This is a genomic window from Mucilaginibacter lutimaris (genome assembly GCF_042676625.1).
Classification (GTDB): Bacteria; Bacteroidota; Bacteroidia; order Sphingobacteriales; family Sphingobacteriaceae; genus Mucilaginibacter; species Mucilaginibacter lutimaris.
Genome location: NZ_JBHTIA010000012.1, coordinates 115,343 through 346,028, shown reverse-complemented (window position 1 = coordinate 346,028; position 230,686 = coordinate 115,343). Strand labels below are relative to the sequence as shown.

199 protein-coding genes and 5 tRNA genes (2 of these 204 cut by a window edge) are annotated in these 230,686 nt (G+C 43.4%); 110 read left to right on the top strand and 94 right to left on the bottom strand.

Features of this window, described 5'->3' with window-relative positions:
• On the bottom strand, positions 1 to 720 hold the 5' portion of the coding sequence (locus ACFQZI_RS16485; protein WP_377144406.1) for a threonine synthase. It extends 510 nt beyond the left edge of the window; the window shows 720 of its 1,230 coding nt (coding positions 1-720); it begins with the start codon at positions 718 to 720; the stop codon falls past the left edge of the window.
• A 119-nt stretch (positions 721 to 839) separates the two neighbouring features.
• Between ACFQZI_RS16485 and ACFQZI_RS16480 the strand changes: the two genes are divergently transcribed.
• On the top strand, positions 840 to 1,709 hold the full coding sequence (locus tag ACFQZI_RS16480) for a flagellar motor protein MotB (RefSeq protein ID WP_377144404.1): 870 nt from the start codon (positions 840 to 842) through the stop codon (positions 1,707 to 1,709).
• Positions 1,710 to 1,988: 279 nt separating this feature from the next.
• On the opposite strand, the gene ACFQZI_RS16475 is transcribed toward ACFQZI_RS16480, so the two are convergent.
• Positions 1,989 to 2,062: transfer RNA gene (locus ACFQZI_RS16475), tRNA-Pro, on the bottom strand.
• A gap of 138 nt (positions 2,063 to 2,200) precedes the next feature.
• Between ACFQZI_RS16475 and ACFQZI_RS16470 the strand changes: the two genes are divergently transcribed.
• Both ACFQZI_RS16470 and ACFQZI_RS16465 read left to right on the top strand, forming a co-directional pair.
• Positions 2,201 to 2,488: a hypothetical protein gene (locus ACFQZI_RS16470; protein WP_377144401.1), complete on the top strand. Its 288-nt coding sequence runs from the start codon at positions 2,201 to 2,203 to the stop codon at positions 2,486 to 2,488.
• Positions 2,489 to 2,532: 44 nt separating this feature from the next.
• Positions 2,533 to 3,249: a DsbA family protein gene (locus tag ACFQZI_RS16465; RefSeq protein WP_377144397.1), complete on the top strand. Its 717-nt coding sequence runs from the start codon at positions 2,533 to 2,535 to the stop codon at positions 3,247 to 3,249.
• Here the strand turns inward: ACFQZI_RS16465 and ACFQZI_RS16460 are convergent.
• Positions 3,246 to 3,926, bottom strand: coding sequence for a helix-turn-helix transcriptional regulator (locus ACFQZI_RS16460; RefSeq protein ID WP_377144394.1), 681 nt, complete (start codon positions 3,924 to 3,926; stop codon positions 3,246 to 3,248). The two genes, ACFQZI_RS16465 and ACFQZI_RS16460, sit on opposite strands and share 4 nt — an antisense overlap.
• Before the next feature lie 60 nt (positions 3,927 to 3,986).
• Positions 3,987 to 5,249, bottom strand: coding sequence for an MFS transporter (locus ACFQZI_RS16455; protein WP_377144391.1), 1,263 nt, complete (start codon positions 5,247 to 5,249; stop codon positions 3,987 to 3,989).
• A gap of 159 nt (positions 5,250 to 5,408) precedes the next feature.
• Between ACFQZI_RS16455 and ACFQZI_RS16450 the strand changes: the two genes are divergently transcribed.
• Genes ACFQZI_RS16450 through ACFQZI_RS16435 form a run of 4 tightly spaced genes read left to right on the top strand, consistent with a single transcriptional unit; the run spans position 5,409 to position 10,152 of the window.
• Positions 5,409 to 8,729 (top strand): DUF4175 family protein, encoded by a 3,321-nt coding sequence (locus ACFQZI_RS16450; protein ID WP_377144388.1) that lies wholly within the window; start codon positions 5,409 to 5,411, stop codon positions 8,727 to 8,729.
• Positions 8,719 to 9,150, top strand: a complete 432-nt coding sequence (locus ACFQZI_RS16445; RefSeq protein ID WP_377144385.1) for an ATP-binding protein — start codon at positions 8,719 to 8,721, stop codon at positions 9,148 to 9,150. The genes ACFQZI_RS16450 and ACFQZI_RS16445 overlap by 11 nt, the downstream gene beginning before the upstream one ends.
• Positions 9,151 to 9,576 (top strand): rRNA maturation RNase YbeY, encoded by a 426-nt coding sequence (ybeY, locus tag ACFQZI_RS16440; RefSeq protein ID WP_377144382.1) that lies wholly within the window; start codon positions 9,151 to 9,153, stop codon positions 9,574 to 9,576. It begins immediately after the preceding gene.
• Positions 9,577 to 9,636: 60 nt separating this feature from the next.
• Positions 9,637 to 10,152 carry a glutathione peroxidase gene (locus tag ACFQZI_RS16435; protein ID WP_377144379.1) on the top strand — a complete coding sequence of 172 codons (516 nt, stop codon included), beginning with the start codon at positions 9,637 to 9,639 and terminating at the stop codon, positions 10,150 to 10,152.
• 46 nt (positions 10,153 to 10,198) lie between these two features.
• Here the strand turns inward: ACFQZI_RS16435 and ACFQZI_RS16430 are convergent, their stop codons facing one another.
• The 4 genes from ACFQZI_RS16430 to ACFQZI_RS16415 all read right to left on the bottom strand — a co-directional run bounded on the left by ACFQZI_RS16430 (position 10,199) and on the right by ACFQZI_RS16415 (position 13,292).
• Positions 10,199 to 10,990 carry an MlaD family protein gene (locus ACFQZI_RS16430; RefSeq protein ID WP_377144376.1) on the bottom strand — a complete coding sequence of 264 codons (792 nt, stop codon included), beginning with the start codon at positions 10,988 to 10,990 and terminating at the stop codon, positions 10,199 to 10,201.
• Positions 10,987 to 11,769 (bottom strand): ABC transporter ATP-binding protein, encoded by a 783-nt coding sequence (locus ACFQZI_RS16425; protein WP_377144373.1) that lies wholly within the window; start codon positions 11,767 to 11,769, stop codon positions 10,987 to 10,989. Before ACFQZI_RS16425 ends, ACFQZI_RS16430 begins: the two co-directional genes overlap by 4 nt.
• A 2-nt stretch (positions 11,770 to 11,771) precedes the next feature.
• Complete coding sequence (locus ACFQZI_RS16420) at positions 11,772 to 12,548, bottom strand: MlaE family ABC transporter permease (RefSeq protein ID WP_377144371.1); 777 nt, start codon at positions 12,546 to 12,548, stop codon at positions 11,772 to 11,774.
• 78 nt (positions 12,549 to 12,626) lie between these two features.
• Positions 12,627 to 13,292, bottom strand: coding sequence for a pirin family protein (locus ACFQZI_RS16415; RefSeq protein WP_377144953.1), 666 nt, complete (start codon positions 13,290 to 13,292; stop codon positions 12,627 to 12,629).
• Between the two features lie 143 nt (positions 13,293 to 13,435).
• Here ACFQZI_RS16415 and ACFQZI_RS16410 point away from each other — a divergent pair, with 143 nt between their 5' ends.
• From ACFQZI_RS16410 to ACFQZI_RS16390, 5 genes are all read left to right on the top strand, one after another.
• Positions 13,436 to 14,089 carry an NAD(P)H-binding protein gene (locus tag ACFQZI_RS16410; protein WP_377144368.1) on the top strand — a complete coding sequence of 218 codons (654 nt, stop codon included), beginning with the start codon at positions 13,436 to 13,438 and terminating at the stop codon, positions 14,087 to 14,089.
• Complete coding sequence (locus tag ACFQZI_RS16405; protein ID WP_377144366.1) at positions 14,089 to 15,957, top strand: ABC-F family ATP-binding cassette domain-containing protein; 1,869 nt, start codon at positions 14,089 to 14,091, stop codon at positions 15,955 to 15,957. Before ACFQZI_RS16410 ends, ACFQZI_RS16405 begins: the two co-directional genes overlap by 1 nt.
• A 6-nt stretch (positions 15,958 to 15,963) precedes the next feature.
• Positions 15,964 to 16,209, top strand: a complete 246-nt coding sequence (locus tag ACFQZI_RS16400) for a CBU_0592 family membrane protein (protein ID WP_377144363.1) — start codon at positions 15,964 to 15,966, stop codon at positions 16,207 to 16,209.
• Between the two features lie 35 nt (positions 16,210 to 16,244).
• Positions 16,245 to 18,107 carry a tRNA uridine-5-carboxymethylaminomethyl(34) synthesis enzyme MnmG gene (gene mnmG, locus ACFQZI_RS16395; protein WP_377144951.1) on the top strand — a complete coding sequence of 621 codons (1,863 nt, stop codon included), beginning with the start codon at positions 16,245 to 16,247 and terminating at the stop codon, positions 18,105 to 18,107.
• Positions 18,108 to 18,222: 115 nt separating this feature from the next.
• On the top strand, positions 18,223 to 19,866 hold the full coding sequence (locus ACFQZI_RS16390; protein WP_377144360.1) for an Ig-like domain-containing protein: 1,644 nt from the start codon (positions 18,223 to 18,225) through the stop codon (positions 19,864 to 19,866).
• Here ACFQZI_RS16390 and ACFQZI_RS16385 read toward each other — a convergent pair.
• Positions 19,856 to 20,368, bottom strand: a complete 513-nt coding sequence (locus ACFQZI_RS16385; protein WP_377144357.1) for a gamma carbonic anhydrase family protein — start codon at positions 20,366 to 20,368, stop codon at positions 19,856 to 19,858. The genes ACFQZI_RS16390 and ACFQZI_RS16385 overlap by 11 nt on opposite strands.
• A 56-nt stretch (positions 20,369 to 20,424) precedes the next feature.
• Between ACFQZI_RS16385 and ACFQZI_RS16380 the strand changes: the two genes are divergently transcribed.
• Positions 20,425 to 20,497, top strand: a tRNA-Gly gene (locus ACFQZI_RS16380).
• Between the two features lie 3 nt (positions 20,498 to 20,500).
• Here the strand turns inward: ACFQZI_RS16380 and nadB are convergent.
• A complete protein-coding gene (gene nadB / locus ACFQZI_RS16375) occupies positions 20,501 to 22,093 on the bottom strand; it encodes an L-aspartate oxidase (RefSeq protein ID WP_377144355.1) in 1,593 nt (530 codons plus the stop codon).
• Between the two features lie 407 nt (positions 22,094 to 22,500).
• Here nadB and nadA point away from each other — a divergent pair, with 407 nt between their 5' ends.
• Positions 22,501 to 23,493, top strand: coding sequence for a quinolinate synthase NadA (gene nadA / locus ACFQZI_RS16370; RefSeq protein ID WP_377144353.1), 993 nt, complete (start codon positions 22,501 to 22,503; stop codon positions 23,491 to 23,493).
• Positions 23,494 to 23,496: 3 nt separating this feature from the next.
• Here the strand turns inward: nadA and ACFQZI_RS16365 are convergent, their stop codons facing one another.
• Positions 23,497 to 24,018 carry a hypothetical protein gene (locus tag ACFQZI_RS16365; protein ID WP_377144352.1) on the bottom strand — a complete coding sequence of 174 codons (522 nt, stop codon included), beginning with the start codon at positions 24,016 to 24,018 and terminating at the stop codon, positions 23,497 to 23,499.
• Between the two features lie 54 nt (positions 24,019 to 24,072).
• Positions 24,073 to 25,509 carry a DNA/RNA non-specific endonuclease gene (locus ACFQZI_RS16360; protein ID WP_377144349.1) on the bottom strand — a complete coding sequence of 479 codons (1,437 nt, stop codon included), beginning with the start codon at positions 25,507 to 25,509 and terminating at the stop codon, positions 24,073 to 24,075.
• Between the two features lie 203 nt (positions 25,510 to 25,712).
• Between ACFQZI_RS16360 and thiL the strand changes: the two genes are divergently transcribed.
• On the top strand, positions 25,713 to 26,759 hold the full coding sequence (thiL, locus tag ACFQZI_RS16355) for a thiamine-phosphate kinase (protein ID WP_377144346.1): 1,047 nt from the start codon (positions 25,713 to 25,715) through the stop codon (positions 26,757 to 26,759).
• A gap of 119 nt (positions 26,760 to 26,878) precedes the next feature.
• On the opposite strand, the gene rmuC is transcribed toward thiL, so the two are convergent.
• The 6 genes from rmuC to ACFQZI_RS16325 all read right to left on the bottom strand — a co-directional run bounded on the left by rmuC (position 26,879) and on the right by ACFQZI_RS16325 (position 32,039).
• The gene (gene rmuC, locus ACFQZI_RS16350; RefSeq protein ID WP_377144343.1) at positions 26,879 to 28,243 is read right to left on the bottom strand and encodes a DNA recombination protein RmuC; all 1,365 of its coding nucleotides are present in this window, start codon (positions 28,241 to 28,243) and stop codon (positions 26,879 to 26,881) included.
• A gap of 63 nt (positions 28,244 to 28,306) precedes the next feature.
• On the bottom strand, positions 28,307 to 28,555 hold the full coding sequence (locus ACFQZI_RS16345) for a hypothetical protein (RefSeq protein ID WP_377144340.1): 249 nt from the start codon (positions 28,553 to 28,555) through the stop codon (positions 28,307 to 28,309).
• A 2-nt stretch (positions 28,556 to 28,557) separates the two neighbouring features.
• Positions 28,558 to 28,806: a hypothetical protein gene (locus ACFQZI_RS16340; protein ID WP_377144338.1), complete on the bottom strand. Its 249-nt coding sequence runs from the start codon at positions 28,804 to 28,806 to the stop codon at positions 28,558 to 28,560.
• A 69-nt stretch (positions 28,807 to 28,875) separates the two neighbouring features.
• A complete protein-coding gene (locus ACFQZI_RS16335; protein ID WP_377144336.1) occupies positions 28,876 to 29,322 on the bottom strand; it encodes a gliding motility lipoprotein GldH in 447 nt (148 codons plus the stop codon).
• Between the two features lie 33 nt (positions 29,323 to 29,355).
• Positions 29,356 to 30,891, bottom strand: a complete 1,536-nt coding sequence (ricT, locus tag ACFQZI_RS16330; RefSeq protein ID WP_377144334.1) for a regulatory iron-sulfur-containing complex subunit RicT — start codon at positions 30,889 to 30,891, stop codon at positions 29,356 to 29,358.
• Positions 30,892 to 30,893: 2 nt separating this feature from the next.
• Positions 30,894 to 32,039 carry a DNA polymerase III subunit gene (locus ACFQZI_RS16325; protein ID WP_377144332.1) on the bottom strand — a complete coding sequence of 382 codons (1,146 nt, stop codon included), beginning with the start codon at positions 32,037 to 32,039 and terminating at the stop codon, positions 30,894 to 30,896.
• 143 nt (positions 32,040 to 32,182) lie between these two features.
• On the opposite strand from ACFQZI_RS16325, the gene ruvX reads away from it, so the two are divergent.
• The 7 genes from ruvX (at position 32,183) to ACFQZI_RS16290 (ending at position 36,906) form a co-directional block, all read left to right on the top strand.
• A complete protein-coding gene (gene ruvX / locus ACFQZI_RS16320) occupies positions 32,183 to 32,593 on the top strand; it encodes a Holliday junction resolvase RuvX (protein ID WP_377144330.1) in 411 nt (136 codons plus the stop codon).
• Positions 32,594 to 32,639: 46 nt separating this feature from the next.
• On the top strand, positions 32,640 to 33,278 hold the full coding sequence (locus tag ACFQZI_RS16315; RefSeq protein WP_377144328.1) for an O-methyltransferase: 639 nt from the start codon (positions 32,640 to 32,642) through the stop codon (positions 33,276 to 33,278).
• Between the two features lie 2 nt (positions 33,279 to 33,280).
• On the top strand, positions 33,281 to 33,832 hold the full coding sequence (locus ACFQZI_RS16310; protein ID WP_377144326.1) for a glycoside hydrolase family 73 protein: 552 nt from the start codon (positions 33,281 to 33,283) through the stop codon (positions 33,830 to 33,832).
• Positions 33,833 to 33,877: 45 nt separating this feature from the next.
• On the top strand, positions 33,878 to 34,708 hold the full coding sequence (locus tag ACFQZI_RS16305) for a glucosaminidase domain-containing protein (protein WP_377144325.1): 831 nt from the start codon (positions 33,878 to 33,880) through the stop codon (positions 34,706 to 34,708).
• 11 nt (positions 34,709 to 34,719) lie between these two features.
• Positions 34,720 to 35,526 carry a hypothetical protein gene (locus ACFQZI_RS16300; protein WP_377144323.1) on the top strand — a complete coding sequence of 269 codons (807 nt, stop codon included), beginning with the start codon at positions 34,720 to 34,722 and terminating at the stop codon, positions 35,524 to 35,526.
• Entirely contained in the window at positions 35,505 to 35,834 is a 330-nt protein-coding gene (locus ACFQZI_RS16295; RefSeq protein ID WP_377144321.1) for a hypothetical protein, read from the top strand. The genes ACFQZI_RS16300 and ACFQZI_RS16295 overlap by 22 nt, the downstream gene beginning before the upstream one ends.
• A gap of 79 nt (positions 35,835 to 35,913) precedes the next feature.
• Positions 35,914 to 36,906, top strand: a complete 993-nt coding sequence (locus ACFQZI_RS16290; protein WP_377144320.1) for a DUF3078 domain-containing protein — start codon at positions 35,914 to 35,916, stop codon at positions 36,904 to 36,906.
• Between the two features lie 8 nt (positions 36,907 to 36,914).
• On the opposite strand, the gene ACFQZI_RS16285 is transcribed toward ACFQZI_RS16290, so the two are convergent.
• The 4 genes from ACFQZI_RS16285 to ffh form a co-directional block, all read right to left on the bottom strand.
• Positions 36,915 to 37,721 (bottom strand): energy transducer TonB, encoded by an 807-nt coding sequence (locus ACFQZI_RS16285; protein ID WP_377144318.1) that lies wholly within the window; start codon positions 37,719 to 37,721, stop codon positions 36,915 to 36,917.
• Positions 37,722 to 37,893: 172 nt separating this feature from the next.
• Positions 37,894 to 38,517 carry an RDD family protein gene (locus ACFQZI_RS16280; RefSeq protein ID WP_377144316.1) on the bottom strand — a complete coding sequence of 208 codons (624 nt, stop codon included), beginning with the start codon at positions 38,515 to 38,517 and terminating at the stop codon, positions 37,894 to 37,896.
• 2 nt (positions 38,518 to 38,519) lie between these two features.
• Complete coding sequence (locus tag ACFQZI_RS16275; RefSeq protein ID WP_377144314.1) at positions 38,520 to 38,837, bottom strand: hypothetical protein; 318 nt, start codon at positions 38,835 to 38,837, stop codon at positions 38,520 to 38,522.
• A 95-nt stretch (positions 38,838 to 38,932) separates the two neighbouring features.
• Entirely contained in the window at positions 38,933 to 40,261 is a 1,329-nt protein-coding gene (ffh, locus tag ACFQZI_RS16270) for a signal recognition particle protein (protein ID WP_377144312.1), read from the bottom strand.
• 232 nt (positions 40,262 to 40,493) lie between these two features.
• Here ffh and ACFQZI_RS16265 point away from each other — a divergent pair, with 232 nt between their 5' ends.
• The 3 genes from ACFQZI_RS16265 to ACFQZI_RS16255 all read left to right on the top strand — a co-directional run bounded on the left by ACFQZI_RS16265 (position 40,494) and on the right by ACFQZI_RS16255 (position 45,197).
• Positions 40,494 to 42,950, top strand: a complete 2,457-nt coding sequence (locus ACFQZI_RS16265) for a DUF5916 domain-containing protein (protein WP_377144310.1) — start codon at positions 40,494 to 40,496, stop codon at positions 42,948 to 42,950.
• A gap of 58 nt (positions 42,951 to 43,008) precedes the next feature.
• The gene (locus ACFQZI_RS16260; protein ID WP_377144308.1) at positions 43,009 to 44,598 is read left to right on the top strand and encodes a M1 family metallopeptidase; all 1,590 of its coding nucleotides are present in this window, start codon (positions 43,009 to 43,011) and stop codon (positions 44,596 to 44,598) included.
• A 221-nt stretch (positions 44,599 to 44,819) separates the two neighbouring features.
• A complete protein-coding gene (locus ACFQZI_RS16255) occupies positions 44,820 to 45,197 on the top strand; it encodes a hypothetical protein (protein ID WP_377144306.1) in 378 nt (125 codons plus the stop codon).
• 100 nt (positions 45,198 to 45,297) lie between these two features.
• On the opposite strand, the gene ACFQZI_RS16250 is transcribed toward ACFQZI_RS16255, so the two are convergent.
• The gene (locus ACFQZI_RS16250; protein WP_377144304.1) at positions 45,298 to 45,741 is read right to left on the bottom strand and encodes a cupin domain-containing protein; all 444 of its coding nucleotides are present in this window, start codon (positions 45,739 to 45,741) and stop codon (positions 45,298 to 45,300) included.
• A gap of 214 nt (positions 45,742 to 45,955) precedes the next feature.
• Between ACFQZI_RS16250 and ACFQZI_RS16245 the strand changes: the two genes are divergently transcribed.
• Positions 45,956 to 47,494, top strand: coding sequence for a YifB family Mg chelatase-like AAA ATPase (locus ACFQZI_RS16245; RefSeq protein WP_377144302.1), 1,539 nt, complete (start codon positions 45,956 to 45,958; stop codon positions 47,492 to 47,494).
• 70 nt (positions 47,495 to 47,564) lie between these two features.
• On the opposite strand, the gene efp is transcribed toward ACFQZI_RS16245, so the two are convergent.
• The 6 genes from efp to ACFQZI_RS16215 all read right to left on the bottom strand — a co-directional run bounded on the left by efp (position 47,565) and on the right by ACFQZI_RS16215 (position 53,566).
• Positions 47,565 to 48,128: an elongation factor P gene (efp, locus tag ACFQZI_RS16240; RefSeq protein WP_377144300.1), complete on the bottom strand. Its 564-nt coding sequence runs from the start codon at positions 48,126 to 48,128 to the stop codon at positions 47,565 to 47,567.
• Positions 48,129 to 48,203: 75 nt separating this feature from the next.
• A complete protein-coding gene (locus ACFQZI_RS16235; protein ID WP_377144298.1) occupies positions 48,204 to 48,824 on the bottom strand; it encodes an ABC transporter ATP-binding protein in 621 nt (206 codons plus the stop codon).
• An 83-nt stretch (positions 48,825 to 48,907) separates the two neighbouring features.
• On the bottom strand, positions 48,908 to 49,693 hold the full coding sequence (lpxA, locus tag ACFQZI_RS16230) for an acyl-ACP--UDP-N-acetylglucosamine O-acyltransferase (RefSeq protein ID WP_377144296.1): 786 nt from the start codon (positions 49,691 to 49,693) through the stop codon (positions 48,908 to 48,910).
• A gap of 2 nt (positions 49,694 to 49,695) precedes the next feature.
• The gene (locus ACFQZI_RS16225; protein ID WP_377144294.1) at positions 49,696 to 51,093 is read right to left on the bottom strand and encodes a bifunctional UDP-3-O-[3-hydroxymyristoyl] N-acetylglucosamine deacetylase/3-hydroxyacyl-ACP dehydratase; all 1,398 of its coding nucleotides are present in this window, start codon (positions 51,091 to 51,093) and stop codon (positions 49,696 to 49,698) included.
• Positions 51,094 to 51,186: 93 nt separating this feature from the next.
• Complete coding sequence (lpxD, locus tag ACFQZI_RS16220; protein ID WP_377144292.1) at positions 51,187 to 52,233, bottom strand: UDP-3-O-(3-hydroxymyristoyl)glucosamine N-acyltransferase; 1,047 nt, start codon at positions 52,231 to 52,233, stop codon at positions 51,187 to 51,189.
• A 106-nt stretch (positions 52,234 to 52,339) separates the two neighbouring features.
• Positions 52,340 to 53,566, bottom strand: a complete 1,227-nt coding sequence (locus tag ACFQZI_RS16215; RefSeq protein ID WP_377144290.1) for an HD domain-containing protein — start codon at positions 53,564 to 53,566, stop codon at positions 52,340 to 52,342.
• Positions 53,567 to 53,704: 138 nt separating this feature from the next.
• On the opposite strand from ACFQZI_RS16215, the gene porX reads away from it, so the two are divergent.
• The 3 genes from porX to ACFQZI_RS16200 all read left to right on the top strand — a co-directional run bounded on the left by porX (position 53,705) and on the right by ACFQZI_RS16200 (position 57,027).
• Positions 53,705 to 55,258, top strand: coding sequence for a T9SS response regulator signal transducer PorX (gene porX / locus ACFQZI_RS16210; protein WP_377144288.1), 1,554 nt, complete (start codon positions 53,705 to 53,707; stop codon positions 55,256 to 55,258).
• A gap of 75 nt (positions 55,259 to 55,333) precedes the next feature.
• Positions 55,334 to 55,753 (top strand): tRNA (adenosine(37)-N6)-threonylcarbamoyltransferase complex ATPase subunit type 1 TsaE, encoded by a 420-nt coding sequence (gene tsaE, locus ACFQZI_RS16205; RefSeq protein WP_377144286.1) that lies wholly within the window; start codon positions 55,334 to 55,336, stop codon positions 55,751 to 55,753.
• Positions 55,754 to 55,800: 47 nt separating this feature from the next.
• Entirely contained in the window at positions 55,801 to 57,027 is a 1,227-nt protein-coding gene (locus ACFQZI_RS16200) for an alanine dehydrogenase (protein ID WP_377144284.1), read from the top strand.
• 84 nt (positions 57,028 to 57,111) lie between these two features.
• Here the strand turns inward: ACFQZI_RS16200 and ACFQZI_RS16195 are convergent, their stop codons facing one another.
• Positions 57,112 to 57,723, bottom strand: coding sequence for a phosphoglycerate mutase family protein (locus tag ACFQZI_RS16195; protein ID WP_377144282.1), 612 nt, complete (start codon positions 57,721 to 57,723; stop codon positions 57,112 to 57,114).
• Positions 57,724 to 57,781: 58 nt separating this feature from the next.
• On the opposite strand from ACFQZI_RS16195, the gene ACFQZI_RS16190 reads away from it, so the two are divergent.
• From ACFQZI_RS16190 to ACFQZI_RS16180, 3 genes are all read left to right on the top strand, one after another.
• Positions 57,782 to 58,813, top strand: coding sequence for a YihY/virulence factor BrkB family protein (locus tag ACFQZI_RS16190; protein ID WP_377144280.1), 1,032 nt, complete (start codon positions 57,782 to 57,784; stop codon positions 58,811 to 58,813).
• Between the two features lie 79 nt (positions 58,814 to 58,892).
• Entirely contained in the window at positions 58,893 to 60,128 is a 1,236-nt protein-coding gene (locus ACFQZI_RS16185; RefSeq protein WP_377144278.1) for an aspartyl protease family protein, read from the top strand.
• Positions 60,129 to 60,208: 80 nt separating this feature from the next.
• Positions 60,209 to 62,818: a zinc-dependent metalloprotease gene (locus tag ACFQZI_RS16180; RefSeq protein ID WP_377144276.1), complete on the top strand. Its 2,610-nt coding sequence runs from the start codon at positions 60,209 to 60,211 to the stop codon at positions 62,816 to 62,818.
• Positions 62,819 to 62,888: 70 nt separating this feature from the next.
• Here the strand turns inward: ACFQZI_RS16180 and ACFQZI_RS16175 are convergent, their stop codons facing one another.
• Positions 62,889 to 63,161, bottom strand: a complete 273-nt coding sequence (locus ACFQZI_RS16175; RefSeq protein ID WP_377144274.1) for a hypothetical protein — start codon at positions 63,159 to 63,161, stop codon at positions 62,889 to 62,891.
• Between the two features lie 203 nt (positions 63,162 to 63,364).
• Here ACFQZI_RS16175 and ACFQZI_RS16170 point away from each other — a divergent pair, with 203 nt between their 5' ends.
• Together ACFQZI_RS16170 and ACFQZI_RS16165 are read left to right on the top strand one after the other, a co-directional pair.
• Positions 63,365 to 64,210 carry a hypothetical protein gene (locus tag ACFQZI_RS16170; protein WP_377144272.1) on the top strand — a complete coding sequence of 282 codons (846 nt, stop codon included), beginning with the start codon at positions 63,365 to 63,367 and terminating at the stop codon, positions 64,208 to 64,210.
• Between the two features lie 226 nt (positions 64,211 to 64,436).
• Positions 64,437 to 67,394, top strand: a complete 2,958-nt coding sequence (locus ACFQZI_RS16165; protein ID WP_377144270.1) for an outer membrane beta-barrel protein — start codon at positions 64,437 to 64,439, stop codon at positions 67,392 to 67,394.
• A 58-nt stretch (positions 67,395 to 67,452) separates the two neighbouring features.
• Here the strand turns inward: ACFQZI_RS16165 and ACFQZI_RS16160 are convergent, their stop codons facing one another.
• The 4 genes from ACFQZI_RS16160 to ACFQZI_RS16145 all read right to left on the bottom strand — a co-directional run bounded on the left by ACFQZI_RS16160 (position 67,453) and on the right by ACFQZI_RS16145 (position 69,942).
• Positions 67,453 to 67,827 carry a response regulator gene (locus ACFQZI_RS16160; RefSeq protein WP_377144268.1) on the bottom strand — a complete coding sequence of 125 codons (375 nt, stop codon included), beginning with the start codon at positions 67,825 to 67,827 and terminating at the stop codon, positions 67,453 to 67,455.
• Between the two features lie 124 nt (positions 67,828 to 67,951).
• Complete coding sequence (locus ACFQZI_RS16155) at positions 67,952 to 68,719, bottom strand: exodeoxyribonuclease III (RefSeq protein ID WP_377144266.1); 768 nt, start codon at positions 68,717 to 68,719, stop codon at positions 67,952 to 67,954.
• Positions 68,720 to 68,864: 145 nt separating this feature from the next.
• A complete protein-coding gene (locus ACFQZI_RS16150) occupies positions 68,865 to 69,575 on the bottom strand; it encodes a peptidylprolyl isomerase (protein ID WP_377144264.1) in 711 nt (236 codons plus the stop codon).
• A 13-nt stretch (positions 69,576 to 69,588) separates the two neighbouring features.
• The gene (locus tag ACFQZI_RS16145; protein WP_377144262.1) at positions 69,589 to 69,942 is read right to left on the bottom strand and encodes a hypothetical protein; all 354 of its coding nucleotides are present in this window, start codon (positions 69,940 to 69,942) and stop codon (positions 69,589 to 69,591) included.
• 134 nt (positions 69,943 to 70,076) lie between these two features.
• Here ACFQZI_RS16145 and ACFQZI_RS16140 point away from each other — a divergent pair, with 134 nt between their 5' ends.
• Both ACFQZI_RS16140 and ACFQZI_RS16135 read left to right on the top strand, forming a co-directional pair.
• Positions 70,077 to 70,406, top strand: coding sequence for a hypothetical protein (locus tag ACFQZI_RS16140; RefSeq protein ID WP_377144260.1), 330 nt, complete (start codon positions 70,077 to 70,079; stop codon positions 70,404 to 70,406).
• Between the two features lie 62 nt (positions 70,407 to 70,468).
• Entirely contained in the window at positions 70,469 to 72,769 is a 2,301-nt protein-coding gene (locus ACFQZI_RS16135) for a TonB-dependent receptor (protein ID WP_377144258.1), read from the top strand.
• Between the two features lie 55 nt (positions 72,770 to 72,824).
• On the opposite strand, the gene ACFQZI_RS16130 is transcribed toward ACFQZI_RS16135, so the two are convergent.
• From ACFQZI_RS16130 to thrA, 5 genes are all read right to left on the bottom strand, one after another.
• Complete coding sequence (locus tag ACFQZI_RS16130) at positions 72,825 to 73,439, bottom strand: HAD family hydrolase (protein ID WP_377144256.1); 615 nt, start codon at positions 73,437 to 73,439, stop codon at positions 72,825 to 72,827.
• Positions 73,436 to 73,870, bottom strand: coding sequence for a hypothetical protein (locus tag ACFQZI_RS16125; RefSeq protein WP_377144254.1), 435 nt, complete (start codon positions 73,868 to 73,870; stop codon positions 73,436 to 73,438). The genes ACFQZI_RS16130 and ACFQZI_RS16125 overlap by 4 nt, the downstream gene beginning before the upstream one ends.
• Entirely contained in the window at positions 73,863 to 75,173 is a 1,311-nt protein-coding gene (thrC, locus tag ACFQZI_RS16120) for a threonine synthase (protein ID WP_377144252.1), read from the bottom strand. Before thrC ends, ACFQZI_RS16125 begins: the two co-directional genes overlap by 8 nt.
• Before the next feature lie 122 nt (positions 75,174 to 75,295).
• Complete coding sequence (locus ACFQZI_RS16115) at positions 75,296 to 76,282, bottom strand: homoserine kinase (RefSeq protein ID WP_377144250.1); 987 nt, start codon at positions 76,280 to 76,282, stop codon at positions 75,296 to 75,298.
• A gap of 96 nt (positions 76,283 to 76,378) precedes the next feature.
• Positions 76,379 to 78,829, bottom strand: coding sequence for a bifunctional aspartate kinase/homoserine dehydrogenase I (thrA, locus tag ACFQZI_RS16110; RefSeq protein WP_377144949.1), 2,451 nt, complete (start codon positions 78,827 to 78,829; stop codon positions 76,379 to 76,381).
• 244 nt (positions 78,830 to 79,073) lie between these two features.
• Between thrA and rsgA the strand changes: the two genes are divergently transcribed.
• Complete coding sequence (rsgA, locus tag ACFQZI_RS16105) at positions 79,074 to 79,991, top strand: ribosome small subunit-dependent GTPase A (RefSeq protein WP_377144248.1); 918 nt, start codon at positions 79,074 to 79,076, stop codon at positions 79,989 to 79,991.
• Positions 79,992 to 80,093: 102 nt separating this feature from the next.
• Positions 80,094 to 80,546 carry a D-aminoacyl-tRNA deacylase gene (dtd, locus tag ACFQZI_RS16100; RefSeq protein ID WP_377144246.1) on the top strand — a complete coding sequence of 151 codons (453 nt, stop codon included), beginning with the start codon at positions 80,094 to 80,096 and terminating at the stop codon, positions 80,544 to 80,546.
• A gap of 186 nt (positions 80,547 to 80,732) precedes the next feature.
• Here dtd and ACFQZI_RS16095 read toward each other — a convergent pair whose 3' ends face one another.
• Complete coding sequence (locus ACFQZI_RS16095; RefSeq protein ID WP_377144244.1) at positions 80,733 to 82,259, bottom strand: Do family serine endopeptidase; 1,527 nt, start codon at positions 82,257 to 82,259, stop codon at positions 80,733 to 80,735.
• A 184-nt stretch (positions 82,260 to 82,443) separates the two neighbouring features.
• Between ACFQZI_RS16095 and dapF the strand changes: the two genes are divergently transcribed.
• Both dapF and ACFQZI_RS16085 read left to right on the top strand, forming a co-directional pair.
• Positions 82,444 to 83,232, top strand: a complete 789-nt coding sequence (gene dapF / locus ACFQZI_RS16090) for a diaminopimelate epimerase (RefSeq protein WP_377144242.1) — start codon at positions 82,444 to 82,446, stop codon at positions 83,230 to 83,232.
• Positions 83,233 to 83,427: 195 nt separating this feature from the next.
• The gene (locus ACFQZI_RS16085; RefSeq protein WP_377144240.1) at positions 83,428 to 86,331 is read left to right on the top strand and encodes a DEAD/DEAH box helicase; all 2,904 of its coding nucleotides are present in this window, start codon (positions 83,428 to 83,430) and stop codon (positions 86,329 to 86,331) included.
• 329 nt (positions 86,332 to 86,660) lie between these two features.
• Here ACFQZI_RS16085 and ACFQZI_RS16080 read toward each other — a convergent pair whose 3' ends face one another.
• Entirely contained in the window at positions 86,661 to 87,869 is a 1,209-nt protein-coding gene (locus ACFQZI_RS16080) for a PQQ-dependent sugar dehydrogenase (protein WP_377144238.1), read from the bottom strand.
• A gap of 257 nt (positions 87,870 to 88,126) precedes the next feature.
• Here ACFQZI_RS16080 and ACFQZI_RS16075 point away from each other — a divergent pair, with 257 nt between their 5' ends.
• The 3 genes from ACFQZI_RS16075 (at position 88,127) to ACFQZI_RS16065 (ending at position 91,542) form a co-directional block, all read left to right on the top strand.
• The gene (locus ACFQZI_RS16075) at positions 88,127 to 89,101 is read left to right on the top strand and encodes a lysylphosphatidylglycerol synthase domain-containing protein (RefSeq protein WP_377144236.1); all 975 of its coding nucleotides are present in this window, start codon (positions 88,127 to 88,129) and stop codon (positions 89,099 to 89,101) included.
• A complete protein-coding gene (locus tag ACFQZI_RS16070) occupies positions 89,085 to 90,215 on the top strand; it encodes a glycosyltransferase family 2 protein (RefSeq protein WP_377144234.1) in 1,131 nt (376 codons plus the stop codon). Before ACFQZI_RS16075 ends, ACFQZI_RS16070 begins: the two co-directional genes overlap by 17 nt.
• Before the next feature lie 88 nt (positions 90,216 to 90,303).
• Positions 90,304 to 91,542 (top strand): PP2C family protein-serine/threonine phosphatase, encoded by a 1,239-nt coding sequence (locus ACFQZI_RS16065; protein ID WP_377144232.1) that lies wholly within the window; start codon positions 90,304 to 90,306, stop codon positions 91,540 to 91,542.
• 139 nt (positions 91,543 to 91,681) lie between these two features.
• Here the strand turns inward: ACFQZI_RS16065 and radA are convergent, their stop codons facing one another.
• Entirely contained in the window at positions 91,682 to 93,166 is a 1,485-nt protein-coding gene (gene radA, locus ACFQZI_RS16060; protein WP_377144230.1) for a DNA repair protein RadA, read from the bottom strand.
• A gap of 131 nt (positions 93,167 to 93,297) precedes the next feature.
• On the opposite strand from radA, the gene ACFQZI_RS16055 reads away from it, so the two are divergent.
• A complete protein-coding gene (locus ACFQZI_RS16055; RefSeq protein ID WP_377144228.1) occupies positions 93,298 to 93,738 on the top strand; it encodes a hypothetical protein in 441 nt (146 codons plus the stop codon).
• A gap of 78 nt (positions 93,739 to 93,816) precedes the next feature.
• On the opposite strand, the gene ACFQZI_RS16050 is transcribed toward ACFQZI_RS16055, so the two are convergent.
• The 3 genes from ACFQZI_RS16050 to ACFQZI_RS16040 all read right to left on the bottom strand — a co-directional run bounded on the left by ACFQZI_RS16050 (position 93,817) and on the right by ACFQZI_RS16040 (position 96,758).
• A complete protein-coding gene (locus tag ACFQZI_RS16050; protein WP_377144226.1) occupies positions 93,817 to 95,367 on the bottom strand; it encodes an Rne/Rng family ribonuclease in 1,551 nt (516 codons plus the stop codon).
• A 229-nt stretch (positions 95,368 to 95,596) separates the two neighbouring features.
• A complete protein-coding gene (locus ACFQZI_RS16045; protein WP_377144224.1) occupies positions 95,597 to 96,448 on the bottom strand; it encodes a tetratricopeptide repeat protein in 852 nt (283 codons plus the stop codon).
• A gap of 7 nt (positions 96,449 to 96,455) precedes the next feature.
• Entirely contained in the window at positions 96,456 to 96,758 is a 303-nt protein-coding gene (locus ACFQZI_RS16040; RefSeq protein WP_377144222.1) for an HU family DNA-binding protein, read from the bottom strand.
• A gap of 174 nt (positions 96,759 to 96,932) precedes the next feature.
• Between ACFQZI_RS16040 and mutY the strand changes: the two genes are divergently transcribed.
• The 3 genes from mutY (at position 96,933) to ACFQZI_RS16025 (ending at position 100,134) form a co-directional block, all read left to right on the top strand.
• Complete coding sequence (gene mutY / locus ACFQZI_RS16035; RefSeq protein WP_377144219.1) at positions 96,933 to 97,976, top strand: A/G-specific adenine glycosylase; 1,044 nt, start codon at positions 96,933 to 96,935, stop codon at positions 97,974 to 97,976.
• Between the two features lie 23 nt (positions 97,977 to 97,999).
• Positions 98,000 to 98,422: a single-stranded DNA-binding protein gene (locus tag ACFQZI_RS16030; protein ID WP_377144217.1), complete on the top strand. Its 423-nt coding sequence runs from the start codon at positions 98,000 to 98,002 to the stop codon at positions 98,420 to 98,422.
• 176 nt (positions 98,423 to 98,598) lie between these two features.
• Positions 98,599 to 100,134, top strand: a complete 1,536-nt coding sequence (locus ACFQZI_RS16025; protein ID WP_377144215.1) for a serine hydrolase — start codon at positions 98,599 to 98,601, stop codon at positions 100,132 to 100,134.
• Positions 100,135 to 100,228: 94 nt separating this feature from the next.
• Here ACFQZI_RS16025 and ACFQZI_RS16020 read toward each other — a convergent pair whose 3' ends face one another.
• The 7 genes from ACFQZI_RS16020 to ACFQZI_RS15990 all read right to left on the bottom strand — a co-directional run bounded on the left by ACFQZI_RS16020 (position 100,229) and on the right by ACFQZI_RS15990 (position 106,593).
• On the bottom strand, positions 100,229 to 100,537 hold the full coding sequence (locus tag ACFQZI_RS16020) for a low molecular weight protein tyrosine phosphatase family protein (protein WP_377144213.1): 309 nt from the start codon (positions 100,535 to 100,537) through the stop codon (positions 100,229 to 100,231).
• A 278-nt stretch (positions 100,538 to 100,815) separates the two neighbouring features.
• Positions 100,816 to 101,196, bottom strand: coding sequence for a hypothetical protein (locus tag ACFQZI_RS16015; RefSeq protein WP_377144211.1), 381 nt, complete (start codon positions 101,194 to 101,196; stop codon positions 100,816 to 100,818).
• 1 nt (position 101,197) lies between these two features.
• The gene (locus tag ACFQZI_RS16010; RefSeq protein WP_377144209.1) at positions 101,198 to 102,505 is read right to left on the bottom strand and encodes an amidohydrolase; all 1,308 of its coding nucleotides are present in this window, start codon (positions 102,503 to 102,505) and stop codon (positions 101,198 to 101,200) included.
• Positions 102,506 to 102,563: 58 nt separating this feature from the next.
• Entirely contained in the window at positions 102,564 to 103,064 is a 501-nt protein-coding gene (locus tag ACFQZI_RS16005; RefSeq protein ID WP_377144207.1) for an FKBP-type peptidyl-prolyl cis-trans isomerase, read from the bottom strand.
• Between the two features lie 21 nt (positions 103,065 to 103,085).
• Positions 103,086 to 103,550 (bottom strand): FKBP-type peptidyl-prolyl cis-trans isomerase, encoded by a 465-nt coding sequence (locus ACFQZI_RS16000; protein ID WP_377144205.1) that lies wholly within the window; start codon positions 103,548 to 103,550, stop codon positions 103,086 to 103,088.
• Positions 103,551 to 103,570: 20 nt separating this feature from the next.
• The gene (aspS, locus tag ACFQZI_RS15995; protein WP_377144203.1) at positions 103,571 to 105,325 is read right to left on the bottom strand and encodes an aspartate--tRNA ligase; all 1,755 of its coding nucleotides are present in this window, start codon (positions 105,323 to 105,325) and stop codon (positions 103,571 to 103,573) included.
• Positions 105,326 to 105,462: 137 nt separating this feature from the next.
• Complete coding sequence (locus ACFQZI_RS15990; RefSeq protein WP_377144201.1) at positions 105,463 to 106,593, bottom strand: hypothetical protein; 1,131 nt, start codon at positions 106,591 to 106,593, stop codon at positions 105,463 to 105,465.
• 410 nt (positions 106,594 to 107,003) lie between these two features.
• Here ACFQZI_RS15990 and ACFQZI_RS15985 point away from each other — a divergent pair, with 410 nt between their 5' ends.
• The 11 genes from ACFQZI_RS15985 (at position 107,004) to infB (ending at position 123,631) form a co-directional block, all read left to right on the top strand.
• Complete coding sequence (locus ACFQZI_RS15985; protein ID WP_377144199.1) at positions 107,004 to 109,469, top strand: TonB-dependent receptor; 2,466 nt, start codon at positions 107,004 to 107,006, stop codon at positions 109,467 to 109,469.
• Positions 109,470 to 109,472: 3 nt separating this feature from the next.
• On the top strand, positions 109,473 to 110,087 hold the full coding sequence (gene pnuC / locus ACFQZI_RS15980; RefSeq protein WP_377144197.1) for a nicotinamide riboside transporter PnuC: 615 nt from the start codon (positions 109,473 to 109,475) through the stop codon (positions 110,085 to 110,087).
• Positions 110,077 to 111,174: an acyl-CoA dehydrogenase gene (locus tag ACFQZI_RS15975; RefSeq protein WP_377144195.1), complete on the top strand. Its 1,098-nt coding sequence runs from the start codon at positions 110,077 to 110,079 to the stop codon at positions 111,172 to 111,174. Before pnuC ends, ACFQZI_RS15975 begins: the two co-directional genes overlap by 11 nt.
• An 89-nt stretch (positions 111,175 to 111,263) precedes the next feature.
• The gene (gene pafA, locus ACFQZI_RS15970) at positions 111,264 to 112,919 is read left to right on the top strand and encodes an alkaline phosphatase PafA (RefSeq protein ID WP_377144193.1); all 1,656 of its coding nucleotides are present in this window, start codon (positions 111,264 to 111,266) and stop codon (positions 112,917 to 112,919) included.
• Positions 112,920 to 113,293: 374 nt separating this feature from the next.
• Positions 113,294 to 113,917 (top strand): thiamine phosphate synthase, encoded by a 624-nt coding sequence (locus ACFQZI_RS15965; protein ID WP_377144191.1) that lies wholly within the window; start codon positions 113,294 to 113,296, stop codon positions 113,915 to 113,917.
• 75 nt (positions 113,918 to 113,992) lie between these two features.
• On the top strand, positions 113,993 to 116,362 hold the full coding sequence (locus ACFQZI_RS15960; RefSeq protein ID WP_377144189.1) for a prolyl oligopeptidase family serine peptidase: 2,370 nt from the start codon (positions 113,993 to 113,995) through the stop codon (positions 116,360 to 116,362).
• Positions 116,363 to 116,457: 95 nt separating this feature from the next.
• Positions 116,458 to 118,320, top strand: a complete 1,863-nt coding sequence (locus ACFQZI_RS15955) for a PAS domain-containing sensor histidine kinase (protein ID WP_377144187.1) — start codon at positions 116,458 to 116,460, stop codon at positions 118,318 to 118,320.
• 3 nt (positions 118,321 to 118,323) lie between these two features.
• Positions 118,324 to 118,743, top strand: a complete 420-nt coding sequence (locus tag ACFQZI_RS15950; protein ID WP_377144185.1) for a hypothetical protein — start codon at positions 118,324 to 118,326, stop codon at positions 118,741 to 118,743.
• 137 nt (positions 118,744 to 118,880) lie between these two features.
• Complete coding sequence (gene rimP / locus ACFQZI_RS15945; RefSeq protein ID WP_377144183.1) at positions 118,881 to 119,345, top strand: ribosome assembly cofactor RimP; 465 nt, start codon at positions 118,881 to 118,883, stop codon at positions 119,343 to 119,345.
• A gap of 3 nt (positions 119,346 to 119,348) precedes the next feature.
• The gene (nusA, locus tag ACFQZI_RS15940; RefSeq protein WP_377144181.1) at positions 119,349 to 120,584 is read left to right on the top strand and encodes a transcription termination factor NusA; all 1,236 of its coding nucleotides are present in this window, start codon (positions 119,349 to 119,351) and stop codon (positions 120,582 to 120,584) included.
• A 59-nt stretch (positions 120,585 to 120,643) separates the two neighbouring features.
• Positions 120,644 to 123,631 carry a translation initiation factor IF-2 gene (gene infB / locus ACFQZI_RS15935; protein ID WP_377144178.1) on the top strand — a complete coding sequence of 996 codons (2,988 nt, stop codon included), beginning with the start codon at positions 120,644 to 120,646 and terminating at the stop codon, positions 123,629 to 123,631.
• Positions 123,632 to 123,722: 91 nt separating this feature from the next.
• Here infB and ACFQZI_RS15930 read toward each other — a convergent pair whose 3' ends face one another.
• A complete protein-coding gene (locus ACFQZI_RS15930; RefSeq protein ID WP_377144176.1) occupies positions 123,723 to 126,326 on the bottom strand; it encodes a ligase-associated DNA damage response DEXH box helicase in 2,604 nt (867 codons plus the stop codon).
• A 46-nt stretch (positions 126,327 to 126,372) separates the two neighbouring features.
• Between ACFQZI_RS15930 and ACFQZI_RS15925 the strand changes: the two genes are divergently transcribed.
• Positions 126,373 to 127,032, top strand: coding sequence for a hypothetical protein (locus ACFQZI_RS15925; protein WP_377144174.1), 660 nt, complete (start codon positions 126,373 to 126,375; stop codon positions 127,030 to 127,032).
• 56 nt (positions 127,033 to 127,088) lie between these two features.
• Here the strand turns inward: ACFQZI_RS15925 and ACFQZI_RS15920 are convergent, their stop codons facing one another.
• The 3 genes from ACFQZI_RS15920 to nagB all read right to left on the bottom strand — a co-directional run bounded on the left by ACFQZI_RS15920 (position 127,089) and on the right by nagB (position 132,401).
• Positions 127,089 to 129,947 (bottom strand): M16 family metallopeptidase, encoded by a 2,859-nt coding sequence (locus tag ACFQZI_RS15920; protein ID WP_377144172.1) that lies wholly within the window; start codon positions 129,945 to 129,947, stop codon positions 127,089 to 127,091.
• A 61-nt stretch (positions 129,948 to 130,008) separates the two neighbouring features.
• A complete protein-coding gene (locus tag ACFQZI_RS15915; RefSeq protein ID WP_377144170.1) occupies positions 130,009 to 130,470 on the bottom strand; it encodes a DUF2059 domain-containing protein in 462 nt (153 codons plus the stop codon).
• An 11-nt stretch (positions 130,471 to 130,481) separates the two neighbouring features.
• Positions 130,482 to 132,401, bottom strand: a complete 1,920-nt coding sequence (nagB, locus tag ACFQZI_RS15910; RefSeq protein ID WP_377144168.1) for a glucosamine-6-phosphate deaminase — start codon at positions 132,399 to 132,401, stop codon at positions 130,482 to 130,484.
• A 114-nt stretch (positions 132,402 to 132,515) separates the two neighbouring features.
• Between nagB and ACFQZI_RS15905 the strand changes: the two genes are divergently transcribed.
• The 6 genes from ACFQZI_RS15905 to hflX all read left to right on the top strand — a co-directional run bounded on the left by ACFQZI_RS15905 (position 132,516) and on the right by hflX (position 138,933).
• On the top strand, positions 132,516 to 133,706 hold the full coding sequence (locus ACFQZI_RS15905; protein ID WP_377144166.1) for an anhydro-N-acetylmuramic acid kinase: 1,191 nt from the start codon (positions 132,516 to 132,518) through the stop codon (positions 133,704 to 133,706).
• A 118-nt stretch (positions 133,707 to 133,824) separates the two neighbouring features.
• Entirely contained in the window at positions 133,825 to 134,286 is a 462-nt protein-coding gene (locus ACFQZI_RS15900) for a cytochrome B (protein WP_377144164.1), read from the top strand.
• A gap of 219 nt (positions 134,287 to 134,505) precedes the next feature.
• Positions 134,506 to 135,915, top strand: coding sequence for an anthranilate synthase component I family protein (locus ACFQZI_RS15895; RefSeq protein ID WP_377144162.1), 1,410 nt, complete (start codon positions 134,506 to 134,508; stop codon positions 135,913 to 135,915).
• An 80-nt stretch (positions 135,916 to 135,995) separates the two neighbouring features.
• Positions 135,996 to 136,562, top strand: coding sequence for an anthranilate synthase component II (locus ACFQZI_RS15890; protein WP_377144160.1), 567 nt, complete (start codon positions 135,996 to 135,998; stop codon positions 136,560 to 136,562).
• A 126-nt stretch (positions 136,563 to 136,688) separates the two neighbouring features.
• The gene (gene trpC / locus ACFQZI_RS15885; protein WP_377144158.1) at positions 136,689 to 137,471 is read left to right on the top strand and encodes an indole-3-glycerol phosphate synthase TrpC; all 783 of its coding nucleotides are present in this window, start codon (positions 136,689 to 136,691) and stop codon (positions 137,469 to 137,471) included.
• A gap of 277 nt (positions 137,472 to 137,748) precedes the next feature.
• Positions 137,749 to 138,933: a GTPase HflX gene (gene hflX / locus ACFQZI_RS15880; RefSeq protein WP_377144156.1), complete on the top strand. Its 1,185-nt coding sequence runs from the start codon at positions 137,749 to 137,751 to the stop codon at positions 138,931 to 138,933.
• 71 nt (positions 138,934 to 139,004) lie between these two features.
• Here hflX and pepT read toward each other — a convergent pair whose 3' ends face one another.
• Entirely contained in the window at positions 139,005 to 140,264 is a 1,260-nt protein-coding gene (pepT, locus tag ACFQZI_RS15875; RefSeq protein ID WP_377144154.1) for a peptidase T, read from the bottom strand.
• An 83-nt stretch (positions 140,265 to 140,347) separates the two neighbouring features.
• Between pepT and ACFQZI_RS15870 the strand changes: the two genes are divergently transcribed.
• Genes ACFQZI_RS15870 through ACFQZI_RS15855 form a run of 4 tightly spaced genes read left to right on the top strand, consistent with a single transcriptional unit; the run spans position 140,348 to position 143,772 of the window.
• Entirely contained in the window at positions 140,348 to 141,070 is a 723-nt protein-coding gene (locus ACFQZI_RS15870; RefSeq protein ID WP_377144152.1) for an outer membrane beta-barrel protein, read from the top strand.
• A gap of 1 nt (position 141,071) precedes the next feature.
• Complete coding sequence (locus ACFQZI_RS15865) at positions 141,072 to 141,422, top strand: MmcQ/YjbR family DNA-binding protein (protein WP_377144150.1); 351 nt, start codon at positions 141,072 to 141,074, stop codon at positions 141,420 to 141,422.
• A 2-nt stretch (positions 141,423 to 141,424) separates the two neighbouring features.
• The gene (locus tag ACFQZI_RS15860) at positions 141,425 to 143,167 is read left to right on the top strand and encodes a M14 family zinc carboxypeptidase (RefSeq protein ID WP_377144148.1); all 1,743 of its coding nucleotides are present in this window, start codon (positions 141,425 to 141,427) and stop codon (positions 143,165 to 143,167) included.
• Positions 143,164 to 143,772, top strand: a complete 609-nt coding sequence (locus ACFQZI_RS15855) for a rhomboid family intramembrane serine protease (protein WP_377144146.1) — start codon at positions 143,164 to 143,166, stop codon at positions 143,770 to 143,772. The genes ACFQZI_RS15860 and ACFQZI_RS15855 overlap by 4 nt, the downstream gene beginning before the upstream one ends.
• Here ACFQZI_RS15855 and ACFQZI_RS15850 read toward each other — a convergent pair.
• Positions 143,765 to 144,754, bottom strand: a complete 990-nt coding sequence (locus tag ACFQZI_RS15850) for a hypothetical protein (RefSeq protein WP_377144144.1) — start codon at positions 144,752 to 144,754, stop codon at positions 143,765 to 143,767. The genes ACFQZI_RS15855 and ACFQZI_RS15850 overlap by 8 nt on opposite strands.
• A gap of 56 nt (positions 144,755 to 144,810) precedes the next feature.
• Between ACFQZI_RS15850 and ACFQZI_RS15845 the strand changes: the two genes are divergently transcribed.
• A complete protein-coding gene (locus ACFQZI_RS15845) occupies positions 144,811 to 145,827 on the top strand; it encodes a dipeptide epimerase (RefSeq protein ID WP_377144142.1) in 1,017 nt (338 codons plus the stop codon).
• A gap of 195 nt (positions 145,828 to 146,022) precedes the next feature.
• Here the strand turns inward: ACFQZI_RS15845 and ACFQZI_RS15840 are convergent, their stop codons facing one another.
• Both ACFQZI_RS15840 and dinB read right to left on the bottom strand, forming a co-directional pair.
• Positions 146,023 to 147,321: an ammonium transporter gene (locus tag ACFQZI_RS15840; protein ID WP_377144140.1), complete on the bottom strand. Its 1,299-nt coding sequence runs from the start codon at positions 147,319 to 147,321 to the stop codon at positions 146,023 to 146,025.
• A 671-nt stretch (positions 147,322 to 147,992) separates the two neighbouring features.
• Positions 147,993 to 149,051, bottom strand: a complete 1,059-nt coding sequence (gene dinB / locus ACFQZI_RS15835; RefSeq protein WP_377144138.1) for a DNA polymerase IV — start codon at positions 149,049 to 149,051, stop codon at positions 147,993 to 147,995.
• 145 nt (positions 149,052 to 149,196) lie between these two features.
• Between dinB and ACFQZI_RS15830 the strand changes: the two genes are divergently transcribed.
• The 5 genes from ACFQZI_RS15830 to ACFQZI_RS15810 all read left to right on the top strand — a co-directional run bounded on the left by ACFQZI_RS15830 (position 149,197) and on the right by ACFQZI_RS15810 (position 153,350).
• The gene (locus ACFQZI_RS15830) at positions 149,197 to 149,766 is read left to right on the top strand and encodes a thiamine pyrophosphokinase (protein ID WP_377144136.1); all 570 of its coding nucleotides are present in this window, start codon (positions 149,197 to 149,199) and stop codon (positions 149,764 to 149,766) included.
• Positions 149,767 to 149,908: 142 nt separating this feature from the next.
• Entirely contained in the window at positions 149,909 to 151,045 is a 1,137-nt protein-coding gene (locus tag ACFQZI_RS15825; protein WP_377144134.1) for a DUF6515 family protein, read from the top strand.
• A 241-nt stretch (positions 151,046 to 151,286) separates the two neighbouring features.
• The gene (locus tag ACFQZI_RS15820; RefSeq protein WP_377144132.1) at positions 151,287 to 151,526 is read left to right on the top strand and encodes a four-helix bundle copper-binding protein; all 240 of its coding nucleotides are present in this window, start codon (positions 151,287 to 151,289) and stop codon (positions 151,524 to 151,526) included.
• A gap of 3 nt (positions 151,527 to 151,529) precedes the next feature.
• Entirely contained in the window at positions 151,530 to 152,132 is a 603-nt protein-coding gene (locus tag ACFQZI_RS15815) for a flavodoxin family protein (RefSeq protein ID WP_377144130.1), read from the top strand.
• 30 nt (positions 152,133 to 152,162) lie between these two features.
• Positions 152,163 to 153,350, top strand: coding sequence for a class I SAM-dependent rRNA methyltransferase (locus ACFQZI_RS15810; protein ID WP_377144128.1), 1,188 nt, complete (start codon positions 152,163 to 152,165; stop codon positions 153,348 to 153,350).
• A gap of 140 nt (positions 153,351 to 153,490) precedes the next feature.
• On the opposite strand, the gene ACFQZI_RS15805 is transcribed toward ACFQZI_RS15810, so the two are convergent.
• The gene (locus ACFQZI_RS15805) at positions 153,491 to 153,967 is read right to left on the bottom strand and encodes an Lrp/AsnC ligand binding domain-containing protein (protein WP_252758844.1); all 477 of its coding nucleotides are present in this window, start codon (positions 153,965 to 153,967) and stop codon (positions 153,491 to 153,493) included.
• Positions 153,968 to 154,119: 152 nt separating this feature from the next.
• Between ACFQZI_RS15805 and ACFQZI_RS15800 the strand changes: the two genes are divergently transcribed.
• Positions 154,120 to 154,231, top strand: a tRNA-Asp gene (locus ACFQZI_RS15800).
• Between the two features lie 484 nt (positions 154,232 to 154,715).
• Here ACFQZI_RS15800 and ACFQZI_RS15795 read toward each other — a convergent pair.
• Positions 154,716 to 155,303, bottom strand: a complete 588-nt coding sequence (locus tag ACFQZI_RS15795) for a porin family protein (protein ID WP_377144125.1) — start codon at positions 155,301 to 155,303, stop codon at positions 154,716 to 154,718.
• A 193-nt stretch (positions 155,304 to 155,496) separates the two neighbouring features.
• On the opposite strand from ACFQZI_RS15795, the gene ACFQZI_RS15790 reads away from it, so the two are divergent.
• The 4 genes from ACFQZI_RS15790 (at position 155,497) to ACFQZI_RS15775 (ending at position 158,735) form a co-directional block, all read left to right on the top strand.
• Entirely contained in the window at positions 155,497 to 155,712 is a 216-nt protein-coding gene (locus tag ACFQZI_RS15790) for a hypothetical protein (protein ID WP_377144123.1), read from the top strand.
• Between the two features lie 62 nt (positions 155,713 to 155,774).
• Positions 155,775 to 157,505, top strand: a complete 1,731-nt coding sequence (locus tag ACFQZI_RS15785) for a S41 family peptidase (RefSeq protein WP_377144121.1) — start codon at positions 155,775 to 155,777, stop codon at positions 157,503 to 157,505.
• Positions 157,506 to 157,679: 174 nt separating this feature from the next.
• On the top strand, positions 157,680 to 158,201 hold the full coding sequence (locus tag ACFQZI_RS15780; RefSeq protein WP_377144119.1) for a hypothetical protein: 522 nt from the start codon (positions 157,680 to 157,682) through the stop codon (positions 158,199 to 158,201).
• 81 nt (positions 158,202 to 158,282) lie between these two features.
• Positions 158,283 to 158,735: a hypothetical protein gene (locus ACFQZI_RS15775; RefSeq protein ID WP_377144117.1), complete on the top strand. Its 453-nt coding sequence runs from the start codon at positions 158,283 to 158,285 to the stop codon at positions 158,733 to 158,735.
• A 5-nt stretch (positions 158,736 to 158,740) separates the two neighbouring features.
• Here ACFQZI_RS15775 and ACFQZI_RS15770 read toward each other — a convergent pair whose 3' ends face one another.
• The 5 genes from ACFQZI_RS15770 to ACFQZI_RS15750 form a co-directional block, all read right to left on the bottom strand.
• Entirely contained in the window at positions 158,741 to 159,403 is a 663-nt protein-coding gene (locus ACFQZI_RS15770) for a hypothetical protein (RefSeq protein WP_377144115.1), read from the bottom strand.
• A gap of 81 nt (positions 159,404 to 159,484) precedes the next feature.
• On the bottom strand, positions 159,485 to 160,102 hold the full coding sequence (locus tag ACFQZI_RS15765; RefSeq protein WP_377144113.1) for a hypothetical protein: 618 nt from the start codon (positions 160,100 to 160,102) through the stop codon (positions 159,485 to 159,487).
• 109 nt (positions 160,103 to 160,211) lie between these two features.
• The gene (locus tag ACFQZI_RS15760) at positions 160,212 to 161,897 is read right to left on the bottom strand and encodes a sodium/sugar symporter (protein ID WP_377144111.1); all 1,686 of its coding nucleotides are present in this window, start codon (positions 161,895 to 161,897) and stop codon (positions 160,212 to 160,214) included.
• Between the two features lie 45 nt (positions 161,898 to 161,942).
• Positions 161,943 to 163,271: a xylose isomerase gene (gene xylA, locus ACFQZI_RS15755; protein WP_377144109.1), complete on the bottom strand. Its 1,329-nt coding sequence runs from the start codon at positions 163,269 to 163,271 to the stop codon at positions 161,943 to 161,945.
• A gap of 25 nt (positions 163,272 to 163,296) precedes the next feature.
• Positions 163,297 to 164,820 (bottom strand): xylulokinase, encoded by a 1,524-nt coding sequence (locus tag ACFQZI_RS15750; RefSeq protein WP_377144107.1) that lies wholly within the window; start codon positions 164,818 to 164,820, stop codon positions 163,297 to 163,299.
• A 176-nt stretch (positions 164,821 to 164,996) separates the two neighbouring features.
• Between ACFQZI_RS15750 and ACFQZI_RS15745 the strand changes: the two genes are divergently transcribed.
• Positions 164,997 to 165,070, top strand: a tRNA-Asp gene (locus ACFQZI_RS15745).
• A 129-nt stretch (positions 165,071 to 165,199) separates the two neighbouring features.
• Here ACFQZI_RS15745 and ACFQZI_RS15740 read toward each other — a convergent pair.
• From ACFQZI_RS15740 to ACFQZI_RS15710, 7 genes are read right to left on the bottom strand one after another with little or no spacing between them, the layout of a single operon-like run.
• A complete protein-coding gene (locus ACFQZI_RS15740) occupies positions 165,200 to 166,267 on the bottom strand; it encodes a hypothetical protein (protein ID WP_377144105.1) in 1,068 nt (355 codons plus the stop codon).
• A complete protein-coding gene (locus ACFQZI_RS15735; protein ID WP_377144103.1) occupies positions 166,245 to 167,927 on the bottom strand; it encodes an FAD-dependent oxidoreductase in 1,683 nt (560 codons plus the stop codon). The genes ACFQZI_RS15740 and ACFQZI_RS15735 overlap by 23 nt, the downstream gene beginning before the upstream one ends.
• Entirely contained in the window at positions 167,905 to 169,413 is a 1,509-nt protein-coding gene (locus ACFQZI_RS15730) for a polyamine aminopropyltransferase (protein ID WP_377144100.1), read from the bottom strand. The genes ACFQZI_RS15735 and ACFQZI_RS15730 overlap by 23 nt, the downstream gene beginning before the upstream one ends.
• A gap of 6 nt (positions 169,414 to 169,419) precedes the next feature.
• The gene (locus ACFQZI_RS15725; RefSeq protein ID WP_377144098.1) at positions 169,420 to 169,644 is read right to left on the bottom strand and encodes a DUF350 domain-containing protein; all 225 of its coding nucleotides are present in this window, start codon (positions 169,642 to 169,644) and stop codon (positions 169,420 to 169,422) included.
• Positions 169,645 to 169,656: 12 nt separating this feature from the next.
• A complete protein-coding gene (locus tag ACFQZI_RS15720) occupies positions 169,657 to 169,833 on the bottom strand; it encodes a hypothetical protein (protein WP_377144096.1) in 177 nt (58 codons plus the stop codon).
• Positions 169,833 to 171,146 (bottom strand): DUF4178 domain-containing protein, encoded by a 1,314-nt coding sequence (locus ACFQZI_RS15715; RefSeq protein ID WP_377144094.1) that lies wholly within the window; start codon positions 171,144 to 171,146, stop codon positions 169,833 to 169,835. Before ACFQZI_RS15715 ends, ACFQZI_RS15720 begins: the two co-directional genes overlap by 1 nt.
• Position 171,147: 1 nt before the next feature.
• Positions 171,148 to 171,501: an S-adenosylmethionine decarboxylase family protein gene (locus tag ACFQZI_RS15710; protein WP_377144092.1), complete on the bottom strand. Its 354-nt coding sequence runs from the start codon at positions 171,499 to 171,501 to the stop codon at positions 171,148 to 171,150.
• A 124-nt stretch (positions 171,502 to 171,625) separates the two neighbouring features.
• Between ACFQZI_RS15710 and ACFQZI_RS15705 the strand changes: the two genes are divergently transcribed.
• Positions 171,626 to 171,754, top strand: coding sequence for a hypothetical protein (locus ACFQZI_RS15705; RefSeq protein ID WP_377144090.1), 129 nt, complete (start codon positions 171,626 to 171,628; stop codon positions 171,752 to 171,754).
• Positions 171,742 to 172,152 carry a hypothetical protein gene (locus ACFQZI_RS15700; RefSeq protein WP_377144088.1) on the top strand — a complete coding sequence of 137 codons (411 nt, stop codon included), beginning with the start codon at positions 171,742 to 171,744 and terminating at the stop codon, positions 172,150 to 172,152. Before ACFQZI_RS15705 ends, ACFQZI_RS15700 begins: the two co-directional genes overlap by 13 nt.
• A gap of 179 nt (positions 172,153 to 172,331) precedes the next feature.
• Here ACFQZI_RS15700 and ACFQZI_RS15695 read toward each other — a convergent pair whose 3' ends face one another.
• Together ACFQZI_RS15695 and ACFQZI_RS15690 are read right to left on the bottom strand one after the other, a co-directional pair.
• Entirely contained in the window at positions 172,332 to 173,033 is a 702-nt protein-coding gene (locus ACFQZI_RS15695) for a VIT1/CCC1 transporter family protein (protein ID WP_377144086.1), read from the bottom strand.
• Positions 173,034 to 173,119: 86 nt separating this feature from the next.
• Entirely contained in the window at positions 173,120 to 176,680 is a 3,561-nt protein-coding gene (locus ACFQZI_RS15690; protein ID WP_377144084.1) for a VCBS repeat-containing protein, read from the bottom strand.
• Between the two features lie 258 nt (positions 176,681 to 176,938).
• Here ACFQZI_RS15690 and ACFQZI_RS15685 point away from each other — a divergent pair, with 258 nt between their 5' ends.
• Entirely contained in the window at positions 176,939 to 178,258 is a 1,320-nt protein-coding gene (locus ACFQZI_RS15685) for a vanadium-dependent haloperoxidase (protein WP_377144082.1), read from the top strand.
• 1 nt (position 178,259) lies between these two features.
• On the opposite strand, the gene ACFQZI_RS15680 is transcribed toward ACFQZI_RS15685, so the two are convergent.
• A complete protein-coding gene (locus ACFQZI_RS15680; protein ID WP_377144080.1) occupies positions 178,260 to 182,249 on the bottom strand; it encodes a hybrid sensor histidine kinase/response regulator transcription factor in 3,990 nt (1,329 codons plus the stop codon).
• A 195-nt stretch (positions 182,250 to 182,444) separates the two neighbouring features.
• Here ACFQZI_RS15680 and ACFQZI_RS15675 point away from each other — a divergent pair, with 195 nt between their 5' ends.
• Genes ACFQZI_RS15675 through ACFQZI_RS15660 form a run of 4 tightly spaced genes read left to right on the top strand, consistent with a single transcriptional unit; the run spans position 182,445 to position 190,221 of the window.
• Positions 182,445 to 185,696: a SusC/RagA family TonB-linked outer membrane protein gene (locus tag ACFQZI_RS15675; RefSeq protein WP_377144078.1), complete on the top strand. Its 3,252-nt coding sequence runs from the start codon at positions 182,445 to 182,447 to the stop codon at positions 185,694 to 185,696.
• A gap of 22 nt (positions 185,697 to 185,718) precedes the next feature.
• On the top strand, positions 185,719 to 187,620 hold the full coding sequence (locus ACFQZI_RS15670) for a RagB/SusD family nutrient uptake outer membrane protein (RefSeq protein WP_377144076.1): 1,902 nt from the start codon (positions 185,719 to 185,721) through the stop codon (positions 187,618 to 187,620).
• Between the two features lie 14 nt (positions 187,621 to 187,634).
• Positions 187,635 to 188,336, top strand: a complete 702-nt coding sequence (locus ACFQZI_RS15665) for a DUF3823 domain-containing protein (RefSeq protein ID WP_377144074.1) — start codon at positions 187,635 to 187,637, stop codon at positions 188,334 to 188,336.
• A 49-nt stretch (positions 188,337 to 188,385) separates the two neighbouring features.
• Complete coding sequence (locus tag ACFQZI_RS15660; protein WP_377144072.1) at positions 188,386 to 190,221, top strand: glycoside hydrolase family 2 protein; 1,836 nt, start codon at positions 188,386 to 188,388, stop codon at positions 190,219 to 190,221.
• A gap of 182 nt (positions 190,222 to 190,403) precedes the next feature.
• Here the strand turns inward: ACFQZI_RS15660 and yiaA are convergent, their stop codons facing one another.
• Positions 190,404 to 190,871 carry an inner membrane protein YiaA gene (gene yiaA, locus ACFQZI_RS15655; RefSeq protein WP_377144070.1) on the bottom strand — a complete coding sequence of 156 codons (468 nt, stop codon included), beginning with the start codon at positions 190,869 to 190,871 and terminating at the stop codon, positions 190,404 to 190,406.
• 126 nt (positions 190,872 to 190,997) lie between these two features.
• Between yiaA and ACFQZI_RS15650 the strand changes: the two genes are divergently transcribed.
• Positions 190,998 to 192,491 (top strand): hypothetical protein, encoded by a 1,494-nt coding sequence (locus tag ACFQZI_RS15650; RefSeq protein WP_377144068.1) that lies wholly within the window; start codon positions 190,998 to 191,000, stop codon positions 192,489 to 192,491.
• A 181-nt stretch (positions 192,492 to 192,672) separates the two neighbouring features.
• Here ACFQZI_RS15650 and ACFQZI_RS15645 read toward each other — a convergent pair whose 3' ends face one another.
• From ACFQZI_RS15645 to ACFQZI_RS15635, 3 genes are all read right to left on the bottom strand, one after another.
• Positions 192,673 to 193,992: a DUF389 domain-containing protein gene (locus ACFQZI_RS15645; RefSeq protein WP_377144066.1), complete on the bottom strand. Its 1,320-nt coding sequence runs from the start codon at positions 193,990 to 193,992 to the stop codon at positions 192,673 to 192,675.
• A gap of 5 nt (positions 193,993 to 193,997) precedes the next feature.
• Complete coding sequence (locus ACFQZI_RS15640) at positions 193,998 to 195,239, bottom strand: cation:proton antiporter (protein ID WP_377144064.1); 1,242 nt, start codon at positions 195,237 to 195,239, stop codon at positions 193,998 to 194,000.
• Positions 195,240 to 195,902: 663 nt separating this feature from the next.
• A tRNA-Glu gene (locus tag ACFQZI_RS15635) sits at positions 195,903 to 195,974 on the bottom strand.
• A 234-nt stretch (positions 195,975 to 196,208) separates the two neighbouring features.
• Here ACFQZI_RS15635 and ACFQZI_RS15630 point away from each other — a divergent pair.
• From ACFQZI_RS15630 to hisS, 17 genes are all read left to right on the top strand, one after another.
• Entirely contained in the window at positions 196,209 to 196,490 is a 282-nt protein-coding gene (locus ACFQZI_RS15630; RefSeq protein ID WP_377144062.1) for a DUF427 domain-containing protein, read from the top strand.
• Positions 196,490 to 197,881: a mercuric reductase gene (locus ACFQZI_RS15625; RefSeq protein WP_377144060.1), complete on the top strand. Its 1,392-nt coding sequence runs from the start codon at positions 196,490 to 196,492 to the stop codon at positions 197,879 to 197,881. Before ACFQZI_RS15630 ends, ACFQZI_RS15625 begins: the two co-directional genes overlap by 1 nt.
• A gap of 6 nt (positions 197,882 to 197,887) precedes the next feature.
• The gene (locus ACFQZI_RS15620; RefSeq protein WP_377144058.1) at positions 197,888 to 198,853 is read left to right on the top strand and encodes an ABC transporter ATP-binding protein; all 966 of its coding nucleotides are present in this window, start codon (positions 197,888 to 197,890) and stop codon (positions 198,851 to 198,853) included.
• Positions 198,846 to 200,417, top strand: coding sequence for an ABC transporter permease/substrate-binding protein (locus tag ACFQZI_RS15615; RefSeq protein ID WP_377144056.1), 1,572 nt, complete (start codon positions 198,846 to 198,848; stop codon positions 200,415 to 200,417). Before ACFQZI_RS15620 ends, ACFQZI_RS15615 begins: the two co-directional genes overlap by 8 nt.
• A 4-nt stretch (positions 200,418 to 200,421) precedes the next feature.
• Positions 200,422 to 201,573 carry an ergothioneine biosynthesis protein EgtB gene (gene egtB / locus ACFQZI_RS15610; RefSeq protein ID WP_377144948.1) on the top strand — a complete coding sequence of 384 codons (1,152 nt, stop codon included), beginning with the start codon at positions 200,422 to 200,424 and terminating at the stop codon, positions 201,571 to 201,573.
• A 26-nt stretch (positions 201,574 to 201,599) separates the two neighbouring features.
• A complete protein-coding gene (locus ACFQZI_RS15605; protein ID WP_377144055.1) occupies positions 201,600 to 202,586 on the top strand; it encodes an L-histidine N(alpha)-methyltransferase in 987 nt (328 codons plus the stop codon).
• 334 nt (positions 202,587 to 202,920) lie between these two features.
• Positions 202,921 to 203,862, top strand: coding sequence for an SPFH domain-containing protein (locus ACFQZI_RS15600; RefSeq protein WP_377144054.1), 942 nt, complete (start codon positions 202,921 to 202,923; stop codon positions 203,860 to 203,862).
• A gap of 25 nt (positions 203,863 to 203,887) precedes the next feature.
• A complete protein-coding gene (locus tag ACFQZI_RS15595) occupies positions 203,888 to 204,445 on the top strand; it encodes a DUF922 domain-containing protein (protein ID WP_377144052.1) in 558 nt (185 codons plus the stop codon).
• A gap of 154 nt (positions 204,446 to 204,599) precedes the next feature.
• Entirely contained in the window at positions 204,600 to 205,379 is a 780-nt protein-coding gene (locus ACFQZI_RS15590; RefSeq protein WP_377144050.1) for a UDP-2,3-diacylglucosamine diphosphatase, read from the top strand.
• A gap of 154 nt (positions 205,380 to 205,533) precedes the next feature.
• The gene (prfA, locus tag ACFQZI_RS15585) at positions 205,534 to 206,607 is read left to right on the top strand and encodes a peptide chain release factor 1 (protein WP_377144048.1); all 1,074 of its coding nucleotides are present in this window, start codon (positions 205,534 to 205,536) and stop codon (positions 206,605 to 206,607) included.
• 178 nt (positions 206,608 to 206,785) lie between these two features.
• Positions 206,786 to 207,730 (top strand): FAD:protein FMN transferase, encoded by a 945-nt coding sequence (locus ACFQZI_RS15580; RefSeq protein ID WP_377144047.1) that lies wholly within the window; start codon positions 206,786 to 206,788, stop codon positions 207,728 to 207,730.
• A 166-nt stretch (positions 207,731 to 207,896) separates the two neighbouring features.
• Positions 207,897 to 208,238, top strand: coding sequence for a hypothetical protein (locus ACFQZI_RS15575; RefSeq protein ID WP_377144046.1), 342 nt, complete (start codon positions 207,897 to 207,899; stop codon positions 208,236 to 208,238).
• Positions 208,238 to 209,116 carry a hypothetical protein gene (locus tag ACFQZI_RS15570; RefSeq protein WP_377144044.1) on the top strand — a complete coding sequence of 293 codons (879 nt, stop codon included), beginning with the start codon at positions 208,238 to 208,240 and terminating at the stop codon, positions 209,114 to 209,116. Before ACFQZI_RS15575 ends, ACFQZI_RS15570 begins: the two co-directional genes overlap by 1 nt.
• Before the next feature lies 1 nt (position 209,117).
• Positions 209,118 to 209,801, top strand: a complete 684-nt coding sequence (locus ACFQZI_RS15565) for a response regulator transcription factor (protein WP_377144042.1) — start codon at positions 209,118 to 209,120, stop codon at positions 209,799 to 209,801.
• 4 nt (positions 209,802 to 209,805) lie between these two features.
• Complete coding sequence (locus ACFQZI_RS15560; protein ID WP_377144040.1) at positions 209,806 to 211,146, top strand: sensor histidine kinase; 1,341 nt, start codon at positions 209,806 to 209,808, stop codon at positions 211,144 to 211,146.
• Positions 211,147 to 211,351: 205 nt separating this feature from the next.
• On the top strand, positions 211,352 to 212,032 hold the full coding sequence (locus ACFQZI_RS15555) for an OmpA family protein (protein ID WP_377144039.1): 681 nt from the start codon (positions 211,352 to 211,354) through the stop codon (positions 212,030 to 212,032).
• A gap of 265 nt (positions 212,033 to 212,297) precedes the next feature.
• Complete coding sequence (gene hisS / locus ACFQZI_RS15550) at positions 212,298 to 213,671, top strand: histidine--tRNA ligase (protein ID WP_377144037.1); 1,374 nt, start codon at positions 212,298 to 212,300, stop codon at positions 213,669 to 213,671.
• A 2-nt stretch (positions 213,672 to 213,673) separates the two neighbouring features.
• Here the strand turns inward: hisS and ACFQZI_RS15545 are convergent, their stop codons facing one another.
• The 3 genes from ACFQZI_RS15545 to ACFQZI_RS15535 form a co-directional block, all read right to left on the bottom strand.
• Positions 213,674 to 215,524, bottom strand: coding sequence for a PAS domain S-box protein (locus tag ACFQZI_RS15545; RefSeq protein ID WP_377144035.1), 1,851 nt, complete (start codon positions 215,522 to 215,524; stop codon positions 213,674 to 213,676).
• A gap of 81 nt (positions 215,525 to 215,605) precedes the next feature.
• Positions 215,606 to 216,808 carry a DUF1501 domain-containing protein gene (locus tag ACFQZI_RS15540; RefSeq protein ID WP_377144033.1) on the bottom strand — a complete coding sequence of 401 codons (1,203 nt, stop codon included), beginning with the start codon at positions 216,806 to 216,808 and terminating at the stop codon, positions 215,606 to 215,608.
• A gap of 11 nt (positions 216,809 to 216,819) precedes the next feature.
• On the bottom strand, positions 216,820 to 218,199 hold the full coding sequence (locus tag ACFQZI_RS15535; RefSeq protein WP_377144031.1) for a DUF1800 domain-containing protein: 1,380 nt from the start codon (positions 218,197 to 218,199) through the stop codon (positions 216,820 to 216,822).
• A gap of 79 nt (positions 218,200 to 218,278) precedes the next feature.
• On the opposite strand from ACFQZI_RS15535, the gene aat reads away from it, so the two are divergent.
• Positions 218,279 to 218,917: a leucyl/phenylalanyl-tRNA--protein transferase gene (gene aat / locus ACFQZI_RS15530; RefSeq protein ID WP_377144946.1), complete on the top strand. Its 639-nt coding sequence runs from the start codon at positions 218,279 to 218,281 to the stop codon at positions 218,915 to 218,917.
• Between the two features lie 21 nt (positions 218,918 to 218,938).
• Positions 218,939 to 219,538, top strand: coding sequence for a crossover junction endodeoxyribonuclease RuvC (gene ruvC / locus ACFQZI_RS15525; protein ID WP_377144029.1), 600 nt, complete (start codon positions 218,939 to 218,941; stop codon positions 219,536 to 219,538).
• Positions 219,539 to 219,544: 6 nt separating this feature from the next.
• Here the strand turns inward: ruvC and ACFQZI_RS15520 are convergent, their stop codons facing one another.
• Positions 219,545 to 220,069: a 5' nucleotidase, NT5C type gene (locus ACFQZI_RS15520; protein WP_377144027.1), complete on the bottom strand. Its 525-nt coding sequence runs from the start codon at positions 220,067 to 220,069 to the stop codon at positions 219,545 to 219,547.
• Between the two features lie 212 nt (positions 220,070 to 220,281).
• Between ACFQZI_RS15520 and ACFQZI_RS15515 the strand changes: the two genes are divergently transcribed.
• Both ACFQZI_RS15515 and ACFQZI_RS15510 read left to right on the top strand, forming a co-directional pair.
• Positions 220,282 to 222,768, top strand: a complete 2,487-nt coding sequence (locus tag ACFQZI_RS15515) for a TonB-dependent siderophore receptor (RefSeq protein ID WP_377144025.1) — start codon at positions 220,282 to 220,284, stop codon at positions 222,766 to 222,768.
• Between the two features lie 2 nt (positions 222,769 to 222,770).
• Positions 222,771 to 223,949 carry a PepSY-associated TM helix domain-containing protein gene (locus ACFQZI_RS15510; protein WP_377144023.1) on the top strand — a complete coding sequence of 393 codons (1,179 nt, stop codon included), beginning with the start codon at positions 222,771 to 222,773 and terminating at the stop codon, positions 223,947 to 223,949.
• Positions 223,950 to 224,161: 212 nt separating this feature from the next.
• Here ACFQZI_RS15510 and ACFQZI_RS15505 read toward each other — a convergent pair whose 3' ends face one another.
• The 8 genes from ACFQZI_RS15505 to ACFQZI_RS15470 form a co-directional block, all read right to left on the bottom strand.
• On the bottom strand, positions 224,162 to 225,184 hold the full coding sequence (locus tag ACFQZI_RS15505) for a 2Fe-2S iron-sulfur cluster-binding protein (RefSeq protein ID WP_377144021.1): 1,023 nt from the start codon (positions 225,182 to 225,184) through the stop codon (positions 224,162 to 224,164).
• A 5-nt stretch (positions 225,185 to 225,189) separates the two neighbouring features.
• A complete protein-coding gene (locus ACFQZI_RS15500) occupies positions 225,190 to 226,644 on the bottom strand; it encodes an amino acid permease (RefSeq protein WP_377144019.1) in 1,455 nt (484 codons plus the stop codon).
• A 187-nt stretch (positions 226,645 to 226,831) separates the two neighbouring features.
• Positions 226,832 to 227,830, bottom strand: coding sequence for a zinc-binding dehydrogenase (locus tag ACFQZI_RS15495; RefSeq protein ID WP_377144017.1), 999 nt, complete (start codon positions 227,828 to 227,830; stop codon positions 226,832 to 226,834).
• Positions 227,831 to 227,920: 90 nt separating this feature from the next.
• On the bottom strand, positions 227,921 to 228,532 hold the full coding sequence (locus ACFQZI_RS15490; RefSeq protein ID WP_377144015.1) for a superoxide dismutase: 612 nt from the start codon (positions 228,530 to 228,532) through the stop codon (positions 227,921 to 227,923).
• A 179-nt stretch (positions 228,533 to 228,711) separates the two neighbouring features.
• Positions 228,712 to 229,182, bottom strand: a complete 471-nt coding sequence (locus ACFQZI_RS15485; protein ID WP_377144014.1) for a nucleoside deaminase — start codon at positions 229,180 to 229,182, stop codon at positions 228,712 to 228,714.
• Positions 229,182 to 229,553 carry an SdpI family protein gene (locus tag ACFQZI_RS15480; protein ID WP_377144012.1) on the bottom strand — a complete coding sequence of 124 codons (372 nt, stop codon included), beginning with the start codon at positions 229,551 to 229,553 and terminating at the stop codon, positions 229,182 to 229,184. The genes ACFQZI_RS15485 and ACFQZI_RS15480 overlap by 1 nt, the downstream gene beginning before the upstream one ends.
• A complete protein-coding gene (locus ACFQZI_RS15475) occupies positions 229,550 to 229,885 on the bottom strand; it encodes a tRNA-binding protein (protein WP_377144010.1) in 336 nt (111 codons plus the stop codon). Before ACFQZI_RS15475 ends, ACFQZI_RS15480 begins: the two co-directional genes overlap by 4 nt.
• Before the next feature lie 250 nt (positions 229,886 to 230,135).
• A protein-coding gene (locus ACFQZI_RS15470; protein ID WP_377144009.1) for an FAD-dependent oxidoreductase crosses the window boundary here: on the bottom strand, positions 230,136 to 230,686 show its end. Its footprint extends 760 nt past the window's final position; only the last 551 of its 1,311 coding nucleotides appear in the window; its start codon lies off the right edge, out of view — the gene reads right to left on this strand; its stop codon occupies positions 230,136 to 230,138.

Sequence of the window (230,686 nt, the reverse complement as noted above, 5' to 3'; positions counted from 1 at the left end):
GCCCATTGTTTTTTTTCCTTCCAGCCTGTACGGTTCTTTTAACGTGGAGATCTGGAACCAGCCGTGTTCTTCAGCGCCTTCGGCAACCAGTTTGCCGCAGTCTGCAATATTGCCATCCACTTCAACCAATTCGGCGCCGTACAACCGGCATTCATCTTTAAATACCTGCGGTGTTAACCGGGGCATGTAAACAATAGCTTTTACTGCGCCCCGTGCAGCATAGGCCGCCAATGCACCGCCCGCATTACCCGCGGTTGGTGTAGCAATGCTGGTAATACCCAATTCTTTTGCCTTTGATACGGCCATTCCTATGCCCCTTGCTTTAAAAGAGCCGGTTGGGTTACCCGCTTCGTTTTTCCAAAACACCTTGTTGCCACCGGTATCCTTGACAAGGTTTTTTATAGGAATAATGGGTGTAAAGCCCTCTCCCATAGTTACAATACTTTCGGCGTTTATAACGGGCAGCAACTCGCGGTAGCGCCACATACTTGCCGGGCGATCTTTAAGGATGGTCTTATCAAGTGGCCTGCTCAGATCATATTGCGCAAAAAGCGTGCTGTTGCATCCATCGGTAATACAAAATGTATTCGGTTTTGAGGCATCATACTGCGCGCCGCAAGCCGGGCATTCTAAATTTATGATTCTGGATTGTCCTGTTATGGTTGTACTGATAGCCATCATTTTATTATAGGCCGGCAAGGTATTAACAAGCCTATGCATCCGCAAATTTTTAGCGACAATGTTACTTCAGTTTGGCCTCAAACAGCTACATTTAAAAACTTTATTACGCCTAATTGGTTTACCGTTAGATAATTAATTTTTTCACTAATTTAATATTTATGAAACTCCGAATATTGATACCCTCGCTATTTATGATGGCGGTTGTAGCCTCAAGTTGTGTGAGCAACAAAAAGTACAAGGAATTGCAAGCCAGCTATGATAAGCTTGACAGCAATACCCGCGAAATGAAAGGCCGGTACCTGCTTACCGAAAGGAACCTTGGCCTGACAACCGAACGCGTTAAAAGCCTTGATGAACAGTTAGCGTCCGAGCGTGCTAATAACAAGCAATTGCAATCGGCCCTTGACAAGTGTTTGACATCAAGCGGACAGGGGAACCTTAACATTTCTAAATTGGTTGATGAGATAAACGCGTCTAATAAATACATACAACAACTGGTTAATGCCAAAAACAAAAGCGACTCGCTTAACCTGGTATTAACTACTAACCTCACCCGATCATTAAGCGGAACAGAGACTCAGGACGTAGATGTAAAAGTGCTGAAAGGCGTTGTTTACATCTCGCTTTCGGACAATATGCTTTACAAATCGGGTAGTTATGACCTTACTGATAAAGCCGGCACTACGCTAAGTAAAATTGCTAAAATCATTAAAGATTATTCAAATTACGATGTGCTGATAGAAGGCAATACCGATAATGTGCCTATTACCATGAAAAATATTCGTAACAACTGGGATCTGAGTGCCTTAAGGGCATCATCTGTTGTGCAGGCCCTGCAAACCACTTACCAGGTAGACCCTAAGCGCTTAACAGCAGGTGGCCGTGGCGAGTACAACCCAATTGCAGATAACAGCACTGCGGCCGGCAAAGCCCAAAACAGGCGAACACAAATTATTATCACCCCTAAACTGGATCAGTTCATGGACCTGATAGGTAAAGCGCCGGAAACAGCCCCGGCAAAACAATAAGCCGAAGATGTTTTAAATAGAAAGGTCCGCTCAAAAGAGCGGGCCTTTCTATTTTATTGTAATAGTAATTTCATTTATATAATCGAAAGAAGATAAAGCTACCTGTATGGCCTAATTTTCTAATCCGCGATAATTCTGATTACCAGCACCAATAAAACAGCCTCCATTACATCGTAAATATAAACCAGGCTAACCTAACATTAGCCTTTTCAAAACCCATAAAAAAGCCCTCTAAATACTAATTTAGAAGGCTTTTAACTGAGTGTGGTGTCGCTTTTGTCGGGATGGCAGGATTTGAACCTACGACCTCCAGCACCCCATGCTGGCGCGATACCGGGCTACGCTACATCCCGAAAATACTGGCAACAAATATAATAATGTGAACATATTTTCGCAATCGGGTTTACAAAACTTACCCACTTTCGGGTATTGTACCAATAATGTCATAAATATACTTTTGAATATCAAACACTTAAACTAAACACAATCTTATGCGATTAAAACTACTATTGCTTACAGTACTGTTAGCAGCAACAACAACATTTGTGGCATGCGAAAAGGAAGATGACGAAGACGACCTGATAGAAGAGTTGGATGCGGTATGTTCTAAAGATTACAAACACATAAGTGATGCCCAGCTTGATGCATTTTGTGGTGCAGCCTACGCCTACCGATGCCTTGACGGCAAATCTCTTTCTAACAACCAGGTACAGGCCGTTTGCGCCCAGTATAATGATTTGAAAGAGCCGGGCGTTGCTGCCTGTGGTTATTGTAATTAGTCACTTACAGCCAGGCGCATGCGCCTGGCTTTTTTATTGCTATTTTGAAAATAAATAAACTGTCTGATGCGGTCTTAACGCATCTTATTGGTGCCATACAGCTTGTGCTGATCATTTTTTTGATTAGCTATGTTCTTAATTTAAACAAGAGGCTTAAAACCATTGATAAGAAACTTGCAGGCGTAGATCTCCCGGTCAAAAAAACACCCGAAAGGGTTTCTGTTAAGGCAGATAGCTTATCGCCGGCGGTTGGGTCCGAAAAAGCTACGGTTACCATGACCATTTTCTCGGATTTTGAATGTGGTTTTTGCAAGGTTTTTGCCACTACAATCTTTCCTCAATTAAAAAAGCGTTACGTAGATAAAGGATTGGTTAAAGTTAACTTCAGGCACTTACCGCTCGAGTTTCACAAAAACGCTTTAATGGCAGCCGAAGCTTCGGCATGTGCACAGGAGCAGGGCCAATTTTGGGATCTGCACGATTATCTGTTTAATAATCAAAGCAAATTAGACAGTAGTTTAATTTTCACCTGGGCAAGCAAGAAACGTTTAAATCTGGCGCAATTTAACGGGTGCATCATTAATCACACTTACAAAAGCAGGGTTGAAAAGGATATGCAAGAGGCAACTATGGCCGGGCTCAAGGGAACACCTGCTATAATTATTAACGATAACCTTATCATGGGCGCGCGTAGCTATGAGCATTTTGCAGAAATGATAGAACAAGAGCTATCAAAAACATGTGCCGATTGCGCCCTTTAGATCAGGTCGAATGCCCGGGCGTATTGCATCAGTTCGTAAGTGCCGGCATTCAGTTTCTTTTTAATATTCTTTCGGTGTGTTTCGGCGGTGGTAACAGATATAAATAGCTCATTGGCAATTTCGGCGGCGCTTTTACCAAGGGCAACGCGGGCAAGCACCTCCTTCTCCCGCCGGGTTAACTGCGAATATTGTTTAAAGTTCTTTCGCAAAAAGTTATTTTCTGCAAGCAGCCTATCAGCTTTTGCATTCATGTGGTGCATTGCATCCAGCGGTACGGCTATGGTAATTGTCATGCTGGGCTTTCCGGCATCATCCCTCATAAATATCTTGGTGCTTGCCATGTGCCAGGTCCAATCATTGTTGCCCGGAAACCTTACCTGCTGAAAGTAAGTTACTATCTCCTCGTTATTATTATTCTCCAGCATTCCCAGTATTTTGGGTACGTAATCCTGCGCATCTTCCTGGTTAAAGTACCTCCTGTAATACTCTTCGGCAGTAATTGAGGTAATATCTTCGATAGATGTTTGCAAGCCGTTAAGCCCGCGTTTAGACATGTATACAACCGACCAATCTTTCAGATCGTGTATAATTACAGCGCATGGCAGTAAATTAAATGTTGCGGCGTATTCTTCTATTTTGGGGATAACCTGTTTAGGCAGATTTACTTTGTTAAGCATGCCCTAAAATACATGTTTAAACAATGGAAACAACCCGTCAAATCACGGTATTTTAGGGGGTTAAACGGCTGCTTGTATATGATGCTCATCAACAGCCATTACATTGTGCTGCTGTTTGAGCTTTTCTTTACGCTGATAACGAAAATGCAGCACGCCAATAAGCAGGGCGGCTATCCCTTCTAACAAAATAGTGTTGGGAGCGCCTATCCAACGGGATACTGCACCAACAAGCAAACCGCCAATCGGCTGTAGGCCAAAAAAGGCCATTGCATAAAAGCTGATCACCCGGCCACGCATACCGGGTTCAACTGTTGTTTGTATAAGGGTGTTGCTGATGGTGATCTGCGACATCATACCAAAGCCGGCTATGGTTGCAAACACCAACGCCAGCCAATAGATGCTTTCATGCGAAAACAGCAACAGCCCTACGCCAAACACCAGGGTATTTATACTCAATATCTTTTTCAAATTACTTCCTTCCTTAAGCGACGCCAGGAATATTGCCCCGCTAAATGCCCCAAGGCCAATCACGCTATCTATAACGCCGAAAGTTGTGGCATTGCCTTTAAAAACTTCGCGCGCGTAATAAGGTATTAAGGTGCTAAAGGGCAATACCAACAGGCTTATTAACCCCAGCATTAAAATTACAAATGAGATTGATGGCGTAGCTTTAAGATAAGCGAAGCCTTCGCGAAGCTCCCCAAATACATTTTTCTTATGTTCTGTTTTAACATATTTTGGTAAGCGCATAAGTAAAAGAGAGCCTATAACTGCTATAAAGCTGCTTGCGTTAAGTGCAAAACAAAAGCCATCGCCCCAGTACTCTAATATAAACCCGGCTATTCCCGGCCCAATCAACCGCGACAAATTTACCATTGATGAATTTAGGGCCAGAGCGTTAGGCAGGTCCTTTTTGTCCTCTATCATTTCATACACCAACGATTGCCTTGCAGGAACATCGAACGCATTTATTACCCCCAAAACAACGCTGAGGGTTAATATTTCCCAAACCTCGTACTGTTTTAGCAATACCAGTACAGCCAAAATAACAGCCTGTATCATTGAAGCTATTTGGGTGCCAAGTAAAACACGGAACCTGTTATACCTGTCAGATACCACCCCGCCAAAAAGCGATAATAAAAAAGATGGAAACTGGCTGGCGAAAAGCGTAACACCCAGCATAAATGTGGAATGTGTAAGTGAATATATTACCCAGCTTACGGCTGTTTTTTGCATCCATGTACCAATAAGCGATACGGATTGACCTGCGAAATATAAACGATAATTACGGCTGCGAAATGCGTTGAAAGTAGTGATGTTCATTTGTATACTAATTCAACGACAACTTTTGGCAACTAATTGTTTCCGGCCGGTTATGTAATAATTAAATTACTGGAATGTGTAATGAACGCAAAATATAACCTACATATCAATTAATACCTTATTTTCGTTTATTGCGTATGTTGGTAGCTTATCCAAAGTATGACCTCGGCTGAAAACTATGATCTGTTGATCGGTAGGATCAACATCTTTATTCGTAAGTATCATTATAACAACCTGCTGCGCGGGCTGATATTTTTGGGCGCGGGCATATTTTCTGCTTATGTTGTAATAACACTTCTGGAGTACTTTGGTAATTTTAATACAACCTTACGCACCATCCTTTTCTACTTTTTTATCCTGCTGAATGCAGGCCTGATTATCTGGCTGGTAATGCCCCCTCTATTGGCCCGTTTAAAATTAGGAAAAACATTAACGCACGACCAGGCAGCCGAAATTATTGGGCAACATTTTAATGATGTGCACGACAAATTGCTTAACACCTTGCAGTTAAAAAAGCAAGCATTAGAAAATGCCGAACACCGCGAACTGATCGAGGCCAGCATCAATCAAAAAATTGAAACCCTTAAACCGGTTAGCTTTCCATCGGCTGTAAACATCCGCGAGAATAGTAAATATTTAAAATGGCTTATCCCCCCCGCGGCGGTCATCTGCATCATAGCATTTGCAGCGCCATCTGTTTTAACAGAAAGCACCAAAAGGCTCATTCGCCATAACGAATATTTCGCGCCCGTGGCGCCATTCCAGTTTATGCTAATGAACAAAAACTTATCTGCCGTGCAGGGTGAAGATTACAAACTCGACATTAAGCTTACAGGCGATAAACTGCCCAATGATATTTATGTAGAAACAGCTAATGCTACTTTTAAGCTCGATAAAGAAAACATCAGCCGTTTCCATTATCTTTTTACCAACCTGCAGCAAAATACCTCGTTTAAGCTTATTGGCAATGGGTTTAAGTCTGCCCCTTACGAAATAAAGGTTAACCTTAAACCCGTGTTGTTACACTTTGACGCCAGTTTAATTTACCCCGCTTATCTGCATAAAAAAAACGAAACCATTGCCAATGCCGGCGACCTTACCTTGCCGGCGGGCACTGTAGTGAGCTGGAAGTTCTATACGCAAAATGCTTCATCGCTTTTGTTTAAAATAGATGGCGAGAATAAATCTATAAAGCAGCAAACCAATAATTTGTATGAGCATCGAGAGCGTATATTAAAAAACACCACTTATAACATAAGCCCGCAAAATAACGATGTGCGTAGCAGCGATTCGGCCGGTTACCGCATTAACGTGATTGCAGACGAGTCCCCCGCTATTGAAGTTCAGGAAAAGCCCGATTCTATTAGTATGAAAGCTTTTTACTTTAACGGCCGCATACAGGATGATCATGGGTTTTCATCCCTGACGTTTCATTACAAAATTGGTGAGAAGGGCAAGGAGCGATCCATAAGTAAACCCGTTAAGGCCGACCTTTCTGCTACACAATCAGCTTTTTTTTATTTATGGGATTTGAAAGAATTAGGCATACGCCCGGGCGATAATATTGTTTACTACTTTGAAGTGGCCGATAACGACGGTGTACTGGGGCCTAAAAAAGCACGCACTCCTGAAAAAACCTTAAATGTGCCCGATGCCGCCCAACTGGCCGAAGAATTGAACAAAGGCACCAACGCGGTAAAAGAAAAAATGCAGTCGGCAGTTAAGCTGGCCGCACAGATAGAAAGAAGCGCGCAAAAGCTCAACCAATCTCTACTGGATAAAAACGCTCTCTCGTTTGACGAAAAAAAACAGGTGGAGGAACTGCTTCAAAAACGCAAGGACCTGGACGAATTGGTAAAAGATATACAGGCCGATAACAAAAAGAACCTTTACAACCGGCAGGAAAACCAGCAGCAAACTCATGAGTTGATGGACATGCAAAAACAGATAGAAAACCTGTTTAACAATGTGCTAGACGACAAAACCAAACAGATGCTGGAGAGATTGCAACAGATGTTGCAGGAAAGCCAGAAGGATAGCACCCGCGATGAACTCTCTAAAATGCAGATGGATAACAAAGCTTTAAAAAAAGAGCTGGACCGGATACTGGAATTATACAAGAAGCTGGATTTTGAGCAAAAACTCAATCAAAACATAAACCAGTTAAACCAACTGGCGCAAGACCAGCAAAAACTGGCCGAGCAGACACAAAAAGCGGGCAATAACGATAATGACCTTCAGCAGCAACAAAAGTTGAACGAACAGTTTGATAACGTAAAAAAACAACTGGACGACCTTCAAAAAGAAAATGAAAAGAACGGCGGCAAACAGGATTTTAAAAACCCGGAGGCCGAAAAGAAGTCGATTGATGAGCAGATGAACAAAAGTTTGGACGCTCTTAAAAGAAATAGCCGTCCGCAGGCTTCAAATTCGCAACAGCAGGCTGCTAAAGAAATAAAGCAGCTTGCTAATAAGCTGCAAAATGATGAAGCCGAAGGCCAGGAGAGTGATAACGCTATAGATGCCCGCCAACTGCGCGAATTATTAAAATCTTTGGTGAACAGTTCATTCACCCAGGAAAAAATAATGCAGCAATTACGCAACACCAGCCCTACCGACCCGGCATATATTATGTTAGCTCAAAAACAAAAAGATGTTAAGGATAATTTAAAAACCGCAGAGGATAGTTTATATTCGCTTAGCCGCAGGATACCGCAAATTCAATCAACTGTTAATAAAGAAATTGCCGGTATTAATAAACAAATTGACCAGTCTTTAGATAATTTAGGCGAGAGAAAAACGGCCGAGGCTATGCGCAACCAGCAGTTTGCCATGACCAGTATGAACAATTTGGCACTGATGTTGAGTGAAGCGCTTGACCAATTGCAAAAACAGCAAAGCAAAAGTGGCAAAGGCAAGGGTAGACAGCCCTCGTTATCGCAATTGAGTAAAATGCAGCAGCAGCTAAACCAAAATATGCAAAAAGCGCGCGAGCAAATGCAAAATATGGGAAACCCGCAGCAGGGAGCAGGCAAAACCGGGCAGCAGAGCATGAGCGAGCAGTTTGCCAAAATGGCGCGCGAACAGCAAATGATACGACAGGCGCTGCAACAAATAAATAAAGAAAACAATAAAGACGGTACTAACGGTTTGGGAAATTTGGATAAAATTTCAAAAGAAATGGAACAAACTGAGAACGATCTCGTAAACAAGAAAATTACAAACGAAGCGTTAAAGAGGCAAGAGCAAATAAAAACACGTTTGCTGGAAGCCGAAAAAGCGGAGCAAGAGAGAGAACAGGACCAAAAAAGGGAGAGCCGGGCGGCAAGTAATATGCCGCCGGGGTATATTAAAGCTTTGCAGGACTATGAGCAGGTTAAGACAAAGCAAACGGAACAAATAAAAACAGTGCCGGCTGCGCTTAATTTGTATTACAGGCAAAAAATTAAAAAATACTTTGATCAACTTAATGGAAAATGATATGGCACAGGCAAATGTTCAAACGGAACATTACACATTGCAACTTCCGTCGAAACACGAAAGCATAACACAGCTGGAGGCCTTAATAGAGGAAGTAGCGGATAAACATAACGTAACCGAAGATGTGTTTGCCAACATGATGACATGCCTTAACGAGGCGGTTATTAATGCTATCATACACGGTAATAAATTAAACCCCGATAAAACTGTTTTTGTAAACGTTGAGGTTGATCATAAACGGATTATTTGGACCGTGGCAGATGAAGGCACCGGGTTCGACTATAATAACCTTGCCGACCCAACTGCTCCCGACCGCCTCGAAGAACTTACCGGCCGCGGCGTTTTCATTTTAAAACACCTGGCCGATCAATGCATATTTAACGCGAGCGGTAACGAGGTTGAATTACATTTTAAAATATAAATGCCCGCTATTACTTTCCACGAGGAAGACATCAGCTATAAGCTAAAGAACAAAACGGCCGTTCGTAAATGGATAACAGACACTATAACAGCCGAAGGTTATAAACTGAGCGAGCTTACCTATATTTTTTGTACCGACGAGTACCTGCTTAAGATAAACCAGGAATATCTTGATCATGACACCTATACAGATATTATCACTTTTGATAATTCGGAAGAAGAGGGAGTGATTGCAGGTGATATTTTTATTTCTATTGAGCGTATCCGCGAAAATGCCGCCAAATTTGGTGTTACAACCGAGCATGAACTGCACCGCGTTATTATACATGGCACCCTACACTTATTAGGCTATTTAGATAAATCGGCGACTGATAAGAAAAAAATGACGCAGAAAGAAGATTTGTATTTGGATAAAAGAGGTTTTTAATACCTAATTTTACATTTGTAAATCAACCTCTTTCGTAAATCATTCATCTAATACTTTAACATGAAATTACTAACGTTAATATGCGCCATGATGTTTATTACATCGGCCCCGTCAACAGTTTATACTTTTAAACTAAAAACCATTGATGGCAAGGCATTCTCACTGGCTAAATACAAAGGCAAAAAACTACTTATTGTTAACACCGCATCTAAATGTGGTTTTACCCCGCAATATGCAGAGCTGCAAAAACTTGCCGACCAGTATAAAGATAAGCTTGTTGTTGTTGGTTTCCCCGCTAATAATTTTGGTGGCCAGGAACCGGGTACCAATGCGGATGTTAAAGAATTTTGCCAGAAAAACTTTGGAGTTACTTTCCCGCTAAGCGCAAAGGTGAGCGTTAAAGGCGATGATATAGATCCGCTGTTTAAATACTTAACCACCGAGCCTAACCCCGATTTTACCGGTGAAATTAAATGGAACTTTGAGAAATTCCTGATAGATGAGAATGGTAAGCTAATACATCGTTACCGTTCAACTACTAAACCACTATCTGACGAGATAACAAAAGAATTGTGATAAAAAAGGGAAGCCAATGGCCCCCCTTTTTTATCACTCCTATATTTTAATTACTTGCTTTTTTAGCAGCATCTTTTGCTGCTTTTTCTTTAGCTTCCTGGGCTTTTTCTTTGGCTTCCCTTATCTTTTTAAGTGAATCTTGTTTGGCTCTTTCCTTCTTTTTAAAAAAGCCGCGTAATAAAAAGTTATGCTGCGCGGCCTTTAAATCCTCATTTAAGGTTGCTGTAGTTGCATGAACCCCTTTCATGGTGGTTTTAGCCTGCTTAACGGTACCTTCCAGTTCCCTGGCAATTTTATCGTCATTTAAAAGGCGCCCTATACTGCCTTTACCGCTGTTTACTTTTGCAACAATTTCTGACAGATCACTTGTTAGGCTTTCGGCATTATCGGCCACCTTGGTGAGTTTGGTAATGATTTTATCTACATCAACCGGGTTAACCGACCCCAATTCGTTACCCTCCTGCACTTCGGTTTGGCTTTTAATACCACCGGGGGCAATTACTATAAGCTTATCGCCCATTAAACCATCGCTGCCAATGCTCATTTTAGAATCGGTTTTGATGAACTTTTTAACGGAATTGTTCAAAGTAAGATCAACCCTTACCGAGCTGTCTGTTACAATATTAATTGCCTCTACAACGCCTACATTTATCCCCGCAAAGCGTACATTGTTGCCAACGGTAAGCCCGCTCACATTTTTGAACATTCCATACACCTTAAAGGTAGAGCTGAACAGGCTTTTCTGATTACCAATGTAAAATATGGCCAGGAACAATATAACCAGGCCTATTACCGTAAATGTCCCGATCTTTATTTTTTGTGATGATGTGGTTTTCATGTTGTTTGGTTAAAAAATGACCTTATCAATTCCTCGTCCGAGTTTTTCAGTTCGTCAAAAGTACCCTCGGCTATATAGGTACCCTCATTCATGATCACAACACGGTCTGCTGTTATTTTAGCGCATTCCATATCGTGAGTTATAATGATGGCAGATGTTTTATTTTTTTTCTGCATACTCAATATCAGTTCGCTAATTTCGCGTGATGTTATAGGGTCTAAGCCTGTTGTAGGCTCGTCATATAACATGATCTCCGGCCTCACGATCATCGTTCTTGCAAGGCCGGCACGTTTACGCATCCCTCCCGATAAGTCCGACGGCAACTTATCTATAGCGTCTATAAGTCCTACGCCATCCAGTGCTTCTTCAACCCGCTTATCAAGTTCGGCCTGATCGGTTATTTTCAATATGCGCGTAAGCGGGAACTCCAGATTTTCCCTAACGGTCATCGAATCGTACAATGCCCCACTCTGAAAAAGGAAACCAACCTTGGTTCTCAGTTCCTTTAGTTTTTCATCATCCATTTGGGCAACATCCTCGCCAAATACCTTTACAGTCCCGCTATCGGGGGTAAGCAGGCCTACAATACATTGTATAGTTACCGATTTACCTTGCCCCGATTTACCAAGCACCACTATATTTTCCCCTCGTTTTAGTTGCAGGTTAATATCTTTCAGTACATCTTTCTCTCCAAACGATTTTGAAATATGATCAATATCTACGACAACTTCGTTGTTAGGTTTGACCATTTCGGGGGTGCTTTCTTTTATCTCTTCCATGGTTACCTGTAAAATAATAAGCTGGTTATCTGTACGGCGATAGCGTCAATCACAAAGATCCATAGCGATGCGGTCACAACAGCAGAATTAGCCGCTATGCCTACGCTTTCGGTACCTTTGTTTGAATTATATCCTTTATAACATCCCACAAAACCAATTGCAAAACCAAAAAAGATGGTTTTAATTAATGCCGGAAAAAGATCTATGAACTCCAGCGATGAAATACACTTATGAAAATATAACGCAAAGCTCACATCATCGGTAAAATTCAATGCTAAATAACCGCCAAATAAACCAATGGCATCGCCTATAATGGTTAAAAGCGGAACCATGATACTGGTTGCTATTATACGTGTTACAACAAGGTATTGTAATGGGTTAGCACCCGATACTTCCATAGCATCTATTTGCTCGGTAACCTTCATGCTACCTAATTCGGCGCCAATACCGGACGCTACCTTACCGGCGCAAATGATGGCTATTATTACAGGGCCTACCTCGCGAATAAAAGCTACGGCCAGTGTTTTAGGAAGGATGCTTTCGGCCCCCATCTCTAACATAGATGGCCTAAGCTGGAGTATAAGAACCAGCCCCATAATAAACGAGGTAATCCCAACTAAAACCATTGAGCGATAACCTATTTCATAACACTGGCGCACAAACTCCGACCACTCAAAACCGCCCTTAAAAATATTGCGCAAAAAGCTTTTGAAGAATACGCCCTGTTCTCCAATGCCTTCCAGCCATTTTTTATACCCGGTTATTGCCTGTTCTGCCATAAGTTATTTATTACTCGCCTGTTATAAACAATTTATTTGCCGAATGTTTTGGCTACCGAAATTTTATATGGGGGCAGCTTACATCATCGGTACTTCTATTATCAAAATCTGGCTTTCGCTGCTCGTTTCTATCGCGAAGCTTTCTGTATCGTAAACGCCAATGGCATCCCTTTTGTTTAAAGCCTGGCTTGCTATGGATACATCTCCCTCTAAAATAAATACATATGCACCGTTTCCGGGTGTTTTAATGGTATAATTTATCTTTTGTCCGGCGTCGAAACTTCCACGTGAAAAAGTGGTATTCTGGTTTAACCAAAGCGTGTGTCCGCTTTTTACAGGCGATATTAATGTGGTAAATTGATTTTTTATGAACTTGTCGGTAAAATTCATTTGATCGTATCTCGGATCAATATTTCTCACTTTCGGGAATACCCAAATTTGTAACGACAAAGTATCTTCAGTTTCAGATGGGTTATACTCTGAATGGAACACACCGGTACCGGCCGACATTACCTGCACATCACCGGCTTTAATAATACCTTTATTACCCATACTGTCCTGATGTTCTAAGGCACCCTCCAATACTATAGTAGTGATCTCCATATTATCGTGAGGGTGAAGGCCAAAGCCATTACCCCGGGCAATAAAGTCATCATTCAGCACTCTTAAGGCGCCGAAATTCGTCTTGTTATCATCTCGAAATGGCCCAAAACTGAAAGAAAAGTTAGCTTTTAACCAGCCTATATCATTGTATCCTCTGTCGCTTGCTGCGTGATGTATTGTTTCATTTTGTTTATACTTTACTTAGGTAATTAAATATATGTTTAAACATACAATGTTTATTCCACAATTTTATTATATGTAAATTTGCGCTTTATCCTAACATAATGACATATAAGGCAATTATAGTGGGCGCGAGCGGCCTAATTGGCAGTAATTTGTTAAACATATTACTGGAGGCTCCCGAGTATGATGAGGTTTTGATTTTGATTAGGAAAGAATTACCTGTACAGCATAAAAAGTTGGTCCAACTTGTTATCAATTTTGATGACCTTGTTAAACATTCTGCTGCTATTAAAGGGCATGCTATTTTTAGCTGCCTGGGAACTACCAACAGCCAGACGCCAGATAAAAATGAATATCGTAAGATAGACTATAATTATCCTGTACAGTTGGCACAATTAGCAAAGCAAAACGGCGTTGAACAGTTTCATGTTGTTACCGCTATTGGCGCCAACAAATATTCATCAACCTTTTATATAAAATTGAAGGGCGAACTGGAAGATAAATTGCAAAACATGGAGTTAAAAACACTTCACATATATCAACCATCTATGCTAATTGGTGACCGAAAGAGGCGAAACGTTTTAGAGGGCATGGCTACCATATTTTTTAAATTAATAGATCCGCTACTTATTGGCAGCTTAAAAAAGTACAGAAGCATTAAAGGAAGCACCGTGGCTTATGCCATGTACAAAAAATCATTAGAGCGTGCCACCGGCACGTTTATATATACATCAGACAAAATACATACTATTTAGTGAGCACTTATATCTCGGCCGAAAATTTAGGCCACTCCTTTCATGATCACTGGTTGTTTAAAAACCTTACTATTGGCATTAATCGCAGCCGCAGGGTTGCGCTTGTTGGTGTTAATGGCGCGGGTAAATCAACATTATTAAAAATTTTATCCGGTTCATTAAAGCCTACCGAAGGTAAAGTTGCGCAAGCACGAGACCTTAATGTAGGCTACCTGGAGCAAGACCCTTTTTTTAAAAATGCGGTTACCATAAGCGATTATATATTTCATGCTGATAATATTCAACAGCAGTTAATACGCCGCTACGAAGAGTTGTTGGAAAACGACCCGGATAATATGAAGGAGATGGATAAAGTGATGGAGGAGATGAGTGAGATTGATGCCTGGGAATATGAATATAAGATAAAAACTATTTTAGGAAGACTTGATATACATCACCTTAACCAGCACATTAATACGCTATCTGGAGGGCAAAAGAAACGTTTAGCTTTAGCTAAACTATTAATTGAAGACCCTGATATATATATTTTAGATGAGCCTACCAATCACCTTGATATTGATACAATTGAATGGTTGGAAAAACTGCTTACCGAAGGAAGCAAAACCATTTTAATGGTTACACATGACAGGTACTTCCTGGATAACGTTTGTAACGAAATATTGGAAATAGACCGGGGTAAGATCATTCCGTATGTAGGAAATTATGGCTATTACTTAGAGAAGAAGGCCGAACGCGAAGCCTCTGATGAAGCCACATTTCAAAAAAACTCCAACCTTTTACGGAAAGAGCTGGAGTGGATGCGCAGGCAACCCAAAGCACGGGGTACAAAATCTAAGTCGAGAGTAGATGCATTTTATGATCTTGAAGCCAAAACTAAAGATCGTGGGGGTAAAGATAATGTTGAATTAAGTGTTAAGGTTTCCCGTCAGGGCAACAAGATCATGGAGATGCATCATATAAGCAAAAGCTTTAGTGGCCACGCATACATAAAAGAGTTTAGTTATACGTTTAAAAAAGGCGACCGTATTGGCCTTGCAGGCAAGAATGGTAGTGGTAAATCAACACTACTTAATATGATAACCGGTGGCTTAATGCCAGATAGCGGTGAGATTGTTAAAGGTGAAACAACCGTGATTGGATACTTTAATCAGGCCGGCCTAAGCTTTAAGGAAGATGAACGCGTTATTGATATAGTAAAAAACGTAGCGGAGTTTATTACTATGGCCGATGGTAAACTTATTTCTGCATCTGCGTTACTTACTTTATTCCTCTTCCCCCCTGCCAAACAATATGGCATGGTATCAAAACTAAGTGGTGGAGAAAAGAAGCGCTTGCATCTGATGAGCATCTTAATTAAAAACCCAAACTTTTTAATTTTAGATGAGCCTACTAACGATCTGGACATTGATACGCTAAACGTATTAGAAGAGTTTCTTACTAATTTCCCGGGCATCCTTATCATGGTATCGCATGACAGGTATCTACTTGATAAACTTACCGACCAATTATTTATAATGGAAGGAGAAGGCAAAGTCCTTATATATAATGGTAACTATACATCGTATCGTGTAGAGCTTGAAGAAGCAAAGCAATCAAATAAAAGGCCTTCTTCTGCCCCTCCGCAAATAAAAACAGAGACGCCTAAAAAAGCTAAACTTAGCTTTAAAGAGGAAAAAGAGTTTGAGGGGTTAGAAAAGGAGATAGCTGATATTGAAACTAAGATAAAGGAAACTACAGATGCTCTGAATACTATTAATATAGAGCCAAAAGAATTAATTAAGCTCACTGATAAAATAGCGTACTTAAATAAACAATTGGATGCTAAAACAGCACGCTGGATTGAGTTAGGTGAATTAAAAGAAGCATAAAACATCATGAAAGCATCAGACATAATTGCATCTGTTGGGGTTATCATATTGCTGATAGCATTTCTGCTGAACATGTATAAAAAAATTTCGGCACAAGGAAGGATATATACCGCTATGAATTTTTTAGGTGCTGGTATATGCTGTTTCTCGTCATATTTAATAGATTTTTACCCATTCGTAGTATTAGAAGGCGTTTGGGGCGCATTTGCGCTTTACTCATTTTTGAATGTTCCACGTGGAACATCTAAGTAAATCACATAATGTTCCACGTGGAACATGGAGGATATATGTTTAAGAAATATAATGTAGTAGTTGTTGGTGCTGGGCACGCAGGCTGTGAAGCTGCGGCAGCGGCGGCCAACTTAGGATCATCTGTGTTGTTGATAACTATGAATATGGGCACAATAGCGCAAATGAGTTGTAATCCTGCAATGGGTGGCGTAGCCAAGGGTCAAATAGTGCGCGAAATTGACGCTCTCGGCGGATATTCGGGTATAATTACCGATAAAACTTCGTTGCAGTTTAGAATGCTTAACCGCTCTAAAGGCCCGGCTATGTGGAGCCCAAGGGCACAAAGTGACCGTGTTAGGTTTGCTGAAGAATGGAGAATAGCTTTAGAAAAAATACCTAATGTTGATTTTTGGCAGGACACCGTTACTTCTTTATTAATTAAAGGCAATAGCGTTGCCGGAGTAAAGACATCAATAGGTGTGGAGATTGAAGCTGACGCGGTTGTACTAACAAACGGGACTTTCCTTAATGGTGTAATACATATAGGTGAAAAGAAATTTGGTGGTGGCAGAACAGGTGAAAAAGCCGCTACGGGGTTAACTGAACAATTGGTTACCCTCGGGTTTGAATCGGGCAGAATGAAAACAGGAACGCCTCCCCGTGTTGATGGTCGGAGTCTGAATTATTCGCTGATGGAAGAACAATGGGGCGACGAAGAACGTGGCCGGTTCTCTTATGCCAATGTAGAACTAGCGAATGATCAACGCTGTTGCTGGATAACGTACACCAACAGTAAAGTACACGACACGCTTAAAGAAGGGTTTGAAAGATCGCCAATGTTTACAGGAAGGATTAAAGGATTAGGCCCAAGATATTGCCCATCTATCGAAGATAAGATCAACCGCTTTGCTGAGCGAGATCGTCACCAAATATTTGTGGAACCCGAAGGGTGGAATACATGCGAGATTTATGTAAACGGATTTTCAACCTCGTTACCGGAAGACGTGCAATATAAAGCACTGACTCAAATCGCTGGATTTGAAACCGCAAAGATGTTCCGCCCGGGCTATGCCATAGAGTACGATTTCTTTCCCCCTACTCAATTGAGTTTAACTCTTGAAACAAAACAGATAAGCAATCTCTTCTTTGCCGGGCAAATTAATGGAACAACCGGATATGAAGAAGCGGCGTCGCAGGGTTTCATAGCAGGAATCAACGCGCATCAAAAAATTAACGACAAGCATGAGTTGATCTTAAAACGATCGGAATCATACATAGGCGTGCTAATTGATGATCTGGTTACCAAAGGTACAGAAGAGCCTTACCGCATGTTTACATCAAGGGCCGAACACCGCTTATTGTTACGCCAGGATAACGCGGACATTCGCTTAAGCCCAATGGGTCATGAACTTGGTCTAATAAGCGATGAACGTTTAGATAAGGTGAACCGTAAGATCAGAGATTCTGATGAAATAGTAGCTTTTACCAGAAATAAGAGTATCGCACCAGGTGAAGTAAATACACTTTTAGAAGAACAGGGAACCTCTCCTATTAATCAGGCCGCAAAATTATTCAATTTGTTAACCCGGCCACAAATAGGTTTTAATGAATTAAAACGCGTAGACAGCTCATTACAAGATAAGTTATCGGGTTATGATAAAGAAACTATTGAACAAGCTGAAATAAAAATCAAATACGAGAGTTACTTTATAAAAGAAATGGAAATTGTTGAGCGGATGAAAAAAATGGAGGACCGGGAAATTAACCCTGAGTTTGACTATCATCAACTCATTTCTCTTTCTAAAGAAGCTCGCGAAAAATTAATGAGAATAAAACCACGTACTTTGGGTCAGGCTTCAAGAATTTCGGGCGTTTCGCCATCAGATGTATCAGTTTTAATGGTACATGTATCAAGATAAACTATAAGTTATTGATTTACAGTTAAATATACAATATCGTTTATAAGACATTTTTTTTGATTTTTAATATCACAATTCATAAAAAAGCAAAAATCGTTTATAGGGCATAAAAACAATGTTAAATCCAAAATCAGCTGTATCCGGTAAAATTTTGTTCTACGTTTTGCTTTGCTTGGTCATATTTGGCTGCGCAAGCATCCAAAAGCCAATGGGTGGGCCCCGTGACCTTACCCCACCAAAATTATTAAAAGCTACGCCAGAAAATATGACCCGTAATTTTACGGCAAAAGAGATCAGACTGGAGTTTGATGAGTTTTATAAACTGAGCAACCAATACCAGGAAATTACCATTAGCCCTGCAATGGAGAAACAGCCTGATTATAAAATCAGCAAGCGTAACCTCATCATTGATTTTAAAGACACACTACAAAAAAATACAACCTACGTTATCAACTTTGGTAAAGCCATACAAGACGTTAATGAGAGCAACGTTTTGCAAAATTTTACCTACGTGTTCTCAACCGGTCCGCACATCGATTCTTTAAGCATGTCTGGCTTTGTAATAAACAGCATTACCCAGGAAAAAGAAAAGGACGCGACTGTAATGATTTTCCCTGTAAAACAGGATTCGTTATTATTTGGAAAAAAGAAACCTACCATTTTTGCTACAACAGATTCAGCGGGCAATTTTTCTCTTAATAATTTGCATGACGGAGAATACAAGATCTATGCGTTAAAAGAACCCAGCCCAAATAAGATATTTGATAATGATAAGGAACTGATTGCATTTTCTAACCGCACCATTAATTTAAATAAGGATACGTCGGGTATCCGCTTATCCCTATTCCAACAAATTCCACAGAAGTTTAGGGTAGCCGAAAAGAAACTAACTAATGAAGGTGTGCTCTCGCTTGTCTTTAACAAACAGTTGAATAATCCTTCGCTTAAAATTATATACCCACAGGCTCTGGACGCCCAAAAGATCGTTGACATCAGCAAAACCCGCGATACCGCATTGGTATTTATGCGCAATATGGACTTTGATTCATTACGTGTAGCTATTTATGACAACAACAAACCTATCGATACCATTTATCAGCTCAAAGGGCGTAAAGAGACCTTTACACGCGCTATTACATTTAAATATGGAATAAATAGAGACAATAGATTAAAACCGAATACTGACCTTAGAATAACTACTAACTTACCTATTGAAAGTATTGAACCGGGCTTAATTACACTTACACTCGATTCGGCTAATGTATCAAACGTTACTATTCAAAAAGACACTGCCAACAAACGCGCATTTATTGTAAAGAACAGATGGAGAGCAGGTGGCAGGTACCAGATCATACTAAATGATGGGGCCATAACAGACATATATGGTACCAGGAACAAACGGGCAGGTATTAACTTTGAAGCCGATAAGCCGGATAATTACAGCCAACTTACGCTCAAAGTTAGTGTTCCGGATAGTAGTAAAAGATACATTATTGAGTTATTGGATGAACAAAAGAACGTGGTACATTCAGACCCTGTTTCAAAAAGCGGATCGATAATTTATAAAAACTATTTAACCGGTAAATATAAAGTGCGGGTTATTTATGATACCAATAAAAACGGGCGTTGGGATAGCGGGAATGTTAAACAAAAAGTACAGCCGGAAAATATTTGGCTGTATGAAAAGGAAATAACCCTTAGAGCGAATTGGGAAGCCGAAGAACCGGTTGATATACCCAGGGAGCAAATTAATCTTTAAACCAGCCGGAATACATGATATAGTTTTGCGGCAGCTTATTTAATAAAGCCTTTTGATCGTCGGTAAGAGGCTTTATTTTCTTTGCCGGACTACCTGCATACAAGTAGCCACTTTCGCAAACAGTACGTTCTAACACAACAGATCCTGCCCCTATAATTACATATTGCTGTACTACGGCATCATCCATTACAATGGCGCCCATGCCTATTAAAACATGATCCTGTAGCGTACAGCCATGTACAATAGCATTATGACCAATGGAGACATTGTTACCAATATTAGTTGGCGCCTTAAGATAAGTAGCATGGATAACTGCACCATCCTGAATGTTAGAATTATCTCCTATTTTAATATAATGTACATCACCCCTTATAACCGCATTAAACCATACAGAGCAATTATTGCCCATAACCACATCACCAACAATTGTGGCATTTTCGGCAATAAAACAATCGTTTCCCCATGTGGGTAATTTATCTTTTACTGGTAATATAACAGGCATAATTTAATTATTGATGTAGTGATTGATTTACTTTTGCTATGTTTGGCTATTAATAAGCGGAAATAGCTCAGTTGGTAGAGCATCAGTTTCCCAAACTGAAGGCCGCGGGTTCGAATCCCGTTTTCCGCTCATTTAAAACACCGTATCCTCTAAAATTTCCTGATGATCCGGGTAATCTGTTGTAAAATGTAAACCCCTGCTCTCGTGCCTTGCAGTTGCCGATTTTACTACCAGGTAACTTACCTGTATAAGGTTACGCAATTCGCAAAGCTTTACAGATAGTTTGGTTTTCTTATAAAAATCCTCTGTTTCCTCATACAATAAACGCAGCCTGCGCATAGCGCGTTCTAACCTAAAATCAGACCGCACAATACCTACATAGTCATTCATCAACTTTTGCATCTCCCGAATATTGTGGGTAACCAATATATCTTCATTTGATAGCTGCACGCCATGTTCATCCCAGTCGGGAATATTAACTGGTATCTCTAAACTGGCAAAATCTACAATAGCATCTTTATATATGCGATGCGCAAACACTAATGCCTCTAACAATGAGTTTGATGCTAACCTATTAGCCCCATGTAAACCAGTTGATGAACATTCGCCGCAAGCATATAAACGGTTTATAGATGACCGCCCTTGATGGTCTACCATCACTCCACCACACATATAATGGCAGGCAGGTGCTACAGGTATCATATCGCGGGTCATATCAATCCCTATCTCTAAACATTTTGCATAGATATTTGGGAAATGCTCTAAAATTTCTTTCTTCTTTTTATGGCGTATATCCAGATAGACGAAATCCTCACCCGATTTTTTGATCTCCGCATCAATAGCTCTCGCAACTATATCTCTTGGTGCCAATGATTTACGCGGGTCATATTCCTGCATAAACTCCTCTCCGTTTGTTCGCTTTAACACACCTCCCATACCACGTACAGCTTCCGAAATAAGGAATGAAGGATACTCACCCGGATTATATAAAGCCGTAGGATGAAATTGTATAAACTCCATGTTACGCACCTTACCTTTAGCGCGGTAAACCATGGCCACACCATCACCGGTAGCAATTACCGGGTTAGTAGTAACCGAATAGATATGCCCGGCACCACCGGATGCCATCACCGTAATTTTAGATTCTATCTTTTCTACCTGGCTGGTTTCGGTATTAAAGGCATAAATACCATAACACTTTATATTATCAGATGATTTATCTACAAACTCACCCAAATGGTGTTGGGTTATCAGATCTACCGCAAAATAATGTGTTAATATTTCAATATTAGGTTCGCGGTGAATCTCTTCTAATAGTGAGCGCTCTATTTCAAAACCTGTAATATCCTTATAATGCAATACACGAAATTCGCTATGCCCACCCTCTTTAGCAAGGTCATAAATACCCTCGTTTGTCTTGTCAAAATTGGTTCCGTAATCTATTATCTCTCGTATGCGGTCCGGGCCTTCTTTAACAACGGCTTCCACAACTGCAGGGTCGCAAAGGCCATCGCCGGCAATTAAGGTGTCATTTATATGCTTTTCAAACGAATCTTCTTTTTTATCAACAACTACAGCAACACCGCCCTGGGCATACTTAGTGTTGCTTTCATCTTCATTAGCCTTTGTAACTATCAGAACCTTACCATGCTTTGCAGCTTTTAGTGCAAAACTTAATCCGGCTATACCCGATCCTACAACAAGGAAATCAACAGTTCTGGTCATGTTTAGTATATGTATTGTGTAAAATTAGCACTTATGTTAATAAGCAGTATAAAACCTGTTAACTTTGTGTAAGTAAAAAAGTACAAAATATGCAGAGCGTTGATAAGTCTGAAAATTACAGTTTTTACGTTTACTTTTGAGCAATTTGTAAGACGATTTTACAACGTAACTAACATTTTATTAAGCAAGCATTTATTAACAAATAAGTTTTTAAGATAATACTTGGTTATTATACTCATCTTAAAATCAATATTATAAAAAATAAAAAGTTGTTTATAAATGTTAGTAAAATTGGAAAAACAACTTTAAGCTAAAATAGTATTACAACTTTTACACATAACTAACACCTTAATAACAATAGGTTTATTTATATATATAAAAAGAGTTATTATTAATTGATTTGTGGAATGGATATCTTCGAAGAAATAAAAGTGAAAGGTTTTGCCGACGAGTACATCGATCCGTCGCTTGATCTTTTCGCGGAAATAGAAAGACTTAAAAAAGAGAAAAATGCCGTTATACTGGCCCACTATTATCAGGAAGGAGATATTCAGGATATTGCAGATTATATTGGCGACAGCCTCGGCCTATCTCAGCAGGCCGCCAAAACTGACGCAGACATTATTGTTTTTGCCGGAGTACACTTCATGGCCGAAACAGCAAAAATATTATCACCAAACAAGAAAGTACTTTTACCGGATCTGAAAGCCGGTTGCTCTTTAGCCGACAGCTGCCCTCCTCACCTGTTTAAAAAGTTCAAAGAAAATTATCCCGACCATTTGGTGATAACCTACGTGAATTGTACGGCAGAATTAAAAGCTCTAAGCGACATTGTTTGTACATCGAGCAACGCGGTGCAGATTGTAGAAAGTTTACCAAAGGAGCAAAAGATAATATTTGGCCCGGACAGGAACCTTGGTGCATGGGTAGCTAAAAAAACAGGCAGGGACCTGGTATTATGGAATGGTGCCTGTATGGTTCACGAGATATTTAGCCGCGAAAAAATAACCAAGCTAAAGGAACGATATCCAAATGCTAAGATACTCGCACACCCTGAATGTGAGGAGATTATATTGCAGATGGCTGATTATATAGGATCTACCACCGGGATCTTAAAATACGCTACTAATAGCCCCGAAAGGGAATTTATTGTAGCTACCGAAGCTGGTATTCTACACCAGATGCAAAAGGATAATCCGGACAAGACCTTTATCCCTGCGCCACCAAATAACACCTGCGCCTGCAACGATTGCCCGCACATGAAACGTAACACGCTGGAGAAACTTTACCTGTGTTTAAAAAATGAAATGCCGGAAATTGAAGTTCCGAGCCATATTATTGAAAAAGCTGTAAAGCCAATTGAAAGAATGCTGGAAATCTCGGCAAGTTTAGGATTATAAAGGTTACGATTCGTCGGTGAAAAGAGAAACCTGGGTTATTATTGATCCTGAAATTGAAAATACGATAGCAGTATCTGATGTGCCTATTTGCACTCTTACGATATTGGACTTATGATTTGCCCAGGAGTTAGGAAATAACTGTTTGAGTTCATCTACCTTGCTTCCAACTGTAAAGGCACGTGTAAACTTATTTTTAATTTTAAAGGTAAAAGCCCAGCCGGACCTGTTAACATCAATAAAACTTAATACATTGTCTTCAAATACAATATCACCGTTAGTATATACATAGGTTTCAACTACGTCAGCATTATTGGTTTCCCACTTTTCTTTTTTAATTTTAGTAGGGTTGCCCAGTAATTTTGTAACGGTTGATGTTTTAAGGTCAGCAAATTTAATGTTGCTTTTTTTACTGGTAAGATAAAGTTGGTTGTAGTCAATGGTATCCTCCTCTGTTTTGCTTTGTGAAAAGGCAGCCGTTGACGAGATAAATAAAAAGGCTATGATTAATAAATTTATATTTTTCATCTGATGATTTATAAAGACCGGTTAGAAAGCTAACCGGTCTTACTGTTTTATACATTAAAGGTTATCCTTTTTTGTCTCTACTGCATCTTGCACACTCTGCGGCAGGTTCGAAAGCAAGTTATAGCCTGTAGCATTTTCAATATCGCGTACAGTAACCCTGTATTGTTTCCAATCGCTGTTAGTAGTGTTGATGTTTGGAGTATTAACCGCAATTACACGGGTGTTGCTTGCCACGCGGCTTAAATCCCCATCACCTTTAGGTACTATAACGGCAACTTTCCAAACGTTACTTGGTACAGTAATATGGTCGTTATTTATTTTGTTAACAGTGCCTTTTGATCCGGTTCCGCCTGTTCCGTAATTACCCATAATGATATATACTTCGTTACCTGCAACCACCTGTGCACGCAGGTAATTTTCCATATTAGCCCAGGTTTGCTGGTTGTTGTTTGGCGCCTGTGGTATCATATTGGTCATTAAAAAAGTAGCCGAATTTGCATCTGCCGAACTTGTTCTGTCGGCAGATGGGCAGTTATGCCCCCTGTCAAAACCCGAGCCTGAGTAACTGTTACTTTCTACATGATAAAATGTATTTGATAAACCTATAAATCCTGCAAAATCATCTCTGCGGGGAGATGCATTGGTAATATTAGTAGCATCTAAATGCCAGCTCACCCAGTTTGGTGTACCGCGGGTGCTACTATAAGATTCTACGTAATAACCCTGGTCAATAAGGTAATTGTCAACCATAACAATGGCAGGTTGGGCGCCTGAAGGGTTTCCAAATAACAAGTTGCTGTTATCGCCTGTTCCGGGGGGCGCATCAGCGCCAACAGTAACGCCGCGTTCGGCAGCCGGTGTACTTGTACCGGGGTCGGTACTGCCATCGCCGTCACCACCTGTATCCGGCGGTCCAACAATTATTCCGGCATCACCTTTACCCTTAAATATGATGTCATCAATATTGATGCGCGTAGTGCCTGTTTTTTGGATACGGAAACGAACGGGTTTAGTGGTAGTAATTTTGAATGCATCTTCCACAAATGTTGTGCTGGTTTCAGATATATCGGTACCTAATTGGGTAAATGTTTTACCCCCGTCATCAGATATCATTAACTGCCAGGTGGATGCTGCATCGTTACCATATTTCGCGTGTTTAATACTTATTTGTTCAAGTCCGTTAATATCAAATTGCATGGTAATATCCCCCGTACGTAAACGAACAGATTTTAAACCGTCTTTAACATCGGCAGCAAGGTTTCCAATCAAACCATCATTAAAACTCCATAACCCTGTGTTTAGCTGTACATCCGCTTTGGCATAGGCTGTTTTACTACCGGTTTCAAAATCTTCGGTAATAGTGTAAGGCTTTGGGGCTTCTGGTGTAACAACTACCGGTGGCTCTGTTGGTTGAGTTGGGGTATTGTCTTTTTTACAACTTGCTATGGCAAGTACAAGCGCCAAATAAATAAGTAATTTTCTGATTTTCATGTAAATGTATTTAGTAAAGCAAAAGTATATGGTTAGTATTAACCAATTGTTAAATACTTATTTGTATGATAAATATTACAAACTCCCTAACTGTAAATTGATAAGTGATTAGCTTAAGGTTATTGTATTAAGCTTTTGTATTTTTGTACTTTGGATTACACTGATCGGTGTAATTAAAACAAATTCTGTGAAATCGTAAAAGTATGTTTGAGAACGAAGAGAAAACCAATATAGAAAGCCTTGGTGAGTTTGGCCTGATAAGCCACCTGACTAAAAATATAACCCTTACCCAAAAAAGTACTACCAAAGGTGTAGGTGACGATGCTGCGGTTTTAGATTTCGAAGGAAAGAAAACCCTGATATCTACTGATCTGCTTTTAGAAGGCATCCATTTCGATCTGGCTTACACCCCGCTTAAACATTTAGGCTACAAAGCCGTACAGGTAAACCTGAGCGATATTTACGCCATGAATGGTACTGCCAGCCAGATAACGGTTTCTATAGGTATGAGCAGCAAATTTCCTTTAGAGGCTGTTGAAGAGTTATATGAGGGTATTTACCTGGCATGTGGTAACTACAATGTAGATATTGTAGGAGGCGATACAAGCGCGTCTAAGCAAGGTTTGGTAATCAGTATTACATCTATTGGTTATGCAGACGAAAAGGATGTGGTGTACCGCAACACCGCCGAAGAAGGCGATCTGATCTGCGTATCGGGCGATTTGGGTGGTGCTTATACCGGCCTGCAATTGTTAGAACGCGAGAAACTGGTTTATATAGAGAACCCCAACATCCAGCCTGATCTGGAAGGTAAAGATTACATAGTAGAGCGCCAGTTAAAACCCGAGGCCCGTAAAGATATTATCGACCTGTTAAAAGAACTGAACGTTAAACCAACTTCAATGATAGATGTATCTGATGGTTTAGCGTCAGAAATTTTGCATATATGTAAGCAAAGCAATAAAGGTTGTAAGTTATACGAGGAAAAAATTCCTATCGACCCCATGACCTACGAAACAGCCCGAGAGTTTGGCCTGGACCCAACGGTTTGTGCCCTTAGTGGCGGCGAGGATTACGAGCTCCTATTCACCGTAAAACAAGCCGACTACGACAAGATCAAACACAAAATGGATTTCTCTATTATCGGCTATATAACCGAGCCGAATGAGGGGTGCAGCCTTATCACAAAATCAGGAAACCTGCACGAGTTAAAAGCACAGGGTTGGAATGCGTTTAAAAACGGGCAGTAAGATGTTTAAATAACGTCATTACGAGGAGCGATAGCGACGTGGTAATCTTCGATAGAAAAGTGCACAACATATAATCGAAGATTGCCACGCCTAATACTGATAGTTTTAATTAGCAAAACTTATTCTCCATCCGAATACTTCCTATCCAGTTGCTTATTTGCCTTAGCCCCAAGTTTTTTAATTTTATCTGCTGTAATGGTTAAATTACCGCGGCCATCGGTTAGCTTGTTTAAGGCTTTATCGTAGCTATCCTGTGTTTGTTTAATGTTTTTGCCGATGCCTTCCATGTCGGTAACAAACCCAACAAATTTATCATACATCTCGCCGCTTAGGCGGGCTATCTCTAATACATTGCGGTTTTGGCGTTCCTGTTTCCATATGCTGGCAATAGTGCGTAAGGTGGCCAGCAAGGTACTTGGGCTTACAATTACTACCCGTTTATCCCAGGCATCGCTAAACAGATCAGCGTCTAATTGTACGGCAAAACTGAATGAGGATTCTATAGGCACAAAAAGCAGCACAAAATCCGGAGAGTTTACCTGGTACAGATCATGGTAGCTTTTAGACGATAAGCCATGCACGTGGTTCCGTATAGATTCAAGGTGCGCTTTGGAGTAAAGTTTTCGCTCTTCTTCTGTTTCGCAATTTATCAGGCGCTCGTAAGCTATCAACGACACCTTAGAATCAATTATTAAATGCTTATCATCCGGAAGGTCAATTATAACATCTGGTTGCAACCTGCTGCCATCCGTATGGTTTAAACTGACCTGTATCCTGTATTCCCTGTCTCGAACGAGACCGCTGCGCTCCAATACTTTTTCTAATATCACTTCGCCCCAGTTGCCCTGCTTTTTATTATCGCCTTTTAAGGCTTTAGTAAGGTTTGATGCTTCGGTGCTAATGGTTTGGTTCAGTTCCATTAACTGGGTAATAACACCTTTAAGCGTGTTACGCTCGGCAGCTTCCATATTGTAAACCTTATCCACTTTTTCCTCAAAAGCCTTAATGTTTTCTTTAAGAGGGTTAAGGATGGTATCAATACTTATTTTGTTTACATCCGTAAACTCTCGCGATTTTTCTTTTAATAACTTCTCAGCTACATTCTCAAACTCGCGCTGAAAATGCTTTCGGGTATTTTCTATATCCTCTTTCTGTTCGGCAAGTTTTTCCTGCTGCGCTTTAAAGTACGATCGGGATGACTCTAAAGATTGATTTGTCTGCGCTAATTGTGCGCGTTCATATAAAAGTTCATCAAGCAAACGGTTCTGCTCATCCTTTAAAAGGCGGGTTATATTATCTTTTTCAGATAATAGCCCGGCGGATTTTTGTTCGGCCTGCGCTACCGCTATTTTCAGTCCTTCGTTTTCTATTTTTAATTTAGAAAATTCATCCGTAGAAATGCCTATTGAAGCAGGGCGCTTCAAAAAAATAACTACGGCAATAATCAATATAATTATAGTGGCACCTAAAATTAAAACATCCATTTTGATAAAAATATTAGCAAAACGAATGTAGTAATTTTAGTATTAAAATAAAATAGTTAGTAATTAAGGCCTCGTGTTAACCGTATCCTTTGCAGGGTTGGTGTTAGTTGTTCCATCCGCAGATGTATCCTGGCCACCGGTTTCAACAGGTGTCACGGGTAACTTGGAGCTATCGGCAGCTGTCGAACCACCCACATGTGCCTGTCCCGAGTCTGTCTTTGAAGAATCGGCGTTGTTGTTTGTGCTACTTCCTTTACAAGAAACCATGCAAATAGCAATGGTTACTGACAAGTATATAAAAAGCTTTTTCATGATTACTTTGGATTGTTTTTAAGGGTGTCGGCTGTTGGGTTGGTTGTACCCTTTCCGTTGCCGCTGGTATCTGTACCACCGGTGCCTGTTTGCGCGGGTGCGCTGGATCGTATAGTTGTATCTGCGGCGCCTGAGCTGCCTACATTAGTCGCGCCTGAATCGGCCTGTTCACCGCCGGTTTTATTATTACCTGTACAGGCCGATAAACTTAATGCCACCGAAGCGAATAAATAGACAAATAACCTTTTCATAATTAAGTGTATTGGTTTTACTTAACTACAAACAGAGTTATTACAGGTTTTAATTATTTGATAGCAGGACTACTTTACCTTTTCTACCCTTAGGCCGGCATCAATAACCTCATGAAGGGGATTATCGCGCATGTTTTGTTCAACCTCAAAATGGTAGACACCTTTAACCGGGAACTTATAATTGGTTCGCAAAGGCAGTTGGTAGCTGTATAAATTACCGCTGCCGCTGCCCAGCCACTCGCCATCTTTAGTAGCCAGTTTAAACTCATAGCGGGTAGTATGTGTTTTTTTGCCCGGCGAAGTCTGAAACAACAACGCAAACATATTGGAGTATTTATAACTGCCGCTAACACGCAGGTTAAAATACAGGTTGTACGGTACACTTATATCATCTATCTTAACATTATACTTAACCCTGTTAACGTACGACCAGTTATGATTAGCTATCTCCGTATTCTGATCAATAACCATGTTAGGGTCGGTACACCCCTGTGCTGTAAAAAGCACAAGGATCATTATACTACCGAAAAGATATCTTAAAGTATTCATTTATTCTGCACTGCCGCCGCCCGGGTTATTGGTGCGTGGTTGGTTGTTGTTTGGGTTATTTGGCCTTGGGCGGTTGCGCCTGTTGTTGCGGTTACCCTGTGGCCTGTTCTCGCCTTCAGCCCTTTGTCCGCCGGTTTGTTGCCCATCAAGGCGGTTGCCTCCTTGCTGATGCTGCTGGCGGTTGCCCTGGGGCCTGTTACCCTGCTGGCGATTTGCGGCATCGGGCCTTGGTTGCCCTTCGGGCTTGTTACCACCCTGTTGGGGTTGCTGGCGGTTGCCTTGCGGCTTATTATTTTCAGTCCTTTGCCCCTCGGGCCTGTTGCCTTGCGGGCGATTGCCCTCCGCCCGTTTCTCGCCTGCCTGCTGGCCATCGCGTCGCCCGTCGCCCTGGCGGTTGCGGTTACGGCCATTATTATTATTATTCTTGTTGCGGTTTTGGTTACGGCGATCGTCCAGGCGGGTTAAGCTATCCTGGCCAACAACATTTTCGTAATCCAGGGCTTTTGCCGGTGTATTCTCAACCTCAACCATTTCTCCCAGATCGGCGGGGATAATGCCCTCGCGGTTTTGCTGTTGAATTTCTTTAACCTTAGCAATAGGCATAGGTACCCAGGCTTCTTCGCGTGGGTAACTAAACCACATTATCTTTTTGAAAATGTCGGTTTTTTGTAGTCTGGCGTCACCTTTTTCAGTCCTAAGTATGTTTACATTATCGGGGATGTGTTTCAGCGCATCCATATAAGTATCCAACTCATAATTTAAACAGCACTTTAGTTTGCCGCATTGGCCGGCAAGTTTAAGCGTGTTTAATGATAAGTTTTGGTAACGCGCCGCAGCGGTAGAAACGGTTTTAAAATCGGTTAACCAGGTGCTGCAGCATAGCTCGCGCCCACAGGAGCCAATGCCACCAAGGCGGCTTGCTTCCTGGCGCATACCAATCTGGCGCATTTCGATGCGGATGCGGAAACTCTCCGCCATTTTTTTGATCAGCTCCCTAAAATCTACGCGGCCTTCCGCGGTATAATAAAAGGTAGCCTTTGTTTTATCGCCCTGGTAATCTACATCGCTTATCTTCATAGATAAGTTTAGCTCCAATGCCAGCGTGCGCGATTTATGCATGGTTTCCCATTCCATATCCTTGGCAAGTTTCCATTTATCAACATCGGCAACGGTAGCACGGCGGTAAATCTTTTTTACTACATCGGCTTCTTTTACGTGGCGCTTGGTCATTTGCATACGCACCAGTTCACCGGTGATAGAAACGTGGCCAATATCATACCCCCCCGTAGTGGTTTCTACGGCAACCAGATCGCCGGCTTCCAGGTAAATGTTATCGTTATTATGATAAAACTCCTTACGCGATCCTTTAAATTTTACTTCGACAATTGAGTAAGGCTTATAGTTAGTTGGCATATCCATGTGCGATAGCCAATCGTGTACATCTAATTTGCTGCAACCATTTGTAAGGCAAGAGCCATTACTTTTGCAGCCTGCAGGCGAACAACCGCCGCCTGTTGAGCAACTTCCGCATCCCATAATTAATTCGGTATATAATGATTCCCCGCAGGGACAGTTTTCAAATTTAAAACTTTTATAATTTGTAAAGATACGTCTAAAAACAAGATTTTAGGGTTAGCATTACGTTCTATATGATAATGAGCCTTTTCCAGCTCGGTTATTATGGCTTGTGACTGGGCATTATTGATCACCGCTGACATTTTTTTAGCCGTTTCCATTTCCTGTTCAGGCAGCTTTACAATGCGTTGGGCACCGGCACGCAGCAGCGTACATTCCCTGATAAAACTTGTGCCGTAACGTAAAAAATTTTTTTGGTTCTCTCGGCCCATTTTGGCCATTTGGTCAACAAAACTTAATATATCGGGCACCTTATTGCCAAAGCATAAGCGCAGCCATTGCACAAATAGCTCGTGGTAACTTTTAGTATCGTGTTGCAACATGGCCAAAGCCTCGGTCATGTTGCCATTACTTAAATAGGCTATTTGCGATGCAGCGGTTTCTGTTTGGTGATGCCTGGTCATCAACTCGCTCTTAATATCCTCATAATCTAAACAAGGTATTTTAATGAGCTGCGTTCGCGATAAAATAGTGTTCAGTATCTGGTCCTGGTTTTGGGCAACAAGGATGAACAGCGTATTGGGCTGTGGTTCTTCTATCATTTTGAGCAGGGCATTACCCTCTTTATCTAAATACTCGGGCAACCAAAGTATAAGTATCTTGTATGCAGATTCAAATGGCTTAAAGCTTAGTTTTTTGATGATTTGATGGCATTCAGCAATATTGATATTAGCCTGTTTGTTCTCGGCTTCTAAATAACCACGCCAAATATCAAGGCTTAGGTAAGGCTGTGCTGTGAAAGCATCGCGCCATTGCTCAATAAAAGTAAGGGCGGTATCATCTTTATGCTTCGCGAAAAAGGGGTAAGAAAAATGCAGATCGGGGTGCATTAATTTTTGATACTTACGGCACGACGAACATTCCCCGCAAGAATCAATGGGCTGCTTATCCTCGCACGATAAATACTGCGCGTATGCAACCGCTAATGCCAAACCACCCGCCCCTTCGGGCCCTAAAAACAGTTGCGCGTGGCTTACCCTGTTCTCGTTTACCGATTTGATCAACCGTTGCTTAATTGCCTCCTGCCCTATAATATCCTTAAACTGCATTTGGTGCAAGGTAAAAATTAGAAATGAGATTTGGGATATGAGATTTGAGACACCAGCGGGTTTGCTGTATATTTGAGAAGTTTTAATGTTGAAATGATAAAAGTTCTCACATCTCATACCTCACATCTCAAATCTGCGAAGCTATGAGAATAATGGCTTTTGACTACGGTACAAAGCGTATTGGCATTGCCGTTACCGACCCGATGCAGATCATAGCGACAGGGCTTGATACGATACACCCGCTAAAGATCATAGATTTTCTAAAAAAGTATCTGCAGACTGAAACTGTAGAGCGCTTTGTGCTTGGCGAACCTAAGCAGATGGATAATACACCTTCGCAATCGGCCATGCATGTAAAGGGCTTTGCCAACCTGCTGAAAAAAAACTTCCCCGAGATACCGGTAGAAATGTTTGACGAGCGCTTTACCTCAAAAATGGCATCGGCAACCATTGCCCAAAGCGGCATGGGCAAAAAGGCGAGGCAAAACAAGGAATTGGTAGATACGATATCGGCAGTGATACTTTTGCAAAGCTGGATGAGTAAGAGCTTCTAAAATAAGCTAGAAATCGCCTTATAAATTAATTCCGTACATTTGCGGCATGGAAATCCTTGATCCGGCCTTACAGGCTTACCTTGATAACCATTGCGACCCGGAACCCGAGGCGTTGCAAAAAATAAACCGGGATACTTACCTGAAGGTGCTTAAACCGCACATGCTATCTGGCCATTACCAGGGCCGTGTGCTGAGTATGCTCAGCAAAATGATACAACCAAAGCTTATTTTAGAAATAGGAACTTTTACCGGTTACTCGGCTATTTGTTTGGCTGAAGGATTGGCCGAAGGAGGCATTTTACATACCATTGAAGTTAACGGAGAGTTTGAAGAAATGCTTAATTCACACTTTGCGTCAACAAATGTGGATAAAAAAATTAAGCTTCATATTGGGCCTGCAGAGGCTATAATAGCTGATTTTGAGGATACTATATTTGATTTGGTATTTATTGACGCGGACAAACGAAATAATTTTAAGTACTTTGAGTTAATAATTGATAAAGTAAGGCCAGGAGGCTTAATAATAATTGATAACGTTTTGTGGAAAGGAAAGGTGTTTGGCACCGAAAAAGATGCCGATACTGAGAATATCCGCAAACTAAATGAACAGATAGCTGTTAACACACAGGTCGAGAAATTTATACTGCCCGTGCGTGATGGCCTATTGATCATCAGAAAAAAATAATTATGAAGAAACTCTTAACTATTACACTTCTTTCAGTTTCGGCATTCTTTGCCTCAACATCAGCAGCATTAGCCCAAAGCGCAGCACAATCTTATATACAGAAGTTCAAAGATAATGCCATTCGTATAATGCATGAAACCGGCGTACCGGCAAGTATCATTTTAGGCGTGGCCATGCACGAGAGCGCAAGCGGAAAAAGTGCTATAGCTAAGAATTTAAACAACCAGTTTGGTGTTAAAGGCGGCGGTGGCGCTGTGTACTATAAAGGCAACAAAAAAGTAAGATCGTCTTACAAAAGATACGACAGCGTTATGGATTCGTTCAAGGATTTTGCCCGCATCATGACCGAGCGTAAGCAATTTAGCCACCTTTTGGAAAAGTTTTCTACTACCGATTATAAGGGTTGGGCTAAAGGCATACAGCGCAGTGGTTATGCAAGCAGCAGAAAATGGTCGGCCCAGGTTTTAGGTATCATTAATAAATACGACCTTAACGATTTTGATGACGATGCTGTAGCAGACAGTACAAAAAGAGAAATAGCTAATAACCAGTAATAATTATATTTTTAACCTTAAGTTTGGGCTAAAAGCTAAAACTACATGCGTAGAATATATACATTATTAATTGCGGTATTGTTATTTACTTCATGCTCGGCCCATAAGAGCGTAGTTAGCAGCAGTAAAGCGTCTAAAAATAACAAAACCATCCAGAAACGTAACCGGGCATCCATTACCGGGCACCGTGATTATACCTCGCTTGAATATATTGAGCGCTTTAAGGCCATTGCCATACAAGAAATGAATACTTATGGTATACCCGCAAGTATTACCCTTGCACAAGGCCTGTTTGAGAGCGGCAGCGGCAACAGCGACCTGGCAGTTATAGCCAACAACCATTTCGGCATAAAATGCGGCAGCACCTGGGCAGGAGAGAGCTACTACAAGGATGATGATAATGTAAACGACTGTTTTAGAGTTTACAACAACCCCGAAGAGTCTTTTAGAGACCATTCCGAATTTTTGAAGAAGAAAAATTACGCGCGGCTTTTTGAATTAGACAAGAACGATTTTAGAGGATGGGCGTATGGCCTTAAGGCCTGCGGGTATGCAACAAACCCTAAGTACCCCCAGTTGCTGTTAAATATTATTACTAAGTACCAGCTTGACCAATATGACCGCCCTGAAGGGGAACTTGCCAAAATTAAGCGTGAAGACCGTGTGCTGGGCGAGATCAATCAATCCATAAATCAGCCACAGCAGGATAGTATTACCAAAACAGCACCCGACGATAAAATATACACTGTAAAACAAGGTGATACACTATACAACATCTCTAAACGTTTTGGTATAACCGTTGATGAATTGAAAGCGCTGAACAAGTTATCTGACTATGGTATTAAGCTTGGGCAAAAGCTTGTTGTAGTGAAATAGTGTGTTAAAGATTGTTAAAGTATAAATTATCCCTCCCCAAACGTGTAGCTTTAAACTTTGTAATGAAGTTTTGGCCGGCCCTTTTATTAAGCTTTTTATACGTTAATACCTTTGCACAAACCAAAGAGGTAAGCGGTATTGTGTTTGATAAAGATAGCAAGGCAAGGCTGGCAAGGGTAAATGTGCTTAATGTAAACTCTGGAAAAGCGGTTTATAATAATTTTAAAGGCGAATTTAGTGTGGATGCCCGGCCGGGAGATATTTTAGTATTTTCTAAACCCGACCATTATAGCGATACCATTAAAATAAAGAATTATACAGCCCTGGCAATTTATTTAAAGCCAAATGCCATTGCACTGCGCGAGGTAACCATCAGGGATAGTTTTTTAAGCCCGCAAAGGCGGCTGGCCAATACCCAAAGTGAGTATAGTAAGATCTACGGCTCACGGTACAACCCCGATCTGTTAAACGTTGGTTCTGGTGGTATAGGGTTTAGTATAGATGCATTGTATAATGCTTTTAGCAAAAGCGGGCAAAATGCCGAGAAATTACGGGGAATTATTGATGCCGAATACCGGCAGAATGTTATTGATTATCGTTTTAACAAAGCATTTGTGCAGGGTATAACCCACCTGGAAGAACCCAAACTTACCGACTTTATGCATAAGTACCGCCCGGGCTATTACTTAGTTACCACAGCAAGCGATTATGAATTTATTGATTACATCCGCAAAAATTTGAAAAGGTACCAGCGCCGCCCCAATGCATATGAACTTGCACCTTTACCACCTGTTACATGGGAGCCCGATACCAAATAATTGTTGTGCCTTTTTTAAAGGTTACCGGTATGGCCTTGTACCCGTTTATTCTTGTAAATAAAAAAGAGCTGTTGAATAATGCTGTTGTAATAAACCACGAGCGAATACACCTGCGGCAGCAGGCAGAGTTGCTGGTTTTGCCATTTTACATTTTGTACCTGTTAAATTACCTGGTTAACCTTGCTATATATCACCAACATAATAAAGCTTATCTCAACATAGTTTTTGAGCGGGAGGCCTATGCTAAAGAGCAAGCGATGCTATATCTTAAGCACCGTAAATGGTTTGCCTGGGCGAGCTATTTTTAATTAAACCATCGAAATAACAGAATTTTACATTTTATTTGTGGCTATGTTGAAAACCGGTACCAGACTATTCTCCCTACTGATGTTTACAGCGGCGCTTAGCGCAAACGCGCAAACTACCGATACCGTAAAGAGAGATACGGTAAAAATTGATACCGCGATCCTCAACAAATACCGCATTCAAACAAAAAAAAATGCCATACCGGTACCCGCAACCCCCATACAAATAAAGGAGGAGTTAATACCGGTTACCATGCTTGATTATAAGGTAAGCTACTGGCGAAAATACATAACCTTTGGCCTCAACTTTAGCCAGGCCGCTTTTAGCGATAACTATGCAGCCGGTGGTGTAACATCGGTAGCTTTAACGTCTAATTTTATCTATAGGGTTGTTTATAATAAAGCGCCATTCAGCTATACATCAGAATTGAACCTGTTATACGGTAAATCAAAAAACAAGGGCCAGTCATCGCGCAAGAGCAACGACAGGATCTTTTTTGATAACAAGATTGCTACGCAGATGTCCAAGCACTGGTTCTTCTTTGGGTCGTTAACACTCGAGTCGCAATTTGATAAGGGTTACCAGTATGATGGCAATAATGTTAACCCCCCGATATTGATCTCTAACTTTATGGCGCCGGGCTATTTAACAGAGTCGATAGGTTTTGAATACAAACCAACAAGCTATTTCGACCTACGTTTGGGTACCGGTACAGCCAGGCAAACCTTTGTATTGGATGATAAAGTATTTAACAGCCTTGCCGAAGGGCAGGACGAATTATACGGGGTAAAAAAAGGGAAAAGCATCCGTACAGATATAGCATTCCAGATGGTAGCTATTTTTGATAAGGATATCGCCAAAAACATGCACCTTAACGCCCGTTATGATATGTTTGTTCCCTACGGAGAGGATCTGAGCTTTACCCGCCACCGTATCGACGCGATACTGGCAGCTAAGGTAAACCGCCTTATTAATGTGTCTATTAACGGAACATTGCTTTACGATAAAAAATCTACATCGGGCATACAGGCAACAGAGGGACTGGCTTTAGGTGTGCTGTATAAGTTTCCATGATGATGTTACTAATATTTAACGCTTGTAATGCCCATCACCAAAATAACAATTTGATTGGCTCGTGCGTAAATCGTTTCGCCGGTAGACATAGCAAATAATATCGGTATTTCACATTCCACAGCCACGCGTTTCCCCTTTATTACCGCTGGCACCCATTCCCCATTAACCTTTTGAACAGCGTTTAATGCGGCGTCGTCCATACCAAAACCCACTTTCTTTTTAACAGTGTAATTGCCAGGAGAGCCATTTTCGTCAATCGTGAATGTAACAATTACCTCACCTTGTTTACGTTCACTTAGCGCAAGAGATAGATAGCGTATAGTTTCCTGTATAACGCGATTTAGTGTAGCTATTCCATTGATGTAAATTGGAGCCCGGTCTAAAACCGTATCTAACCCAGCCGGTTTAATAACGTTAAATTGTTGAGCCGAATCCAGCATTGTCGGTACATAGTTAGCTAATTCGTTAGTATCGAAATTGTATTCAAGGCGTGAAAATCCCCGCGTGTATCCTATCCACACACCAACCTTTTTTCCGTCTTTATATTGACCTTGTGCAACTACTTTGCTTGCAGAATAATATGTCCAGACACTGTCTTTTTGATTTTCATGATAATATCCTTGCACCAGTAGTGACGAAGATGAGGCAACGGTGTTATAAGCCTTATATTCTCCTTCACGAATTTTATCATTCGATTTTAAAGCGTAATAAACTTCTTTGAAAGATGTTTTAAAATCAGAATGGGTAACCTTTTTGGTTTGTGCATTACCGGCAAGTGTGGTAAATACTACAAGTGAAAAAAGCAGGCGCTTCATTCAATAAATATAATCGAAAATACAGGAAACAAAAAACGCCCCAACTATCATCGGGGCGTTCTCTTTTAATTTTGTGGTTAGCGCACAAGCTAATGGGGCTTGGTGTGGGAGATATTGTATAAGCTTCGTAATATGAGTGTGCTGGCAATGTGTATTCCTTAAACTATCGCGGTTATACAAGTTCTTCTTGCGTACTTTCTTCTTTAGCCACAACCGTACCTGAATATAAATCGTGCCAGCCGGTTGATACCAAGAAGGTAACGAACTCTAATGGTACTATCCGTAATAAGGTACGACGAAAAATTCGACCGAATGAGGGACTTTGATCATCGTCGGCAGCTACTCGTGTACCTGTTATATATTTTGCAGGGCTGGCTCCTAAAAACCCTTCCACTATAAGATAATATATAATCGAATAACACACCACAAACAGATAAAAAGCCACACGCTCGCCGCAGGCCTCCTGTAGCGACATAATAAAAGCGTTTGATTTTTTCAAATGTATTAGTCCCTGTATAAACGGTGTAAATGCAAGCAGGCCAATATATCCGTCCAAAATTTTATTTAGGGCCCGCTGCCATTTATTTGCGGCTACAATATAGGTGCCGTAGGTTTCATCGCTGCCGTATGCCACAACCTGTATTTTAATAATATTATTAAAATGGTTTAGGACTCGTAAAGAGATATAAAAATAAAGGACATCTACAGTCAAAAAAAGCAGGGATACCATTACAGATTTAACATTTGGATATTCTATCTGGCGCAACACCACAATGTTTAATATAGAAAAAAGCACGTTTAACGAACTTGCAGCAATACAAGTGAAAATCCGAATCGTAGCAAACGTGAATGCTTTTGTTTTGACGTTGCGTACTGCATTGCGCCAATAAAAAACAGGGCTGCAAAAAACAACTGGAAATGAAAAATATTAAAGGTGCCGTTTAGAAGGGTATTTTCACCACCCGGCCATTCAAAATAAAAAGGGCGAAGCAAGCGCTTGGGCCAACCGATGTATTCGCTCTCGCCGTAGTTTACAAACGATGTAACTATCGCCAATAGCGAAATTACGAACGAAAGGGCGGTGATTTGTTTGGTAGAAAGCGGCTTATTAAACATAGATTGCGAATTTAGGATTCAATAATAATTTATTGAATATAAAAAAAGCCACCAGTTTATAGGGGGCTTTCTGTTTTTTTATTGCGAAAGAGAACTTACATCTTCGGCATTCTACGCATCATGTTGGCCATGGCGGCGGGGTTACTCATTTGTTTCATCACCTTGCGCATATCGTCGAACTGTTTCATCAGGCGATTAACCTCCTGAATGTCTGTACCCGATCCTTTTGCAATGCGGTTGCGGCGACTTGGATTTATTAGATCCGGGTTTTCCTTTTCTTTCGGCGTCATGGAGTTAATAATAGCTTCGATACCTTTAAAAGCATCATCGCTTACCTCCACATCCTTCATCATTTTGCCAACCCCCGGTATCATGCCCATCAGGTCTTTCATGTTACCCATTTTTTTGATCTGCTGTATCTGGCTGTAAAAATCGTTAAAGTCGAATTTGTTTTTGCGGATCTTCTTCTGTAATTCGGCAGCTTCTTTCTCGTCAAACTGTTGTTGTGCGCGCTCAACCAACGAAACTACGTCGCCCATGCCCAATATGCGGGATGCCATGCGGTCGGGATGGAAAACGTCAAGCGCTTCCATTTTTTCTCCCGTACCAATAAACTTAATAGGTTTGCTAACAACCGATTTAATTGATAGGGCGGCACCACCGCGGGTATCACCATCTAATTTGGTTAATACAACGCCGGTAAAGTCAAGGCGGTCGTTAAACACCTTGGCGGTGTTCACGGCATCTTGCCCGGTCATGGCATCAACCACAAACAGTATCTCGTGGGGGTTAACTGCGGCCTTAACCTGCTCTATCTCCACCATCATGGCCTCATCTATAGACAGGCGGCCCGCGGTATCAATAATAACAACATTATTACCGTTTTGCTTAGCCTGGGCTATACCGTCGCGCGCAATGGCAATAGGGTCTTTAGACTCCGGGTTGGCGTAAACCGGTATACCTATTTGCTCGCCCAATACCTGTAGCTGCGTGATAGCCGCCGGGCGGTAAATATCATCGGCAACCAATAATGGCTTTTTGCCTTTTTGCGTTTTTAGGTAGTTAGCAAGCTTACCGGTAAAGGTTGTTTTACCCGCACCGTTCAAGCCGGCTATTAATATAATAGTTGGCGATGCTTTAAGCTCAAGCTCGGCTGTAGAACCGCCCATTAAGGCCGTAAGCTCATCGTTCATCAGCTTGGTTAAAAGCTGGCCCGGCGAAATGGATGTAAGTACGTTTTCGCCCAACGCCTTGGTCCTTACATCATCTGTAAAGGTTTTGGCGGTTTTATAGTTAACGTCGGCATCCAAAAGAGCTTTACGAATCTCTTTCATGGTTTCGGCCACGTTTATCTCTGTAATTGATCCCTGGCCCTTCAGGACTTTAAACGCCCTGTCGAGTTTATCCGATAAATTTTCAAACATTACTTATTCCTAATTTTTGAGGACACAAAGGTAAGATTTTGAAGCGATTTGGATAATATATCTGAAAATGAGGCGGCAAATTTTATAACCTGCACATTACCCTCGTTAAAATAAATATCGCTCTGCAAATTATTCATTACCAAACTTTAACACTCATTAACCAACATTTAACATTTAACCTTGTAACGTTTCTACAATTTAGCACATCTTATAGATACTATTAACCAACTGAATGAAAGTTTTTTTACTTGCCCTATTATTATCTGCTGTAACCCTCACCGCGTTTGCACAAAAAGAAAAGAAAACTCTGGTTGCGGTTAAAACAATCACTCCACCTAAAATGGATGGCGCCCTCGACGATGCCATTTGGCAAAACGTACCCATAGCAACCGATTTTGTTGAATTGCAACCCAGCGCAGGTAACCATGAAAAACCTCAGGAGCGTACAGAGGTAAAGATCATTTACGATAATTCGGCCATATACATTGGTGCCCGAATGTATGAGACATCATCAGATAAAGTGGCCAGGGAAATTGCCACCCGCGATAATGTGGGTAACGCGGATTTTATTGGGGTGATATTTGACACCTATAAAGACGGGATAAACGGCAGCGGCTTTTTTGTAACATCGGCCAACAGCCAGTTTGATGCCAAGTATGCACCCAACCCAAACGGAAACACCGAAGACCCAAACTGGAATGCCGTATGGACAAGCAAAGTAAAAATTGACGACCACGGTTGGACCTGCGAAATGCGTATACCCTACTCTGCACTACGTTTTGCAAAAAAGGATGTGCAAACCTGGGGTATGAACCTTATTCGCAAACGCCAGAACGTACAGCAGCAGCTCTGGTGGAATGAAATTGACCCCAAAATGAATGGCCTCATCAATCAGGAAGGCATTTTAACTGGCCTGGAAAAGCTGGAGCCGCCTGTACGCCTGGCTTTTTATCCGTATCTGTCCACCTATGTAAACCACTACCCATATAACACCCCCGGCGTGCCCAACACAAAAGGCAGCTTTAATGGCGGGATGGATGTTAAATATGGCATAAACGAAAGCTTTACGCTGGATTTAACCCTGATACCCGATTTTGGGCAGGTACAATCAGACAATAAGATCCTGAACCTAACACCTTTTGAGGTGAAGTATAACGAGAACCGCCCGTTTTTTACCGAGGGAACCGAGCTGTTTAACAAAGGAAATCTGTTTTACTCTCGCCGTGTTGGCGGTACGCCTATTAATTACAATAATGCCTACAATGACTTAAAGCCCGGCGAAGAAGTAATCAGCAACCCTACAGAAACCAAACTAATCAACGCGATAAAGGTATCCGGCCGCACTGCAAAGGGCTTGGGCATAGGCGTATTTAACGCTATAACCAATACAGCCTACGCCACTATAGAAGACGAGCAAGGCAACCGCAGGCAGGTGCAAACAAGCCCGCTGGCTAACTACAACATCCTGGTGTTTGACCAGAACCTGAAGAATAATTCGGCCGTTACATTTATCAATACCAATGTTAATCGTTTTGGTAAAGATTATTCTGCAGATGTGGGCGGGTTTGTATGGAACCTTAACAATAAAAAGAACACCTACAACCTAAGTGGCTATGCCATGATGAGTAATAAATATGGTGCAGGAACGCCTACCCAAACAGGGTTCAATTACGAAATAGGGGGCGGTAAATCGTCCGGTAATTTTACCTGGAATGTTTATCAGGACAGGGTTGATGCCATATATGATCATAACGACCTGGGCATTTTGTTTAATAACAATTTTTTAGACCATAACGTTAACCTGCAGTACAATAACTACAAACCAAAACACATATTTACCCAATGGGGCGTATGGACAAACACTTATTACTCGCGCAGGGTTAACCCATCGGCATATCAATACTTCAATCAAAATTTTGGCGGCTTTGGCACATTCAAAAACTTTTGGCAGGTAAATATCAACGGACATTACCGCTTTGCCGGCAAAGATTTTTATGAGCCGCGTGTGCAGGGGCTGGTTTACAATGCCCCGCAAAATTTTATGCTGAACTGGAACCTGAGCACCAACCGGGCGAAAACCCTGTCTGGCGGGTTCTGGTATTCTGATACCTGGGTGAACAATAGTTTTGGCGGGCACGGTAACGATCTGGAATTATTTTACAATGTGCGCCTCAGCAACAAGTTCTCGTTCGGCGAGGATATCACTATTAGTCCGCGGAATAATTACACGGGGTTTTCTACCATGGATAACACTACCGGCGCGCCGATTTTTGCCCTACGCAATGTGCACACGGTTGAAAATATCTTCAACCTGAAATATACGTTCAGCGGCATTATGGGATTAAACTTAAGATTAAGGCATTACTGGAGCAAGCTAAACAATAAGGAATTTTTTAACCTTGCACCCGGCGGCGAATTAACTACCCTTACCTCAACCGATTTTAATCACGATAATAACCAAAACGTTAATATCTGGAATGTAGATATGATATACGTGTGGCAGTTTACGCCAGGCAGCGAACTTAGCCTGGCCTGGAAGAACTCTACTTTTACCAATACCAACCAAGCTTACTTTGGGTATTTGCGTAATTTAAATGACACCTTTAACCAGCCACAAAACAATAATTTCTCTTTAAAAGTGCTTTATTATATCGATTTTCAAAGCCTGAGGAAACACCATAAAGGATAAAAGTAATTGCAGCAAGGCGCCACTGTAATAACAAAACTAAAATTTGTAATATTACCGTATGCGTAAAAAAATATATCTATTGCTTATTGCGCCACTAATGGGAGCATTATATGTTAATGCCCAGGTACCCGGGGCAAATGTTGATATTAAACATTACCGCTTTGCCATTACACTTAACGATGCCAATAACTCAATAGATGGGCAGGCAACCATAACAGCTAAATTTGTTAAGCCAGCTACCATACTAACTCTTGATCTTTTCAAAAAGAACAAGGATGGCAAAGGAATGCTGGTAATAGCCGTTAAAGAAAATAGCCTGCCGGTAAAATTTAAGCAGGATAGCGATAAACTTATTTTAAATACAAAAGCTGCCAAAGGCACTATCCATAAATATAATGTTACTTACGCAGGCGTCCCTGCAGATGGGTTGATCATATCTACAAACCAATACAAGCACCGCACTTTTTTTGGCGACAACTGGGCTATACGTGCGCGTTACTGGTTGCCCTGTATAGATAACCCTGCCGATAAAGCCTCTGTAGAGTTTTTGGTAACCGCACCTGCTAAATACAAGGTAGTAGCCAATGGCTTAAAAGTACTCGAAAAAAATGTGCCCCCAAATCAAAAGCTGACGCATTGGAGCGAAACCGCGCAGCTGCCAACCAAGGTAATGGTTATTGGTGTGGCCGAGTTTGCTACCGATAGCCCGGGTAACCCCGGTGGCACACCCGTATATAGTTACGTATTCCACGAGGATAAGGCGGAGGGATTAAAGAACTATTCGGTAGCAACAAAAATATTACCTTGGTTTGTAAAGCGCATTGGTGCATTCCCGTATAAAAAGCTGGCTAATGTACAGTCAAAAACAATTTTTGGTGGAATGGAAAATGCCGGCGCGATATTTTACTATGAAAGATCGGTTAACGATAGCCAGGGTATAGAGCCTTTGATGGCTCACGAAATAGCGCACCAATGGTTTGGCGATGCCATTAGCGAAAAAAGCTGGTGGCACGTTTGGCTAAGCGAAGGCTTTGCCACATACATGACCAACTTATATATGGAAGGCACCTACGGGGTTGATACCCTAAAAAGCAGGCTTGCTGCCGATCGCGATTTGATATTTGGTTTTGAAAAGAAATATAATGCGCCGGTAGTTGATTCGGCCTATAAGGGCGAAATGATTGGCATGCTTAACGCCAACGCGTACCAGAAAGGCGGCTGGGTATTACATATGCTTCGACGCAAGATTGGCGACGATGCTTTTTGGAAAGGCGTACAGGCTTACTATAAACAATACAACGGAAGCAATGCCCATACCGATGACCTGCGGGTTATAATGGAAAAGGTAAGCGGCATAAACCTTAAACCCTTTTTTACCCAATGGCTGCGCGAAGCCGGGCACCCGCAATTAAAATTTACATGGAATTATAATGATGCCGACAAGACGCTTGCTGTTCACATAACCCAATTACAGGCTAAACCTTATCAACTCGAAGTTGAATTTACGGTTGACGGCAAGCTGTACAGATCGGATATCAGCGGCAGCTCAACTACCATCACTGTACCGGCAGCCTCTGTAACACCCCGTATCAAGATAGATCCGGATGTAAATTTGTTGGCTACATTTGATACCGTCAATAAACCTTAGTATCAAAACAAAGTCGAATTAAATATTTAAAGGGCGATTACTGCTTAAACGCAATATAATTTAGTTTCGATATTTGTAATTTTGCACTATATAATTTTGATTATTAATAAAAATCAAAACATTATATCTTTTTTTAAATGTTTTTCGTATAATTGAATTATATAACAGGCCAATTGAGCCCGATATGAGAATTAACAGAATGTTCACTAAAATTTAACACCATGGCAAAAGCGTATCAATCCATTTATGTAATGTTTTACAGGTGGAGCTTTAAAAATTTCGGTCAGGGCTCATTACCCCAGTTTAAATCGTTGTTTAACGTTAGCTTTTTGTTAGTAGTGGTGTTAACAAATGCCATGCTTTTTACTAAACTAATGGTTAATACCAATTTGTTAACAATTAACATGTCGGCATACGTAGCCATATTATTTGGCGCGATGGGCTTTCTGATCATCAATCATTTTATACTGCTTAATAACCGCGTGTTCAAGCGTTTAAATATGCGCCTTGCAACTATTGGCGCTCATAATAAAAACCTGTTTTCGGTTGTGCTGCTGGTAAATGTATTATTTGCCTGCGGCCTTTGTTTCATTAGATAATTATTAATACAAAAGGGAAAATAAGAATGCAAAGCCTCTTATTTTCCCTTTTGTATTTAGCTCAAACTTTTCTTTATAAGTTTGGCTCCCCTCTACGGCTTTACGCCATCACCACGTTATAGTTACTGGCTACATCCTGCAATACCATACGCTTTTTACTAAAAACTTTAACGTTTATACTTAGGTCTTTGCAAAAGTTCTCGTGACCGGCCGGGGTAAGGGTAATCAATAATTTACCCGTTTGTGTACCTGTGTTAATAATACTATGCAGGGTGCCCCGGGGTATAAAAATATTCGCGCCTTTTTCTGCTTCGTAACTTTCGCCATTCGCGTAAAGTGTAAAATTGCCTTCGGTGATCAGGATAACCTTATCTTCGTGTTCGCAGGTATGCGTGGGCGAGCCTGCGCCAACACTTACTTCTTTTTCTAAAATAGTGAGGGTGCCGCCACTACATTCAGTGCTCAGGATAACGCTCATCTGTATTCCAGATACCTCCCTGTATTCGGCCTGGTTACGCTGTATTAAGTTTATGATAGATGTCATTGTACTAAAGTTTGGTATTAATATGACGGATGTTTGAGGCTGAGTGTTACAAATACACTATAAAAAAGTTGCGTGTTTAAACTTGTAATGGGCTGGTTATGAGTTTTTACAGTAATATTAATCTGGATGCTTTGTTAGCTAACCGGCAAGCTAATAATCCTTTTTCTCCTCTTAAATAAATTCTATATCTTTCGGTTAACAAAAATCCTATCAAGTGTTAGTTAAGACCTTTGGAAGTGCGGTTTATGGTATACAGGCTATTACCATTACAGTTGAAGTGAATATTGCGGCGGGTACCAAATATTTTATAGTTGGCCTGCCCGATATAGCCGTTAAAGAAAGTTATTTCAGGATAGAATCAGCCCTGAAGAATTGCGGTTATAGAATGCCACGGCAACAGGTGGTGGTAAATATGGCCCCGGCAGATATAAGGAAAGAAGGCTCGGCATACGACCTTACTATTGCAACCGGGGTTTTAGCAGCGTCGGGCCAGATAGAAGCCGAAAACCTGGACAAATACCTTATCATGGGCGAGCTATCGTTAGATGGCGGCTTGCAGCCTATTAAAGGCGCATTGCCGATTGCCATTCCGGCGCGCAAGGAAGGTTATAAAGGATTTATCCTGCCAAAACAAAATTGCCGGGAGGCCGCTATTGTAGATAATCTTGAAGTATATGGTGTGGAAAACATTAAGCAGGTTGCCGACTTTTTCAATGGAACCGCACCTCTGGAGCCAGAAGTAGTGAATACCCGCGATGAATTTTATAATAGCCTAACCAATTACGACAGCGACTTTAGCGAAGTGCGCGGGCAAGAGAATATAAAACGCGCTTTAGAGATTGCAGCAGCCGGGGGCCATAATGTGATATTGATTGGTCCGCCGGGTGCCGGTAAAACCATGCTTGCACGCAGGCTGCCATCTATATTGCCTCCGCTGAGCTTGCACGAATCGTTAGAAACTACCAAGATCCATTCGGTAGCGGGGAAGCTTTCTGCTGCGGATGCGTTGGTTACCACAAGACCTTTCAGGTCGCCGCACCACACCATATCCGATGTTGCCTTGGTTGGCGGTGGCAGTAACCCCCAACCGGGCGAGATCTCCCTGGCGCATAATGGCGTTTTATTTTTAGATGAACTACCCGAGTTTAAACGCAGCGCGCTTGAGGTTATGCGCCAGCCCTTAGAGGAGCGGCGGGTTACCATATCGCGCGCAAAGTTTACTGTTGATTACCCAAGCAGCTTTATGCTCGTTGCCAGTATGAACCCCTGCCCTTGCGGATACTATAACCATCCTGAGAAGGAATGTATATGCCCGCCGGGTACTGTGCAAAAATACTTAAGCAAGATCTCGGGCCCGTTGTTAGATCGCATAGACTTGCACGTAGAGGTTACGCCGGTTAATTTTAGTGAGCTGTCATCAGACAGGCTGGCCGAAAAGAGCGAACTTATCCGCGACCGTGTGATTAAAGCCCGTGAGATACAAATTGAACGTTTTGGAGCCAGGCCGGATCTGCATGCCAATGCCCAGATGAGCCCGCAAATGGTACGCGATATTTGTAAGATAACAACCGCCGGGCAAACGCTGTTAAAAAAGGCCATGGAGAAGCTTGGCCTTTCGGCCCGTGCGTACGACCGCATCCTTAAAGTAGCCCGCACCATTGCCGACCTTGCAGGCAGCGAAGAGATATTGTTAGAACACCTCGCAGAAGCCATCCATTTTAGAAGTTTAGATAGGGAAGGCTGGGCAGGATAAATAATAAGAAAAGGCCATCGATACATAGGTGGCCTTTTTAAATCCTACTACCCTTCGTGGGAGCAGAGATTTAACCCTTTACACGCTCTATGTAACCGCCCGATGCTGTATCTACTTTCACCTTATCGCCAATATTAATAAACAAAGGCACTTTAATTACGGCACCTGTTTCAACGGTGGCATTTTTTAAGGCACTGGTAGAGGTATCACCTTTTACAGCAGGCTCAGTATAAGTTATTTCCAGTTCTACCGCGTTTGGTATCGATCCCATAATTGGCTCTCCGCTTTCAAACGCTACAATTACGTTCATCCCCTCTTTTAAAAATTTTACAGGAGCACCAAAAAGCAGTTTGGGTACATTGTGCTGTTCAAAGGTTTCGGTATCCATGATCACCAAAGATTCGCCATCCTCATATATGTATTGGTAATTACTTGTTTCAACGCGTGCAATTTCTACCTCTTCATCGGTACGGAAACGGTACTCTACCAATTTGCCGGTTTTTACATTGCGCATGCGTGCCTGGTAGAACGCGCGCAGGTTACCCGGCGTACGGTGTAAAAACTCTTCTACCTGTACCAGCTCGCCGTTAAAGCGAAGCACGTTACCATTCTTAACATCAGATGCTTTAGCCATAAATTTATAATTGAGCCTGCAAAATTATGTAATAGATTTGAGATGTGAGAAATGAGATGTAAGATTTTGCATCCTTTAACTCTTATAGTCGGCTATGCGTAACCTGTTTGGGCAAAAACTGTATTCGTGTTCCTGGTTCGAACAAACAATAGTAAGGCGGTTCTCGCTAAACTTTTCTACAAGGCTAAGATACCAGTCTATACCTTGCGTATCCAGGTTAGAGGTTGGCTCATCCAGCATTAATATAGGGGTATCGGCACAAAATGCAAGGGCAAGTTTCAGGCGTTGTTTCATACCCGAAGAGAAGTATTTAACAAGCTTATTACGGCTGCCATCTAAACTCAAAATATCGGCAACGGCGTTTTTATCCATCCCGACTTTAAACTTTTTAAATTTAAAGTGAAAGTCTATCATCTCGTTCAATGAAAAATCTTCAATAACCTCCAGGTAAGGGGCTGCTAAACTGAGGAGATTGAAAATTTCGCCGTGCTCAATGTCTTTACCGAAATCCTCATATTTAAGTACGCCAACAGAGGGGGCTAAGCTACCGTTAAGTACTTGCAGTAATGTTGACTTGCCAGACCCATTGGCGCCCAGCACAGCGTATTTGCCCGCGTTTTTAAAGGTATAATCAATCCCCCTGAAGATCCATTCACGGTTAAAGCGTCGGCCGATGTTTTGGAGGGAAATGTTCATTTTTTAGTTGATGGTTCATCGTTAATGGTTCATAGCAATACGGGATTACCGTGATCTATGAACCATCAGCCATAAGCTAAACACTAACTGGCTCCAAACCCCTTCATGATGCCTCGTTGCGAGTTCTGTACAAAGTTGATGATCTCGTCCCGCTCTACGGTTGGGTTGAATTCAGCCTCAATAATATCGAGCGCCTTTGTGATGTTGTATTTCTTCAGGAAGATTATCCGGTAGATCTCCTGGATCTCGTTTATAGTTTCGGCGCTGAAGCCCCTGCGGCGTAAGCCTACAGAGTTAATGCCGATGTATGATAACGGCTCGCGGCCGGCTTTTGTGTATGGGGGGACATCCTTACGTACTAATGACCCGCCGGAGATCATGGCGTGGGCGCCTATCTCTACAAACTGGTGGACCGCAGAGGTACCACCAATAAAAGCGTGATCGTAAACATTGATATGACCGGCAAGCTGCACACCGTTGGCTATGATCACGTTATCGCCAATAACACAATCATGTGCTACGTGCGTATAGGCCATTAACAAGCAGTTACTGCCAATTGTGGTTGTGTTTTTATCGAGTGCGGTGCCACGGTTAAGCGTTACACACTCGCGGATAACGGTATTATCTCCAATTGTAACAGTACTGGCCTCTCCTTTGTATTTCAGATCTTGAGGCGGGGCAGATACAACAGCACCCGGGAAAATACGACAGTTTTTACCTATACGCGCCCCATCCATTATAACAGAGTTTGAACCTACCCAGGTACCCTCGCCAATTTCAACATCTTTGTGTATGGTAACAAAGGGTTCTATTACCACATTGTCGGCAATTTTTGCCTGTGGGTGTATATATGCTAAGGGCTGTATCATGCTTATTTATATTTAACTATTTGCGCCATTAGCTCGGCCTCTACTACAATTTTTTCGCCAACCATGCCAATGCCTTTCATTTGCGCAATACCACGGCGGATAGGCGCAATAAGGTCGCAACGGAATATTAACGTATCGCCCGGTAAAACCTTGTCCTTAAACCTCGCGTTTTCAATTTTTAGGAACAGCGTTAACCAATTTTCAGGATCGGGCACAGTATTTAATACCAGGATACCGCCAGTTTGGGCCATAGCTTCTATCTGTAAAACGCCCGGCATTACAGGTGCGCCGGGGAAGTGGCCCACAAAGAATGGCTCATTCATAGTTACCGCCTTTAGGCCTACAACATGTGTTTTGGTAAGTTCAAGTATCTTATCAACCAGTAATAGAGGCGGGCGGTGCGGCAATATGTTCATGATCTGAACAGTATCGTAAACCGGGGTCATGTTAGGATCGTAAACCTTTACATGCTTGCGGCTGCGCTCTTTTTTAATAAGCGCTTTAATTTTTTTAGCGAAGGCAACGTTTGCCGCATGGCCCGGCCTTGCAGCCATAATATGGCCCTTAAGCGGGACGCCAACTAAAGCAAGGTCGCCAATCATGTCCAGCAGTTTGTGGCGTGCCGGCTCGTTCTGGTGGCGAAGCTCGATGTTGTTTAATATCCCTTGTGGTGCAACATTAATATCTTTACGGTTAAACAACTTGGCTAAATGAGAAAGCTCTTCTTCGTCAACCTCTTTATCAACAACCACAATGGCATTATTGAGGTCTCCGCCTTTTATTAGATCGTGTTTAACCAGCATTTCCAGTTCATGTAAAAAGCAAAAAGTACGACTTGACGCGATCTCTTTTTTAAACTCGCGAAGGCTTGAAATGGTTGCGTGTTGGCTACCCAATACTTGTGAGTTATAATCAACCATACAAGTAAAACGGTAGTCGTCATCTAACGGCATGGCTACCATATCAACCTTGCGGTCGGCCTCAGAGTAATGAATATTATATGGGATATGGTAATATTCCCTGTCGGCAGCCTGTTCTTCAAAGCCGGCTTTTTCAATAACATCAATAAACTGTATCGAACTGCCATCCATTATCGGTGTTTCAGGCCCGTCCATATCAATCAGTACGTTGTCTATCTCTAAGCCTACTAAAGCGGCCAACACGTGCTCAACGGTACTAACACTCGCGCCATTTTGAGTTATTGTTGTACCTCTTGAGGTATCAGTAACATTATCCACATCGGCATCAATGATGGGTTGGCCCGGCAAATCAATCCTGCGGAATTTATAACCGTGTTTCTCAGGTGCGGGGTTAAAGGTCATGGTAACGCTTTGCCCTGTGTGTAAACCCGTGCCCGATACTGATACAGGCTCTTTAATAGTTCTTTGTTTTACATTCATATTATGATGTTCATTGGTTCATCGGTTCAATGGTTCATTGGTAATAGTTTATGATATGGCATGCAAGCCTGATAAACTAAATGATCAATTGAACTAATGAACATCTCTATCTTTTAACTCTTTTATTATTTTTTCCAGTTCGTTAACTCTCTTTTCCAGCTCAGGCAAGCGGCTCACAACCACATTCGATCGCATATCTGCGGTATAGCTAATTGCAGGCGAACCAGCCCACCTTTTACCCTCTTCGGTAATTTTACGGCTTACACCAGATTGTGCCTGCACTTGCGTGCCCCTGGCAATGGTTATATGCCCAACAACGCCAACCTGCCCGCCCAGCATAACATTTTCGCCAAGTTTGGTGCTGCCTGCAATACCGGCCTGCGCGGCAATTACCGTATTTTGCCCAATATCAACATTGTGGGCTATTTGTACCAGGTTATCTATCTTAACACCTTTGCGCACATAGGTAGAACCCATAGTTGCACGGTCTATAGTTGTATTGGCACCTATTTCAACGTCATCTTCAATAACAACATTGCCTATTTGGGCCACTTTAGTGTATGTGCCGTCGGGGTTTGGGGCAAAGCCGAAGCCATCGCTGCCTATTACTGCACCCGAATGTATCACCACGTTATCGCCAATGATGCAATCAAAATATACCTTTACGCCGGGGAACAAAGTTACATTATTACCCAATTTTACGTTGTCGGCAATGTAGCAACCGGGATATATTTTACAGTTATCGCCCATTGTTACATCCTGACCTATATAGCTAAATGCACCAATATAAGGTGTCGCACCAATTTTAGCCGATTTATGTATAAAGTGCGGTTCTTCTACGCCGGATTTATTTAGCTTAATTGTATTGTATTGTTCAAGGAGCAGTGTAAAAGACGAATACGCGTTTTCTACCCTGATAAGGGTTGCTTTTACCGGGGAAGTTAGTTGCAGGCTGTTGTTTACTATAACTACCGAGGCATTTGTTGTATAAAGGTATTGCTCATATTTAGGGTTAGCTAAAAATGATAATGAACCGTTGCCGCCTTCCTCTATTTTAGCCAGGTGATTAGCCTCCACAAGCGGATCGCCTTCAACTGTCCCGTTTAGCATAAAGGCTATATCCTTTGCGGTAAATTGCATCGTACAAATTTAAATGTTAAAACCATAGCAACAAATTATTAATAATGAGTGCAGTTTTGTGGATTGATGGCTGCTTGCAATCACCATCACTAAACCATTCACTACCTTATAACAACTCCTTGGCATAACAAAGTATATATTTTTTTACAGTTTTTGATAAAGCCTCCAGGTTAGAGTTGTCGCTTGCCAGGGTTATATCCCTTATGTCGCCGTTCTTTCTCAAAATATGGATATTGCCATCGCCCTTGTTGTATGCGTTATTGCGAATATCATCGGTAAATACAAAATAAGAAGCCTCATGCTCGCTTATGCCGTATTCTTTTACTGCTTTGGCTTTAAGTTGCTTAACCAATGCCTCGTTTGGCGCTTCGCCGGTTATATCTACATGGTAAAGCCTGCGGTTAATAAAATTGTGGCAAAGCTTGGATAGTACAAAGTCCGGGCTGTTAGCCCATATTTTAACGGCCGCCATCACATCTGTATCATCCAGCAACGCAAAGGTTTTTAAGTGCACATCGCTCGCCATAAATTCGTCCTTGGTAATAAAGTTCTCCAGGAAGTAGCTTAAGGCCGGCGTTAGCGGAAAATGCGTACCCTGCAAAGCCAGCTCGCGGCTGCGTGTAAATATTTTACAAAGCAGTTGCTCGGCAGCTATAACGGTTTTATGTAGATATACCTGCCAGTACATCAACCTGCGTGCGATCAGGAATTTTTCTATAGAATAGATTCCTTTTTCCTCAACAGCTATGCTGTCACCCTTAACAATAAGCATTTTAATGATGCGGTCCGAACTAATAACCCCTTCAGATACGCCTGTAAAGTAACTATCCCTGTTCAGGTAGTCCATCCGGTCCATATCCAGCTGGCTGGATACCAATTGATGTAAAAAGTGCTTGTGGTATTCGCCCTTAAATATGCTTATGGCTAATGAAAGCTTGCCGCCAAATTCATGGTTTAGCTTATTCATTAACAGTATAGAAATATCCTCATGGTCTATCTCATCTACAATAGTGTGTTCTAATGCGTGTGAGAATGGCCCGTGCCCGATATCATGCAGTAAAATAGCTATCATCAGCCCTTCTTTTTCTTCGGGCGAGATCTCCGCGCCTTTGTTGCAAAGGGTTTCTATTGCCAGGCTCATTAAATGCATAGCGCCTAAAGCATGGTGGAAACGGGTATGTAAAGCCCCCGGGTACACCAGGTGGGTCATGCCCAATTGTTTAATGTAACGCAGGCGCTGAAAGTGGGGGTGGTCTATCAGGTCATACACCAAATCGGTTGGTATGCTGATGAACCCGTAAACCGGGTCGTTTATGATCTTCTTTTTGTTCAAGGTAGCTTTTAAGAATACAAAAGTGTTGAATTATGACAAAACAAGCACCGTCTATTTGTTAATTTATGTTAATCCTTGCATATTTTTACAACAAAATATGCCGCCTTAAGGTTATAGGTGGGTAAAATTAAATATATTATGCAGGATACCACTATATTATGGGCCGATGACGAAATTGATCTGCTGAAACCACACGTTCTGTTTTTAGGCGAAAAGGGTTATAATGTAATAACCGTTACCAATGGTAACGATGCTATTGAAGAATTTAAGAAGCAGTATTTCGACCTGGTTTTCCTGGATGAGAACATGCCCGGCCTTACCGGATTAGAAACCCTGCAACAAATAAAGAACATTAATAACGATGTGCCCATCGTACTTATCACAAAAAATGAGGAAGAGTATTTAATGGAGGATGCCATAGGCTCTAAAATTGATGATTACCTGATAAAACCGGTACATCCTAAGCAGATATTGCTTACCATAAAAAAACTTACCGAAAACAAAAAGCTTGTTGGCGCTAAAACAACTATGGCCTACCAGCAGGATTTCCGTAACCTGGGCATGACCCTTAACGATAACTTAAGCTACCAGGAATGGGTAGATGTTTACAAAAAGCTCATCTACTGGGAGCTTGAGTTAGAGACTTTGGAAGACGCCGGTATGCACGAGATCCTTACACTGCAAAAGGCCGAGGCCAACGTGCAGTTTTGCAAATTTGTTGAGCGTAACTATTTAGGGTGGATAAAAGACCCGGAGAACGGGCCTACATCATCTCCGCAATTATTCAAGAAAAAGGTATTCCCTAAGCTGGACGGCAACGGGCCGGTATTTTTTATACTGATCGATAATTTGCGTTATGATCAGTTTAAGATCATTAACCCCATAATATCAGAGTATTTTAGATTAGAGGAAGAGGACACTTATTACAGCATCCTGCCCACAGCTACACAATACGCGCGTAACGCCATTTTTTCGGGCCTAATGCCTTTAGAGATGGAAAGGCGCTATCCCGAAATGTGGCAAAATGATGAGGATGAGGGTGGCAAAAACCTTTTTGAAGCAGATTTTGTTGCCGATCAACTAAAGCGTGTTTTACGCCGCGATGTTAAGCACTCTTATCACAAGATCTTGAACATTGACGAAGGCCGCGCCCTGAATGAATCGGTAAATAACCTGATGAATAACGAGTTGAACGTGGTTGTTTACAACTTTGTGGATATGCTTAGCCATGCCCGTACAGATATGCAGATGATACGCGAACTGGCAAGCGACGACGCGGCTTACCGCTCGTTAACCCTCTCGTGGTTTGAGCATTCGCCCTTATTTGACCTCCTGAAGTTCCTGGCATCCAAACAGGTAAGGGTAGTAATAACTACCGACCATGGTACCATACGTGTTAAAAACCCAAGCAAGATCATAGGCGACCGTAACACCAACACCAACCTGCGTTACAAACAAGGCAAAAACCTAAATTATAACGCTAAAGAGGTTTTCCACATACGTAACCCGCACGATGCCATGTTGCCTAAATTGCACGTAAGCAGTAGCTTTGTGTTTGCCAAGGGCGATAGCTACTTTGTGTACCCTAACAACTACAACCATTTTGTTAATTTCTATAACGAAACCTTTCAGCATGGGGGAATCTCGTTAGAAGAAATGATCATCCCGATAGTTACCTACGGGCCAAAATAGAAATTATATACTCTCCAAACTGTCATCTTATGTTTGCATAGGATGACACTGTTTTATATTTGCATAAATATAACCATGGACTTACACATTACTTCTACCGCAGAGCTACCACAGGTAGCATCGGAGATATTGGAATGTGCCGGTGATACCCGCATTTTCCTATTCTACGGCGATATGGGCGCGGGTAAAACCACGATTATTAAAGCGCTTTGCGCCCAACTTGGTGTTTTAGATGCGGCCACCAGCCCTACGTTTTCTATCGTTAATCAGTACAAAGGGCAGGACGGACCGGTTTACCACTTTGATTTTTATAGGTTGAAAGACCAGAACGAGGCGCTGGACATGGGTTATGAAGAATACTTTTATTCAGGTAATTATTGTTTTATAGAATGGCCCGAAAAGATCGCTAACCTTATTCCGGATAGTTACACCGGTATACGCATCCGAGTAATAGATGCTACCGGCAGGCAAATTACGGTTGAAAACATTTCATAAGCAATCCTGTTTTTTTCTTATCTTCATCAGCCGGAAAATAACGTATCATGAGTACAGGGAAATACAGCGGGTTTTCAGACGTTGCCAGGCAGGCAATGATGCAGCCACAGGAGTCGATGCTGGAAGTTAAGAGCAAAAAAGACAAGCTTTATATAGGCATCCCCAAGGAGATTTCCTTTCAGGAAAACCGTATCCCGCTTACGCCGCTATCGGTAGCGCTGCTTATCAACAACGGCCACGAGGTTATGCTGGAAAGCAACGCTGGCCAGGCCGCCAACTTTACCGATAATAACTACAGCGAACAAGGCGCCCAGATAGTTTACGATACCCAGAAGGTTTACGAAGCCGATATCATCATTAAAATTGCCCCGCCCACCAAAGAGGAAATTGAAATGATGAAACCCGGACAATTGCTTATATCAACCCTACAGCTGGCTACCCTAAAGGCAGATTGCCTGCACGCGTTGATGAAGAAAAAGATCACCGCGCTATGTTTTGAGCATTTAGAGGACGAAGGTGGTTCGCTGACTGTTGTAAGGGCCATGAGCGAAATTGTAGGCGCCACATCGGTGCTGATAGCCGCCGAATACCTGAGCAATATTTTTGAAGGCAAGGGGTTGATGTTAGGTGGTATTACAGGTGTGCCCCCAACAGAAATTGTAATACTTGGCGCCGGTACCGTTGGTGAATACGCCGCACGTACCGCCATATCTTTAGGGGCCCAGGTAAAGGTTTTTGATCAGTCTATTTACAAGCTTCGACGCTTGCAAAATAACATAGGTACACGGGTGTTTACATCTGTAGTGCAGCCAATAGTATTAGAAAAAGCCATTACTACCTGCGATGTAGCCATTGGCGCCATAAGGGCCGACGATGGGCGGAGCCCGCAAATTGTATCTGAGGCAACAGTTAGTAAAATGAAACCAAACTCCGTTATTATTGATGTGAGTATAGACCAGGGCGGCTGTTTTGAAACATCAGAAGTCACTAACCATACCCATCCGGTTTTCCGCAAGTATGATGTAATACATTATTGTGTACCAAACATCGCGTCGCGTGTGGCACGCACTGCCACCTATGCGCTAACAAATATCTTTGCGCCTATCCTGCTGGACATCGGAGAAATGGGCGGGCTTAAAAACGTGATCTGGCAAAAGGCGGGCATCCGCAAAGCGGTATATATTTACCAGGGGCACCTTACCAACAAACACATGGGCGAGCGTTTTAACATTCCTTGTAAGGATCTTGATCTGCTGGTGGTATCTAATCATTAATAGAAGTAAGCAATAAAATTCAGGATGAAAGAAAAACAGCATCTTGCCAATCCTGACCCTTGATCTCCTAAGTCCTGTGTGTTATCAATAATTAGTAAACGGCCTTACTGCCTCGGGGTGGTTAATTTCCGGCTGGTATTTTTCAGGGATCTCATTGGTGTGGTGCTTATCGCCATAATAATCAATAGCTAACTCCCTTTTTCCATTTTCTTTTATGGTAACCTTAAAAAGCATATCGTAATCTTGCTCATCTAACGATGAAGGGAACGGCACGTCCGCACCAAAAGCTTCTAAAAGTTTCATTACGGTGTTAGAGTGCCCAATAATTAAAACATTATCACCTCTAAAATTTTTAATAATAGTTTTGGCAAACACATTAAGTGCGGTATCAACATATATACGGGGTAATAGCTTAGCTTTATAAGCAAGGGGCCGCGCCGTTAGGCCGGTGCGTTTATAACGGGTTACATATATAGCTTTTATGTGTTCGCCTTTTAGTTCTTTAGCCAGGGCTTCGGCGCGTTTAGTGCCGGCTGCGCTTAGCACGGGGTCTTCATCCTGCTTAATATTAATTGCCTTTTCGGCATGGCGAGCTATCCATATAGTAGTTTTTTGTGCCGAGGCACTAAAATTGCTTAGCAATAAACAAATAAACAGTAGCCTTAAAAATTTGGCAGGCATCATTACAATTTTCATAAAATGGTGTTATCTGTTTTAGAACACAAGGTACAAACAAATATATTCGGTTTTTGATATGAAATTTTTTAGCAAAGAATATTTAAAGCAGCTATGGAAAGTTTTATTGGCCACTTTTAGCGGTTTTGGGTCAGACAACGGCTTAAAACTTAGCGCTTCGCTGGCTTACTATACTATTTTTTCGTTAGCGCCGCTACTATTACTAATACTATCACTTGCCGGGATATTTTTAAAGGACGATAGTTACCGCCAGGACTTTTATAATCAGATACAGCACTATATAGGCCGCGATGGCACCCAACAGCTGCAAAGCACTATCAACTCACAGGATATTACAGGTAAAAGCGGCTTAGGATTGGCTATTAGTATAGTAACACTGCTTATTGGTGCCAGTAGCATCTTTCTCGAAATTCAGGATTCACTTAATATCATATGGCGTGTTAAAGCAAAGCCAAAACGTGGCTGGGTTCAAATGCTGAAGAACAGATTTCTTTCTTTTTCATTGATCGTTAGTCTTGGCTTTTTACTGCTTGCTTCGTTATTGGTTAATATTATTATCAGTGCCATAAGCGACAAAATAGTAGCCTTTTTACCGCACATTTTAGGCGCCAAAATTGCCGGTCTTGTTGGTACTACCTTCATATTCGCGGTAAACTTTGGTATAACGCTTTTAGTGATCTCCGTACTTTTCGGAGTTATATTTAAGGTGCTGCCCGATGTTAAGATCAAGTGGAAGGACGTACGCTCGGGAGCCATTTTTACAGCTGTATTATTTATAATTGGCCAGTATATTATTAGCCTTTATATCCAATATACCGCCCAGGGTTCTGCTTACGGCACCGCCGGGTCTATTATCGTGATTTTGGTATGGATATATTACACGGCTGCAATTTTGTATATAGGTGCCGAGTTTACCCAGGTTTATGCCGAGGCGCAGGGCAGCCATATTGAGCCGGCCGATTATGCTGTAGTGGTGCAGCAAACCGAGGTGGAAAGGAAACTGCAGACAATGCCCCTTCAAAATCCCGAGTTGCATGGCGCGCTAAAGTGCGACGATGATAAGGGCGGCAAAAAGCCCGATGGCTGCTAAAACCCTGTGTTTGGGGGTTAAACTATTGTGTTATTTTTTATAAAAATAAACTGTAGCTTTAACTTCCAATCCAAACCAGGTGTTAACCGCCCTAAAATATTCAACGTTTAAGCGTGTATGGCTCTTCGTCATCATAAATTGCCTTTTCTTATCGGCAAGCGCCCAATCTTTTGATGTTGACAGCACACACAAATATGTAGATATCCCTTTTAAGCTTGTGCGCAACATGATGATCGTTAAGCTTAAAATAAACGGATGTGGCCCATTCAATTTTGTATTGGATACAGGTGTTGGGCTGATGATCATCACCGAACCAAAGCTGGTTGATTCGATAGGTATAGCATCTAAACGTACCATAAAATTAGTAGGCCTTGGTGAGGGGGATGCGTTTGAAGCATATGTTACCCCGGTTCTTAACATTGGTATTCCCGGGCTGGTAAGCGAAAATGTATCTGCTGCTATTTTAAAGACCGATTATTTTAATCTTTCAGGTTATGTTGGGGTGCCTATACATGGTTTGCTGGGATACGAGTTTTTTAATTCGCTGGCGGTAAAAATAAATTTTAGTGATACCACAATGAATGTTTGTCGCCCAAGGTATCTTAAACCCTTTAAAAAGAGCCAAAAGATCCCTATTACAATTGAGGATAAAAAGCCCTATATGGAAACCAATGTTAGTTTCCCCGATGGTACAAAGGCTGTTAACAAATTTGTGATAGATCTAGGGGCGGGCCACCCGCTTTCTATAGAGAACATGGTGCAAAAGCATGGCTTGCCCAAAAAAGCAATCCAGGCAAACTTAGGCGTTGGGCTTAACGGCCCCATCAGCGGCTACCTAAGCCGGGTTAAGGATATTGAGATTGGAGGGTATAAGGTCAAAAATATCATTACGTCCTTTCCTGATGAAGATTACGTTCAGCGAACTTTAAACGTACCGCGGGATGGTAACTTAGGCATAGGGATACTCAAAAAGTTTAACCTCGCTTTCGATTATTCAAACGGGCTGCTATATGTAAAATCGAATGAAAAGTTCGGGCTGCCGTTTGAGCATGACATGAGCGGGATAGAGTATTTTATGGCCGGCGAAAATTATTCGCACCTCATCATTGGCCGTGTAGCGCCGGGTTCTCCGGCCGATGAGATCGGGTTGATAAAGGACGACGAAATAACTTCTATAAACTTTAAGCCCGTATCAAAAATGAGTCCCGAGGAGATAGACTCTTATTTTAAAACATCAGAACGGAGCCTGCTTTTAGAGATTTATCATGATAAAAAATTCGACCGCGTTATTATTAATCTGCGCCGCCGCATATAATTTGCATGTAACTAACCTGTTGCGATAGGTTTCTAAAAAAATTATTCCATATTTTTAGCCTTTACTAATTAACTAAACAAATGAATACACCTTTACGGGTAAATACTTACCTGGGCGTTGCTTTTTTTGCTATGGCAACAATTGCAAGTTCATGCGCCACCAAAAAAGCGGCAGACCGTACGGTTACGCTTAAAACCACAACCACCCCGGGCGGCTCCACCGCCACAGCAACAATTGGTGCCGGCAAAAAAGAAGGCATTAAAAAATTTAGCGATCTTATTGGAAAAGCAAAAGCAGATACCGGCCTCTTTAACACCTACAAAGTTGATGGTAAATACTACTTTGAGATACCAGACAGCCTGGTAAGCCGCGAAATGCTGGTAGTTACCCGTTTTGTAAAAACGCCAACGGGGTTAAAATCTTTTGGCCAGCAATATGGCGGCGAAGAGGTAAACAACCAGGTTTGGAAATGGGAACGCCACGATAAGCAGGTTTTTATACGCGTGCCAAGCTACTCGGTAAGGGCCGATAGCACAAGCGACATGTATCAATCGGTAAAAAATTCAAACCTTGATGCTGTGCTTGCCGCTTTTGATGTTAAAGCATATAACAAAGATACTACCGGTGTTTTAATAGATGTGACCGACTTGTACAACGGCGACGTTGCAGCCATTGGCCTGCCCGATAATATCAAAAAGATGTATAAGATTAGCGCGTTAGATAATACGCGCTCGTATATAGACACTGTAAGGAGCTTCCCGATCAATATTGAAACCCGGACACTGAAAACTTATAGGGCTGCCGAATCACCAACAGATAATACAAATGGTGCGGTTACTTTTGAGCTGAACACATCTATGTTGTTGCTGCCTAAAACGCCTATGAAAGCGCGTATAATGGACTCGCGAGTTGGCTTTTTTGGCCAGGGCCAAACAGACTATGGTACCGATGCCCAAAAAGCAGAAGCCACGGCTTACATACACCGCTGGAAGCTTGAGCCTAAAGACGAAGCCGCTTACGCCCGTGGCGAACTGGTTGAGCCTAAAAAACAAATAGTTTATTACATAGACCCGGCCACGCCTAAAAAATGGGTGCCATACCTTATTGCCGGCGTTAACGACTGGAACAAAGCTTTTGAAGCAGCAGGTTTTAAAAACGCCATTGTTGGTAAAGAAGCGCCAACTAAAAAAGAAGACCCCGAGTTTAGTACTGAGGATGCGCGTTATAGCGTATTGCGGTATTTCGCATCAGATGTGCAAAACGCATACGGGCCGCATATTTCCGACCCTCGCAGTGGCGAAATATTGGAAAGCCACGTAGGTTGGTACCATAACGTAATGAGCTTATTGCGTAACTGGTTCTTTATACAAACCGCGGCCGTTAACCCTAATGTACGTATGGCTAAATTTACCGACGCGCAAATGGGCGAACTGATCCGTTTTGTATCATCGCACGAAATTGGGCATACCTTAGGCCTGCCACACAACTTTGGTTCGAGCTACGCTTACCCGGTAGATTCGTTACGCTCAAAATCTTTTACTGATAAGCATGGTACAGCGCCATCAATTATGGATTATGCCCGCTTTAACTACATAGCACAGCCGGGCGATGGTGTAACGCACTTATACCCTCAAATTGGCGAATACGACCTGTGGTCGGTTAAATGGGGATACACGTACTTCCCCGGCAAGAAAACAGCCGTGCAGGAAAAAGAGATGCTTGATGTTTGGACCAAAGAAAAAGCAGGTAACCCGCTCTATTACTTTGGCCGCCAGGGCACCTCTATCGACCCACGCCTGCAGAATGAGGATTTGGGAGATAACGCGATGAAAGCAAGTACTTATGGTATTGCCAATTTAAAACGCATCCTGCCAAACATCGAAAAATGGACCTATCAAAAGGGCGAAGATTATGATGACCTGGTAACTTTATATAATGAGGTTATTGGTCAGTACAACCGCTACATAGGACATGTTACCATGAATATTGGCGGCATGAACGAGAATTATAAAACTTACGATCAAAAAGGCGCGGTTTATGGTTTTGTGAACAAGAACCTGCAGCATGATGCAGTAGTATTTTTAAACCAACAGGTATTTACTACACCGCGCTGGTTAATTAACAATGCCGAGTTAGCCAAATTTGATAACGGCGTAATTATCGGCCGTATCAAATCTGTACAGGTAAACGCGGTTAACAATGTTATTAACCCATCGCGTATGGCGCGTATGTTTGATAATCAATCAAAAAATGGTGCATCTGCTTACACCGTTGCAGATATGTTTAACGATTTGCGTACGGGCATTTTTGCTAAAGGCACACCTGATGAGTTTAAGCGCAACCTGCAACGTGGTTATGTAGACCGTTTAAAAACAATGCTGAATGATGATGCAAGTCAAAGTTTCCCGGGTGCTACATCTGCACAGCTGGCAAGTATTGGGTTAACGCCTATTAACATTGCGCTATCAGATATCCGCCCAATGGTGCGTGTAGAGCTTGCAAAAATTAGCGCGGCCCTGCCAAAAGGGGGCGATGCTTTAACAGCCGCGCACTATGCCGACCTTCGTTTACGCATTAAAGAGGCGCTGAACCCAACACGCCCGATTGTAAACGTTGGCGGTGGCTCACCGGGCCGTTTAACAGACGAGGTTGCACCTGCAAATAATAGCTGCTGGCCGCAAACCAAATAACCTAACATATAATAAAAGCAAAGCCCCCGTTTATTGACGGGGGCTTTGCTTTTATATGGCAGGCCCAATACTATTTAAGCTGGCTTATATTTTCAAAAAAGGCGGTTTGGAGGTCGAGCAGTGTTTTTACATTTACCTTTTCACCGTAGGTGTCAAAGCACAAAAATTTGGCTTTTGAATGATCATTATCTTTCCACTTTTCAAAAAAGTTAAAGGTTTCAAAAAAATAATGATTAGTAGTAATGTTGGTTTTGCCACTCGTTTGGGAGGTATTTAGCCTGAACCCGAATGCATCCATCCATTTGTGCACTTTATTGTGCAAAGACCCTTTGAAATTATCCATAGGTTAAATGTTTTTAATCTTTAACGAAAAACTGTGCCGAAGGTTATAGTTGATTCGAAATACTTTTTAACAAAGGTTGAGTATTGCTGTGGATATCAATAACATAATTGGCGGCATTTCGGGAATTTTTTATTCAACACCTGCAAAATTTTGAAACCAAATGTTAATAACCCCGTAGAAGACCCTACACTCACAAGATAATTATGAAAAGAAACAGACTTTTGTTAGTAACTATAGCGCTTAGCCTTTTAACCGCGGGCGCATGTAAAAAATCAACAACTCCGGGCCCTGCCGGCCCTAAAGGTGAAACAGGTGCTACCGGCGCTACCGGTGCAACGGGGGCGCAAGGGCCACAAGGCCCTACTGGTGCTACCGGCGCAACAGGTGCTACTGGTGCTACCGGAGCTACAGGTGCAACAGGCCCTGCCGGCCCCGCCGGACCACAAGGCCCCGCAGGCCCTGCAGGCGGACCAGTTGGCCCAACCGGTGCGACAGGACCGCAGGGACCACAAGGCCCGCAAGGTGAAAAGGGAGAAACCGGCGCAACCGGGCCTGCCGGCGCAACAGGCGCAACCGGCCCAACAGGTGCAACCGGTGCCACAGGCGCGCAAGGCCCAACGGGGCCAACAGGTGCAACCGGCGCTACAGGCCAAACCGGTGCGGCCGGGCAAGATGGTAAAGATGGCAACGCCAATGTGCAAAGTTTCTTATTGCCAAGCAAATCGGTAACGTTAACAGGTTTAACAAGGTTAAACGTGCCCGCAATTACTCAATCGGTAGTTGACCAGGGTTTAGTACTTGTATATTTTAGGGTTAGCGGATCGGGAACAGGTTATTACGCCCTGCCATACAGTGAGGCCGACCGTACCCTGAGCGTATCTAATTACGGCGTTGGCTTTGTAGATGTAAAAGCAAACTTTACGGCAAGCGGGTTAGACTTTAGGGTTGTAGTACTTGCAGGTACTTCTTTAACCACATTATCAACCACACACCCGGGGTTAAACGTGAGGAATTTTAACCAGGTAGCGTCTATATTCAGATTGCAATAGCCTATACTTCAGCTGTATATAAATTTATACAGTATATATTTAAAAGTTTGTACAAAGCCCCGCTATAGCGGGGCTTTTATATTTTGTACTGTAACAAATTTATTGTGAGTGTATTAAAATATGTAACAATGCTATGATTATTAAATATATGAACCGAATAAAGTGAACATTTGCATAATAAATGTGTCTATACGATACTTTAACAGCCCCTTACGTGTAAAAGATTATGAAATACCTTTATTTAATATTAGCATTAGTTTGCTTTAATACTTTCAACGCGTCTGCGCAGCAAAGGTCAATAAGCGGAACTATCATCGATTCTACCAAGCTATCCCTTCCCGGCAGTAACATTAAGCTAAAAAACGAACTTGGCGATAGCACTATAACCATAGCCGATGTAAACGGCAAATTTTCCTTCCCATCAGTAAAGGGTTCTAAAATTACCCTTTTGATAAGTTCAATAGGTTTCGAAGGGCTTATAAAGCACTATACCCTACCTGCCGATGGTAAAGCCGTTGTGCTTGATCCGATCGTGTTAAAATCGTCTATCAGGCAGCTTGGCCAGGTTACCATTGTGGGCGTTAACCCTGTTGTTTTTAAAGAGGACACGGTCCAGTATTCGGTATCGGCCTACAAGGTGCGCGAGAATGCCCCTATTGAAGACGTGCTGAAAAAGATACCGGGGGTTGATGTGGCTAAAGATGGTACAGTATCATCGCAGGGAAAACAGATAACAAAAGTACGTGTAAACGGTAAAGACTTTTTTGGCGGCGATGTACAAAGCGCTACCAAAAACCTGCCTGCCGATGTTATTGAAAGCGTACAGATAGTTGATGACTACGGCGACCAGGCAAATCTTACGGGCGTTAAAACCGGCGAACCAAACAAGATCCTGAACTTCACTATTCGCAAGGATAAAAACTACGGCTACTTTGGCCAGGCTACTGCGGGCGATGGACGCGACTGGTTACCCAAACAAGATAATGCAGATATTAAAAATGAGAACCGTTACGTCGGCCTCTTAAATTTTTTCAAATTCAAAGGCGATCAGCAGATCTCGGTTTTGGGGAGTTTGAATAATACCAACGTAAACACCTTTAGTTATGGCTCTGCAACAGGTGGTGCTGCAGGTGGCGGGGGCTTTGGCGGCGGCGGTGGTGGCGGCCGTGGTAACGCCGCACGTGGTTCAAGCGGCTCTACAACCAATGCGAACGGTATTACTAATGCGCGCTCTATTGGTTTAAACTTTAGAGACCAGTGGGGAAAAACCCTATCAGTATACGGCAGTTATAGTTTTAGTAACAATACTACCTATACCAACTCAACCACGCTGCAAAACAATTTTGGTAACAACCCAAGCCAAAGTACCCAGGTTAGCCAGGAAACAAGCCAGCCAACCAATCACCGGTTTAATTTTAACCTGGAATGGAAACCGGATACCCTTAATTATTTAAAGGTTACCCCATCCTTTTCCTACAATGCAACCGATGTAAATAGTTTTGACGATCAAAAATTGGTTAGGAGGGATACCACAAGGCTTGCTTATACATCTAATTCAATAAGCAACTCAACTGCGCCAAGCTATGGTTTAACCGGGTTTTTCAATCACCGTTTTAAAAATAGCAAACGTAATATATTAATAGGCTTTAACGCGAGCACCAATAAGAATTCGCAGTTTGACAACCCGGTGAACACCTACACCATAGGGGCGGGTACAACACCTGCAAACCAGGTTATTTATACCGATAGCCGCACCAATACTTATGGCGCTAACGTATCTTACCAGGAGCCTATTGGAAGGGTATCTTTCCTGGAGCTTAACTACGCGTTCAATCACAATTTTACATCGAGCGATAAAGAAACGGATACGCTTTATACCACCAATCCCGATCTGTATCATAATTACGCCTTGTTAAGTAACAACTATAACTATACGTTCACTACAAACAGGTTTGGCTTAAACTATCGTGTTGTAGAAAAGAAATACAATTTAACATTGGGTGTGGGTGCCCAGCCCGCCAAACTTGATGGGATCAACCTTACCAACAATGTTTCTACAAGTGTATCAACCTTTAACATAATACCTGCAGCAAGCTTTAATTATAACTTTAGCAGGAGCCAGGCTTTACGCTTTAACTATAATGGTAGCAGTAACCAGCCTGCGTTTAACCAGTTACAACCCGTTCTGGATTTTTCTAACGCGTTGTACCCGGTACAAGGTAACCCTAACCTGAACCCCGAATTTACGAATAACCTGTCGTTACGCTATAATGCATTTAGCTTTCAAACAGGCAACATATTTTTAGTAGGGCTGAATTTCACCCAAACAGATAATAAGATCGTTCAAAACACGGTGAATTACGCGTCGGACTTTACTGCCGCAGCATTGGCCGCCGACCCAAGTCTTATTAATTTTAGGAATGCGACCCTCATTAAATATCTGAATACAAGCGGCTATTACTCTGCGGGTGGTAATATTATTTACTCTAAGCCATGGAAAGAGCGCCGATATACTTTAACGTTTAACGGTAATGTAAACTATACCAATAATATTGGTTTTTCACAGAGCGTAAATGAGAACAATGTTACTACGCCGATAGAGAAAAACATCGCCAAAACACTTACCCTGAGCCCCCGTTTAAGTTTCAGAACTAACATTACTGATATTATTGATGCGGAGCTATATGGTAGATACAGTATAAGCAAAACAGATAATTCGTTAACCACGCTTGGTAATCAAAACACCAATATTCGTTCGCTCGAATTAGGATTAAACGGCAAAAACTATGTTTGGAAAGATTGGACCATTAGCTACGATTATACCAAAACATTAAATTATGGATACGACCAGGCGGTAAATATTAAAAACCCCAATATTTTAAATGCCTATTTAGAGCGCAGGTTTTTAAAAGACCACAGAGGAACCCTGCGATTGGCGGCTTACGATCTGTTTAATGAGAATACAGGTTTTTCTACCGTTACCAATGGCAGCACTGTTACACAAACTAACGTAAACAGGTTGGGCCGTTATGTATTGTTAACCTTTACATTCCGCCTGCAAAAGTTTTCGGGCAAAACCCCGTCTAACCCGGATAGGGGCTTTAGGGGCGGCGATGGCGGCGGACGCCAGGGTGGCATGGGCGGTGGAATGGGCGGCCCTCCTCCGGGCGGTGGCTCGTTCTAAATTGATAGAAACAAAAAACCCATCCGGTTACCGGATGGGTTTTTTATGCTTTAATGTTTTAGTTTTTAATCAGTACCGAGTTAATAACCCTTTCCAGTTCTTCCAGGTCAAAAGGTTTTGCAAGGTATGTTTCGGCGCCGGCGTGGTCGGCAAGCAATTGTATATCGCTGTTGGCCGAAAAATATACCACCGGGATATTTTTCAGTTCTTCATCTTTCTTTAAGGTTTGAGTGGCTATAATGCCGCCCGCGTCAGGTATCCAGTTGTCCATTAAGATAACATCGGGCAATATACCGCTAACTTTTTCGGTAATATCGTTACAATCTGTAAAGGTATGAACCTCCCAGCCCTGTTCCTCTAAAATGTAACTGCAGATAGAAAGAATGTCTTCATCATCATCAAAAATGATAATCTTTTTTGGTTTGTCGTTCATGGGTAAGTAGAGGGGTGAAGCTATAAATAAGTTTTAAAAAAAGCAAATTTTTTAATTAGAGATACAAACAGGCCGAGGCCGGTAATCCCTGCCCTATCATCCAAATTAAATTAACCTATAGCTTTTAAAACTCCAGCTCCAATAATACGGGGCAATGGTCCGAGTGCTTAGCCTCAGGTAATATTGCGCAACGCTTAATGTTATCTTCAAGTTCCTTGCTTGCCATGGCATAATCGATACGCCAGCCCAGGTTTTTACTGCGCGCGCCCGAGCGGAAACTCCACCAGGTGTAATTATGTGGCTCTTTATTTACATGGCGGAATGTATCTATAAAGCCCGATTCTATAAAGTTCTCCATCCATTCGCGCTCCTCGGGTAAAAAGCCGGATGAATTCGCGTTTGATTTTGGGTTATGGATATCTATGGGTTTGTGGCATATATTATAATCGCCGCAAATAACCAGTTTAGGGTGTTCCACCTTTAGTAAGGTAAGGTACTTGCCAAATTCGTCGAGGAAGCGGTATTTAAAGATCTGCCTTTCATCGCCGCTGGAGCCCGATGGAAAATAGGCGCTCATTACCGATACCTCATCAAAGTCTACACGGATACAACGCCCTTCGCGGTCAAAGTCGGGGATGCCACAGCCGTATTCGATGTGGTTTGGGTTTATTTTACTAAAAATAGCCGTACCACTATAGCCTTTCTTTTCGGCCGGGAACCAATAGTGTTTATAACCTAAGGCATCAACAAGGCCAAGTTCTTTAATAACATCGGGTGTGGCCTTAATCTCCTGCAGGCATACTACATCGGCATTGGTAGCCTGCAACCATGCAAGCCAGTCTTTATTTATTGCCGAACGGATACCGTTAACATTATAGGTTATGATCTTCATAGTTGCAGGCGTTGTGCCTATTTATTTTTTTATTTAGAAGTGGTGACAATACACTGTCACCATATTGAACTTAGAATAGTTGATTATGAGGTGGTTGCAAATTAACGGCTGGTTGTGCAAACGTGAACGTGAACACAGGACGTCATTATTTTGCCCTGGGCCATAACAATTCATCCATTTGTTTGCATTCCTTTTTGCTTAAAAGTTCTACAGTCATGGGGATATTGGTATCGGGCCTGTCGCGGGCATCTTTTTTAACAGCCGCTATCTGATCAACCATGTCAATGCCCGTTACCACCTCGCCATAAACAGTGTAATTTTGATCGAGATGCGGCACACCGCCAACGGTGGTATAAATATCGCGCTGCCATGCCGGTATCTTGCGCCCTTTAAGGCGGGTCATTTCTAATGTATCCAGCTTTCCATTGGTCCAGCGTTTGCCTTCTACAATGTAAAACTGGCATGCGCTTGATGCCTTTGCAGGGTTATCATCACGTGCGGCGGCCAATACGCCGCGTTTATGGAAAAGGCTGTCGCGAAACTCGGCCGGCACGGTATATTTCAGATCGCCGTTACCCAGCTCAACCCCGGGTTTGTTTTTCGCGGTATCGCGCGAATCCGGGTCACCCCCCTGGATCATAAAGTTTTGGATAACCCTGTGAAAAAACGTGCCATTGTAGAAACCCTCTTTTGTAAGCTTAATAAAATTGTCGCGATGTTTAGGCGTTTCGTTATACAGGCGAATGATTACATTGCCGTAGCTTGTTTTAATACGTACATATTGGTTTTTTGGCGGTTTGGCATAGGCGATGCTTAGGGTAAGCAGCAGCAAACAAAGTGTAAAAAGTTTCTTCATTTTAAGGTTTATATCAAAATATCCATTCCATTTCCGACTTAAAATAGTCAATTATCAGCGATTTAATTAACATCTCCTGTTCAAGCAAGGTATAGTTAGGCACTACCTTTACCAATTTCCAGTGTGGCCAGCCATCCTGGTCCAATCCCTCTAACTCGTAAAAGCCCATCTTGCTGAAAAGTTTACAATTAGCAATGTGCATCAACTCTTCCTTTTGCCTTTTGCTGAATTTACGAGGGCCTTGCCCAAGTTCCTGCACGCCAATTAAAAATAAAACCACCTTAATATCCGGTTTCTCGTTATCAAACTCGGAAGCGATCTTGTCTTGCAGGGCGGCCCATTTCAAATTTATCTCGGCAGGTTTCATTAAGGCAAATATACTGATGTAGCCCGGTTATCAGCATTTATATGGCCTGCCAATTAACAAGATTGTTACTTATTTTAAATTTGATTGATATATTATTAATTACTTTTGCCGTGTATTATTAGTACAAACTTGTTTTGAAGAAAAGCACTTACAATATTTTTTGCGCCTGGGCGCTGATGCTCTGTTTTATAACAGGGCAGTATATGGTATTTGCCCATCAACACAACATCATTAAAACTATACACGCCAAGAATTGTACGGATTGCCACAATTCATCAAAGCAGGAGTTTAAAGAGAAATGCCAGCTTTGCGATAGCATGCACCATACTGATATGGTAATGCCCGGCGATATTCAGTACACTGCCTTTTCCCCGTCTAACCACGTTTTCGTTACTTTCGAGTACGATTTTAAAAGTATGTCCCTGGTGCTATCTCAGGGACGCGCCCCGCCAGTAGTTTCATAATACTATACCTGTTTTCAAACGCTGCTTTCGCAGTATTTTTCAGTATTATTTAAATTACTATTATGAAACTTAAGCTTTTATATTGCTTTATATTTTTGTTCGTTCAATTTTCTGCATTTGCAGATGTTATAGATTTTAAGGGGAAGGTTGTTGATGCCAAAAGTAACGAACCGCTTATTGGCGCCACCGTTAGCATCCCCGATCTGCGCCTTTCTGTGGCCACTAATATCAATGGTGAGTTTTCATTTAAATCCATACCGGCAAAAGGCCGCTTTGTGGTACAGGTACAATACCTGAGCTATAAAACGTTAACACAAACGGTAGATTTTTCATCGAACGCGCCATTAGTGTTTGCATTGCAGCCTAGCGTTATCGAATCGCGCGAGGTGGTCATTACCGGTACACCTATTACATCGGGCAGTCGCAGCAATAGTACGTCGGCATCGGTTGTTACTAAAGAACAATTACAGGTATCATCAACCAATTTAATTGATGCGTTGGCAAGGCAGGTGCCTGGCGTAAGCCAGATAACCACCAGCCAGGCCATATCAAAACCTGTAATACGCGGGTTAAGCTATAACCGCGTGGTTACCCTAAACGATGGTGTTAAACAGCAAGGCCAGCAATGGGGAGATGAGCACGGTATAGAGATGGACCAGTTTGCCGCAGGCCGTGTAGAGGTTTTGCGTGGTGCGGCATCTTTGCAATATGGGTCTGACGCGTTAGGCGGTGTTATCAATGTTATTGATCCGCCAACGCCATCTGAAGGCAACATCGCCGGCGAGTTTTTAACCAACTACTCTACCAATAATGGTTTAAGCAACACATCAGTTATGCTAAGCGGTAACCAAAACGGTTTTGTTTGGAGGGGCCGCGGAACTTATCAAAATGCTTACTCATTTAATACGCCGGCCGGCCGTTACATTAACAGTGGTTTTAACCAAACCAATGTAAGCGGTATGCTGGGCTTAAATAAATCATGGGGGTACTCGCATCTAAACTTCTCTTATTTTAAAGATAACATAGGCTTTTATGATGCCGAACCGGGCGACCCGCTTTACAACGACAACAAAAGCCGCACAATAGACTACCCACGCCAGGACATACGCCATTATAAAATTGCGTTAAATAATAATTTTCAGTTTGGGGGGAGTTCGTTAAAATTAGATCTGGGTTATCAAAAAAATCAGCGACGCGAGCTGGAGGAAAACCCTACGCCCAACCTGTTCTTTGATATGAACACCTACTCGCTTGACGCGAAATATTACCTGCGCGAAAGTAACGGATGGCACCCGGTAATAGGCCTGAGTAGTAGCCTGAGCCACAGTGTTAACCTGGGAGAAGAGTTATTGATACCCGCTTATGACGAGTATAGCACCGGGGCGTTTGTGTATGCCAAAAAAGTATGGGGCCAAAATACATTCAGCGCGGGCGCCCGTTTCGACTATGTTAAAAATAAAGGCAAAGCTCAAAATGATGATGCCGGCGACCCGATATTTGTTGGGTTCGATAATAAGTTTTCTAACGTAAGCGCAGCTTTGGGATACACCCACATCTTTAACGATGTGTTAAGCTTTAAGGCTAACGCCGGTTCCGCCTTCCGTGCGCCAAACCCGGCCGAGTTAGGTAGCAATGGTGTACACGAGGGCACAAGCCGTTACGAAATTGGCGATGCCAACCTTAGCCCCGAAAGAAGCTACCAGGCAGATGCCACATTAGAGTATGGATCGGGCGTTGTAACCGGTAGCCTTGGCATCTATGAAAACTATATCCATAACTTCATTTATGCCTCAAACACCAATAAGGAGCAAACAACGGTTATTGATGAAGGAACCGGTTTGCCGAGGGAGTTTGACACTTATCGTTACGGACAAGTAAACGCTAACCTATATGGTTTTGAAGGTAACCTAACCTTGCACCCTGTATCGTTCATTCATTTCGAGAATACCTTTAGTTATACCCGCGCGCAAAACACATCATTCGACAGGCCATTGCCGTTGATACCAGCCGGTACATTGCACAATACCCTGCGCTTTGAACCCAAGGTAAAAGGAATTAAAGATTTTTATTTTTATGCCGGGATAGATAACTTTTTTAAACAGAACCGTATAGACGCCACCTTTGAAACACCAACCGATGGTTATACTTTGCTTAATGCCGGTGTAGGCGCAACTTTTAATATTGGTAAGCAGCCTTTTAAGCTTTATGTATCGGGCACCAACCTTACCAATAAAGCATATTACGATGCCTTAAGCCGCCTAAGGCCGGGCCGCTACAGCCAGGAAGACCCAACCTACGGGGTTTACAATATGGGCCGTAACATAACCTTTGGGGTTTATATACCCTTTGGAACCAATAAATAAGTATAGTTAGTTTAGTTAGAAAGAAGGCCCGGAGTAGTTACCGGGCTTTCGCTTTTTAATGAGATCGGTTGATCCCTAGAATTTCCAGATCTCTCTTCAAACTTTCCGGCGAAGTGAAGTGGATGGATTTGATGCCCAGTTTTTCTGCCGCCAGTACATTACGGAGGTTATCATCAATAAACAAAGCCTTTTTGGGCGTAACCTTATACCTGTCTAATAACAGCCGATAAAAAGCAGGGGCCGGTTTACGCATTTTCTCTGTTCCTGATACCACAATGCCGTCAAACCAGCTTAAGAAATGGTAGCGCTCTAATGCAACCGGAAATGTCTCTGCCGACCAATTGGTGAGCGCGTAAATTTTGTATTTGCCGCTATCTTTTAATTTTTTTAAGATTTCTACTGTGCCCTCAATTGCGTCGCCAAGCATTTCATCCCACCGGGTATAAAAGGCCCGTATATTTGTTTCGTGGTGTGGGTGTTGGGCAACCAGTAGATCTGTTCCCTCCTGTAAGGGCCGCCCGGCATCCTGCTCTTCGTTCCAATCGGGTGTGGCAATGTTAGCCAGAAACGCTGCCATTTCTTCTTCACTGGAAAAGATTTTACTGTAGAGGTAACGCGGGTTCCAATCTATAAGAACCGCACCCAGGTCAAATATGATAGTATCGATCATTTTTTATCGGCCTTCTGCTTCTCGTGTTTTTCGTTTAGCTTTTCCTTATTGTCTTTTTCAATGATCTTGTAATCGCTTACAACCGAATCTTTATTAAGATATAAAACCAGGCTTTTGGCATAAACGGTATCTATGCCGTCCATCTTGCGTATTATTTCGTATTCAAATTTCTTTTCGGTAAAGCCGTTGCGCTGCGGGTATTTTAACAAGCCCACCGCTTGTTTAAACGTTAGTCCCTTAAGCTTATGTGTAGCCAGCAGGTCGTCAAGCATGCCTTCTCGCCTTGGGAATGTGAGGCCATCGCCATCATCCCAACCTTGGGTGGTAAATTTTTCTTTTTTTACGTCGCAGCCGGTTAGGGCCACAAAAAATAAAATAACAGTAAAAACTTTTAAAACAGCACTTTTGAACATGGTAATATTGCTAAGCATTATTTAGCAAATATCCTTTAAATTCTTCAAAGCTTGTACCTAAACTTGTTGCCTGATGTGCTTTTTTCTCCAGGGCGGTCACCTGTTCGGGTATGTTAATCTTATCTGCTTGCTCCGGTGTAAACACATCCGGGAACTTGCACGGGTGCGCGGTTGATAAAAATACACCGGTGGCACCCTTAGCTTCATTTTGTTGTTGATAGGCATTCAACGCTTTCCATGCAATAGCGGTATGCGGGCAGGCTATATAATTGTACTGCTTAGATATGGCCTCTATTGCTCGCAATGTATCCTCATCGCTATATGTATAACCCACTATAAGTTTCTTTAGCGCCGCGGGATCTTCTTTAAACATATCTGCAATGCGCACCCAGTTGCTTGGGTTGCCTACATCCATAGCGTTTGAAAGGGTTGCCACTGATGGTTTAGGCTGATAAACGCCGGTCTTTAAAAATGCAGGCACCGTATCATTAGCGTTAGTTGCCGCTATAAATTGTTCTACAGGCAAGCCCATCTTCCATGCTAATAAACCAGCGCCAATATTGCCAAAGTTACCGCTTGGCACCGCAAATACAACTTTGCTGATGCCCTCGCGAAGCAATTGGGCATAGGCATTAAAATAGTAAAACGTTTGGGGAATAAGTCGCGCGATATTGATAGAATTTGCCGATGTAAGGCGGAAATGCTCATTCAATTCCTTATCTGTAAAGGCTTGTTTAACCAATGCCTGGCAGTCATCAAAGGTGCCATCAATTTCTAATGCGCGAATGTTCTGGCCGTTGGTTGTTAACTGCAATTCCTGGATCTGGCTCACCTTGCCTTTCGGGTAAAGAATGGTAACCCTTGTGTTGGGTACGCCTAAAAAACCAAGCGCAACGGCACCGCCCGTATCGCCCGATGTAGCCACCAGTACGTCCAGTTGCTTTTCGCCCTCTTCTAAAAAGTAGCTCATTACGCGGCTCATAAAACGCGCCCCAAAATCTTTGAATGCCAGCGACGGGCCGTGGAAAAGCTCCAGAACGTACACGTTATCTTCCAATTTAACAACGGGCGCGTAAAAGTTAATAGCATCATGGATAATAGCTTTCAGGTCATCCGCAGGGATGTCATCGCCCAAGAGGTTTTGTGCCACGTGGAACGCAATCTCGGGTAAAGTATATTGATCGAGGTTATTCAGGAATTTATCTTCAAGCCGTGGGATCTGCACCGGCATGTATAAACCTTTATCCTGCGGCATGCTGTTAAAAACTGCCTCTTTGAAGCCAACTCTTAAATCTGTATTGTTAGTGCTGTAGAATTTCATAAGCCCCCTCTAAATCTCCCCCGAAAGGGGAGACTTTAAATTTTTATGTGTTTAAATATTTTCTTTTGTTCCCGCTTCTTTCATAAAGCCCTCCTTCTCGGGGAGGGTTTGGGTGGGGCTTCTTATCCCAAAACCCTCGGCCCTGCATCATTTATGGTTGATACATAACCGTTAGAGCCTATTTTTATATTGGTTAAATGTTTCTGCAATTTATGGGTAATGCGTTTTGCCGCGTCCTCATCGCGGGTAAACGCGAATACTGATGGGCCCGAACCCGAAATGCCAAAACTTACTGCGCCCAGGTCCATAGCCATCTGGCGCATCTCATAAAAATCGGGGATGAGCATACTACGTACTGGCTCTACTAAAACATCCTGCATGCTTCGGCCAATCAGGTCAATATCCTGCATAAATAAGCCGCTTACCAGGCCTGCAATATTCCCCCACTGGGTTACCGCATCCTTCATCTGGATGTTCTTACGGATGATCTGCCGGGCTTCGCGCGTAGGCACATCCACATCCGGGAAAACTACGGCACACCACAAGTTTTTAGGGTGTGGTAACCTAACCACATCCAATGGCTCATAACTACGGATCAATACAAAGCCACCAAGTAACGCCGGCGCCACATTATCCGCGTGACCATGGCCACAAGCCATTTCCTCGCCCTTCATGGCGAAAGGCAACAGGGTTGATGGATCGGTGTCATCACCTAATAAGGTTTTGATGGCAAATAATCCCGCAACCGTACTGGCCGAGCTGGAACCTAAACCACTACCTATCGGCATTTTTTTATGCAGCTCTATATCGAGGCCGATATCCAGCCTGCTGATACTGCGCAGGTAATGTTCCACACTTACGCTTACTGTATTTTTAGAAGGGTTAAGCGGTAGCCTCCCATCGTCGCCGGTAATTTTGCTAATGGTAATACCGGGTTTGTTGGTAATGCGCATAATTACCTCGTCGCCGGGTTCGTTCACCGCGAAGCCCAGCACATCAAACCCGCATACTACGTTGGCAACGGTAGCCGGGGCAAATACGTGGATGCTATCTGCTACCTTATTGCCCACTTTCGCAGGCTGTTTTAAATCTTGTATATCGTTACTCATATTAATTGCTATTCATTAACACGCTCCTGCCCCCTCTTTAGAAGGAATCCGGCGCTGCACTTTTCATCTTGTCTCTTGATTCTTATCTCTTAGGGCTCAATTCGCTCCTACATTTATCAGATCGGCAAATACACCGGCAGCGGTTACTTCTGCACCTGCGCCGGGGCCTTTTACAACCAACGGGCGTTCTTTGTATCTGTCGGTCGTAAAAGATATAATATTATCGCTGCCGCTGAGCATGTAGAACGGATGGTTCTCATCAACCATTTGCAGGGTGATGGAGGCCCTGCCGTTTTCCAGCTTCCCTATGTAGCGTAACACCTTTTTATCTTTTTCTGCTTGTTGTTTTAAGTTAGTAAAGAATGCGTCCTCTGCTTTAAGGGCGGCATAAAAATCTTCTACAGTTTGGGCTTCTAAACAAGCTTTGGGCAATACGCTTTCTATCTGCACATCGGCCTCTTCCATTTCGTGGCCTGCATCACGGGCAAGGATCAATATCTTGCGCATAAAATCTTTACCACTCAGGTCATCGCGCGGATCAGGTTCGGTATAGCCTTTTTCCTGCGCTTCTTTTACTACGTCGTGGAAATTAGCATCACCCTTAAAATGATTAAAGATGAATGAGATAGTGCCCGATAAAATAGCTTCTATCCGCTGGATGCGGTCGCCGCTGCTCATCAAATCTTTTAAAGTGCGGATGATGGGCAGACCTGCACCTACATTGGTTTCGTAAAAGAAATCGACCCCATGGCGGCGCGCGGTATCCCTAAAGGTTTTATACTGCGCGAACGACGCCGAGTTACCGATCTTATTACAGGTTACAACCGAAACATTCGATTTAAAAGCTTCCTCGTAAAATGCGATGGGCGCCGGGCTGGCGGTGTTATCAATAAACACGCAGTTAGGCAGGTTTAGTTCCTTCATCTTAGCCACAAAACCAGCCAGGTCCGCAGCATGGTCAGAAGTCTGCAGGTCGTCCTGCCAGGTATCGAGCGACAGTCCATCGGCATTGAAAACCATTTTACGGGTGTTGCTGATACCCACTATCTTCACCTGGATTCCGTTGTTCTTCTGTAGAAAGTCTTTATGGGCGTTAAGCTGGTTAAACAGCGTTTTACCGATATTGCCGGTGCCTAAACAGAATGCATGCAGCGTTTTTGTGAGCTCTATAAAGAAGGCGTCATGTACCGCGTTCAAGGCTTTGGCCAGATCATGTGCTGAGATTATTACCGATATATTGTATTCCGATGAGCCCTGCGCAATAGCCCTAACATTTACACCGTTACGGCCCAGCGCGTGGAATAACTTGCCACTCATGCCAGGGGTTTGCTTCATGTTTTCGCCTACCACCGCAAGTATGGCCTGGTCTTTTTCTATTACCAATGGCTCAAGCTTGTTGGCTAAAAGTTCCAGTTCAAACTCTTGCTCTATTAACAGCTTGGCTTTTTCAACCTCGTTTGGCTGCACGGCAAAAGTTATGCTGTGCTCAGATGATGATTGGGTGATGAGGATAATATTGATCTGCTCCCTCGCCAGCAATGAGAATAACCTGCCGCTAAAGCCCGATTTACCTACCATTCCGCTACCCTCTAAATTGAGGATGCTGATGTTATTGATAGACGAAATGCCCTTGATAGGCAAAGTGGATGCCTTACAATCGTGACGGATAACCGTACCTGCAAATGCCGGGTCAAAGGTGTTTTTGATCACTATAGGGATCTTTTTCAGGAACGCGGGAATCATTGTTGGCGGATATATCACCTTGGCACCGAAGTACGAAAGCTCCATTGCTTCGGTATAAGTTAGCTCTTCCAGCGGGAAGGCTTTTTGCACCATGCGCGGGTCGGCGGTCATCATGCCGTTTACATCCGTCCAGATCTGGATCTCTTCCGCGTTAAGCGCCGAACCAAAGATGGCCGCGGTATAATCGCTGCCGCCACGGCCAAGGGTGGTTATCTGCCCGGCGTCGTTGCCCGCAATAAATCCGGTCACGATCAGCAGCTTGTCGCTGTTTTCCCGGTAAAAAGTTTTTATCAACAGTTCGGTCAGCTCACTGTTTACCTTGGCGTTGCCGAACGAGCTATCGGTTTTGATCAGCTCTGACGCATCTACGAAAAGTACATTTTTAAAATGCTGCGCAGCAATTTTGCTCACCATTAATGCCGAGCAACGCTCGCCATAGCTTAAGATCTGGTCGCGGGTTTTAGGCGTAAGTTCGCGCAAGGTAAGTACGCCCTGCAGTAATTCTTCAAGCTGGTTGAAGTGGATCTTTAAACGGGTGTACGCAGGGTTCTGGTTCTGTACATCAAGCAGGGCTTTCACGGCATCGAAGTGGCGTTTTTCGAGCTCTGCAAGCTGCGCGGTAAACTCTTTGCCATTTGCAGCATCCTCAGCCATTGATACCAGCAGGTTGGTTACCCCACCCATTGCCGATAAGACTACCACCGGGCGACTATTGGGTTTATCCTCATCCTTTAAAATATCAAGCAGGGTTTTGATACTGTTTACTGAACCTACCGAAGTGCCACCGAATTTTAAAATCTTCATTTTCGTGATAATAAAAAAGCCTTCCTCTTTGCGGAGGAAGGCTTTCATTTGGTTTGTTTATATTTTTACACCATACGATTATCTTCCTCCGAAATTTATCCCGGTGGTAATAATGGTAATAATTGTGGTGTTGTTAATTGTCATATATATTATGTCGGTAAAGTAAGTAGATTTTATTTTAAATACCAAATGTAAACGTGTTTTATTTTTTCAATGCCTTTTATCTTTCCTAAATTGCGCACTTATGCAGGGACTGATAACAAAATCGACCGGGAGCTGGTACCAGGTAAGAAGCGGCGACGAAACCTTCGACTGCCGCATCAAGGGTAAATTCCGGATCAAGGGTATTACTACCACTAACCCGCTTGCGGTTGGCGACGTGGTTGATTTTGATATGGAGCCCGAACAGGGTACAGGTGTTATCACCAATTTGCATCAGCGTAAAAACTATATTATACGTAAGGCTATTAATCTTTCTAAGCAGGCGCAGATCATTGCTGCCAACCTGGACAGGGCGCTTTTAGTGGTTACCCTTGCTTCGCCCCGAACCTCGCTTGGTTTTATCGACCGATTTTTGGTTACAGCCGAAGCTTATGACATTCCCGCTTGTTTAATATTTAACAAACTGGATCTTTTTAGCGATGAAGGTTTGGAGATACTGGCCGAATATCAATCCATTTACAAGAATATAGGCTATCCATGCTATTCTGTTTCTGCGTTAGAAGGTACTAATATTGATGAAGTACAGGATTTGCTAAAAGATAAGGTGACGCTATTCTCGGGCCACTCGGGCGTGGGTAAGTCCAGCCTGATAAACCGCCTGCTGCCCGACCTTGATTTGCGCACGCACATGGTATCTGAATGGAGCGACAAAGGCATGCATACCACCACCTTTGCCGAAATGTTCGAACTCCCCCAAGGCGGATACATTATCGATACCCCGGGCATCCGCGAGTTGGGCGTGATAGATATTGAGAAAGAAGTGCTAAGCCATTTCTTCCCAGAAATGCGCGAGCGTATGCACGATTGCCGCTTCAATAACTGTCGCCATATAAACGAGCCGGGTTGCGCCGTGCTGGATGCATTAGAAAATGGAGAGATTGCATCATCGCGTTACGATAGCTATTTGAGTATTTATCATGGGAATGATACGAGGGCTTAGTGGAAGAGTTAAGAATTTAGAATCAAGAATCAAGACAAAAAAATTAGCAACTTAAAATGAGGTCTTGACTCCTGTGTCTTGACTTCCTGAATCTATTCAAATATGCGTGCAGTAATACAACGGGTTTCAGAAGCATCATGCAAGGTAGATGGTAGCATTACCGGGCAAATTGGCATTGGGTTTATGATTTTACTGGGCATTGAGGATGCTGATACGGACGAGGACCTGCAATGGCTGGCCCCAAAAATAGCCGGGCTGCGCGTGTTTAGCGACGAGAACGGACTAATGAATAAAGCCCTGGCCGATGTTGATGGCGAGATACTGCTCATCTCGCAGTTCACGCTTTTTGCGGCTACAAAAAAGGGTAACCGCCCATCGTTCATCCGTGCGGCAAGGCCGGATAAGGCAATACCTATGTATGAGCGAATGATAAAGACGCTGGAAACCATCACCGGCAAAAAAATACAAACCGGCATCTTTGGCGCCGATATGAAAGTAAGCCTGGTAAACGATGGACCGGTAACCATAACAATTGATACGAAGGTGAGGGAATAGTTAAGAGTTTACTCACCCCGACTTCGCTTCGCTGGTCGACCCTCTCTTCTCTGCAAAGAGGGTGAAAAAACCATTCTTTTGCTCCCCTCTTTGCGTAGCAGAGAGGGGTTGGGGGTGAGTCAACTTCCATAAAAAAGGCCCGGTCATACCAACCGGGCCTTTTACATAATACTAATTTTTTATAAATCATTGAACCTCAAAAACATTGCTGAAGCTGCCGCCATCAGGGTAATAACCGGTGATGATCAATCGGCCATTTTTTAAGCTGGTAATTACTTTGTCCATATCGGCAACGCTGTTAATAGGCTGCTTGTTGATGGAAGTAATAACCGAACCTACAGGGATCTCGGTATCATCAAAAATACCGCCCGGGCGTACCTGGGTTACCAATACACCACTATTAACGCGGAACTTAGATTTTTGCGCTGCATTTAACGGTTGGAAACTTGCTCCAAGCTTGTTAAACAACTCAGCTGCTGATTTAGAAACAGCTGCGGTTTTATTTGTAGGTGCTTCTGCCTTAAGCGAAATGTTGAATGTTTTTTCGCTGCCGTTACGCAATACAGTTATGTTGATCTTATCGCCCGGCTGTAAACGTGCAACACGCTCCTGCAGGTCAGATGATTCGTAAACAGGGTTGCCTTCAACCTTGGTGATGATATCTCCTGTTTTAACACCAGCCTGTTCGGCACCGCCACCTGTTATCAGGCTGGTTACATATAAACCGTTTGTTTTATCGCTACCAACTTGTTTAGCTTGCTCAGGGTCGCTCAAGTCGGCAAATCCAATACCAACATAACCACGCTTAACTGTACCGTATTTTTTAATATCGTTCAGTACCTTTTTAGCCAGGTTGATAGGGATAGCAAAGCCATAGCCTTCGTAAGAGCCGGTATGCGATGCTATAGCAGCGTTAATACCAATTAGCTCACCGGCAGTATTTACCAATGCGCCACCGCTGTTACCAGGGTTAATAGCCGCATCTGTTTGGATGAACGACTCGATACCTTTTCTAAGTGTAGGGGTTTCCTGTTGCCTTACAGGGAACTGGTTCTCGTCGTCATCATGCCCAATAATATTAATTTGGCGGCCTTTAGCACTAACAATCCCCGCAGTAACGGTTGAATTAAGTTTAAAAGGGTTACCAACGGCTAATACCCACTCACCTACACGTACAGCATCAGAGTTGCCTAATTTCACAATAGGCAGGTTGTTGCCCTCAATTTTAATCAGGGCAAGGTCGGTGTTAGGATCGGTACCAATAATTTTAGCCTCAAACTGGCGGTGGTCGTTAGTAACGATCTGGATCTTCTCTGCCTTTGCCACTACGTGGTTGTTAGTAACAATGTACCCGTCAGGAGAAATAATAACGCCGGAACCTGATGCCATTTGAGGGCCCTGAGGGCGCATACGCTGGCCAAACATCTGCCCAAACATTTCTTCGAACTGATCTTGTCGGCCGTTGCTTCTATCTGAATAAGTTGTACGGATATATACTACAGCCGGGGTTACATCAGCAGCTGCCTGCGTAAAATCTACCGAACCGGCCGATGATACCACCGGCGCGTTAGGGCGATTGCTCGCAAAGTAAACCTTTTGTTTATCCTCTATGCTCATGTTGTCGGCATACTTGTTTTCTACAAGTTTATATACGCCTAACGCCATAGCACCGCCTGCAAAGGCGGTTAATAATGTTAAACCAATTTTTTTCATATTATCTTCAATTAATCTTTTGCTTTTTTAATATGGGTTTCAAATTTAATACCATATAGACGATATTATCAATAATAAGGTATATGTAATATTGTTAAAATTTGTTAAATTAAGAGTACTGGCAAGCTATATTTGTTACGTATTGCTATACTCATGTATTTAACGACCAATACACGCAACCATTGTGCAAATAAAATTTTATAAATACCAGGGCGCCGGCAACGATTTTGTATTAATTGACAACCGCGAAGGCGACCTCAAAGATATTGATAAACAGGCTGTTGAGCGGTTGTGCGACAGGCGTTTTGGTATTGGTGGCGATGGCCTGATGCTGTTGGAGAATGAGCCGGGTTTTGATTTCAGGATGGTTTATTATAACGCCGATGGTAACGAAGGCAGCATGTGCGGTAATGGTGGCCGTTGTATAGTGGCTTTTGCCAAACATTTGGGGGTTATAAACGATACGACAAAATTTCTTGCTACAGATGGTGTGCATCATGCCAAAATTTCAGAAACGGGTAATTGGGTTAGCCTGCAAATGATAGATGTTAGCGATATTAACCAAGATGGAGAAGCGTACGTGTTAAATACAGGATCGCCACATTATGTTAAATTAGCCACCAACCTAAAGGTTAAAGATGTTTATAACGAGGGTTATGCCATCCGTAATAATCCTACTTACAAGCAGGAAGGCATTAACGTAAACTTTGTAGAAAAGACCAGCGACGATAGCTACTTTGTACGCACCTTTGAACGCGGTGTGGAGAACGAAACCTACGCCTGCGGTACAGGTGTAACCGCAGTAGCACTGGCCATGGCCAAAAACAACCATCAAACAGGGGCAATAACAACCCCCATTAAAGTTTTAGGCGGCGACCTTAACATCCGTTTTAATTACGACGGTGAAAAATTCAGCAATATCTTTTTAGAAGGGCCGGCAGAATTGGTTTTTGAGGGAACGATAGAATTGTAAATTGACGTCAGTCTGAGCCGGTCGAAAACTCCCTAATTTGCTAATGGTTTGACAAGTTCACTATGACAAAATGCGGTTAATAACTCCTGTTAACAAATTTTTACAGCTAAAAACTTTTAGTTGATGTAAATTCTATTTACGTTTGAATTTTTTCTCAGCGTAGCTTTCATTAATTTTTTTACCTAAGAAGAGTTAATGTTACGTGTAGACAGTACTAAGCCCTGCCAACTTATTTATGCCATTGCCCGGCACGATTACCTGTCGTACGTTATAGAACCGCATGTTGTACAGCTAAACCCCAACGGCGAATTTTCTTTTACCCACCAGCGCCTGTTCTCCAATACAGCTGAAGAGTTTGCGAGTTGCATTGATGAAACCGACCGTAAGCTTATTAAGGTTTTAGAGGATATTGAGCAGGGTAACGTTATTAAAAAATACTATAAAAAGCCCATCCGCCCGTTCGAGTTTTTTGCCAAGATCTTTACCGATCAGCTTTTTGACACCATACGGCCCAAAATAGAAAAGAAGCTGGTAGAGGCCCTATCACTTTTAGGAAGCAGCCAGAAGCAAATTTACGTCATGAGCAAAGAGGGCTACCCTGCGGGTCGCAAAGTGCACATTGCAGATGAGCCGGCATCGGTACTGTTCCACTTCAGGCGTAACGAAGAGGAGATCCGCTATTTTCCTACCATCAAGTATCAGGGCATGCGCATCGAGTTTATGTTTAAAGATGCTGAGGTAATTTGTAACCACCCCGCGTGGATGCTGCTTGACGATACCTTATATTATTTTGACAAGGAGATAGAGGGTAAAAAGCTGCAGCCGTTTCTTAATAAACGCTTTATATCTATCCCCAAATCGTCAGAGCAATCTTACTTTGAAAAGTTTGTCGCCCCGCTGATAGAAAAACATAACGTATACGCCGAGGGCTTTACCATCAATACCGAAAAGTATGATGCAACGGCATTCCTAAAACCAATATATGTAGAGGGCGGCACATCGCAGCTGCAACTGTATTTTAAATATGCAGGCTATATTTTCCCCTACGGGGATGGCAGGACGGTTTCCGTCCGCATGGAGAAAACAGGCGATGATTACCTTTTTCATCGGATCAAACGGTCTGTAACCTGGGAGAAAGGTAAGCTGGCCCAGTTGGAAGCCATGGGTTTAAAAACAGTGTCATCGTTGTTCCAGAACCTCGAGGTGGCTAATCATCATCATGAAGAGGGCGACCGCTCGTTCCCGGTGTTTGAATGGCTTAATCAGCATCACGACGAACTGATTGAAAAAGGCTTTGAAATTGAACAGCCGGACGGACAAAAACGCTATGTATTTGGTAACACCAAGATCGACTTGGAAATAAGCGAGAACAACGATTGGTTTGATATAAACGCCGTGGTTTATTTTGGCCCGTACCGTATACCGTTCATCCAACTAAAGAACCACATCCTTAGCCATAAAAAGGAATTTACACTGCCTTCCGGAGAAATTGCGGTGATACCCGAAAGCTGGTTCTCTCAATACGGCAACTTGCTGCACTTTAGCGAGGGCGGCGACGAATTGAAACTGCGCAGGCACCATATAGGCCTGGTTAACGACCTAAGCGATGGTGAGATGGCCGAAGTAGCTATGACCCGTAAACTGCAAAAACTATCCGATTTTGAGGAAACCGAAGATGTGGCTATGCCGGTTAATTTCGCGGGCAGTTTACGGCCCTATCAAAAGGCGGGGTACAACTGGTTCCATTTTTTAAAGGATTACCATTTTGGCGGCTGCTTGGCCGATGATATGGGCCTTGGTAAAACCATCCAGACGCTTGCGCTACTGCAAAAACATAAAGAAGATACGGAAGCTACAGGCAGCAAGGCCACATCGCTGGTTATCATGCCTACCTCGCTGATATATAACTGGCTTAACGAAGCCAAAAAATTCGCGCCGCAACTGCGGCTGATGGTGCATACCGGGGCATTCCGCTATAAGTCGGCAGAGGTGTTTGCCAATTACGACGTGGTGATAACCACCTATGGCATCAGCCGTATAGATATAGAAATGTTTAAGGCCTATTTTTTTGACTACGTGATATTGGATGAAAGCCAGAACATCAAAAACCCGTCGTCAAAATCATTCCAGTCGGTAAGGCAATTAAAATCGAGGTTTAAGCTGATATTGAGCGGTACACCGGTAGAAAACTCCGTTAACGACCTATGGACGCAAATGTCATTCATCAACCCCGGCTTGTTGGGGTCACAGCAATTTTTTCAGAATGAATTTGTGACACCTATCGAGAAAAAGAAGGATGAGGATAAAGCCCGCAAGCTGCAGGCTATCATTAAACCCTTTGTGCTGCGCCGCACTAAAGAACAGGTAGCCACCGAGCTGCCGCCCAAAACCGAAACCCTTTTCTATTGCGAAATGAGCGAAGAACAGGCTGAGGTGTACGACACTATAAAATCAGAATACCGCAACGAGTTGCTGCGCAGTATCGAAGATGGCACCTATGCCAAAACCCAGATCCAGGTATTACAGGGCTTAATTAAGCTACGTCAGATAGCCAACCACCCATCTATGATAGATGAAGAATATGAGGGCGATAGCGGCAAATTTGAAAACGTGGTGCATACCCTGGCAAATGTTTTAGATGGGGGGCACAAGGTGTTAGTGTTTTCGCAATTTGTGAAGCAGCTTTCCATATACCGCAACCATTTCGACAAAGAAGGTATCCCGTATGTTTACCTGGATGGCGGCACGCAAAACCGCGGCGATGTGGTAAAACAGTTCCAGGAAGATAAAAAAACAAGGGTGTTTTTAATCTCGATAAAGGCCGGTGGTGTGGGCCTTAACCTTACCGAAGCCGATTACGTTTTTATCCTCGACCCATGGTGGAACCCGGCTGTAGAGCAGCAGGCTATTGACCGCACACACCGCATTGGGCAAACCAAAAATGTGTTCATTTATAAATTCATCACCAAAGATACGGTGGAAGAAAAGATACTGGCCCTGCAGCAACGCAAGCTAAGCCTGTCGCGCGCGCTTATCACTACCGAAGACAGCTTTATTAAGTCGCTTACGGCTGATGATATTAAGGAGATATTGGGATAGCCATACTTGCAAATCAGGAAGAAAATGTTCACGTTCACGTTTGCACATGCAGCCTGTTTTTTGTAAGCGTCTAACAATCAATGGCTTTGTCATTAAAGTGGTGACAATGTTGCGACACCATATCATAACGTAATAATTATATGAGTAACTCCCTCCCTCGGGATGGTTAGGGAGGTGTTTCTACGCCTTGTTACCGCGATTATTTAACGCACCTAAAAACCCATCCATGCCATTTCCCAAGCTAACGCGCTCCTCCCCGGGGATTTTTTTAAAAAGTTATGTGCCAACAAAAAAGGCTGATGTTAACATCAGCCCTTCTCTTATTTAAATTATTTCTTAGCTATCCTGTAAAGCTTCCCGCTATCAGTCAATCCGTACAAAGCGCCATCCTTGCCGGTTACCACGGCACGCCAGCGTTCGTTCTTATCTTTTAGTAAGCGCTCCTCGCCAACCACTTTATTAGCTCGTATAACCAGCCTTGCAATATGCTGGCCGCTTAAGCCGCCAACAAACAGGTTATTTTTCCACTCGGCAATGTTCCCTGTGTAAAAGGTGATGCCGCCCGGAGATATGGTAGGGTCCCAATAATAAATGGGCTGTGTAACGCCTTCTTTTTGCTGGATGCCGTCACCAACCTTTTCGCCGCTATATTCTATACCGTAAGTAACCACCGGCCACCCAAAGTTACGGCCGGGTTTTATAATGTTGATCTCGTCGCCGCCGCGGGGCCCAAATTCCGCTTCCCACAGTTCGCCGGTTGCCGGGTTCCAGGCAAGGCCATCGGGGTTGCGGATACCGTATGCGTAAACCTCGGGGAGGGCGTTGGCTTTACCGGCAAATGGTCCGCCAGCAACCGCCTTGCCGGTTTTGGTAATGTGAATGATCTTACCGATGCCGGCACTAAGGTCCTGAGCTTTCATCCTGATATCGTTACCACTGCGTTCGCCGGTGCTAATGAAGAGGTTGCCTTGCTTGTCAAACACAATGCGGCAGCCGTATTGTAAAGTGCCCCTGTAAGCAGGCGTAGCGCGATAAATCACTTCTGTATTTTCTACCTTACTTTCATCGGCAGATAGTTTCCCTTTGGCAATGGCCAGTAAGGAACCGCCTTCGGCCTGTTCGGCATAACCCCAATAAATCATACGGTTGGTGGCGAATGCCGGGTCGATAGTTACATCCAGCAAACCGCCCTGGCCCTTAAATACAACCGCCGGTAGGCCTGCAATTTGCTTATCAAACTCGCCGTTTGCTTTTAATAGACGCATAGTGCCACCCTTTTCGGTCACCAAAAAGCGGCCATCGGGCAAAACATGTATCCCCCAGGGATTTTTAAGTGTACTGTTAATAACTGTTGCTGTATAAGGGGTTTTAGTTTTTATACCGCCAATACGCGTTTGCCCGCGAAACGCAGGTTTATAATTAGTGTTTGGGCTTTGAGTTTCTACCGGTGCAAGCGTAGTATCCCGGGTTTCGGCAGCATAACCGACAGATACTATAGCAGAAAGGCCCATTATAAGTAAAGCTTTTTTAGGCATCATAAAAATATAGTTTTAAGGATATTACCATGTAAACGCGCATTTGGTTTTACATGATAAGCGTTGGTAACAAATAAAATACCTTTAGGGGTAAGGCAGGTGCAATATATAAAATCTTTATGAGGTGGGCAGGGCAAACAAAACCAGCAGCCATTTTGTATTAACACAATATTATCACAATTTAAAAGCAAGTACAAAATTAGCATCCGTTAGCCCCTGCTTATAGCATCCCTTTTTGTAACATTGCACAAAGTTTAAGTTTGACAGCCGCCGCAAAAAAAATATTCTCGTACTTTATTAAAGCAACCATACTTGTTTTAGCATCCCTGTTTATATACAACAAGTTTTTAGGTAAAAATGATAGCCTTAAGCAGTTTAAAGAACTAATATCCGTAATAAACCGCAACGAAGTTATCTATACTATATCCGGTGTTGTATTGTTAATGATAATCAACTGGTTTTTAGAAAGTTTAAAGTGGCAATATCTGGCTAAAAAGTTAACGGGTATATCTATTTGGGTTGCTATTGAGGCGGTATTTTGCGGGCTTACCTGGGCTATTTTTACCCCCAACCGTATTGGCGAATATGGCGGGCGCGTAATGTTTCTCCCCAACCGTAAGCGCATCCATGGGGTGTTTGCCATGGCCGTTGGCGCATTCGCTCAAAATGTAATTACCAACGTAGTGGGGGTTACCGCTTCGCTTTGGTTCATATATTACTTTTTAAATATTAACACCTGGCTTTACGCGGCGCTTTTGGGTCTTTCCGCGTTGTTTTTAGGCCTATTTCTGGTGTTTTATTTTAACATAAAATGGCTGGTGTTTTTGCTCGACAAGATCAGATTTCTGAAAAAGTACCACCGCTTTTTTGAGATAATGGGCCGGTACAATTTAACCGAACTGATGGTGGTGATTGGCTACAGCCTTGCGCGGTTCATTGTATTCTCGTTCCAGTACTATTTAATTATTCATTTACTGTTACCCAACATTCCGTTTTTAGAAATGATGCTAACTGTATTTGTTTTTCTGTTTATACAATCGGCCATGCCTTCGCTGGATCTTTTGGATATTGGCGTGCGCAGTTTTACTGCCATGCACCTGTTTTTATATATAACCAACCAGCAAATAGCTATAATTGCAGCGGTATCATGCATTTGGTTAATAAACCTCATCATCCCGGCCGTTATAGGTTCAGTATTTGTTTTTAAAATGAGATTCTTTGATCGCACTGTATAGTATTATCGCTTTATCGCTAACGGGTTTATACCTTTTGGTTGTCGCTTACCTTATAAAAGGCTGGGCGGCATTAAAACGCCCGCCTGTCAATACAACCGGGTTTACTACCAAAGTAACCATTCTTATTGCCGCGCGTAACGAAGCCGACCGCATTAGTTATACCATTGACGATATTATTGCGCAGGATTATCCTAAAGAGCTAACCGAGATTATTATTGTAGACGACCACTCTACCGATGGCACCGCCGATATAATTCGCAGTTACGCCAATTATGGTGTAAGGCTGCTGCAGTTAAACGAGGACAAGCCACTTAATTCGTATAAGAAAAAGGCTATTGCCGAGGCCATTGCGCTATCGCATGGCGAGCTGATGGTTTGTACCGACGCTGATTGCCGTATGGGCACCAGGTGGCTGTCATCTATTGTTGGTTATTACGAAACATACCAGCCGGTGATGATCTCATCGCCGGTGACGTACTTTGAAGAGACAAGCTTGTTTGAGCGTTTACAAACGCTGGAGTTCTCTTACCTGATAGGTATTGGGGCGGCATTTATAGGCAATGGGCGAGCATCAACCTGTAACGGGGCCAATTTTGCCTATCGTAAAGATGTTTTCTATGAAGTGGGAGGTTTTAAAGGCATAGATGACCTTGCATCCGGCGATGATGAGTTACTGCTGCAAAAGGTAGCTGAGGTATATCCGCATCAGATAGGTTTCTTTAAAAACCATAATGCCGTTGTGTACACCCATGCCAAGCACACCCTACAGGAATTTTTGCAGCAAAGGCGCAGATGGGCATCCAAATCTACCCGGTATAAAGATAAAAAGGTGGTTGCGCTTGCCGTTTGTATCTGGCTTTTTAACCTGTCGCTTTTGGTGAATGGGCTGTTGGGCTTTTATAGCCTGGTATATTTAAAGCTTTTTTTGATACAGTTTCTCTTAAAATATTTAATTGAGGTAGCTTTTCTTTTGCCTATAACCGCATTTTTTAAAAGGGTTAATTTGGTAAGCCTGCTTATATTGTTAGGGCCTATCCATATTATTTATTTTGTGTATGTTGGCCTTATTGGCAATACCCGCAAGTACGCGTGGAAGGGGCGTATTGTAAAATAACAAAGGTCATTTTTGGTTAGGGTAAAAAAACCCTTGCGTCATCCTTTTAAAAAGGAATATTTCGCTATTTTAGTCTGCCTAAAGTATAATGCAAAATAACAACGATAGTTCTGGCGAAGATGAATTGATTGGGCTGCTGCTAAAAAGGCAGTCGGAGTTAAATTCCCTTTTGGAAGTAACCAGGGCTATAAATAAGAATACCCCAACCCCAACGTTGATACAAATGCTGGAGGTTATCCTTAAAAATTATTTACAAATAGGTAAGTTTCGCTTCCTGGTAGAAAAGGAGGGTGCTTACAGCTGCATATCTAAATATGGCGGTAACATCGAAACTGCTGTAACACTTAACCATACCTGGGGTCATTTAAACAAAATTAAATCGCCTGCCCGGCTTACCGGCCATGCGGATGCGGTGCTAAGCAAATACGATTATTTTATACCTATATACCATAAAAACAAAGCGCTTGCTTTTGCCTTGATAGGTGATTTTAATACCTCGGGCGATATGTTAAATAACGATCTGAACTTTATACAGACGTTAATTAATGTTATTGTAGTGGCGTTAGAGAATAAGAAGCTTTTTCGTGAGCGCCTGCAGGCCGAACGTTTTAAGCGCGAAATGGAGCTTGCGGTTGAAGTGCAAAACATGCTGATCCCGCTACGCGAGCATAAAGAGGATGGTGTAGAAGTTGACGCTCGATACCAGCCGCACCAGGATATTGGCGGCGATTATTTTGATTTTTTTAGGCTTAACGAAGCGGAGTTTTTATGGTGTGTTGCCGATGTATCGGGCAAGGGAATTTCGGCAGCCTTGCTAATGGCCAACTTCCAGGCCAGTCTGCACGGTTTGGCGGCTATTGAAGAGGACCTTACCACGGTTGTTGAGCGGTTAAATAAAATAGTGATACGTAATACCAAAGGCGAGCGTTTTATTACGTTGTTTCTGGCTAAATATAACGAGCGCACCCGTAAGCTTAATTACATTAACGCAGGCCACAACCCTACTATCTTATATTCGGACGGAGAGGTTATTCCATTAAAGCTGGGTACCACCATGATAGGTGCCTTTGATGAACTGCCCTTTTTAAACGAGGGAGAGATTGATCTTGAACCGGGCAGCCTACTGTTTAACTACACCGATGGGCTGATGGATTATGAATCGCAAAACCCGAAAGTATGGGGAGAAGAAAGGCTGCTGGAGTTTGTTATAGCTAACGGAGATCTTTCTCCCGATAAATTTAACGCGGCCCTCATGAACCACATTAGCGACGTTGTAAAAGGCAAGCCTATTGATGATATAACGCTGCTTACGCTGAGGATGTCGTAAGACAGATCTACTCGCCCCGCGGCACTTCGTGCGCGACCCTCTCTACTTCGAGAAGAGGGTGAAAAAGCAATTCTTTCTCCTCTTTCCGCGTAGCAAAGAGAGGGTGGTCGAGCGAAGCGATGGCCGGGTGTGAATCCCCCTACCCAAACAATAACCCAAACACCTCCTCTATCCTGCCCACTACTTTTACATCAATGGTGTAACGTGACAGGTCGAGCCGTTTTTTATCCTTGGCCGCGGTTGGCATGTTGTACTTAGAGATAAAGATCTGCTCGAAACCAAGCTTTTGTGCTTCTGCAATGCGTTGCTCTACACGGTTAACCGCTCGGATCTCGCCCGATAATCCTATCTCTCCCGCGAAACATGTTTTTGCAGGGATAGGTATATCCTCGTGAGAGGAGATAATGGCGGCCGCCAAGCCCAGGTCTATAGCCGGATCTTCTACACGGATCCCACCTGTAATATTCAGGAACACATCTTTAGCGCCAAGCTTAAAGCCGCAGCGCTTTTCCAGTACCGCCAATAGCATGCTCATGCGTTTGGTGTCGAAGCCAGTAGCGGTTCGTTGTGGCGTTCCGTAGGCCGATGTGCTCACTAATGCCTGGGTTTCTATCAGCATTGGCCTCATGCCTTCTAATGTGGCCGATATGGTGATGCCGCTTAACGGCTCGTCGCGTTGCGATAACAGTATCTCTGACGGGTTTGATACCTCGCGCAGCCCCTCCCCCAGCATTTCATATATCCCCAACTCTGATGATGAGCCGAAGCGGTTTTTGATGGTGCGTAATATGCGGTAAACATGGTGGCGGTCGCCTTCAAATTGCAGCACGGTATCTACCATGTGCTCCAATATTTTTGGCCCGGCTATCATCCCATCTTTGGTGATATGACCAATTAAGAATACCGGCGTTGATGTTTCTTTGGCAAAGCGCAACAATTCGGCGGTACATTCGCGCACCTGAGACACGCTTCCAGGCGTTGATTCCACATGCGATGAATGAAGCGTCTGTATAGAATCGATCACCAATATATCCGGCTGTAGCTCTTCTATCTGCTTAAAGATGTTTTGGGTAGATGTTTCTGTTAGGATGAAGCACCCTTTGTTAATTTCGGATTTCGGATTAACTTCGTTGAGGGCCTCGCCGTTTTCAATTTCGGATTTTGAACTGCTCGCTTCAAACTGCTCACTGCCTACTGCAGCAAGGCGTTCTGCCCGCATTTTTATTTGATGGTCGCTTTCCTCGCCGGATACATAAAGTACTTTTACATTGGGCATGTTTAAAGCCAGTTGCAGCATAAGGGTTGATTTGCCGATGCCGGGCTCGCCGCCAATAAGCACCAATGAACCGGCAACAATACCGCCACCCAAAACGCGGTTAAATTCTTTATCGGGGGTAAGCAGGCGGTGTTCCTCCCTAAAAGTAATTTCGCCCACCTCTACAGGTTTGTTGGCGCGTTGCGATGACACGGGGCTTGCCTTCCAGGTAGGGATAGAAGCAGACGGCTTCTCTAAAATTTCCTCAACAAAAGTATTCCACTGCTGGCAGCTTGGGCATTTACCCAGCCACTTAGGCGATTCGTAGCCACAGCTCTGGCAGAAATAAGCGATTTTAGTTTTAGCCATTGTTCAAATGTGCAGATTACAGATGTGCAAATATGCAGATAGACAAAGCTAATCAAAACCGAACGATTTGCTAATAAATTTAGCTTTTAAATTCTTTTATTTTATTACATTTAAATTTATAATCAATTCACATGTTTGCATTTAAGAAAAATAAAGGGGTAGCAAAAAGAGTATTTACAATTCAAGATATAGGAGAATTATACTATAACATTTGGCCTAAAGAGCGTTTTTGGATGGGACGCGTTGATACAATTGGTACAGACAAAATTGATTTGGTGATTAACACACGCAATGATGCTGAACCTAATGTAAATCAAGTTGATCTTGTCAAAAGCATTCCTTCGGATTATGAATTTTATATGTATATGTTTTATTCATATTTAGAGGACGCTTATTCGGAATTCTCCTATGAAGAAATAGAAATGATGTTTTTTTTGACTGCTATAGAGGTAGAAGTGAATAAAGATGAATTAATGTTTACGCTCGAAGCACATTTCGATACACCTTATCAATATGACTCATTTAAATACTTTACGGTTATTAATAAAGTAATTCAATACGCCACAATTTAACTTTAAACAAAAAAGAGCAGCCATTCCAAAATGACTGCTCTTTTTTATATGCATATTGCACATCTGTGATCCCCCCATCTACAATTTTATCTCTTCGTCTTTACTTGAGAAGAATTTAAATTCGGTGATCTGGTAAGCCGGGTTGCTTTTCACTTTTATCCACTGGCCATATTTAAAGTACCATTTCATCTGGCGGTTAAATAAGCCTTTTTTTATGTATGCCTCAATGTAGGGGTGTACACAAAGCGTAATATTTTTCTCGTTTTGCTCGGTAAGTATGTAATTGAAGTTTGTTTCAATATCATCTATCAGCAATACGGTTGGCCTTATTGTTCCGGTACCGCCACAAGCAGGGCAAACCTCGCTTGTAACAATATTCATTTCGGGCCTTACACGCTGGCGTGTAATTTGTATCAGTCCAAATTTGCTCGGTGGCAAAATGGTGTGCTTGGCACGGTCATCCGCCATTTGGGCTTTCAGGTAGTCAAAAAGCTCTTTACGGTTGGTTGGCTTGTGCATGTCAATAAAATCCACAACCACTATACCACCCATATCGCGCAGGCGCAGCTGGCGGGCAATCTCTTTGGCGGCTTCCTTGTTTACCTGGTAGGCGTTCTCTTCCTGATTCTCTTTATTGGCAGTACGGTTACCGCTGTTTACGTCAATAACGTGCAGGGCTTCGGTATGCTCAATAACCAGGTATGCGCCACCGGCAAGGTTCACCGTTTTGCCAAAGGTAGATTTGATCTGCTTATCTACACCGTGGTGCTCAAAAATAGCATCCTTGTGTTTGTGTAAACGCACAATACCTTCCAGATCGGGCGAGATCTCATGTATATAAGATCTAACCTCGTCATACATACCCTGCTCGTTCACATAAATGTGCTGAAAATCGGGGTTCAGGATATCACGCAGGATGGTAGATGTACGGCCAATTTCACCCAGTACCTTTTTAGAAGGCTCGGTGCCATGCAGCTTGGTAACAAATGTTTCCCATTTCGATATCAGGTCAAGCAGGTCCTTTTGTAATTCCTGCACGCCTTTACCCTCAGATACAGTACGGATGATAACGCCGAAATGCTTTGGTTTAATGCTTTCAACCACCTTGCGCAGGCGGGTGCGTTCTGTATTGCTCTTGATCTTTTTTGAGATAGATATTACCTCAGAAAAAGGCACCAATACAACATACCGCCCTGCTATTGACAGGTCGGAACTTAAGCGCGGGCCTTTTGTAGAAATTGGCTCCTTGGCTATTTGTACCGGTACAAGCACGCCTTTTGATAAAACATCAGAGATCTTGCCCCCTTTGTTAATATCAGCTTCCGGCTTAAAATTATCTAAAAGCTTCGATTGATACCCGCCGCTACGTACTTGTTTTGTAAGCTTAAGCAGGCTTTGTACCTGCGGCCCCAAATCAAGGTAATGCAAAAAGGCATCCTTCTCATAACCTACATCCACAAACGCAGCATTCAGGCTCGGCATAATTTTTTTAATGCGGCCTAAATAAATATCCCCAACAGTATAGTTGTTAGTGATCTGTTCTTTGTGGAGTTCTACAAGTTGTTTGTCCTGTAATAATGCAATAGTAGCCCCATTGGGGGATGAATCGATAATTAATTCTTTTATCAATTGCTACTCCATTTCTTAAAGCGGTACAAAACTGCACCGCGAGTTAATAAGTGGGTAAAAAAACTCACATAAAAACCCCGGCACAGGCCGGGGTAATAAACTACTTAAGGTAGCTTATTTTTTCTTATGTCTGTTTTTTCTTAAACGCTTTTTGCGTTTGTGGGTAGCCATTTTATGTCTCTTACGTTTTTTACCGCTTGGCATAGTAATAATGTTTAAATGTGATTATTTATTTCTTTAATTCCTTTATAAACTCGTCAATGCGCGCGCCTGCAGAAGGGTCGCCCATTATATCTTTGCATTTTTCATAAGCTGCAATCGCTTCTTTCTTTTTACCCAGCTGCTTGTAGCTTTCTGCTAAATAAAAATATGGTTCAAGCTCTTCTTTTTGCGCAATAAGCGTCTTAAACCTGTCAACCGCTTTTTCGTACTGGCCGCTCTTCATGGCAAACATGCCTAAGTTCAGCAGTGCATCGTGGTTTTTAGGGTCCTGTTTAACTACATCAAGCAAAAGCGCGATACCCTGCATTGGCATAGCGCCGCCGTTTACATAAGCAACACCTAAACCTGTTTTTGCTTCAAGGCTGGCAGGCTGAAGTTTGGTAGCATTTTTAAATGCGTCAACTGCATTCACTATATAGGTACCCTGTGCCGATGTATCCTGCGACAACTTGTAAGCAGCATTAAAATCTTTACCGGCATCCAACCAATCGGCCATGGCATTGCTTTGTTTAGCAATATCAAGGTAGTAGAAGGCCGCCGGGGCTGGCTGTGCAACGCTATCCCACAGTTTGGCTATTTGCCTTTGCAGGGTAGCTTTATCAGCATCGCTTGCTGTTTTCAGCTTGTTTTCAAGTGTGGTTATTTGCTGTGCAACAGAAGCATCTATATTTACCTTAGCCGATGCAGATACTGTAGCCACATTTATATTAGCATTTGCCTTAACCATAGGCGCAGCGCCTGCGGCCGCCTGGCCACGGGTTGCTTCTTTAGTTTGCGACAAACCCTTAACCGGTAATGAATACAAATAGCCCATAATAGCAACTACTGCTACGCCTACAACTATTTGTTTAACTTTCATAACCTAATTATTTGGCTGCTTTAGCTGTTTTGTTACCGCTTCTTACTTTCTCAACAAAAGTTTTAGCCGGTTTAAAGCTTGGTACAAAGTGTTCCGGGATAATAATGGCAGTGTTTTTTGAAATATTACGGGCTGTTTTTTTAGCTCTCTTTTTAACTACAAAGCTACCGAAACCTCTTACATATACGTTTTCGCCACCAACCATTGAGGTTTTAACTACCTTGAAAAACGCCTCAACAGTTTCCTGCACGTCCACTTTTTCTATTCCTGTTTTAGATGAGATTTCAGCTATAATTTCTGCCTTGGTCATATCCTGTTTTCTTTTATTTAAATGTATAAATACTTAACTGTTTTGGGGTTGCAAAAGTATCGCTTTAAAATTAAAGAATAAAATAAATAGCAGATTTTTTTTCGGAGAGGGCATAATGGGCATTTTTGCCCGTTAATTATGATACTCAGATGATAAGGCGTTACTTTGTATAAGATGGATTTTTCGACCGAATTGATAAACTGGTACCATAATAATAAGCGCGATCTGCCATGGCGCAATACTACCGATGCATATATTATATGGCTGTCGGAAATTATTTTACAACAAACGCGCGTAGAGCAGGGCATGCCCTATTTTTATCGTTTTGCAGAAAGATACCCAACCGTAACTGCCTTTGCAGCAGCCAACGAGGATGAAGTACTGCGATTATGGCAAGGGCTGGGTTATTACTCGCGAGGCCGTAATATGTTAAAAACGGCGCAGCTGGTGCAGGAGAAATACAACGGTGTGTTCCCTGTTAAATATGATGAGCTGATTAAACTGAAGGGTGTTGGCGAATATACAGCCGCGGCAATTTCATCGTTCTCTGCTAACGAACCCAGGGCTGTTGTTGATGGCAATGTTTACCGGGTGCTTGCACGGTATTTTGGTATCGATGAACCCATAAATTCTCCTAAGGGCAAAAAAATATTTCAGCAAATGGCCAACCAAATGCTCAATAAAGAGCAGCCTGCGGTGCATAACCAGGCCATGATGGAGTTTGGCGCTATGCTTTGTAAGCCAAAAAACCCGGCATGCGGAATTTGCCCGGTGCGTATAGGTTGTGTTGCTTTTAAAACAAACGCTACCGCCTGGTTGCCTGTTAAGTTAAAGACGGTTAAAATCCGGAAACGATTTTTTAACTATATGTTAATTTCTGACGGGCAAAAAATGCTGATGAACAAACGCGGAGAGGGCGATATCTGGGCAAATATGTACGATCTGCCTTTAATTGAAACGCCATCTTTATTAGATCCGGTTGAAGTTTTACACTTGCCGCAGATGAATGTGTTTGGCAGAAACATTACCTTGAAAGATAATTCCGCTATAATTAAACACATACTTACGCATCAGCATTTATTTATACGTTTTTTTGTATTAAAAGATCTGCCCGAAGAAATACCTGTAAATTGGTTTTATGCCGATGTAAACGACTTAGAGAATTTAGCGTTGCCCAAGCCTATTTTTATATTTATAAAATATTTTTTTAATTTCTAAATAATTCTCCGTTAATTTATGGCATGTCTGGAATTAATAAAGTTATACTGGTTGGGCATTTAGGAAAGGACCCTGAAGTTAGGCATTTAGAAGGTGGCGTTGCCGTAGCCAGCTTCCCGTTAGCAACATCTGAAACATTTAATAAAGATGGCCGCAAGGTAGAGCAAACCGAGTGGCATAACATAGTTATGTGGCGCGGCCTTGCCGATGTAGCAGCTAAGTTTTTACAAAAAGGTAAACTGGTATATATAGAAGGAAAATTACGCACCCGTTCATTCGAAGATAAAGAAGGTATAAAAAAGTATACTACAGAAGTGGTGGCCGAAAACTTTACCATGCTTGGCCGCAAAACCGATTTTGAGAACGACGCTCCCGCAAAACCGGCCCTTAAAACATCAGATACTGATGGATACCGTAACAACGATGCGGACGACCTTCCTTTTTAACCAATTATAAGCATATTATATATCAGCCCTGCGGTATTGCCGCGGGGCTTTATTTTGCGTGATAATTTGGATATTGAAAATATCCCGCCATTTATCAAGGCTATTTTATTTAAATAGATATTACTGCTTTAAATATTGCGTTAAATTAGCGGTTTAAAGCCCGTGAAATCATCCGCATGAAAAAAATATCGCTACTTATTATCGCCCTTATAGGCTTTACTGCCGTTAACGCCCAAAACGCCGACAGAAGCAAATTTATAAAAGACAGTATCGATTTGTATATTAACAAAGCACTTACCAACTGGCGCATACCCGGGGCAGCGGTTTGTATTGTTAAGGATGGCAAAATTGTGTTGATGAAGGGTTATGGCATAAAAGAACTTGGACTGCCGGGCAAGGTAGATCAAAACACCTTGTTTATGATCGGCAGCAATACCAAGGCCTTTACAGCAACAGCATTAGCGATGCTGCAGGCCGAAAAGAAGTTATCGCTTGATGAAAAGGTAACCAAATACATCCCCGAGTTTAAACTGGAGAACAGGCCCGCGGGCGAAATGGCGATTGTAAAAGATCTGTTGAGCCACCGTTTAGGTTTCCGTACCTTTCAGGGAGATTTTACTTTTTACAACACCAACTTAAGCCGCCACGAGGTGATAGAAAAGTTGGGTAAAATGAAAGCCACTTACCCCTTCCGTACCACATGGGGTTACACCAACTCGGCATTTTTAACTGCCGGAGAGATAATACCACGCGTTACAGGCAAACAATGGGAAACATATTTAAAAGAAAGCATTTTTGCCCCGCTGGGCATGACAAGCACCCTGGCGCTTACTGCCGAAATGCCAAAAGCGCTTAACCGTACCGTTCCGCATACGTTGATAGATGGCCGCCTATCTGCCATACCTTACTGTAATATTGATGGGCTGGCGCCTGCAGGCAGCATCAGCTCGTCGGCGGCAGACATGGGTAAGTGGGTTATGGCTTTGCTTGATAATGGCAAAGTGGGCAACAAGCAGGTAATACCAGCCGCCGCGATTGCTGCTACACGCCAGCCGCAGGATTATGTAAGCCCCGTAAACCATTTGAATGGCGAAACCGGCTTTGAACTTTATGGCCTTGGCTGGTTCCTGCAAGACTATAGCGGCCGCCGCCTGGTAATGCACGATGGTGGCGTTAATGGTTATGTATCTTCCGTTACATTGGTGCCTAAAGAAAACCTGGGCATAGTGATCTTAACCAATACGGATCAGAATTCGTTTTATGAGGCTATGCGCTGGGATATTTTAGACGTGTTTTTTAAAAACAAGAACAATCATTATAACGATACCTACCTGGGGTACAATAAGGCTAATACAGCTAACTTCCAGGCAATTGATAAAAAAATGCGCGACAGTACGATGCTTAACCTTAAGCCGCAGCTATCTACCGGTAAATACACCGGTAAATATGTGAACGACCTTTACGGGAACCTCGAAGTTACCCCGGGAGATGTTGGCAACGACCTGGAGATTCGCTTTGAGCACCATCCAAAGATGTTTGCCCGTTTACAGCCACTGGGCGGTAACAGGTTTTACGTAACCTTCTCCGACCCGGTATTGGGCAAGGCTATATTCCCTTTTACAGTTGTAGATGGTAAGGTAACCGGCGTACGTGTTAAACTAGCTGATTTTGTAGAGTACAATTCCTATGATTTTAAAAAGGTGGATAAGTAATAACCCAATAGAAATCTCTACAAGGGCATATTGCTACTTATTAATAGCAGAAAATTTGTCACTATTGTTTGAAATGACAAGTATGAAACTACAGCTAATCAGCCAACGCCGCTTTTAATATCTCAATCAACTCTGGATCATTATACTGATATTCGTCTGGGATGTTGAGTACTTGTATTTGTTTATGACGTGCATCGAACTGTTGTTTAATAATATCGCGGTGCTTGTTTTCCATTACAAAAACAACATCTGCCCAATCCAACATTTTTTGGTTGAGCTTCACCCGTGCCTTGTCGCTGTTGCCTGCACTGCGGGATTGGTGCAATTGATGGCCTCTAAACAATAACTCGGCCGTTGGGCTTCGCCATTGGTTTTTACTGCAAATGAAGAGGAGGTTTGGCATACTTACTTAGCTTACCAATAGAATTCGAATTACAACACTTGCAATAAGTATCATTATAGATAAATAAAAAATTATTCTTCCGTGCGCTCTGTCGTTTTCGTTATAGCTATATAATTGCTCTCCGTTTGGAAGCGTTTTTTTATGAGTGAAAAGGTGCCATCCTATAAATGCACCCAGCGCTCCGCCGAGTATCGCGAAAAAATATCCAAAGAAAATCCAGGTTCCCTGCGATTTTTCGGGTTGTTTTAAGCGCTCTATCCTGTTATTATTTAACTCGGTTAAAAATTTTCCGTAACATTTACGCCTCGTTCTTTCAATATTTTTACTGCCAGCAGGTTGTCATATTGGCTCCACTCATCAGGTTTAGAAATTAAGTCTAAGAGTTCTTCATTAGTAAAATCATAGAGATAGTGGTCAACTTCAGCGGTATCAATGCTTTTGCTTTCTTCTACCTTCAAAATCTCATTAACCTTTATAAAATCATTGGCATTTATCTTAACTGCATAATCTTTAGCCGTTTCGTCCGCATAAAACGTAGGATTAAACAAAGTAGATTCTTCATTAATCTCATACGGAATTTCATGCCTGTTTAAAACATCGGCAAGTTCCTGAGCCAATGCTATATCGTTAAATTTTTTATAGGTTATGAAGTGTTCCATCTTACTTCCCCTTTCCCGCCATATAATCCAACGTTAAATTGCAAAGCGCTTTTACACCGAGAGTAAACCCACCTTCGTCCAGGTAAAAATCTGGCGTGTGGTGCGATGGAGCTGTAAGGCTGTTGCCGCCTTTTGGCATCCCACCCAAAAAGAAAAATATGCCGGGCACCTTTTGTTGGTAAAAGCTAAAATCTTCGGCCCCTGTAACGGGTGGGCGCAGCAATACGTTTTCCTTACCGGCGGTTGCCTCCAACGTAGGCAGCATTTTGGCGGTTAGGGCAATATCATTAAAAGTAACAGGATATTTGTTACTATATGGGATCTGTACTTCGGCTGTGGCGCCGTTGGCTTCGGCTGTTTTGCTTGCAATACGTTTAACGTTCTCGGTGATGAGTTTCTCGTCGCCATCAGTAAAGTAACGTACGGTGCCCTGCATTTTTACGCTTTCGGGTATGATATTGAAGCGCGAGCCGCCCTGTATCAAACCTATGGTAACTACAGCGGGGTTTTCGGTAACGTTAATGTTGCGGCTAACAATGGTTTGCAGGCCGGTGATGATCTGTGCCGATACGACAACCGGGTCGACACTGCTCCATGGGTATGCGCCATGTGCCGAACGACCTTTTACGATGATCTGCAGATCCTTTACCCCTGCCATGGTGCCGCCCGGGCGATAAACTATTTTGCCAACCTCGGTTTGTGAATTAATGTGCAGGCCAAATATCACGTCGACCTTCGGGTTTTCCATTACACCCTGTTTCACCATTTCTTCGGCGCCGCCCTTTTCGCCAACCGGCGCACCTTCTTCGGCGGGTTGAAAAATAAATTTAACCGTGCCGTGCAGGTCTTTCTTCATGGATGACAGTATTTCGGCCACGCCCATCAATATGGCCATGTGCGAATCGTGGCCACAGGCATGCATGGCGCCAACTTCCTGCCCGTTATATTGCGTTTTTACTTTTGAAGCGAAGGGCAGGTTTACCCGTTCAGTAACGGGCAGGCCATCCATATCGGCACGCAAGGCAACCACCGGGCCGGGGAAGCCACCTTTAAGTGTGCCAACAACACCGGTAGTAGCAACCCCCGTTTGCACTTCAATACCTAACGATTGCAGATGTTTGGCGATGATGCCTGATGTGCGTACCTCGCGGTTACCCAACTCCGGGTGCTCGTGGAAGTCGCGCCTCCAGGCAATTATTTTACTTTCCAGCGCATCTGCTTTGGCGCTAATAACCTTTTTGGATGAAGCGTTTTGAGCCAATCCACTTAAAAAGGGAAGGCAAAAAAGAAGGGTTAAAAGTTTTTTCATTGCTACAGTTTAGTGCAGTAAGATAAACTTTTAACCCTGAAATAAAAAGTGCTTGGTGTTAACCTACAGCAGGTGTTTTGCCGTCAACAGATTTTACAGTAATGGTAAATATAAGTACTGAATTAGCTGGTATCGGACCGTTTACGTAAGGGCCGTAACCGTAATTTGAAGGGATAATCAATAATATTTTACCACCATTTTTAATTTTAGGCAAGCCAATTTGCCAGCCCGCTATAACTTGCGGAAGCGTAAAAGACAGATTATCTTTTGCTTCAAAAACTACATCTTTTAAATCCTTGCCCTCGTAATTAACAATAAGTTTAGAGCTTGGGGTTATTGCTTCACCAGTGCCGGCATCAAGCACCTGGTAATATACACCAGAAGTTTCATCTTTGGTTGCCAGGATATTGGGATGGCCGTTTAAATAAGCAAGGATCAGGTCATTGTCTATTTTTGCCTGCGCGGCAACATCTACAACGGGCACCGGTTGTGTTTTTTCTTTTGAGCATGAGGCTAATCCAACAACCAGCACACTAAGAATAAGTAAGTATTTTTTCATGATTTTTAAATTTACTAAAATTTATTGAACGCTTAATACATCAACAGTAAATACCAGTACCGAGTTTGCAGGTATACTGCCGGTAGGGCTTGTGCCATAACCTAAAGCCGATGGAATAATAAGTAATATACGGCTGCCCGCGCTAGCGTGCGTTAATCCATACTTCCAACCCTGAATAATGCCACCCTGCATATCGGCAGCATAACCTGTGCGGGCGTCAAACTGAGTACCGTTAAGCAATTTACCAACATAATTAACACTAATAATACTTGTTGAGTTAACACCTTTGCCCGTACCCTCGGTAATGATCTGGTAATAAATACCGTTTGCATCCTTAGTTGCTTTAATATTTGGATTGGCTGTGAGGTAAGCCTGTATTGCGGCTTCATCCTTGGCGGCCTGGGCACCATTATCAGTTTTGTCGTCCTTTTTGCATGACGCGAAGGCAGCAATAAATAAGCTTAGTATCAGTATAGTTTTTTTCATGTTACTAATAACGCAGAAAATTACGCGGGTGATACAGTAGTTTTAATTTTTAGTTCATTAAGTTGCGCATCAGCAATGGTTGATGGCGAATCTATCATCACATCGCGGCCCGAGTTGTTTTTAGGGAACGCGATCACATCGCGGATAGAATCCAAACCAGCGAAGATAGAGGCCAACCTGTCAAACCCGAACGCTATACCACCATGCGGAGGTGCGCCGTACTCAAAAGCATCCATTAAAAAGCCAAATTGTTTTTGGGCTTCTTCTTTAGAAAAACCAAGGTGCTTAAACATCAGGGACTGTAACTCGCGGTCGTGGATACGGATAGAGCCACCGCCAATTTCGGTGCCGTTTATAACCAGGTCGTAGGCATTTGCACGAACGTTTTTAGGGTCGGTATCAAGCAAGGCAATGTCCTCCGGCTTGGGCGATGTGAACGGGTGGTGCATTGCATGGTAACGTTCTGTCTCTTCATCCCACTCCAACAGCGGAAAATCTAACACCCAAAGCGGCGCGAATTTATTCTTATCGCGCAGGCCTAAGCGGCCGCCAACTTCTAAACGCAACTCGTTTAGTTGCTTGCGCACTTTATCAGTTTCACCGGCTAGTATCAGGATCAAGTCGCCCTTTTCGGTTTCAAAGGCGGCGCTCCATTTGGCCAGTTCTTCTTCATTATAAAATTTATCTACCGATGATTTCAGCATACCGTCCTCGTTATGGCGGGCATAAATTAAACCGGTAGCGCCAATTTGCGGGCGTTTCATCCACTCTGTTAATTCATCAATTTGCTTGCGGGTATAGTTTGCGCAGCCTTTGGCGTTGATGCCAACAACCAGTTCGGCATTATCAAAAATGCTGAAGCCTTTGCCTTTAACTACATCGTTCAGTTCTACAAACTGCATCCCAAAACGGGTGTCGGGTTTGTCTGAACCGTATAGGCGCATCGCATCGGCATATTGCATACGAGGGAAATCGCCAAGCTCCAAGCCTTTAACAGTACGGAACAGGTGGCGGGTTAAGCCCTCAAATATATTCAGGATATCTTCCTGGGTGATGAACGACATTTCGCAGTCTATTTGCGTAAACTCCGGCTGCCTGTCGGCACGCAGGTCCTCATCCCTAAAACATTTCACGATCTGGAAATAGCGGTCAAACCCGCTTACCATCAATAACTGTTTAAAAGTTTGCGGCGATTGCGGCAGGGCGTAAAATTCGCCCGGGTTCATGCGGCTTGGTACCACAAAGTCGCGTGCACCCTCCGGTGTCGATTTGATCAGTACCGGGGTCTCTACCTCGATGAAGTCGATATCAGACAAATAACGACGGATCTCCTGTGCCATTTTGTGGCGCAAAACAAGGTTGTTGCGTATAGGGTTACGGCGCAGATCTAAATAACGGTACTTAGCGCGCAGTTCTTCGCCGCCGTCAGTTTCATCTTCTATTAAGAATGGAGGGATCTTCGCCGCGTTTAATATTTCCAGTTCGGTTACGGCAATTTCAACCTCACCTGTAGGTATCTTGGTGTTTTTATTAGAACGCTCTACCACGGTGCCTGTAACCTTAATTACAAACTCGCGGCCCAGCTGCTTACCGGCTTCGCGCAGCTCGGCATCGGTATCGGTATTTAAAACCAGTTGGGTTAAACCATAACGGTCGCGCACATCAATAAATGTGGTGCCGCCTAAGTCGCGCGATTTTTGAACCCAGCCGCAGAGGGTTACCGTTTCACCTAAATTGCTGATATTTAATTGCCCGCAGGTATGTGTTCTAAGCATAATTCCTTCTTTTAAAAGTGAGCAAAAGTACTGTTTTGAGGCGAAAGGTAAAAGCTAAAAGGGAAAGCAAATTGGTCCTAAGAATTCAGCACAACATTACAATGGATATTAATTGATGCAGGGTATTGCCAGACGCATTATTTTATCTTGATCATTGTAATTTGTAGGCTATCGCCCTTACGAACGGTGTTGAGCTGCATGCGGGTACCTGTATATTTACTAATTGCAGCGGTAGCGCTGTCTGTAGGGTTGTAATCTTTTAAAAAGCTGAGCTGTAAGGTTTGCCTGGCTTTATTATACTTGTATTCAACATTTGTTGATCGGTCTTTGTCGTAGTAATAGGGGTTGGGGCATAAAATAAGATTATTGTGCGATTCTATGTAAACGGTAGTCCATGCGAGGGAATCTTTCATCCATGCATCAGACCTAACAGTGTCTTTATTGCGGATCATTTGACTTATACGCCACTTACCAATAATCTCAGGTTTGGCATCCACGGTTGCTAAATACCATATAAAGGCAAAAGCAGCAATTATTGACGCGAATTTTAAAAAGTATCTGAACCATTTATGGCCTGCTTCCGGTAAATGTGATGCCGGATGAAATAAGATAGGTTTTAGATCGGGCCAGCGCAAGATCAACAGGTATACCAAGCCAAGAGTAAATATCACCGAATTAAGAAATGCCCCTACAGCTATGTCATAAAATATATTAATAAGCACAATGTTTGCCATAACGGGGATCAGGATAATAACGCCCAGTAAGGTTGTTCGCCTGAATAGTAAGAGTATTGCACCCATTATCTGACAAAGCGCAATAATTAATACCATGGGGTATGAGTGCGCAAAGTAATTCCAGGTGAGGTTAAAGCCATTAAGGCTGCCCGCAAGGGTATCTTCCCGGTGAAAAGATTGGCCAAATTGCGTTTTAAGAACTTTTGCAAAGCCATAGGTTGCTATATCGAATGCCAGCCAATACCGCAACATGCCGCGGAACCAGGCATGCAGCAAACCCGAATTAATGGTTTTACGATTTTCTTTAAAATGCCAGTAAATAGAATAAGCGAATCCAATAATAAGGGCTATAACTACCTGGCCAATGAAAACATAGCTGAAAAAGGCATTACCAAGCCTCATCAATACCGAACGGGGCAAGATCTCGAAAAGGATAGCGATTGTATTAGTTACTGCTAATGCTGCAAAAGAACATTCGGTGAATTTTAAGAACCAGTTGCTTTTGTAACTGGCTGTAGCGTTTTGATTATCCATTGTGAATGAAAGGCTTAAGTATAAAAGTAAATAAATATTTCTTTTACAAAAAATACATGTTAACACCTTCACTATTACGTATACCGGCCTACATTTAGGAAAGATTGATTTATAGTCGTTGCTTTTAAAATCAAAAACTATATTTGCCACATAATTCTCAAGGGGTGCCTTGCTTTGAGCAATCAAACTGAAAGACAGGCTGAGATCAAACCCATTGTTTTTTGAGGTCAAAAGTTAAAAGTAACAAGTCAAAAGTGTGCACGCTTAAGACTTAAACTTCATACTCCCGACTAAAATAGAAACATGCACCTGATCCGGGTAATGCCGGCGTAGGGAGAGGTAACAAGTTAAGTGTACTGCCATTATACCCTGGTGAGCAGATGGTTTAACTCATTTTATTGTTTAACAATTTGAAAAATTTATTTGCGGCGCTTATCGCCCTGCTGCTGCCTGTCCTGGCATCGGCCCAGTTTTCCATCAGCGGAAAGATCACCAACCAAGCGGGCGAGGCCTTGCCCGGCGCTACGGTAACTATTACCAGCCCTGCCACCAACACTCAAACAGATGTTAAAGGTAACTATCAATTAAGCGATCTGCCGGCGGGTAGCTACACCATTAAAGCCAGTTACATTGGCTACCAAACAACCTTACAAACTATTAATTTCACCGCCAGCCAGGTTATAAATTTCTCGCTTATTAATAGTGTTTTTAGTGCCGAGGAAGTAACCATAACAGCAACCCGCGCGGGCCGTAACTCGCCAACGGCGTTTACCAATCTCAGCAAAAAGGAGATCCAGAAAAACAACTTTGGGCAGGATCTGCCGTATATGCTGGCACAAACACCATCGGCAGTAGTAAGTTCTGATGCGGGCACGGGCATTGGCTATACCGGCATCCGCATCCGCGGAAGCGACGGTACACGTATCAACGTAACTGTTAACGGTATCCCGTTAAATGACGCAGAAAGCCAGGGTTCGTTTTTTGTGAACCTGCCCGATCTAACCTCTTCTGTCAACAATATACAGGTACAGCGTGGTGTAGGTACATCCACCAATGGCGCGGGCGCTTTTGGCGGTAGCATCAACATACAAACAAATACCCGCAGAGACACCGGTTATGCCGATATTAATAACACCGTAGGTTCATACGGTACGGTTAAAAATACCGTAAGCTTGGGTACGGGTTTATTGAACGGGCACTTTAGCTTTGATGGCAGATTGTCGAGGATTCGGTCTGACGGGTACATCGACCGCGCGTCGTCAAACCTGCGTTCATTCTTTCTGAGCGGCGCTTATTATGATAAAAACAGCACGTTAAGGCTTAATGTATTTTCGGGTATTGAACGCACTTACCAGGCATGGAATGGTGTGCCCGATTATGTTATTGGCGACCCAACCCGCAAAGATAACCGCACCTATAATGAGCTTGGCCTGATGCCCGATAGTACTTATTATAAAGACCAGGTAGATAACTACCAGCAGAACCATTACCAGCTATTGTATGATAGAAAGCTTACCGATAAGCTGGCCTTTAGCGGCGCGCTGCATTATACAAAAGGTTATGGATATTACGAGGAATTTAAGAGAGACCAGGCGGTTACCAAATATGGCTTAACCCCGGTTGTTTTAGGTGGTACACCTATCACCAATACAGATCTTGTCCGCCGCTTGTGGCTAAATAACGATTTTTACGGCATAACCTATGCCTTAAAATACCAAGCGCAAAGCAACCTTAACTTTACGTTAGGTGGCGCCTACAACCGCTACACAGGCGCGCATTATGGTAACATTATTTATACCGCGCAAAGCGCGGGCATAACCCCTAATTACGAGTACTACCGTGATAATGCGCGTAAAACCGACTTTAACATTTTTGGCCGCGGCGAATACAAATTGGGTGATGTAACCCTATTTGCCGATCTGCAATACCGCCGGATCGATTATTCGTTCCTTGGTTTCGACAGGAATTTGAATAATGTGCAGCAGGAGGCCAGGCTTAACTTTTTTAACCCTAAAGCGGGTGTAACTTATGAGATAGATGAGCACAACAATGTTTACGCGTCATTCGCCGTAGGTAACCACGAGCCAAACCGGGACGATTACACCAACTCTACCCCTGCCAGCAGGCCCAAACCTGAGAACCTAAAAGATTTTGAAGCCGGTTACCGTATCAGTACCGATGCATTTAAAGGAGGGATAAACCTGTTTTATATGCTGTACAAAAACCAGTTGATACTTACCGGCGCGCTTAATGATGTAGGCTCGGCAACACGTATCAATGTGGATGATAGTTACCGAGCGGGTATTGAGGTTGACGGCCGTTTAAAAATTACCAAACAATTAAGCTGGGCCGCAAACGCAACCGTTAGTACCAATAAAATTAAAAACCTGACCCGCACCCTGGCCAGTTACGATGACGACTACAATCCGCTTACCCCGGTAACACAAACATTCAAAAAAACAGACATTGCTTACTCGCCGTCGCTAATTGTAGGGAGCGAGATCGCTTACTCGCCCGTACCAAACGGCAGCATCGCTTTTGTGAGCAAATATGTAAGCAGGCAATTTTTAGATAATACGGGTAACGTTAACCCTACGGGTTACAGCACCTCGCCGGATGTGGCTAATAATCCTTACGCGGTTAACAGGTTACTAAAAGCGTATTTTGTAAACGATGTAAGGCTGAGCTATAACATCCACACCAAAGCCATTAAAAACATTGGTTTGGGTTTGCTGGTAAATAATGTATTCAGCAAAAAGTACGAAGCCAACGGCGCCACCTACCCCGAGGTAGATAGCGGTGTGCTGGTTAACTATAACTATTATTTCCCCCAGGCAACGCGCAACTTTTTAGCATCCGTTAGCTTAAGCTTTTAAGTTATGCAAAGCTGGATAGATCTGTTTATAAACCAGTTTAAGGCAACTACCTGGCTGGAGTGGGCGGCTGTTATTTTAGGTGTGGCCGAAGTGCTGCTGGCAAAAGCAAATAAAGTGTGGCTATACCCAACGGGTATAGCCGCTACTTTAATATCTATATACCTGCTGCTTAATTTTGGCCTTTACGCAGAGTGTCTATTAAATGGTTATTATGTTGTGATGAGCTTTTATGGCTGGTATTACTGGATAAAAAAGAAAAATGAACCGCCTGTAAAAGTTACCTATGCCAGTCGGCAGGAATGGATAATTACTTTATTGATCGTATTTGCAGGCTGGGGTATTTTATATTTTATACTTGTTAAATTCACCCCATCTACAGTGCCGGTTTGGGATGCATGGGTATCATCAACAGCGTGGGCGGGTATGTGGCTGTTAGCACGGCGAAAAATTGAGAACTGGGTATTACTAAATGTAAGCAACCTGTTCGCTATACCGCTGTTATATCATAAAAACCTGGCTATGTTTGCGGTGCTTACGCTGATACTATTTATTGTGGCCATATTTGGTTATTATGACTGGAGGCGAATAATCAGGAAGGAGGCCATAAATGCCAAATAGTTTAAATCATCCGTCAACATTATTAAAACCCGAATGGGTTGAGCTTATCCGCCGGCACGCGCCCGAGGCCGAAACGCTGGGCAAGCTACACCCTGAGCAACTGGAGCTGGTTTACGATCAGCAATGGTTTAACCTGCTCTCGCCCAAAGAATATGGCGGGTTGGGAACACCACTACCAGACCTTATAAAAATGGAAGAGGCTTTGGCCTGGGCCGATGGCAGCCTGGGTTGGGTGGTAACTTTGTGTTGCGGCGCAGGCTGGTTCGGCGGCTTCATAGACCCCGGCATAGCACAACAAATTTACAGAGATAAACAAGCCTGCCTTGCGGGGAGCGGAGCGCCTACCGGCACAGCCACCATTATCGGCGATGGTTACATCATTAACGGCAGCTGGAAATACGCCAGCGGTGTGCACCACGCCACGTACATTACCGTAAATTGTAATATTATAGATGGTGATAGGCCTGTATTGGACGCAAAAGGTGGTCAGTTGATATTACCCTTTGTTTTAGATAGGGCAGATGTACGGCTTATTTCCGGGTGGAAATACATTGGAATGATAGCCACCGGCAGCGATGCATATGCTGTAGATAATTTATACGTAGATAAAAATCGCTGTTTTGAAATTGATCCCGCTGCCGCAATAGTAGACTCGCAACTTTATACCTACCCATTTATGCAATTGGCCGAGGCCACCCTGGCCGCCAACATATCCGGCCTGGCGGTACATTTTATAGACCTTTGTAAGCCCGCTTTCGATTTTAAAGCGACTAACATTCGCCGGGTTAATGCCGTGAATGTATTAGTGATGAATGAAGCCCTGCAATCGGCAACCGCCCTGCTCAACCAGGCACGCGAATCTTTTTTTGAAGCGGTCGAGGCATCGTGGAACAATCCGAAAAGTGAGGCGTTATTAAAGGCAGTGAGTAATTCCAGCCGCATGCTGGCTAAAATAGCCCGCGAAACGGTTGATGAATTATTCCCGTATTGTGGCTTGCTGGCAGCATCGCCCGATACAGAGATTAACCGGGTTTGGCGAGACCTGCATACCGCGAGCCAACATAGTTTGCTTACATTTTTAGATTAAGTTTAGCTTGGTTTAATTATAAGGTAACGCAAATATCACATTGGATATAAATACCAATTATGATATTTGCCGTTTAACGTCCACATCCAATGAAGATAAAAGTACTGCTTACCCTTACGTTTGCAACCGCTGTATTTAGTTTATCGGCACAAACAAAAAAAGCCGTTTCCACCGTTTCAACAACCTTACCCCGCCCGAAACTGGTGGTAGGTTTAGTGGTAGACCAGATGCGCTGGGATTACCTGTACCGTTATTACGATCGTTACCAAACAGGTGGCTTTAAACGGATGCTTAACGAAGGCTTTACTTGTGAAAATACTCTTATACCCTATATCCCCACTGTAACCGCAATTGGGCATTCCTCTATCTATACAGGTTCGGTGCCTGCTATACATGGTATTGCTGGAAACGATTTCATTATTCAGGCAACGGGTAAAACCATGTATTGTACCGATGACAGTACGGTAACCTCAGTTGGCAGCGATTCAAGGGCTGGTAAAATGTCGCCACGCAATTTGCTGGTGAGTACGGTAACAGATGAGTTAAGGCTGGCTACAAACTTCCGTTCAAAAGTTATTGGCATAGCACTAAAAGACAGGGGCGGGATATTACCGGCAGGCCATGCGGCTAACGCGGCTTACTGGTTTGATGATGCTAATGGCGCCTGGATAAGCAGTACGTATTATATGACCGAACTGCCTGCCTGGGTTAAAAACTACAATGCGACAAAGCCAGCAGAACAATATTTGAAAAAAGATTGGAATACGCTTTACCCTATAAATACCTATGTACAAAGCGCGCCTGATAACAGTCCGCGTTACGAGGGTAAATTTAGCGGTGCTGAAGCCCCAACCTTCCCTATAAAAACATCGGAGTTATATAAAGGTAAAGCAGGTATGATCCGCTCTACCCCATACGGAAACAGCATGACGCTTGACCTGGCAAAGGCCGCGGTTGAAAACGAGAAATTAGGCGCGGGTCCGGTTACCGATTTCCTGGCCGTAAGCCTTTCCTCAACAGACTATGTAGGGCACCAGTTTGGGCCCAACTCGGTAGAGGCCGAAGACACCTACCTGCGTTTAGATAAAGACCTGGCCGCATTCTTTACATACTTAGATAGTAAACTGGGCAAAGGTAATTATACCGTTTTCCTGAGTGCCGATCATGGGGCCGCGCACAACCCCAATTTCCTGATCGACCATAACATCCCCGCAGGTGTTTGGAGCAGCAGCAGCCTGCGCACGCGTATAAACAAAATGCTTGAAGATAAGTATAAGGTTAAAGACCTGGTTACAAGCTTCGATAACTATCAGCTAAGCTTTAACAACGCCGCCATTAAAAAAGAAAACCTGAATAATGACGCGCTGAAATTTGATTGCATCCAGTTTTTACAGCAGGAACCTCAAATTGCCTATGCTGTAGATATGCAGCGCGTGCAGCTGGCCACCATACCTGATGAATTGCGTGTACGTATTCAAAACGGGTACAATGCCGAACGCAGCGGCGTTATCCAGATAGTATTAAAACCGGGATGGTTTAGCGGGGGGCAAACAGGCACTACCCACGGCACCTGGAACCCATACGACGCGCATATCCCGCTGGTATTTATGGGTTGGGGTATTAAACATGGCAGCCTAACCCGCGAAACCCATATGACAGATATTGCCCCAACCGTATCGCAGCTATTACATATTCAGGCACCCAACGGCAACGTAGGTACCGCCATTGGCGAGGTGTTGAAATAAGGAAAAAAGGGATAGAGACTGGAGATTAAAGATTAGGATAACGCTAATTAAATTTCGCCCTCTTTCCGCGCAACGAAGAGAGGGTCGACCAGCGTAGCGATGTCGGGGTGAGTAAAAAAGCTCGCTGAGCATAAACACAGGCAGTGTGAGCTTGTCGAAGATTATCATAGCGACTAATGGTCCGACAAGCTTATCATGACAACTGCATGTGTATGAAATTTTGTATAAATGTTGGTGGCGCAATCATGTCAATAAATTTCTCATAATGAATTGATTTTTAGTGTTTTGTAAAATAAATCCTAGTTGTGCGAACGTGAACGTGAACATAAGTCGTCGTTTTTTAACTACCGGCCGTTTGTTATTAAATTAAATAAATGAAAAAATACATCTCCAAATTCCATTACCTTACGCAGGATCTGCCCAACCGCAGCCATGCCGAGCAGGTACAAATTGCCTGCGAGGCGGGTGCTAATTGGGTGCAATACCGTTGCATGAGTAAGAGCGATGAGGAGATGATAGCTGAATTGCACCACATAGCCTCCATCTGCGATGATTGGGGTGCTACACTGATCCTTGCCAACCATTATCATCTGCTTGATAAAGTTGACGCGCAAGGTGTGCACATCGAAGATTTAAATGCCGATCTGGCCGCCATCCGCGAAGCGATAACCGATGAGAAAACATTAGGCGCGTCGGCCACCAATATAGATGGGTTATTAGCGCTTCAAAACAGTGCAGTGGTCGATTATTGCGGCTACGGCCCTTTTGCCCATACCACTACTAAAGCAAACGATAAACCATTATTAGGCTACGAAGGCTATCGACAGTTGGAACGCCAGCTGATAGAGATCCCGGTAATTGCCGTTGGCGGCGTGCAATTAAACGATGTGGAGCTGTTAATGCAAACCGGTGTATATGGCATTGCGGTATCATCGGCAGTTAACCTCTCGCCTGATCCGGGCGGAATGGTGAAAGAAATTTACCGGAAGATCTATTAGCGGCAATGTAACAATGCGCTCGTATGAATGATAATATAAGCTAAACTGCTAACTTGCGGCAGCTAAGCTATTGTCATGAAAAAACTTTACTCTTTATTACTAATATTTGCTTCAACTGGTGCAATTGCCCAAACTCTTTGTCCGTTAACCGTAGAAAAAATTATGCGCGACCCAAAATGGATGGGCGTATCGCCCGGTAACATCCGCTGGAGCGACGACAGTAAAAAGATCTACTTTAACTGGAACCCCGATAAGACCGAGCGCGACGAGCTTTTTTTTATCACTCCAAACAACACCAAACCACACAAGGTAACTGCTACCGAGCGCCGCGACATAGTACCAGAGAATGGCAAGTGGAATAAAGCCCGCACCCTTAAAACTTATGAAGAAGATGGCGACATTTATTTATGGCAGGCAGGCAGCGGCAAAACGGTACCGCTAACCCGCACTGCAGGCCGTGAAAGCAACCCAACCTTTACAGGCGACGAAAGGAGCGTTGTTTACACGTATGATAATAACCTTTACCAAATTAAGCTAAGTAAAGGCGAACTTACCCAGCTAACCAACTTTGTAAAATCCGCCACCGGCGAAAAGAAATCCGCTAAAGACACCGAGCAGGCACGCTGGCTAAAAAAGCAACAATTAGATTTGTTCGAAATTGTTAAAGTGAACGAGAAAGACCGTAAGCTGGATTCGGCAGAGCGGGCGCTGGATAAACCTGTTAAATTAAAAGAAATTGCATTTGGCGATAAGCGCCTGAACGGCGTGCAGCTTAGCCCGGATGGCAGGTACATAACATACCGTTTGATACAAGCGGCAGATGGCGCGCGGGCTGGCATTGTGCCAAATTATGTAACCTCATCGGGCTATACCGAAGATATTCCTAACCGTACCAAGGTAGGGGCTCCGCAGTTGACATCCGAAAGTTTTATTTTTGACACACAGCGGGATAGTGTTTACGCCATGGTTACCAAAGATATCCCGGGTATAAAAGATATCCCGGCATTTTACAGCGAGTATCCAAAAGAATTAGAAAAGCTAAGAAAAGCAAATGCAGACCGCAAGGTGGATATAGCCGCTCCATATTGGAGCCCCGATGGTAAATACGCGGTAGTAAATGTAGAGTCGCAGGATAATAAGGACCGCTGGTTAATGAAGCTGGATGCTTCTACAGGAAAACTAACCCTGCTTGACCGCCAGCATGATGATGCTTGGATTGGTGGCCCAGGTACCGGTGGCTTTTTTGCCGATGGCAGCCTGGGATGGGCGGACAATACTCATTTTTATTTTCAAAGCGAGGCCAGCGGCTACTCGCACATATACATGGCCGATGTGTTAAGCGGCGAAAAAAAGCAACTTACCAGTGGCAAATGGGAAGTGCAAACCCTTCACCTTTCAAACGATAAAAAGACATTCTATTTTACCGGCAATATAGAGCATCCGGGCATTACACATTTTTACCGTATCCCTGTAACAGGGGGCACACTTGTTAAAATAACCTCTATGAAGGGGGGTAACGAGATCGACCTGTCACCCGATGAAAAATGGCTCGCTATCCGTTATTCATACTCCAATAAGCCCTGGGAATTATTTGTACAGCCCAACAAACCCGGCGCTAAGGCTGTACAGGTAACAAATTCTGTAACGCCCGAATTTAAGTCATATCCGTGGAGGGAGCCTAAGGTGATCAGCTTCAAAAACAGATATGGCAAAGATATCTACGCTCGTTTGTATCAACCCAAAAACCCTGATCCGGCAAAGCCGGCGGTGGTATTTGTGCATGGGGCGGGCTATCTGCAAAACGTGCATTACTGGTGGAGCAGCTACTTCCGCGAATATATGTTCAACAACATGCTGGTTGATAATGGCTATACCGTTTTGGATATAGATTATACCGCCAGCTCGGGCTACGGGCGCGATATCCGTACCGGCATTTACCGCCACATGGGTGGTGCCGATTTGACCGACCAGGTTGACGGGGTGAAATTACTGGTTGAAAAATATGGCGTTAACCTAAAACATGTTGGGTTATACGGTGGCTCATACGGTGGGTTTATAACGCTGATGGCTATGTTTACCCAGCAGGACATATTTGCATCCGGCGCGGCCCTGCGTTCGGTTACCGATTGGGCGCATTACAACCACGGTTACACCTCAAACATCTTAAACGAACCCTTTAATGATGAAAAGGCCTACCGCCAAAGCTCGCCCATTTACTTTGCCGACGGTTTAAAAGGCCGCCTGCTGATGCTGCACGGTATGGTAGATCAGAATGTGAACTTTCAGGATATTGTAAGGCTAAGCCAACGGTTGATAGAGTTGCATAAAGAGAACTGGGAGCTGGCCCCTTATCCGGTAGAAGACCATGGTTTTGTGCAGCCAAGCAGCTGGACAGATGAGTACAAACGCATCTTTAAGCTTTTTGAGGAAACCTTGAAAAAGTAAGTGTAAAGATTTCCTAATACTATAGAAGAAGAGACCAAAACAAATTGCAGTTTTTTGCTGTTTTCGTTTCAATTAATTCGCTTTTTTTCTGATCCATGGCTATATCATCTACCAACACAAATCTTGCAGATAAAGCAATTGCATCAAATGAGGAGCGTTTTCGCGCGCTGGTAACGGCTACATCAGATATGGTTTATAGCATGAGCCCCGATTGGAACGAATTAAGGGAGCTTGATGGCCGGGGCGTATTAAAGGATGCGCGGGAGCCAATAAAAGATTGGATAGGGCAATACATCTATCCCGGCGACCAGGCAAAAGTAAGGGCCGCGGTTGAAGAGGCTATAAAACACAAAAAGATTTTCCAGTTAGAACTGCGGGTGATGCAGGCCGATGGCTCAATTGGCTGGGCTTTTTCACGCGCCGTACCTATTTTAAACGCTGAAGGCGAAATTTTAGAATGGTTTGGCGCGGCAAGTGATATTACCGAACGTAAACGTGCCGAAGGGGCCGTTGACGAAGCAAAAGAACAATCAGAACAGCAACGCCGGGTTTATGAAACCATTACCGGCAGCACGCCCGATCTGATGTATGTATTTGGTTTAGATTATAGGTTCACTTATGCCAACGCCGCCTTGCTGAATATGTGGGGCAAAACTTGGGATACTGCCGTTGGCAAAAGCCTGCTCGAGAATGGTTACGAACCGTGGCATGCCGAAATGCATGAGCGCGAGATAGACCATATAAAAAAAACTAAAGAGCAGGTACGGGGCGAGGTGTCATTCCCGCATGCAACCCTTGGCAGGCGTATATACGATTATATTTTGAATCCGGTACTAAACGAATACGGCGAGGTAGAAGCTGTTGCCGGTACCACACGTGATATTACGGATATACGAAACGCCGAAACAGCCATATTTGAAAGTGAGGCCCGCTTCCGCACCATGGCAGAAAGTACCGAAGTAATGATAGCCGTAAGCGATGAACATGGCAAGGCTACTTATTTTAATGAAGCCTGGACAGAGTTAACCGGCCTTAGCGCCGCGGAATTACAAAAAAGAGGGTGGGTGGATCTTATACATCCAGAGGATAGAGAACATATAATAAGTGCCGGCGATACAGCATTGAAGGCTAAAAAACAATTGCACCTGGAGTTTCGCATGCCCGATAAAAAGGGCGCATACAGGTGGTTGCTTACGCGTGGTAACCCACGTTTCCGAACGGATGGTACTTTTGCGGGCTACATCAGCTCTACCATCGATATTACCGAAGTTAAAGAGAACGAGCAGCGTAAAAACGACTTTATAAGCATGGTAAGCCATGAGCTAAAAACGCCGCTTACATCAGCCATTAGCTATGTGCAGGTATCTCAAAAAAAAGCATTAAAGTACCAAGACCAGGCTACTGCCGGTATGCTGGAACGCGCAGTTAAGCAGCTGGGTAAAATGACCAAAATGATCAACGGCTTCCTGAACCTTTCTCGGCTCGAATCGGGTAAGATCCATATAGATCGCCAGCGGTTTGATATGGCTTTGCTGTTGCAAGAAGTAGAAGATGAGGCTGTGGCGTCTATCTTAAGTCATCATTTAACCTTTGATACCGGTTGCACGCTTTCTGTAAACGCCGACCGCGACAAAATAAGTCAGGTGATGAACAACCTGATAAGCAACGCTGTAAAATATTCGCATCCCGGTACCAATATTCATATACAATGCGTTCAGGAAAATAGTTTAGCCAAGGTAAGTGTATCTGACGAAGGCATCGGTATCAGCGAAGAAGACCTTCCACGGCTGTTTGAGCGTTACTACCGTGTTGGCGGCAACGAAAACAAGCATATATCAGGTTTCGGGATTGGCTTGTATCTTTGTTCCGAGATCATTAAAGGCCACGGTGGCGGGATATGGGCAGAGAGTAACGCCGGAAAAGGCAGCACGTTTTACTTTACTTTGCCGCTGGCTTAGGGCATGAAAAAACTATCCATCCTTATTTTACTTTTTATTGCTGCCTGCACACAGCCAAAACACCCGGCGCAAGTGCAAATAGCCTTAATAAACCAGGGGAGGTCTATTCAATTTAAAGGATTAGATAACGTGCTCATGCAGGATATAGCCCGCGATAGCGATAAGAACGTTTGGCAAAACCTGGTGCCTGTTTTTCGCATGCCGGCAGATACAGATCTCAAGAATTACCAGCCTGTGCAACCCGGCCAATATGTACTTAAAGATAGCGCATTGGTTTTTACGCCCGATACCCCTTTTGTAAAAGGGCAAACTTACTTCGTAAGAAACTTTCGCCTTGGCGAAGGCGCTACATTGGCAGATTACGTTAAGGGGCGCTCCCAACCCGGGAAAGTGCATTTTATCGATTTGATTTTTAAGCAATAAGCTTGCTTTAACCAAAAAAACTTACTATATTTGCATTTGAATAAAGAAGAGGGGGCATTTGTCCCCTCTTTTATTTTATCAATCAAATTATCAACCGCCATGTATCTATCAGGGTTATGCGGTAAAAACATACGATAATGAATATTGAAAAAAGAACAACTGAACTGGTAGAAGAAAAGATTGCCGATATGCCAAACCTGTTTTTGGTAGATGTTAAAATGCACAGCAACGGCAAGCTGATTGTACTGGTTGATGGGGATAATGGGATAGGGATTGCCGATTGTGTTGCCATTAGCAGGCATGTAGGTTTCCACCTGGAAGAGGAAAACGTGATAGACACACCCTACAACCTGGAAGTATCATCGCCGGGGATAGACACGCCGCTCACGTTAAAGAGGCAATATGCTAAAAACATAGGCCGCACGTTGGCTATAAAGATGGATGATGGCGCAAAACGCGAGGGCATACTAAAAGAAGCCGGCGACGAGCAAATTATAATTGACGAAGTAATAAAGGAAAAAGGGAAAAAAGCTGTAACTGTTGAAAGCACTATCCCGACAGATAAAATAACAGAAACAAAAGTTTTAATATCATTCAAGTAGAAGATGAGCAATATTAATTTAATTGATTCTTTTCAGGAATTTAAAGATTTCAAGAACATTGACCGCCCAACCATGATGAGCGTTCTGGAAGACGTTTTCAGAAGCATGATCAGGAAAAAATATGGCACAGATGAAAATTGTGACGTTATCGTTAATACGGATAATGGTGACTTAGAGATCTGGCGTACACGTGTTGTTGTTGAGGATGAGTTTAGTGAAGACGATGATCTGGAGATAGAACTGGCCGAGGCAAAAAAGATAGACCCGGATCTGGAAATAGGTGACGATTACGTAGAACTGATCACATTAGAAAGCTTTGGCCGCAGGGCAATACTTGCTGCCCGCCAAACCCTGGTATCTAAAATTTTAGAACTGGAGAAAGACGAGATCTTTAAAAAATACAAAGACCGAGTTGGCGAAATTGTTACCGGCGAGGTTTACCAGGTTTGGAAAAAAGAAACTTTGGTGCTGGATGATGAAGGCAACGAGCTTTTATTACCAAAAACCGAACAGATCCCTGCAGATTACTTTAAAAAAGGCGATAGCGTTAGGGCGATAATCAGCAAGGTTGATATGATGAATAGCAACCCTAAAATTATTATTTCGCGTACCGCGCCGGAGTTTTTGCAGCGCTTGTTCGAGATGGAGGTTCCGGAGATCTTCGACGGGTTGATCACCATCAAGAAAATTGTACGCGAGCCTGGCGAAAGGGCAAAGGTTGCTGTTGAGTCTTACGACGACCGTATTGACCCGGTTGGTGCTTGTGTTGGTATGAAGGGTTCTCGTATCCATGGTATCGTTCGCGAGTTGAAGAACGAGAATATCGATGTGATAAACTTTACCAATAATATCCAGTTATACATACAGCGTGCGCTATCTCCTGCCAAGATAACTTCTATTAAATTAGATGATGAGAAAAAAACGGCAGCAGTTTACTTAAAGCCCGATCAGGTATCGTTAGCTATTGGCCGCGGTGGCCATAATATAAAACTGGCAGGTAAATTGACAGGTTACGAAATTGATGTTTACCGCGAGGCTGATGAGCACGATGAGGATGTGGACATTGAAGAGTTCTCTGACGAGATCGATAGCTGGATCTTAGACGAATTTAAACGCATTGGGCTCGATACCGCTAAATCTGTATTGGCACTATCTGTGGGTGAATTGGTTAAGCGTACCGACCTTGAAGAGGAAACAATAAAAGACGTTTTATCAGTTCTGCAGGCAGAATTTGAATAAACAACAGAACACGAATAAAAAATCGTATTTTTGCGATAATTAGAGAGAAAATTTAATAAATGTCAGAAGACAAATCCATAAAATTAATAAAAGCAGTAAAAGAACTGAACATTGGTATGGGTACCATTGTCGATTTTTTAGCTACCAAAGGCTATAAGGTTGAGAAGCAACCTATGGCTAAGCTGGATAACGATATGTACACAACCCTGTTAAAGGAATTTGCTGTAGATAAAATTATTAAGGAGGAGGCCAAGCAGATCAAGATAGGCAACATCCGCAAGGAAGAAGGCATTCAAACGCCCGAAAAACCTGCTGAGCAGCCGCGTCGTTCCCGAGATTTCGAGAACGAAGAGATCCTGATCAAAAACACCGGCCATTTTACTTCGCCGCCGGCTGAAAAGCCAAAACCTGCCGAGCCTGCACAGGGCAAACCGGAGGAACGCAGCAACGAAGGATTACCGGGTGTAAAGGTGATTGGTAAAATAGACCTTAATAACCTTAATGCTAAACCACCGGTTGAACAAAAGTCCGCACCGGTTGAGGCACCAAAAGCGCCCGAGCCGGTTGCAGAAAAACCTGCGCCAGTGGTAGAAGCACCCAAAGCAGCCGAACCGGTTGCAGAGAAACCAGCGTCGGTTGAAGCGCCAAAAGCGCCTGAGCCTGCCGCAGAAACACCTGCTCCTGCTGTTGAAGCGCCAAAAGCAACCGAGCCTGTTGCAGAAAAGCCTGCACCCGTTGCTGCGGAAGCACCTGTTGCAGATGCAGCCCCTGAAGCAGCTACGCCCGCAGAGGGCGAAGGTGACGATGTTATACGCGCCAGCGCAGAACGCCTTAGCGGGCCAAAAATTATTGGGAAGATACAACTCCCTGTTAACCAGCCTAAACGCGGCGGCCCTGTTGCATCTTCATCAAGCGCGGCAGGTAACTCGGCAGATCAAAAACGCAAACGTAAGCGTAAAGATCAGCAAGGTGGTAGCGGTACAGGGCAGCAAGCCCCGCCAAGCGGCACCATTAATCCAAACCGTCCAGATTTCAGGAACCGTCCGCCGGGCGCACCTGGTGGTGGCGGTAATCGCCCCGATTTTAGAGGAGGAAGACCAGCCCCAGGCGGAGGCCCTAAAGAAGAACCTACAGAAAAGGATATACAAGACCAGATCAAGGCTACACTTGCACGCTTAAGCGGCGCGGGTAAGTCGGGTAAGTTTGCGCAACGTGCTAAATTCCGTCGTCAAAAACGTGATGACGTTGCCGCAACTGCCGAAGAACTGGCAATGGAGCAGGACGCGATGTCTAAAGTTATTAAAGTTACCGAGTTTGTTACGGCAAACGAGCTGGCTTTGATGATGGACGTATCGGTAACACAAATCATCTCGACTTGTATGAGCCTGGGTATGTTTGTGTCTATCAACCAGCGTTTGGATGCCGAAACCCTAAGCATTGTTGCCGATGAGTTTGGCTACCAGGTAGAGTTTGTGAAACCACAGGATGAAGAAGCAAACCTTGACCAGCCTGATGATCCTGCCGATCTTGTTCCTCGTGCGCCAATTGTGACCATAATGGGCCACGTTGACCACGGTAAAACATCATTACTGGATTTTATCCGCAAAACAAACGTAATTGGCGGCGAGGCCGGAGGTATTACCCAGCACATTGGCGCTTACGAAGTTACCTTGCCGGATAATAAAGGAAAAATCACCTTCCTGGATACACCGGGCCACGAGGCGTTTACCGCCATGCGTGCAAGGGGTGCACAGGTAACAGATATTGTTATCATCGTAATTGCTGCTGATGACAGCGTGATGCCGCAAACACGCGAGGCCATAAACCACGCGCAGGCTGCAGGTGCTCCTATCATCTTTGCATTCAATAAAATTGACAGGCCGGGTGCTAATGCCGATAAGGTACGTGAGCAACTATCTGCCATGAATATTTTGGTTGAAGAATGGGGCGGTAAATACCAAACTCAAGAGATCTCGGCTAAAACAGGTTTAAATGTGGACCTGTTGTTAGAGAAGGTGTTGCTTGAGGCCGAATTACTTGAGCTTAAAGCTAACCCTAACAAACGTGCTGTGGGTACAGTAATAGAAGCAGCCTTAGATAAAGGCCGCGGTATTGTTACCACTATATTGGTACAGGCAGGCCGCTTAAAAGTTGGCGACCCGATACTGGCAGGTTGTTACAGCGGGCGTGTTAAAGCCTTAACTAACGAGCGCGGCCAAAGGGTTGAGTCTGCAGGGCCATCTACACCCGTACAGGTGTTGGGTATGCAGGGCGCACCTACAGCGGGCGATAAATTTAATGCGTTAGACAGCGAGCCCGAAGCACGCGAAATTGCAAACAAACGTTTGCAGTTACAACGCGAGCAAGGTTTACGTACCCAAAAACATATTACACTTGACGAGATTGGCCGCCGTTTGGCAGTTGGTAACTTTAAGGAACTTAATATTATTGTTAAGGGTGACGTGGATGGTTCTATCGAAGCGTTATCAGATTCGTTATTGAAACTATCTACCGAACAGATCCAGGTGAACATCATCTCGAAAGCAGTTGGTCAGATCTCCGAATCAGACGTATTGCTGGCTTCTGCATCAGATGCTATCATCATCGGTTTCCAGGTACGTCCGTCGGGCAGTGCTCGTAAACTTGCTGAAGCAGAGCAGATCGATATCAGGTTATACTCAATCATCTACGATGCTATCAACGAGATAAAAGCGGCGATGGAAGGCATGCTTGCACCAACGTTTGAAGAGAAAATTGTGGCTAACGTAGAGATACGCGAGACCTTCAAGATCAGCAAAGTTGGTACCATTGCAGGTTGTATGGTGTTAGATGGTAAAATTACCCGTAACAGCAAGATCCGTATCATACGTGATGGTGTGGTGATCCATACAGGCGAACTGGCCTCACTAAAACGCTTTAAAGATGATGTCAAAGAAGTTGGTACAAACTACGAGTGTGGTTTGAACATCGCCAACTACAACAACATTGAAGTAGGCGACATTGTTGAAGCATACGAAAACGTTGAAGTAAAACGTAAATTAGCTTAACAGCTAATATTTGATATTGAAAAGGACGGCTATCAGCTGTCCTTTTTTGTTTACCCCCGTCATCCTGAAACAAGTTCGGCATGACGGATAGCTAAAACCCCCTCTTCCTCGTTACCCCCGGTTTCCTGCTCTTAGCTGATGGCTTATCAGCATCCTCATCGGCGCCATAGCGGCGGGCCATTTTGGCGATGCGCTCTTCCATGGTTTCGGTTGTGAGGCGTTCGCGGCCAAGGCTGTCTACCAATATCGGGAAGGCGAATGGCGTTGGCCGTTCAATAACTTTTAGTACGATGCTTTGCGTTTGGATACGCTGCAATGCTGCCCGTAACCGAAATTCCTCTAACTGAAAAGCCAATGCCTCGTTATAGGCTTGCCTCACCAAAAGGTTATCGGGTTCGTACTCATTAAACACCTCGAACAATAACGACGTAGAAGCCTGCAAATGCTTGTTTTTAACTTGCTGACCCGGATACCCTGTAAATACCAACCCACCAATGTGCGCTATGTCGCGGAAACGGCGGCGGGCCATTTCATTTGAATTTAAGCTGTTTTGAATATCGTCTATCAGGTTATTGATAGAGAAGAAATCGGCGTCTTCCAAAGCTTCTTCGATAGGGATATCCTCGTCGGCCAATAGCTCAAAGCCATAATCGTTCATGGCGATGGAAAAGCTGGCAGGTTTTATCTTTGAGATACGGTAGGCCAGTAAGCTTGCCATACCTTCATGCACCAGGCGGCCCTCAAAAGGATAGAATAATAAGTGGTGACCCTCGCGCGATTTAAAAGACTCTATCAAAAACTCGTGGCTTTGCGGCAAGTGCGATAGATTGGCCTGCAACTCAAACAACGGTTTAAGGGCTTTTACTTCTATATCGGTTTCTATACCGTGAGCAACCTCGTCCAGTTTGTCGCGAAATACGGCAGATAATTGTGACGATAGTGGCATACGCCCACCCGCCCAGCTTGGTATCAGCCCTTTAGTTTTGGTTGATTTTTTAACATAAGCGGTCATTTCTTTAACCTTTACAAATTCGAGGCTGCGGCCTGCAAACCAAAAAGTATCTCCGGGCTTTAGTTTTGATATAAACCCCTCTTCTAAAGTGCCCAGGCTGCCGCCACTTAACCATTTTACGCGGATGCTTAATTCGCTGGTTATGGTGCCGATGCTTAAACGGTGGCGCATAGCTACACGGCGACTGTTTACTTTAAATAGTCCGTTCTCTATCTCCACCTTTAAAAATTCATCATATTGTGCAAGCGTTTTACCACCGTTGGTTATAAATTCTAAAAGCTGGTTAAATTCGTCACGGCGCATATCTGCAAAGGCAAAGGTGCTTTTTATCTCATTGTACAGATCATCGGCCCTAAACCCGTCAGACACAGCCAGCGTTACCATATATTGGATAAGCACATCAAAAGTAAGCAGCATAGGGTCTCGGCTTTCGAACACTCCTTTTTTAATAGCGCTTTTTAAGGCCGCGCCTTCCAGCAATTCCAAAGAGTGCGTAGGTACAAAGTATGCTTTTGAAATTGCACCCGGGTGGTGTCCGCTCCTTCCGGCGCGTTGCATAAACCGGGCAACACCTTTAGGGCTGCCTACTTGTACCACGGTGTCTACAGGCCTGAAATCTACACCTAAATCAAGACTGGAAGTACAAACTACAACCTTTAAAGCTTCGGCATGCAGGGCTTGTTCCACCCAGTTACGTAACTCGTTATCCAATGAGCCGTGGTGCATGGCCATAATGCCGGCATATTCGGGGTAATTATCTATAATGGCATGGTACCAGATCTCGCTTTGCGACCGTGTATTGGTAAAAATTAATGTTGTTTTACTTTTAGCAACTATATCCATCACCTGCGGCAACAACTTTACTCCGATGTGGCCAGCCCAACTATAGTTTTCGATATTTTCCGGAATGACCGATTCTATCACCAGCCGCTTATCTATATTGGCCCGCACCATTTTAATTTGCCCGGGCGGGAAGTCGTTCCCTAATAAAACCTCGGCGGCTTGTTCAAGGTTGCCGATAGTTGCCGAGATTCCCCAGATTCTAAGTGTTGAGTCTTGAGTTTGAAGTCTTAAGTCGTTTTCTTCACTTTCGACTTTCGACTCGAGGCTTAGGGCTTTTAATCTGCTCAGCCCCAACTCCACCTGTACTCCCCGTTTGGTGCCGAGGAGTTCGTGCCATTCGTCGCATACCATCACCTGCAGGCCCTTAAAAACTTTATCGTATTCCTTTTGGGCCAGCATCAGGTGCAGGCTTTCGGGGGTAGTGAGGAGCACTTCGGGCAGTTTGCGTTTTAAAGCCGCCTTTTCGGCTGCGGATGTATCACCTGTGCGGGTCATGATGCGCCAGGGCAGGCCAATATCGTCACATACTTCCTGCATCGCTTTGCGGATATCGTTGGTGAGCGCGCGCAAGGGCGTTATCCAAAGCATCAGTAAGCCGTTATTCTTTTGCGTGGTGTAGGTATCGGGATATTTATTAATGTAGTCGGCTAAAAAAGGCAGGAACAAGGCAAAAGTTTTACCGCTGCCGGTGGGCGCATTAAGCAAGCCTGAGAAGCCCGACAAGTAAGCCGATTCCATTTCTTTTTGAAACGGGAACTGCTTCCAATTTTTTTGTTTATACCACTCCTGTATTACCTTTTGCCCTTTGGATACCATTGTTTTTGCCAACAAAACCTGCATTTGCAGGTTTATATATCAACTGTAAATTAAACAAATTGTTACAACCATGAACATTCCAAAATATTTAATTGTGCCGATACTTGCAGTAGCAGTAACAGCGTGCAGGCAAAACACAGCGCCTAAATCTACAGATACAATTGACAAAGCTGATACGGTTGCAAACACTAAAGCAGCCGATACCACAACCGTTGATATGCCCGGCGATAAACCTGTACCACTGGCGCAACTGATAGTGCCCGGCATTAGTATAGGCCAGACAGCTATTAACGAAAGCAGCGAGAACGTACATAAAAAGCTAGGATCACCGGATGGCGGCGACGCGGCTATGGGTAAAAGCATATCAATATGGTACGCTAATCACGACAGCACAGGCTACGTAACCCAAATGTATTTTTCGCGCGGGCAGGGAGACGACGAGGTGAAACGGGTTAAACAGATCAGGGTTACATCACCATCGTTTAAATTAAGCGGCAAAGTTTACACGGGTACCCCTTTTAATAACATTAAACAAACCTATCAATTAAAAAAGACAGCGATATTTACAGATAAAGGTAAAGAGCTTACCCTATATGATGATGTAAAAGCAGGCCTTGCATTCGATGTTGATAGCAAAGGCATCATTTCAGGTATAACTGTACATGAGCCGGGCCGTGAGGCGGCATCTACTTATTTACCTTTTTTCTCAACCTTAAAACAACTTAAATAAGAAGAGCCCCATTAATTTTAACGGGGCTCTTTTGTTATTGATGCAGATAACTTAATTTATTTTTTCTCAGGCATCAAAATAACTTTAGCCAGGTTGGCATTATTTAAATATTTATTGGCCGTTTCCTTTGTGCTTTGTACGGTAACATTCTCCAGGTTTTTAACATGGCTAAGAATGTCATCCGGGTTTTGGTCGTTTTGTACCGCTCCGGCAAGGTAGCCGGCCCACGATACATTCTGTTTAAGCTGTACCTGAGTTGAACGCGCCTCTTCTGCTGCAAATTTTTCAATATCTGCCGGTAGCGCGCCGGTTTGCTTAATCTTGCTGATCTCGTCAAGCGTAGCGGCTACCAGTTTATCAACGTTTGCTGCCGCGCAGGTAAACGCAATGGTTACCGTATAACGGCCTTCCGGGTTTTTAGTATAGCTTGCCCTGATGCCCGGCGCGTATATACCGCTTTCCTGCTCGCGTAAACGCTCCACCAGTTTAATGTTCAGTATTTCTTCAAGCGCGTCTAACTGCATGTTATTGGCTTCGTTAAATACATAAGGGCCGCTGTATATCATTTGTACACTGGCTTTATCATCAATACCCTTATAAACTGTTTTGGTGATCTGCCCCGGCGCAGGGTACATTTTAAGGTTCCTAAAGGTTTCCTTTTTATTTGTTGACGGCAAGCCGCCAAGGTAAGTGGCAAGGAATGGCTTAATAAGCTCTACATTAAAATTACCAACTACAACAAAGGTAAAGCCGCTTGCATCAGCAAACCTATCTTTATAAAATTTGAATGATTTATCCTGGTCGGCAGTGTTTAAACGGTCTAAGGTAGTGGCCCCAAAACGGAAGTTGTTGTTGCTTAACACAGCCGAAAGCGTATCCTGGAAAACACTCTGTGGATCGAGACCCCTATTGGCCAGCAGGGCTTTGGTTTGCAGCATGGTGCCTTTCCAAATATCGGCGTCCATACGCGGTTGGGTAAAGTACAGGTAAATAAGTTGCAGGGCGGTTATAAAATCGCGCGGAGATGAGCTGCCCCTGATGCCCTGGGTTAATTCGCTGATGTATGGCGATACGTTAACATCTTTGCCGGCAAGCATCTTATCTAACTGGCCCTGGTTAAATTCAGAAATGCCGCTGCTTCCCACAATTGAACCTGCAAAGCTTGCAGAAGTATAATCGGCGTCGCTCGCTAAAGAGGTACCCCCAAAGCTCGACCCGTTTATAAGGATCTGGTCGTTCTTAAACTCGGTTGGTTTTAATATGGCCTTAAGCCCGTTCTCAAACGTTAAGGTTGTTATACCAATGGCATCATCTTTTACCTCGGATACTATTTTAGAGCCCTGCGGCTCCTTCTCCATCAACGGTTTGCTGGTAACATTATCTACATAAGCTGTAATACCGTTACCTGCGGTACTTATCCAGTTAAGGATAGTTTTTTCATTTGGCAGTTTGTCTTTATCCTTATCCGGCCCTTCCACAATTATCACACGGTTCTGGTCGCTTATGAATTGCCCTGCAAGGGCATTCATTTCGGCAAGAGAAATTTTACTGATATTACTTACATAAAAGTTATATTCAAAATCGATACCCGGCATTGCTTCGCCCGTTAAGAAGTTTTGAGTGTACTCTCTTACATAATTAACAGAGTTGGTTTTGTTTCTTTCATAGAAAGCATTTTGGATGCCTACCAGGGCCTGTTGTTTGGCGCGCTCCAGCTCTGTTAATGTAAAGCCAAATTTGCGCGCGCGTTCGGTTTCGGCAACGGCGGCCTTAACAGCGGTTTCCAGTCCATCGGGTTTTGATACCACAATAGATGAGAATGCATCTTGTTTGCCAATTAGCGGGGCATAGCTTGTGCGCGCGTAAAGGAATGGCGGCTCGGGCTTTTGCTGTAATTCGCCAAGCCTTTGGTTTAGCATATAATTAAACAAAGATATGCGCATGCTTTGCATGTAACCGGTAGTGGTGCGTATAACGTTATGCGGGTGCTTAACTATTATTTGTGCAAGGGTGTAGGGGAATTCCTTATCAGTAACAACCTTTACAACCGTACCGGGCGTAGGTGCAACGTTATAATCAGGGCGTGGTTTTTTTACTGCCGGATTTTTTAAGCCCGAGAAGTTGGCTTTAATAAGCGCCTCAACCCTTTTAACATCAAAATCGCCAACAACAATTACCGCTTGCAGATCGGGCCTGTACCAATCGCTGTAGAAACTTTTGATAGTTGCGGCATCAAAGTTTTTAAGGACGGTTTCCTGGCCAATTGGCAAACGTGTCGCGTACCTGGAGTTATTTAACAGCACCGGCAGTGTTTGCAGGCTTAAACGCTCTTGCGCGTTCTTGCCCCGCAGGCGTGCTTCTTCCAAAACAACACCACGCTCTTTTTCTATTTCTGCCTGGTCAAAACTCACGTATCCTGCCCAGTTAGCTAATATTTTAAAACCATTTTCAAATACAGTGGCGCTATCTGTAGGCAGCGGCAACTGGTAAACGGTTTCGTCAAAAGAAGTGTAAGCGTTTAGATCGGCCCCAAACTTAACCCCCGATTTTTGCAAATAGTTAACCAATGCGTTCTTCGGGAAATCGCGCGTGCCGTTAAATGCCATGTGCTCGGTAAAGTGGGCGAGGCCTTGCTGGGCATCGGTTTCTAAAACAGAACCCGCCTTGTTAACCAGGTATAGTTCGGCGCGCTTTTGTGGCTGTTCGTTATGGCGAATGTAATAGGTTAAACCGTTGGGCAGTTTACCAATTATAACATCTTTATCAACCGGTAATACATTTGGTGGTGCAACAGCTGCCGCTGTTGGCTTGTTGCGCGGAGATGGGGTTGGCTTGCGTTTTACCTGCGCGTTTACGCTGCCCGATGCGATAAGTAAAGCCAGCGCGGCTACAGATAAAGTTCTGTTAATGTTCATGATTTAAATTAAAAGGAATATTTTACTAAGATGCTAAACGAATATCTTAGTTACAAATTGTTTACGGTGTTTTAAATGCTTCCTGCATCATTTGCTGTAGCTCGGCCTGGTGGCTTTGCACGGCCTGCTGACCAAGTAATGCCGATTTTTGAAAGATGGCCGGTTGTTTCTGATTGATCTTGATGCCCAGTGGCGAGCGGTAAAAAACGGCAAGGTCTTTTAACTCTTTTTCGCTGAATTCTTGCGCGTAGATGGCCGCCATCTGATCTTTCATCAGATCCCAGTTCATGTATTTGCCCATAAAGGCGTTCATGACCTCTATAAATTTTGGCTTTTTATCTGCAGGGATGTTGGCACTTGCCTGAGCGATCATGGCTGTCATATTTTCTTTTAATTGAGTCCCTGCACCTGCGGCTAAAAGTACATCTTCGGCAGCTTTTAAGTGCGATGGGGTAATTGCCGGTGTTTGCGCTTTAACCGCGCCGCATATTATTAATGCGATGAATAAGAATTTGTATTTCATGGATTGGTTGTTTAAAATTTATATCTCACAAAAGCTTCCATAGCCGCGTATTCGGCCATACCTAAGCGGTCGTAGTTTTGGGCGGTTTCGCGGTTGCGGTCTTCGGCACGTACCCAAAATTCACGCGCGTCATCCCCCGGGAAAACCGGCCTGTCTTTTTGCGACTGATGTTTGAATATGGCGTTGCGTTTGCGCAACACCTCGGCAGGCGAAAGCGGCACAGCCATTTCAATCTCGTAAGTTGGGAACTCCTGCCATGCACCGCGGTACATCCACACCCAGCAATCATTCACCCAGTCTTCAGTTTTGCGCAGGCGGCGTAAAGATTCTATGATAATATTAAAACATACGATGTGTGTTCCATGTGGGTCTGCAAAGTCGCCGGCGGTGAAAACTTGCTGCGGTTTTACGTTTTGCAGCAACTCCATAGTAAGCCTGATATCTTCCTCGCCCACGGAGTTTTTTTGCGTTTTACCGGTTTCATAAAACGGCAAAGCCTGGAAATGAATATTACTATCAGGCACCCCCGCATAACGTGCGCCGGCAATAGCCTCAGTTTTACGGATAAAACCTTTTACATCCCTTATCTCGGGCGAGTCTATCTGGTTAGGCTGTTTAACGGCCATAAACTGCCGCATGTCCTCATAAATTCCCTGCATTTTAGAACTATCCTCACCTACACTGTTTTTAAAGTCTATCGCGAATTCAACAAAGCGCAGCACGTCGTCATCCCAAACGGCGGTATTGCCCGATGTTTGGTAAGCAACATGTACATCATGCCCCTGGTCTACCAAACGGATGAACGTACCACCCATCGATATTACATCATCATCGGGGTGCGGGGAGAACACGATAGAACGCTTGCGGGCGGGCTCGGCACGTTCCGGGCGCTGGCTGTCATCTGCCCCAGGCTTGCCACCCGGCCATCCGGTAATAGTATGTTGTAGCTGATTAAAAATATCGATGTTGATCTGGTAAACCGGGCCCTGCTCAACGGCAAGTTGTGCCATACCATTGCTGTTATAATCTTCTTCTGTAAGTTTAAGGATAGGTTTGCCCACCTCGCCTGATAGCCATATAACGGCCTTTTTAATAAGCATCGGCTCCCAAACACAATCCTTAACCAGCCATGGCGTATCAAAACGCGTAAGGTCCGACGCGGCGTCCACATCCAAAACAAACTCTACACTATCTGAAAGTTGCAGGAATGTGGCCGGTACTTCTCCCGAAATTTCGCCCTCAACGGCTTTGCGTACAATAGGCGCTTTTTTGGCGCTCCATGCCATCAGGATAATTTCGCGCGCTTTAAAAATGGTGCCCACACCCATGGTTATGGCCTTGGCAGGTACGTTTTGTTTCCCACCAAAATCGCGCGAAGCATCGCGGCGGGTAAGGTCGTCAAGCGTAACCAGGCGGGTACCCGAGTTAGGTGCCGAACCCGGTTCGTTAAAGCCAATGTGGCCCGTACGGCCAATACCTAAAATTTGCAGGTCAAGGCCACCAAGCTCTTCTATCTGCCTTTCATATTCTAAACAAAACGCGGCCACTTCATCCTGCGGTAAAGTACCGTCGGGAATGTGCACCAACGATTTGTCGATATCTATATGGTCAAATAAATTCTCGTTCATGAAGGTAACGTAGCTTTGCACCGCGTCGGGCTTCATAGGATAATATTCATCTAGGTTAAAGGTGATCACATTTTTAAATGATAAACCTTCTTCTTTGTGTAAACGCACAAGTTCGTTGTAAACTTTAATAGGCGTAACACCCGTTGCAAGACCAAGTATCGCCTGCTCGCCCGCTTCGGCTTTCTTGCGGATCAGGTCGGCAATGCGTTTGGCAACCGCTACGGATGCCGCGTTTTGGTCGGAATAGACGGTAACGGGAAGTTTTTCGTACCTGGTTTCTTCTAATAAATTTAATCTGGCCATGGGCTTAGGGTTGTAATTGGTTTACAATGCTGCTAAACAAATATATAGGATATTTACATACAGGCCGTTTTAATTTATCTTTTGTGGCTGCCGCCAAAACAAGTAAATTAGCGAATGCCCGCACTCAACAAAAACCTGCAAAATCTTGTTACCATCGCCCAAAAAGAAGAAAAATTGGGTATTGGGTTGATGTCGGGCACCTCGCTGGATGGTTTAGACATCGCGCTTTGTAAGTTTAGCGGGCACGGTGTTGAAACGAAGTTCGAACTGCTCAATTTTACCACCATTCCTTACGATGAAAAGTTTAAGCACGAGGTGCAGGATGTGTTCGCAAAGAAGCAGGTTAGCCTGGAGAAGGTAACCTTGCTGAATGCTTACATCGGTACATTTCATGCCGAACTGATATTGCAAGCTTTAAAAGATTGGGATGTTAACCCAGGAACTGTAGATTTTATTGCCAGCCACGGCCAAACCATTTATCATGCGCCAAAGCGCTTGCATAACCAACCCGGTTATGGCAATGCAACCCTGCAAATAGGCGATGCCGACCATATAGCTGTAAAAACGGGGATACTAACTATTAGCGATTTCCGCCAGAAACATATTGCCGCCGGCGGTGAAGGCGCCCCCCTGGCCTTGTATGGCGATGTGATATTAGGCAGCAAACCCGGCGAGAACCGTGTTTTGCTGAACATTGGCGGCATAGCCAATCTTACTTTTATACCTGCGGATGCTGATACAGAAGTTTTATGCACCGATATCGGCCCCGGAAACACGTTAATAGACGCTGCCTGCCGCGAATATTTTGATAGATCCTATGATGAGGATTCGGCGATAGCCAATTCGGGAAAGGTCAATGATGTTTTGCTGGATGCTTTGTTGGATCATCCCTTTTTTAGGGAGGCCGCGCCAAAAACCACAGGGCCGGAGTTATTCAATCTCGAATTTGTGGCCGATGCGCAACAGGCGGTAAGATTATTCAACATTAACAAAGCCGACCTGGTGGCAACCTTAAGCGCGTTCACAGGACGCAGTATAAGCAATTTTATTAAAGGTAATTTTGATGTACCGGGGCTTAAAATATTTGTGAGCGGCGGCGGAGCGAGAAATCCATTTGTGATCGATTACCTGACCTACGCACTTCCCAATGCTACCATCCTTAATACTGATGAGTTGGGTATAAATGGCGATGCGAAAGAAGCCATACTCTTCGCCCTGTTGGGCAACGAGGCTCTTTGCGGCGAGCCGATGAAGATTGGCTATAATCCAGCAGTGTTGATGGGGAAGTTTAGTTTTCCCTTTTAAGGTTTTTTTATGACCTTCTTTTTGCGTGCGGAGAGAGGGTGGTCGAGCGAAGCAACGACCGGGTGAGTAAAATTCCAACCTGCAAATATTTCCTTATATTCGAACAAAATTTACGCTCATGAACGCTTATAAATTCTTTCTCGAATTTCACTCAGGTTTAAGGTATGTTGTTTTTGTAATGCTGGTAATTGCTATTATAAGGGCATTTGCCTATTGGACCGGCAAAAAGGTCTACAGCGAAGGCAACCGCAAATTCAACTTGTTTACCATGATATCCGTACATACCCAAATTTTACTGGGCCTTGTACTTTATTTTTTAAGCCCCAACGTAAGGTTTGGCGGAGGTGTCATGAAAGATGCTACAGCCCGTTATTGGACGGTAGAGCATATCACCATGATGCTTATCGCTATGATATTGATCACCATCGGACATAGCAAATCTAAAAAGGCTGTATTGCCGGAAGCTAAGCACAAAGCCATCGCCGTTTTTTATACCATAGCCTTCGCTATTATAGTGGTTGCCATTGTGTTAATGACCAAAGACGTTCCCGGCCGCACCTTTTTTGGAATGTCCCACTAAAAAAGTCGACAAAAAATTTGTTAATTCAATTTTTTGTATAAATTTGTTGCCACGATATGAAAAAAACTAACCTTAATACCAATTGGTGGCACTATGCGAAAACATGGCAGCCGGATAGTTTTTGATATACTGTACTAATCAAATGTAAACCTAATTTGAAACCCGGCGAACGCTCAATTCGCCGGGTTTTTTTGTTTAATGCGCTCTGAGATAATTCCAATGACAAAATATAAAATTACCACCACCCATAAAAAGCTGCTTGCAGATACCACTACGCCGGTGAGTATATACCTGCGCTTAAGAGACGTTTTCCCAAACTCGTTGCTATTGGAAAGCTCCGACTACCATAGCCGCGAGAACAGCCTTAGCTTTGTATGTTGCGCACCCTTTAGCGGGTTAATTTTAGATAACAAAACGCTTAAAAAGAAATTCCCCGACGGTAGCGAAGAGATAAGCAAACCGGGCGAATTTGACATCACCAACGAGATAAACAATTTTACTAATCGCTTTGAGGTGGAGACCAACAACTCCAAAATATTATCGAACGGCTTGTTCGGTTATTTTACACATGAGGCGGTTGAACATTTCGAAACCATCCGTTTAAAAGAGAGCGCCGATACCGCCCGTAAGATCCCGGTGATGCAGTACCATATTTACAGCTTTATCATCGCTATAGATCATTTTAAGAACGAGCTTTATATTTTCCATAACCAGGTAGAGGGCCAGCCGCAAACAGCCGGATTGGAGAAGATAGAGGACCTTATCAAAAACAAAAATTTTCCTGAGTATAGCTTTAAAAGCAACGACGCCGAACGATCTAACCTTACCAATGAGGAGTTCATCGGGATAGTTGAAAAAATGAAGCAGCATATTTACCGTGGTGATGTGTTTCAGATCGTTCCGTCAAGGGCGTTCTCGCGTACGTTTTTGGGTGATGAGTTTAATGTTTATCGTGCGCTGCGATCTATCAACCCGTCGCCTTACTTGTTTTATTTTGATTACGGCGATTTCAGGATCTTCGGTTCATCGCCCGAGGCACAGATCACCATTAAAAATAATGTAGCAAGCATCTTCCCAATTGCAGGAACCTTTAAACGTAGCGGCGATGACGAGAAGGATGCTGAGATTGCCCGCCAGTTGGAGGCTGATCCAAAAGAATCTGCGGAGCACGTAATGCTGGTTGACCTTGCCCGTAACGATTTGAGCCGCCATTGCGAAAATGTGAGCGTTAAGGCGTTTAAAGAAGTACAATACTATTCGCACCTTATTCACCTGGTGTCGCATGTGAGTGGTACGCTTAAGCCCGGCACTACGTCATTTAAAATCGTGGCCGATACCTTCCCGGCAGGTACGCTAAGCGGCGCGCCAAAATACCGCGCTATGGAAATTATAGACGAGAACGAAAAAAGCAAACGCAGCTTTTACAGCGGGGCGATAGGATTTTTTGGCTTTAACGGCGATTTTAACCACGCTATTATGATCCGCTCGTTCCTCAGCAAAAACAACACGCTGCATTATCAGGCAGGGGCGGGCATAGTAGCTGGTTCGGTAGCGGAAAGCGAATTGAAGGAAGTAGATAACAAGATAGCCGCGCTAAGGAAAGCGATTGAATTGGCGGAGGAGTTGTAGTTAGAGATCAGTGGCCGGATATTAGAGATTAGTTAAAATGAATTTAGTTCCCCTCTTGAGAGGGGTTAGGGGTGTGTAAAATGAAAATATTAATCATAGATAATTACGATTCTTTCACCTATAACCTGGTGCATCTGGTAAACGAATTAGGTTTGCAGTGCGAGGTTTGGCGGAACGATCAGTTTAAACTGGAAGATGTAGACGAGTTTAGCCACATCATCCTGTCGCCCGGGCCGGGCATCCCATCAGAAGCAGGTTTACTTTTGCAGGTGATAGAAAAATATGCACCTACGAAAAGTATATTCGGCGTATGCCTTGGTCAGCAGGCTATAGCAGAGGTATTTGGCGGGAAGCTTTATAACTTGCCGCAACCGATGCACGGCATTGCCACGCCAATAAAAGTGACGGATGCCAATGAGCCGCTTTTTACCGATCTGCCAAATGAGTTTAAAGTGGGCCGCTACCATTCCTGGGTGGTAGAAAAAGACCTTCCTAAAGTTTTGGAAATTACCGCAATAGATGAAGAAGATGGTTCGGTAATGGCTTTAAGACATAAGGAATATAACGTGCGTGGCGTACAGTTCCACCCCGAATCGGTGTTGACCGAATACGGCAAAGAAATGATGCAGAACTGGTTAAAAGCGTAATCCTCAACTGTCATTTCGAACGATAGTGAGAAATCCTGTTAGCTCTGCATGGCCGCTTTGCGTATCTAACAAGATTTCTCCTCGTACCTCGTTCGAAATGACATGGTTTATATAGATTTGAAGACAATGACAATACTCGATAAAATAGTTGCCCATAAAAAGAAGGAAGTTGCGCGAGATAAGGTACGCACCACTTACACGCAGTTAGAGGAATCTGAATACTTTCAGCGCGAAACTTATTCTTTTAAGGACTTTTTGCTGTCGCCGGAACGTACCGGCATCATTGCCGAGTTTAAACGCAAGTCGCCATCAAAGGGTATCATTAACGATGACGCGCTGGTAAAAGATGTTACTAAAGATTACGCCGCCGCGGGTGCTTCTGCATGTTCGGTATTGACTGATTATGGCTTTTTTATGGGCCGCAAAATGGATGTTACCCGTGCCCGACGCGCGGTAAACATCCCGGTACTCCGTAAAGATTTTATGATAGACGAGTACCAGGTTATTGAAGCAAAAGCCATAGGTGCAGATATTATCCTGCTGATAGCAGCCATTTTAACGCCAGCTGAGATCAGGAACCTGGCGGCCCTTGCCAAAAGCCTCGATCTGAATGTGCTTTTAGAAGTGCATAACCTCGAAGAACTTGAACGCAGCATCGACAGTAATCTTGATGCCATCGGTGTAAACAACCGAAACCTGGCCGATTTTACCGTAACTGTAGAAAACTCTTTTAAACTGGCAGAACATATACCTAACGAGTTTATGAAGATATCGGAAAGTGCTATCAGCGATACTGAAACTATCAAACAACTAAAGGCAGCAGGTTTCAACGGGTTTTTAATTGGAGAAAATTTTATGAAACAGCAAGACCCCGGTGCTGCCATGCGCCAATTTGTGAAAGGTTTGTAATTAATCAGTAAATCGGTATCTTTGCGTCATCATGTTGATTCTTATATAGTAACCTCCACGCGCTTTTCAGCCAAACCAATTACGGATTTCGCGCGAAAGCCTTTGTTACCGGCTTGCTTGTTGGTAACACTCACCTTTTTAATGCTTCAGGATATATTATCGCGAAGTAATTTATTGATACAAACAATTTTGTGCTATGTGAACATAACCACCAGTATGTGAGTTATAGTAGGTAAATACGTTTACTTTTATGTTTAAATGTTAATCATTTTTTTGAATGAAACAGAAATTTTATGATACTGCTGTGAAGCAGGAAAAAGTGGTTTTGGTTGGGGTAATAACGCCCAATGAGACCGAAGCCCAGGAAAAAGAATATTTAGAGGAATTAGAATTTTTGGTCGCTACGGCAGGCGGCCTCACCGTTAAAAGCTTTACCCAAAAGTTGCAACGCCCCGAGCGTTCTACCTATGTGGGTACTGGTAAACTCGATGAGATAAAAGAATATGTAATTGCCGAAGAGATAGATATTGTGGTTTTTGACGACGAGCTTACCCCGTCACAATTGCGTAATATTGAACGTGAACTGAACGTTAAGATCCTTGACAGGAGTAACCTTATCCTGGATATTTTCGCCGGTCGTGCCCAAACGGCTCAGGCTAAAACCCAGGTAGAGCTTGCACAGCTGCAATATTTACTGCCACGCCTTACGCGCCTTTGGACACACCTGGAGCGACAAAAGGGTGGTATTGGTATGCGCGGACCGGGCGAGTCGCAAATTGAGACAGACAGGCGTTTAATCCTCAATAAGATCTCGCTATTAAAAGAACGCCTTAAACTGATAGACCGCCAGAACGAAACGCAGCGCAAAAACCGCCAGCAATTGATACGTGTGGCATTAGTTGGATATACCAACGTTGGTAAATCTACCATCATGAACATGCTGTCGAAATCTGACGTGTTTGCCGAGAATAAGCTGTTTGCAACGCTGGATACCACGGTGCGTAAAGTAGTGATTGAGAACGTGCCGTTTTTACTGTCAGACACGGTTGGTTTCATCCGCAAGCTGCCTCACCATTTGGTAGAGTGTTTTAAATCTACGCTTGACGAAGTTCGCGAAGCAGATATCCTAATCCACGTTGTGGACGTATCGCACCCTAACTTTGAGGACCAGATCCGCACGGTGAACGAAACGCTGAAAGACCTGGGCGCTATCGATAAAACCATGATAACGGTATTTAACAAGATAGATGCCTTTGTGCCTGAGCAGCACCATGTTGATGTTACCCAGGAGCCACTTACCCTTGATGATTTTAAACACAGCTGGATGGCTAAAAACAACAGCCCCGCCATATTCATCTCGGCCACCCAAAAAGAAAACGTGGACGAGTTTAGGGAACTGCTTTACGAATATGTAAAGAAAGTGCATACCGAAAGGTACCCGTATGATAACTTGTTGTATTAGGAGCCTTTCCCAGCCTCTCCACAGGAGAGAGCAAAAAAATTGCTTCCCAAGTCCTCTCCTTTGGAGAGGATTTAGGTGAGGCCCTTCTCTTCCCAAACCATGCACAAATGCAAAATGGTATCAACCGCTTTTTGCATATCCTGTACCGATACCCACTCCTGCTTGCTGTGAAACGCGTGCTCGCCGGCAAAAATATTTGGCGTGGGCAGTCCCATAAATGATAATCGCGAACCATCGGTACCTCCGCGAATGCTGCAAAGTTTTGGCTGTAACCCTGCCCGGCGCATGGCTTCCATCCCATAGTCAACAATTTGAGGATGTTGAGCAAGTACGTTCTTCATGTTACGGTATTGTTCATGCGTTTCCAGTATGTAGGTAGAGTTGGGATAACCTTTCATCACGTTATCTGCCACGCGGCGAATGGTATCAGCGTGTTCAGGTAGTTTGCTATCGTCAAAGTCGCGGATGATGAAATCAATAACAGCGGTTTCCACATGCCCGCTCATATCAACCGGGTGCACAAAGCCCTGCATTCCCGAAGTGTGCTCGGGGGAAAGCCCATCGGGCAATGCTGCGATAATTTTGCCAGCGATTTTTATAGCGCTTTCCATTTTACCCTGGGCAAAGCCAGGGTGACTGCTTACACCATTTATGGTAAGTTTGACACCATCGGCGCTAAAGGTTTCGTTTTCCATATTGCCTGCACTTTCGCCATCCATGGTATAACAGGCAAAAGCGCCTATTTTAGCAATGTCGGCTTTATCTACTCCGCGGCCAATTTCTTCATCGGGTGTAAATAAAATTTTTATGGTGCCATGTTTTATTTCAGGATGTTGCATTAATTGATAACATGCATCCATAATTTCCGCAACACCGGCTTTATTATCAGCCCCTAATAAAGTTGTGCCCGATGCGGTTATGATATCGTTACCTATCTGATTTTTCAGGTCGGGGTGTTCGGCTAATTTTATTATTTGCGAATGGTCGTCCGGTAAAACCAGGTCTTCTCCGTTATAGTTATGATGTACAATTGGCTTTACGCCCTTTCCGCTGCAATCCGGCGCTGTATCCATATGCGAGCAAAAGCATATAACAGGAACATTGGGTTTGTTGGTATTGGCAGGGATGCTTGCATACACATAGCCGTATTCGTCAAGATGTGCATCGCCGATACCCATCTCTAATAGTTCGGTAACCAGCAACCGGCCCAGGTCTTTTTGCTTTTCGGTAGATGGTATTGTTGGCGAAGTGGGGTCAGATTGGGTATCTATCTGCACATATCTTAAAAATCTATCAGTCGCAGTGTAACTAAACGGGGTGTTAAAATCCATATAAAGCTTATATTAGTAGCAAATTTGATTGCCGGGGTTTACTGTACTAGCAGCTAATTTGTAAATATCAAACATAAAATCAATTGAAAAAGTATCTTTTATTTATTGCCTTAACATTGGCATTTATTAACGCGAAAGCACAAGGCAGTTTAAACTATGCTACTTATGGTATAGGCGTTAGTGCGAGTTTAAACAAAGCCTATGCCGATCTTAAAAAGCAGGACAGTAATAAATCATACGCGGTTACTTTCAATTATTTTTTCACGCCTTATGTGCCAATAGGGCTGGAGTTTCAGTTTGGTAAATTATCGGGTGGCAGCAACACAGATCTGAAGGTTGATAAGGACGGGCGCCAATACCTAAATAATTACAAAGCGCTTATATTGCATATGGATGTGCAGGCGGGAGAGTTAATGGATTACCAGGGCAGCACAATATTAAATGTATTGAAAAACTTTTATGCTGGCGCGGGCATCGGCGGTATATCAAACAGTGTGGAAACCCAGCGCACCAGCGTTTTAGACCCCACTTACACTTTCCCGGGCACCAACAGCAGCGTTAACTTAATTGTACCCCTGCGGTTTGGTTACGAGTTTAAGTTTTATAACGCGTACGACCAGCCAAACATACGCTTGGATATTGGTTACCAGCATAACCTTACTTTTGGCGAAGGGCTTGATGGTTATGCCGACCCATCAACAAACTTTAAAAACAATGCGCTTGACCAATACAGGCAAATAACTGTTGGTATTAAGGTGAACTTTGGCGGCCAAAACTCATACGATAAAGAAATTAGAGGGTACTAAATTGAATATAGAAGAACTACGCGATTACTGCCTGGCCAAGCCCGGCGTTACAGAGAGTTTCCCGTTTGGTGAGGATACACTCGTTTTTAAAGTGGCCGATAAGGTTTTTATGCTCACCGGACTGGATTCGCCAAGTTTTAACGTAAAGTGTGATCCCGAACGCGCGGTTGAGCTGCGCGAACAGTATAGCGAAGTACAGCCCGGCTATCATATGAATAAAAAGCACTGGAACACGGTGCATACCGACGGCGCTCTCACCAATAAGCAGATCCGCAAGATGATAGATCACTCTTATGAACTGGTGTTTGCAAGTTTAACCAAAAAATTGCAGGCCGAAATTGCAGGTAACTAATTATGAAAAGAAACATCCTTTTGCTTATTTCCCTTTGTTGCTGCCTGCACGTATACGCCCAGTTAACACCGTTTGAACAGAGTAAGGATAAAAATTACACGGCAACCTATACCGAAGTTATTAGCTACTATACAAAGCTGGCCAAAACACAGCCGCAAATGCGCCTGTTTAATTATGGTTCTACAGATATTGGCAAGCCGTTAACACTAATAGTGTTATCAAAGGACAAGGTTTTTGACCCATCGCAGATCAAAAAGCAGAATAAGCGGGTATTGCTGATCAATAACGGGATACACCCCGGTGAGCCCGAAGGCATTGATGCCAGCATGATGCTGGTGCGCGATCTGCTAAAGAAGAATCAGTTGCCAAAAGATGTAGTGCTTTGTTTTATTGCGCTGTATAATATTGATGGTAATAAGAACCGCGGGTTATCGCGCGTTAACCAGAACGGGCCAGGCGCTTACGGCTTCAGGGGCAATTACCGTAACCTCGATCTTAACCGCGATTTTATTAAGGCCGATAGTAAAAATGCTTTAGCGTTTACTCAAGTATTAAGCGCCTGGCAGCCCGAAGTCCTGTTAGATAACCATACCAGCGATGGCGCGGATTATCAGTATGTAATGACACTGATAGAAACTCAAAAGGATAAGCAAAACCCGTTTTTAGCCGCATATACGGATAAAACGCTTACGCCCGACCTCTATAAAGGAATGAAAAAAAGCGGGTTTGAGATGATTCCGTACGGTGCCGGCGAACAGGGCCTGCCAGATAGCGGGATTGTTAGCTTTATGGAGTATCCGCGTTTTTCCACCGGCTTTGCTGCTCAGCACAACATCATCAGTTACATGACCGAAACGCATATGTTGAAGCCGTTTGACAAGCGTGTTTGGGCAACCTATGCATTTATGCAAAACCTTATAAGCATTTGCCAGCGGGACGCCAATATATTGGGCGACATGAAAAAGCAGGTAGATGACCAAGTGAGCAAACAAAAAACATTTGCCTTGAACTGGAAGCTTGATGAAAGCAAAGTTGATACCATAACCTTCAAAGGCTATGCCGCCGGGTACAAAATAAGCGATGTAAGCGGCCTGAAAAGACTTTATTACGACCGCGAAAAACCTTACACCAAAACAGTAAAGTTTTATAATACGTATCAAGCAAGTGCAACGGCCGACAAACCAGTTGCCTACATTATCCCGCAGGCTTGGGGTAAGGTTATCGATTTGTTTAGGTTAAACAAGGTTGCCATGAAGCGTCTCTCACATGATACAACTTTGAGTTTGCAGATGTATTACATCGGCGATTACAAATCCGGTACAAGGCCGTACGAAGGTCATTACATCCACACCAATGTGAGCCTGAACCCTGTTGATGCCAAAGTGAAATTTTATGAGGGAGACTATGTGGTGTATGTAAACCAACCCATTAACCGCTACATTGTAGAAACACTGGAACCGCAGGGTGTAGATTCCTTTTTCGCATGGAACTTTTTTGATAGTATCCTCGGGCAAAAGGAATATTTTTCTGATTACGTGTTTGAGGATGTCGCCGCTCAAATGTTAAAAACCGATCCCGGCCTTCGCAAAAAGCTGGAGGATGCTAAAGCTGCCGACTCAAAACTTGCTGCAAGCGCCGGCGCGCAGTTAAACTGGGTTTACCGCAACTCGCCTTATTTCGAAAAAACATATCTGCGCTACCCGGTGGGCAGGTTGCTAACCAATACCAAACTCGATCTGCAATGATGGAAATTTTCCTGGCGGCACCCGTGGCGTCAATCATATTTGTACTTACTTTAGCTACCTCTCTTTGGGCTTTCTCCAATGAGAATATCTACGGCGAATTTATACTTAACCCCTACAATGTATCGCGCGGGCATAAGGTATATACCGTTATAACCAGCGGGCTGATCCATAAAGACTGGAACCACCTGTTCTTTAATATGCTTTCATATTATTTCTTTGCTTTTCAGTTAGAAATGCAATTTGGGCATTGGCAGTTTGGGTTGCTATATGTTTTGAGTTTAATACTAAGCGACCTGCCATCCATCCAAAGACATAAAGACGATATATGGTACAATAGCCTTGGCGCATCGGGTGCTATTAGCGCTGTGATATTTAGCGCCATACTGTTTAACCCTCTGGCCGAAATGCGACTGCTTATTTTACCTATCCCTATGCCTGCCTGGGTATTTGGAGGGTTGTACCTCATTTATTGCCATTTCGCATCTAAACACGCGCGCGATAACATTAACCATGATGCTCACTTTTATGGCGCGGTTAGTGGTATTGTGATCACCTTCGCGTTGCATCACAATATTATTAACGAGTTTATACAGCAGTTTAATTAGGCAGGCTTATACTTTCGCGGCTTACTTTGTTGCCATCAGCGTCAAATAAAAAGCTCATGGGTTCATTGGGGTTTTTGATGATCTCCAGCAACAAAAACCCCCAATTCTTCCAGAAGTTTTCCAGTACTTGCCCGTAGGTTTTGTTGATCCATTCGTCAAATAAAGGTTTGCTGCTAATGCCACGCAGCGGCATATCCTCAATGTAAACGTCCTCGCCCACGGGTAAAATATTGTACTCCGGCAGGCGGTTAAAAAGGTAGTTGCTGTAAAATACCCGCCCGCTAAATTCTTCGAATTGGATGGGGTGCAGTACGTCATCCTTTATCTGGCTATAAATTTTGTAATGGTAACCAAAGTTGGCATTGTTATCCTGCAAGCAAATCACCAATCCAAAATCTTTTATCCGCAACGCGAAGGTTTGGGTATTTATCTCGTCGCGGTAGCCAAACTCCTCGGGTTTATTATCCACTTTAAACAAAAATAAGCTAAAGGGCTTAAACTCTTCAAAATGTATAGGCAGGTTAATGCTTTGCAGCATTAAGTGCAGGTAGCTAAATTTATGGATGATGGCCTGCGAGATGCTAAATTCCTCGCCCTGCGCGTGCATCATTTTTATGCCCGATTGTATCTCGTTAAAGATGATGCCGTACAATAGTTTGCTGGTCCATTGGAAAAGTTTCAGCTCGTCCAATGCCTTTACGCCCTCGTAACCATCTGCAAACGCGGCGGCAATTTCATTTTCCAACGGTTCTAAAAATTCATCATTAGCCGCTGCCGAACATGGAATCTTTAGATCTTTGTAGGTAGCGATGCTCTCATCAAGCAGCTTAAAAGGCTGGTCTTCCAGGTTGTAAAGGCTCATGAGCCACTGCGGAAATACCTGGATCTTTTCTTCCTCACTTTGCAGTGGGCTGCCTGTTAAGAAGCAGTTGCGGTTGCTAAAGTTAAAACGTTCGAATGGTGCGTAAATTTGTGCCGGCATGGCCGCAAAGATAAGCAGGATTTTATCACTAAAATTTTAGCTTTGGCATTATTGACATGCAGCTTACTTACCAACCTTTCGAACTCCAACTAAAGCACACTTTTACCATCGCCAAATTTTCGCGAACAAGCACGCCGTTGATGCTGGTGCAAATAAGCCACGAAGGCCAAACCGGCTATGGTGAAGCGTCTATGGTGCCCTACATGGGCGAAAGCCATAAAACCGCGGCGGAGTTTTTAAGCAAGGTAGATGTAAGCCAATTTAAATTTCCGTTCGACTTTGCCGCTATTATCAATTATTTAGACAGCATTGCCCCCGGTCAACCCGCAATAAAGGCCGCGATAGATATTGCACTGCATGATCTGCAGGGGAAATTGCAGGAAAGACCCTGCTGGGAACTTTTAGGAAGCGCCCCATCTAAAATGCCGGTGACCAGTTACACCATCGGCATCGACACCAAAGACATTATCCTGCAAAAAGTTAAAGAGGCCGAAGGCCTTAAGGTAATAAAAGTAAAGCTTGGCCGCTATAGCGATAAGGAACTGATCCAAACCATCCGCTCGGTAACCAATGTGCCGCTTTATGTAGATGCCAACCAGGGCTGGACAGACCGAAAACAAAGCCTCGATATGATCTATTGGTTGTATGATCAGGGCGTTCAGTTAATAGAGCAACCGATGGCTAAAACAGATATCGACGGCAATGCCTGGCTTACCGAACATAGCCCCGTCCCAATTATCGGCGATGAAGCCGTGCAGCGCCTGGCAGACGTAAACGCTGCCCAGGATATTTACCACGGCATCAACGTAAAACTCATGAAATCGGCAGGTATGTTTGAGGCAAAAGAAATGATTGACAGGGCACGCCAACTTGGGCTGAAGGTTCTGATAGGATGTATGAGTGAAACCAGTTGCGCTACCCTTGCCGCCGCCGCCCTCGCCCCGCAATGCGACTGGGCCGACCTGGACGGGCCGCTGCTTACTACTAATAATCCATATCATATGCCTGATTTTGAAAATGGTAAATGGGTATTGAATAATGAGGTGGGGCTGGGATTGAAGTTTAAAACTTAACCACAGAGGGCACAGAGTTTTTCACAGAGGCGCGCGGAGATAAGCAAGTCTTTGTGCCCTCTGCGCTAATAAATTTGCAAATCTCCGAAATCTCTGTGGTTAATTTATCGCCTAAAAAAGCCTTTAAACCAAAAAAGGGGCGCTTGCGCACCCCTCTTCCATTGTTAGTTAGTTTAGTCAGTTATAGTTAAGTTCTTATAGTTCTTCGTCGTGTTGGGTAACATCCAAACCGGCAATTTCTTCTTCAGGAGTAACACGTAGCGGGCTTATCAGGTCGGTAACTTTTAGCAGGATAAATGCACCTACAAAAGCAAATACCGATACTGCAACCAGTGCAACAACGTGTTTAATGAACAGGCCGGTTTCACCGTAAGCTAAGCCTTCGGCACCTGCGCTGTTAACAGCTTTGGTAGCAAATATACCTGTCATTAACATACCTACCATACCGCCTACACCGTGGCAAGGGAATACGTCAAGCGTATCATCAATGTTAGTTTTGCTTCTCCATATAACTACCAGGTTACTTACAACCGCGGCAACTATACCGATGATCAATGAGCTTGATACTGTTACAAAACCTGCAGCAGGTGTTACAGCAACCAAACCTACAACAGCACCGATACAAGCGCCCATTGCCGATGGTTTTTTACCTCTCAGGATATCAAAGAATATCCATGACATGGCAGCAGCAGCAGATGCGGTAGTGGTAGTTGCCAATGCAGTAGCAGCAAGTTCACCTGAACCTAATGCCGACCCTGCGTTAAAACCAAACCAGCCGAACCATAGTAAACCGGTACCTAATATAACGTAGCTGATACGTGCCGGGGTGTGTGCCTCTTCGGCGCCGGTACGCTTTTTAAGATATAATGCCGATGCAAGCGCAGCCCAACCTGCAGACATGTGTACAACGGTACCGCCCGCAAAGTCTAACACGCCATATTTAAAGAATATACCTTGTGGGTGCCAGGTAGCGTGAGCCAAAGGAATATAAATGATGATGATGAAAAGTGTGATGAAAATTAAGTACGAATTGAAACGGATACGTTCTGCAAATGCACCTGTAATTAGCGCCGGCGTAATAACCGCGAATTTTAGCTGGAACATAGCGAAAAGAATAACCGGGATAGTACCCCATGCAACACCCAAAGTGTTTTGCATCATAAAGAATGATTTAGGGTTACCAATTAAGCCCATACCGCCAACATCTTCACCAAAAGCCATACTAAAACCAAACACTACCCAGATGATAGTGATAAGGCCCATACAAACAAAGCTTTGCAGCATGGTAGATATAACGTTCTTTTTGCGCACCATACCACCATAAAAGAAGGCAAGGCCCGGTGTCATTAATAACACAAGCGCGGTAGAGATAAGTAACCATGTTACATCAGCCGCGTTAAATTCGGCCGGTTTGGCAGCCGCTACGTTACCCGGAAACATAAGTGCCAGGATAACTACAATAACGAGGATTCCAAAGGGTACAATTTTTTTCATTGTTTTAGTTTAAGTGGATAAGTTTAGTTAATTAATTAGTCAGTATTATTTAGAGGTCAGTATCTTGGTTTAACTCGGCAGATCAAAAATTTGCTTTGTTTGTTCGCCGTGGAAACAGCATCAGCCCAGGGTGCAACCTGTAAGCTGATGCCGGTGTAAAAAAATCAGAATTAGAGCTATTTATATAAACTGTCGCGGTTTTTATTGCGTTTTTGCGGCTGCTTTTTAAGAAAAAGCAAGAATTATTGTTTGATTTTTCCTCTATTGAGAAATTAAAATCTAAAATTGATGATGTTTTCTCCTTTTTAGCTTTATTATTTGAGGATATGCCGAAGTATGTGTTCTTTAAAATTGATGAAAATATAAAATCACTAAAGAGTAAATTGAATATTGACTTGAAAAAGCCATTTATTATCAAAATATATTTAAATTTCGTCAATTGCATATGCTAAAATAACAATATAAAAACCATATTGTCAATAATATTTACATTTTTTTATAAATTTTCTTAAAATCTAATGTAAAAAATGAAAAATCAATTTAAATATTGCCAGTAAATGGTTAATTGGGGGTGTAAATGTATTTATACTGCTACATTTAAAGAATGGAGGTTCCTTAAATACGTCTAAAATTAAATTTGATTGGAAATAGAAGCGAAATATTGGATTGTTTTAAATCTCAAATAGCGAAAGTTGATCGGTTTTTAGTTTTGCTTTCGTCTCTACAGGCAAAAAGTTAGAAAGGGTAATTCCCAGTAACCTTATCTTGCTATTTTCTACATCAGTTGTAGCTAATAACTTTTTAGTGGTATTTAATATAGTAGCAGTATCATTAATATTTTTAGGGATAGACAGGCTGCGGGTTATCTGCCTGAAGTCGTTATATTTTATTTTAAGTGTAATGGTACGCCCCTTAAGCTGATATTTTAATAAACGTTCATGAACAGTTTTAGCTATCTTCTCTAACTCTGAGTGCATTTCGCCTTCCGTAGTCAGATCATAAGCAAAAGTATCCTCGGCACCCATTGATTTTGTTTCGCGGTGTGGCTGTACCTCACGGTTATCTATACCGCGCACGATGTTATAGTAAAAGCTTCCAGCCTTACCAAAGCGGTCTGTCATTTCTCGTTCAGACAACTTCTTAAGGTCCGCGCCGGTAAATAAGCCCTGCTTTTTCATTTTCCCGGCAGTTACTTTGCCAACGCCGTAAAATTTCTCTACCGGCAGGTTTTCCATAAAGCCTTCAATATATGACGGGCCTATAAATGTTAGCCCGTCCGGCTTTTTAATATCCGACGCTATTTTTGCTACAAACTTGTTGATAGACACCCCTGCGGAAGCCGTGAGGTTCAATTCATCTTTTATAGCCTGTTTTATCTGCTGAGCTATTTCTATAGCAGAACCGATGTTAAGTTTATCGTGTGTGACATCCAGGTAGGCCTCGTCGAGCGAAAGTGGCTCTATCAGATCAGTGTACCGGCTAAAGATCTCCCTTATTTTTTGCGATACCTCTTTATATGCCGCGAACCTTGGTTTTACAAATATAGCGTGCGGGCAAAGCTGCAGCGCCTGTTTTGATGGCATGGCCGAACGCACGCCAAATTTACGCGCCTCGTAACTCGCGGTAGCCACTACACCGCCCCGCCCCTCGGGCATGCCCCCTACTACCAATGGCACACCCCTATATTCCGGAAAATCGCGCTGCTCTACCGACGCGTAAAATGCGTCCATATCAATATGGATAATCTTCCGCCGTATTTGAACTTCACCTTCTGCCACGTTATCTAAGATATTAAACTTCCTTTACCTCCGTTGAGGTTGGGTTGAGGTCAATTTACCGTACCTTTGGCAAAATTACTCAACTGTATATAATATAATGTCGTCTCATCACATTGTGCGCGAAAAACAGGAACCGGCGCTGCTGCTGCTTAGCCTCGATAATTTCTCTGACGAATTATTAGGCCAGCTACTGGAATGGAGCCCAACGGTTATTACCACCCCGCAGGTTGCCGAGCAGTTAGATAGCGTAGAGATAAAGATAGACGTCATTATAGCCGATGAGATAGACCAAAACCTGCAATCGGATATTAAACAGATCTCCCCGGCCGGTACGTCGCCATTACATGCAGCCCTAAACTATCTTATTAAAAACGAGTACAAAGCGGTAAACATTGTTGCCGATGAGATTGACATCGAAGAACTGACTGTGTTTGTTCCTCAAATAAACATTGTAGTTTATAGTGCCGATAAAAAAATATACGCTATTAATCCCGGGTTTAGCAAATGGAAGCCGGCTGGTGAAAGTATCCGTATATTATCATTATATTTAAACCTGCGAACCAGCGGGTTAGCAGATAGTGGCAACGGAAATTTTACCACTGTTGCCGATGGATTTTTTAGCATTGATTTTGATGGCGGTTTCCTGTTCATTGCCGAAGAGGTGTGATAAGGATATAAGCCTGACAAATAGGAAAATTAGCGGCGCATTTTTTGTATAAAATAATTAAACACCAATTAAACCGTTGGTGTAATTTACAGTCTTATACATACTTCGGCGTCAATTAAGCCGAGCGATTATAAATTTCAAAATGAAAACAGGATATAAAAAATTATTAAGTATTGCCTTAAGCGGAGCGTTGCTCTTGTCTTTTGGCCCGGATGCTAACGCGCAACGCGGCGGCAGAGGCGGCGGCGGTGGATTTAGTGGTGGTGGTGGCGGCGGCCGTTCATCTGGTGGATTTAGCGGCGGCGGTGGTGGCGGTTTCAGCCGTCCATCAGGTGGTGGCGGCGGCTTTAGTCGTCCATCAGCAGGCGGTAGCGGTGGTTTCAGCCGACCGTCGGCAGGTGCCAGCGGTGGCTTCAGTCGCCCGTCTGGCGGTTTTAGCCGTGGCGATGTAGGCATAAGCCGCCCTTCAGGTGGTTTTAACCGTCCGTCAACTGGCTTTAGTCGCCCTAACAGTACAGGTGTTTTAGGTAACCGTGGATCATTCCAGGGCCGTGCCAATGGATTTGGCGGTCGTGGCGGCACATCTATTGCCGGTACCCGAGGCACTTATGGTGCTTACAGCCGTGGTACTTACGGTAATTACCGTGGCGGTTACCGCGGTGGTAACTATGGCCGTTATGGCTATGGCTACAACCGTGGTTACTATGGTCCGCGTTATTTTAACCGTGGTTTTTATAACTACCGGGGCTATTACAACTCATATTATTTACCACGTATTGGTTTTAGCATAGGCGTATTGCCTTATGGTTACTACCCATTCTACTGGGGCGATTACCAGTATTACTATAGCGATGGTTTATACTATCAACAATATAATAACCAATATACTGTAGTGGAACCACCGATTGGCGCGCAGGTAAATTCGTTACCATCAAAAGCCGAGGCTATTACTATCAATGGCGAGCAGTACTACGAAAGTAACGGTGTTTACTACCGCGCGGTTACTAAAGATGACGATACAGTTGTTTATGAAGTGGCCGGTAAAGATGGTGAATTGAATACCGGAGATAGTGGCGACGGTGGTGAGTACGACCAGCCTTATCAAATTGGTGATGTGTTAACCAGTTTGCCTCAGGATAGCCGTAAAATTAAAGTTAACGGTGAGAAACTATTTGTTGCGCCTGACGGGACCTATTTCCAGGAAACACGCGACGCGGATAACAACAAAGTTTATAAAGTTGTAGGCCTGGCAACAGACGAGCCTGAAGACAACAACTAATAGACGTTTAAAATAACTATTGAAAGGCGGGTGCGGAAAAGCATCCGCCTTTTCTGTTTTCTTAAAGTTGGAATTTACATTTATTGAAACATTTTCTATTGTAGAGAATTGTATTTATATAATTAAATATACTGCTATGGAAAATCATGATCATACCGCGTTAATAGGAAAACTATTGGCATGCGTTGCCGCTTGCGAAAATTGTGCAACAGCTTGTTTGAATGAAGTTGATGTGAAGCCTATGGTAAGATGCATTAGCCTCGACAGAGATTGCGCAGATATCTGCACACAGGCTGCACGGCTGCTGCAACGTAAATCTGAAATAGCCCACCAGTACTTGTTATTGTGCGAAGAAATTTGCCGCATGTGTGCCGATGAGTGTGGTATGCATCAGCATGACCATTGCCAGAAATGTGCCGATGCTTGCCGCCAGTGTGCTGAAGCCTGCCATGCGCACCATGAGCTAATTACCCAAGACTAAGAAATGAAAGCCCTGATATTGAATTGTACGCTTAAGCCATCGCCGGCCGCATCAAATACCGAAGCGTTAGCTAATGAGTTTGTGGCGGAACTGAAAAGATTAGGCGTTGATACAAATGTTATCCGTGTTGCAGACCATCATATCATAACGGGCATAAAATCTGACTTGGGAGAGGGCGACGCCTGGCCCGCTATTTTGGAAGAACTTTTAGCATCAGACATACTGATCATGGCTACCCCAACATGGATGGGCACCATGAGCAGTGAAGCGCTGAAAGTGCTGGAACGTATAAACGGCCTCTATCCAAAACGCGACGCGCAAAACCGACCGATAACATTTAATAAGGTGGCCGGCTTTGTTGTAACCGGCGCCGAAGATGGCGCAAGGCATGTGGTATCGGAGATTGCAGGCGCGCTAATGGACGTTGGTTTTACCATCGCGCCACAATCATACACCTATTGGAACAATGGCCCCGGCCCCGGCGATAATTATCTGGAAAGCGACTACCGTAAAGAATGGTCGATAGAGACGGCCAAAGCAGCAGCCGCTAATGTTGTGGCAGTAGCTAAGGCTTTAAATAATACACCTATCCCCGGCAGGGAATAACATTGGCGCCGATATTATTACCTTTGCGGTATGATTGATGTTGTATTAAAGAAAGGCAAAGAGAAAGCAGTATTGCATAAACACCCCTGGGTATTTTCTGGCGCTATAGAAAATGTAAAGGGTAAGCCGGTTAATGGCGAAATTATCCGCCTGCTGGGCAACAAAAAAGATTTTCTGGCTTATGGTTTTTACAACGATCAATCGCGCGTGGCGGTAAGGCTATTGGAATGGAATGAGGAAGTAATGGTTGATGAAGCCTGGTTTCGAACTAAAGTACGTGAAGCCGTTGCCGGGCGTGCCCACATTTTAGAGGATGGCACAACAGACACCTGCCGCTTGATCTTTAGCGAATCTGATTATCTTCCGGGCCTCATCGTAGATAAATATGCCGATCATCTGGCTGTTCAGGTACTTACATCCGGCATGCAAAACGCTATGCCTGTTATTATTGATGAACTTAACACCCTGTTAAAACCTCAAAGCATTTTTGATAAAAGCGATGCAACCTCCCGTTCGCACGAGGGCTTAGAAACCACTAATGTATTATTGTCAGGGAACCATCCACCCGAACTGGTGATGGTGAAAGAGAACGGCATCAGCTATGGCATCAACATTGCCGAAGGCCAAAAATCCGGCTTTTATTGCGATCAGCGCTATAACCGTCAGGCATTGGCAAATTATGCTAAAGGGAAAACAATGCTGGATTGCTTTAGCTATACGGGCGGCTTTACCCTTAATGCCTTAAAGAATGGCGCGGCATCTGTTACCAGTGTAGATAGCTCGGCACTTGCATTAGAAACTTTAGAAGAGAATATCCGCCTGAACAAATTTGACGGAGCGGAACACGCCGCCATCAAATCTGACGTGAATGTGCAGTTGCGTAAATTTAAAGAAGATGGCGCTAAATTCGACATCATTGTACTCGACCCGCCAAAGTACGCCCCGTCTCGGTCGGCGTTAGACAGAGCCTCGCGCGCCTATAAAGACCTTAACCGTTTAGGTATGCAGTTGTTGAATAGCGGCGGCCTGCTGGCAACCTTCTCCTGCTCGGGAGCTATGGATATGGAAACCTTTAAGCAGGTACTGGCCTGGGCCGCCTTAGATGCCGGTAAGCAGGTGCAATTTATTTACCAGTTCCACCAACCCGAAGATCACCCCGTTAGGGCATCTTTTCCGGAAGGGGAATACTTGAAGGGGCTGTTATGCAGGGTTTGGTAAATAGTATTATGCCGTTACCCACAATGATCGTTTAGTTTAAACAACAAAGCAATCTCCAAAATCTATGTTTACACATAGTTTAGAAATTGCTTTGCCGCGTATATTAAAGCGTTATGCTTTGGCAGGAAACCTAATTAAAGTTAATCTAAGGTTATTTGCCTTTTGATGCTTTCTTCAAGGGAAATAAATGTTTCGGTACGTTGTATCCCTTTTACGCTCTGGATATTTTCGTTTAAAACCTCACGCAGGTGGTTGGTATCGTGGCACACAATTTTTGCAAAAATACTGTAGCTGCCGGTGGTGTAATGCAGCTCTACAATTTCGGGCACGGCCTTAAGTTGTTTTACAGCATCATTATACTGCGACCCTTTTTCCAGGAAAATGCCCAGGAAAGCGGTTACATCATAACCCAGCTTTTGCGGGTTTACTTCCAGGCTGGCACCTTTAATTACACCCATCTCCTCCAACTTTTTCATCCGCACGTGTATGGTACCGCCAGAAACGATCAATTCTTTTGCGATTTCGGTGTAAGGGGTGGTCGCATTTTTCATCAATATTGATAAAATCTGTATATCCAGATTATCAATTTCTAAATTTTGAGGTTTCCTGTGAGGCATAATTTTAAATATCAGTATTCAAATACAAGTATAATTATAATAAAAGTAAAAATAAAAATATTTTGTTGAAATATTTGCAAGAAACTAACAACTCTGTTAGATTTGTATAAAGCAAATGACAATTGCTCTATCGTTCTTTTAAAAACAAACATTGTTGGGTGGTGAAATTTTTGGCAGACACACCTCCTTGTCCCGGTGGCGGAGATTATGGGAAACCCGAAGCGGGCTAACCACTCTGTGAAGGTTCGAACCCTTCCCCAACAGCAAGTTCTTAATGTAGAAAGTTAAAGGTGAAAAGTTGAAAGACTTTGAACTTACGACTTTAAACTTTTGACTTATATCCTGTAGGATGGTGAAATTTTGGCAGACACACCTCCTTGTCGCGGTGGCGGAGATTATGGGAAACTCTTAGCAATAAGAATAACCACTCTTTGAAGGTTCGACCCCTTCTCCTACAGCTCTTCTCATAATTTAGGTTTATAATTGGTTAGTAAAGGCCCCTGCCCATCAGGGGCTTTACTTGTATAATAGGGTTTTTATTTGATCAGAATCCATCTTTTTTACGCCGAAAATGTTCACGTTCACGTTTGCGCATGTGCCAGTCGTTTTTGTAAATGGTTGATATTTAAACGTTTGATGTTAAATTTACTGACGCTGTTGTGTCACCAAAAACCGCTAAAAAAATAACTATAAAAAAATCCCGGCTGTTCACCGGGATCTTCGCATTGGTTTGAATTTATTATATCACTTAAAAGAACTTGAAGCCTACGCTTAACGCCCAAATATTTTGGCGCTGGCCATAGTTTTCGTTTATTTTGGTTAGCCCGCCTTCGTAACGCAGGTCGGCAGTAATATGGCCAACATCAATGCCGCCACCTACCTGGTAACCCAGTGTGCTTTTTTTGTAGTTGCCAAAATCGTTATCAGCGCCGCTTACATTATCGCCAAAATTTTGGTTCTTATCCATCAGGTAGCTGTAAACAGGGCCGGCCATAACCCTAATGTTCAGATTGTCGCCACCAAAGCCTTTGCCAATTAATAAAGGCACGTTTAAGCTGGTGAACCGCACTTTGCCATTAGTTGTTACGGTACCGCCGTTATTATTAAAATCGAACTTACCGCCGCTGCTGGCTACATAAAGCTCTGGCTGTAAGTAAAGGCTGCTGCCAAAACGGGCAAACAAACCCGCCTGGTACCCCGCAACGGTAGATTCGCTTACGTTATCGGTACTGATCTTAGAGAAGTTTACGCCCGCCTTAGCGCCCAGCGAGAACTGTGCCCTTGCGCTTATTGCTGCCATAAATATAATGGCAACGCTTAACAAACATTTTTTCATAGCTGTAAATTTTTAAGTGTAATAAAGCTATCATGCGTGTTTTTGTTTTATAAATAATCTCATGATAGTTATTACTAATTGTTGGTTTATAAAACGTTTAGAACCGCATGATTGTTAAAAGTTTAACCCTCTGCCGCATATTAAACGCTTGCAGCAGGGTATTTTTTATATTTTTGCTTAAATATTTTATTGTATGGCAGAAATAACGATCAGTAACAAGGATTGGGAGCGCATAAAAATTAAGGTTCAGCGCAAATATAACCACCTTACCGACGAGCAATTACAGTACACCGAAGGCCAGGAAGAAACGCTTATTACCCGCCTGATGGAACTGGTAAACCGCGACCGCAAATATGTAGTGTTTACCCTAACAAAAGCTTTGGTAAATATTGATAATAACCGGCTGTAAAAACAGTTTATTATAAAAAGCCGTTTGGCTTTTATATATTTATATTCAAGAGGTTAAGGATCATGGAAAACAGGATGTTGAGCAGGTACAGGAAGCCGGCGTTATATATTGGCGGGCTTGCAGTTGCTATAGGGTTATGGAGCTTTCAGGACGATCTTTTCCAGATATCTAAAAACCTGGATGTTTTTGCATCGGTATATAAAGAGGTTAACATTAATTATGTTGATGATATAAACTCGGCCAAGTTGGTTAAAACCGGTGTTGATGCCATGCTTGAAGGCCTTGACCCCTATACCGAATTTGTTCCTGAATCTGAAATTGAAGATTATAAACTGCACTATGTAAGCACCCAATACGGCGGTATAGGCGCAAGCATCTTTTTACGCGATAATAAAATATATGTATCTGATGTGTTTGCTGGCTTCCCGGCCCAAAAGGCAGACATTCGCCAGGGCGACCAGATGCTTAAGATAAACGATGTTGAACTTGCCGGTAAAACCAACGACCAGGTAAGCCAACTGCTTAAGGGATCTAAAGGAGCGGTTATTAAACTGTTAATGAAACGCGATGCGGATGCCCCGGTGGTAAAAACCCTAACCCGCGACGAGATAAAACAGCCGAATGTTGTTTACAGCGGTATGGTTGCCAACAACATGGGCTACATTAAGCTGAATAAGTTTTTAGAGAATTCTGCCCAGGAGGTTACAGATGCGCTTATAGGCCTTAAAAAAAATAACCCCAACGGTATCATACTCGACTTGCGGTCTAACGGTGGCGGTATTTTGCAGGAAGCCGTTAAAATTGTGAACCTGTTTGTACAAAAAGACGTGATGGTGGTATCGCAGCGCGGGAAGATCAAGGAGAAAAATTTTACATATAATACGGTATCAACCCCGTTAGAGCAAAATTTGCCGCTGGTAGTGCTGGTGAACAGCCGCTCCGCATCAGCATCAGAAATTGTAGCGGGGGCCTTGCAAGATCTGGACAGGGCTATTATTATAGGGCAGCGCAGCTATGGTAAAGGTTTGGTACAACAAACTTTTAACCTGCCATACAACAGTTTGGTTAAAGTAACGGTTGCTAAATACTATGTGCCGTCGGGCAGGTGCGTACAGGAGCTTGATTATGCCCATCGTAAAACTGACGGAAGCGTTATTAAGGTTGCCGATTCATCTATCCATGAGTTTAAAACCCGTAATGGCCGCTCGGTTTATGATGGCAGTGGCATTTATCCTGATGTTTTTATTAAACAAGAGAGGTTTGCTAATATCACACAAACACTTGTAAGTAAATTGTTTGTTTTTGATTACGCCACCAAATACCGTAATGCCCACCCGCAGCCAATAGACCCAAGATCATTTACTTTAACAGATGAGGATTATGCCGATTTTACCAAATATCTTGAGGGCAAAAACTATACGTATAACACCATATCAGAAAAAATGCTTGCCGGCTTAAAAACCGAAGCTACAAAGGAAAAGCAATTTGCCGAGATACAGGCCGAGTACGATGCCCTTAAAGCTAAAATGGCAGCAAGTAAAAGGAACGACCTGCAATTGCATAAGGCAGAGATCAAACAGGTGTTGGAGAACGAAATCGCATCGCGCTATGGCTATGAAAAAGGCCGCTATGAGGCTAACTTTAAGTACGATAAGGAACTGGCCGAGGCCGTTAAAATAATGCAGGACAAAACCCAGTTGGCATCCATACTTAAAGGTGTGGGCGATTATAAAACTATTGGCAAGCCTGTATTGGCTATGGCCGGTAAAAAAGAAGAAAAAGATAACGATTAGTGAAGCGAAAGCTTCGAGATTAAAGGCGAAAGGTTTTCTTTTCGCCTTTGTTATTTCAAACCTATTTACTTTTAGCTTCCTCCTTCTTCTTGTAACATCGTTGTTATAACCACCGTTTGTTTAAACTATAGCTACGCGTAGCTGTCATACATGCATAAAACAAAAAACAACACTATGAAAAAGATAATAATCACTGCAGCTATATTTTTTAGCTGTATAGCATACAAATCTGCCAACGCGCAAATTAGTTTAAGTATTAACATAGGTAGCCAGCCCGAGTGGGGCCCTGTAGGTTATGACCATGCCGACTATTACTACATGCCGGATATTGATACCTACTACGATGTGCCTGCCCATCAATATGTTTACCTCGAAAATAACAACTGGGTACGCAGGGCAAGTTTACCCCCAAGGTATAGCAATTACAACCTATACAACGGTTATAAGGTAGTTGTTAACGAACCAAGGCCCTGGAGAAACGCTACCGTGTATCGCACCAAATATGCTAACTATAAGGGCCGTACCGGGCAAACCATTATTCGCGATAGCCGCGATGTTAAATATGTAAACCATTGGAAAGGTAACGGGCGCCCTACCCGTGTTACAGAACATAAAAAGGTTGTTAAATACAAAGGCAACAATGGCAACCACGGCAATGGGCATGGTAACGGCCATGGCCACGGCAGGGGCCACTAAGTTTGGCTGACTTTAAATTGTGAAGGCCGCTCAAAAGAGCGGCCTTCTTGTTTTTATCTTTTTGAAACAAAAATATTAACAATGCCTTATAAAGATATGAAGCTGTTGAAAAACTTTGCAGGCGGCCTTGCCGGTGCCATTGCGTTAAACATATTACATGAAATCGTTAGGCGTATTTATCATGACGCGCCAAGGGTTGAATTAATAGGCGAAGAAGCTGTAACAAAAATATCAAATGCGGCAGGCACTGAGCATCCAACCGGTGATACGCTTTACTTAACTACACTCGCCGGTGATGTAATTAGCAACGCCATGTACTATAGTGCTATTGGTGCAGCTAAAAAGAAACATTTGGTTATAACCGGCTTGGGGGTTGGGTTATCGGCGGGCTTTGGGGCCTTAAAGCTAACCAAGCCGATGGGGTTAAGCGATGCCCCTGTAACCCGTACCAATACAACAAAAGCACTAACAGTGGCCTGGTACACCTTTGGCGGATTAGTAGCAGCTTTAACTATCAAGAGTTTGCGTAAGTAACAGGCTTATTTATTCACAAACTCCGTTAGCCTGATCATATCCTGAATTTTGACTATACTAATATTGTTTTCTTTCACAAAAGCATCTATTTGAGCTTCTTTACCGGGGAATTGCTTTGTAAAGGCCTTAAGTGTTGATACCTGGGTGTATTCATTGCCTTTCTTTAACCAGTAAATTGTTTGGACATCCATAGTGTAGCCATCTGCCAGTTTAAGATCGTAATTGCCCGGCTTGTCATTATTGGCCTTTCTGCCATTTAGCTGGCCGTTAAGTGTTGAGTTTGAGGTGCCAATACGCCCGCCAAGTGGGTCGCCCTGTACTATTTTGCCTTTATACTGGGCATATAGTGCGATAGGTGTTTTGGTCAGTTTTTCAAAAAAAACATTCCGGGCGGGTACAAGTACTACGCCGTTTATAACCACACTATCAATGTTGCTTACATCATTTAGGATGAGGTTTTTCCCTTCCTGCGCAAACATCATCTCCTGTGTTACTGTGTTATAATCAAGTGTGGCATCAAGGGTTGCGCCATTTTTTTGAAACACAGTACCCGATGTAAATTCAGGAAACAAAAATGTTGAAGATGTTTGCTTGGCCGAAGCCTGTGCAAAAATGTTTGATGCGCCCAATAATAGGGCCGCCCCTGTTAATAAGTATGACTTTTTCAATTTGGGTAGGGTTTAATTCTTAATCGTAATAGACTATAAACTTAGCTATTAGTTTAAAATAAAAGCCAATATATACATTTATTATTTTTCTAAAATACCTTTCATCAGCGGGTTCCATTGCGGGCCAGACAGGCCGTTGCGTGCCCCCAGCGCTATAATTGTGTTGCGCACGGTATCAAATAAACCGGTGTCTTTATTATTAGGTTTTTCGTTACGCCCACAGGCCGCGGTACTTACATGGTTCAAATAGCGCTCAATAATAAAAGTATTGGTAGAGTCATGAGAAAAAAAATGAGCTATTGACTTTTCGGGGTGCCTTGGGTTTGCCACAGGCCTAACCGTCATAATTATAAACTCACTCTCGGTTGTAATGTCTCCGGCCTCTTCCATCGTCTCAATACGTACCCATTCTTTTCCGTCGCCCGCTAATGGTCCCGGAGTTGGCAGCGGAAGGTTTATATAAAACAGGTCGCCTTTTTCGGCTATCTTATAAATTTCATTGCCTTGGGAATCGGTAACTGCAAACTTTGCTGAGTGTGGCCCGCTTAGTTTATGCCATTGAGAAATATCCTTTAATCGGTCTTTTGCTAACAGAAATAAATCGTGAGCTTCATCTACGGTTGCGCAATCAACAAAGTGAATAAAATCGTTGTGTTTACCCTCTGTTTGTGGTGGTATATAATCAGCAGCGTTATCCATGGCACGTTATTTTAACATATAACAGCATATTTTACAGCCTTGTTTGGTTAAATAGGCAACAAAAAAAGCGGCCTTGTAAAAGGCCGCTTTAGTATATGAGCTGATGATATTACCAAAAGAAAGAATAAAGCGCTACAATAATACCGCCCACAATTAAAGCGCCGGCAGTAAAAGCGCGCGATGGTTTAAACATGGCGGCATCAATTTCCAATCCGTTGGTTTTAACACCTTTTGCAAGATCGATTTTAGAGATTATCCACATGCCTATTACACAAAGCAGGAATACAAATCCCATCCTGTCGATGAACGGGATCTCGTAAACACCTTTGTCATTCAGTTTAGAGAAACCGAACTGGTTAAGCCACTCCAGGTTGGCAAACCTCGGCAAAAATTTAAAGAATACCGAGAAGCAAAACCCACCGATAGTGGCGAATAATGCACCATTTGAAGTTGCTTTTTTCCAAAAGAAACCTAAAATGAACATGGCGAAGATACCCGGCGATACAAAGCCGGTATATTCCTGTATGTACTGGAAGCCCTGTTTGCCCTCGCCCATTAATTGCTCGCCAATTAATAAGGACATGATAACGCCAAGTGCCATGGCTACCACTACAGACCATTTACCAAGTTTAACCAGGCTTTTATCAGTAGCTTCGGGATTGATAGCCTTTTTGTAGATATCCAATGTAAATATGGTTGCAATACTGTTTGCCTTACCCGCAAGCGAGGCCACTATTGCTGCTGTAAGCGCCGCAAAAGATAAGCCTTTTAAGTATGTTGGCAGCAGGTTTAAAAGTGATGGATATGCTTTATTAGGGTCCATGATACCTTTAGAGCTCATCATTTCCTGGTGGAACATGCCTTTCTGGTAAAGTAAATAAGCGGCAATACCGGGCAGCACCACAATTATTGGCATCAGCAATTTAAGAAATGCCGCGAACAGGATACCTGCGCGCGCGGTCTTAAGGTCGGCACCTAAAGCGCGCTGGGTAATGTATTGGTTACAGCCCCAATAGTTTAGGTTAACGATGATCATACCACCAATAAGTACCGATAGCCCCGGCATTTCCATGTAGTTGGGGTTGCTCTTATCAAATATCATGTGGAAGTGGCCGGCAGCTTCTTTACGCATAATACTAAGGCCATTCCAAACGCCTGTAGTGCCCGATTTTTCGCTGATTAAATTCAGCGCTAAATAGGTAGCCACCAAACCTCCCAGTATCAGTACAAATACCTGTATAACATCGGTGTAGCCGATAACTTTCATGCCACCGAGGGTAATAAAGACCGCGAAAACAGCAAGCAAAGTAATACAAACAGTAATGTCGATACCCGAGATACCGCTTATTGCTAATGCACCCAGGTAAAGGATAGACATTAAGTTTACCACAATGTAAAGCAACAGCCAAAATATAGCCATAACCATAGCCACTGTACCGTTATACCGCTGGTTGAGGAATTGCGGCATCGTAAAGATCTTGTTCTTTAAATATATGGGGATAAAGAAGATGGCTACGATGATGAGCGTAGCGGCTGCCATCCACTCATAGGTAGATATGGCCAACCCCATTTTAAATGCCGACCCGCTTGTGCCAATGAATTGCTCCGCAGAGATATTTGATGCGATAAGCGATGCGCCGATTGCCCACCAGGTAAGAGAGCCCTCAGCTAAAAAGTAATCTTTAGAAGTAGCATCGGCATTATGCTTGCGCCTGTATATCCAGTATCCGTATAAGGATACAATTATAAAGTAGATAAAAAACACGGCATAATCGCCGTTCGATAGGGTCTTCATTAAGGACTTATGTTAAATTGGTTTATAATTGGGGCTTAATATTAGTTATATATATCGGTTAATCAAATTCTCGAGGTATTCTTGTTTGCCACTGGTAACCGCGGGCTCGCCATTTTCGCCGGCATATTTGCGCAGGTCTTCTAACGAAAGTTTGCCAGCCTCAAAGTCGGCACCTGCGCCGCTGTCAAAAGACGCATACCTATCGGCACGGATCTTTTTGTAATCAGATTTTTGGAGAATATTATCGGCAGCTATTAACGCCCTTGCAAAAACGTCCATACCACCAATGTGGGCGTAAAACAGGTCGGCAGGATCGGTAGAGTTCCGACGGATCTTGGCATCAAAGTTTATGCCCCCGCCCGCAAAGCCACCCGCCTGCAAAATTATAAGCATATATTCGGTAACCTCGGCCACGTTGGTAGGGAACTGATCGGTGTCCCAGCCGTTTTGTTCATCGCCACGATTAGCGTCTATGGAGCCTAACAGGCCGGCATCTGCAGCAACCTGCAACTCGTGCTGAAAAGTATGGCCGGCAAGTGTGGCATGGTTAACCTCAAGGTTCAGTTTAAAATCGTTTAGAAGATCGTACTTCTGTAAAAAGCCAAGTACGGTGGCCGCGTCATAATCGTACTGGTGTTTGGTGGGTTCGCAGGGTTTGGGTTCTATAAAGAATGTGCCCTTAAAACCTTGCTTGCGGGCGTAATCCTTTGCAGTGTGTAAAAACCGGGCAAGATGCTCCTGCTCACGTTTCATATTTGTGTTGAGCAGGGTCATATAGCCCTCGCGCCCGCCCCAGAAAACGTAGTTTTCGCCGCCGAGGGCAATGGTGGCGTCGATAGCGGCTTTTACCTGTGCCCCCGCATGCGCCAGCGCGTGAAAATCGGGGTTGGTTGATGCCCCGTTCATATAGCGTGAATGGCTGAACACATTGGCGGTACCCCAAAGTAGCTTAACGCCGCTATCGGCCTGCTTTTGTTTGGCATACTCAACCATAGTTTGCAGGCGGCGGTCATTTTCGTTTAGGTCATTGGTATAGTCTACCACATCCACATCATGGAAGCAGTAGTAAGGCAAATTCATTTTGGTGATGAATTCAAAAGCGGCGTCCATTTTGCCCTTAGCACGCTCAATGGCATCTGCCTTGGCATCCCATGGGAAAACGTGCGTAGCGCCGCCAAAAGGATCTGCACCGGTACCGTTGAACGAATGCCAGTAGGCACATGCAAAGCGCAGATGATCCTTCATGGTTTTGCCGGCCACAACCTTATCAGCATCATACCAGCGAAAGGCCAGCGGGTTGTCTGATTGCTGCCCTTCGTACTTAACCTGGCCTATGCCTTTAAAAAACTCCTTTTCTCCTGTTAGTATTCCCATGGGATTATTTAGTGATTTTATTGAATTAGTGATTTACGCTGTCCTTTTCCTTACTCTTGTCATCCTGCATGTCTTCCAAATGCTTTTCTAATATAGCTTTCCAATCCTGATAAATAGCCTCAAAGGCTTTATAATTATTTGGTTCGATGTAGTCCACGCGCCCGGCTTTGCTAAACGCATCCGCTTGCGAAGAATAGATCCCGGCACCAATGCCCGCACCTAAAGCCGCGCCCAGGCTGCCATCATTATTGTAAAGCTCTACCGGTACACCTGTTGCATTTACAAACGTTTGGGTGAAAAGGTTGCTGAGGAACATATTGGTTTTACCGGCGCGTATAACGGTTGGGTTCATGCCATTCCCGCGCATAATATCTAATCCGTACCGGAACGCGCAGGCAATACCCTCCTGCGCTGCCCTGAAAATATGGGCCGTGGTATGCACATTCAAATCTATGTTATGCAAATGCGCGCCAACCCGTTTGTTGTTAAGCATCCGCTCGGCACCATTGCCGAATGGCAAGATACGCAGGCCATCACTTCCGATTGGTGCTTTTGCTGCTTCGGCATTCATTTGCTCATAAGTAAGGCCAACGCCAAAGGCGTTTTTTATCCATCGGTATAAACTGCCGGTTCCGTTAATGCAAAGCAAAACACCAAGGCGTTTAAGCTCGCTGGTATAATTAACGTGCGCAAATGTATTTACGCGCGACTGTGGGTCATATGCCAACAGGTCGCTTACGCCGTATATAACGCCTGATGTACCTGCCGTTGCGGCTACCTCACCAGGTTTAAGCACGTTTAGAGATAAGGCGTTGTTGGGCTGGTCGCCGGCCTTGTAGGTAACCGGGATGCCGGGAGTAATACCTAATTGTTGGGCCACGTCATCCCTTACACTTCCATGTGGTGAAAATACAGGTTTAACCTCAGGGAACAATTTATCGCTAAAGCCAAAGTATTCTGTAACATCTTTAGAGAGTTCGTTAGCCTGAAAATCGAAAAAAATGCCTTCGGATAATGCTGATGCCGAGGTGGTGATCTCGCCCGTTAATTTCATGGCTATATAATCGCCGGGTAGCATGATCTTGTCTATCTTATGATATACATCCGGCTCGTTTTGCTTTACCCATGCCAGTTTTGAAGCTGTAAAATTACCCGGTGAGTTGAGCAAGCGCGACAAACAAGTTTCTTTACCGATGCCGTTAAATGCATTATCACCAATTTCTACAGCCCTGCTATCGCACCAAATGATACTGTCGCGAAGTAAATTTTGATCTTTATCCACCAAAACAAGGCCATGCATCTGGTAAGCGATACCAATTGCAGAAATATTTTTAGCCTCGAAACCACCTTTTTTTATGCACAGTGCCAGGGCCTGCTGCGTTTGCTGCCACCACATCTCGGGCGACTGCTCGGCCCAGCCGCTTCGCGGCGAAATGATTGGCGATTCTTCATCAGGGTATTGGGCGGATGCTATAACGCTTTGGTTATCAGCATTAACAACGCATGCTTTTACCGATGAAGTGCCTATATCGATGCCTAATAGCAGCATGCTTTTTTGAATTTTGAGGTTACAGGAGCCTTTAATAATTGGTATTTAAAAACGAATTTAATGTAATTTTTGATAAAGTGTCTGCATGACGTGAATTAAGGCAAAACAATAAATATGAGAAATTTTAAAAAAGAGTTGTGTAAAACAAAAAGGTGCGTATATTTGCAGTCCCAAACGGAGTGGTAGTTCAGCTGGTTAGAATGCCTGCCTGTCACGCAGGAGGTCGCGGGTTCGAGTCCCGTCCATTCCGCTTTTGAATATTAAATATTAAAAACCCCTTAAATGACCTCATTTAAGGGGTTTTCATTTTCAGAGCATACCAAATTAACATCTTTTACGTATCAATCTAATATCCACCAAAAATTAAACAAGAGCAATATTAAGTTGTCTTTTTAAATTTCCAAATAAAGCCGTCCAAGATGTAATGAGCAGATTGGGGTAGAGCAAGAAGAGGTACCAGTAGCGCTAACAATTGCTGATTACTTATTTGGGGCAAACCGGAAAATATAGTAAAAACGCTTCCATGTTCCTTCCATATCATCCCATCCCACAATCCCTCTTCAACGTAAGCAAATAGAGCCAGCAGCAGTACAAAGTACAGTACCCCACCATATTTATTAAAAGTGTACTTAACAATAACGTTTTCGTTCGCACTTGCGCCTTGTCTCCTTTTTTCAAAGATCCATATTAAAGCCATGTATGGGATACCATGAGAGATAACATTTAGAGTGGTAAAGGCCATATCGCCGTTATAATAAACGATGCCAAAATACCATGACAAGAACGTACCCCCTATCAATAGATTACGGGGCAGGTTAACCTTCTTTGTTCTCGCTACATATATAAGTTCCTTAACAATATAAGCTGTTATAATAAGCAGATAGGCACCAAGCCCGATGTTCAATAACAACGGTGAATGAAAAGAAACGATGTCATTCTCTACGAACCAGCTGAAATCCCTATTGCCGTCAAAATGCCAATAAAATAGCGGGTAGATGGTAGCTGTATAGATAGCAATATTATCTATAAACCTGAAGGTGGAGTTAACTTTTTCCTGCCTTGAGTAGAGCCGCATAAAACCATACTGTTGCCTTACAAAATGAAACACCGCCAGATAAGCCAACACACGCCAAAAAAGCATACCGTCATAAGTATGAAGCAACACACCAACAATGTAACAGGCTATTGGGATAATGATCAGGAATGCATCTTTTTTATATGCGCCCTGTATAAAATAGGTGCGGTACAGGGTGCTGTAGACATGCGCAACATCAATAAAAACAACCAGAAAAAGCCAGTAATAAACCGGGATAGTTGATGCCGCCTGAAACTGCGTTGGGAAACAGGCAACAAGCAGTAAGGCTACAAACGGCGGCGATAGGATAAAAATTCCATCAATTACAGGTGAGTGAAGCCATGGCTGTTTATGTGTTTGCTTGCTTATCATAAATTGCTAAAAGCTGGCTGGCTGCTCGTACGCCCTGGTGAAACGCCTCTTCAAATATAGATATCCCGCTAAGATCTGTATGCGCAAAAAACACGTTGTTTTTAACCGGTTGTTGTGCCGCTTTCCTGTTTTTGCCCCAAATGTAGTTTACGGCCGGGTATATCATCCCATGGCCCCAAATCCAACATTCTACGTTTTCAATAGCATCAGTAATGCGGGGGTGCATGTATTCCAATTCAGGCATCATTATATCCATCCATTGCTCGTACGTTCGGGTGTATGCTGCCAAACGGGCAATACGTGGTTCGTGGTCGCAAAGGGGTAGGTACCAGGTTAAAACTTTTTTCTCGTTACTTTGGCTAACGGCCTGCTGGCCCGCGTTTACGTAGCCTACCGATGGCGTATCAAACGCTACATTATCCCAGCACAAACCAGCCCCTTTTGTTTGGGGTAAGCGTTTTACCGTTATATTTGCTACAAACCATGAGGAATAATTAAGCGCCTGGTAGTCTATGGGGCGGGTTATGGTTTCTTTAAATAATCTTTGGTTTACAAATTGCGGTGTTGCCATAATAACGTTATCAGCAACAATAGTGCTTGTAGTATTATTGGCAATGTTGTATATGTTAGCTACAACCCGGCCTTGCTCATCGTAACTAACGTTGTAACACATACTACCCTTACGGATATGACCGGCAACAGTTTCGCTCAGTCTGTTAGTAAGCCAGCCATTTCCTTCGGGCCATGTAAGCACCGCGTTACTTTCTGCATTGGCGGCCTTGCCCCTGCGCGACGCAAAATAATGGATACCTGCCCAGGCAGATACTTTATCTATTTTTTGCCCATAATCATCCTTGCAACAGTAATTTAAATACCACAGTAAATATTTAGAAGTAAATTGTTGCTGTTGCAAATATTCCTTAAACGTTATACCATCCAACACCCTGAAATTTTCATCGGCACTGCTATTATCTACAGGGATATCAAACCCATACTTGCCATCGCTGCCTTTGGCTTTTTTAAACGCATCAATAAGGGCGAAAAATTTTTTCACCTCTGCTTTGTCACTCGGGGTTAAGCTAAAATCAGGCACTATGCCTTCCTGCCATTGGCCATTAATAAGCAGGCGTTCTTCGGGGTCAAAACACAGGTAGTATTCGTTGTAAACGGGCAGGTTGTTTTCAAAACCGGTAATTACATTGCAATCCTGCAAAAATTCGGTTATCAATTTATCTTCATTGTTTACAATGGTAATGTAATGTGCGCCTAAAGGATATGCCGAAATATCATTTTTGCGCGAATGAGAGTTGCCACCAACATGATCCTCCAGTTCCAGCAATTCAAAATCCGTGTAACCTTGTTTTTTTAACCAGCGCGCTGCCGATAGCCCTGAGATCCCCCCACCTATTATTAAAGTTTTTACCCGCCGGGTAGAGCCTGGAACCGGCAAAGGTAATTTATCGCGCAGGATATGGCCTGCCTTGGCATTGGGGCCTTTAATACTACCCTTAATATTTTTGTATTGGCTGCCGGGTTTTACCTTACGGATGCAGCTGTTTAACAAAATACCTGTAGTAACCAGCCCTGCTTTAAGCAAAAATGAACGGCGGCTTAAACCGTTTATAAAGCCCCGGCGCTTATAAAACGGATGACCACTCATCTTCAAAATATTTTACAAGAACCTGGTTATTTAGCTTGTTTACTTCTGTTTTAACCTTCGCCATATCCTTAGGGAAGTAAAACATCAGGTCGAGGCTTTCTTTGGTCATGAACCGCATGCCGGGTAAAAACGTGGTTGGCTTTTTATAAATTGAGCTTTCGGTTGCCATAATGTAACCCCACTCGCCAAACGACGGCACATTGTTATGATATGGAATGGTATGTAATCCCACCGACCGCAGCGTGGTATCAACCGTCCAAAATGATTTTGGTGCCACGTATGGTGATGTAGCCTGTATAACCATAATGCCTCCCGGCGTTAAAACAGTTTTTGCCAGCTGATAAAAGGAGTTGGTATATAGTTTTCCTACCGAGTAATTCGAAGGGTCAGGAAAATCTATCACCATAAAATCAAACTTCCTTTTGTTTTGGCGGAGCCAGGTAAAAGCATCGGCGTTTATCACATTTACTTTAGGAGATAGCAGTGAGCTTTTATTGAGGTTAAGCAGCATCCGGTTTGATTTGAATAAGTTTGTCATGCCCTTATCCAGGTCAACCAGCGTAACGGTTTGCACATTTGGGTATTTCAGTATTTCGCGTACAGCCAGTCCGTCGCCGCCGCCCATTACCAAAATATCTTTAGCGTTTGGTAAAGCTTGCAGGCCGGGATGCACCAACGCTTCGTGATAGCGATACTCATCATCCGAGCTAAACTGTAAATTACCGTTAAGGAACAAGCGCAGCACCTTACCTTTTTTGGTTAAGATGATGCGTTGATAAGGTGTGCTTTTTGAATAAATAATAGTATCTGCATACGTAAGGCTTTCCGAAAAATTGGTGATCACGCCTGCGTAAACAAAACCAACAAGTAAAGCTAAAATGCTAATAATAGCGCTGGTTTGCAGGTAAGCTGCCGCCTTTATTTCTTTCCTGAAATTGATACAAACTATAAGAGCTACACCTACATTCAGTATCCCAACCATGTAGGATGTTTTGATAAGCCCCAGGTAGGGTATAAGTAGCAGAGGAAAAATGAGTGACGCTAATAAAGCGCCGATGTAATCAAACGTAAAAACCTTTGATACAAGATCTTTAAACTCATAGCGGTCTTTTAATATTCGCATAAGCAAGGGTATCTCCAGGCCAACCAAGATGCCGGTGATGCCCACCAAACCGTATAAAATAATGCGGAATGAGGCTACGCTCTCGAACACTAAAAACAAAATAGTAGAGCTTGTTCCGCCAACTATGCCTACCAATATCTCCAGCTGTATAAACCAAGAGATGATATTTTTTTCGAAATATTTAGACACCCATGAACCCAGCCCCATCGAGAACAGGTACACACCAATGATGGTACTAAATTGCGTTACCGAGTCGCCAAGCAGATAGCTGGCCAGCGTGCCGGCAATAAGTTCATAGATAAGGCCGCAGGTTGCTACTACAAATACCGAGATAAGCAGCAGGGCGTGCAGTTTTTTATTCATGTAATTTTACCCGTGAATAGCCGAACTGATGATTATAGCAACCGCTATCATGAAAGAGGCGCAAACAATAGCAAGTGCAATGTTATGCTTCTCTACAATTTCCTTCCATAAATTCTCGGGAGTTAATTTTTCAATTATCCAGTAAGAGATCAGCAGAATAATGATGCCTATAGCCGAATACAATACCGATGCGATAATGTATTTAATGTTGATCAGATCGTGTAAGCTCATAATATGATGGTTTTATTTGTGATAAAATGCATGTGCGCCCCTAACGCGGCTATTGCTATTGTATTGAGTATTACGGGTTACGCTGCTGCTTTCCCAAAAAGCAATTCCGTTTAATGCCGAATACGCGTAGTAACCTATGATTAATATGGCCAGCACCAGGTAAATATTCCCCGCTTTTATAGTTTTCATTAATCGTCTGTTTCGTAAGGTGAATAATCGCTGCTCATCCAGCGTTTCTTTTCGTAATTCCTCATCCTTGCCCATGCGTAGATTGGATACAGGCAAAGCAGCAAAATGGTAACCCATACATTACGCCATATGACCGGGTTGGCGTCAATGCTTATGTGTAAATTGTTGGCAGTAACATCGCCCGAGGCGGGATAGATGTTTAAATGGTATTTACCTGCCGGGATTGCCGATAACAACACATTTGCCTCCTGAGACCCCTCAGACCACGATTCCCCGTCTTCGTAACCATGATAGTACTCTACACTTTCCGTAACTTCCCAGCTTTGGTTATCGGCTTCGTTTACCAGCACAACTGTTGCTTCCAGCCAGTTATTATCCATATTAGCCCTTATCAAAAACTCCAGCGATGATTGTTTATTTAAGGTGAATGGCGGCGTAACAAAAGGCTTAAACTCGTTAACCTTAGTACTATCGCTGGTAATAAAAAAGTCTTTATCCATCACCGTATATTGCGGATTAAGATACGATGCCAACAGACCGATAACAGCTACAAGTAATATCAACACCGGCACCAGTTTATATACAGCAAACCATCTTTTAGCATGCAGCGAAGGCTGGTTTGCACCTATCCCTATCTTATCAGGAAAAAGTTTAAGATCGGTTTTAAAAGCTTCAGCAATTAATTCAGGCTCGGTGTATCGCCCCAGATAAAAATCGGCAGTTTTTGATCCCGGTTTGTCCTGTTCTTTGTAAATAATGTTTGGCGGTGAAACAAACTCAGCTGTTTTGGCTTTTTCGGTTAGTATATCCCAGTCAAACTCGCCTATTAGCGCTGTAGTTACGGCGGTATATTTATTGAACAGGTTATATTCGTTTTCCTCGTAATTAATAAAATCCCAGCTACGGTCACTTAAATTATCAAGGTTTGGATAAAAGGCTTTACCGGCAACAAACGTCCAGTGGCCGTCATATTCGGCAAAGTTGGCGTAGCCTTTTTCATAATTATAAAGTATGTATTCGCGCCAGGCATATCTTGTAGCCTGTTCCTTTTTTTCTATATAACCAATAACCTTAAAGTCGTAACCATATATGTTCCCCACATTACCAAGCTTTAATACCGGCTGTTGCGATATAGGCGGCGCGTTCTTTTGTATAACGGGGTTACTGCCATTTGCAAAACGGATGAACGAATGGCAGGCCGGGCATACACAAAACTCACTTCCTTCGGGGTCGTAAAGGGTAATGATGTACTTGCATTTCGGGCAGCTAACATCTTCTGAATAAGGGAAAGACTTTAAGTTAATTGTAGCCATATTACCTTACCAGTTCAGTTTTTTTGATCTCGACGCCCTCAAAAAAGTTTAGGACGTCAGTATAAATGAGCCTTACTTTTTCAGTATTATCCTTTTGATAGTTTGATAAAAAGATATCAAAAGTTGCCAGGTTAAATTCCGGCCAGGTGTGTATTGATAAATGGGATTCTGTTAAGCAAACTACGGCCGTAAAACCCGCGCCATCAAAATCATGGTAAACCTCGCCTACTTTTTCCAACGAATACCGGGCAATAATTTTATTAAAAAATATTTTGCATGCTGCCGAAGAAGAGAGCGAACCGATATCGGCCGCAGAAAATTCAGCTAAAATATGTAGACCGGGTTGATAAGGCATTATAGGATTCTTCTTCTCAAAAATATAAATTAATTGGAAATAAGATCATTAAAATAACTGATTTTACTGGCTGTTCCGCTTATTGACTGGATGTGACCATGCGAAATAGTTGATCCGATAAAGAATGTTAAACCGGTTTAAGAAATGGACTTTTGATGGCCTGATAGAAGCTTATAGCGATGCCATTTATGAATACCAGGGGATTGATACCGGTGTAAGCCGCCGCTTAACCAACAGGATATGCAGGTACTAAGAGAGGTATCTGGTTTACTAAAGCATTTTAGTCATTTTAACGACTTGAACGAAATTGTGAGTAAGCTTGGGGACAAGATCTATACGCAAACAACACAAAGCGCACCTGTTGTCGACTTTGAGAAAAACGATAATCTGAAAGGATTGGAGTGGATAGAATGTAATAACCAAACCTTTACATCATACGCAAAAGCTAATAAGCGAGGACGGATCAGGCAAAATTTTAGCATACGCGTAATTATGAATTTTGAATTGGAGCGCGAGCTATTAGGTTTTGGATCAAAAATCCGTGTGCTTTCTCCAAGGATAATAGTTAAACAGATCAAAAAACAATTGTATGAAACACTGGAAAGTTATAAGGTGTCGGAAAATCCTTCTTCAGATATTACACATAAATAAAGTGTGCCGCAGTGTGGCATTCATCAGGTAAGCTAAGGCTGCTTATTACAGCCCGGCTTAAATTTATTTATGGCCTTAACGTTGTCCAAACGCTATAATTTATCAGGCTGCTTGGAGACGGTCGGGAGGCGATATTCTTCCGGGCCTGATAATTGGATCAATACCAGCACGGGCAGTAATTAAACTTTGACGCCAAATAAGAGCCCTACAAGAGCTGACAGACCCATGGCCAGCGTACCCCAAACGGTAATCCTTAAAATAGCCTTCTGAATGCTCGATCCCCCCGTTTTTGCGGCTATAGCACCTAAAAGGATCAGAAATAAAATTGTGAACCCGTAAAGGAAGTATTCTATTTGCGTTATAGGGGAAAATAATATTACCAACAGCGGCAAAACGCCGCCGGCCGTAAAAGACAAGCCGGAAGCCAATGCAGCCTGTATGGGCTTAGCCTGGCTGATCTCATTGATCCCTAGTTCATCACGTATATGTGCCCCTAATGCATCCGCTTCCATAAGCTCTTTGGCTACCTGCATAGCCGTTTCTTTTTGTAATCCACGCTTTTCGTATATCTCCGCCAGGATGTGTAGTTCCGCCTCGGGCATCTCTCTTAATTCTATCTTTTCGCGCTCAATGTCTGCCTTTTCTGTATCCGTCTGGGAACTTACCGATACATATTCACCTGCTGCCATAGACAGTGCACCCGCAACAAGGCCGGCAACAGTAGCCAAAATGACCGGCTCACGCGTGCTGCTGGCGGCAGCAACCCCAATAGCAAGGCTTGATATAGAAATGATACCATCATTCGCCCCTAAAACGGCAGCTCGCAGCCAATTACTTTTATGAATATAATGACTGTCAAGATAATTTTCGATTGTTAGCATTTCAAAAAATTAATTGTATAAGCCATTTGTCTTATGCATGACCAAAGCCTAAATTTGATAATTAAAATCAAATTGCGGGTAACCGCCTAAATTTTTATTTGCCTTTTTCTTCCCGAGTAATCAAAAATAACCACGCTTGCAACATTGCCATCTACCTTTATCCCGCGAGAGGATTGCGACAGATAGGTTGATCCATAATAAAATTCTACTTTTTGTTTGGTGCCCTTTTTGGTGGTGAGCTCCGCGTAGAAATCGGTAGGGTTTAATTTGAGCCATTTGTAAGGCCTGATGTTTGTTTGCTGGTAAACTCTAATGCTATCCTGGTTTTGGGTTGCAACAAGCAATTCTTTATTGCCACACTGTATAGATGCCAGCCCCTTTGCGTCGCCGCTTATACATAAGCCGCTTTGTGGCATTTTAATATCTGTAAAGCCACCTTTGCCGTTTCCTTTTAAATATAGGCCCATAAAAGCATCATGCCTGCCGGTGAATGGCTCCATCCCAAAATCGTTACCGGCCATTAGCAGGTCGAGGCTACCATCAAGATCAACATCCTTAGCTACCATGCCATAAACGGGCGCGGTTTGTGCCGCTAATGGTAACGCGGTTATATTGAATTTGCCACCGCCTTTGTTCTCAATAAAGCATGTATTCATATTGGTGGCGGTAAGTTGTATGGCGTTCTTGCGGTCTTCGTCATTCCATAGGTCCTGCATGGTGGCGCGGCCAAATCCATTGTAGGTTGGGTATTTTTTACGGATACCAATTACCTGGCTTATCAGATCATCGCGCGTATGCATCGGGAACTGTCTTTGAGAGCCATCTTCGGCTTTCATGTAACAAAATATCATCGCATCGAATGAGCCATTGTTATCCATGTCTTTACCCAGGATGGTCATGGGGTGTGTGGCCGACGCTTTATAATTTGAATTTTGGCCTAAGTTGCCGGCTATGTAGTCTGTTTTACCGTCATTATTAAAGTCGCCGGCTACAAGGCTGTTCCACCAGCCTACTTGCCGGGCAATGCCTGTCGTGTTATTTATTTTGGTGAAGTTACTGCCATTGTTCTTATAAAAAGTAACCGGCATCCATTCGCCAACTACAACCAGGTCGGGGTGCCCGTCGTTATCAAAATCACTCCATAGAGCATCGGTTATCATGCCACCGTGTACCAGATCGGTGCAAATTTCGGCAGTAACATCTGTAAACTTTCCGCCGTCGTTACGGAAAATGTGGCTTACCGGCGATGACGGGTATGCTCCCGATACCGAGCGCCCGCCGACAAAAAGGTCAAGGTCGCCGTCGCCGTCATAATCCGCGGCACGTACACACGACCCATTGTCATATTCTACCGGCACTGCCGAGTAATCACGCTCAAACCGCCCTTTTTTATTATTGATGTAAAGCCTGTCCTGGGCGGTGGTGTGGTTCTTCGGGAACTCGTAACTGCCGCTTACTACATAAAGGTCTGGCCAGCCATCGCCATTGGCGTCAAATATCAGCGCGCCCATGTCTTCCTCGTCCTTATAATCTTCGTGCAAAAAGCGGCTGTTATCTATAGCAAAGCCGCCGTTTTTGTTTTGCATAAAAAACACCCCTTTTGTTCCTGCCGCGCCACCTACATACATATCGTCGAACCCATTATTGTCAATATCCCCAATCGCTATTGCCGGCCCATACTGGCTAAGTTTATGAGGCAGAGTGGGTTGGATATTATAGTCAATAGCATCTTTCTCTGTATGCAGATATTTAATACCCGATTGATCTGCAACCGATTTAAATACGGGCGCCGTTTTTTGAAGTATGCCCGCGGGGATGCTGCCCCCGCCATTTTTATAATTTAAAGTAATACCCTGGTTGGCCTTAATATTTGTTAAAAGCTGCGTTTTGCCATCGGCCCAACGTATGCGTAACGAATCTACAGTGTTTGTGCTGCCCAGGCCAAAATGTGCAAGTGCATCTACAGTGCTCATATAACCACGGCAGGGCTGCTGGTCGTAAACCTGTTGTTTGCCACTATAGTAAATACGGATGGTGGCGCCTATAGCACCTGTGTTTTTAGCATCGCCAATTAGTTTAACATTCAGGTAATGGCCGGCAGGGTTTAATTTGGCTTTAGTATTCAGGGTGTTTTCGTATACAAAAGCATCATCATCAATATTGTTTATGATAAGGTCCATGTCGCCGTCGTTATCCAGGTCGGTATAAACGCCACCGGTAGAAAAAGTAGGCTTAACAATACCCCAGTTTTTAGACTCATCGTTAAACTGGTATCCGCCACGGTTCCTAAAAGCATAACTCGCCGTTTTTACCACCGGGAACGAATCTGCAGCGGCAAGTGTAGTGTTCTCTTTTACCGTGCGGCCCTGGCCGTTTGTGTAAAGCGCATGGTCAAGGTCGGTAACATCGCGCGGGTAGCCATTCGTTATTACCATATCCCTATAGCCGTCGTTATCATAGTCGGCAACTAAGGGCGTCCAGCTCCAGTCGGTTTGGTAAATACCCGCCATGAAAGCTATTTCGCTAAATTGTGGTTTACCGTTGGGCAATTGGCCCTGGTTCATCTGAAGCACATTACGGATGTATTGGTGCTCGTAATTAAACTTTTTGTTATTAATGTAGGTGATGTAATTGTCGCCCATCAGCATGGTCTTTTTACGCAGGTTCTCCTCAGGGAGCATTTCCAGCGATACAAGGTCCATTAGGCCATCGTTGTTAAGGTCGACAATATCAGAGCCCATTACAGACCAGCCTGTGTGTTTAAAATATTCTGCCGAGCGGTTAGTAAATGTGCCGTTCTTGTTATTGATGTACAGCGCGTCATTAGAAATAAAATCGTTACCCACATAAATGTCCGGCCAGCCGTCATTATTAATATCATTAATCGCAACCGAGTTGCCAAAGCCCTCTAATAAAATACCGGCTTCGCGCGTAACATTAGTAAAGGTGTTGTTACCGTTGTTGCGGTAAAGGCGGTCGTTGTTTTCGGCTGTGCCGTTATTTTGTTTTGGGCGGTAAGCTACCGGTGTGCTTTTGCCAAGCACGTTGGTAAGCAGGTAAACATCAAGGTCACCATCGCGGTCATAATCAAAAAATATGGCCTGGGTAGTAAAGCCGGTATCCTGCAGGCCATAAGCTTCTGCCGACTCTTTAAAGGTTGGGACGCCCGCTTTATTAACACCCTGGTTTACATATAACAAGTTTTTACGTTCGGCAGGGTCTTTCTTAAACGATGCGCATACATAAATATCCAGCCATCCATCGTTATTGATATCAATAACCGAAACCCCCGTGCACCACCTGCCGCCGCCATTTACGCCGGCAACAGCCGTAATATCATCAAACTTTAAGCTTCCTTTGTTTAAAAAAAGTTTGCTCGGCACCATATTGCCCGCAAAATAAACATCGGCTAAGCCGTCATGGTTAAAATCGCCTATGCCTACTCCCGCGCCGTTATATAAATAAGGGTGATTTAGGATATTGATGCTATCGCTTTCTACAATGGTATTTTTAAAGTTTATACCGGTAGATGACGGGTCTAATAACTTAAAAAGTGTTGGCCCGCTATCTTTTTTTGTGCAGGCGGTTAATAAACAAAGCGCGGCCCCTACTAATAAGCTATACTTTTTTTGTATGCGGTTAAACATATTATAATTGGCGAAAATTTATAAATAGCGTACTGCAGGCCCTTTAAACAAGGGTTTATGCGTTGGTTGGCGCTTAAACCTGCAGGTAAAATTTGATAATTAGGGTAAAGAAAATGCATTTAAAAATAGTTAATTAGTAAAATAATCTCAAAATTTGGTAGAAATGTATCGCGCTGGTTAATGATATTTTGAGAATATATATTAAAATATAGTTTTGAGGAAGCAACGCCCTGTTGTAGTTAAACCGGTATTATCCATATGAAGAAAGTTTGCGTATTAGTATTAGCTATAGTTTCCTTTGCCTCGTGCGGGCCTAACGGCAAATGGAAGAAAGCGGCGCAAAACCCTAACTATATACATCGGTCGGTTAGGGAGGTAACAGATGTAATGCTTCATGATATTTATTCGCCGCCTGTGGCAAGCCGTATTTACGCTTATATAACTGTGGCTGGCTATGAGGCTGCACGTAACGGCGATAAGCATTACATTTCATTAGCCGGGCAGTTAAATGGGCTTGGGCAAATGCCTAAACCTATACCCGGCAAAGAGTACTGTTATACACTTGCCGCGTCGCACGCTATATTGGTGGTTGGTAAGATCCTGGTAATGTCTGAGGGGCGGATAGAGAGTTTCCACGAGCAACTAATGCAGGAATTTAAAGGAACCGGGATGCCTGATGAAGTTTACCAAAACTCAATAGAATATGGCAAGCTGATAGCCGATGGAATATTGAAATGGGCAGGTAAGGATAATTACAAACAAACCCGCTCGTTAGCTAAATACGATGTGCAAACTGATGATGCCACCTGGAAGCCAACCCCGCCGGCTTACATGAAAGGTGTAGAGCCGCATTGGAATGATATCCGGCCGTTCCTGTTAGATTCGGCACAGCAGTTTAAGCCGGCTAAAGCGGTAGATTTTTCCTCAAAACCCGATAGTTATTTTTATAAACTTGCCTTAGCTGTAAAAGATGCAGGATCGCATTTAACGCCCGAGCAAACCTTAATTGCCAGTTACTGGGACGATAACCCGTTTAAAGTAAATACCAACGGGCATACCATGTTTGCCATAAAAAAGATCTCGCCCGGAGGGCATTGGATCAATATTGCGGGCCAGGCTTGTCGCAAGGCTAAAGCCGATTATATACGCACTGCCGAAACTTATGCCTGTTTGGCCGCTGTTATTGCCGATAGCTTTATCAATTGTTGGGACGAGAAGTATAAAAGCAAAGTAATCAGGCCCGAAACTTATATTAATGAATATATAGATCAAAGCTGGATGCCTTTACTGCAAACACCGCCTTTTCCTGAATATACCAGCGGGCATAGTGTAGTATCGAATGCATCGGCAATAGTGTTAAGTAAAACGTTTGGAGATAACTTCGCCTTTACGGATTCTACAGAAACCGCTTTTGACCTGCCCGCCCGCACCTTTAAATCGTTTAAAGCCGCGGCTGCAGAAGCATCTGTAAGCCGATTTTACGGGGGCATACATTACATGCCATCAATTGTTAACGGTATAACCGAAGGCGAAAGCATCGGGCGTTTCGGGTTATCTAAGTTAAAAACCCGCAAGTAAGCTATTCCGTTTTTATTTTATCTGCTCTTTTACTGTGCTGATACTCGGTGGGAGTAGTGCCAAACTGTTTTAAAAAATTGCGGCCCAGGTGCGATTGCGAACTATAACCTACCAGGTTTGCTACCTCATATATTTTATAGTCGCCCTGTTCCAGCAGTTTTGCAGCAGCTTTTAAACGGGTAATGTTTATTAACTCGTTTATGGTAAGGTTTGATATTGCCTTTACCTTGCGGTATAAGGTAGGCTTACTCATATTCATGAGGTTGGCAATATGTTCAACATCTAAATCAGCATTTTGCATGTTCCTGTAGATCACCGAATTTAGTTTATCCAGGAAGCTTTCATCGGGCTTACTGTATGCCATGGTTTTGATATTTGCCAATGGCGAGCTCGCAAAATAATCTTTTATCTTATTGCGGTTAATGAGCAGGTTGGCTATCTGCACCTGCAAATGCTCGGGCGAAAATGGTTTTTCGATATACGCATCGGCACCAACCTCTAAACCCTCTATCTTACTTTGCAGGGTATTGCGCGCGGTTAAAAGTATAATAGGTATATGGCTATGCTCAAAATTAGTTTTCACTTTTTTGCAAAATTCAAAACCATCTATAACCGGCATCATCACATCACAAATTACAAGCTGAACGTTCTCCGCCTCTATCTTATCAAGCGCTTCACGGCCGTTTAAAGCTCGTATCACGGCATATTTTTCTATAAGTTCATTTTCAAGAAAATCCAGTATCTCCGGATTATCGTCGACCAAAAGTATCAGGGGTTTCATAAGGTCAAGTTTTTCTTTTCGGTTAATGACGCCCGTATTTTCATAACCATCCGGTGTGTTATGAAGATCGAACTCTTTGTCCTGGTGAATTGGTAACACCAGCGTGAAGATATTAAAATTATCAACCGAATTACTTAAAAAAAGTGAACCTTTATGTAGCTCGCTTAACGAGCGGGATAACGACAGGCCTATGCCTGTGCCTGTTTGTTTCTCAGATTCCTTCATTCTAAAGAAAGGTTCAAATATCCTGTCGCGTAGTTCAAAAGGGATAAGATAGCCATCATTTTTTACCACAATGGTAAATGATGGGTCGTTAGATGCGGGCTCAAAAACGATTACTTGCACTGTAGCCGAAGCATACTTTACAGCGTTATTAATTAGGTTGCTGATGATCTTTTTAAACGCGTCGATATCTATGAACGCGTAAATTATATTGCCCGTGCATGTAAGCTCATAGCTTAGGTTTTTTTGCTCAGCCATCGCTTTAAATTCCAGGAAGGTGGCTGTAACTAAAGCGTTAATGTCGGTTTTAACAAAGTTAAGGCTAAAACCACTGGTCTCCGTTTTCCTGAAATCAAGCAGTTGGTTGGTAAGGTCCAGCAGCCTGTCTGTATTGCGTTCCATTATCTTCAGGTTACCCTGTATTTCGGGTACCTCTGCCGCCCGTTTCATTACCTTTTCCATTGGCGCTTTTATGAGGGTTAAGGGGGTCCTTATCTCATGCGCAACATTTGTAAAGAACTCTATTTTAGCATTGTACAACTCTTTTTCCTGGGCATTTTCCAGCTTTTGTATCAGGCGCTCATTATTTTGGCGTATGTTTTTATGATACTGCCGCAACAAGTAATAAACCGATATTAAAAATATCAATACATAAACAATGTATGCCCAGTTGCTTTTCCAAAAAGGAGGGCGGATCTCTATTTCAATAGCGGTTTCCTTATTGGTCCAGTTGCCATTGTTATTTGCAGCCTTAACAGTAAAGGTATAGTGACCCGGCGGCAGTTGTGTAAAGTAAACCTTACGATTAGTTTTTAGCGATGTCCACCCACGGTCTAAACCCTTCATGATGTACTCATATTTCGTCATCTCAGGCGCCGAGAAGCTTAACGAAGCGAAATCGATACTGAATGAGGACTGGTCGTAATTTAGTTTGATCTTTTTGGTGCAGATGATAGATCGCTTAAGTAACGAGTCTTTCTCCTTCACCGAGATCTCCTTATTATGAACCTGGAAACCCGTAATGTAAACAGGCGCTACAAACTGGTTCTTGGTAAACAGGGCGGGATTAAAGCTGATCATCCCTTTAACGCAGCCAAAATACAAGCTGCCGTCAGTATCCTTATAAGCCGAATTATAATTAAATTGGTCGCTTAACAAGCCGTTGGCTTTGGTGAAGATATTGATCTCGTTATCACGGAGGCTCAATGATATAAGCCCGCGTGAGGTGCTCACCCATATATGCTTGTTATTATCTTCCAGTACCCTAAATATATAATTACTTGGCAGGCCGTTTTCGGTATCAAAATATTTAAAGGTATGCTGGTCGGTATCGTAAAACCAAAGGCCTAAACCATCAGTAGCAAACCAAATATTGTTATTACTGTCTTCAAACACCCCGTTCACTATGGATATATTCAGCGCATCTTTAACAGGATAATTGTAAGGGAGCTTAGCCCCCCTCTCGTTTTTAATATCGTAAACGTAAATGCCATCTCTAACCGTCCCTATCCATATCTTGCCGTTATGGTCCTCTATCATCGAATAAATAAAATCTTTGGCGGGGATGTTATCTATTAATGTAAAATCTTTTTTATCCGGGTTGTAACGATAAAGGCCATGTGTGGTACCAACCAGTATAACGCCTTCACGGGTTTTAAGAAATGTTACTATAAAGTTACTTTTTAGCGCATTTTTAGCGGCGCCGGCTATAAATACCTGCTCAACCTTACCGGTTAATATATTAAATATGTTAAGGCCCCGTTCAAATGTGCCTATGTATAAATAATTGCCGACGGCTAACAGCCCGTGTATATTGGAATTTGATATACCGTTTGATACACCAGGGTAATAATGTGTCCAGGTACTTTTATCTGGAGAGAGTTTGTTCAATCCGTTATCCTCGGTGCCAAGCCAAAAGTTGCCAAACTTATCTTTACATATTTCGCGAACCACATTGCCTTGCAGGGTGTTTTTTTCGGCCGGATAATATTTGTTAAATAACGAATGCTGGCTGGGATAATAATTGATGCCGCCAAAATAGGTGCCTGCCCATACCCCGCCTTCTATATCCTTATATAAGGTATATATGGCGTTGTCTGATAGCGAGTACGGGTCATTATAGCGTTTCTTTACATGGTTAAATGTGCCTTTACTTATATTGTACATAAACAGCCCCGATTCGGTAGCTATCCAAAACTCATTATCGTTATACTTAACAAAATCGCGTACGTAAATTTCGGTTTTATCGGCGTTGTAGGTAAGCCTGTCGGCATAGGTTCCAGTAAGGCAGTCAAACTCTTTAAAGCCCTGGTTGGTAGTGCCCACAAAAATTTTGTTGTTACCGGCGTATAAAATGGTTTGAATATAATTTGATGCCACACGGGGCGATCTGTCAAACAAATTGTAGCTACTGAAGGTACGGCTTGCGGGATTTAATCTTTCAATGGTACCCTTTGTGGTAGATACCCACAACGCGCCATTTACCAATGCCAAAGATGTAGCTTCGAAGTGCTGATAAGGGTTATAGTTAGTGATCTTTTTGCTTTTTTTATCATATTTCATGATAGCGGGGCCCGCTATAAACCAGCAATTATCATAATCATCCTGTAATATACATCTCACCCCATCGTGTCCGGCAATGTTTAATGGGGTAAAGGTTTCGGTATCGGGGTCGTAATGTTCAATGCCCTCATCTGTGCCAACCCACATGGTACCATCCTTATCAAGGCTGAGCGCATGCACCATGTTGTTTGAAAGGGTGCGCTTATCGCGCGGGTTATGCCTGAAAACCTTAAAGGTATAGCCATCAAAACGGTTTAGGCCATCTTTAGTGCCCAGCCACAAAAAGCCTTTTTTATCTTGTAAACAGGCGTAAACGGTGTTATTAGACAAGCCCTGTTCTACCTGGTAGTGCTTAAAATAATAAGTTTGGGCACCGCACAACGCAGGAAGCAACAATAATATTATAACAGAATAGATAGGTTTCAATATAACTAAGCCTTAAACAAATATAAAAATTAAGCTTACGTGTTTGCTCTAAAATTAACAATGATACTTTTCGACTAATTTTTGATATGATTTGGTTAATCGCCGGAATTTAAAACTGTTTACTTTACATTTAAATTTGATAGTCACATCTCCGTGCCTTCAAATGACCAAATAAACCAATAATAAATTAACCTTATGAGAAAATCTCTACCGCTCAGACAGGAGGGGTATGTCCGTAAACACTGGTTGTACGGCCTGCGCTATCCTAAAACATTATTTATTATTAGCACTGTATTAATTTGCATGTTTTTTACGGACACGGCAATTGCCCAGGGGGTAAAAGTGACGGGTACCGTATCAGACACTACAAACACAGCGCTTATTGGCGTAGCCGTAAGAGTACGCGGAACCCAAACCGGTGCAGCAACCGATGTTAACGGAAAATTCTCGCTTACTGTGCCTGATGCAAACGCTGTACTGGTGTTTAGTTACATAGGCTTTACTACCCAGGAAGTTCCATTGAACGGTCAAACCAATGTAGCCATTAGGCTTAAGGGTAACCGTTCGTCATTACAAGAGGTGGTGGTAACAGGTTTCACCTCGCAGCGCAGGGAATCTATTACAGGTTCTATCGCCAGTACAACAAGTAAGGATATTGAGAGGGTACACGCGGGATCAACCGTTAGTACCGCCCTTGCCGGTAAAATAGCAGGTGTAACTTTCAGACAGTCTGAAGGCCGCCCGGGGGCAGCAGCTAACATCCAAATACGTAACATGGGTAGCCCATTGTATGTAATTGATGGTGTGCAGCAAAACGTGAATGCTTTTAACAACCTGGCAACAAATGATATTGCAAGCGTAACGGTGTTAAAGGACGCGTCGGCAGCTATTTATGGTGTGCAGGCGGCGAATGGTGTAGTGGTTGTAACAACCAAAAAAGGATCGGGCGAGGCGCGCATTAATGTGGATGCTTACACCGGTTTCCAGAATTTTTACCGTTTCCCAAATGTGGCTACCAATGCTTACGACTATATGCGTTACCTGGCCGAAGCGCAGGTGAACAGCAACGGCTCTACAACTATCACACCGGCCGAACTTGAAAAATATAAAGCAGGCACCGAGCCCGGTTATAAAAGCTTTAACTGGAGGGATTACATCCTAAAGGCAAACAATAACGCACCGTTAAATTCGGTAAACGCTAATTTCTCGGGCGCCAGCGACAGGGTAAACTATTATGTATCGGCAACCAACTTATATCAAAACTCTCAGTTGGGTAAAGAGTATGAATTCAGACGGTCAAACATACAATCAAATATTGCTGTAAAACTGGCAAATGGTTTAAGGGCCAACGTTAACATAAACGGCCGTGTGGAAACCATTGAAAACCCCGGGGTACCTGGACTTGATGACTACGGGCTGGCTAAATTTGCCGTATTAAGAAACACACCTTTAGAGCGTCCTTACGCGAACGATAACCCGGATTACCTGAACGATATTGGGCACACTGAAACCAACTACGCGTTCCTGAACAAAAAACTATCGGGCGTTTTCCATAGCGACAGGCGCGTGTTACAGGCTAACTTTGGTGCCGAATATGACATCCCCGGTGTTAAGGGATTAACTTTAAAAGGCTTGTATTCTTATTACGTTGAGGACTTTTTGCTTAACAACCAGGAGTACACCTACAACGCGTATACTTATCGCCCGGCCACCAATACTTATGATGTAACAGGTGGTAGTACCAACCCATGGCGCGAGCGCGAGCAAATAAAAGAGTTTAACAAAACTACCCAGTTACAGTTAAACTACAACAACACTTTTGGTAAGCATACTATAGCCGGTACATTAGTGGCCGAGCGTATAGAATTGCAGCACCTTCGTAACTGGATACATGCTTCGCCAATATCAAATAACCTGCCTTTGATCTATTTTCCAACTGCAGACCAATACCAGGACAGGGATGACAAAGAATCGAGATTGGGTTATATTGCGCAGATCGATTACAACTATAACAATAAATATTACCTGCAATTATCGGGCAGGCGCGATGCATCGTACCTGTTTGCGCCCGATAAACGTGTAGGTTATTTCCCCGGTGTATCTGCCGGTTGGAGAATTACCGAAGAGGGCTTCATGAAAAAGCTACTTGGCGACAACAGCTTCATCAACGATTTAAAGATCAGGGGATCATACGGTATACTCGGGGATGCCAGGAACCCGAACGATCCTAACGCTTCAATTGTTGCACCTTATGCCTACTTAACCGGTTATAACTATAACCAGAACGGTACAGCTATTTTAGACGGTAACTCCATAATTGTATCGCGGGATAAGGGTATTCCGGTCACCCGTGTATCCTGGTTAAAAAGCCGTATAACAAACGTAGGTTTAGACTTCACTTTGTTAAAAAGCAAATTATCGGGCTCGGTTGAGTACTTCTACCGTAAACGAACCGGTTTACTGGGTAACCGTAACGATGTAATTATTCCTACCGAGGTTGGTTACTCGTTACCGCAGGAGAATGCCAGCAGCGATGCACAATCTGGCGTGGATATTGCCCTGTCATACAACTCCAACATAGGGGATGTGCGGTATAACATTGCCGGTAATTTCTCCTATAGCAGGCAAAAAAATCTGCAAAGTTATAACCCGCTGTTCTTCAACTCCTGGGATCAGTACCGTAACTCTACCGAAAACAGGTACTCACATATCGACTGGGGGTATGAAGTTACGGGACAGTTCACTTCTGCCGAGCAGATCAACAACTATCCGGTCAATATAGATCAGCAGGGTAACCGTACGCTGCTTCCCGGCGATTTGATCTACAAAGATCAGAATGGCGACGGTAAGATCGATATTTATGATGAACGACCGATAGGTTTTGGCTATGGTACACAGCCCAACATCAACTTTGGTTTCTCGTTAGGGCTGGCTTACAAAGGGTTCGACTTCCATGCCGATTTCTCGGGTGGTGCAGGATATACCTGGTTCCAGAATTACGAGACCCGGTGGGCCTTTCAAAACAACGGTAACTTTAATACAATATTTGAAGACAGGTGGCACCGTGCAGATCCATACGATGTTAACAGCCAATGGATACCGGGCAAATATCCCGCAAACAGGGTTAACCCGGGCTTTGGCGGGGCAAGCTACGCGGCAGACAGGAACAACGATGGGTATAACGGCGATGGGCAGCGCAACTCAACCTTTTGGTTACACAGCGTTAAATACCTTCGTGCACGTACTATAGAACTTGGGTACACCCTGCCGGCAGGTATTCTGGCTAAAGCCAAGATCAAGAAGGCAAGGTTCTACGTAAACGGGTATAACCTGTTCTCGTTCGATAACCTTAAACAATACGCTGTGGATCCGGAGACAACCGATGATAACGGGTTGCAGATACCACAAAGTAAAGTTGTTAACATAGGCGTTAATTTATCCTTTTAATTGACCCTTAAGTTTAAATTCTATGAAAAAGAAATTTTTATTAATGATAGTTGCCGGCTTGCTTATTGGCGAGTCGTGCAAAAAAGACAGCGAGTTTTTAGATATACCACCCAAGCAGGTTTTGCCTACCGAACTGGTATTTTCTGACCCCGCGCTGGTACTTTCAGTTTTAGGAGACCTATACAACAGGGTGCTTGATTTTTCGGGCCTCGATAATGGCTGGGCGTCCTTTGTAGATTTTAGTGAAGCCTTCCCGTCAGAGAATGGCAGCAATTTCTTTGTACAAAGAACAGGCTGGGGTTTTGGAGAATGGAGTACCTGGGATTACGGCTACGTGCGCGATTTAAACCTGTTTATTCAGCGTGCAACTGCTGCTACCAAACTTACCGATGGCGATAAAAAACGCTTTATTGCCGAGGCAAGGTTTTTAAGGGCCCAATATTACTTCGAAATTGTAAAGAGGATGGGCGGCGTACCATTAATAACCGAGCCGTTAGAGTATGATTATACCGGCAATGTAACGCCATTGCAAAAGCCGCGTTCTAAAGAGTCGGATATATACGATTTTGTAATAAGCGAAGCCGAGGCTGTAAAAAATGATCTTCCGGCAGATGTAAATACAAAGTCGAGAGCATCTAAAGCTGCGGCATTGGCTATGGAAGCAAGAGCCGCATTATATGCAGGTTCAATAGCTAAATATGGCGCTACTACCCCTCAGGTTTCATTGCCTGGCAACGAGGTGGGTATCCCGGCAAGCATGGCCAATGATTATTACACTAAAGCGCTTACAGCAGCGCAAGCCATTATAACACAAACAGCAGGCAATTACCAGCTTTACAAGGTACTGCCTGATCTGAGCGATAACTTTGCCGCAATATTTCTTGATAAGAGCTCTGTAAACCAGGAGGCTATATTTATTGAGGATTTTAAGGTAAATGGTGGCAAAACACATGGTTTTACAACCAACAATCAGCCCTTTTCTATATCTGACGAGGGGTTGGATGCTGGCCGTTTAAATCCATCATTAAACCTGGTCGAATCATTTGAAAAATTGGATAACACTTACGCGCCATTGCCTATTACCAACGGCTCAGGCGACCCGATCTATTATGATGATCAGCTTGATCTGTTTGCCGGCCGTGATGCAAGGCTTGCAGGTACTGTTTTATTGCCTAATGGCTTATTTAAAGGTAAGCGTACCGACGTTTGGGCCGGTTATCAACTGGCCGACGGAAGCATTTTAACCAGTAACGACGCCGGTAGTTTAAAACCGCTGCCCGGCACAACCACACCGGTACAGGTTACAGGTAAAGACGGTGTTATAAGCGGACAGGAGTTCAGAACACAAACAGGCTTTTATATTCGCAAATATCTTGACCCAACAGTGGGTTCGGGACGCAGGGGCAGGGGTAGCGATGTAGCATTTATTCGTTACAGGTATGCCGAGGTATTGCTTAACGCTGCCGAAGCTGCATTTGAACTTGGCCAAACCGGTGTTGCAGTAGGATACATTAATCAAGTGCGTTCACGCGCGGGTTTAACTACGCCCTTAACTACAGCCGACCTGAACTTTGACCGTATTGTGCACGAGCGCCGGGTAGAACTGGTGTTTGAGGGCCATACCCTGTTTGATATGAAACGCTGGAGACTGGCGCACATTGTTTGGGATGGTAATAAGATGACCGTAGCCGACTTATTAAGCAATATTGGGAAAGCAACCAAGCGCAACACCCAACCTTACGGATTATGGCCGTACAAATATTATAACCCGGGGAATGCTAATAATAACAAATGGTTATTTAAAATTGTATTACCGGGGCCGGTAACAGGTGCAAATAGCTTCCAGTTTGGTAATTATTACTCACAAATAGGTAACGATATTTTATCTGCTAACCCATTAATTGTAAAGCAACCTAATCAATAGTAAACATACACGTCATGAAAATAAAATTTCAATACATCATATTAATATTAACACTTTTTGCATCCTATGGCTGTAAAAAGGATAATTATGACGCGCCATCGGTTAGCTTAAAAGGCAGGTTGATATATAATGGCGAACCGGTTAATGTAGAGTACAACAGGGTTCCCTTTGAGCTTTATCAACCGGGCTATGGTAAAACAGGTCCTATTAACGGCGCGTTTGGGCAGGATGGCTCTTACTCAACACTGCTTTTCGCGGGAGATTATAAATTTACTATTCCTGCCAACCAAGGACCGTTCCGCTGGAAGGAACTAAGTGCGGGAAAACGCGATACATTAGCAATAAAAGTAAGCGGCGACCAAACACTTGATATAGAGGTTACGCCATATTACATGGTTCGTAACGCGGCTATAACCGCCGCTGGCGGCAAAGTAAACGCCACATTTAACATCGAGAAAGTTATAACCGACGCGAATGCAAGAGATATAGAGAAAGTTACGTTATTTATCAATAAAACTCAATTCGTATCAGGTGCCGATCAGATAGGCACCGCTGAAATTAACGGCGCTGATATCGCAAGCCTTAACAACATTACGCTATCGGCAAATATCCCAACCATTACACCTACTCAAAACTATGTGTTTGCACGTGTAGGCATCAAAATTTCGGGTGTAGAAGATCTGGTCTTCTCGCCGTTGGTAAAAGTTTCTTACTAAATTCTCTGGGCCACTTATGTGGCCCATTTTTTATTTATATCTGCTTTATATGAAAAGACTTGCGATCAGCCTTTCCCTGGCATTTTTTGCCATAACCGCACATGCCCAGCAAAACCAATGGCACCTAATTAAAACCCATATAACCACGCCATGGGCCGAAAAGGTAAACCCTAAAGCGCCGCTGCCTGAGTATCCGCGCCCGCAAATGGTGAGAGGTAACTGGCAAAATTTGAATGGGTTATGGGATTACGCCATCGGCCCCAAAACAGACAAACAGCCTACTGCCTATGCGGGTAAGATACTTGTTCCGTTTGCGGTAGAGTCGGCTGTATCGGGCGTAGGGAAAACTGTAGGTAAAGATAGCCTGCTGTATTATAAAACCACTGTAACCATTAATAAGGGGCTTAAGGGTAAAGATGTGCTATTGCACTTTGGCGCGGTAGACTGGCGTGCCGAGGTTTTTGTGAACGGTAAAAGTGCTGGTGTGCATGAGGGCGGGTTTGATCCGTTCTCGTTCAACATCACTCCGTACCTAAAAAGCGGCAAGCAAGAAATTAAGGTAACCGTTTGGGACCCTACCGATGATGGCCCGCAGCCACGCGGCAAGCAGGTTAAAACCCCCGAAGGTATTTGGTATACACCGGTTACAGGCATATGGCAAACGGTTTGGTTAGAAGGCGTGGCCAAAACGCATATTGAGGCTACCAAACAAACCCCCAATATTGACGATAAGACGCTAACCATATCTGCCGATGTAGCTAACAGCCAACCGGGCGATAAGCTAAAAGTAACTGCCCTGGATGGTAAGACCGTTGTTGATGAGAAAATTGTTGATGCGAATGCTACAGCAGTATTGAATATTAAAGATCAGAAGCTATGGTCAACTACCAGTCCGTTCCTGTATGATCTTAAAGTATCTGTTATACGCAATGGAAAAGCTGTAGATGAAGTAAAAAGCTACTTTGCAATGCGTAAAATATCATTGGGGCCTGATTCGCACGGCATCCAGCGAATGCTGCTGAATAACGAATTTGTGTTTCAGTACGGCCCGCTTGATCAGGGCTGGTGGCCAGATGGTTTATATACCGCACCTACTGAAGAGGCTATGGTGTACGATATTGATCAGCTAAAGGCGATGGGTTTTAACATGATACGTAAACACATAAAGGTTGAGCCCGCCCGTTATTACGCCTACTGCGATAAAATGGGTATGTTGCTTTGGCAGGATATGCCAAGCGGCGACCTTGGCAACGGATGGGAAAACCGCCCCGGTGTTTTAGACCGTGCTACAGATAAGGCCCGCACGCCCGAATCTGAAGGTTATTACCGCAAAGAGTGGGCTGCTATTATGAAAGCCCTGCATAATTACCCATGCATTGTAGTTTGGACGCCGTTTAATGAGGCATGGGGCCAGTTTAAAACGGTTGAAATAACCGAGTGGACGATGGGAAATGACCCTTCGCGATTAATTAACAGCGCCAGCGGCGGTAATTTTTACTCCACCGGCCATATTGTTGACCTGCATAATTACCCCGCTCCGGCTATGCCAAGTCCGGATATTTTTGGCAAGACCAGAGCTGTGGTATTAGGTGAGTTTGGCGGCCTTGGCTGGCCGGTTGAAGGCCATAACTGGCAGGCTAATAAAAACTGGGGCTATCAGAATTTCAAAAACGGTGATGATGTACTTAAAAAGTATATAACCTTCACCAATAGGTTGCAGGAACTGATAAAGCTTGGATTATCGGCTGCTGTTTACACACAAACTACTGATGTGGAAGGCGAGGTAAATGGTTTTATAACCTATGATAGAAAATTCATAAAAATGCCGGTAGAAAAATTACATCAGGAGCATATTAAGCTCTACAACCCTGATTTGGCAAAATAGCTACTAAGAATAATTGCGCAGGTGATTAATTGCTAACTAACGATACAACCGGGCCGGTATGGAAACATACCGGCCCGGTTTATATTAAAGTTTTTCTCCCAATTGTCTTAGTAGGATACTTATATCACTATAAAAATACCCGCAGGCCTGCCTGGCAAGACACTGCGGGGGCAACCGCTAAGTTACAAGTCTTTATCCTCAAACATCTTTGAGTCGCGGGTGTTTTTTTGTACGGCGATGGCCGAAAACATACTTAGGCAAAAAGCCATGGCATAAAAGCCTTTTTCACTTCTGGTAATGTCGGCATTCCAAAGGCCTATTGTAAGCAGTACCATTGCGGCAATAGTTGCAAACCAGCTTATGCCATAATAAAGGTCTGTCACCGCATGCCCTTCGGCTCTGTCCCTTACGCTCTTTTGTACAGAGATTACTGCGAATAGGCCAAATAACAATATGGTGAAATAATACCCCTTTTCATTCAATTGCATAGTTGCATTCCATAGTCCAATGCAGTATCCGGTTACTCCGGACAACAAGGCGAACCACGAGGCTCCTATAAATGCACCGGTGGGTTTAAAAGGTTCTCTAACTTTATTACCAAATTTTAAAGTGGTTAAATTTTCTTCTGTTCTGTTTTGTAGCGGTTCCATGTTGTTTTATTTATTTGTGTGAAACAAATGTCAGGTGTGAAACGGCGATAATAAAACTAATCTTCTAAAATTACTGACGATATAAATTTAATTTATTTATATTTTTAAATGTAATAATTGACTGATATGGATTCGATACGTGAACTTGTAAAGTTGCTTAGTAATAACGATAATAAGCTATTCAGGCAGTTTTTGCGGCAAAAAAATAAAAGGGCCGACGTTAAAAATCTACAGTTACTTAAACTAATAGAAACCGATGATATAAATGGCCTAAATAATCTTTACAAGTCGCAAAAAAACGATGATGCATATCATGCGCTGCGTAAAAGGCTTCAGGATAATTTATTGCTGTTTTTATCACAAAAAGCCTTCGAGAATAATCATTCTGATACTTACGATGCATTACGCATGGTTGTAGTAGGGCGTTTTTTGTTAGAAAATGACGTGGTTAAAATAGGGCTAAAATGTTTAAACAGAGCCGAACGGGTGGCCGGAAATTTAGAGCAATTTAATTTACTGAACGAAATTTTACTCTTGAAGCTTCAATATGCACACCTTGCCGGAGCTGAGCTGCTCGAAGAACTGACCATACGATTCCAGGAAAACCAGTTAAATATGCAACGCGAGGCCAAACTACAAATTGCTTACGCTTTTTTAAGGCAGCAACTGCAAAATATACATTTAAAAGGGCATATCGTTAATTTGACAGCGCTGATCATTGAGACCCTTAGAAAATACAAGATCTCGGTACAAGACCTCATGACTTATAAGTCAATTTACCAAATCCTTTTCATTGCAAATGAATATGCAGCCATACAGCGAAACTATGGTTTGGTAGAGCGTTATATTAAACGAACGGATGCTTTTATACAAAGCCAGGAAAATAAGACAGGGGCATATTTATATTACCATATATCCATTTTGTATTTTTTAGCGAACTTTCATTTCCGTATTAAGAAATTTAACGAAAGCGCTTCATATCTGAAGCAAATGATGGATTTAATGCAAACGGATAGTACTTACTATGCATCGTTTTATTTGAGCCAATCTTTACTCACGGCGCTTAATCTGTTCTTTACAGGTTCTTCTGAAGACGCAATTATCCTATTGAAAGAATTGTTGCTTAATAAAAAGTATAAACATAAACCAGAAGATGTTGAAGATGTAAGAATATGCCTCGCTATGTTTTTAGCGCTTTGTGACAAACCGGCAAGCTTGAAACAGTTAACTTATCTTAACCGCACCAATTCCTGGTATGAAAAAAGAATGGGTATGCTTTGGACCATCCGCAAAAATTTGATGGAGATATTGATCCATGCCCAGTTTTCAAACATTGAGCTGGCCATGTCCCGTGTAACAAGTTTTAGGCGGCGCTATAAGAAGTATTTACTGAAAACATCAGAAGAACGCGTTCTCTCGTTTTTAAAACTCGTTGAAAAATATTTATTAAAACCCGATGTGATCTTAGAAGTAGCTTATAAGAAGGCGGTTTTAAACTTGTTAGATGAAGGAGAGAATGATGATATTTTTACATTGGGCTTTATTGCCTGGCTTATAGCACGCTGGGAGAAAAAAACATCTTATGAAGTAATCCTCGCTACACTAAACAAGCAACTGTAATTTACACAAATAAAAAAGCCGCTCTACTTTAGTAGTAAAGCGGCTTTGTAGCCCGTAGGGGAATAAGATTGATAGTGATTTGTGACATTCGGGCTTCATTCAGGGTCAAGACTACTGATTTGAGTGGTATTTGGCTTCTTTAATACTTTACCCTAATTATCCTTAGAAAACAAAGTAATCATCATTGCGTAATCAATCTCAATTTTGGCGACTGATAGCGCTTTTGCAACCAAAGCTGTATTTTCTGAATATCAGCCTTTGGTTGTGACTTGCTGAACTTAATAAGTGCTATGCGCTGGGTATCTACCAAATTAGTATCCGGGCGTTGAACCGCGATATTGCTCACTCCAAAGTTGGTTACAGCCGGATATAATATTTTCAATTCTGTTAATATCGAGCTATCTTGATTTATTGCTTTTGGCTTTAATCTGATCGTGTCGGGCTTAGTTTGCTTATTAAATACATCCTCAAGGATACTTGCTTTGATCTGTGAGAAATCGATTTCCTGTTTAGCATTAAGTCCTTGCCGTATGTTTAGTTTGACGTTACGCAAACGGTAAGTGTTCATTCTATGCTTTAGAGAATCTAAGACCGGTCTATCTAACACGGAACCAATCAACAGAATGTCGATAGTCTTTTGAGCGTCGGTGTATTTGAACGTTTTAGAAACTACCTGTGTGTTATGAAAGTGAAATTCCTCTTCAACAAACTTGCGGGCATTATTCTCAAAAATACTTTTATTGACAATGCGGTAAGCCATATAAATGCTTGGAAGAATTGTAACAACTACGATAATGATGAGATACCTGCTTACCTTTTTTTGAACGGCAGGATCATCAAAATGCGTACGCTGCAAGTTTAAGTACCGCGACATCAAGTAGGTGGCAATAGCAATGAACACGCTATTGATGAAATAAAGATAGATAGCACCTAAAAAATATAGCCAATTTCCGGTAGATATACCAAACCCTGCCGTACAAAGCGGCGGCATCAATGCTGTTGCGATCGCTACACCCGGCACCACATTGTTCTTTTCTTTGCGGGATGCTGCAACCATACCAGCTAACCCACCAAAGAAAGCAATAAATACATCCCAAATAGACGGCGACGTACGGGCAAGCAATTCAGACTGTGCTTCGTGAAGCGGTGTGATGGAAAAATAAATACTTGAGGTTATGATGCTGACAAGAGTTGCAACCAACAGATTTTTGCCACCTTTCTTCACCATTGAAAGGTCATTAACGCCAATACCCAAACCAATACCCATTACTGGCCCCATAATGGGTGATATTAACATGGCACCTATAATTACTGCGGTAGAATTTACATTGAGCCCGATAGAAGCAATGAAAATGGCGAAAATGAGCGCCCATAGGTTGGCTCCCTGAAAATCAATATTCTTCCGTATGCTTATTATAATCTCCGCTTCGTCGGCCTTATCTTCTTGTAGATTAAAACGGTGTGTAAAAAAGTATTGCAGTTTTCTTACAAGTTCGTTCATAAGCATCATTTCTGAGGTTGAAGTTTTTTTGCCAGTTTACCGATAGTCAAACCCTGCACCAAAATGGAAAACACCACAATGATATAGGTGATGAGCACGAATTGATCACGGTACATATTACTGCTGAGAGAAAGGGCGAGCGCAACGGATATTCCGCCTCGTAAACCACCCCAGGTGAGAATGGCAACCGCATTACGCTCAAACTTAATTTTAAACTTTAACAGACTTACTGGTATGATAACAGAGATCCAACGTGCTAAAAGCACGATTATAATACTAACTGCACCAATAAGCATGACCGTTGGATTGATCTTGATGACAAGCATCTCCAGTCCAATAAAGAGAAATAGAACAGCGTTTAATATTTCATCCACCAAATGCCAGAACTTACCTAAATAATCCCTCGTTTGCGCAGACATACCCAATTCTTTAGACTTGTTCCCGGTAATGATTCCTGCTACTACCATAGCCAGCGGCCCGGAGATGTGTAGATGTGATGCTAAGGTGTACCCTCCCATTACAATAGCAAGAGTAATCAGAACTTCTACCTTATAATCGTCAATGGAGCGTAGCGATAAAAAACCTATATAGCCAAGTAAGGCACCAAAAATCAAACCGCCTACTGCTTCCTGCAAAAATAATTGCCCAACATCTAATGCGCTGAAGTTTCCACCTGCTGAACGTGCAATCTGCGCAATGCTGATAAAGATAACAACAGCTACACCATCATTAAAAAGAGATTCGCCTGCAATTTTCACTTCAAGCGATGACGGTATTTTGGCTCGTTTCAAAATTCCCATTACGGCGATGGGGTCGGTTGGCGAAATAAGTGATCCAAAGAGAAGGCAATAGATAAATGGTACAAGTATATTGAACAAGTTAAACAGCACCCATGTAATACTGCCAACAACAAAAGTAGATATGAGAATGCCAATGGTCGCTAAAAGTAAAACCGGCCAGCGCTCTTTCTTCAATTTATCAGCATCGATATGAATGGCTCCGGCAAATAGTAAGAAACTAAGCATAAAGTTCATCAACACATCCTGAAAATCGACTGAATTAGCCAATTGAACTGCTTTTTCAGACAGTAACCAACGGGAGTTACCGAAAAATACTAATCCTACCGAACTGATAAGCGAAAGGGCCATGATGCCAATGGTAGGCGGCCACTGAATAAATCTGTGATTGATGTAAGCGAAGACTGCTGCTAAAACGATAGTAATGGTAATAATTTCACGTATATCCATCCGAGTTTGTTTTTAACTACAATTGATTTTCAAGCCGCTCTTTTAGATGGAAAGCTTGGACTGACACGTACCCAATCTGTTGACATTTTAAGCAAATCCATTAAGTTGCCGTAGCGGCATGGGACATATGTCATTTTCGTTTGAGTCCTGTTAAAAGGTTGAAAGGCATGAATTGTTTTATCGTAGATGCTATTTACAGTACTTGTGGATAATACAACGCCACCTGAATTACAGTAGGTACTAATGGTAAATAAGTAAATTTGTCTTCAAAGCTCAAAGATCAAGGGCTATCTCCATCTTCAAATGGGTTTGATGAAATTCTTTGATGAAGATTTTTGAGGCTGGCATTTTTGAAGAAGGTACGCTCAAACAATTGCTTATCTCAAAATCCTTTTTAATTGTTCAGATGTTCGATCAGGTGATTTTGGTGATGATATTTTACCCTTTTAGATGACAGGTAAACCTGGCATTAACCCCCGGTTTAAAGATGCGGTTTAGGTTATCAGGCTATATAAAAAGAGGGATTTTGATGATGAAGTTTTGTAAAACGATAAAACAGATTTCAGCTTCATTGCGCGCCATTCAACTCCAAATAAATTTTACCTATTACGCGCCCCATAAACGAGAAAACGCCGACTTCTTGTAAGAAATCGACGTTTACCGTAGCCCGTAGGGGAATCGAACCCCTGTTTGAAGAATGAAAATCTCCTGTCCTAACCCCTAGACGAACGGGCCATTTCAGAGTAATAAACCGATGTTTCAGATTTATTTCCCCTTATTTTGGGAATGCAAAGATATACGTTTCTGGAGTAATTAAAAATATTTTTGTAAAAAATTTCACAAAGATTTTTTAGCCGTGTTTCTGCTGCAGATAATCGCACATCATTTCAGAATACATCAAACAAAAAATGTTATTGGCTATTTATAATTCCAATACTTATAAACACCTTTATACAAACACTTAGCCTTATGAAAGCCGTTTGGAATAACGAGGTCATTGCGGAAAGTAATGACACCATTGTAATTGAAAACAATCATTATTTTCCGAAGGATAGCGTAAAGTCCGAATTTTTAACGGAAAGCGCTACCCATACCATTTGCCCATGGAAGGGCGTTGCATCATATTACACCGTTGAGATAGACGGGCAAAAAAATATTGATGCCGCCTGGTATTACCCCGACCCCAAGCCTGCGGCAACAAATATTACTAATTACATAGCCTTTTGGAAAGGTGTTAAAATAACCGAATAATGAAGGAGTATGATTGTATTGTTATAGGATCGGGCCAGGCAGGTACACCTCTTGCCAAAAAGCTGGCAATGGCAGGTAAAAAAACCTTGTTGGTAGAAAAGCGCTTTATTGGCGGCACCTGTGTTAACGATGGTTGTACGCCTACCAAAACTATGGTGGCCAGCGCGCGCGTGGCTTACCTGGCGGGCAAATGCAACGAAATGGGCGTAACGATAAAGGGTTACAAGGTAGATATGCGCCAGGTGAAAAAGCATAAGGATGATATTGTTCTTAAATCACGCAACGGCGGGCAGGCGGCGGTAGAGAAAACGCCAAACCTCGATCTGGTTTTTGGCGATGCTACATTCATCAATAAAAAAACCATAAGTGTAACGCCCAATAAAAAAGGCCAGGTGTTGGAGTTTAAGGCGCCGTTGATATTTATTAATACCGGCGCTAAAACTATTATACCCGATGGCATTGATGGATTAAACGAGATAGATTACTTAACCTCAACCTCTATCCTCGACCTGGAAAAAGTTCCCGAGCATTTGCTTGTAATTGGCGGTAACTATATTGGGCTGGAGTTTGGGCAGATGTTCCGGAGGTTTGGCAGCAAAGTTACCATATTAGAAAGGTCGGGCAGGTTATTAACACGCGAAGACGAAGACGTATCTGCCGAGATGACAAGGATACTACAAGAGGAAGATATTGCCATTCATACCAATGCCAAAGCCACTAAATTTAAAACAAAGGGCAAAGGCAAAATAGTGGCTACCGTTGATGTAGGGGGCAAAGCTCAAAAAATTAAATGCAGCCATGTTTTAATTGCTATTGGCCGTACGCCGCAAACGGATACGCTTGGCTTAGACAAAACCGGCGTTAAAATGGATGAGAAGGGTAACATTAAAGTTAATGACAAGCTGGAAACGAATGTTAAAGGCATTTACGCGCTTGGTGATGTTAAGGGCGGCCCTGCGTTCACGCATATTTCTTACAACGATTACACTATCGTTTACCGTAACCTTATAGAAAAGCAAAACCTGAATGTTAACGACAGGCCCGTGCCATATTGCATGTTTACCGACCCCGAACTTGGCCGCGTAGGCATTACCGAAGCGCTGGCAAAGGAGCAAGGCCTCAATTATAAAGTAGCAACATTACCCATGGCCCACGTTGCCCGCGCTATAGAAACAGGAGACACGCGTGGCATGATGAAAGCCGTTGTTGACCCGGAATCTAAAAAGATACTGGGCGCAACCGTTATTGGTACCGAGGGCGGCGAGATCATGAGCGTTTTGCAAATGGCCATGGAGGGTGGCATTACCTATGATAGGATAAGGTATTGTGTTTTCGCGCACCCTACCTATTCCGAATCGCTCAATAATTTATTTATGAGTTTGGAGGACTAACGCCCGATGATAAAAGTTGAGCATCTTGTAAAAACCTTCGGTGCAACAAAAGCTGTTAATGATATTTCTTTTGAGGTGAACGAGGGGGAGAACTTGGTGCTTTTAGGTACCAGCGGTTGCGGCAAAACTACCACCCTTAAAATGCTTAACAGGTTAATAGAACCTGACAGCGGAGCTATATCCATCGACGGTAAAAACATCCTCGGGCACCCGGCTGAACTGCTGCGCCGTGGCATTGGTTACGTATTGCAAAACAACGGCTTGTTCCCACACTATACCGTGGCTGAAAATATTGCCATAGTGCCCAACCTGCTTAAATGGGACAAGACCAAAACCCAAAAGCGGGTTGAGGAATTACTGGAAAAGCTCCACCTCGATAAAAACTACCTCAACGTTTACCCTAATGAATTGAGCGGTGGGCAGCAGCAGCGCATTGGCCTGGCAAGGGCATTGGTTGCAGACCCGCCCGTGTTACTGATGGACGAACCCTTCGGCGCGCTGGATAATGTTACCCGGTCAAAAATACATGATGAATTTTTGGCTTTGGACGAGTTGAAACGCAAAACCATTATTATGGTAACACACGATGTACAGGAAGCCTTTGAACTGGGCGATCGTATTGCCCTGATGGACAAAGGTAAAATTGTACAAATAGGCTCACCTAACGATCTGCTGTTTAAACCCGCGAATGATCTTGTGAACGATTTCCTGAAAGAACAACACCTGCAACTGGAGTTTAAAACCATCAAGCTGAGTGATATTTGGGAGTACCTGCCGAACAACGGCAAAAAGATAAACACCTCATTATTATCCGCCCAGGCGGGAGTTTGGGTAGCGTTGGAAAACTTTAAGTTTTATCCCCGCGAGAACCTGAACATCCTCAACCAGGAAAACAAAGAAATAAAGTCGGTAACGTTTGACCAGTTGATGTCGGCATTTTCGAACTATAAAAACCGCCTGCCCCATGAATGAGCATCAGCAAACTTTGTGGGAATTTATGCAGCAGCAGGTGGATAAGCTTGGCGTGCAAACCATGCAGCATATCGGGCTTACATTTATATCACTGTTTATTGCTGTACTGATAGGTTTGCCTTTGGGCATTTACATCACCCGTAAAAAGCAACTCTCGGGCTTGGTGCTGGGTATAGCGGGCATCCTGCAAACTATTCCCAGCATTGCCCTGCTTGGTTTCATGATACCTGTTTTAGGCATAGGCGCTAAGCCCGCCATTGTGGCGCTGCTGCTTTATGCTTTGTTGCCTATCATCCGCAACACCTATACTGGAATCACCGGGGTCGACGCGACTGTTAAAGAAGCGGCCGTTGCCATGGGCATGAGCAAATGGCAGGTGCTTTTCAAGGTGGAACTATCCTTAGCTATGCCGGTGATATTGGCGGGCATCCGCACTGCTACGGTTATCAACGTTGGTGTGGCAACACTGGCATCCTACATTGCCGCTGGCGGATTAGGCGAGTTCATATTTGGGGGCATTTCGCTCAATAACACTAATATGATATTGGCAGGGGCTATCCCGGCGGCTGTACTGGCCATTCTGTTCGATTTTCTGTTGTCGCTATTACAAAAGCTGAATTTTAAAAAGATAAGAGGTGTGGTAAGGATCGCGCCGGTGTTATTGATTTTACTATCCTGCCTGTACTTTATCCCATCGGCCTATGGTAGTAAACTTACGGCAGGTTTTACGCCAGAGTTTATGGGCCGGCAGGATGGCAACCTCGGCCTGGTAAGCAAGTACGGATTAAAGATCCACACCATTGTAATTAATGATGCGGTGATGTATAAGGCAGCCCAGGAAAAGGAACTGGATGTAATAAGCGGCTACAGTACCGATGGCCGCCTAAAAGCGTACGACCTGGTGGTTTTGGATGATGATAAAAAGATCTTCCCGCCATATTACGCCGCGCCAATTGTTCGTGAAGATGCATTAAGAAAGTTTCCCGAACTGGAAAAAACGCTGAATTTACTGGCAGGTACAATTACTGACTCGGTAATGACGGAATTAAATTACCGTACCGACTATCTTCACCAAACGCCCGAGCGTGTGGCAAAAGATTTTTTGGTGGCAAAGAAATTATACAAGCTCGCGCGGGGAGGTAACGAGGGTGTCGTGCGTATCGGGTCAAAAATATTTGGTGAACAATACATTTTAGCCAGCATGTACACCATGCTTATCAAAGGCTATACTAATTATAATGTTGCCACCAAAACCGGCCTCGGCGGTACCAAAATAGTTTTCGACGCCATGACGAACGACCAGATAGACATGTACCCCGAGTATACCGGCACTGGCCTGCTTGCAATTTTACAGGCCTCGTCACAAATGGTAACACGGTTGCAGGTAAGTAAAGATAGTACCTATAATTACGTGCAGCAGGAGTTTAAAAAACGTTATCAAATAAAATGGCTAAAGCCAATTGGGTTTAATAATGCGTATGCATTAATGATGCGCCGGGGGCAGGCAAATGAACTGCACATCAAAACAATTTCGGACCTTAAAAGGTTTTTAGATAGTAAGTAATATGATTGATTTAGCCGACTGTTACCAGAAAGTACGCCAGCGTACCGAAGCCATTTGCGAGCCCCTTCAAACCGAAGATTACGTTGTACAACCTGTGGTTGATGTCAGTCCGCCTAAATGGCATATTGGGCACACCACCTGGTTTTTCGAAACTTTTATTCTGAAGCCCTACTTTGCCGAATACCAGGAATTTGATCCTAACTACAATTATGTTTTTAACAGCTATTATGAAACGGTGGGTAACCGCGTTATACGTACAGACAGGGGTAACTTAAGCCGCCCAACGGTTATTGATGTTAAGCGCTACCGCAAGTATGTGGATGACGCCATGTATAACTTTTTGGCCTGCGGCGATGTAAGCGATGATGTTAAAGAATTACTCATCCTCGGCTTTAACCACGAGGAGCAGCACCAGGAATTGTTACTAACGGATATAAAATTCATACTGGGGAATAATCCGCTGTTCCCTGCATATTCGCATAGTTACGTTTCCCCCCGATCAGAAAAAACAGGCTCGCCTTTTATTAAATTAGAAGTGGGCGTGTATGAGATAGGTTTTAAGGGTGAAGGTTTTTCGTTCGATAATGAATTGAACCGCCATAAGGTTTACCTGAATGCTTTTGAGATAAGTCAGGATCTGGTAACTAACGAGGAGTATCTGGAGTTTATGAATGCCGGCGGGTATCATGATTTCCGCCACTGGCATGCTGCGGGCTGGGATTGGGTGAACACCAATAAAGCCGAAGCGCCAATGTACTGGCATAATATTAACGGGCAATGGCATAATTATACCTATCACGGTTTGCAACCCGTGCACATGCACGATGCGGTTACCCACATCAGCTACTACGAAGCTTACGCCTACGCGTCATGGAAAGGCATGCGCCTGCCAACGGAATTTGAGTGGGAAGCTGCGGCTAAGCAATTTACTTGGGGGCTGCGCTGGGAATGGACAGAAAGCTCTTATCTGCCTTATCCCGGTTTTGCTAAAGCTCCCGGCGCCATTGGCGAATACAATGGTAAGTTTATGGTAGGGCAAAAGGTACTGCGCGGCGCATCAGAAGTTACTTCGCCAAACCACAGCCGTATTACTTATCGTAATTTCTTTCAACCCGAACTGCGCTGGCAATTTACAGGCATCCGTTTGGCAAAATAATTAATACAACATCATCAACAATACTTATGGCATCTACCAGCCCAGCAACCGAACAAAAAAATAACGCCCTCACCGACGACCAGTTCTACAAGGACGTTATTGCCGGTTTAACATCCACGCCAAAACGCCTCGATTCCAAATATTTTTATGACGCCCATGGCGATAAGATATTCCAGGAGTTGATGGGCTGTGAAGAATACTACCCCACCAACTGCGAAATGGAGATCTTTACCGCGCAAACTGCCGAGCTTTGCAAGGCGCTGATTGCTGATGGAGATGCCTTTGACCTGATAGAGCTTGGAGCGGGCGATGCCACAAAATCCACGCAGTTGTTAAAATACCTGATAGATAATAAAGCAGATTTTAAATATCTGCCGATAGATATATCTGAAAATGTAATATCATACCTTAACATCACCTTACCGGTAACCCTGCCGGGGATAAGAATACAAGGGCTTAACGGCGAGTATTTTGATATGCTGAAAAAAGCCGCCGCCATATCTGATAAGCGCAAGGTGGTGATGTTCCTTGGATCGAACATTGGCAATATGCCGGTGGCAGATGCCCAGGCCTTTTGTAAGGAGTTGCGCAACAATTTATCTAAAGGTGATATGCTGCTGATAGGTGTAGACCTGAAGAAAAACCCGGCTACCGTTTTAGCTGCATACAACGATAGCAAAGGGATCACCAAACGTTTTAACATAAACCTATTGGAGCGCATGAACCGTGAACTCGGCGCCGACTTTAACACCCGCCAGTTTGACCACTACGCTACTTACGACCCGGAGACCGGCTCATGCAAAAGTTACCTCATAAGCCTAGCCGACCAAAAGGTGAAGATCGGCGAAGAAACCATAACGTTTTTGAAAGACGAGTACATTTACATGGAGATCTCTCAAAAGTATGCTGTAGAGCAGGTAAATGAGATGGCGGCATTATCAGGCTTTAAGCCATTAAACCAGTTTTTTGACAACAAAAACTGGTTTGTGGATGCGGTTTGGACGGCGGAGTAAACGGCTAATGGGTAGCTCCTACGGAGCAAAAAAGAACTTCTGTTATCTACAAAGCGGTAGCCCCGATGGGGCATGTTTCATGTTTAAGTGATAGCTGACACATCGTTTAGAGCGGTAACTGTTTTAAAATAGGCCTTTGTAAGTCCATGCGCTGTTAAATATAATCCTAATAGGAAATTCACGTAATGCATTTTATGTGCCGTCAGGCACTACCGCTTTGTAGTATTTTTTGATCAAATGCTGCGTGCCGTAGGTACGCCCCATCTTCATAAATTAACGAACTACTTGCACCTATTGTTATTAAGCCTATATTTATTAAAAATATAAAGCCTAAATGACAGCAATATCAATTGTAACCTACTTGGTTATTTTCTTCCTTATCATCGTTGTACTATCATCATTTGTAACCGTAAGGCAGGGTACCATCGCGGTGGTAACCGTATTCGGAAAATACCGCCGTATACTTACCCCTGGTTTAAATTTTAAGATCCCGCTCATAGAGCAGATCTACTCCAAAATATCCATCCAGAACCGCTCAGTAGAACTGGAGTTCCAGGCCGTAACTTACGACCAGGCCAATGTATATTTCAAAGCAATGCTGCTTTACTCGGTGCTCGATCAGTCCGAAGAAAGCATCAAAAACGTAGCATTTAAATTTGTGGATGAGCGTAACCTGATGCAGGCCTTGATCCGTACGGTAGAGGGGTCTATCCGCGCGTTCGTTGCTACCAAACGCCAAAGCGAGGTGCTGATATTGCGCCGCGATATTGTGGAACACGTAAAAGAGCAATTAGATACTATTCTTGAGGGTTGGGGTTACCACTTGCAAGATCTCCAACTGAATGATATTACTTTCGACGACATCATCATGAAATCGATGAGCCAGGTGGTGGCATCAAACAACCTGAAGGCTGCTGCCGAGAATGAAGGTCAGGCACTTTTGATCACCAAAACCAAAGCTGCCGAGGCAGAGGGTAACGCCATCAAAATTTCTGCCGAGGCCGAGCGCCAGGCAGCACAGCTACGCGGCCAGGGTATTGCGTTATTCCGCGAGGAAGTAGCCAAGGGTATGACGGTCGCTGCAAAAGAAATGCAGGAAGCCAATATGGATACCTCGGTCATCCTCTTCACCATGTGGACAGAATCTATCAAGCACTTCGCCGAAAATTCAAACGGCAACGTTATATTCCTGGATGGATCTACCGATGGTATGCAGCAAACCATGAAAGAAATGATGGCCTTAAACCTTTTACAGTCAGATAAAGTCAAAAAGTAAAGTTTCACTTTACCATTGGCATTATATGATATTCAAATATTTACGCGCGGTTTGCGCCATAGGCTTGCTATGTATTTTGTTTACCCCGGCAGTGGCGCAGCCGCACCGTTTTTTAACGGCAAATGACTTTCAGGGTGTGCCCCGGCCAAATGGCAGAGGTGTTGTAGCGTATACCAACTGCACTATCGATTTTAAATATCAGGCCAGCCGTAACGATGGTAATTACATTCTGCACGCCAGTGTGCGCCTGTACATGAATAATTATAAATCATGGATAGACCATTCCATGATAAGCAGTAATGAGCAGCTTGCCGAAATATTAAAGCACGAGCAGGGACATTACACTATTGCTTATTTAGAACAGCAAGAAGTATTAAGGGCAATTAACAGGACCCGGTTTACGGCGAACTATCAATACGAAGCTATGAACCTTTTTAACCGGATAGATGCCAAGTATAAGCAACTAAATATTGACTATGACGAGGACACCCGGCACATGGCAGATAAGCAGCAACAGCGCAGCTGGGATATTTACTTTGCCCGCCGCCTGCAATACATGCCGCCCGAGAACGCGAGTTTATAACAATTAGTGATTTAAACACAGTTTATGGTGAGCTTGTCGAACCATTAGTAGATTGGTGATAGTGTACAGGTCTTCGACATGCTCAGGCTGACAAACAGTAAGCTTGCTTCACCCATTTGCCATCTGCCGAATATTCCCGTACTTTTGAAACAATATGCCAACGGGTAAAAATTTATACTTCGCTTCCGATTTTCATTTAGGTGCTAATAGTTACGCCTCATCGCGCGAACGGGAAGACCGTATTATCCGCTGGCTGGATACGATCAGGGATGATGTTGCCGAATTGTTTTTAATGGGCGATGTGTTTGATTTTTGGTTTGAATACAAAACGGTGGTGCCAAAAGGTTATATCCGCTTTTTAGGCAAGCTTGCCCAATTAACCGATGCAGGCGTAAAGCTTTACCTGTTTAAAGGCAACCACGATATGTGGATGTTTGATTATTTTGTACAGGAATTTGGCGCAACCATTATAACCAATGAGCTGGAAATTGAGCGGGGAGGCAAAAAATTTTACCTGCACCATGGCGATGGCCTTGGCCCCGGAGATAGGTTTTATAAGTTTTTGAAAAAGTTTTTTCGCAGCAAAGTTTGTCAATGGCTTTTTGCAAGGTTGCACCCCAACCTGGGTGTTGGCATCGCCAATGCGTGGTCGAGGCAAAGCCGTATTGCAGGGGCTAATGACGCGGAAAAAGTGCAGCACCAGCAGGAGTGGCTGGAGTCGTACTCGCTCGAAGTGTTAAAAAACCGCCATTTTAATTATTTTATTTTCGGGCACAGGCACCTTCCATTAGATATATCGCTGCCCGATAACAGCCGCTACGTTAACCTTGGCGAATGGGTAAATTATAACACCTACGCGGTATTTGACGGGGTTGATCTGAAATTAAAATGGTTTGAGGCCTCACCCAAACCCTCGCCAAAGGAGATGGCTTAAAAAGCATGTCGGGCATTTAGTTCCCTCTCCTTTGGAGAGGGCCGGGGCGAGGCTTTATCTCTTTACAATAGCCTGAATTTATAATGTGCTGATAAATGCGTATTTTTGCATGTTTTTTGCAGTGTATCACTGCAATTGATTTTCAATAAAGAAGATGTTAGAAAAATTAGAGTTAATATACCAACGCTGGAAAAATGTAGAAGGCGAATTAAGCAGCCCTGAAGCTATGGCTGATATGAAGCGTTTTGCCCAGTTGAATAAGGAATATAAAGACCTTGCTAAGATTGTTGACCAGTACAACATTTACAAAAATGTTATGAGCAACATTGAAAGCAACAAAGAAATTTTAGCTACCGAAAAGGACGAAGAGTTTCGCGAGATGGCTAAAACCGAGCTGGATGAGTTGTTGATCAAGCAGGATGAGATGGAAGAAGCCATCCGTTTGATGTTGATACCAAAAGATCCGGAGGACTCTAAAAATGCTATCGTAGAGATCCGTGGTGGTACAGGCGGAGACGAAGCCGCTCTTTTTGCAGGCGACCTTTACCGTATGTACATGCGTTACTGCGAGCGCCGTGGCTGGAAAACCGAATTGGTTGATTACACCGAGGGTACTGCCGGTGGTTACAAAGAGATAGTTTTCAACGTGAACGCCGAAGATGCTTACGGTAACTTCAAATATGAAAGTGGTGTACACCGTGTGCAGCGCGTGCCCGATACCGAAACACAGGGCCGTGTGCATACATCAGCCGCATCTGTAGTAGTACTGCCCGAGGTTGACGAGTTTGACATTGACCTGCAGGTGAGCGATATCCGTAAGGATCTTTTCTGTGCGTCTGGTCCGGGTGGGCAATCCGTAAATACTACGTATTCTGCCGTGCGTTTAACCCACATACCTACAGGTATTGTGGCACAATGCCAGGATCAAAAATCGCAGTTGAAGAACTACGATAAAGCATTACAGGTATTACGTTCGCGCGTTTACGAGATGGAATTGCAAAAACATCTCGAAGAAACTTCTAAAAAGCGTAAAACTATGGTTGCTACAGGTGACAGGAGCGCAAAGGTACGTACTTACAATTACCCGCAAGGCCGCTTAACCGAACACCGCATTGGGCTAACCATTTACAACCTGACAGGCGTTATGAACGGCGACCTTCAGGAAATAATGGAAGCCCTGCAGTTTGCCGAAAATGCCGAGCGCTTAAAAGAAGGTACTGCAGCTTAATATTATTATAATTATAAAATTGAAAGCACCTTTACGGTGCTTTTTTTATTTGTGAAAAATGGGTTTTCATGTCATTTTCATAATGGCCAACTAATTTAGCGTTTATGAGTTGCATTCGGTCGTTACGTTACGTAATGAATGGATACACAAAGTTTAACTGTACGTAACGCTAATATTTATGCTGGCAGTAAAAAATTTAACAGGCGCATCAACCATTATCAGCCGCGAAGCGCGCTTAATAGGCAACAGGTTCGAAATAAGCGTGGTAGCTACCAATACCATTTCGGCACTTGAACGTATAGACAGCGCCTTTGCTGAAATAAGCCGGATAGAGAAATTACTTAGCGCCTTCCCTGAAGACAGCATACTAAACCAGATAAACCGCAACGCGGGTATTGAACCGGTGCGTGTTGATGCGGAGGTTTTCCGTTTGATTGACAGGGCCATGCAAATTTCGGCGCTTACTTATGGCACTTTTGATATAACCTATGCTACAGCAAGCACCATAAGCCTTGACTATAGCGCTGATGCCGGAACCGTTGCCGTTAAACCATTAAAAAAGAGAATTAGTTCAACCAACTATACAAACATTGTTTTAGATCAATCCGCGCAAACCGTGTTTCTTAAAAACAAAGGTATGCGCATTGGTTTCGGGGCCGTTAGCCGTGGCTATGCTGCCGATAGGGCAAAATACATATTGCAAATGGAGGGTGTTAGCAGCGGCGTTATTAATGCAGGCGGCGATTTGCTTACCTGGGGTTTACAGCCCGATAATACCCCCTGGACCATCGCAGCTGCCGAACCATTGCTGGCCAACCAGCCTTACGCTCATATAAATATAAGCGATATGGCAGTAGTTACTTCTTACAATACCGATAAACATACCAGCCATAAAAGATCTGCCGATATAAACCCCGCGAATGGTTTTCCAATCAGCAAAATTAAGAGTGTAAGCATTATTACCCCTACTGCCGAAATGGCCAATGCCATGGCAAACCCGGTTACTGCCATGGGCATAAACAGCGGATTATACTTAATAAATAAGCTAAACCAAATAGCCTGCATTATAGTTGACGACCAGGCCCGTGTTTATACTTCAAAAGATATTAATACAATGATGTAAGCTTTTGCTTATATTAGCCATAACCTATTATAATGTTACCGCGCCATTTAACAGGGATAAAGCCCCCAATATATTGCGCACTTTACACCAATTTATTTTTAAATGAATGCAAGTATATGCTACCCGCATATCTTTGCAAGCTTTCAGCGGTTTCTTTTCTCCAAAAATGACGAAGTGGTTTCTGTATATTGTACTCTTAATGATATTCGCGCCACGCTTGTCATACGCTAAAAACAATTCAGCTTGTAGCGGCAACTCATTATCCGCGTTTTACAATGTATCATTTAACGCCAATTTTGCGTTACAACAACGTGATACAACTGTAACAAAAGGTAAGCAACACCCATCTGAAGAGGATAAGAAGAAAATTAAGGAGATTGCCAAGGCTAAAAAAATGCCGAAGCCAGAAAAAATAGAAGCAGTTGACCCGGCAAAAGTTAAACCTAAACGGCAACGCAGGCCCGAAGGTTTAGAGCGCCCACCAGAAATACCAAGGAGAAACGACTAATGAGATACCTTAGCGCCCTGATATTTATAATGATATGCAATGCAGTAAATGCGGCTTCCCTTAAGCCGGATTTAACCGTATTTAGGTATACCCATGCCGTAACAGATACAGACTCCGTTGTGCGCAAAAACTCGGTATCGGCAGGTATAACTTATGGCAGCGATGCGCTGTTTTTTGGCCGTACCGGGCCTATCAAATACCCGTTCATGACAACGGATGTGATTTTTAACACTAAACCGGGCTTTTTTATTTACGGCTCGGCACTAAAAGTTTTGGGCTACAAGCCGCTGGTTGATGAGATAGACCTTGGCGGCGGTTATTACTACCGCTTATCTAAAAAGTTTACCGGTACGGTAAGTTACACACGCTTTATATTTAATAAGGAAGCCAACATCATTAAATCATCCGCATCAAATGATATCAACTGGAAAAATACCTACGACTGGAAATACCTTAAAACCAGCGCTACAGTAGATTACCTTTTCGGCAAATCATACGATATTTTTACCACCATCAGCAACTCAAAATATTTTGAGAGCAGCTTTAATATTTTTAACGATCAGGATTACCTTTCCATCAACCCATCGGTAAACCTCATTTTCGGTACGCAAAATTTTGTGCAGCGTTACGCATTAGATCACCAGTTTCGCCCCGAGATAGATAACATAGCCCTGCAAAACGAGAACGGCCGCCGTGCCCGTGCAAATGCTAAGTTTAACATGCTTAACTACAGCTTTAAAATCCCGCTGGCTTATAACATGCCACACTACACGCTCGAAGCGTCATACAAATACTCTATACCGGTAAATGTGGAGGGGGCGTTAAAGAACAGGCGCGAATCATTTTTTAATTTCACCTTTTATTACGTCTTTTATTAAGATGAATATACTTATTGTAGAGGACGAAAAGGCGCTTGCCCACGAACTGGAACTTTTCCTGGTAAAAAATAACTACATCTGCGAGATATGTTATAACGGCGCAACCGCATCAGAAAAACTTGCCGTAAACCTGTACGACTTTATATTGCTTGACCTTGGCCTGCCCGATTATGACGGCCTCGACCTGTTGAAGGAAGCTAAAAAAGCCAACCCCGAAGTTGCCTGCATCATCCTTACCGCCCGTGCCGAGGTTAGCGACAGAGTAAAAGGCCTCGACCTTGGTGCCGATGATTACCTGGCCAAACCATTCTCGTTGCTGGAGTTGCAAAGCCGTATGCAGGCCATCATTCGCAGGAAATTTGGGGTGGTGCAAAATATTATTGACCTTGATGGCTTTTTGGTGAACATTACCGACCGTACTATCATGTATCATGTAAACCCGGTAAATACTATCACCAAAAAAGAATTTGACCTGATAGCTTATATGCTGTTGCACAAAAACCGCACGCTTACACGCGCACAGCTAAGCGAACATATTTGGGGCAGCCTTATTAATGACGATTACGACTCTAACTTTATTGACGCCCATATCAAAAACATCCGGAAAAAATTAAGTGCCTTTGCCCCTGCCGAATGGCTGGAAACCGTGCGCGGCCTGGGCTATAGGATAAAAACAAACGTTTAGATATTTGAAACTTAGGACCAAACTAACGCTGTTTAATGCGATATCTAAACTGGTTATCGTAACCCTGTTTATATTGCTCCTGCCCAACATTATCGAAAACATCAATCAAAGCTATACCGATAGCCGCCTGATTAAACAAAAAGACAAGTTTTTAGAGCGGGTAAAGGAAAATGGCATTAAGTTTTATATTGAAGACGGCGAAAATTATGGTAGCTACCTGCCATTAAAGGAGGAATATATAAGCCTTGACGAGGTTGATCCATCATACTTCTTAGATACCATTAAAGATGAACAACGCCTCGTAGAGCGTGATACCATTGATTACAGGATACTTAGCCACACGTTTAAGGTAGGTACACGAAACTACCTGCTGGAGGTAGGTAAAAGCACCGAAAGCATTGGCGAAACAACGGGCCCACTACAAAACATTGCCTTCCAGATCCTGCTGGGGATGATATTGTTGACCATTCTTGCCGATCAAATCTTTTCTACATACATCCTCCGCCCGCTAAGTATCATTATCCGCACCAAATTAATCGGCAATAAGTTCCCGAAGTTTACGGTGTACAAAGAAGTTAAGACAAGTACGGTAGATTTTCAGCAGCTCGACCTGAGTATTCACCGGATGGTTGAAACCATAGAAACGGCTTTTCAAAAAGAGCGCGAGTTTATATCCAATGCATCGCATGAATTGATGACCCCTATCTCTATCCTTCAATCTAAAATAGAGAACATGTTTGAGCAGGATGATGTTGCCGACGAACTAAAACTGCGCCTGATGGAGATGCAGAAGATACTGAACCGTTTAAAGAGCATCACCAAAACGCTATTACTGATATCGCAGATAGAGAACGACCAGTTTCTGAAAGAGGATAAGATAACGGCAAGGGAATTAATAGAAGATGTTAATGAGGAGATCTCTATTCGTTTGCAGGACAAAAACATCAGCCTTAATACCAATATAATTGATGATGCAGAACTTTTGGGTGTAAACAAGTTCCTGCTGTTTAACCTGCTGTTCAATTTGGTTAATAACGCTATAAAATATAACAAGCCCAATGGCGAAATAACCATAACCGCGCAGTGGGATAAAGGCAATTACACCATAAGCGTTGCAGATACGGGCATTGGCATAGCCGATGAGGAAATGCCTTATATATTTAATCGGTTTAAAAAAATGAAGCAATCGCTGTCGCAGGATAGCTTTGGCCTTGGGCTACCCATTGTAAAGTCTATCGCCACGTTTCATCATATTGGTATAACCGTAAACTCCAACCATGGCGTTGGCAGCAAATTCACCTTAACATTCCCTTCAAAAGTTACCGGTAAATCACCGGGTAACTAAACGTTGTACTAAAAAAAAGGCAGCGTTGCACAGCATATTATTTTAGATATTATGCTATAAATGATGTTATTTTCTCAACTCTTAAAAATATGTTGTTATAGTAAGGGTTTATTTTCAAAATAGTGAGATTGGCGTAATAATATGCAGTTTTGGTTTTTGGCATCCGCTTTGCAAATAACCTATTTAAATACACACACAATTCAAGATGAAAACATTAAAATTAAAGATCGCTACATACAGTATAGCATTGGCTTCGTTAGGCATATTAGCTTCGGGCTGTGATTCTCTTACCAAAACCCAAAAAGGTGCCGCAATTGGCGCGGGTGCCGGTGGAACCATTGGTGCTTTTATTGGTAAGGCCGCAGGTAATACCGCATTGGGTGCAATTATTGGTGGTGCCGTTGGTGGTACCGCAGGTGCATTTATTGGCCGTAATATGGACAGGCAGGCTGCCGAAATTAAAAACACTGTACCGGGTGCAACTGTAACCCGCGAAGGCGAAGGTATTTTAGTGAAATTTGATTCGGGTATCCTGTTTGATACCAACTCATCAGAGTTAAAGCCGGCTGCACGTACAAACCTGGCTAACCTGGCTACATCATTACAAAACAACCCGCAAACCAACATTCTTATTGTGGGCCATACCGATGCTACCGGTACCGACGAGTATAACCAAAACTTAAGTGTACGCAGGGCCGAATCTGTAAAATCATACATTGCAGCAAACAACGTAACTAACTCACGTTTAAGCACAAGCGGTAAAGGCGAAAGCGAACCAATTGGCGATAACAATACTGTTGATGGCCGTGCCCAAAACCGCAGGGTTGAAATTGTTATTGTTGCAAACGAAGCCATGAAAAACCAGGCAAAACAAGCCACTAATTAATACTAAGACAAGTTAATAGTTAATCAGGAAAAAGCCCCCCGACGCATCGGGGGGCTTTTCTTTTTTATGGCCTCTCCCGGCCCTCTCCAAAGGAGAGGAGGATAAAAGTTAAACCCTCTTTCCGCCGAAGGCGAAGAGAGGGTGGTCGAGCGAAGCAATGACCGGGTGAGTAAACTCTTGCAGCGGCATATTTCACTAAGTGCTTACTTAGCCTTCTCCTTTCTATGGGGTTTGGGTGAGGCCTCCTTTTTTGTACCTTTGCCGCATGGCATCCATCAAACCATCTGTACCAAAGGGGACCCGCGATTTTTCTCCCGCCGAAATGGCAAAGCGTAACTTTATTTTCGATACTATAAAAAGCGTATTTCGTAAGTACGGTTACCAGCAGATAGAAACCCCTTCGATGGAAAACCTGAGCACCCTTACAGGCAAATATGGTGATGAGGGTGATAAGCTGATATTTAAAATATTAAATAGCGGCGATTTTTTAGCTAAGGCTGATGAACAAGCTCTTGCCACTCGTAACTCGAACCAGGCAACAGCTTCAATATCCGAAAAAGCCCTTCGTTATGATCTTACCGTGCCTTTCGCACGTTACGTGGTACAGCATCAGAATGAGATAACCTTTCCGTTCAAGCGTTTCCAGGTGCAGCCGGTATGGCGTGCCGATAGGCCACAAAAAGGCCGCTACCGCGAGTTTTATCAGTGCGATGCGGATGTTGTAGGCTCACCGTCGTTATTAAACGAGGCGGAGTTTATTATGATCTATGATGAAGCCTTAAGCCTGCTTGGTTTAAAAGATTTCAGCATTAAAATAAACAACCGCAAGATCCTGTCGGGGATTGCGCAGGTTATTGATAAGCACGACAGCATTATAGACATGACCGTGGCTATTGATAAGCTTGATAAAATTGGGTTTGACGGCGTTGTAAAAGAACTTTTGGAACGTGGCTTCAGTCAGGTAGATATTGATACCATAAAACCTATTATACTATTAGAAGGCAGCAACGATGAGAAATTAGCAAGCCTACGCACAGCCTTACAATCATCAGAAACAGGCCTTAAAGGTTGCGACGAGATACAAACCGTGTTTGATTACGTTGCCGCATGTAAGCCATTAACCGCTAAGCTGGAACTGGATATTACCCTTGCCCGTGGATTAAACTATTATACCGGTGCCATCTTCGAGGTGAAAACCAACGAGGTTGCCATGGGAAGCATAGGCGGCGGTGGCCGTTATGACGATCTTACCGGGATGTTTGGCTTAAAGGGACTTACCGGGGCGGGCATCTCTTTTGGTGCCGATAGGATCTATGATGTGTTGGAAGAGCTAAACCTGTTCCCGCAATCGGCAGAACAAAGTACCCAAGTGCTTATTTGCTGTTTTGACGAGCAAGGCGAAAAGTATGGCTTGCCATTACTGCAAAGCCTGCGCAACCAAAATACCAATGCCGAGCTTTACCCTGCGGGCGCCAAAATTAAAAAGCAAATGGAGTATGCCAATAACAAGCAAATTCCGTACACCGTACTTATTGGCAGCGACGAGATGCAGAGTGGTTTGCTTACCTTTAAAGATATGCAAAGCGGCGAACAGGAAAAATTATCTGCAGAAGATATTTTGCGTAGGGTTAAGAAGTAGGTTTAGGTTAAATATACCTTAAAGGTTGTGCCCCTGCCAGGCTCGCTATCAACCTCAATTTTGCCGCCCATTGCCTCTATTTGGTTTTTGGTGATAAAAAGGCCCATGCCCCTGGCATCGCGGTTGCCGTTAAAGGTTTTGTACATACCAAATAAATCGTTCCCGTGTTTCTTCAGGTCTATGCCTATACCATTATCGGTAACTGTAAAGCCTTGTTTACCGTTTTCCACAAAATAATCTATAATTATTTGGGGCTGCCCTGTAGCAGTGCGGTATTTAATAGCATTACTTACCAGGTTTAAAATAATGCTTTCTAAATAGGCCGGGCTATAAACTAATGCCTTATCGGCCGGTATACGGTTATCAATATCAATACCATACAGGCTGATATCATTATTCAATAATGCGATAGCGCGTTTAAAGTATGTTAGCAGGTCAACTTCAGATTTTTGTATATCTGTATTGGTTTGTATCGATACCACTTCGTTAAGGTTGGTTATGGTCTCGTTCAACTGGTCAGACACCCGCGTTAAATGCGCCGATAGTTCCTTTTTTTCTTCCTCGCTGGTGGCAGGGTCGGCCAACACATCCATTATCATTTTAAAGTTGCTGGCGTGGGTGCGCAAATTATGCGATACGATGTACGCGAAGTTAAGCAAGCGGTTATTTTGACCGCTTACTACATTAAGTGTTTCGCGCAGTTGCTGCTCCTGTTGTTTCTGTTCCGTAATGTCGGTATGGGTGCCTATAATGCGCGCGGGTTTATTGTTCTTATCGTATTCAATAACCTTTCCCCTGTCCAATATCCATTTATAAGTGCCGTCTTTACATAAAACCCGGTGTTGGTTGGTATACATACCTGTTTTACCGTCAATGTAGTCCTTAACGTCATTTACATACTTCTCCCTGTCGTCGGGGTGTACAAGAGCGGTCCACTGCCCGGGTATATTACTAAAATCGTGTTCATCCAGCCCTATCATGCTCAGGCATTGTTTGGAGTGGAAAATAGTGTTATTTACCAGGTCGAGGTCCCAGATCCCACCGCCCGATCCCTCTGATGCAAATATCCAGCGGCGTTCGCTTTCGCGCAGTAACTGTTCGTTGTGTTTACGTTCGGTAATATCTTTTATTTGCGATACAAAGTATAAGGGTTCTTCTGATTTGTCGCGTACAAGAGCCACATGTAGTAAAGTCCATATGATAGAGCCATCTTTTTTCAGATAGCGTTTCTCCATTTTATAAGAGTTTATCTCTTTATCGAGGGTGCGTTGCAACAGGGTAAGATCGGCCTCTAAATCGTCCGGGTGGGTTATTTCCTGAAATGTTTTGGTCATCATTTCTTCTGCAGTGTAACCAAGCAGTTCGCAAATGCTCTTGTTTACCTGTAAAAAATTACCCCCTACAGAAACCAGCACCACGCCAATAGGCGAATATTCAAAAGCGTTCCTGAAAGTTTTTTCGCTTATCTCCAGCGTTTGCTCAGTTTGTTTTTTTCCGGAGATATCAATGTGACAACCCACCATGCGTACAGGCGTGTTGTTATCCCATTCAATTACACGGCCCGTGGTATTTATCCACAGTACCGAACCGTTTTTATGGCGGTAGCGTACATCAATATTAAAGGGTTTTAGGCCGCGGCTGTCATAATGCTCTTTAAGGCAGGCATCCATGCGGGCTACATCTTCGGGAACAATAAGCTTAGCCCACGTGGCTGTGGTATTCTCCAGCTCGTTGTCCTGGTAGCCAAACATGGCTTTGAAGGCAGCGCTCAAAATCACTACATCTTCCTGTAAATAACAGTCCCAATAACCCGCAAGGGTTTCTTCCAGGATTATCTTATAAATGTTCTCCATTAATGGGGTATCGCGTAATATTAACGGTAACCCAATATACAATTAATTGGCGATAAATAATATATGAGCGTTACTGGTTAACTATACGAAGTTTAACCCTGTAAAGTTTTTAGTTAGTATCCGGCTATTGTTAACGTTAAGCCATTTATCAAGCAGGGTAGCGTAAACATCCCTAAAATCTATCTCGTATTTAAGATCGCCATTATCTAAGGCAGATAAGTTGGGAGCATTATTGTAAATCCCCGGCTTATTTAGCTTTCCGCCAAATATCATTACATTGTTTGCTGTGCCATGGTCGGTGCCGTTGCTGGCGTTTTGTTCAACACGGCGGCCAAATTCAGAAAATGTTATTACCAGCGTATCGTTCAGTTTGCCGGCTTGTTTAAGGTCTTTGATAAACGCGGCCATAGCATCGCCATAAATTTTTAATTGTCGGCCTTGTTGGTTTTGTTGTTGGGTATGCGTGTCGAACCCGCTTAAGGATACATAATAAACCCTTGTTCTTAATCCTGAATTTATAAACTTAGCCACGCTTTTAAGCTGCCCGGCAAAAGCCGACTGTGGATATTGCGCATTACTGTTGTACGTTTTGCTGGTTTGCTGAATATAATTTGCCGACGATGAGGTTTCGATCATAGTTTTATACAAATAACCAAGGTTGTCCTCGCTCAGGTGTGCCGCATCATGCTCGTTAACCAGTTCTTTAAAGAACGGTTCGCGGGTTGACTGATAGAGTTTTGCCGGGTTTTGCACCGCTATGCCTTTCATTTTAGCGCCTTTCATAGCCAAAGAAAGGGTGTCGTCAACTTCCACTGCTGTATAAGGGTCTTTGTTAATAGTGCAGTTGGCATCCAGGTAACGCCCTATCCAGCCGGTGGTTAAAAACTGGTCGGATGCGCTACCCGTTTGCCATATATCCATCGAACGGAAATGTGATCTGTCGGGATTTGGATAACCAACAGAATTGATGATGCTCATCCACCCCTGGTCGTAAATTTCTCTAAGCGACGACAAATTAGGATTTAGGCCTTGCATATCGTTTAGCTTGATAATATCGGGCTGCTTTATGGCAATAGTATTGCGCTTCTGGTAGTAAATATCATTACCATAAGGCACAATTGTATTTAACCCATCATTACCGCCCGATAGCTGGATGATCACCAGATTTTTATATCCGGTTAGCTGCTCCGAAGCCAAAGTTTCCAGTGGTTTCAAAAACGATGGGATCAGGAACGCGCCCGATGCAAGCGTAGTACTTTTTAAAAAATCTCTTCTTTTCATCATTCAATTATTTATTAGCATAATTGATATTCGGGGGTAGATACCAGTTCTATCACCATAGATCTTACGTCGGTAGAGCGGTTTACTATGGCCATTAAATTGCTGTTTAGCGCGGGAGCTAAAAGTGCACCCGCTATGCTTGCCTTTGATATATTTGCCGGTATCCCACTCAAAAATTTATCCCAGTTTGGTTGCGATTGTACTTGGGTATTTACTGCATTACGTTTACTAACGTTCATGGCCAAAAAGGCTTCATCTTCGGGGTCGGCCTTGCCTTTAAAAGCTATTACGCCATCATTTAAAACGGTTGAGGGGATCTTTAAACGAAACATTAGCGATGAACTATCTATCCAGCTTTTGCCACCAGGCCACCCGGCAACATTTGGCGGGTAAAATAGCACCTGCCCAAGGGCGCGTTCAAACTGCATTAATATCTCGGGATTTTTATAACTAATGTAAAACTGGCGGTTAAGGCCAACAATAAAATCAACGGGGGCTTTAATAAGGTTACCGGTGTTTTTATCGGCATAAAACCAATCGGCAGTAAGCACAAATTTTAAAAGCTTGCTTATATCATAACTGCTGCCGTAAAATACATCGGCCATGGCATTTATGTTTTTAGCCTCGGGCATATCGTTCACCAGATATTTATAAAGTTTGGTGCAAATAAAGCGGGCGGTTTCTTTTCTTTCTAATAGTGTGTTGATGATATCCTCGCCGGTGAAAGCGCCGCTTTTACCTAAAAAAACTTTTTCCCCATCGTCATGTAAAGCCTTGCGTTCTACAAACGCGCCGTTATTATTAAAGCCCCAGCCGGTAAACGCCCGTGCCGATTCTTTTACGTCATGCTCGGTGTAGTTGCCACGGCCAATGGTAAAAAGCTCCATAAGTTCGCGCGCGAAATTTTCGTTAGGATGGCCTTTTTTATTTTGCTGATTATTTAAAAACTGCAGCATGGCCGGTGATTTGGATACCTCTAACAACAATGTTTTGAAATTACCGAGGGCATGTGTGCGGTGTATATTATTAAGCTGTTGGGCGTAAAAAGCATTTTGTGTACGGCAGGCAAAATGATTATGCCAAAACAGGGTCATCTTTTCGCGCAGTTGTGAGTCAGTGGTACTCATTTGTGTTATCCAGCCGGTGTTTAGGTCTTTCTCTAACTGGCGCTGTTGCTGCATAAACATCTTTTTGGTGAGCGAGTCGGCTTTTGCGGCATCATTATAAGTTTCATTGCCGTCAATCACGGTGAGTGGTTGTATGCCTGAAGATGATTTAAAAAGATCTTCAACCGCGTGTTTAACCGACAGGCCTTTAATGTGCTCAAGGCCCGATATACTAAGGCCGAAGCCGCCCCTGCAGTATAAATGCTTTATCCTGTTTATGTTATCCATTGGTTAAGTATGACAACCTGTTTAAGTTATGGTTTAATATATTATGAAACAAAGCGCACATAAGCTTAATTTTGCGTTGATGATATTCAGGCTTGATGAACGTTTGCTGTTCCCGGACCCCACACTTGCCGAAGATGACGGGCTTTTAGCTGTTGGCGGCGATCTTTCTACCGGGCGGTTATTATTAGCCTACCAGAACGGTATCTTCCCCTGGTATAGCGAGGACGAACCCATCCTGTGGTATTCGCCGCACCAGCGGTTTGTATTGTATCCCGGCGAACTCAGGGTTTCCAAATCGATGGGTAAAGTATTGCGATCAGGCATGTTTGCCATTACCACCAATACCAGCTTTAATGACGTGGTTGAAGCCTGCTCTGCCATTAAACGCGAAGGGCAGGACGGTACCTGGATAACCAATGATATGAAAGCCGCGTACGCCGAGTTACACCGGCAGGGCCATGCCAACTCAGTTGAAGTTTGGCATGATGATCAGCTGGTTGGCGGTTTATACGGTGTAAATGCCGGTAATGTTTTTTGCGGCGAAAGCATGTTCAGTTTGGTTAGCAATGCCTCAAAAGCGGCGCTTATATGGCTGATTAACACCCAGCGATACCAATTGATAGATTGCCAGGTTTACACTGAACATTTGGAGAGCATGGGAGCCCGCATGATACCGCGCGAAGATTATATGGCCATGCTGCGTAATTCTGTTGGTTAAACCTTAGTTTTGTAAACAGAGATGATAGAGCAGGCAAACCACAAAGAGCGAATTATATTAGGCATTGACCCTGGTACATCTGTAATGGGTTATGGGCTGGTGCTGGAGAAAGGGCCTAAAATTGAGCTGATAAGCCTTGGCGTGGTTAAGATGGATAAGATTGACGACCATATGCTTAAATTACAGCGCATCTTCGAAAAAACAGTAGCCCTGATAGATAATTACAAACCCGATTGCTTGGCTATTGAAGCTCCTTTCTACGGGAAAAACATCCAGGTGATGTTAAAGCTTGGCCGCGCGCAGGGTGTATGTATGGCCGCAGCGCTATCACGCAATGTGGTGATAACCGAATATGCTCCCCGCAAAATAAAACAATCTATCACCGGGAATGGCAGCGCCACCAAGGAGCAGGTATCAGCCATGCTGCAAACCATCCTTAAGTTTAATGAAACGCCCGAATTTTTAGACGCTACCGATGGTTTAGCCGTTGCGGTATGCCATTCCTTTCAGAAAATACCGGTTGCGCGTGGCGGCAAGGTTACCAGTAAAAAGAGCCATTCGGGCTGGGAGGCGTTTGTGAAAGATAATGCATCGCGGGTAAGTATTGCTCCTAAAAAGTAGCAGAAGCTATAATAGCATTGCGCGTATTTCCTGCCAGTTATTTACACGTACATCCCATTCCACGTGATGGTTATGTGCTGCTGTAAATAAAATGCCTTGCCCAATAAAGCGTTTAAAATGTTTTACATTATCATCTATCAGGTAATCGGCATTAATGATGCTCTTATCGCCGCAAAACACAATATTGGTCCACGAGATGTAAGGGAAATGTTCGCCAAGCCAGGCAAGTTTTGGCAGCAACGAGTTGGGGAATTCCATTGCCGCGGTGGTGAAAAATATTTCGTATTTCTCGTGCAGGTCTTTTATTACTTCCTTGCAGCCCGGAATAACGGCAAGGTCCTTAAAAAAGTCATCGTGGAAAACATACTTTTTAGAAATACCACGATGTACAGGGTCTATTAAATCTTCGAAAGTGTGCGCGTGAAGTTGTTCGGGTGTAAATTGTGTGCCGTAATCGCGTGTGTACCACTCGGCAAAACGCAAATGGGCATCGGCAACAACTTCATCCATATCAATAGCTATTCTTTTCATAGTGTGTCAATTGCACACAAATATAACTCCAATAGGGGCACAAATTGTTTATAATTATTCTAAATAAGTTGCATAACAAATAGATGTCTTATATATTTGCGGCATTATTTATAATTAGTCTTAATAAGAATGGAGGCATCAATAAGATCAGGTTTGCCAAATAGAGTTGATCTTATGACATCCGTTAACATATCCCTTAAAAACAATATATAATGAATAAACCACTCCTTAATTTTTTCAAACTATTTACAGCAGCTTTAATGCTGCTCATTCTCATGCTCCCGGTTAGCCTGTTTGCGCAAAGCAGGGGTACCATAAAAGGTAAAGTAGTAACCATTGCTAATCAACCTGCTGATAATGTATCTATAGGTTTAGAGGGCACAGGTTACGGAACCGCCACTACAGGGTCGGGCGAATTCACAATTAAAGCGCCGGCAGGCTCATACACCATTATAATTTCATATGTAGGTGTAGAACGTGTAGAAATGCCTGTTACTGTAATAGCCGGACAAATTACCACAGTGCCAACTATAACTGTTCGTGCAAGCCAGGCACAATTAGCAGAGGTTAACGTAATAGCTAATAGGGCAAACCGTTTTACCCGTAAAATAAGTGCTGATGTAGCTAAAATTCCGTTGAGCAACCTTGAAAATGCCCAGAGCTACAGTGTTGTTACCAGCGAGCTTTTGAAAGAGCAAAACGTTTTTAACGTTGAAGACGCACTTAAAAATGCACCCGGTATACAAAAGATGTGGGATGCTACCGGCCGCGCAGGCGATGGCGGCGGTTACTTCACCCTGCGTGGTTTTGTTACCCAAACGCGTTTACGTAATGGCATTGCAGGTTTAGTTACCAGCGGTATCGATGCAGTTAACATTGATAAAATTGAAGTGATAAAAGGGCCATCGGCTACATTATTTGGCAGCACCTTAACCTCATTCGGCGGCCTGGTGAACAGGGTCACTAAAAAGCCATATGACGCATTCGGCTTAGAAATTGGCCAATCGGTAGGTAGTTATAAACTCAACCGTACCACTATTGACCTTAATACGCCAATTGGGTCAAACGTGGCGTTTCGTTTAAACGCTGCGCATAACTATGAAGGAAGTTTCCAAAATTATGGTAAAGGCCGCAATTTCGCGGTTGCTCCAAGTTTATCTATTAAAGCAAATGATAAACTATCATTCCTTTTAGAATCAGAAATATTTGTGGGACGCAATTCAGCTAAACCTTTCTTTTTCTTTTATGATTCGCCACTTGCATTGGGCGTAAATAAAGTGAGCGATCTTAACATTAACTATAAGAACGCTTATGTAAACGACGATATTCAATCGTTTAGCCGCAGTACAAATTATTTTGCTACTGTAAACTATAAATTTTCAGACAAGTTAAAATCGCAAACCGTTTTTTCTTCAACAAACAGTTACTCTAATGGTGCAAGTCCTTACTTTTATCTGATCACTGATGAAACAGCTATAGCGCTTACCACAGATCCGGCTACAAATACAAGCCCATATCCCAATCTTCCGGGCCAGGCAAACTATATTTACCGTAACGACCAGTCTACCTATCATAGCAAGCTGAACGCAATAGAGATACAAGAAAACATTAACGGCGATTTTAATATTGGTATAACCCGTCACCGCTTTGTGTTTGGTTTAGATTTTCAGCGACAAAACTCAAACCAAATTTATTATGGCGGCTCATACGGTATAGCGCCTATAAATGATCCTAATTATGATTATGGCTCGTTTAATAAAACATTAGTTGATGCTAACGTTTATAACCCGGCAGTTGCCTACCCATATATTTACAAAACCAACACGTACAGTGCTTATGCATCTGACGTGGTGAACATCACTGACAGATTTATAGCCACCGTAGGTTTACGTGTAGATCGCTTTGAGAACAAAGGCAACTATAGCGTTACTGGAACTCAAACATCAAAGCCATTTAATCAAACGGCATTTTCACCAAAATTTGGCTTAATCTTCCAGCCGGTTAAAGATGCACTTTCGTTGTTCGCAAACTACCAGAACGGTTTTCAAAACCTGAGCCCTTATACCGATGCCGGCGGCCAAACCATCGCCCCTAAAATTCAAAACGCTAACCAAATAGAAGGAGGTGTTAAGATGGCACTGTTTAATGGTAAACTAAACGGTACCGTAAGCTATTACCGTATAAACCTTACAAATGTTTTACGCACGTTGCCTGGTTCTGGCGGTGGCCAGCCAATACAGGTACAGGATGGAACGCAGTTGAGCAAAGGGTTTGAAGCTGAGGTAATAGCCAATCCTATAGCATCTGTTAATATAGTTGCAGGTTTTGCCTACAACGATTCAAAATTTACAAAATCTGATGCAGATGTACAGGGCCTTCGCCCAAATACGGCAGGTTCGCCCTACCTGGCCAACTTTTACGCCAGCTACCGTTTACCGGTAACAGAACTTAAAGGTTTGGGCATTGGGTTTGGCGGTAATTATGCCAGCGCAAACAAAATCATCAACAGTGTTAGCCAGGGTAGCTTTGAGCTACCTGCCTACACGGTGTTAAACGCAAACCTGTTTTACGACAGGTCGAAATATCGCGTTGGTTTAAGTGTTAATAACTTGGCTAACAAAGAATATTATACAGGTTATACAACAATTAACCCGCAAAGGTTGCGTCAGTTTGTGTTAAGTGCATCGTATAAACTATAAGCATGACCCCATTTAAAAAAGTATTACTTTTTTGCCACCGCTGGCTCGGATTAATTTCCGGGCTTGTGGTGTTTATTGTGAGCATTACAGGCTGTATATTCTGCTTTCAAGATGAGATACAGGATGCCATGTATGATTATAGGCACGTTGAGGTGCAAAATAAGCCGTACCTGAAGCCAAGCGATCTAATTAATATTGTGGCACAAAAGCACCCAAAGGCATCAAGCGATTATATTATTTATTACGGTGCAGACCGCCCCGCGGGTGTGATGGCCAACTTGGGCAAAGAGGGCTTAAAATATGTGTATATGAACCCATATACAGGCCAGGTTACTCATACAGATTCCCCGCAAACCAACTTTTTTATTATAGTAGAGTACATCCACCTTTACCTGTTGCTGCCACCGGCCATTGGTAAATGGATAGTGGGTGTATCTGTTATTATTTTTATGGTCATAATGGTTACGGGCCTCATTCTTTGGTGGCCCAAACGTAAAACCGACCGCAAGCGCAGTTTTACCATAAAATGGGGCGGCCGCTGGCGCAGGGTTAATTACGACCTGCATAATGTGCTTGGTTTTTACGCTACAGCTATTGCCATGATACTGGCTATTAGCGGCCTTGCCATAGCGTTTGAACCTGTAAGCAGAGCCATTTATAATATGGCTAATGTAGGCAATGGCATTAAGTATGAAGATGAAGTAACCGAGCCGAAATCAGATTCTCTTAAAACATCGGGTATTGCAAAGCAGCCTGTAGTTGATATAGCTTTCGCGCACGCCAGGCAGCAATCGCCAAATGCCGAAATGTTTTTGATCCATAATGATCCTGCCGTATCCGGGGCTATAGGCGTTGGAGCTTACCCAAAGTCGCTGCATTATGCTAAGGCCACCGGGTTAGAATTTGATAAATATAACGGGAGAGTACTTAAATCCTACATCTACGATAAAAAAAGCCCCGGGCTTAAGCTAACAGAAATGAATTATGATATTCATGTAGGGCAAATTGGTGGGCTTACTACCAAGATCATCGCTTTTTTGGCCAGCTTAATATGTGCCAGCCTACCTATAACCGGTTTTATCATCTGGCTGGGTAAACGCAAAAAGAATAGATCGAAAACTGGAAAAGCCCGGGTTGCCGTGCATCATAAAACACACAGGCGGGCGGTGCAGAGCGTTTAAAAGTTAAACATAAGCCAGGAATAAGCATTTAGGCCACAGAGATTATTCTTTGTGGCCTTTTATATTACCCATTTTGTCATGCTGGACGATAGCGAAGCATTTTATCTTGCTAGGCATCTTTAAGTGCACAGCCCAATAATAGTTCCTTCGCTATCGCTCAGGATGACAATTTTTTTTGATGCCAACTGTCCACTGCTTACAACCAACAGAAACTATCTGTACTCCACTTCCACATCATCCGTTAACGCGTGGCCGGTACAGGTGAGGATCCAGCCCTTAGCGATGTCATCATCTGTTAGTACTTCGTTTTTGGCCATTTCTACCTTGCCTGTTTTACAGAATGCCACACAAGCCGAGCATATACCACTACGGCAGCTGTAAGGTAGCCTAATGTTGTTTTGCAACGCGGCCTGTAGTATAGACTGATTTTCGCCCTGAACCAGGTCATGTACCTCACCCTCATAATTGATGCGAATGTTTTTTGGCGCATAGTTGGTTTGGCTGCCGGTAACAGGTACGGTTTCCAGCACAAAGTTCTCTTTATGTATCTGTTGTGAATGGATGCCCATATACATAAGGGTAAGCCTAATCATGCGCATATATACAAACGGCCCGCACAGGTAAAAATCGGCTTGGGTTTTGTCAAAATTCAATTGCTCTTTCACCAACTGCTCTACCCGGATATTGGTTAGGCGGTTAGCCTCGCTGCTTAATAAATATGTAATGGTAAACCTATCCGGATATGCCGAGAGCAATTCGTTCAGTTCATTATTAAATAAAACACCTTGTTTGTTTTGGGAACTGTAAATAAGGTGCAATTTGCTTTTGCCGGGGCGGTTAAGGACATATTTTATCTGCGAAAATATAGGTGTGATACCACTGCCCGCTGCAAAAAATACAAGGTCCTTCTCGTCCTCGTAATTATTAACAGTAAATACACCGGCCGGCGCTACCACGTTTAACACATCGCCAATATTAACCTTGGTAAGCAAAAAGCGCGAGATCTCGCCATTAGTAATGCGTTTTACGGTAATGGCAAGCCGCTCATCATCCGGCGATGAGCTTAACGAGTAAGAGCGCCTTATCTCCTGGTTGTGGTGATTAAATACCAGTGTAAGAAATTGCCCTGCCTTGTACACCGGTTTATGCCCAATGGCTTTTACAAGGTAAAAGGTAGCCGTATCCGGCAGTTCCCATTTTATTCCGTCGACACGTAATTGCAGTAGATCTGCCATTTATATTATTCCTTTTTTGCAGCCATCGCTTTTCGCATTACGCTGTTCTTTTTGCCGTAGGTAAAGTAAATAGCCAAACCAATTGCCAGCCAAATAATAAGCCTTAACCAGGTATCGCCTGGTAAAAACGTCATCATGGCAAAACAGGTTAAGATCCCCAATATCGGCACCAAAGGTACAAACGGCGTTTTAAACGGGCGGTGTACGTCGGGTTGTTGTTTACGCAATATAAGCACTCCGGCGCATACCATTACAAAAGCAAGTAAAGTGCCAATGCTGGTCATTTCGCCAACTACACGGATAGGCACAAAAGCCGCGAATATAGATATGAACACACAAAGCAAAATGTTGGACTTCCACGGCGTGCGGAACTTATGGTGTACTTCTGAGAATACTTTGGGCAGCAGGCCATCTTTAGACATAGAGAAAAATACGCGCGACTGGCCTAAAAGGTCAACCAGTATCACCGAGGTATATCCTATTAATATTGCCAGTACAATAGCTTTGCTTAACCATTGGTAATGCGTTTTTTCGATAGCGATTGCCACCGGCGCGCCCGAGCCGATGAACTCTTTATAATTGGCCATCCCCGTCATCACATGCGCAAAGATCACAAACAGGATGGTACATACAACTAATGAGCCGATGATGCCTATGGGCATGTTGCGCTGCGGATTCCTGGCTTCCTGCGCGGCGGTAGATACGGCATCAAAGCCGATGAATACAAAGAAAACCAGCCCGGCGCCTCTCAATATCCCCGACCAGCCATAATCGCCCCAAACGCCTGTATTTTGCGGTATATAGGGGTGATAGTTTGCCGGGTTAATGAATGACCAGCCCACTGCGATAAATACCAGTACCACCCCAACTTTTAAACTCACAATTATGGCGTTGATAAGCGCCGAGCCCTTTGTACCACGGATGATGATACTGGTAACCAATACAACAATAAGCGCTGCAGGCAGGTTAATAATACCGCGCACCACATCGCCATTGGCCGCCTTTGAGGTTTCAAATGGTGACAGGATTAGTTGCGGTGGCAGGTACAGGTCAAACCAGGATAAAAACTTGGTGAGATATTGCGACCAGCTGATAGCGACCGTGGCCGCGCCAACGGCGTACTCCAGCATCAGGTCCCAGCCGATGATCCAGGCAAAAAGCTCGCCCATGGTGGCGTATGAATAAGTGTAAGCACTGCCTGCAACAGGTATCATGGCAGAAAACTCGGCATAACAAAGCGCCGCAAACGTACAACCCAAAGCGGCAATTAAAAAAGATATGGTAACCGCCGGGCCCGAGTGTTGGCCTGCAGCTATGCCCGTTAAGGAGAATAACCCGGCGCCGATGATTATGCCTATCCCGATGAGGATAAGGTTAACAGGGCCAAGCGAACGTTTAAGAGAGTTGTCTCCTACTTCTTCCGATTCTTTCAGGAGAAGCGCGATGGGTTTTTTGATCATGCTACAATAAAGTCCACAAAATTAGTGGATTATTAGTTAAAGCCTAATTAATAGTGGCGTAGGGTTAAAACTTGAGGGTTGTGTGACTAAGCCTCTCCCTAGCCCTCTCCGAAGGAGAGGGAGCTAAAACCCTCTTGCGAAGCAGCGAGGGTCGCGCACGGAGTGCCGTGGGGTGAGTAAATCCTACCTATGAAACTTTCAATACCAGCTTCCCAAACTGCTTAGCCGCCCCCATTTTTTCAAAGGCGGCTTTAGCATCTGCCAGAGTGAATACCTCGTCAACCACAGGCACTATTTTATGCTCGTTCACAAAGGTAAGCATGGCTTTAAAATCATCCTGCGTGCCCATGGTGGTGCCTAATATCTGTAACTGTTTCCAAAAGATAGGCCTTGCATTCAGTTCGGGGATATTGCCTGCCGTACCGCCGAAGAATACTATGCGGCCCCCGGGATTACACAAGTCGGGTATCTTATTAAAATCAGGGCCAAGGGCGCTATCTACTACAATATCGAAACCGCCGCCGCTAAAATGCTTAAGCTCCTGCGCCCAGTCTTGCGCCTTGTAATTTACACCCGCGCAAGCACCAAGTTGCTTGGCCTGCGCTATTTTTTCGCTCGTGCCCGACGTTACAAATACCTGCGCGCCGGCTGCAACAGCAAATTGCAATGTGATAGAACCTGTGCCTGCGCCAACGCCTACTACCAACATCTTATCGCCTTTCTTGATGTGCGCTTTTGTAAACAAGGCGCGGTAGGCGGTGATACCTGCCAAAGGCAAAGCCGCGGCCTGCTCAAATGTTAAATGGGCAGGTTTAGGATAAAGGTACTCAGCTTTAACCAGCACGTATTCGGCCATGGTGCCATCATCGGGCAGGCCTAATATTTTAAACTCTTTTCCCTGAAACTCTGGGTGCTCGCCCCAGCTGTGCGATGGGTTGATGATCACCTCTTTGTTAAGCCAGTCGGCTGCGCCTTCATCGGCTTCGGCAACAACACCGGCGCCATCGGCACCCAGAATGGTTGGGTATTTTATACCTGCGTATTTACCTACTGTTATCCACCAATCGCGGCGGTTTAGGGCGGCGGCTTTTATTTGTACCAACACTTCGCCCGGGCCGGGTGTGGGTTTGGCAACTTCTTTTACAATCAAGGGGTTTTCTGCTGATTCGAGGACGACGGCTTTCATACTGTAAAAATAAAAAAGCGGCACAATTGTTTCCAATTGGCCGCCTTGTATTTTAAATCCTCTATAAAGGCAAGGATTTAGGTGAGGCTATTAAGCGATAGCTTTAGCGTATAATTCTGAAACATGGTTCCAGTTAATTACATTCCAGATAGCAGCCAAGTAATCCGGGCGGCGGTTCTGGTATTTTAAGTAGTAGGCGTGCTCCCAAACGTCGATGCCTAAAACAGGGGTGCCTTTTACTTCGGCAATATCCATTAGCGGGTTATCCTGGTTAGGGGTTGATGTAACGGCCAGTTTTTTATCGGCGGTAACAATTAACCATGCCCAACCTGATCCAAAACGGGTTGCACCTGCTTCAGATACTTTGGTTTTAAAATCGGCGAATGAACCGAAAGTGCTTTTAATAGCATCGGCCAGGGCGCCTGTAGGCTCGCCGCCACCGTTTGGTGATAACAGCGTCCAGAATAAAGTGTGGTTATAGTGGCCGCCACCATTGTTGCGTACAGCAGGCGGGAACTTAGATATGTTTTTGATGATATCTTCAATTTTACCATCAGCCTCTGGCTTACCTTCTAAAGCTTTGTTTAAGTTGGTAACGTAAGCCTGGTGGTGCTTACCATGGTGAATTTCCATAGTAGCTTTATCGATGTGTGGTTCCAGAGCATCGGTAGCGTAGGGTAACGCCGGTAGTGTAAATGCCATAATATTTAAAATTTAAGGTTAAACGTTTTCCGTGTGATGGAACAAATATAAGGGTTGAGGTATGTTTTTGTTCTATATCAATGTCAAGTTTTTGTTAAGCGCGGTTTGGTTGATGATTGATAGTTCATGAATCACGAACGGAGCTACTATGAACCATCAACTATTACCTATCAACTAAACTATCGTTTCGATCTAAAAAAATCCTTCACCAGCTGCGAGCACTCGTTTTCGTGGATGCCGCCGGTAATAAGCGTTTTAGGATGCGTGATGCTTTGGTTAAGCCTGCCGAAACCCCGTTGGGTATCATAAGCGCCAAAAACTATCCGGCCTATCTGGAACCAGTAGCTGGCGCCGGCGCACATTACGCAGGGCTCCATGGTAACATACAGCGTACACTCGGGCAGGTATTTGCCACCCATGGAGTTAACGGCAGCGGTAAGGGCCTGCATTTCGGCATGGGCAGTTACATCATTAAGGCGCTCGGTAAGGTTGTGGCCGCGGCCGATGATCTGCCCTTTGCAAACCACCACGGCGCCAATAGGTATCTCATCCTCAGCAAGTGCCTGGCGGGCTTCCTTCAGGGCCTCGTTCATAAAAAAATCGTCGGGAGAGATGGCGGGCTGTTCATCGCCAAAGGTGTAATATCGCATTATATATCGTTAAACGTATCCTTCAAATGTTTTTCGGTTTTGGTGAACAACACCATTACAACTACTACCGAGCCTGCCACAACCACCGCAACCTGCATCCATGCTTTTAGCTTAGGGTCGATGTCGAAAAGATTTAAAGCTATGCTCAACATTATCCCGGCTACCAGCAAAACCCAGCCGCAGTTGAGCATGAGTTGAGTAGAATATTTATTCCCCTCGTCCCAATGCTGCTGATCTTGCATGGATCTTGCAGTGCGGTAACCATACAGGCTGTTGATCTCTTTTGGCGGGAAGCATTTTTGAATATACCCTGCCAGCAGGAATATAACGCCCAACAGTTGCGGCCCCAGTATCCAGTTTACAAATATCATATCAGTTTGCTGCCGTTTGGCACGGGCTTGTCAATAGCGGAAAGCACGATCTCACCGTTCTCGTCGGCAAGGCCGGTCACCAAAAACTCCGACATAAATTTGGCTATCTGTTTCTTCGGGAAGTTTACCACCCCCAATATTTGCTTACCGGGCAACTCTTCTTTGGTGTAATGTTTTGTGATTTGCGCGCTGCTCTCCTTAATACCCAGCGGACCAAAATCTACCGTTAGCTTATACGCGGGTTTACGTGCCTCGGGGAAGTCGGCCACTTCCAGAATGGTACCGGCCCGCAGTTCTACCTTTTCAAAATCGTTCCAGGTGATAGTTTCCATAATAGCAAATGTAGGATGTTAGTTTTACAACCAACATTTAAGCTTAAAATATTTAAGATTTAATTCCCCTCTTGAGAGGGGTTAGGGGGGTGTTTTTGCGCCGGGCCTCCCTCTACACTTGTCATTGTGAACGATAGTGTGGCAATCGCACGTAAGCAAGTCGAAGATAATCTTGCTATATGAACATCCAAAATATTGGGAGCGCGGTTATCGGTACCAAAGCACCACTCTACCTGCCTTTCCAAAAAAATTAATTCACCAACCTACCGCTCATATCAACCTTACGGGCAAAAGGGTTTAGGAAACGGTTGGCCAGTACGGCAAATTCGCGTCGGGTGGCGGGGCGGTTGGGGTTAAAGTCGGTAGGGAAGTGGTAGTAGGTTTTCCAGGTCTTCCGGAGGCCGTCCTGTAGGTTGACAGGGTCGCGTAGGGTTATTTCGCTTATGTAACTAAGCAGGTTGGCCAGGGTAAATAGTTCGCCCGGGTTTTCGCTGTTAAACCACAAAAACGAGCGGGAATAGATCTCGTTCAAAAAAGGCTTTATTTCGGCTGTGCGTACCAGGATATCGGGCATAAACAGTACGTCGGTGCGGTTGCCGTTTACCTTCTGCATGCCGTGTAGCAGCCCCGTTGCGCCCACCTGTTGTATGGCGCGGTAATCGCGGTCGGTAATTTTAATATCTGCAAACGGTAGCAGCATCCCTTTATGGTCAAGTATTTCGCCCTGTATAATGCGGGGCTTCAAATTTTTGGTGGTGGTATTAAAAAATATGCAATAGGCGGCGGTAGCACCAACGCCCT

Excerpts from the sequence above, each read along its gene's own strand:
- hisS (WP_377144037.1), top strand. The coding sequence starts at position 212,298 with ATGGCATCCATCAAACCATCTGTACCAAAGGGGACCCGCGATTTTTCT.
- ACFQZI_RS15825 (WP_377144134.1), top strand. The coding sequence starts at position 149,909 with ATGAAAACAGGATATAAAAAATTATTAAGTATTGCCTTAAGCGGAGCG.
- ACFQZI_RS16040 (WP_377144222.1), bottom strand. The coding sequence starts at position 96,758 with ATGACCAAGGCAGAAATTATAGCTGAAATCTCATCTAAAACAGGAATA.
- ACFQZI_RS15630 (WP_377144062.1), top strand. The coding sequence starts at position 196,209 with ATGAAAGCCGTTTGGAATAACGAGGTCATTGCGGAAAGTAATGACACC.
- ACFQZI_RS16265 (WP_377144310.1), top strand. The coding sequence starts at position 40,494 with ATGAAAGTTTTTTTACTTGCCCTATTATTATCTGCTGTAACCCTCACC.
- ACFQZI_RS16080 (WP_377144238.1), bottom strand. The coding sequence starts at position 87,869 with ATGATGCCTAAAAAAGCTTTACTTATAATGGGCCTTTCTGCTATAGTA.
- ACFQZI_RS15855 (WP_377144146.1), top strand. The coding sequence starts at position 143,164 with ATGATGGAAATTTTCCTGGCGGCACCCGTGGCGTCAATCATATTTGTA.
- ACFQZI_RS15960 (WP_377144189.1), top strand. The coding sequence starts at position 113,993 with ATGAAAAAACTTTACTCTTTATTACTAATATTTGCTTCAACTGGTGCA.
- ACFQZI_RS16030 (WP_377144217.1), top strand. The coding sequence starts at position 98,000 with ATGTCTGGAATTAATAAAGTTATACTGGTTGGGCATTTAGGAAAGGAC.
- ACFQZI_RS16095 (WP_377144244.1), bottom strand. The coding sequence starts at position 82,259 with ATGAAAAAAATTGGTTTAACATTATTAACCGCCTTTGCAGGCGGTGCT.
- ACFQZI_RS16290 (WP_377144320.1), top strand. The coding sequence starts at position 35,914 with ATGTTTACAGCGGCGCTTAGCGCAAACGCGCAAACTACCGATACCGTA.
- pafA (WP_377144193.1), top strand. The coding sequence starts at position 111,264 with ATGAAGATAAAAGTACTGCTTACCCTTACGTTTGCAACCGCTGTATTT.
- ACFQZI_RS16445 (WP_377144385.1), top strand. The coding sequence starts at position 8,719 with ATGGAAAATGATATGGCACAGGCAAATGTTCAAACGGAACATTACACA.
- ACFQZI_RS16145 (WP_377144262.1), bottom strand. The coding sequence starts at position 69,942 with ATGAAACCTGCCGAGATAAATTTGAAATGGGCCGCCCTGCAAGACAAG.
- ACFQZI_RS16400 (WP_377144363.1), top strand. The coding sequence starts at position 15,964 with ATGAAAGCATCAGACATAATTGCATCTGTTGGGGTTATCATATTGCTG.
- ACFQZI_RS15495 (WP_377144017.1), bottom strand. The coding sequence starts at position 227,830 with ATGAAAGCCGTCGTCCTCGAATCAGCAGAAAACCCCTTGATTGTAAAA.
- porX (WP_377144288.1), top strand. The coding sequence starts at position 53,705 with ATGCAGGATACCACTATATTATGGGCCGATGACGAAATTGATCTGCTG.
- ACFQZI_RS16285 (WP_377144318.1), bottom strand. The coding sequence starts at position 37,721 with ATGAAGCGCCTGCTTTTTTCACTTGTAGTATTTACCACACTTGCCGGT.
- ACFQZI_RS15925 (WP_377144174.1), top strand. The coding sequence starts at position 126,373 with ATGAACATTCCAAAATATTTAATTGTGCCGATACTTGCAGTAGCAGTA.
- ACFQZI_RS15765 (WP_377144113.1), bottom strand. The coding sequence starts at position 160,102 with ATGGATAACGCTGCTGATTATATACCACCACAAACAGAGGGTAAACAC.
- ACFQZI_RS15510 (WP_377144023.1), top strand. The coding sequence starts at position 222,771 with ATGACCCCATTTAAAAAAGTATTACTTTTTTGCCACCGCTGGCTCGGA.
- ACFQZI_RS15705 (WP_377144090.1), top strand. The coding sequence starts at position 171,626 with ATGTTAAACCGGTTTAAGAAATGGACTTTTGATGGCCTGATAGAAGCT.
- ACFQZI_RS16335 (WP_377144336.1), bottom strand. The coding sequence starts at position 29,322 with ATGATCCTTGTGCTTTTTACAGCACAGGGGTGTACCGACCCTAACATG.
- ACFQZI_RS15900 (WP_377144164.1), top strand. The coding sequence starts at position 133,825 with ATGAACGCTTATAAATTCTTTCTCGAATTTCACTCAGGTTTAAGGTAT.
- ACFQZI_RS15905 (WP_377144166.1), top strand. The coding sequence starts at position 132,516 with ATGCCCGCACTCAACAAAAACCTGCAAAATCTTGTTACCATCGCCCAA.
- ACFQZI_RS16195 (WP_377144282.1), bottom strand. The coding sequence starts at position 57,723 with ATGAAAATTGTAATGATGCCTGCCAAATTTTTAAGGCTACTGTTTATT.
- ACFQZI_RS15850 (WP_377144144.1), bottom strand. The coding sequence starts at position 144,754 with ATGCCGGCACAAATTTACGCACCATTCGAACGTTTTAACTTTAGCAAC.
- ACFQZI_RS16420 (WP_377144371.1), bottom strand. The coding sequence starts at position 12,548 with ATGGCAGAACAGGCAATAACCGGGTATAAAAAATGGCTGGAAGGCATT.
- nadA (WP_377144353.1), top strand. The coding sequence starts at position 22,501 with ATGGATATCTTCGAAGAAATAAAAGTGAAAGGTTTTGCCGACGAGTAC.
- ACFQZI_RS15760 (WP_377144111.1), bottom strand. The coding sequence starts at position 161,897 with ATGAAGACCCTATCGAACGGCGATTATGCCGTGTTTTTTATCTACTTT.
- ACFQZI_RS16460 (WP_377144394.1), bottom strand. The coding sequence starts at position 3,926 with ATGCTTAACAAAGTAAATCTGCCTAAACAGGTTATCCCCAAAATAGAA.
- ACFQZI_RS16065 (WP_377144232.1), top strand. The coding sequence starts at position 90,304 with ATGCAAAATAACAACGATAGTTCTGGCGAAGATGAATTGATTGGGCTG.
- ACFQZI_RS16190 (WP_377144280.1), top strand. The coding sequence starts at position 57,782 with ATGAAATTTTTTAGCAAAGAATATTTAAAGCAGCTATGGAAAGTTTTA.
- mutY (WP_377144219.1), top strand. The coding sequence starts at position 96,933 with ATGGATTTTTCGACCGAATTGATAAACTGGTACCATAATAATAAGCGC.
- ACFQZI_RS15695 (WP_377144086.1), bottom strand. The coding sequence starts at position 173,033 with ATGCTAACAATCGAAAATTATCTTGACAGTCATTATATTCATAAAAGT.
- ACFQZI_RS15915 (WP_377144170.1), bottom strand. The coding sequence starts at position 130,470 with ATGAAATACAAATTCTTATTCATCGCATTAATAATATGCGGCGCGGTT.
- nadB (WP_377144355.1), bottom strand. The coding sequence starts at position 22,093 with ATGACCAGAACTGTTGATTTCCTTGTTGTAGGATCGGGTATAGCCGGA.
- ACFQZI_RS15685 (WP_377144082.1), top strand. The coding sequence starts at position 176,939 with ATGAAGAAAGTTTGCGTATTAGTATTAGCTATAGTTTCCTTTGCCTCG.
- ACFQZI_RS15640 (WP_377144064.1), bottom strand. The coding sequence starts at position 195,239 with ATGGATATACGTGAAATTATTACCATTACTATCGTTTTAGCAGCAGTC.
- dinB (WP_377144138.1), bottom strand. The coding sequence starts at position 149,051 with ATGGACGCATTTTACGCGTCGGTAGAGCAGCGCGATTTTCCGGAATAT.
- ACFQZI_RS16310 (WP_377144326.1), top strand. The coding sequence starts at position 33,281 with ATGAAGAAACTCTTAACTATTACACTTCTTTCAGTTTCGGCATTCTTT.
- ACFQZI_RS16025 (WP_377144215.1), top strand. The coding sequence starts at position 98,599 with ATGAAAAAAATATCGCTACTTATTATCGCCCTTATAGGCTTTACTGCC.
- ACFQZI_RS16005 (WP_377144207.1), bottom strand. The coding sequence starts at position 103,064 with ATGAAAAAATACTTACTTATTCTTAGTGTGCTGGTTGTTGGATTAGCC.
- ACFQZI_RS16235 (WP_377144298.1), bottom strand. The coding sequence starts at position 48,824 with ATGAACATTTCCCTCCAAAACATCGGCCGACGCTTTAACCGTGAATGG.
- hflX (WP_377144156.1), top strand. The coding sequence starts at position 137,749 with ATGAAACAGAAATTTTATGATACTGCTGTGAAGCAGGAAAAAGTGGTT.
- ACFQZI_RS15955 (WP_377144187.1), top strand. The coding sequence starts at position 116,458 with ATGGCTATATCATCTACCAACACAAATCTTGCAGATAAAGCAATTGCA.
- ACFQZI_RS16365 (WP_377144352.1), bottom strand. The coding sequence starts at position 24,018 with ATGAAAAATATAAATTTATTAATCATAGCCTTTTTATTTATCTCGTCA.
- ACFQZI_RS15895 (WP_377144162.1), top strand. The coding sequence starts at position 134,506 with ATGACAAAATATAAAATTACCACCACCCATAAAAAGCTGCTTGCAGAT.
- ACFQZI_RS16160 (WP_377144268.1), bottom strand. The coding sequence starts at position 67,827 with ATGAACGACAAACCAAAAAAGATTATCATTTTTGATGATGATGAAGAC.
- ACFQZI_RS16020 (WP_377144213.1), bottom strand. The coding sequence starts at position 100,537 with ATGCCAAACCTCCTCTTCATTTGCAGTAAAAACCAATGGCGAAGCCCA.
- ACFQZI_RS16000 (WP_377144205.1), bottom strand. The coding sequence starts at position 103,550 with ATGAAAAAAACTATACTGATACTAAGCTTATTTATTGCTGCCTTCGCG.
- ACFQZI_RS15675 (WP_377144078.1), top strand. The coding sequence starts at position 182,445 with ATGAGAAAATCTCTACCGCTCAGACAGGAGGGGTATGTCCGTAAACAC.
- ACFQZI_RS15500 (WP_377144019.1), bottom strand. The coding sequence starts at position 226,644 with ATGATCAAAAAACCCATCGCGCTTCTCCTGAAAGAATCGGAAGAAGTA.
- pepT (WP_377144154.1), bottom strand. The coding sequence starts at position 140,264 with ATGGATTTTAACACCCCGTTTAGTTACACTGCGACTGATAGATTTTTA.
- ACFQZI_RS16315 (WP_377144328.1), top strand. The coding sequence starts at position 32,640 with ATGGAAATCCTTGATCCGGCCTTACAGGCTTACCTTGATAACCATTGC.
- ACFQZI_RS16260 (WP_377144308.1), top strand. The coding sequence starts at position 43,009 with ATGCGTAAAAAAATATATCTATTGCTTATTGCGCCACTAATGGGAGCA.
- prfA (WP_377144048.1), top strand. The coding sequence starts at position 205,534 with ATGTTAGAAAAATTAGAGTTAATATACCAACGCTGGAAAAATGTAGAA.
- ACFQZI_RS16115 (WP_377144250.1), bottom strand. The coding sequence starts at position 76,282 with ATGAGTAACGATATACAAGATTTAAAACAGCCTGCGAAAGTGGGCAAT.
- ACFQZI_RS16425 (WP_377144373.1), bottom strand. The coding sequence starts at position 11,769 with ATGGAAGAGATAAAAGAAAGCACCCCCGAAATGGTCAAACCTAACAAC.
- ACFQZI_RS15575 (WP_377144046.1), top strand. The coding sequence starts at position 207,897 with ATGACGAAGTGGTTTCTGTATATTGTACTCTTAATGATATTCGCGCCA.
- ACFQZI_RS16010 (WP_377144209.1), bottom strand. The coding sequence starts at position 102,505 with ATGAAAAAACTTTTAACCCTTCTTTTTTGCCTTCCCTTTTTAAGTGGA.
- ACFQZI_RS16385 (WP_377144357.1), bottom strand. The coding sequence starts at position 20,368 with ATGCCTGTTATATTACCAGTAAAAGATAAATTACCCACATGGGGAAAC.
- rmuC (WP_377144343.1), bottom strand. The coding sequence starts at position 28,243 with ATGGATGTTTTAATTTTAGGTGCCACTATAATTATATTGATTATTGCC.
- pnuC (WP_377144197.1), top strand. The coding sequence starts at position 109,473 with ATGCAAAGCTGGATAGATCTGTTTATAAACCAGTTTAAGGCAACTACC.
- ACFQZI_RS16255 (WP_377144306.1), top strand. The coding sequence starts at position 44,820 with ATGGCAAAAGCGTATCAATCCATTTATGTAATGTTTTACAGGTGGAGC.
- ACFQZI_RS16325 (WP_377144332.1), bottom strand. The coding sequence starts at position 32,039 with ATGCAGTTTAAGGATATTATAGGGCAGGAGGCAATTAAGCAACGGTTG.
- thrC (WP_377144252.1), bottom strand. The coding sequence starts at position 75,173 with ATGAAATTCTACAGCACTAACAATACAGATTTAAGAGTTGGCTTCAAA.
- ACFQZI_RS15615 (WP_377144056.1), top strand. The coding sequence starts at position 198,846 with ATGAATGAGCATCAGCAAACTTTGTGGGAATTTATGCAGCAGCAGGTG.
- ACFQZI_RS16470 (WP_377144401.1), top strand. The coding sequence starts at position 2,201 with ATGCGATTAAAACTACTATTGCTTACAGTACTGTTAGCAGCAACAACA.
- xylA (WP_377144109.1), bottom strand. The coding sequence starts at position 163,271 with ATGGGAATACTAACAGGAGAAAAGGAGTTTTTTAAAGGCATAGGCCAG.
- ACFQZI_RS15505 (WP_377144021.1), bottom strand. The coding sequence starts at position 225,184 with ATGGCAGATCTACTGCAATTACGTGTCGACGGAATAAAATGGGAACTG.
- ACFQZI_RS16450 (WP_377144388.1), top strand. The coding sequence starts at position 5,409 with ATGACCTCGGCTGAAAACTATGATCTGTTGATCGGTAGGATCAACATC.
- ACFQZI_RS16455 (WP_377144391.1), bottom strand. The coding sequence starts at position 5,249 with ATGAACATCACTACTTTCAACGCATTTCGCAGCCGTAATTATCGTTTA.
- ACFQZI_RS15730 (WP_377144100.1), bottom strand. The coding sequence starts at position 169,413 with ATGAATAAAAAACTGCACGCCCTGCTGCTTATCTCGGTATTTGTAGTA.
- ACFQZI_RS16180 (WP_377144276.1), top strand. The coding sequence starts at position 60,209 with ATGAATACACCTTTACGGGTAAATACTTACCTGGGCGTTGCTTTTTTT.
- ACFQZI_RS15780 (WP_377144119.1), top strand. The coding sequence starts at position 157,680 with ATGAAAAAGATAATAATCACTGCAGCTATATTTTTTAGCTGTATAGCA.
- ACFQZI_RS15790 (WP_377144123.1), top strand. The coding sequence starts at position 155,497 with ATGGCAGAAATAACGATCAGTAACAAGGATTGGGAGCGCATAAAAATT.
- ACFQZI_RS16170 (WP_377144272.1), top strand. The coding sequence starts at position 63,365 with ATGAAAAGAAACAGACTTTTGTTAGTAACTATAGCGCTTAGCCTTTTA.
- ACFQZI_RS16130 (WP_377144256.1), bottom strand. The coding sequence starts at position 73,439 with ATGATCGATACTATCATATTTGACCTGGGTGCGGTTCTTATAGATTGG.
- ACFQZI_RS15890 (WP_377144160.1), top strand. The coding sequence starts at position 135,996 with ATGAAAATATTAATCATAGATAATTACGATTCTTTCACCTATAACCTG.
- ACFQZI_RS15975 (WP_377144195.1), top strand. The coding sequence starts at position 110,077 with ATGCCAAATAGTTTAAATCATCCGTCAACATTATTAAAACCCGAATGG.
- ACFQZI_RS15665 (WP_377144074.1), top strand. The coding sequence starts at position 187,635 with ATGAAAATAAAATTTCAATACATCATATTAATATTAACACTTTTTGCA.
- ACFQZI_RS15565 (WP_377144042.1), top strand. The coding sequence starts at position 209,118 with ATGAATATACTTATTGTAGAGGACGAAAAGGCGCTTGCCCACGAACTG.
- ACFQZI_RS15555 (WP_377144039.1), top strand. The coding sequence starts at position 211,352 with ATGAAAACATTAAAATTAAAGATCGCTACATACAGTATAGCATTGGCT.
- ACFQZI_RS15480 (WP_377144012.1), bottom strand. The coding sequence starts at position 229,553 with ATGATATTTGTAAACTGGATACTGGGGCCGCAACTGTTGGGCGTTATA.
- ACFQZI_RS15710 (WP_377144092.1), bottom strand. The coding sequence starts at position 171,501 with ATGCCTTATCAACCCGGTCTACATATTTTAGCTGAATTTTCTGCGGCC.
- ACFQZI_RS15725 (WP_377144098.1), bottom strand. The coding sequence starts at position 169,644 with ATGAGCTTACACGATCTGATCAACATTAAATACATTATCGCATCGGTA.
- thiL (WP_377144346.1), top strand. The coding sequence starts at position 25,713 with ATGTTTGAGAACGAAGAGAAAACCAATATAGAAAGCCTTGGTGAGTTT.
- rimP (WP_377144183.1), top strand. The coding sequence starts at position 118,881 with ATGAATATTGAAAAAAGAACAACTGAACTGGTAGAAGAAAAGATTGCC.
- ACFQZI_RS15515 (WP_377144025.1), top strand. The coding sequence starts at position 220,282 with ATGAATAAACCACTCCTTAATTTTTTCAAACTATTTACAGCAGCTTTA.
- ACFQZI_RS15735 (WP_377144103.1), bottom strand. The coding sequence starts at position 167,927 with ATGAGTGGTCATCCGTTTTATAAGCGCCGGGGCTTTATAAACGGTTTA.
- ACFQZI_RS15795 (WP_377144125.1), bottom strand. The coding sequence starts at position 155,303 with ATGAAAAAATGTTTGTTAAGCGTTGCCATTATATTTATGGCAGCAATA.
- yiaA (WP_377144070.1), bottom strand. The coding sequence starts at position 190,871 with ATGGAACCGCTACAAAACAGAACAGAAGAAAATTTAACCACTTTAAAA.
- ACFQZI_RS15840 (WP_377144140.1), bottom strand. The coding sequence starts at position 147,321 with ATGAAAAAAATTGTACCCTTTGGAATCCTCGTTATTGTAGTTATCCTG.
- ACFQZI_RS16305 (WP_377144325.1), top strand. The coding sequence starts at position 33,878 with ATGCGTAGAATATATACATTATTAATTGCGGTATTGTTATTTACTTCA.
- aat (WP_377144946.1), top strand. The coding sequence starts at position 218,279 with ATGATATTCAGGCTTGATGAACGTTTGCTGTTCCCGGACCCCACACTT.
- ACFQZI_RS15820 (WP_377144132.1), top strand. The coding sequence starts at position 151,287 with ATGGTAAGATGCATTAGCCTCGACAGAGATTGCGCAGATATCTGCACA.
- ACFQZI_RS15620 (WP_377144058.1), top strand. The coding sequence starts at position 197,888 with ATGATAAAAGTTGAGCATCTTGTAAAAACCTTCGGTGCAACAAAAGCT.
- ACFQZI_RS15670 (WP_377144076.1), top strand. The coding sequence starts at position 185,719 with ATGAAAAAGAAATTTTTATTAATGATAGTTGCCGGCTTGCTTATTGGC.
- ACFQZI_RS16055 (WP_377144228.1), top strand. The coding sequence starts at position 93,298 with ATGTTTGCATTTAAGAAAAATAAAGGGGTAGCAAAAAGAGTATTTACA.
- ACFQZI_RS16295 (WP_377144321.1), top strand. The coding sequence starts at position 35,505 with ATGGGAGCCCGATACCAAATAATTGTTGTGCCTTTTTTAAAGGTTACC.
- ACFQZI_RS15485 (WP_377144014.1), bottom strand. The coding sequence starts at position 229,182 with ATGCGATATTACACCTTTGGCGATGAACAGCCCGCCATCTCTCCCGAC.
- ACFQZI_RS16430 (WP_377144376.1), bottom strand. The coding sequence starts at position 10,990 with ATGAAAACCACATCATCACAAAAAATAAAGATCGGGACATTTACGGTA.
- ACFQZI_RS16200 (WP_377144284.1), top strand. The coding sequence starts at position 55,801 with ATGAGTACAGGGAAATACAGCGGGTTTTCAGACGTTGCCAGGCAGGCA.
- ACFQZI_RS16360 (WP_377144349.1), bottom strand. The coding sequence starts at position 25,509 with ATGAAAATCAGAAAATTACTTATTTATTTGGCGCTTGTACTTGCCATA.
- ACFQZI_RS15785 (WP_377144121.1), top strand. The coding sequence starts at position 155,775 with ATGGAAAACAGGATGTTGAGCAGGTACAGGAAGCCGGCGTTATATATT.
- ACFQZI_RS16275 (WP_377144314.1), bottom strand. The coding sequence starts at position 38,837 with ATGTTTAATAAGCCGCTTTCTACCAAACAAATCACCGCCCTTTCGTTC.
- ACFQZI_RS15570 (WP_377144044.1), top strand. The coding sequence starts at position 208,238 with ATGAGATACCTTAGCGCCCTGATATTTATAATGATATGCAATGCAGTA.
- trpC (WP_377144158.1), top strand. The coding sequence starts at position 136,689 with ATGACAATACTCGATAAAATAGTTGCCCATAAAAAGAAGGAAGTTGCG.
- ACFQZI_RS16390 (WP_377144360.1), top strand. The coding sequence starts at position 18,223 with ATGTTAAATCCAAAATCAGCTGTATCCGGTAAAATTTTGTTCTACGTT.
- ACFQZI_RS16015 (WP_377144211.1), bottom strand. The coding sequence starts at position 101,196 with ATGGAACACTTCATAACCTATAAAAAATTTAACGATATAGCATTGGCT.
- ACFQZI_RS15715 (WP_377144094.1), bottom strand. The coding sequence starts at position 171,146 with ATGGCTACAATTAACTTAAAGTCTTTCCCTTATTCAGAAGATGTTAGC.
- ACFQZI_RS16410 (WP_377144368.1), top strand. The coding sequence starts at position 13,436 with ATGACATATAAGGCAATTATAGTGGGCGCGAGCGGCCTAATTGGCAGT.
- ACFQZI_RS16135 (WP_377144258.1), top strand. The coding sequence starts at position 70,469 with ATGAAACTTAAGCTTTTATATTGCTTTATATTTTTGTTCGTTCAATTT.
- aspS (WP_377144203.1), bottom strand. The coding sequence starts at position 105,325 with ATGCTTAGAACACATACCTGCGGGCAATTAAATATCAGCAATTTAGGT.
- ACFQZI_RS15490 (WP_377144015.1), bottom strand. The coding sequence starts at position 228,532 with ATGGCATTTACACTACCGGCGTTACCCTACGCTACCGATGCTCTGGAA.
- ACFQZI_RS16125 (WP_377144254.1), bottom strand. The coding sequence starts at position 73,870 with ATGCTTAGCAATATTACCATGTTCAAAAGTGCTGTTTTAAAAGTTTTT.
- ACFQZI_RS16085 (WP_377144240.1), top strand. The coding sequence starts at position 83,428 with ATGTTACGTGTAGACAGTACTAAGCCCTGCCAACTTATTTATGCCATT.
- ACFQZI_RS15810 (WP_377144128.1), top strand. The coding sequence starts at position 152,163 with ATGATTGATGTTGTATTAAAGAAAGGCAAAGAGAAAGCAGTATTGCAT.
- ACFQZI_RS15645 (WP_377144066.1), bottom strand. The coding sequence starts at position 193,992 with ATGAACGAACTTGTAAGAAAACTGCAATACTTTTTTACACACCGTTTT.
- ruvC (WP_377144029.1), top strand. The coding sequence starts at position 218,939 with ATGATAGAGCAGGCAAACCACAAAGAGCGAATTATATTAGGCATTGAC.
- ACFQZI_RS16045 (WP_377144224.1), bottom strand. The coding sequence starts at position 96,448 with ATGAAAGTTAAACAAATAGTTGTAGGCGTAGCAGTAGTTGCTATTATG.
- ACFQZI_RS16345 (WP_377144340.1), bottom strand. The coding sequence starts at position 28,555 with ATGAAAAAGCTTTTTATATACTTGTCAGTAACCATTGCTATTTGCATG.
- ACFQZI_RS16435 (WP_377144379.1), top strand. The coding sequence starts at position 9,637 with ATGAAATTACTAACGTTAATATGCGCCATGATGTTTATTACATCGGCC.
- ACFQZI_RS15830 (WP_377144136.1), top strand. The coding sequence starts at position 149,197 with ATGTCGTCTCATCACATTGTGCGCGAAAAACAGGAACCGGCGCTGCTG.
- ACFQZI_RS15580 (WP_377144047.1), top strand. The coding sequence starts at position 206,786 with ATGCTGGCAGTAAAAAATTTAACAGGCGCATCAACCATTATCAGCCGC.
- ACFQZI_RS15815 (WP_377144130.1), top strand. The coding sequence starts at position 151,530 with ATGAAAGCCCTGATATTGAATTGTACGCTTAAGCCATCGCCGGCCGCA.
- ACFQZI_RS15595 (WP_377144052.1), top strand. The coding sequence starts at position 203,888 with ATGATATTCAAATATTTACGCGCGGTTTGCGCCATAGGCTTGCTATGT.
- ACFQZI_RS15605 (WP_377144055.1), top strand. The coding sequence starts at position 201,600 with ATGGCATCTACCAGCCCAGCAACCGAACAAAAAAATAACGCCCTCACC.
- ACFQZI_RS16165 (WP_377144270.1), top strand. The coding sequence starts at position 64,437 with ATGAAATACCTTTATTTAATATTAGCATTAGTTTGCTTTAATACTTTC.
- ACFQZI_RS15775 (WP_377144117.1), top strand. The coding sequence starts at position 158,283 with ATGCCTTATAAAGATATGAAGCTGTTGAAAAACTTTGCAGGCGGCCTT.
- ACFQZI_RS16480 (WP_377144404.1), top strand. The coding sequence starts at position 840 with ATGAAACTCCGAATATTGATACCCTCGCTATTTATGATGGCGGTTGTA.
- ACFQZI_RS15660 (WP_377144072.1), top strand. The coding sequence starts at position 188,386 with ATGAAAAGACTTGCGATCAGCCTTTCCCTGGCATTTTTTGCCATAACC.
- ACFQZI_RS15690 (WP_377144084.1), bottom strand. The coding sequence starts at position 176,680 with ATGTTTAACCGCATACAAAAAAAGTATAGCTTATTAGTAGGGGCCGCG.
- ACFQZI_RS15965 (WP_377144191.1), top strand. The coding sequence starts at position 113,294 with ATGAAAAAATACATCTCCAAATTCCATTACCTTACGCAGGATCTGCCC.
- ACFQZI_RS15475 (WP_377144010.1), bottom strand. The coding sequence starts at position 229,885 with ATGGAAACTATCACCTGGAACGATTTTGAAAAGGTAGAACTGCGGGCC.
- infB (WP_377144178.1), top strand. The coding sequence starts at position 120,644 with ATGTCAGAAGACAAATCCATAAAATTAATAAAAGCAGTAAAAGAACTG.
- ACFQZI_RS15590 (WP_377144050.1), top strand. The coding sequence starts at position 204,600 with ATGCCAACGGGTAAAAATTTATACTTCGCTTCCGATTTTCATTTAGGT.
- ACFQZI_RS15740 (WP_377144105.1), bottom strand. The coding sequence starts at position 166,267 with ATGATAAGCAAGCAAACACATAAACAGCCATGGCTTCACTCACCTGTA.
- ACFQZI_RS15845 (WP_377144142.1), top strand. The coding sequence starts at position 144,811 with ATGCAGCTTACTTACCAACCTTTCGAACTCCAACTAAAGCACACTTTT.
- dtd (WP_377144246.1), top strand. The coding sequence starts at position 80,094 with ATGCGTGCAGTAATACAACGGGTTTCAGAAGCATCATGCAAGGTAGAT.
- lpxA (WP_377144296.1), bottom strand. The coding sequence starts at position 49,693 with ATGATACAGCCCTTAGCATATATACACCCACAGGCAAAAATTGCCGAC.
- ACFQZI_RS15535 (WP_377144031.1), bottom strand. The coding sequence starts at position 218,199 with ATGGATAACATAAACAGGATAAAGCATTTATACTGCAGGGGCGGCTTC.
- ACFQZI_RS15625 (WP_377144060.1), top strand. The coding sequence starts at position 196,490 with ATGAAGGAGTATGATTGTATTGTTATAGGATCGGGCCAGGCAGGTACA.
- ACFQZI_RS16150 (WP_377144264.1), bottom strand. The coding sequence starts at position 69,575 with ATGAAGAAACTTTTTACACTTTGTTTGCTGCTGCTTACCCTAAGCATC.
- ACFQZI_RS15930 (WP_377144176.1), bottom strand. The coding sequence starts at position 126,326 with ATGCAGGTTTTGTTGGCAAAAACAATGGTATCCAAAGGGCAAAAGGTA.
- ACFQZI_RS16225 (WP_377144294.1), bottom strand. The coding sequence starts at position 51,093 with ATGAATGTAAAACAAAGAACTATTAAAGAGCCTGTATCAGTATCGGGC.
- ACFQZI_RS15540 (WP_377144033.1), bottom strand. The coding sequence starts at position 216,808 with ATGATGAAAAGAAGAGATTTTTTAAAAAGTACTACGCTTGCATCGGGC.
- ACFQZI_RS15600 (WP_377144054.1), top strand. The coding sequence starts at position 202,921 with ATGACAGCAATATCAATTGTAACCTACTTGGTTATTTTCTTCCTTATC.
- ACFQZI_RS15520 (WP_377144027.1), bottom strand. The coding sequence starts at position 220,069 with ATGAAAAGAATAGCTATTGATATGGATGAAGTTGTTGCCGATGCCCAT.
- ACFQZI_RS15950 (WP_377144185.1), top strand. The coding sequence starts at position 118,324 with ATGAAAAAACTATCCATCCTTATTTTACTTTTTATTGCTGCCTGCACA.
- nusA (WP_377144181.1), top strand. The coding sequence starts at position 119,349 with ATGAGCAATATTAATTTAATTGATTCTTTTCAGGAATTTAAAGATTTC.
- ACFQZI_RS15750 (WP_377144107.1), bottom strand. The coding sequence starts at position 164,820 with ATGCTGCTATTAGGCATCGATATAGGCACTTCATCGGTAAAAGCATGC.
- ACFQZI_RS16250 (WP_377144304.1), bottom strand. The coding sequence starts at position 45,741 with ATGACATCTATCATAAACTTAATACAGCGTAACCAGGCCGAATACAGG.
- ruvX (WP_377144330.1), top strand. The coding sequence starts at position 32,183 with ATGAGAATAATGGCTTTTGACTACGGTACAAAGCGTATTGGCATTGCC.
- ACFQZI_RS16340 (WP_377144338.1), bottom strand. The coding sequence starts at position 28,806 with ATGAAAAGGTTATTTGTCTATTTATTCGCTTCGGTGGCATTAAGTTTA.
- ffh (WP_377144312.1), bottom strand. The coding sequence starts at position 40,261 with ATGTTTGAAAATTTATCGGATAAACTCGACAGGGCGTTTAAAGTCCTG.
- tsaE (WP_377144286.1), top strand. The coding sequence starts at position 55,334 with ATGGACTTACACATTACTTCTACCGCAGAGCTACCACAGGTAGCATCG.
- ACFQZI_RS15720 (WP_377144096.1), bottom strand. The coding sequence starts at position 169,833 with ATGAAAACTATAAAAGCGGGGAATATTTACCTGGTGCTGGCCATATTA.
- ACFQZI_RS15700 (WP_377144088.1), top strand. The coding sequence starts at position 171,742 with ATGCAGGTACTAAGAGAGGTATCTGGTTTACTAAAGCATTTTAGTCAT.
- ACFQZI_RS15920 (WP_377144172.1), bottom strand. The coding sequence starts at position 129,947 with ATGAACATTAACAGAACTTTATCTGTAGCCGCGCTGGCTTTACTTATC.
- ACFQZI_RS15545 (WP_377144035.1), bottom strand. The coding sequence starts at position 215,524 with ATGGAGAACATTTATAAGATAATCCTGGAAGAAACCCTTGCGGGTTAT.
- ACFQZI_RS15860 (WP_377144148.1), top strand. The coding sequence starts at position 141,425 with ATGAAAAGAAACATCCTTTTGCTTATTTCCCTTTGTTGCTGCCTGCAC.
- ACFQZI_RS15650 (WP_377144068.1), top strand. The coding sequence starts at position 190,998 with ATGGATTCGATACGTGAACTTGTAAAGTTGCTTAGTAATAACGATAAT.
- thrA (WP_377144949.1), bottom strand. The coding sequence starts at position 78,829 with ATGAAGATTTTAAAATTCGGTGGCACTTCGGTAGGTTCAGTAAACAGT.
- lpxD (WP_377144292.1), bottom strand. The coding sequence starts at position 52,233 with ATGCAATTTACCGCAAAGGATATAGCCTTTATGCTAAACGGGACAGTT.
- mnmG (WP_377144951.1), top strand. The coding sequence starts at position 16,245 with ATGTTTAAGAAATATAATGTAGTAGTTGTTGGTGCTGGGCACGCAGGC.
- radA (WP_377144230.1), bottom strand. The coding sequence starts at position 93,166 with ATGGCTAAAACTAAAATCGCTTATTTCTGCCAGAGCTGTGGCTACGAA.
- ACFQZI_RS16175 (WP_377144274.1), bottom strand. The coding sequence starts at position 63,161 with ATGGATAATTTCAAAGGGTCTTTGCACAATAAAGTGCACAAATGGATG.
- efp (WP_377144300.1), bottom strand. The coding sequence starts at position 48,128 with ATGGCTAAAGCATCTGATGTTAAGAATGGTAACGTGCTTCGCTTTAAC.
- ricT (WP_377144334.1), bottom strand. The coding sequence starts at position 30,891 with ATGGGATGCGGAAGTTGCTCAACAGGCGGCGGTTGTTCGCCTGCAGGC.
- ACFQZI_RS15990 (WP_377144201.1), bottom strand. The coding sequence starts at position 106,593 with ATGGATAATCAAAACGCTACAGCCAGTTACAAAAGCAACTGGTTCTTA.
- nagB (WP_377144168.1), bottom strand. The coding sequence starts at position 132,401 with ATGGCCAGATTAAATTTATTAGAAGAAACCAGGTACGAAAAACTTCCC.
- rsgA (WP_377144248.1), top strand. The coding sequence starts at position 79,074 with ATGCAGGGACTGATAACAAAATCGACCGGGAGCTGGTACCAGGTAAGA.
- ybeY (WP_377144382.1), top strand. The coding sequence starts at position 9,151 with ATGCCCGCTATTACTTTCCACGAGGAAGACATCAGCTATAAGCTAAAG.
- ACFQZI_RS15805 (WP_252758844.1), bottom strand. The coding sequence starts at position 153,967 with ATGCCTCACAGGAAACCTCAAAATTTAGAAATTGATAATCTGGATATA.
- ACFQZI_RS16155 (WP_377144266.1), bottom strand. The coding sequence starts at position 68,719 with ATGAAGATCATAACCTATAATGTTAACGGTATCCGTTCGGCAATAAAT.